The sequence below is a fragment of the Sphingobium sp. YBL2 genome (assembly GCF_000943805.1).
GTDB classification, from domain to species: Bacteria; Pseudomonadota; Alphaproteobacteria; order Sphingomonadales; family Sphingomonadaceae; genus Sphingobium; species Sphingobium fuliginis.
The window spans coordinates 1,851,288-2,081,973 of the sequence record NZ_CP010954.1 but is presented as its reverse complement, the minus strand read 5'-3'; the positions used below and the strand labels follow the sequence as shown (position 1 = coordinate 2,081,973).

Below are 230,686 nucleotides of genomic sequence, written 5' to 3'. Positions count from 1 at the left end.
GGCGCCGGAGTTCGGACGGCCCGTGCTGTGCGGCGGCGCTTTGCTCGACTTCCTCGCCGGACGGGTGCGGCGCGCCCCGGCCTGGGTGCAGCGGGCGCGGTTCGAATGGGCATGGCGGCTGTTTCAGGAGCCGACCCGGCTCGCGGACCGCTATCTGCGCGGCAATCTGAGCTTCATCGTCCATGCGCTGAAGGATGCCTGGCGCGGGCAGGATTGGGAGGATACGCCCCCGCCAGCCCCGACCACAGCCCTGCGGGGGGCCGATGCGGCCTGACCCCAGCATGGCCCGGCGCCGGACGACCATGCCGAAGCGCATTTCGGTCGTCATCCCGTTCTTCCAGCGCAAGCGCGGGCTGCTGCGCGAAGCTGTGCGGTCGGTCGCCTGCCAATATCTTCCCTGGCCCGCCGAAGTCGAACTGATCGTCGTCGACGACGGTTCGCCGGTCGCGGCCGACCTGGATGTCGATAATCTCGCCTTGCCCGACTGGATCAGGCTGCGCATCCTTCGCCAGGCCAATGCCGGCCCGGCGGCGGCGCGCAACCATGGCCTGGACGCCCTATCGCCGGATTCCGGCTATATCGCCTTTCTGGATTCCGACGATCAATGGTCGACGCACCATCTGGCCTGGGGGATCGACACTTTGGGCACGGCGCATGATTTCTACTTCTGCGACAGCGCCATGCCGCCGACGACCATGTTCGCGGCCATGGCGTTTTTCCAGGCGCTGCCCGCGCAGCAGGGGGTCGAACTGCTCGACGGGACGCGCGGCACCTATCGCTTCGTCGGGACGAGCGGCGGATCGTCGATGGTGCGCGACTATCTGTGCCAGACATCGTCCGTGATCCTGCGCAGGTCGGCGGTGGGATCGCTCCGGTTCGAGGAGAGCCTGCGCTATGCCGGGGAAGACTGGCTGATGTGGGCGCGGATTGCGCATCGGGCGCGGGGCATCTGCTTCTCGCTTTCCGCCAACAGCCTGCGCGGCGAAGGCATCAACCTGTATCGCGACGCGCATGAGCGGCTGGGCGGGCGCAACCTGCGGCGCATCCTTTCCATGATCCGGGCGAACGAGCTGATGGGGGCGATCGACGGCATCGATGCGCAAAGCCTGATGCTGACGCAGCAGCGGCGACGCAGCTTCCAGATGGAACTGGCGGCGATCCTGATGCATCCGCGGCTTTATCTGGGCCTGATGGACCGGCTCCAGCGGGCGATGATCGCAAGGGCCTACCGGCACCTCTGGCGTGACCTGCCCGGCTGTTGGACGGAAATCCTGCGCCGCAAGCTGCGCCCGGCGGCCCTGCGGGAGATGCCTGCGTGAAGCTTTATTATTACCGGGCGCCGCAGGGGAATTTCGGCGACGACCTGAACGGCTGGCTCTGGGAAGAACTCGCGCCGGGCCGCTGGTCGGACGAGGATGATGGCGAGCTGTTCTGCGGCATCGGCACGATCATCGGCAACGACATGCCGCAGGCGAAACGGATCAGGGTGTTTTCCAGCGGCATCGGCTATCGTCCCGTGCCCGCCGATTTCGACAGCGGGCGGTGGAAGGTGACGGCGCTGCGCGGGCCGCTGACGGCGCAGGTGGTCGGGCGGCCGGAACGGGCGGTCGCGGACGGTGCGCTGCTGCTGTCGACCCTGCCGCGGCTGAAGCCACTGGCCGAGGAAGAACGGCACGGGACGATCTTCATTCCCCATTATGAGGCGATGGACGAAGGCCCCTGGGAAAGGGCCTGCGGGCTGGCGGGCGTGGAACTGGTCGATCCCCGGCAATGCGCGCATCGGGTGATAGAGCGCATCCGATCGGCGCGGCTGGTGATCGCGGATTCCATGCATGCCGCGATCATCGCGGATACGATGCGGGTGCCCTGGGTGCCCGTTGCGTCGTCCCGGCGGATCAACAGCTTCAAATGGCTGGACTGGACCCTGTCGCTGGACCTGCCCTATGAGCCGGTGGCGCTGCCCTCGATCAGCCTGCGGGCCTATTATGAGGGGCAGGTGCAGCGCTGCATCGGACAGGATTTCCGCCTGCCGCGGCCGGACAGGGATAGCGCCATGGCGCATTATCGGCGGATGATGCGGCGGGAGGGCAATGCGCTATGGCAATCGGTGCGCCCCAAGGTGAAGCATCACCTGCGCGCGCTGCCGGGGCGCCTGCCGGCGCAGCGTGCCGCGCGGGGCGCGATGACGCGGTGGGACAGGCGGCGGACGGAGCGCATGGCGACGGTTTTGCATCGGCTGGTCGGCGCGCCCGCTTTCCTGAGCGGCGATGCGATTTTCGCGCAGAGGGTCGAACAGTTGAGCTATGCGCTGGATGGCATTGCGGGGGGCCGTGAAGGCTGAATATTGCCTGCGGGGGCCTTAACGCGCAAGCATCCGCGCCCTGTGCCGCCGGACCAGATGACGGGCCAGCATCGGCCAACTGCGCCGGTCGCGCAGCATTTCCATCAGCAGCGCCCCCGGCCGGCGGGCGCGCAGGTGCGGATAGGCGCGGTTCCAGATCGCCTGGTCGCGGATCGCGTCCGCCCGTTTCGACAACAGCCCCGCCAATGCCCTGTCCGCCCGGATGCGCGGGCGGGCGAGCAGGCCCAGCGTATGGTCCCGCATGGCCTGGAGGTTGAGGATGGTGCGCGACTGGCCCGAACTGTCCGAGGAGATCGAACCGATGCGCTGCGTGAAGAGGTAAAGCCCCTCCCCCATCAGCATGAAGCGCGCGCCGGCCAGCAGCCAGTCCAGAACGAAGGCGAAATCCTCGCCATGGCGGAGGTGAGGCGGATAGTGCAGTCCGCGCGCATGGAGGAAACGGCGGCGGAAGATCGGCTTTAGCTGGCCATAATCGAAGGGGGAACGGCCGGTCATGCACTGGCCGACGAAATCCGCCGCGCCGACCTGCTGCACATGATCGTCCGCCAGCCTGAGCGCCCGGCCCGCCACGGCCTGTGCCTGCCAGTCGAAGAACAGCAGATTGTCGGCCACCAGATCGGCCTCATGCCGCCTCGCCACCCCGGTCATGCGTTGCAGCCGCCCCGGCAGGAACGCATCGTCGGCGTCGAGTATCGCGATCCACTCGCCCTGCGCCGCGGCCAGCCCCCTGTTGCGCGCGACCGAAGGTCCGCCATTTTCCGCGCTGACGATCAGGCGGACATTGTCGTGCATGCGCGTCAGGCCCCGCGCCACCCGCAGCGTGTCGTCGCTCGACGCATCGTCGATGATCAGCACTTCGACCGGCACCTGCTGCGCCAGCGCCGAATTGACCGCGCGAACCAGCGTATCCTGCGCATTATAGGCGGCAATTATCACCGAGACACAAGGGGTTAGGTTCCGCTGCATAGGTGTTATGCCTTACTCGAAACAGGGGTGGGCTTTGGATATAACAGCCGCACAAGCAGCAGCGAATTGAGGGAATACCCCTAGGATATGTCCCAAGGGTCCGAACCCGATCTTCCCAGTGCGGACAGACAATATGCCGATGGTCGCCATTTACAGACGCGGTTTCCTGCCCTTGTCGGAGACCTTCATTGCGGACCATATCCGGTCGCTGCGCCGATACCGCCCCTTCGTCATGGCCGACGACATTGTCGGCGGCCATTATCGGGACGGACAGCAACTGCATCTGCTTCATGAACCCGGCGCCGGAAAGTGGAAAAGGATCAGCAGTCGGCTGACCGGACATTACGACCATCTGGACGGACAACTGTCCTCACGCTCCGCCGGCCTGATCCACGCGCATTTCCTTCAGGATGGCGCGGGCATTCTGCCGCTTGCCCTGCGGCGGCGCATGCCGCTGGTGGTGACGGCCCATGGCTATGACGCGACCGTCACCGCCCGCGAACATGCGCGGCGCACGGAGGGGCTCTGGTACCTGATGCTGAAGCCCGTCCTGATGCGCTATGTCGACGGCATCATCTGCGTGTCGAACTGGATCAGGCAGTGCCTGCTGGAGGCCGGCTATCCCGAAGGCAAGCTGCGGGTCATCCGCCTGGGCATCGACCCCGCCGCATTGCCGCAGGTGGATTCCCCCTCGCTGCGCCGGGGCGCGCTGTTCGTGGGCAGGCTGGTCGAGAAGAAGGGCGTCAACTTCCTGCTCGACGCCTGGGCGAAGCTGCCGCCCCGCCTGCGCGAGGAGCCGCTGACCATCATCGGGGACGGCCCGATGAAGCCGGCGCTGATGGATCAGGCACGAAAACTGGGCATCCAGCCGGTATTTGCCGGCCCGCAGCCGCGAGAGGCGGTGTTCGCCGCCATGGCCCGGCACAGGATCTTCGCCATGCCCAGCATCCGCGCCGCGAATGGCGACAGCGAAGGGCTGCCCATCGTGCTGATGGAGGCGCAGGCCCTGGGCATGGCGGTGGTCGCCTTCGACGACGGGCCGATGCGCGAAGCCATCCGGCCGGGGCAGAGCGGCCTGCTGGCGGAGCGGCGCGACACCGGCAGCTATGCCGCGCATCTGGAACGGCTGCTGCTGTCGGCGGACCTGTGCGAAAGCTTCGGCCGGGCGGGACGGGAATGGGTCAACAACAGTTTCCACATCCGGTCCAACATGGCGGAACTGGAAGATTATTACGACGAAATCATCGGCCGCAGGGAGAGACGCCATTGAACATCCCCATTTCGGCCGCCCTCGCACCCCATGGCGTCACCAACGCCCGCATCCTCATCCTGTCGCGCCACGATTATCGCACGGCGCGCCGCGCCAGCGTGCATTTCATCGCCCAGAAACTGGCCGAACGGGGTCATGACGTCGCCTTCCTGTCCATCGGCTACAGCTGGCTGTCGCGGCTGCGCGGCGACAGCCGGGCGGCGCTGGACCCGCGCGCCAACCGCTGGGAAACGGTGGACGGCCTGCGCGCCTATCTGTGGCGGACCCGCTGGCATCCGGTCAAGATGCCGGTGCCCGATGCGCTGACCGGCTGGCTGTTCCACCGCTGGGCGGGCATGGCCTGCCCCGCCCTGGACGAGGCGGCGGCGACGGCGGACCTCATCCTCATCGAATCCGGCATCGCCCCCGCGCTGATCCGGCGGGTGCGGGCCATCGCCCCGCATGCGCGGATCGTCTATCGCGCGACCGACCTGCTGGCGACCGCCGGCGTGCCGCCATGCATCGAAACGACGCTGCACAGGCAGGCGCGCGACATCGACATGGTCGTGGTCGTCGCCCGCAGCATGCTGCCGCATTTCGACAGCTTCGACTGTCCGCGCATCTTCATTCCCCATGGCGTCGACCTGCGAAACCTGCGCCGGCCGACCGTCAGCCCCTATGACCGGCCGCATAATGCGGTGGCGGTCGGATCGATGCTGTTCGACGAGGGCGCGATCCGCACGCTGGCGCAGGCGGTTCCCCATTTCACCTTCCACATGATCGGAACGCCCAGGCACGCCTTCCCGTCCAATGTGGTGCTGCACGATGAGATGCCCTTCGAACGGACGCTGCCCTATATCCAGCATGCCGATGTCGGGATCGCGGCCTATCTGCCGGCGGAAGCATCGGCCTATCTGGCGGATTCCAGCCTGAAGCTGATGCAATATGGCGCCATCGGCCTGCCCGCCGTCTGCCCGGATTTCGCGGTGGGCGAACATGGGCTGCGTTTCGGCTATCGGCCGGGCGACGCCGATGGGATGGTGCAGGCCTTCGCCAGGGCCGCCCAGACGCGCCGGCGGCCAGCGCCGACGCAGGATTGGGGCGATGTGGCCGACCGGCTGGTGGAGGTCGCCCTTGGCTGAGCTTGTCCTGCAAAGAGACGTCCGGATGCAAGGCGCCGGGGACATGCTGCGCGCGGTCGTGCCGGTGGCGGCCATGGCGCTGCTGGCGGCGACGGTCCTGTTCAACCCGTTCCTCGCCTGGGTGAACAGCCATGTCGCGCCGATGAACGGGTCGATCGTGTCCGTGATGCAGGGCGGCATCGTCATCTCTGCATTGCTGCTGGGCCTGTTCCAGCCGGTCGCGCTGGCGGCGCGATGGTGGACGCTGGCCGCGCTGCTGGTGATGGCCGTGCTGCTGACCAGCGCGATCCGGGCGCAGTTCAATCCCAAGATATTGGGCGACGTGCTGCTGATCCCGGCCTTCATCCTGCTGGGCACGGCGCTGCGCGCCGACCTGTTCCGCCGGTCGGTCCTCGTCATGCAGGCGTGCATCCTGCTGGTGGGCATGTGGGAACTGGCGCGGCCGGACCAATATGGCGCCTTCTTCAACGTGGTCGATTATTATGTGAACACGCGCGGATATGACGCCGACGCCTTCTGGGCGGGCGGATCGCTGTTCCTGAGTTCGGAACGGCCGGGCGGGCGGCTGTTGCTCAACGGCTTCGGTTTCCATCGCGGGTCGTCGCTGTTCCTGGAGCCGGTGTCGCTCGGCAACTGGGCGGTCGTCGTCACCATCTTCACGGCGGCCTGCTGGCGCGAACTGTCGCGCTGGGGCCGGGCCTTCATGGTGGCGTCCACCTTCGCGCTGCTGGTGATCTGCGACGGGCGGCTCGCGATGACGGTCATCCTGCTCTTCTGCCTCTATCTGCCGCTCTGCCGCTATCTGCCCGACCGCTGGAGCGCGATCTACCTGCCTGTCATGCTGGGCCTGCTTTGGCTGGGGGACGCGTTCGGCCTGCTGATGCCCAATGGCGACAATTTCGCCGGGCGGCTGGGCATCGGCCTGCATGCGCTGGGGACGATGGATGCCGCCGCATTGCTGGGGGTCAGCCCCGAATTCGCGCGGCTGGACGATGCGGGATGGGCCGATTTCATCCAGTCCCAATCCGTGCTCATCGCGCTCGGCCTCTGGCTGGCGCTGTCGCTCACCGGGTTCGGCAGGGCGCCGGGCGACCGCATGGCGAAACATGGCACCATGCTGTTCCTCATCCTGTGCCTGCCGATCAGCAATTCGCTGCTCTCGATCAAGACGGCGGCGTTGATGTGGGCGCTCTACGGCTTCTGCTTCGCACGCGGGCGGAGGGCAGCGGACAGCACGCCCCCGGCATGAGCGGGCGGCATATTCCAGCGCTGGACGGGTTGCGCGGCTTTGCGGCGCTGATCGTGATGCTGTCGCATTTTCCCGATGTCGGGCTGCCGCCCTGGGTCAATCACCGCCTGGGCGATTATGGCGTGATGCTGTTCTTCGTGCTGAGCGGTTTCCTGATGGGCCATCTCTATCTGGGGCAGAAGCCCGACGTCGCGGCGCTGCTGCGCTATGGCGCGGCGCGGGCGGGGCGAATCCTGCCGCTTTATCTGGCGGTGTCGCTGCTGTCCTTCTTCCTCTTCAGCTATGCCGATCCGGCCTTCATCTATCGCATAGACGGCCAGCAGCTCCTGCGGTTGCTCAGCTTCACCAGCGCGCAGCCGATCTTCTGGTCCATCGGCCCGGAATTCCAGTTCTATTTCCTCTTTCCGCTGATCTGGATGGCGTTCCACAGCAGCCGCCCGAACAGGCCGGTCGCCTTCCTGGCGCTGGCGACCGCGATCTGCCTGAGCTATGCGATCAGCAGTTGGACGCCGGGCTTCTCCGTCTTCGCAAAGCTGCACATCTTCATCGCCGGGATCGGCACGGCATTGCTGATGAAGGCGGCGCCGCCGCGCCCGCCGCTCGCCATGCTCGTGCTGGGAAGCGCCCTGGCCTTCCTGGCCGCCATCCTGCTGTCGCCGGCGTGGGCCGAACCCTTCCTCTTCCCGTCGACGCGCGGCGACCCCAAGCATATCGGCTATTATGGCGATCTGGCGAAGGTCCTGCTCTGCGCCTGCGTCATCCACAGCGCGACCATCGACCATCGGCTGAACGACTGGCTGTGGGGCAATGGCGCGATGCGGCGGCTGGGGGCGTGGAGCTTCTCGCTCTATCTGCTGCACATGCCCGCTTTCTATCTGGCGGGATATCTGCCGGTGCCGCCGGCGCCGCGCGCCGTGGCATCGCTGCTGCTGGCGGTCGGCATCGCGGCGCTGTCCCATCGCTTCGTCGAAGGGCCGGCCAACCATTGTTTGCGCCGCCTGCTTGCAAGGCTGTTCGACCGGCAGCCCAAGGTCATCCTATTGCCCGATCTCAGCCGGGCGGAGGTTCGAAGGTGAGACGATAAGGATAAAGCCAGATGCGCAAGGAAAACAGGGTCGCGCACGGGTCGGTGAAGGAGGATGAGGGACGCATAGACTGGCTGGACGTGGCCAAGGGCCTGTCGATCCTGCTGGTCGTCTTCCATCATGCCGCGCTGACGGGTGCTTCCATCGGCCATGGCTGGGCGGTCTTTTCCACGCTCGATGCGTTGGCGAAGCCGGTCCGCATGCCGCTGTTCTTCGCCATAGCGGGGCTGTTCGCCGCCGGGGCGCTCAGCCGGTCCTGGGGCCGGCTGCTGACCGGCCGGGTGGCCAATCTCGTCTGGCTCTACAGCCTGTGGACCGTGATCTACTGGCTGTTCTTCCGCTATTTCGACCCGACCGACGGGCTGAAGCCGCTGGGCCTTTCCAAATGGCAGCTCATCTATATGTGGATCATCCCGCCCAGCGGACAATGGTTCCTGTGGCTGATGGCGATCTATCTGGTCCTTGCCAAGGCGATTGCCCGCTTCCGAAGTCCCGTCCATCTGTCGGCGATCTTCCTGCTTTGCGTCCTGTCGGCCGGGCCGGTGGCGGAACTGCCCCAGTATCCGTGGCGCAACGGCCTGCTCTATGCGCCCTTCTTCATCGGCGGGGCATGGTATGGCCGGGCGCTGGCGGAGCGGGCGCCGCGCCATGCCGCGACGCTGATCGTGGGCGGAACGGCAGGCTTTGCGGCCCTTTCGATGCTGACGTGCCATCCCGGCGCGCAGATCGGCCTGTCCATGGCGGGCCTGATGGCGGCAGTCGGCGTCGCCCTGTTGCTCAGCCGGATTTCGTGGCTGAAGGGGCCGCTGATCTTCTTCGGGCGGCGAACGCTCAGCATCTACCTCGGCCATGGGCTGGTCATCGCCGCGCTGTCCATGCCGCTGTCCGTCCTGCCGCTGGGGGATCATGCCTTTCTATGGGTCACGCCCTTCCTGATGCTGTTCTCCCTGTTCGGATCGCTGGTCCTTCACGACCGGGCGGGAAGTCTGGGCCGGATGTGGCTCTATAGCGACGAAGGCATGCGGCAGTCCTTGCCGAAGCGGTTCAGCATCTGACTCAGATGCCGGATGCGCGGCCATGCTGCTTGTCCAGGGCAATCTGGTTGGAAAGCTTCGCCGCGGTCAGAAACTGCCGCTCATTATGGATGGAACCGACGGCGATGAAGAGGATCAGCGCGCCGACGACTGCCTTGCGATAGGGGGAGAACCATCCCAGCGCCGCGAAAGCCAGCGCGGCAACCGCGATGTCCGCCGCGTAAAGGAAGGTGATTTCTCCATAGACGCTGTGGAAGAGTATCTTCGAAGCCAGGAACAGGCCCAGCGCCAGGCCGATGGGCCGCCTCTGCCGGTCGGCCAGCGTTCCCGCGACGCCTCCGGCCAGCAGGACCAGCCAGGCGGCGGCGGCGATGCCGCCCGCGACGCCCCACTGGCCGAGCGGCGCGAACTGATTGGTCACGACCGTCGAGGAGCCGATCTCCGTCTGCATGTCGGCCCGCTGCGGCGATGGCACGACGCCCGGCATCAGCAGGGCGTTGCGCGCGCTGATGGACGGGTGCCATGCCATGCCGGCGGCGTGCATCTTCGGTCCGGCATAGGTCTTTTCCTTGACGATGATGCGCGGGTCGAGCCAGAAGGCGGCGCGGTGCAACAGCTTCATCTGGACCGCGGAGACCGCCGACACCAGCAGGAAGGCGCCCCCGCTGACCAGCAGGAACTGGCGGAACGGCAGGCGGAAGAAGGCGGCCGCCAGCCCCAGGCCCCAATTGGTGATCAGCATCGCGACGCTTGCCGCCGAAGCGACGATCCAGCCGGCGCGGGGCAGGCTCCGCATCGAACAGGTGAAGATCAGCATCAGCACGATGCCGGTCGCGCTGAATGCATAGGTTTCGATAAAGGCATACCAGTGGAGGAAACCGGCGCTGGCGAGCAATGCGAGGGTGAAGCCGGCGGCCGCCGCGGGGGCAAGGCCCATCAGCCGCATCGCCACATGGAAACCCCCCGCGCTGACCGCGGCGGCGAGCATCAGCAGCAGGCCGATCGCCTGCATCGGCGGCAGGCCCAGCAAGGCCAGCGCCTTGACCGATGACAATGCGGTTATGGAAAAGAGCGGATGGGCGACGGTGCGGTTCTGGTACGGGCTCCAGCGCTCCGTCATGTTGGAGATGACGCGGGGCGGATCGGCCTGGAAATAGATGTTGAACGTGTCATAGACCTGCGGCGACAGCGCCTTGCCGTTGAACAGGCAGATCGCCATGGCCGTCATGCTGAGCAGGATGACCAGCACCAGGTCGACGCGGCCGACGCCGATCGGCCAGATGCGGCGGGCGGGCGCGCCAAGCGCGGTCGCGGCCATCTCAGCTCAGCCCCGTCACGAGCACGCCCGCCACGATCAGCCCGATGCCCCCGAGACGCGCCGGCGAAATCGCCTCCCCCAGCAGCCAGAAGCCGCAAATGGCGGTGACCACGATGCCGAGCGCGACGCAGGGATAGGCCTGCGACAGGTTCATGCGGGACAGGACCATCAGCCACGCCCCGGCGCTGAGGCCGAACATCGCCATGCCGACGATCACCAGGGGGGTGGTCGCGATGGTGGTCGCGATCTCGATCGCCGATCCGCGCGCCAGCGCATTCTGCACCGGGACGCCGTTCATGCCGATCTTCATCAGCACCTGCGATCCGGAGGACAGCAGCACGCAGGTCAGGACCAGAAGCGGCCACAGCAGGCCGGCGGCCGCGCGATGTTCAGCCAGGGCTTGGGCAGGCAAGGTTTTCCTCCGGGGATGGGATCAGTGCGCCGCGAACATGATGAGCAGGACCAGGCAGACCATGCCCGAACTCATGCGGTCGCGCAGGGCGAAGACGACCGGATCGTCGTGGATCAGGCGGCGATGCGCCAGCATCAGCATCCGCCCCACCCAATAGAGCATGATCGGGCAGATGATCCACAACAGGTCGGGATGGCGATAGGAGCCGTTGACGGCCGGCGAGGTGAAATAAAGCGCCAGCACGGTGATGGAGACATAGGCGGAAGCCACCGCCATCGACATCACCATGGTCATGTCGCTGACCTTGTAATTGCGGTTGCTGGCGTCGCCCAGATCGGCGTCCTTGCGCTTGGCGAGTTCGGTGTAGCGCTTGATCAGCGCCAGGCTGGTGAAGAACATGACCGCGAAGGCGAGCAGCCAGTCGGACATGACGATCCCCGTCGCCGCGCTGCCGCCGATCACCCGCACGGCGTAGAGCAGGGATAGCGCCAGGACATCGATCAGGAATTTCCGCTTGAGCACGAAGCTGTAGGCGCTGGTAAGCGCGAAATAGCCGAACAGCACGCCCAGCAGCGGCAGCGACACCATCGCCCCCGTCAGCAGGCCGAGAGTCAGCAGCAGGCCCGACACGATCAGCGACGCCCCGATCGGCAACTGCCCGCTGGCGAGCGGACGGCCGCGCTTGCTGGGGTGCCGCCGGTCGGCATGCAGGTCGACGATGTCGTTGACGATATAGATGGACGACGCGATCAGGGAGAAGGCGACGAAGGCGCAGAGGCTTTGCAGCAGGGCCAGCCGGGTGATCTCATTGCCGATCAGCGGCGGCACGAAGACCAACGCATTCTTCACATATTGGTGGACGCGCAACTGACGCAGCCAGAGCCCGGGGCTGGCCCCTTCCTCCGCCAGGGCCTTGAGCGGGCGGCCCCTGCGCTGCATATGGCGGAAGGCGGCGGTGGGCGCGCGCACGGCATAGCCTTGCGCGGCATGCTCCCAGACCGGGACGTCGACCATGGCATTGCCGATATAGTCGAAGCCGCCCTCCCCGAATTCCGCGACCAGCCGGTCCCGCTTGGCCCTGCCCGACAGGTTGGTCGTCCCGTCGGACGCGAACCAACCGTCGAACAGGCAGAGATGATCCGCGATCTGCGACACCAGCCGGGCATCGGCCGCCGAGGCGAGGTAGGTCGGCCTTCCCTCCGCCCGCGCCGCGCGGATCAGGGAGAGCACCTGATCGTCATAGGGCAGGTAATGGGGATCGAAATCGGGGCTGTCCGCCAGTTCCGCCTTGATCGCCGCCTTGTTCCATCCCATGCGCAGAAAGGACGAGAGGATGGTGCGGGGTCTGTCGTTGAAGGCCGAGATCAGGCATTCGACCAGCAAGTCCCCCTTGATCAGCGTGCCGTCCAGATCGACGACAAGCGGACGGCATTGGGTATTCACCTGCGGCTTCGACTGGACAGCAACTTGCATGGCTTCCCCTTCACTTCATCCAAACTGATTAGATGTGAGGCGAGGAAGCGAATCAATTAAGGGGAAATTGCTAAGGGTTTTCGCGGTGCGCGGGAAGGAACAGCCTTTCCTGTCACTCCGCGCTTCGGCCGGGCCTGGCGATGCGTTTCACGTCCGCTTCCGTGACGGGTTGGGGATAGGCGTTGCCGAAATGGGTCCGCACATAGGTGATGACCGCCGCCACCTGCGCTGGCGAGAGCATGTCGCTCATCGGCGGCATCGCGCCCTTGCCCTTCGTCACGATGGTGACCGGATAGGCGGGATCGGCCAGCTTCCTGTTCTTCGCCAGAGCCGGAATGGCGCCGCCGCCGCTGCCCATGGCATTGGGCATGTGGCAGGCGGCGCAGATCTGCCTGTAGACCTTCTCCCCATCCACCGCCTTGTTCTTCGCCTGCACGCCGCCGGGCGTGTCGGCATGGCCCGGCGCGGCGAGAAGGGCCAATAGCGGCGGGACGAGGATCAGGGCGCGGCGCGGGCTCATGCCGCCTGCGTCCGCTGGTGGATGCGCGTGATCGCGTCGAGGCCGGAGAGCAGCGATCCTTCCATCCAGCCACCATAATAGCTGGCATGTTCGCCCGCCAGCACCACGCGCCCGTCAATGGCGACCAGATTCTGGTAATGCGCCTCCCGGTTCTCCTCGCTCCAGCGCGATGTGCATCCCAATATCCAGGGCACGCGGCTCCAGGGCACGGAAACGCCGTTCAGGAATTCCTTGCGATATTGCGGATGGAAGATTTCGCCCTGCGCCAGCGCCGCCTCTATCCGTTCCTGCGGCGTCATGCCGGTCAGTTCGAACGCACCCGCATCGCGGGCGAACGCGCCCAGCAGCACCGCCGGTCCCGGCGCGAAGAAGCGGTCGTTGGGATAGGATAGCTGCGCGATCGGCTGGTCGGTGAAGCTGTGGCCGCCATAGATATTGTCGTCCTCTTCCCAGAAGCGGCGCTTGAATTCCATTCCCATCTTGAGTTGGCCGGCATAGGGCACCGCCTTCATAGCCGCCGCCAGTTTCGGCCCCACTTGCATCTCGACCTGGCTGATGATCGACAGCGGGATGGTGCACACGCACCAGTCGGCGCTGACGCTGTTCATCCTGCCGCTCGGCACGTCCCTGTAGCTGACGGTCACGCCCTTGCCGTTCTGGGCGACCTTCGTGACCTTGGCATTATAGGTGATGAGCTTGCCGACCTGCTTGGCGAAGGCCTTGCCGATCATGTCCATGCCGCCCACCGGCTGGAACATGGTCGTCTGCATCACATAGTTGAAATAGAAGCTCATCGCCGTCCAGACCTGCGGGTCGAGCACGTCGCCCAGCTTCGCGATCTGGGAGGGCGTGGGAGCACCGCCGACGCCGCCGCCGGGCGGGCGGTCATAGCCCCGCTGGGCGGAGACGGCCACGCTGCTGGTATAGGCCATATTGTCGTCGAGCACGCCCCAATGGCGCAGCGCCTCCAGCAGCTTCTCCTTGTCCTCCGCGCTCACGCTGCCGTCCAGCGCCTTGGCGTTCGCGGCCTTGGCCAGCAGTTCCGATGTGTGGCCCCGGAAGTCGGTCGCCACCGCCTTGTAGCGCTGCGGCTTGCCGTCAAAGGCTTCGCTGGAATGGATGAAGCCATTATGGTTGAGCTGGATGAACGGCTCCAGCGCCACGCCGAACTGCCGGCAATAATGCAGCAGGCAGTTGTGATGATGCGGGATGCGCCAGGGGCCGGGATTGATGTAGTTGCCCGGCGCGAACTGCACCTTCTGCACAGTGCCGTCGCTTTCGGTGAAGGTGTCGCCGCCGCGCAGCGTATAGTTGCGGCCGCCCGGACGGTCCTGAAACTCCAGGACTTTGACCTGATAGCCGGCCTTTTCCAGTTCATAGGCGGCGACCATGCCGGCCAGGCCCGCGCCCAGCACGACGACCGACGCGCCCGGCTTCGCGCCGGAGAGGACGGGGGGACCGTCGAACTGGGTTTCGGCGGCATGGCCCAGCGCGGTCATCGCCTGGTACATGGCCGCCGCGCCACCCGCCTTGCCGATCAGGCCCAGAAGCTGGCGGCGGCTCGGCTGCATGCTATTCTCCATAATACCCCCTGTGCGCGGCGGCGGAAGTTCAGTTACCCCTGGCAGCGATCGCCTCGATCTCGATCAATTGCTGCGGCCGGGCGAGGCCCGCGATCTGGAAGGCCGAGCGCGTCGGCAGGTTGGGCTGCTCCGCCGTGCCGAAGAATTTCTTGTAGGCCCGCGTCATGCCGTCGCGGTCCATCTTACCGCCCAGCTTGGGGTCTCCCACCAGGAAGACGGTCAGCTTGACCACATCGCCCATGGTGAGACCCATTTCCGCAAGCTGCGCCTTCATCCTGGTGAAGATCGACATTGCCTGCGCCTCGGTATCGCCAAAGGCGCCGGGGCTTTCCGTATCCTTGGGGTCGATGGGCGCGCCGGTCGCGCCGGAGAGGAAATAGAGCGTGCTGCCGGGCGGGACCACGGCGGCGCTGGCGATCATCGCGCCGGGGGCCTGTTTATGCTCCACCGGCGCGGCATGGGCCGTCGATGACAAGGAAGCGGCGGCAATGATGCCGACAAGAGAAAGCCTGAACGCCGACGGATTTGCCATGAACGCCCCCATTCCCATATTGCTGATGCCTGTATCCCGATGAACGAGGCGGGAAGGAAAATCCTCCATGCCTATGTTGCGGTATCATTGCCCGCCGGAAACAAGTTCTGCGACGTCATAATATTTTCCGTTGGCGATCACCTTCCTCACATTGAAAGTGTTCGCGATATTCTCCCGCGGATCGCCCGCGAGGAGGGTAATGTCCGCCAGCTTGCCAGCCTCCAGCGTCCCCGCGTCCAGGTTGAGCGACTTGGCCGAATTGACCGTCGCCGTCTGCAAGGCCTGGAAGGGCGTCAGCCCCGCATCCACATAGGAGGAAAGCTCCGCATGCAGGTTGGTCGCGATCATCGTGTCGGTGCCCGCCGCGACCAGCGTGCCGGCATCGAACATCTTCTTCAGGCTGGTCAGGCTGCCCGCCATCATCGGCCGCAACAGCGCCGCCATCGGATCGCTTTCCGTCACCGTCTTGCGCGCCCAGAGCGGATAGAGGTTGATGCGCGGATCGTCGCGATAGGACGGGTTCTTCTCCAGATAATTGGTCAGGGCGCCGAAATTGGTGGGTGTCAGCGTCCGGCCGCTCCTGCCGAAAAGCTGGATCACATCTTCATAGGCCATGCCCATCGGCCCCTGCTTGGGCGAATAACCGCGGCGGCTGGTGGCGCCCAGATGCTCGGTCGCGTCGACGCCTGTATAGGCGGCGGGGAAGATTTCATGGCCGGTGACCGGCACGCCCATCTGGTGCGCCGCCTCCACGATGCGCCGCTGGTAGATGTCGGGCATGCGGACATAGCTTTTCAATATGTCATATTTCAGGATGCGGGCGCGCTCCAGCTCCCGCTCCAGATGGGCCGGGCCGGAAACGGCGACGCCCATCTTGTAATAGACGCGCTGCCATTCGAACAGCGGCCCGTTGACATAGAGGCGCGGGCTGATGCGCACGCCCGCTTCGGCTGCCTCCCGGTCCTCTATCGCGTCATAGACCTGATTGCCCGGATCGCGCACGGTGGTGATGCCGTAGGCGAGCCATGCGCGTTCCAGATTGGAGCCGAAATCCTTTTGCAGATGGGCGTGATGCTCGATCAGGCCGGGAATGGCGGTCAGGCCGGTGCCGTCGACAAAATGCTCCGCCTGATGCAGCGCCGGATCATGATCGCGGATCGCGGCGATGCGGTTGCCCTCGATCACGATGTCCTTGTCATGCTGGGTCTCGTCGCGGACGGAGTCGACCAGATTGCTGACGTGGATCACCATCCGCCCGGTCGGATTGGCGAGGCGGTAGCTGAGGTCGACCGGAATCTCCCGGATCACGCCGGTTTCGGTATCGATCGCCTTCAGCTTGTCCGACGACTGGTAGAGGATGGTGCGGCTGTCAGCGGTCCAGGTCGGGAAATAGGAGATTTCGGAGGTGTAGCTGCGCGGCGGACCCATCGGCTTGCCGTCGGCGGCGACGGGCCAGATCTTGAGCAGGCCTTCGTAGATCGCCGCCATCTTCGTGCCGTCAGGCGACCAGGCGGGACCGCCGCCGCCCCGCGTGTCGGTTCCGGCATTGTCCTGCGGCACCTGCCAGAAGGGCTCGCCCTTGCCATCGGCGGGGATGACGTAGATCTGGTTGGTGCCCTCACGGAAGCTGTTCGAATATTTGTAGGAGAGCGCGATGGCGACATATTTGCCGTCCGCCGACCAGGTGGGGCTGCCCGGCTGGCCGAGCGATGCCTGAAGCCGCGTCACCTTCCCGCTCGCCACGTCGACGACGCAGACGCCCGCGACGCCCCAGCGCCCGTCGACGTCGAGGAAGGCGATGCGCCCGCCGTCATGCGACCAGGCCGCGCCAAGCGGCTGGGTGTCCATGTCGGTGAGCTTGCGGTCCTTGCCGGTCCTGAGATCGCGTATCCACAGTTGCGGCAAGCCGCCGCCCTTGTCGGAGGTATAGACGATGCTCTGCCCGTCAGGCGACCATGCGGGATCGGCGTCCAGCGCGGCGTCCTTGGTGAGGTTCTCCGGCACGCCGCCCTTGGAGGACATAAGGTAGAGATCGCCCAGCGCCACGAAGGCGATGCGGCTGCCGTCGGGCGAAATGGTGGGATGGACGATGCCCAGCGCCTTGCGCGGCGCGGTGGAATCCCAGTCGCGCTTCGCCCGCGCATAGCTGGGCTTCACCACCTCCAGCGTGGCGGCGAAATCGACGGTGGAGAGGCGTCCGCCGCTCCGGTGCCTGATCTTGCCGTCCGAGACGTAATAATAGCCGCCCCTCCCCCAGCTTATGCGGAAGGGAAAGACATTCTCGGTCCCGCTGACGGCCTTGCCATCGACCTCCAGGTGGCTGCCCTTCGCGTCCTGCACTACATAGGCGAGTTCGCCGCCGGGGCCGAAGGAGGGCGCATCCACCCTGCCCTCGACCTGCTTGAGCAGGCTTTCCTTGCCGTCCGTCAAGGCGGTCGAATAGAGCGCCGTCCTGCTGCCCTCTATCCCCGCATAGGCGATCCTCGCGCCATCGGGCGACCAGCTCGGCATCCGGTCCTCGCGCGGACTGCTGCTGATCTGCTTCACCGCCCCGCTGGCGACGTCCAGCGTCCAGATGTCGTAATTGCCGCTGCGGTCGGAGGAGAAGGCGATGGTCTTCCCATCGGGCGACCAGGCCGGTTCGCGATCATCCCACGCGCCCAGCGTCAGCTTGCGCATGTCGCTGCCGTCGGGCTTGATCGTCCAGAGATCGTAGCCGCCGTCGCGATAGGCGAAATAGGCGAGGCGCGATCCGTCGGGCGACCAGACCGGCTGGCGCGCATCGTTGAAATAGTCGGTGATGCGCTTCGCCTTGCCACCCCTGGCGGGGATGATCCAGAGGCTTCCCTGAAGGTCCACCGCCAGCCATTTGCCGTCCGGCGATACGGAGACGGCCATGGAGGTGCCCTCATGCACGTCGAAGGCGATGGGCTTTTCCCCACCCGGCGGGGGCAGATTGGCGGGCTGGGCATAGGCCTGCACGGCGCAGGCCGAAAGCAGGGCGATGGAAAACAGCTTCAGCGGAGACTTCATGTACGCGCCCTCTTACCAACCAAAGACATAGCGTTCGCGGCGCACGTCCGCCCCGCCGCGCAAGGTGCCGCTGCCAGGCACGACGCCCGCCGCGACGATGCCGGTGGAGACGGCGAACGGCCCTAGCACGTCGAGCTTGTGCCCGCGCGCGGCCAGATCGTCGCGGACCGATTGCGGCACGCGATTCTCGATCTCCAGCACGCCCGGTTCATCCTTCTTGATCGCGAAGGAGGCGTGGAAATGGTTGCTGTTGATGCGCGGCGCCTCGATCGCGGCCTGGAGCGGCTGGTCGAAGGCCAGCACGCGCAGCAGCACGTTCATGATCTGCTGGTCCTGATTGTCGCCGCCCGGCGTGCCGATGGCCAGATAGGGCGCGCCGTTCTTCAGCACCATGGAGGGCGAGAGCGTCGTGCGCGGACGCTTGCCAGGGACGAGCACATTGGGGCTTTCGGGGTCGAGGTCGAAGACGGTCAAGCGGTTGCTCATCGGCACGCCAGTGTCACCCGCGATATAGGCGCCGCCCAGCAACCAGCCCGAACTGGGCGTGGCGCTGAACAGATTGCCGTCCTTGTCGACCACTTCGATGGCGGTGGTGTCGGCGGTCGGGCGCGGCGGGGCCTTCAGCATATGCGGCGTAAAGGCGGGCGTTGTCCGAGCCTTGCCCTCGAACGCCCAGGGGTCACCATAGCGATGCTCCAGCGAAGCCTTCGGCCCGATCTGCTTCGCGCGCTCTGCGGCATAGGCCTTGGACAAGAGGCCCTTCATCGGCACGGTCGCGAAATCCGGGTCTCCGAAAAAGGCGTTGCGGTCGTCGAAGGCGAGCTTGATCGATTCCGCGACGATGTGGAGATAGGGCGCGGACCCCGGCTCCATCGACGCGATGCCCGCCGCCTCCGCAATGTTGAGCGCCATCAGCATGGCCGGGCCCTGGCTCCAGAAACCGCCCTTATAGACTTCATAGCCGAAGACGCTGGTCATCGTCGGGGTTTCGACCTTGCCCTTATAGGCGGCGAGGTCTTCATAGCGCATCAGTCCGCCGTCGCGCTCCATCGCCGCGCCGATCCGCCGGGCGATGTCGCCCTTGTAGAAGGCGTCGCGCCCGGCCTGGATCGCGGCCTTGCGGTCCTTCGTCTTCTTATAGGCCGCCCGGTCCGCTTCCGCGATGATGCGAATGGTCTTCGCCAGATTGGGCTGGCGGAATATCTCGCCCACTTTCGGCAAGGCCCCACCCGGATAATAGGTGTCATAGGCGTCCTTCCACTTGGACGTCGCCTTCTTCTGGCTGGCGAAGACTTCGGCCAGGAAGTTATACATGACGAAACCGTCGGCCAGTTCGATGGCGGGTTGCAGAACCTGATCGAGCGTCATCGTGCCGTTGAGCTGCAAGGCCAGTGCCATGGCGTCGACCATGGCGGGCACCGTGCCGCCATTGGGGCCGTTGCCGGGGATGACGCCCGCCCTGGCGAACCTGTCCGGCGTGGCGAGCATGGGCGCGACGCCCTGCCCGTTCACCAGCGAAACCTTCTTCGCCTTCGCGTCGTAGATGATGGTCGGCGCTTCGCCGCCGAAGCCGAAATGCGAAATCTCCGTCACGGCGGCCGCGAACACCGCCGCGACGCCCGCGTCCGTCGCATTGCCGCCCGCCATCAATATGCGCGTCCCCGCCGCCACCGCATAATGACGCCCGGCGGCGACGATGCCGAAATTGCCGACGATCTCCGGCCGCAGCGTTTCGCCGGCGCTCACCAGCCGGGTCGGCTCCAGCGGCGCCCTGGCGGCGGGCGCCGCGTCCTGCGCGGAGGCTCCCGTCTGGGCCAGGGCGACGCCCCCCACAGCCAATGCCGCGAAGTCGCGACGGCTCAATCCCTGCCCTGCAGTATCGGTCATGAACGAAGATCCCCTGTAATCGGCATAGTCAGCGCTACCCGAGGGAAAGCAGGCATCTGCCTTGCCGGTCGTTTCCCTGTAACGAGAATGATCCCGCTTTCCACTATGCTTCAGGAAATTTCATGGAATTTTAAAAATATTCATCCGGCCATGGCGGAAATCATGTTCTGATCAGTTCTACTCTCCCGAACGGATGCGATAGTGGGCGTTTCGTCCGTCAATGCATGCTGCCGGCGTGGGGCCGGAAACAACATGGTCCACAGGGGATGATGCCGGAACTCCAGCTATCGGGGGATCCGCGAATGCACAGTCTGGGCCAATTCCCAATATATAAGAACAACCGCCTGTCGTGCACGGGATTCATCGGCGCGCACCTGCCCGATAGCTGAACCGCGCAAAGCCCGTCCGCCGAAGGGATCGGCGGACGGGCTTCATCACAGGGGAACAGCAAGATGAGGGTGAGTAGGAACAGCATTTCGACGCTGGCGGGAGCCAGCCTTTGGGCATTGACGGCAGGGGCGCTTCACGCGCAGACAGCAGCCGACACCGCTCCGCAGGACAGCGGAGCAGACGCCGAGATCGTCGTCATCGGCACCCAGATCAGGGGCGCGAACACGACCGGCGCGCTGCCCGTCAGCGTGGTGGGCGAACAGCAGATCGAAGCGGTGGCCGCAGTGTCCGGCGCCGATCTTTTCCGGTCCATCCCGCAATTGGGCGGCGTGACCTTCAACGAACAGGTGCTGGGCGGCGGCAATGCGAACGCGGCGCGCGGCGACGTTTCCACCGTATCGCTGCGCGGCCTGGGCCAGGGCAACACGCTGCTGCTGATCAACGGCCGCCGCACCGTGCTGCACCCCACGTCACAGGCCATCACCGGCGTCATCGATTCCGGCGTCCCGACTTTCGGCTATAACGCCAACACAATTCCCGTCGGCAACATAGCGCGCGTCGAAGTGCTGCGCGACGGCGCGGCGGCTCTCTACGGTTCGGATGCTGTTGCCGGCGTCGTCAACAATGTCCTCAATTCCGATTTCAACGGCGCCAAGTTCGACGCGCAATATGGCGGAGCGGAAGGTACCAATCTTCGCGAGTTCACCGTCAACGGCCTGATCGGCAAGGATTTCAGCGAAGGACGCGGCAACATCACCCTGTTCGCCGGCTATGCGCAGAAGTCCAAGCTTTATCTCAGCGATCAGGATTATACCGCCAATGTCGACCGGCGCGGCTATGTGGCGGGCACCAGCTTCGCCGGCGTCTCCGCGTTCAACGGCACCAGCACCAGCACGCCCTGGGGCACGTTCCGCGCGCTCAGCCCCGCCGCCAACGGCACCTTCCTCAACCGGACGATCACCAGCAACGGCGTCGCCTTCACCAACAGTTCCAGCCAGTTCCACATCCAACCGAGCACCAACAGCGGATGCCGCATCCCGTCGGGCACCACCGGCACATGCTATGATGACGGCAACGGCGCGACGGAAATGGCGAACGTCGATTCCAACCTGCGCTTCAATTCGCCGGCGACGTTCGACGACCTCACCACCCAGCCTTCGGTCAAGCGCATCAACCTGTTCGCCAACGGGCATTTCGACCTGACCGACAACCTGACCCTCTATGGCGAAGCGGGCTTCTATCGCGGCAAGACGGAAGCGATCATCGGCGCGCCGGGTTCGCTGGCGAACATCCCGATCACCGTCGCCGCCAACGCCTATTGGAATCCGCTTGGGCCCATCGGTTCCCCCAACCGCCTGCCCGGGCTCAGCACCGCCGTCGTTCCGGCGACGGGCCTGCCCGTCCAGATCACGTCCCTCAGCTATGTCGATGTCGGGTCGCGCAGCGTGGAGGTGACCAATTATCAATATCGCTTCCTGGGTGGCCTGAAGGGTAATATCGGCAATTGGGACTGGGATACGGCCGGCCTCTATACATGGGCCACCGCCGCGGATACGCAGGAGAACTTCTCCAACACTTTGCTGCAGGCCGCGATCAACCGCACGACGCCCGACGCCTACAACCCCTTCAACGGCGGTTGCGTCGACGCGCCGTCCATCGGCGACTGCACGCCCAACAGCGACGCGACCATCGACAGCTTCCGCATCAAGGCGGCGCGCAAGACACGCACGTCGCTGGCCCTGTGGGACTTCAAGATTTCCAACGCCCATCTGCTGGGCCTGTGGGCGGACAACAGCATCGGCATCGCGGCAGGCGTCGAATATCGCCGCGAAACCTATCATGACAATCGTTCCCCCTATCAGGGCGGCATTCGCGGGGTCGACACCACCTATACCGATGCCGTCACCGGCATCTTCTACGGTTCCGACCTGGGCGGCGCCAGTCCCAGCCCCGACGTGCGCGGCAAGCGCAACGTGAAGTCCGCCTATGCGGAACTCGCCATCCCGATCTTCAGTCCGGAAATGGAGGTTCCCTTCTTCCGCAGCCTCGATTTCCAGATCGCCGGACGTTATGAAGACTATAGCGACGTCGGATCGGTCGCGAAGCCGAAGATCGCGGGAAGCTGGGAACTGCTTCAGGGCATGCGGTTGCGCGGTTCCTGGTCGCAGGGCTTCCGCGCCCCGAACCTTGAGGTGATCAATACCTCCACGCTGGACCGCGTGAACACCGGCATCGACTATGTGCTCTGCGAAGCGGACCTGCGCGCCGGGCGGATTGCCAACTTCTCCCAGTGCAACCGCAGCATCTCCGTCCTGCGGCGCAGCGGCGGCAATCCCAATCTGAAGCCGGAGGAATCGGAAAGCTGGAGCTTTGGCGCGGTCATTTCCCCGCCGCTGGGCGACGGCTGGGGCAAGGTGACGTTCACCGTCGACCGCTGGCGCATCAAGCAGAAGAATGTGGTCGGCCTGCTCGACTATCAGAACGGCCTCAACCTCGATTATCTGCGGCGCGTGCAGGGCAGCAGCAATCCCAATGTCGTGCGCCGCGATCCCACGGCGGACGACGTGGCGCTGGTGGCGGGCACCGGACTCGCCCCGGTGGGCGAGCTGCTCTATGTGGTCGCCAATTTCGAGAACCTGCTGCCGGTGACGGTGCAGGGCATCGACTTCAACCTCGACTATCTGCTGCCGACCGCATCGATCGGCACCTTCTCCCTCAACGTCAACGCATCGCGCCTGATCAGCTATTATGTCGATGCTCCGGCAGGGGTGACGGCGGTGATCGACGGGCGCTCCGCGGGCCTGGTCAATGCGGGCGTGCCGATCCAGGGCGGCGGCGACGTGGTGGGCCGCGACGGCCAGCCGCGCTGGCGGATCGCGGCGACGCTCGACTGGACGCTGGGGCCGGTCAAGATCGGCGCCTATACGCAGTTCATCGACAGCGTATATGAGAATGCGGTACGCGATGGCTCGACCAATCCCTGGATCGTGAAGGGACAGACGACCGTCAATCTCTATGCCCAATATACGTTCAAAAATGGCGGGCCGCTCAACGACACGAGCATCCAGATCGGCGCGCGCAACATCTTCGACAAGGACCCGCCATTGGCGTCGGGCGGCTATCTGTCGAACCTCTACCAGCCGCAGGCGCGCTACTGGTACACCAGCATCAAGAAATCCTTCTGATGCGGCGGGATGCGGCGCCATGCTCCCGGCGCCGCATCCCCTTTTCCCTTGCCCCCAGGATCGAAGGTTGACCCATGTCCGCTCCCGATAAGCCCCGGCGCCCGGAAGCGCTCGACCGTCGAGAATTGCTGGCCGCCGGGCTTGCGGGACTGGCGCTCACGGGCCTTCCATCCGCCGCCCGCGCGCAATCGGGCGCCCGCGCCCCCGACGCGCCCCGCTCCGGCGGAACGAGCGTCGCGGCGCACCGTGTCGAAGTGCCGATGCCGCATGGCGGCGTCACCGCCGGTCATCCGCTGGCCGCCATGGCCGGAACCCGCATGCTGATGCAGGGCGGCAGCGCGGCCGACGCGGTGGTGGCCGCCATGGCGGTGATGAATGTCGTCGAACCCTGGGCATCGAGCGCGGGCGGCAACGGCTTCGCCACCTGCCTCGACCGCAAGGCGGGCAAGGTCCACTCGCTCGCCTTCACCGGCGGCGCGCCGCGCCTGCTCGACCCGCAGGTCGATCCCAAGGCGCTGGACCATGGCCCGAAGGCGTTGACGGTGCCCGGAGCCTTTGGCGGCTGGATCGCGCTTGCCCGGCGATTCGGCAGGTTGCCGCTCGCCACATTGCTGGAGCCGGCGATCGGCTATGCCCGCGACGGCCACCCGCTCGACCCGTCCATCGCCCTGTTCATCGGCCGGGCGCAAAAGACGCTGAGCCTCTATCCGACCAGCGCCGCCCTGTTCCTGCCGGATGGACAGCCGCCTGCGGCCCGCTCGATCTTCCGCAATCCCAATCTCGCCCGCACGCTGCAAGCGCTGGCCGATGCCGAGACGAAGGCGCTGAAGGGCGGCGCGGACCGGGATCGTGCCCTGCAAGCCGCCTATGACTATTTCTACTCAGGCCCCATCGCGCAGGAATTTGCGCGCTTTTCGACCGAAACCGGCGGCTGGCTGCGCCTCGACGATCTCAAGGCCTATCAGCCGCGCTGGAGCGATCCGGTCAGCACCCATTATCGCGGGCTGGACGTCTATAGCAGTCCGCTGACCTCCCGCACCGGGCTGGAACTGTGCGAGCAGCTCAATCTGGTCGAGGGTTTCGACCTGGCCGCCCTGCCCGCCGAGGGGCCGCAGCTCACTCATCTGCTGATCGAGGCGATCAAGGTCGCCAAGGCGGATGTCTATCGCTACGCCGCCGATCCCCGCTTCGCCCAGACGCCGGTCGAGGGCCTGCTCTCCAAGCGTTTCGCGGCGGAACGGCGCAGGCTGATCGATCCCGCCCGGGCGGGTCTCTATCCGGAGGGGGGCGATGCCGCCGCCTTCGACCGGGCGGCGCTGGAACAGGCGCGGCCGCGCTTCGCGGCGCGGGGCGACGACCGCACGCGAGGGGGCGACACGACCAGCCTGTCCGCCGTCGACGCGGACGGCAACGCCATCGCCGTCACGACCACCATTGGCGGCGGCTTCGGCACTTTTCTGGTGATGGGCGATACGGGCATCCTCTTCAACAACGGGTTGAGGCTGGGGTCCACCGCACCCTATGACGGGCACCCGAACAAGGTCGCGCCGGGCAGGATCGCGCTTTTGGGCAACGGCCCCACCATCGTTCTGGACAAGGGCCGGCTGCACCTGGTGTTCGGATCGCCCGGCGGCGAAACGATCGGCCAGACACAATTCCAGTTCCTGGTGAACATGGTCGATCGCGGCATGCCGATCCAGGCAGCCATAGAGGCGCCGCGCTTCGCGCTCGATGCCGATCCGAATTTCTACAGGCCCGGCGCTGCCATTACCGTGCAGGCGGAGGGCCGCTTTGCCGATCCGGTGCTGCAAGGGCTGACCGCCATGGGCCACCGGATCGAGAAGGTCGGCCCCTATGCGATCGGCAGCGTCCAGGGCATAGCGGTCGATCCATCGGGCGCGCGCATGGGCGGGGCGGACCCCCGCCGCATGGGCTATGCGGTCGGTTATTGAGGCGACCCGCGGGGCGCTTACCGCTTCCTGAGGGCATCGGGCTTGTGCGCAGCCCGCTTGCCCTCGTCCGTTTCCACGATGAATTCGGGATTGCCCGGCGTGGCGGCCACCTTGTGGCCCTTGATCCGCGTGGTTTCGGTGACCTTCTTCACCACCTTGCCATGGGCCTGTCCGCCATGGCTTTTCCACGTCACGGGATCGCCTTTCCTGAAGGTGCCCGCCATCATGCGCCTCCCGGATCGACGGAGAAGGCGATCTTGCGCCGATCCATTTCCTCGACCACGGCCTGAAGGAAGGGGGACAGATTCTCCGTCTCCTTGTCCGAGGCCGTTTCCCAGCTGTCGATCAGTTCCTCATCGGTCATGTTCCCGACCTCGGCCCTATGATCGCTTTGCGCATCCGCAGCCATGACGATCCTCCGCTCTACGGCCTGGGTCAGTTGCCGTCGTCCATGATCGCTTCGCCGCCTTCCTCCTCCTCCAGGAGAACCGCTGCGGAACCCGACGCCGAAAGCCTGACCTGGTTCCCTTCCACCGCGGCGACCAGCCCGCCGGCAATGAAATGATGATGGTCCCCATGCGATCCGCTGTCGGCCTTGACCATCTTGATCCGGTCGCCTTCCACCTTGTCGACCGTGCCGATGTGCACGCCGTCGGCGCCGATGATGTCCATATGTTCCTTGATTGCACTCAGCTCTGCCATGTCCGTCTCCTTCTTCCGCCCTGAACGCATGGAGCCGCGCGAGAGATGCGCCGGGCGCCGCCGACTGGCGCGCCGGAGCCACGACTTCACGCAAAAGCGCCCCTCTGCCCAGATGGGCCCGGCACCGGGCCGCATGCCTTCGGCGCGGCCGATCGACGACGAAAGTATCGTCCCGGTCCCGATGCGGACATTGCGACGAATCTCCTGAAAGCTTACGGTTTCAGGCAAGGCCGTCTGCCCGGCCGTCGGCGGTTCAAGGTCGACGCGGCCGGAAAGTCATACTCCGGAGGTATCATCATGTTGGACATGCGCCTTCTGCGCTACTTCGTGGCCGTGGCGGACGAGGGCAATTTCAACCGCGCGGCGGAACGGCTGCACATCGCGCAGCCGCCGCTGTCGCGCGCGATCCAGCAGCTGGAGGCGCATGTCGGCGCGCCCCTGCTGGACCGCGCCAGCCGTCCGCTGCGGCTGACCGGCGTGGGGCGCCTGCTGCATGCGCAGGCGGTGCAGGTGCTGAGCCGCATGGAAGATGTGGAGGCGATGGTGAAGGCGGCGGCGACCAGCCGGCGGCGGCGGCTGGTGATCGGCTTCGTCGCCTCGACCATCTATGCGCGGCTGCCCGAATTGATCCGCGCGTTCCGCAAGGTCGCCGACAATGTCGAACTGGTCATGGTGGAAAGCACCACGCTGGACCAGATCGCCGCGCTGAAGGAAGGGCGGATCGATGTCGGGTTCGGCCGCATCCGGTTCGAGGACCCGGGCGTGCGCCGCATCATCCTGCGCGATGAAAAGCTGGTCGCCGCCTTTCCGATCGACCATCCCCTGGCAAGCGGCGAAGGGCCGATTTCGCTGCGCGAACTGGCGGACGAACCGCAGATCGTCTATCCCCGCGCGCCCCGCCCCAGCTATGCCGATCAAGTGATTTCCCTGTTCCGCGACCAGGCGATTGAGCCGCGCATCGTCCATGAAGCGCGCGAGCTTCAGATCGCCATCGGCCTCGTCGCGGCGGAGGAAGGCATGGCGATCGTTCCCGAATCAGTCCGGCGGGCGCGCAGCCACGACGTCGCCTTTCGCGAACTGGCCGAACCCGCCACGTCCCCCATCATCTTGAGCCATCGTCCCGGCGACCGCTCCCCCGAACTCGCGCTGATGACATCGGTCGTCGCCCGCAAATATGCGGAGTGGGGCTATGACGTGCCCGCCGCGCTGAGCGAGGAATCCTGAGCGGGCTGCGCGAAACGGCGGTTCCGCCAGTCCACCCCTGCCATTTTTCACGGAGATATGGCGTGCGCCTTCCGCCTCGCTTATGCGGGTAGGAAATCGAAGCGAGGAAGAGAGTTACCCATGGCCCTGGTGAAAAAGGCTGCGCTCGGCAAGGCTGGCCGTGGCAGATCGGTCGCATCCTCTCCTGACGACAGGCCGGCAATGGACAAGTCCGTGGCCCCCATCGGGTCCAGCCCGCCCAAACGGCTCCCTGCACGGCCGGGACGCAGGCGCAAGCCCCTGACTGCGGTCGAGCGGCTCGACCAGGCGACGCAGGAACTGGCCAGCGGGTTGGGGGAATCGGCGTCCGCCGCGGCCGAACTCCAGCGCAATGTCGAGCAGATGGCGAGCGGCGCGGAGGAGGCGGCCAGCGCCGCGCAGGAGTCGCTCGGCCTCGTCGGCCATCTGCGCGCCAATTTTCGGGAAGCGAGCATCCGCGCCGCCGCATCGCGCAGCCAGACCGAAAGGCTGGAGGCGTCGTTCAAGGAAATCTCCGAACAGATCGATGCTTCCGTCGCGGCGATAGAGTTGAACGCCCGCCGCCAGCTTGGCTCGGTCACGGTGATAGAGCAGTTGGAACTGGCCGCCGGCCGCATCGGCGCGGTGGGCGACGCCATGGGCGACCTGGCCGAACAGACCGGCATGCTGGCGCTGAACGCGTCGATCGAGGCGACCCGCGCCGGGGACAGCGGCAGGGGCTTCGGCATCGTTGCCGACGAGGTTCGCGAACTGGCCGAAGCGTCGGAGGCCAGCGCGACCGACATCCGCGCGATTGCGACGGGCATCGTCGCGGAGGTCCGCGCGATTGCGGCGCGGGTCCGCGCGGCCAGCGAACGCGCCAGCGGGGAGGCGCGGAGCGGCAGCCATGTCAGCACAGCCCTGGAAGAAGCGCGGGACGCCCTCGCCACCGTTCTGGGCGGCGCGCAGGAGATCGCCGCCGCCGCCCTCCAGGCCGAGGTCGCCGCCACGGAATCGGAACGCGGGGCCGAGCAGGTCGCTAGCGCCGCGGAGGAACAGTCCGCCGCCGCGGCCGAGGCGCAGCAGGCGATAGAGCAGCAGGCCGCCTCGCTGGAGCAGAGCCAGCAGACGGCGGAAGCGCTGGCGGCGCTGAGCGGCGCGCTGGGGACGGAACGGGCCGGTTCGCAGGAGGTCGAGCAGATCGCCGTGGCCGCCGAACAATTATCCGCCACGGTGCAGGAGCTGTCGGGCGCATCCAGCCAGATCCAGATCGCCATCGAGCAGATTGCGCGCGGCGCACAGCTTCAAAGCGCCGCCACATTGCAGGCCAGCGCCGCCATGGGGCAGATCGAAACCAGCGCCACCATTGCAAAGGACAGGGCGGCCGGCGCGGTCGAAAGCCTGGACGGGCTGGTCGCGACGGTCGGGGAAGGAAGCGCGAAACTGACCGGCCTGATCGACGGCGTGGGCGCCGCCGTCGAAGACACGCGCGCCGTGCTGGACCTGCTCGGCAGGCTGAACGAAACGGCGCGGCGGGCGGAGAAGGTGGCCGACACGCTGGCGCTCGGCGCGCTGCAGACCAACATGCTGGGGGTGAGCGGCGCGGTGGAGGCGACCCGGTCCGGCGAAGCGGGCGAAGGCTTCACGACCGTCACGGCCGACATTCGGAAACTGGCGCGCAGCCTGGCCGCCAATGCCGAAGAAGGCAAGGATGTCGTGCGCGCCATCCAGGAAGGCATTCAGATCGCGCAGCGCACGCTCGACCAGATCGCCGCGGCGGGGGAGACGGAAACGACGCGCAACGAAGCGCTGCTTGCCCGCTTCGCCGGCATGGCTGCGGAGCTGAACGCGACCCGCGCCGACAATGGCGTGATCCTCGATGGCGCGGAGGCGATACAGCACGCCGCGCGAGAGGTGCGAAGCGGCTGCGAGCAGATCGCCAAGGCGGCCGAACTGGCGGCCGAAGCAGCGCGGGAGGCGGGCGCTGCCGCTCACCAGCAGGCGCAGAGCGCGGAAATGCTGGCTGCGGCCATTGAAGACATCGCCTCTCTCGCCGCCTCGCTCAACAGCGGAGAGTCCGGCGCATGACGGCGGGCGACCGGCTCGTCTTCCGTGCCGGTGACAGGCGCTATGCCGTGGCGGCGGGCCGCGTGCGCGAACTCGCCCGATTGCCGCGGCTGACGCCGGTTCCACTGGCGCCGCCGGGTCTGCTGGGGCTGGGCAATGTGCGGGGAGAGACGATCGCGGTGCTTTCCCCGGCCGCGATGACCGGCGGCGAAGCGCTGGGCGCGGCGCGCCATTTGCTGGTGCTGGGGGGCAGCGATCCCATCGCCCTGGCCATCGATGCGGTGGAAAGGTCCGACGGGGACGAGGCGGGCAGGATCGAGGATTTCCCCCTCGACCAATGGATCGCACAGGCCTTTCCCCTGCGCGCGAGTGCGCGACGCGCCAGCGCAGGCGGGGCCATGGCACGACCTGTCCGGCACGCCATGCGGGACGACCGGCTGGCGCTGCTGCGCGTGGCGATAGGCGATCAGAGCTTCGCCCTGCCCCTGGAGGAGGTTGCGCAAGTGCTGCGCATGCCCCGCGACGTGGCGCTGCTCCCCGGCGCGGATGCAGCCGTGGTGGGGACGATCCGGTGGCGCGACCGGTCGCTGGGCGTGCTGTCGCTCCCGGCGCTGCTGGGCCTTTCCGGCGATGATGGGGCGGAGACGGACCGTGCCCGCCGCCGCATCGTCGTGGTGGCGCTCGGCGGGCAGAATCTGGGACTGCTGGTCGATCATGTTGAAGGACTTTTGCGCGTGTCGCCCGGGCGGATCGACAGCCTGCCCACCGCCCTGTTGCGGACGGAAGGCGAGGCGCGGATCAGCGCCATTTGCCGTCCGGAGGGCGGCGGCCGGCTGGTGTCGATCCTGGCGGTCGACGAACTGCTGCGTGATCCCGCCGCGCGCCTGCCGGTGACGAAGGATCAGCGAAGCGGCAAAGCCGCGCCTGCATCCTCCCCCTCCAGCGAGCGGATGTCCCTGCTGCTCGTCCGCATCGGTCCCCATGACCTTGCCCTGCCGGTCGGGGCCATCGACAAGGTGATGGGGCCGCCGGAGCGGCTGACCACGCTGCCCGGTGCGCCGCCGTGGCTGGCGGGTCTGGCGGCGGCTGGCGGCGAACCGCTCGCGGTGGTCGATCAAGTCATGCGCCTGACGGGTTCCCCGGCCAGCGGAGCGCGGCGACGGCTGATCGTGCTGCGCACCGACGGCCGGCGCGTCGGCTTTCTGGTCGACGAAGCGCGCACCGTCCTTGCCGTCGAACGCAGCATGCTCGTTCCCGCACCCCTTCCCGATGCGCTGGCCGACGGGATTTTCGGAGAGGTGCTGCACGCTTCGGACGGTGGCGGCAGAACGCTGCTCGTCGTCCAGCCGGCAGCGTTGCTTTCTTCAGCCGAGCAAGCCCTTATGGCCGAAATCGCCCGCCGCCAGCCGACGCCAGCGCCATGATCCGACTGCTGATCGTCGACGACAGCCCATTGATGCGGCAGCTTCTGACCGAAATCTTCGCCGAAGCCGGGGATTTCGAGACAGGCACGGCCCGCAACGCCGACGAAGCCCTGGCACAGCTCAGCGCGTTCCAGCCCGATGTCGTGACGCTGGACATTCACATGCCCGGAATGGACGGACTCGCCTGCCTGGACCGCATCATGGTCGAGCGGCCCACACCGGTCGTCATGCTGTCCTCCCTCACCGAAGCCGGGGCGGACGAGACGCTGGAAGCGCTGGCGCTGGGCGCGGTCGATTTCATTCCCAAGCCGCGGGGACCGCTGTCGATCGAGATCGAAGGAATCGCGGCCACGCTTGTCGCCAAGGTCCGCGAGGCCGCCAGCGCCCGCATCCCGCGCAGCGCCCGGCTGACCGAGCGGGTCCGGCGGCGCGCCGCCGCCACGCGCCTTGCGGGCGGCTCCGCTGCTCCCATCCGCCCGTCCATGCCCAGACAGGCCGCGACAGCCATTCCACCCCGCAGGCGGCCCGCCCGCCTTCCTTCGCACGGGAAAGCCGAGGCGCTTTCAGGGATAGAGGCGGTGCTGGTGGGCGTCTCCACCGGTGGGCCGTCGGCGCTGGACGCGCTGCTCGGTCCGCTGCCTGCCGACTTCCCCTGGCCCATCGTCATCGCCCAGCACATGCCGTCCAGCTTCACCGGGCCGCTGGCCCGCCGCCTCGACCGGGGATGCGCCATCGCGGTGGAGGAGGTGCGGCAGCCCCGCCCCCTTCGCCCCGGCACCGCCTATATCGGGCGGGGAGACGCGGACCTGATCTTCTCCCGCCGGGATGGCGTGCCCCAGATACTGGCCGCCCCGATGCGGGCGGATCGGCTATGGCATCCCAGCGCGGACCGGCTGGTCGAAAGCGCGCGCGTGCTGTTCCCGCCAGGGGCGCTGGTCGCCGTGCTGATGACAGGCATGGGGCATGACGGGGCGGAGGCGATGGCCGCCCTCCACCGGGACGGCGGCCATGTGCTGGCGCAGGACGAGGCAAGCTCCGTCGTCTGGGGCATGCCCGGCGCGCTCGTCGCCGCGGGCGGCGCCGATCTGGTCCTGCCGCTGGAAGAACTGGCGGCGCAGCTCCTCGCCTGGGCGCAGGGATGACGCAGGCGCCCGAAACGCTGCTTGCGGGATCGTCGCTGACGCGGCTGACGGCGCTGCTCTACCGCCTGACCGGCATGAAGTTCGACGAGAAGAAGCGCTTCTACCTCGAACGCCGGGTCGCGCACCGCATGGACCGGACCGCGACAACCGACATCGCCCGCTACCTCCTGCTGCTGGAGCGCGATGCGCACGAGCGGCAGATGCTGATCAACGCCGTCACCATCAACGAGACCTATTTCTTCCGGGAGGAGCATCAGCTCACCGCGCTGGCGGACGAGATCCTGCCCAGGATCGCCGCGGAAAAGCGGCCCGGCGACCTGATCCGCATCTGGTCCCTTCCCTGCTCGACCGGGGAGGAAGCCTATTCGATCGCGCTCTGGCTGCTGGAGCGATGGCCGCTGGTCGACGCCTATCATGTCGAGATCGTCGGGTCGGACATCGACACCCACGCGCTCGATGCCGCGCGGGACGGCCAATATGGCGCGCGCGCCCTCGCCCGGCTGCCGGCGGACATGCTCGCGGCCTATTTCGAACGCGAGCATCAGCACCGCCGACGGATCGTCCAGGACCTGCGCGAATCCGTGCTCTTCACCCAGGCGAACCTGAACGACGCGGCTTCGGTGGCGAGCCAGGGCCGCTTCGACATCGTGCTTTGCCGCAACCTGCTCATTTATTTCGACGACGAATCGCGCATCGCCGCCGCCCGGCATCTGCACGAGGCGCTTCTTCCCGGCGGCTATCTCCTGCTCGGCCATAGCGAATCCATGGCCCGGATCGACGAGCGCTTCGATCTGGTTCGCTTGCGCCAAGCAATCGTCTATCGTCGGCGCTGATGGACGAGCTGCTTCAACAATTCCTGCTCGAAGGACGCGATCTGGTGGCGGATGCGCATGCCGCCCTGGTAGCGCTTGGCCGCGACGCACGGGATCGCCCGGCGCTCGACCGGCTGTTCCGCGCCACCCATACGCTCAAGGGGTCGGTCGCCCTGTTCGACATGGCACCGGCGGAACGGCTGCTCCACGTCGCAGAGGCCCGACTCGAAGGCGCGAGGAAAGGCGACGGGGCGCTGGACGAAGCCATGCTCGACCTGTTGATGCGGGCGATCGACCAGACCGACCGCTGGATCGACGCCATGGAGGGCGCCGCTTCGCTGGACGCCGACGCCACCGGCCTTTCGGACCGCCTGATCGCCCTGATCGCAGGGGACGGGGAAACCGGTGAAGCTGACCTTCCCCTGCCTGTCTCACCGCGGGTCGCGGCTGATCAGGACTGGATCGCCGCCCTGCGCAGCCGCGCCGAACTGGCCATGGTCGACCCCGGCCGGGCGAGAACGGCCTTCCGCTATACCCCCGATCCCGACTGCTTCTTCCGGGGCGAGGACCCGCTGTCCATGGTCGAGAATGTGCCTCAATTGCTGGGCATCGCCATATTGCCCGCCGGCGATGCCTGGCCGGACCTCGCCACCTGCGAGCCGTTCCGCTGCATGGCCGCCATAGAGGGGTTGAGCGCCGCCGACGAAGCGCAGGTGCGCGCCGCGTTCCGGCTGGCGCCCGATCAGATTGCGGTCGCGCCGTTCAATCCGTCGCCAGCGGCAAGCGATTCTGCCCCCTATGCCGCCGAACTTGCGGCCACGCTCAGGGTCGAGGCGGCCCGGCTCGACCGGCTGGCCGACCAGAGCGGCGAACTTGCCGTCGCGATCCGTGCGCTGCAACCGATAGCGGCCCGCCTGCGCGCCATCGATCCGCTGCTCGCCGCCGAACTCCGTGCCGCGGAGGACGAGATCGCCCGCGTCGCCGGACAGCTCCAGCGCTCGGTCGCGCAGGTGAGGCTGGTGTCGCTCGAACCCGTGCTGCGCCGCCTGCCGCGGCTGGCGCGGGAGGCCGCGGCCATGGTGGACAAGGCGATCCGCTTCACCATCGAGGGGGAGACGGCGCAGGTCGACAAGCAACTGGCCGACCAGTTGTTCGAACCCCTGCTCCATCTGGTGCGCAACGCCGTCGACCACGGGCTGGAGCCGGCCGGGCAGAGGGTGGCCAGCGGGAAACCCGCCGAAGGGCGGATCGGGCTTGCCGTCCGGCAGGATGGCGGCCATATCTCCATCGTTCTGACCGATGACGGGCGCGGGATCGATCCGCAGGCGATGCGGGCGGCAGCCGTCGCCAAGGGCCTGATGAGCGGCGAGGCGGCGGCCGCGCTCAGCGACGCGGAAGCCTTGCATATCGTCTTCCTCCCCGGTTTTTCCACCGCCGAAAGCGCGACCATGCTGTCGGGCCGGGGTGTCGGCATGGACGCCGTGCGGGCGGCGGTCGAACGGCTGGCGGGGACCATCGCGATCCAGAGCGATGTCGGCCGGGGCACGCGCATCACCCTGCGCCTGCCGGCCAATGCGATCACGACTCCGCTTCTGGTCGTCGCGGCGGGGGACCGTCAGCTCGGCGTCAGGCTGGATCAGATCGTTGAAACCGCGCGGATCGACGCCAGCGCGGTCCAGCCGGTCGGTCAGGCGCATGCCTGCATATTGCGGGACAGGACCGTGCCCGTTCTGGACCTGGCGGCGCTGCTGGGGCTGGAACCCACGAGCGGCGCGCTTGCCCGGCTGGTGGTGACCGATGCCGGACCCTGCCGCACCGCGCTGCGCGTGGCTGCCTTTGGGGAGCGGTTCGACGCCGTCGTGCGCGAAAGCACGGGATTGCTGGCCGCCATGCCCGCCGTGGCGGGTACGGCGATGATGTCCGACGGCAGCGTGCTGCTGGTGCTGGACCTGCCGGAGCTGGTGGCATGAGCGTGGTCGTGGAGGAGGACCGGATCATCCTCTCTGGCGCTGCGACGGTGGAGGACGCCGAACCGCTGCTGGCCGCGCTGCTGGAGCATCCCCATCACAGGATCGACATTGCCGGGCTGGCGCGGGCGCATCTTGCCGTGGTGCAGTTGGTCCTCGCCGCCGGCCGGCCCGTCATCGGCCCGCCCGAAAGCGCGTTCCTGCGGGAAATCGCCTTTGCATCGCCAATGCGGATCAAGGTGTAACAATTTCATATCTGCGGTTGCGGTTCCTTTCTATAGAAGAAGCTGAAGGCCCGACCGGGTCGAGATTGAGTGGAGTCATGAATGCCCGTTACCGTGTTGATCGTGGACGACAGCAAACTCGCGCGGATCGTCGCGGGAAAGGCATTGGCGGAACTTCAGCCCGACTGGCAGAAAATCGAGGCCGGCAGCGGGGCGCAGGCGCTGGAACTGCTGGGCAAGGAGCGGATCGAAGTCGCTCTCATCGATTTCAACATGACCGAACAGGATGGGCTGGAACTTGCAGGTGAGATACGCGCTTTGAGGCCGGACATGCCGATCGCGATCATCACCGCCAACATCCAGGACGAGATCATCGCGCAGGCGCGGGCGATCGGCGCCGCCTTCATCGCCAAGCCCGTCACCAGCGAGGGCCTTGCCGGCTTCCTGACCGGCGCTGCGCTCAAGCTGAGGTCCAGCCAGGAATGATAACGGGCCACGTCGCGCTGAGCGAACTCGAACAGGACGCCCTGACCGAGATCGTGAATATCGGCGTGAGCCGCGCCGCCTCTTCCTTGAGGAAGATGATCGGGGACCAGGTCGTCCTGTCCGTCCCTTCGGTGGAGGTCGTGAGCCAGCGCCGCGCCGCCCGCCTGATCAGCGAGCGCGAAGTGGTCGACCTGATCGCGGTGCGGCAGGATTTTTCGGGTCCCTTTTGCGGGCGGGCCCTGCTGATCTTCCCCGAAACGAACAGCCTGGAGCTGGTTCGGGCGGTGACGGGCGGCGCCCTTTCGGCCGAGGAAGCGGTCGAGATGGAGCAGGAGGCGCTGGCCGAGACGGGCAACATCATCCTCAACAGCTGCCTTGCGACCATGGCCAACATGCTCAAGCGGTCGCTGTCCATGACCATCCCCGAAGTGCTGCGGGGCAATGGCGCGACCCTGTTCGAAATCGACGAAACGACAGGGTCGGAAGGGCTGGTCCTCTTTCTCTACATCGACTTTGCGGTGCGCCAGCGCGACATTCGCGGCTATATCGCGATGCTGATGGACATTCCTTCGCTCGCGACGCTCAAGCAGTTGCTCGACGAGTTCATCTCGCGCATCGTGGGCGAGGATGGCTGACGAAGCGATCATCGGAAACGCGGATCAATTGCGCGCCGTGCTCGCGGCGGCGGGGGCCAGCGGCGCCTGGGACTGGGACATCGTCCGGGACCGGCTGACCGTCGATGCCCGTTTTGCCGAGCTGTACGGATTGGGCGCCGATGCCGCCGACCAGCCATTGCCGACCGCCGCCTTCTTCCGCGCCATCCATCCGGAGGATCGCGCCCGCATCCGCATCGCGGTCGCTGGCATGCTGGCGGGCTCCGAATTCTTCTCCAAGGAATTCCGCATCATCGCTCCGTACGGTGCGATATTATGGATGCACGGCCGGGGCCGGAGCCAGCTTGACGATCAGGACGAGCCGATACGTTTCACCGGGCTGCTGGTCGATGTGACCGACCGCAAGCGCACGGAGGAGCGGCTCCGCATCGCGCAGAGCGCCGGCGGGATCGGCACGTTCGAATATCGGGACGGCTTCGCGACAGTGTCGGTCTCCAGCGAATTCTGCCGGCTGCTCGGCCTCCACCCCGCCGACCGGCTGCCGGTCAGGACGATCAACGCGGTCGTGTGCGAGGACGAGGAGCCGTTGATACCCGAAGACGGTGCGGAACCTGCCAGCATCGACAGCGTGTTCCGCATCCGCCGCAGCGACGATGGCGCGGACCGCTGGATCGCCCGCCGTGGCGAGGCGATGCGCGACAGCGAGGGTAGCGGTTACCGGCTGCTGGGCGTCATCTATGACGTGACCGATGCGAAGCTTCAGGAAACGCGGCTGCGCGAATTGAACGACACGCTGGAGCAGCGCGTCGCGCAGGAGATAGACGAACGCCTGCGGGCGGAGGATGCGCTCCGCCAGGCGCAGAAGATGGAGGCCGTCGGCCAGCTTACCGGCGGCATCGCGCATGATTTCAACAATCTGCTGACCATCATCACCGGCAGCGTCGACATGGCGCTGCGGCGGCTCGACAATTCGGCCGATCCCAGGGTGGGCCGCGCGCTGGACAATGCCATGCGCGGTGCGGAACGGGCAGCGGCGCTGACCCAGCGCCTGCTTGCCTTCTCCCGCCGGCAGCCGCTCGACCCCCGTGCCGTGGAGGTGCCCCGCCTGCTGGCCGGCATGTCGGACCTGCTCACCCGCACCATCACCGAAGCGGTCGCCATCGCCATCGAGGCGCCGGACGACGTCTGGACCATAGAGGCCGATCCGCACCAGCTTGAAAATGCGATCCTCAACCTGGCCGTGAACGCCCGCGACGCCATGCCGCAGGGCGGATCGCTGACCATCGCCGCAGGCAACCGGCAGGTCGCCGCGCACCAGAGCGACGAAAGCCATGTCAGTCCCGGCGATTATGTGGCGATCACGGTAAGCGACAACGGCACCGGCATGGACGCGGACACCCTGACCAAGGTGTTCGATCCCTTCTTCACCACCAAGGAGGTCGGGAAGGGCACGGGCCTTGGCCTGTCCATGGTCTATGGCTTCGCCAAGCAATCCGGCGGCAGCGTGCTGATCGACTCGGCATTGGGGGAAGGCACGACAGTGACGCTGCTGCTGATGCGCAGCGTCCAGAGCGCGGAACCGCCCGCCGATGCGATGGACGAGCGCGAACCCTTCGGCAGCGCGTCGGAAACGATCCTGGTTGTCGAAGATGACGACGATGTTCGCGCCTATACGGTGGGAACGCTGCGCGAGCTGGGTTATCGGGTGGTGGAGGCGCATGACGGCGCTTCCGCCCTTGCCCTGCTGGACAAGCAGGACCAGCCGATCAAGCTGCTGATCACGGACGTCGTCATGCCCCGCATGTCGGGCAGCGAACTCGGCGCGGCGGCCCGCGCCCGGCAGCCCAGGCTGCGCATCCTCTACACATCGGGTTATCCCAGGGATGCGATCATGCGCGACGGACGGCTGGACAGCGGCGTCGAACTGCTGGCCAAGCCCTTCACCTTCCGCAGCCTGGCGGAACGGGTACGCGAGATCATCGACAAGGGCTAGGACGCGCTGCGTGAATTCCGGCGCAGGTCGTCGGTGGCGCCTCATTCCGCTGCGTTGAACGCCACCTGCTCGATCTCCCGCGCTGTGGCGTGCAGCAGTTCGATCACCTCGTCATGCCCGATCTTCCTCGCGCTCATCGACTGCGATATGGATATGGCGGCGGGCACCATGCCGTCCGGCCTCCGGATCGGAACGGCCGCGCAGGTCAGGTCTTCGGCAATTTCTCCATCGTCGATCGCATATCCCTGCCGCGCCACCAGATCGAGCTCGCATGCCAGGGCGCCGGCATCGACGATGGTGCGCGGAGTAAGGGCAACGAAGGGGCCGTTGGCGAGATAGGCATCCCGCTCGCCGGGGGGAAGATGGGCGAGCAGCACCTTGCCCATGCCGGAGCAATAGGCCTCCAACTGCATTCCCACCCGCGTGAACAGTCCTGCCGCCCCCTGGCCGATTTTCAGGCGATAGGTGACCATGTCATTTTCCAGCGTCCCCAGCTGCACGATCGTCCGCGCCTTCACGGCCAGCCGGTGCATGGCGGGCGCGGCGACGTTGACGATCAACTGCTTTTCGTCGAGCCGCTGCAAGAGCCGCAGCAGCCGCGCGCCCGCGACATGCCGTCCGCGCCCGACCGGCGTCAGATACCCTTCCTCGACCAGCGTCGTCACCTGCCGGTGGGCCGTCGCCACGGGCATGTCGATGGACCGCGCCAGCGCGGAAACGCTGTTCTGCCCGCCATCGGCCACAACCCCCTCCAGCATGGCCAGGGTCCGCTTGAGCGAACTGATTTGCGGCGTCCTGTTTCTCATGATGTGAGAAGATCACAGCTTGGCCCGGTGGCGTCAAGTACAAAGCTCCCTTATTCTGATGCCCTGTGAGGCGGCCCGTACCCGGCGCCGGCGACATGCGTTTCCTTTACGAAAAGGCTTGAAGGATATGGCCAAAACCAAGGTTGCGATCATCGGATCGGGAAATATCGGCACCGACCTGATGATAAAGATCATGCGTCTTTCAGAGACGCTGGAAATGGGTGCCTTCGTCGGCATCGATCCGGAATCGGACGGGCTGAAGCGCGCCGCCCGCATGGGCGTGCCCATCACGGCGGAGGGCATTGGCGGCCTGATCGCGCTGGAGGGTTTCAAGGACATCGCCATCGTGTTCGACGCGACGTCGGCAGGCGCGCACAAGCGGCACAATGAACTGCTCCAGGCGCATGGCAAGCGGGTGGTCGACCTGACGCCCGCGGCCATCGGCCCCTACACCATTCCGCCCGTCAACGGCGAAACCAACCTGGATGCGTCGAACGTCAACATGGTGACCTGCGGCGGCCAGGCGACCATCCCCATCGTCCATGCCGTCAACCGCGTCGCGAAGGTGCATTATGGCGAGATCGTCGCCTCCATCGCCTCCAAGAGCGCAGGTCCCGGCACGCGCGCCAATATCGACGAATTCACCGAGACCACCAGCCAGGCGATCGTCGACGTCGGCGGGGCGAGCCGCGGCAAGGCCATCATCATCCTCAACCCCGCCGAGCCACCGCTGATCATGCGCGACACCGTTTATTGCCTGTGCGACGACGCCAGCCAGGACGAGATCCGCGCCAGCATCGACCGCATGGTGGCCGAAGTGCAGACCTATGTGCCGGGATACCGGCTGAAGCAGGCGGTGCAGTTCGAACATATCGGATCGAACCGTCCCCTGCGCATTCCGGAGATGGACGGGGAATTCACGGGCCTCAAGGTCAGCGTCTTCCTGGAGGTCGAGGGAGCCGCCCATTACCTGCCCGCCTATGCCGGCAATCTCGACATCATGACCTCGGCCGCGTTGCGCACCGCCGAAAAGATCGCCGTCCGCATGCATGAAGGAGCCGTCGCATGACCTTCGATCCGACCCAGACCAAGCTCTACATCCAGGACGTCACGCTGCGCGACGGCATGCATGCCGTCCGTCACCAATATAGCATCGACCATGTGCAGAAGATCGCCCGGGCGCTGGACGACGCCAAGGTCGACGCCATCGAGGTCGCCCATGGCGACGGCCTTAGCGGGTCGTCCTTCAACTATGGTTTCGGCGCGCATACGGACCATGACTGGATCGCCGCCGTGGCGGACGTGCTGGAACATAGCGTCCTGACGACGCTGCTGCTGCCCGGCATCGGCACGGTGCACGATCTGAAGCATGCCTATGATCTGGGCGTGCGGTCGGTGCGCATCGCCACCCATTGCACGGAGGCGGATGTTTCGAAGCAGCATATCGAGGCGGCGCGCAACCTGGGCATGGACGTGTCCGGCTTCCTGATGATGAGCCACATGACCGATCCGGATGCGCTGGCGCAGCAGGCCAAGCTGATGGAAGATTATGGCGCGCACTGCGTCTATGTCACCGACAGCGGCGGCGCGCTCAACATGGAGCAATATGCGGCGCGGCTTCAGGCCTATGATCGCGTGCTGAAGCCCGAGACGCAGCGTGGCGTGCACGCCCACCACAATCTTTCGCTGGGCGTCGCCAATTCCATCGTCGCCGTGCAGAACGGCGCGGTCCGCGTCGACGCCAGCCTGGCCGGCATGGGAGCCGGCGCCGGCAATGCGCCGCTGGAGGTGTTCATTGCCGCAGCGGACCGCTATGGCTGGAACCATGGCTGCGATCTCTATGCGTTGATGGACGCCGCCGAAGAACTGGTCCGCCCCCTGCAGGACCGGCCGGTGCGCGTGGACCGCGAAACGCTGACCCTGGGTTATGCGGGCGTCTATTCCAGCTTCCTGCGCCATGCGGAAAAGGCGGCGCAGGACTATGGCCTCGACGCGCGCAGCATCCTTGCGGAAGTGGGCCGTCGCAAGATGGTCGGCGGTCAGGAGGATATGATCGTCGACGTCGCGCTGGATCTCAGCGCAAAATAAGCGGCGGGGCGGCTTCGCCCCTTCGCCCGTGAGCAAGCCCATGGCCTGACGGTTCGTCCGTCAGGCCATGGGCGAGCCAGGCCTCACACCCGTTCCCAGATGGCCGCGATGCCCTGGCCGCCGCCTATGCACATGGTCGTCAGGCCCAGGCGGCCGCCGGTGCGCTGCAGTTCATAGACCAGCTTGGTCGTGATGATCGCGCCCGTCGCCCCCACCGGATGGCCCAGCGAAATGCCGCTGCCATTGGGATTGACCCTTGCCGGATCGAAGCCCAGCTCCCGCGAGACGGCGCAGGCCTGCGCCGCAAAGGCTTCGTTGGATTCGATCACGTCCAGATCGCCCACGCCCATCCCCGCCCGCTCCAGCGCCTTGCGCGTGGCGGGCACCGGGCCGATGCCCATATAGGCCGGATCGACCCCCGCATGGCCATAGGCGACCAGTCGCGCGAGCGGCTTCAATCCCTGCGCCTTCACCGCCTCCCCGCTTGCCAGCACCACGGCGGCGGCGCCGTCGTTGATCCCCGACGCATTGCCGGCCGTCACGGTCCCATCCTTCTGGAAGACGGGCTTCAGCTTGCTGAAATCCTCCGGGGCCGCATCGGCGCGCACGAATTCGTCGGTGTCGAACGGCACCGGCTTGCGCCGCACCGTCACCTCCACCGGCACGATCTGCTCCCTGAAATAGCCCTGCGCGATGGCGTTCGCCGCCCGCTTCTGGCTTTCATGGGCGAGCGCGTCCTGGTCTTCCCGCGAAATGCCGTAGCGGGCAGCGACATTCTCCCCCGTGACGCCCATATGGATGCCGTGGAAGGGATCGGTCAGCGCGCCGGTCAACCCGTCCTGCACCACCGCATCGCCCATCTTCTGGCCCCAGCGGGCGGCGGGCAGGAAATAAGGCGCACGGCTCATGATCTCCACGCCCGCGCCCAGCGCGATGTCGCAGTCACCGAGCATGATCGACTGGGCTGCAGTAAGGATCGCCTGCAAACCCGATCCGCAGAGGCGGTTGACGCTGTGCGCCGGAGTTTCCTGCGGAATGCCCGCGCCGATCGCCGCTATGCGCGCGGCATAGGCGTCGCGCGGCTCGCAAGGGATGACATTGCCCAGCACGACATTGCCGATCAGGCTCGCCTCGAGCCCCGCGCGCTCGATCGCCGCCCGCGCCACATGCGCACCCAGTTCGCCCGGCTTCTGGTCCTTGAGCGAGCCGCCGAAGCTGCCGATGGCCGTCCGCGCCGCCGATACCAGAAAGACATCCGTCATATGCTGTTCCTGTCCTGAATGTTGAGATCCCCGAAGCGCCCACCCTCGGCAGCGAGCCGCTCGATCAGCGGGGCGGGCGTCCATGCCCATCCGTTACGGCCGGCGGCAAGGGCGCGAAGCCGGTCCAGAACGGTGGACAAGCCCATGATGTCGGCCTGGAACATCGGCCCGCCGCGTTCGCGGCCGAAGCCATAGCCATGGATGTAGATCATGTCGACGTCGACGGGACGATAGGCGATTCCCTCCTCCACGATCCGCGCGCCTTCATTGACCAGGGCCAGCAGGCAACGGCCGACGATTTCCTCATCGCTGAACGCGCGCCGCTCAAGGCCTGTCTCGGCGGAGTAATCCTCGATCAGCCTTGTGATTTCCGGATCGGTTTCCGCCGTCCGGCCATCCGGATAGGCGTAGATGCCCTTGCCCGTCTTCTGTCCGAACCGCCCCAGTTCACAGATGCGGTCTATCACGCCCGAATAGGGCCGGTCGGGCTGTTCCGCCATACGGCGCTTGCGGATCGCCCAGCCGATGTCCTGTCCGGCCAGATCCATCGTCCGGCACGGCCCCATCGCCATGCCCCACCGCTCCATGGCGGCGTCGATCTGCTGCGGCAGCGCGCCTTCCTCCAGCAGGAACCAGACCTGGCGCAGATATTCCTCGAACATGCGGTTGCCGATGAAGCCGTCGCACACGCCCGACACGACGCCGACCTTGCCGATCCGCTTGCCCAGCGCCATCGCGGTCGCCAGCACATCCGGCGCGGTTTCCCTGCCGCGAACCACTTCCAGCAACCGCATGATATTGGCGGGCGAGAAGAAATGCAGGCCGACGACCCGCGACGGATCGGCCACCAGCGCGGCGATGGCGTCGAGGTCGAGCGTCGATGTGTTGCTCGCCAATATCCCATCCGGCCGGGCGATCGCATCGAGCGCGGAAAAGACCTGCTTCTTGACGCCCATATCCTCGAACACCGCCTCGATCACCAGATCGGCATCCGCGAGCGCCTCCAGTTCGGTCGCCGCCGTGAAGGCGGCGATGCGCGCATCGGCCACGTCCTGACCGATCCTGCCCTTCTCCACATCGCGCTGGATCGTCTTGCAAATGGTGGCTTCGGCCTTGGCGAGCGCCTCGGGCCGCAGTTCGGCCATCGTTACGGGCAGGCCCGCATTCAACAGCGCAAGCGCGATGCCCGTGCCCATCAGGCCGCCGCCCACAACACCGACATGACCGACGTCACGGGGGCGCACGTCCGGCGCCAATCCGGGAATGCGCGCCACAGTCCGCTCCCCGAAAAATACGTGACGCAGGCCGCGAGAGGCTTCGGAGCGCAGCAATTCCCCGAACAGCGCCGCTTCCAGCGCCAAACCGGCGGCCAGATCGCCGGACAGCGCCGCGACGCAATCGACGATCCGGGCAGGCGCCTGGCTCAGCCCGGCCCGCAGCTTCGCCCGGCGCGACGCGACGGCCCCGGCGAGGTCGGCAGGCACCGGCAGCGTGCCCGAACGGCGCAGCGGAGGCACGTTGCGCGCCACCTCCAGCGCCGCCTCCACAACATCGCCGTCCACCAACTGATCGACCAGTCCCGCCGACAATGCGCGCTCCGCCGTCACGGGCTTGCCCGACAGCATCATGTCGAGCGCTGCGCCTGCCCCGATCAGGCGCGGCAGGCGCTGCGTACCGCCCGCGCCGGGCAGCAGGCCCAGCGTCACTTCGGGCAGGCCAAGGCGGCTTCCCGCCTGGGCAACGCGGTAGTGGCCCGCCATGGCCAGTTCCAGGCCACCGCCCAGCGCCATGCCGTGGATCGCCATGATCACCGGCTTGGCGCACGCCTCGACCGTCGCAATCAGATGCCGCAGCCGGTCGACCTGCTCGGGATCACCGTCGAAATCGCCGATGTCGGCGCCGCCACAGAACATCCGGCCGGCGCCGGCGATCACGATGGCGCGGCAGGCGGGATCGCTCGCCGCTTCCCCGACTTTCGCCCCCAGTTCCTCGACAAAGCCGTTGCCCACCGAAAGGGCATTTACCGGCCCGTTGGACAGGCGCAGGACGATGGTCGCACCCGCCCGGGTCATCTCGACGGCCATGATGATCCTTTCGTTCAGAAGGCGTCGGCGCCAAGCGCCATGATCGTGGCCTCACCCGCCGCGATGCCGGCTGCCAGCCCCTGGGCCTGCGGCAGCATCCGTTGCGCGAAATAGTCGGCCAGCGCGCGCTTCGCCGCATGCAGCGGCGCATCCCCCCGCGCGGCGGTGGCCATGCGCGTCCACATCCAGCCCATGGAGACCAGCGCGAAAAGGCGCAGATAGTCGACCGCCGCCGCTCCGGCTGCGTCGACCCCCGCGCCGCGCAGCGACGCGGTTACGCCGCGCAGAAGGGTGAGCGCGTCGCCCGTCTTCGCTGCAATGTCCAGCCCCGCCCCAGCTTCCAGATCCGCGTCCACCAGGGTGAAAAAGCCATCGACCACCGCGCCGCCCGCCATGGGAAGCTTGCGTCCGACCAGATCCATCGCCTGCACGCCATTGGTGCCCTCATAAATCTGGGCGATGCGGGCATCGCGGACATATTGCTCCATGCCCCATTCGCGGATGTAGCCATGCCCGCCGAACACCTGCTGCGCCTGCACCGCGCTTTCGAAGCCGAAGTCGGTGAAGGCCGCCTTCACCACCGGCGTCAGCAGCGCGACCAGGGCATCCGCCTTCGCCCGCTCAGCGGCATCGGGATGATGATGCGCCCGGTCGAGTTGCAAGGCCGTCCACCCGGCCAACGCCCGTCCGGCCTCCACGAAACCCCGGATATTGAGCAGCATGCGCCGCACATCGGCATGTTCGATGATCGCCACCGGACCCCGCGCGCCATCGGCGCTGCGTCCCTGGAGCCGCTCCTTCGCATAGCCGGCGGCCTGCTGATAGGCTGCGCCGGCAATGCCCAGCCCCTGAATGCCGACCATCAGGCGCTCGGCATTCATCATGGTGAACATGGCGGCCAGGCCCCTGTTCGGTTCCCCCACCAGCCAGCCGGTCGCGCCGTCATAGTTCATCACGCAGGTCGGCTGGGCGTGGATGCCCATCTTCTTTTCCAGCGCGCCCACCGACATGGCGTTGCGGATCGTGAAGCCGCCATCGGCGTCGGGCAGATATTTGGGCACCAGGAACAGGCTGATCCCCTTCACCCCCGCCGGGGCATCGGGCAGGCGCGCCAGCACCAGATGGACGATGTTGCCGCCGAAATCATGATCGCCCGAGGAAATGAAGATCTTCTGCCCGGTGACGGCGTAGCTGCCGTCGGCGCCGGGCGCCGCCTTGGTCTTCAGCAGCGCCAGGTCCGTGCCCGCGCCGCTTTCGGTGAGCGCCATGGCGCCGGTCCATTCGCCGCTCACCATGCGCGGCAGATAGGTGGCCTTCAGCGAATCGCTGGCATGGGCGATGATCGCCTCGCACGCGCCGCGTGTCAGGCCCGGGAACAGGCCGAAGGACAGGTTCGCCGCCGACAGCATCTCGTCCAGCCAGAGCTGGAGGATGAAGGGCAGCCCCTGCCCGCCATATTCCGGCTCCGCCGATAGCGATGCCCAGCCCGCAGCCGCGAAGTCCCGCCAGGCGTGGGCAAAACCCTCCGGCGTCTTCACCGATCCGTCGACGAGATGGCTTCCCTCCTCATCCCCATGGCGGTTGAGCGGGTGCAGCCGGTCGGCGCACATCCGGCCCGCTTCCTCCAGGACGGCCACCGCCAGGTCGGCATCGACCTCCTTTCCAATGTCCGCCATTGTCCGGTCGAAGCCGAGAACCTCCGTCAACAGAAAGCGATAATCGTCTATCGGGGGAACATAGCTGAACATCGGGACTCTCCTGGAAATCGCGGGCCTCTGCTATACCAAACATCTGTTACAGTCAATCGCGGCGCATCCCCTGCCATTCGGCAATCCCCAAGGTCCACGACCGACTTATTAACATTCCGGAAACCCGCCGGTGCGAATAGTCGGAAAATGCCCATACCAGCGATCGTCGACCAGCCACCCGAGTCCGAAAACAGGCGAGACGCCGCGCGTTGGCGCATTCGCCTGGAACTTCCCGGCACGTCCGACGGCGCGAGCACGAATGTGGTGATCCACGACATCTCGACCGCCGGCATGCTGATAGAAACCAGGTCGACGCTGGAGATCGGGCAGAGCATCATGCTGTCCCTGCCCGATGCCGACCGGGTCGTGGCCCGTGTCGTCTGGCAGAACGAGACCCTGTTCGGCTGTCGTTTCGAAACGTCGCTGCCCCAGGGCGCGGTAAGCGCGATCAGGCTGCGCAGTCCAGGGCGCGACGATGTGGAGCCTGCCGCCGATCCGCCGGAGGAAGCCGCCGCCGAAGGATTGGGCGAACGCCTGCTGCGGCTGCGGCATGAAAAGGGGCTGAGCCGCACGGCATTGTCCGAGCGGACGGGGTTCAGCAAGCCCACCATCTGGGGATGGGAGACAGGCAGGACGACCCCGAGAAGGGAAAATCTGCGCATTCTTGCGGCGGTCTTCGGCCTGTCCGAGCAACAGCTGCTGTACGGCAAGGGGCGTCCGCCGCTCCGGGAAACCGACGCATCGGGCGCGGAGGCCTATGCCCGGTCGCTGAAGGAGGTCATCGATCAGGCGAAGACGCGCATTGCCGAAGCGGCCGGGGTGAGCAAGCTCAAGGTGCAGATTTCCATCGAATTTTAGCACGCGGACGCCCTCCCCCGGCGGGGCAGAGATCATTCATGCCGAAAGACGGCGACGATCTGCGCCGCAATCTCCGCCGGAGCAAGCTTGCCGGGACGGTACCAGTCGGCGGTGGCGTTCAATTGCGCCAGAAGCAGGTTGCGATAGATCGACCGGTCGATAGGGGCCGGCAGCGGCAGTTCCTCGACCAGCGAACGAAACAGCCCTTCGAACCGGTCGCGCCGCGCGATCAGCTGTTCGCGGACATCATCCGGCACTTCCCGAAAGTCGTTCATCATCGGCGTGGTGAGGGAGCCGGGGGCAAGCTGGATGTCCAACAATGTCGCGCAGGCCGCGTACAGCCGGGCCCAAGGATCGGATTGCGCCCGCACGGCCGCGGCTATGCGTTCTTCCGCCCTGTCGAGCGCGGCATTGTGCAGTTCCACGAACAAGGCGTCCTTGGACCTGATATGATGGTAAAGCGAACCGCCCAGCACGCCCGCCTGCTCGCCGATGTCGCGCATGGAGGTGCCGCGATAACCCTTTTTCGCGAATAGCTGGGCGGCGATCTCCAATATCTGGCGGCGGCGCGACGATGGCTCGTCATTCGGTCCAGAAGGCGGCACAGGCTTTGTCATCGTGGCGGCGCTAGCACATCCTTAAATGCCCGCGAAGCCTCCGTTCCCGATGAAGGGACCGGCGCTTCATCTTTGCCCGAGCCGGCCTCCTCAGATGGCCGCGTCGAGTTGGCGCATGATCTCCCGTCGGCGCCGTTGCGCTTCGAAGCGGGCGCGCTCCGGATCGCCGTCGAGGATCGCGGCGATGATGGCGCGTCTTTCCCGCTTCCAGCGCTGCTTGCCCTCGCTTCCGCCATAGACCGGCCCGCGCGGATATTCGGCATAATGGTGCACGGCCACGCGGGAGAGCAGTTCCATCAGCGGGCGGTCGACCATCAGGTAGAGAATGTCCAGCATGCTCTGGTCGAATGCGCCGCGCTGCCGCGCCGTATTGCGCCCGTCGATGGATTTGACCAGCGCCGCAAGCTCCTGCCGAAGCGCCTCGTCCGTGGCGCGCGCCGCCGCCGCCATCAGTTCGCAGTCGAGCAGGGTGATGATGTCGATGGCCTCCGGATGCGCCGAATGATGCAGCGCCAGGAAGCCGGAAATCGCCTGGCTCAAACCCTCCGCATCGGGCCGGGTGCCGTAATAGCCGCCGCCGGGGCCGCGCCGAACCTTCAGGAAACCCTCATGCTCCAGCACGCGCGCCGCCTGCTGCACGGTGACGATGCCCACGCCCAGCGCCTTCGCCAGATCGGGCAGGGATCCGATCTGCGCTTCGGGCGGCTGGGCGACGATCATGTCACGCAGCTTCGCCACGGCCGCCGTCACCAGTCCTTCGCGGGAATTCTGCTTGCGGATGCTCATCTTACTCCTCGTCTGGGGTCCGACCGCCCATAGCGAATTTGCCGGCAAAAGGGCACTCCTCATACATCCTGTCCTATTATGTGCATATTATTTGTTTGATTCTTTCCGGTTTGGCGGTATTGCGATTCATAGGGGTCGATAATGGGCATATTAGTATGGGCTGAGGATAGGACGGCTTTTGGCCGCGCCAGAGCCCTGCCAACATGGGACGAGGGTGGATGCAGTGAAGATCGGCATAGTGAAAGAGATGGCGCCCGGTGAGCGCCGCGTTTCCGGCACGCCGGAAACGGTCAAGAAATTCAAGGCGCTGGGCGCGGAAGTCGCGGTGGAAGCAGGGGCGGGCCTGTCCGCCGCCATATCCGATGCGGACTATGCCGCCATGGGTGCGACGGTGGCGGATCGCGTCGCTACTGTGGCGGATGCCGACATCATCCTGGGCGTGCAGGGGCCGGACGTGGCCAGCATCGCGGGCGCCAAGCCCGGCGCGTGGATCGTCGCGGGCCTCAATCCCTTTGTCGAGCGGGCGCGGGTCGACGCCTATGCCGCCGCCGGTTTCGAGGCGCTGGCGATGGAGTTCATGCCGCGCATCACCCGCGCGCAGTCGATGGACATTCTCTCCTCCCAGTCCAACCTTGCCGGCTACAAGGCGGTGCTGGACGCGGCGGCCGAATATGGCCGGTCCTTCCCGATGATGATGACGGCGGCGGGCACGGTGTCGCCGGCAAAGGCGTTCATCATGGGCGTCGGCGTCGCGGGCCTGCAGGCGATCGCGACCGCGAAGCGGCTGGGCGCGCAGGTTTCCGCCACCGACGTGCGCTCCGCGACCAAGGAGCAGATCGAGAGCCTGGGCGCAAAGGCGATCTTCGTCGAGAGCGTCGCGGGCATCGAGGGCGAGGGCAAGGGCGGCTATGCCACCGAAATGTCCGAGGATTATCAAAAGGCGCAGGCCGAGCTGGTGTCCGGCCATATCGCCAAGCAGGACATCGTCATCACCACCGCGCTGATTCCGGGCAAGCCCGCGCCGCGCCTGATTTCAGACGCGCAGATCGCGTCGATGAAGCCGGGCAGCGTGATCGTCGACCTGGCCGTCGAGCAGGGCGGCAATGTCGAGGGCGCGGTGCTGGGCGAAGTGGTCGAACGGCACGGCGTCAAGATCGTCGGGCACAAGAATGTGCCCTCGCGCCTCGCCGCCGACGCATCGGCCCTGTTTGCGCGCAACCTCTATAACTTCCTCTCCGCCTTCTGGAACAAGGACCGGAACGCGCCGGTGCTGGACGAGGAAATCGGCAACGCCATCCGCGTGACGCAGGGTGGGAAAGTCGTCAGCGAAAGGCTGCTTCAATTGACGGGGGCACTGTCATGAGTTCGCTTAATCCCGATTATCTGTTCGTCTTCATCCTGGCGGCCTTCGTCGGTTTTCAGCTCATCAAGAAGGTGTCGCCGCTGCTGCATTCGCCCTTGATGTCGCTGACCAACGCCATCGCAGCGGTGGTGATCGTGGGCGCGATCAGCATCACGGGCGAGGAAGGCGCGACGCCGCTGGCAAAGACGCTGGGCTTCGTCGCGGTGTTCTGCGCCACGGTCAATCTGGTCAGCGGTTTCATGATCACCGACCGCATGCTCAAGATGTTCAAGCCGCGGGGGAAGTGAGATGAACGCATTCGTACCCTTTGCGGCGATCATCGCATCGTCGCTGTTCATCCTGGCGCTGATGTGGATGAGCCACCCGTCGACGGCCCGCCGGGGCGTGCGCGCGGGCGAGATCGGCATGCTGGTCGCCATCGTCGGCGCGCTGGTCCAGCATGAGGTGGTCGATTACAACCTGATCCTCATCGCCATGGTCGCGGGCGCGGCCGCCGGCATCCCGATGGCGCTGCTGATGCCGATGACGGCGATCCCGCAGCGGACCGCCATCTCCCACGCCTTCGGCGCGCTTGCCGTGGGCCTGATCGGCGCGGCGGAATATTACAAGCACGCCCATGGCGAATATGCCGGCAGCTTCATCATGTGGGCGCTGATGTTCGAGATGCTGCTGGGTTTCCTGACCTGCACGGCATCGGTCATCGCCTTCGCGAAGTTGCAGGAGATCATGGGCAGCCGTCCCGTCTCCTTCGTCGGGCAGCGGGTGGTGAACGGCGCCGTGGCGCTGGCGGCGCTGGTGATCGCCGCGATGCTCGCGCTCGATCCGACGCAGACCTGGCTGTTCCCCGCCTTCGTGGCGCTGGCGCTGCTGTTCGGCATATTGCTGGTGATCCCGATCGGCGGGGCGGACATGCCGACCGTGATCGCGCTGCTCAACAGCTATGCGGGGCTTGCGGCGAGCGCCATGGGCTTTGCCCTGGGGAACAAGCTGCTGATCGTGGCGGGCGCGCTGGACGGTGCGTCGGGCTTCATCCTGGCGGTCATCATGTGCAAGGCGATGAACCGCAGCTTCGCCAATGTCATGTTCGGCGGCTTCGGCAAGGTCGTGGCCGGCGCGGCGGGCGGCAAGGACGACCGCGTTGTCCGTTCGGCCTCGGCCGAGGAAGCGGCGTTGCAGCTTGAAAACGCCAGCAGCGTCGTCATCATTCCGGGCTATGGCATGGCGGTGGCGCAGGCGCAGCACAAGGTGAGCGAACTGTATCAGGCGCTGACCAAGAAGGGCGTCGATGTGAAGTTCGCGATCCATCCGGTCGCGGGCCGCATGCCGGGACATATGAACGTGCTGCTGGCCGAAGCCAACGTGCCCTATGAGCAGTTGATCGAGCTGGACGACATCAACCCCGAACTGCCGCAGGCGGACGTGGCGCTGATCATCGGCGCCAACGACACGATCAATCCGTCGGCGCGCGACGATCCGCAGAGCGCGATCGCGGGCATGCCGATCATCGAGGCGGATCGGGCCAAGTCGGTCTTCGTGATCAAGCGTTCGATGAATGCGGGCTTCGCCGGAATCGACAATCCGATCTACTATAACAGCAACACCCAGATGCTGTTCGGCGATGCCAAGGACATGGTCGGCACCATCGCCAAGGAACTGGCTGGCGGCGGTTCGGGCCTGCATTGAGCGACGGACTGGCGCCTCCCTCCGCAGCATCCGAACGGATGGAAGGGCGGCGGGCCGGGTGCGGGCTGGACGCCTTCGCGAGCGGGGCGGAAGAATGGCGCAGTCCTGTCCGCCCTGCACCACCGTCATCTTGAAAGGCGACAAAGGTCGTTCCGGGATTATGCCTCTGGAACGACCTTTGTTTTTGCGGCATGTCTTGCAGGATTGGCGGAGGGGGGCTTCATGCGTCTGATATGTCCTGCGATAATCTCGGTTGCGGTCCTGGCTCCCCAGGCGCTCTTTGCTCAGCCTTCCGCGCCGAATGCCCAGGGCGACCTGTCCGTCACCATCTATAATAACGATCTGGCGCTGGTGCAGGACCTCCGCCGCATCACCCTGCCCTCCGGACGCTCCCGGCAGGAATTTCCCGATGTCTCGGCGCGCATTCGCCCGGAAACGGTGACATTGTCGGGAGAAGGCATCGGCATTGTCGAGCAGAATTTCGACTATGACCTTTTGTCACCCGCATCGCTGATGGAAAAGGCGGTGGGCCAGACGATCACCCTGCTGCGCACCAACCCAGCCACCGGCGCGGAAACGCGGGAACAGGCAATGGTGCTGGCGGCCAATGGCGGGGTGGTGCTGAAGATCGGTGAGCGGATCGAGGTGCTGCGCGACGACGGTCTGCCTGTGCGGGTCATTTTCTCCTCCATTCCGCCCAATCTGCGCGCGCGCCCGACGCTGAGCGTCACCATGGATGCGCCGCAGGGCGGTGCAAGGCCGGTGACGCTGAGCTACCTGACGCCGGGCATGAGCTGGAAATCAGACTATGTCGCCCTGTTCGACGAGAAAGCGGGCAAGCTCGACATGCAGGGCTGGATCACGCTCAACAACAGCACCGGCACCGCTTTCGCCAACGCCCGCGCCCTGCTGGTCGCCGGGGAAGTCGGACAGGTGCAGCAATCTTATGGCGGCTATAATGGCGGCCGGCCCCAGCCTCGCGGAAACCGGCCCGGCACGGAGAGCGGCGGCGAGCAACTGGGCGACTTCCATGTCTATCCGATCGAGGGTCGCACGACGATCGCCAATGCCCAGACCAAGCAGGTGAGCTTCCTCGACGCATCGGGCGTGCCGGCGGAACGCGGTTACGAGTTCCGCAGCAACTGGATGGAAAGCAAGGACCAGGCGGAAAGCGCCGCATCGGTGCTCAAATTCTCCAATGCCAAGGCTTCCGGAATCGGCGCGGCCCTGCCCGCGGGCACGGTTCGCGTCTATATGCGGGATGCGCGCGGGCAGGCCCAGTTCATCGGGGAAAGCGGCATTCCGCACACGCCCGGCGGCTCCACCCTCGCCCTGCGAACGGGCGACGCCTTCGACGTGAAGGTGCAGCCGGTGGTCGAGCAGCGCGACACGATCACGACGGACGAATGGACGAAGACCGAGCGCTGGCGCGTCGCCTATCCCGACGGCACAAAGGCGGAAGGCTATGTCGAGCGGCCGCAGAAATATTTTCGCACGCGGATGCGCTACATCGTCACCAATGCCAAGCCGGTGCCGGTGAATGTCGACGTGGTCCAGTCCGGCCTGTCCCAATGGTGGTGGTGGCGCGACCTGCGCGTGCCGGAGGAGAGCATTCCCGGCGTGCAGGAAACGGCTGACCTGCGGCGCTGGGTGGTGCCGGTGCCCGCCAATGGCAAGGTCGAACTGACCGCCACTTTCCTCACCCCCTGGTAAGCGCGGCCATGCCCCGCCTGTGGCTGTGGCTGATGATCCTGCCGCTTTGGGCGCCCCTGGCCGCGAGGGCGCAGTTGCCGGTCGTGATCTCCAGCGGTCCGGACAAGGTGGCGGTCACGCTCTACCGCGACCCGGAGCGGGGAGAGGCTCCGCTCGACCGCGATGAGCCCGGCGCCTTCGCCCTGATCGCGGAGACGCGCACGGTTATGTTGCCGCCGGGCGAAGCCGTGATCCGGTTCGAGGGGGTGGCGAGCGGCATCGTGCCGCAATCGGCGATCCTCTTTGGCGCGCCCCCGCGGGAGCGCAATCGCGACGCGGCGCTGCTGTCGCAAAAGGGGCTGGTTGACGCCTTTACCGGGCAACGGGTGATCCTTCGCCGCACCGACCCGGCAAGCGGCAGGACGGTCGAGGAAAGCGCGACCGTGCGATCCGCCGCCGACCGTCTGGTGGTGACGACCATGCGAGGCGTGGAGGCGCTCTATTGCTCCGGACTGCACCAGACGCTCCTCTATCCGGGGGCGCCCGCGACCCTCTCCGCAAAGCCGGTGCTGACCATGACGACCAGGGACCAGCCCGGCGGACCTGCGACGATCACCCTGGCCTATATCGCCACCGGCTTCGACTGGGATGCGACCTATGTCGGCACATTGGCCCCGCACGGCCAATCGCTGGACCTGCTCGGCTGGCTGACGCTGGCGAGCGCGGACGACACCAGCTTTGCCGATGCAACCGCTTCCGCCATAGCCGGAAGGGTGAACCGTTCGGAGGACAGCCGCGACGACAGCGGCGAAAGGGCGCGTGAAGAAGCCCGCTATCTGAACAGGTTCAGCGCCTGCTGGCCCGCCGGGACGACGAGCGACCTGGGCAGCGGCACGCCGCCGCCGCCTGCACCGCCGCCCATGGCCATGATGATGGCGGGCGAAGACATTGTCGTGACGGCCCAGCGGCGGCAGGAAGGCATGCTGTCGGCCCCCGCTCCTGTCGCCGTGGTCGCCAGGGCGGAAAATCTGGGCGACCTCAAGCTGTACCGCATTCCCGTTCCCGTCACCGTCGCCGCCCGTGCACAGAAGCAGGTGGCGTTTCTGGTGAAGCAGAAGGTGAAGGGCAGCCTGGTCTATCGCACGGAGATGAGGTGGGAAGAGCCGGACGATCCCCGGATGCTGTTCCGCTTCCGCAACGGCAGGAAGGATGGCCTGGGCGATCCCCTTCCGGCGGGACGCGCGGTTCTCTATCAGGACAGCCCCTGGGGCCGCATGTATGTCGGGGAAAGCACCACAGGCGACAAGACCGTCGACGAGGAAGTCGAATGGTCCTTCGCGCAAGCCAGCAACCTGACACTGGAACCGGAACAGGAAGAGGCGGGCAAGGGCATCCTCCATCACAACCTTGTCGTGCGCAACGCCAATCCCTTCCCCATCCGTTTCGAGATCGACTTTCCAGCGAACGGCGGACGGCTATTCAGCGGCTTCAGCGGTCGCCTGACGAAAAAGCCGGGCAAGCAGGTCTGGGCCATGACGGTGCCGGCGAACGGAACGATCCGCCTGCGCTTCCGATCCGCCGGGCAGCCGAATTAGGGCCCGGCCCTGGAGCGCATCCGGATTCCCGCGAAACCAGTATCGCGGCAGAAGCCCTGCGCTTCTTCACTGATCGAGGTCCAGCCCCCCTTCCCCGAATAACAGGATGGAGTCAGCGCGCGCCAGCGCCACCAGAGCCAGCCCCGCCCCCGCCGCCCGTTCGGCTGCAAGGCGCGTCGGCGCGGAGATCGTCACCAGCAGGGGGCAGTCCGCCAGCACGGCCTTCTCCACCAATTCATAGGAGCAGCGCGAGGAAAGCAGCGCGAAGCCGCCATCCCATGTCCATCCACGCCGCCACATCGCGCCGATCAGCTTGTCGAACGCATTATGCCGCCCGACATCTTCCCTCGCCAGGCGGATCGTGCCGTCTGCCGCCACCAGCGCCGCCGCGTGGGCCGCGCCGGTTCTCGCATTGAGCGGTTGATGTCCTTTCAATTCCCCCAGCGCCCGAAAAACCGCCTGTTTGTCGGCCCGTGTCGAAACCGTGACGGATGGCAGGGGCCGGATCGCCTGTTCCAGATTCTCCACCCCGCAAATTCCGCAGGACGATTCCGAGGCGCGATGCCGCACCCGGCTCAGCAAGGCCTCCGTTCGCTCCTCCGGCAGGGTCGCCCGGGCAATGATCCCTTGTTCGGTCGCATGCACATCCACCTCGAACGGCGCATCTTCCCGGCCGATCAACCGCTCCGCCAGCGTGAAACCCAGCACCAGTTCCTCGACATCGGCGGGTGTAGCCATCAACACGGCATAGCCGATGCCGTTGAATTCGATGGCGATCGGCACTTCCTCTGCCAATTCCCGCGTCACCGGGGTGATGGGGCCTGCCGGCGTTATGTGCCTGAAGGTGAAGGGCCGATCTTCGGGCGCGGCGCTCAAAGCGCCACGACCCGGCCGACAGCGGCGGCGGCTATCGGAGACAGTGCGCCGGGACGCGCGGCCGCCAGCAAAGCAATGCGCTGCTTCATCGCCGGATCCCAGAAGGCACGGATATGGTCCGCCGTCATGGCGACAGCTTCCGCCTCGCCCAACGCCGCGACATTGCGCGCGATCTGGTTCGCCATGTAGATCAGGCGGTCCTCGGTCGACATGACTTCATTTTCATCGCTCATGCGCTCGATCCTATTCGGCCGCTTCCAAGGGCGCAATGCGCCTGCTGTGCCGTGCCTGCTCCGCATAGTCGCGCTGCCAGTCGCTCGGTCCGTTGGAACGCATGACCTGGACCGCCGTCACCTTATATTCCGGGCAATTGGTGGCCCAGTCGGAATAGTCGGTGGTGATGACATTGGCCTGCGTGTCGGGATGGTGGAAGGTGGTGTAGACCACGCCCGGCGCGACCCGCTCCGTGATCAGGGCGCGCAGGCTGGTTTCCCCGGCCCTGCTCTTGAGCGAGACCCAGTCGCCATCGCTGATCCCGCGATTTTCGGCGTCGTTGGGATGGATTTCCAGCCGATCCTCCGGATGCCAGGCCGCGTTCGCGGTCCGCCGCGTCTGCGCGCCGACATTATATTGGCTGAGGATGCGCCCGGTGGTCAGCAACAGCGGGAAGCGCGGCCCGGTCTTCTCATCGGTCGGCACATAGTCGGTGACGACGAACTTGCCCCTCCCCCGCACAAAGCCGCCGATATGCATGGTTGGCGTGCCGTCGGGCGCTGCATCATTGGCAGGCCATTGCAGCGATCCCTCTGCATCCAGCCGGTCATAATGCACGCCCGCGAAGGTGGGCGTCAGCGCGGCGATCTCGTCCATGATTTCGGAAGGGTGCGCATAGGACCAGCCCAGCCCCATGGCCTGCGCGACCAACTGGACGATCTGCCAATCGGCATGGCCGTTGAGCGGCGCCATCACCCTGCGCACGCGCTGGATGCGGCGTTCGGCGTTGGTGAAGGTTCCATCCTTCTCCAGGAAGGTCGATCCCGGCAGGAAGACATGGGCATAATTGGCCGTCTCATTGAGGAACAGGTCCTGCACGACGACGCATTCCATCGCGGCAAGCCCCGCCGCGACATGATGGGTGTTGGGATCGGACTGGAGAATATCCTCGCCCTGGATGAAGATGCCCTTGAACGTGCCGTCCGTCGCTGCATCGAGCATGTTGGGGATGCGCAGCCCCGGCTCCGCATCCAGCGTGACGCCCCAGGCCTGTTCGAACTGGCCGCGCACCGCATCGTCGGAGACATGGCGATAGCCCGAAAATTCGTGCGGGAAGCTGCCCATGTCGCAGGCACCCTGCACATTATTCTGCCCGCGCAGGGGATTCACGCCCACGCCTTCGCGCCCGATATTGCCGGTCGCCATGGCGAGATTGGCGATGGCCATGACGGTGGAGCTGCCCTGGCTGTGCTCGGTCACGCCCAGTCCGTAATAGATCGCGCCATTGCCGCCGGTCGCATAAAGCCGGGCGGCGGCGCGGACCTCCGTCGCCTTGACGCCGGTAAGGGGCTCGACCGCTTCGGGCGAGCGCTGCGGTTCGGAAACGAAATCGGCCCATTCGGCAAACTCATCCCAATCGCAACGATCGCGGATGAACGCCTCGTCATAGAGCTTTTCCGTCACGATCACATGCGCCAGCGCCGTCAGCATGGCGACATTGGTGCCGGGCCGGAGCGGCAGATGATGGGAAGCCTCGACATGGGGCGACTTCACCAGATCGATCCGCCGGGGATCGATGACGATCAGCTTGGCGCCCTGCCTGAGCCGTTTCTTCATGCGGCTGGCGAAGACCGGATGGCCGTCGGTCGGATTGGCGCCGATGACCAGGATCACGTCGGCCTGCATCACGCTGTCGAAATCCTGCGTGCCCGCCGAGGTTCCGAAGGTCGTCTTCAGCCCATAGCCGGTGGGAGAATGGCAGACCCGCGCGCAGGTATCGACATTATTGTTGCCGAAACCCTGGCGGATCAGCTTCTGGACGAGGAAGGTCTCCTCATTGGTGCAGCGGCTGGAGGTGATGCCGCCGATGCTGCGCGTGCCATATTTTGCCTGGATGCGCCGGAACTCGCTGGCGGTATGGGCGATGGCCTCCTCCCACGACACTTCGCGCCAGGGTTCGTCGACCGAAGCGCGGATCATGGGTTTGAGGATACGGTCGCGGTGCTGGGCATAGCCCCAGGCGAAGCGGCCCTTGACGCAGCTATGCCCGTGATTGGCCTTGCCGTCCTTCCACGGCACCATGCGGACCAGTTCCTCGCCCCGCATCTCCGCGCGGAAGGTGCAGCCGACGCCGCAATAGGCGCAGGTGGTGACGACTGCGCGATCCGGAGTGCCGATCTCCACCACCTTCTTCTCGGTCAGGGTCGCGGTCGGGCATGCCTGGACGCAGGCGCCGCAGGACACGCATTCGGACGAGAGGAAATCCCGCCCCTGCGATGGCGAAACCCTGGAGTCGAAGCCCCGCCCTTCGATGGTCAGGGCGAATGTGCCCTGCACCTCGTCGCAGGCGCGCACGCAGCGGGAGCAGACGATGCATTTGCTGGGATCGAAGTCGAAATAGGGGTTCGACCGGTCCTTCGCCTGCCCCATATTGGTCGCGCCGTCATAGCCGTAGCGCACGTCGCGCAGGCCCACGGCGCCCGCCTGCTCCTGCAATTCGCAATCGCCATTGGCCGGGCAGGTCAGGCAGTCGAGCGGATGGTCCGAGATGTACAGCTCCATCACCCCGCGCCGCAACTGCTTCAGCCGCTCGCTCTGCGTCCGCACCACCATGCCCTCGGCAATCGGCGTGGTGCAGGAGGCGGGATAGCCGTTGCGTCCTTCCACTTCGACCAGGCAGAGGCGGCAGGAACCGAAGCTTTCGACATTGTCGGTCGCGCACAGCTTGGGGATCGAACAGCCGGTCAGCGAGGCCGCCCGCATGATCGACGTGCCTTCCGGCATCGTCACGGTATCGCCGTCGATGGTGAGGGTCACGCTCCTGCCGGTCGATATGGCGGGCGGGGTTCCATGGTCGGTTTCGCGCGTGTAGCTCATTCCGCAGCTTCCTTCACCGGCGACTTGGCACCGAAATCCTCGGGGAAATGATCGAGCGCGCTCAGCACCGGATAGGGCGTGAAACCGCCCAGCGCGCAGAGCGAGCCATGTTTCATCGTGTCGCAAAGGTCGCGCAGCAACGCCGTCTGCGCCTCCAGCCCGGTATCGATCCGGTCGGGCGTGCGGGAATTGAGCGCTTTCTGGAGATACCCCTCCCAATTGCGTCCGGCCTGAACGACGGTCGCGCTGTCCCGCGCCGCGATGATCCGGTCCATCACCTCGACGCCCCGCGTCGACCCGATCCGGCAAGGGGTGCATTTGCCGCAGCTTTCGACCGCGCAGAATTCCATCGCGAAGCGGGCCATATGCGCCATGTCGACGCTGTCGTCGAACACGGTGATCCCGGCATGGCCGATCAGCCCGCCAGCCTGCGCGAAAGCCTCATAATCGAAGGGCAGGTCGAACATGCTGGGCGGGAAATAAGCGCCAAGGGGGCCGCCGACCTGCACCGCGCGGACGGGCCGCCCGCTGGCCGTGCCGCCGCCGATGTCGTTCACCAGTTCGCCCAGCGTGATGCCGAAGCCGATCTCATAGAGGCCGCCATGCTTCACATTGCCCGCAAGCTGCACCGGGATGGTGCCGCGCGACCGGCCGAAGCCGACGTCCGCATAGGCCTTCGCCCCTTCCGCCAGGATGAAGGGAACCGCCGCCAGGCTGAGCAGATTGTTGATCACCGTCGGTCGTCCGAACAGCCCCGCCAGCGCCGGAAGAGGCGGCTTTGCCCGCACCTGTCCCCGCTTGCCCTCGATGCTTTCAAGCAACGCAGTTTCCTCGCCGCAGACATAGGCGCCCGCCCCGACGCGCACTTCGAGCGTGAAAGGCGCGGTCCGCTCGGCGGAGAGTTGGATCGCTTCCCGCATGGCGGCGATGGCGAAGGGATATTCGCTGCGGATATAGATATAGCCGTGGCTTGCTCCCACGGCATGACCGGCTATCGCCATTCCTTCGATCAGGCAGAAGGGATCGCCTTCGACCAGCATCCGGTCGGCAAAGGTGCCGCTATCGCCTTCATCGGCATTGCAGACGATGAACTTGGCGTCCGAAACCGCATCCAGCACCGTCTGCCATTTGATGCCGGTGGGAAAGCCCGCCCCTCCCCGCCCGCGCAGGCCGGATGCCTTCACCGCATCCACCACCGCCTGGGGCGTCATGCCGCGCGCCGTTTCCAGCCCGCGCCAGCCGCCATGTTCGGCATAGTCCTTCAGGCTGAGCGGATCGATCACTCCGCAGCGCGCGAAGGTGAAGCGTTGCTGCCCGGCGAAGAAGGGCAAGGCCGCCACGTCGCCCAGCCGCGCTTCATGGCTGCCGTCCAGTACGGCCGCTATGTCGGCGGGGCCGACCGGCCCGAAGCCGATCCGCTTCCCCTCGCTTTCGACCTCGACCAAGGGCTCGATGGAAAAGAGCCCCCGGCTGCCGGTGCGGACCACCTCGCATCCTGCGGCTTCGAAGGCGTGGGCAACCTCGTCCGCGCCCAGGGCGACGGAGGCCATGTCCCGGCTGACATAGACCCGCTTCATGCCGCGATCTCCTGCGCGATCCGGTCCAGCGTGGCCGCATCGATCCGCGCGACCGGCCTTCCGTCGACAAGGGCGTTGGGACCGACGGCGCACAGGCCGAGGCAATAGACGGGTTCCAGCGTGACCTGTCCGTCCGGGCGCGTCTCGCCCATGGGGACGCCCAGCCGATCGGTTGCGGCCTTCTCGATTGCCGTGGCGCCGCGGGCCTGGCAGCTTTCGGCGCGGCAGAGTTTTACGACATGCCGGCCGGCGGGGGTTCGGCGGAAATCATGGTAGAAGGTCACAACTCCATGAACGTCTGCGCGACTGAGGTTGAGTGCGGTGGCGATGGCGGGGATGGCTGCATCATCGATAAAGCCTATCTCTTCCTGCAACATGTGCAGCAGCGGGAGCAGGCGGTCGCGGGTGCGGCCATGGGTCCGGGTCCAGTCCTCTATCAGCCTCGTCGCGTCTTCCTGCTGCATCTTTTCCGCCCTTTCCTGCGCGCCATGCTGCGCGCTGGCGGGAGTGGCGTCAAATCGAAGACGATCATGTTTGATAGAGATTATCTATCAAACCGCCGTCACGATCATTCCGTCTTCGACCGTCACCGGCCAGGGGATCAGCGCAGCGCCCGCGCAGGGGCCGCCCAGGCATGCGCCGTCGGATGGCGCGAAGAGGGCGCCGTGCCAGCTACAGGCGATCAGGGCGCCGTCCGGCGTCAGATAATCGTCCAGCTTCTGTGCCAGGGGCAGGCCCATATGGGGGCAGCGGTCGACATAGCCGCGGACTTCGTTCCCGATGCGCAGGACGAAGCCGTGAAAGCGGCCCTTGCGCATCTGGATCACGAAATTGCGCGCCTTGCCGTCCGCTATGCTGTCGAGCGGAGCCAGGGCCACGCCCGGCGGGGTCGCGGTCAGCCGTTCGTCCTCGCTCATGGATCGGCGTCGGGCTGGACGGACGGATGGGCCATTGCAAAGGCGTCCAGCGCCCGCGCCTTTTCCCCCGCCGCGACGAGGGCGGGAAAGGCGGACAGGTCGACATGGAAGCGCTCCGCCGAATAGAGTTGCGGCACCAGATAGCAGTCCGCCAGCCCCGGCCGATCGCCAAAGGCGAAGCCCCGGCCATGGCGCATCACCCATGCCTCCAGCGCGGCGAAGCCGTCCGTGATCCAGCGGGCGATCCATGTGTCGAGGGCGGGCTGGTCCGCGCCGAAATCCTGCTTCAGCGCCTGAAGGACGCGCAGATTGTTGAGCGGATGGATGTCGCAGCCGATCAGCGCCGCCATGGAGCGCACGATTGCCCGCCCCTCCGCATCGGGCGGCAGCAGGGGCGGTTGCGGCCAGCGTTCCTCGATCCACTCCAGAATGGCGGGGCTTTGCGTGAACGCAAAACCCTGCGCCTCCACGGCGGGGACCAGCCCTTGCGGGGACAGGGCACGATAGTCCGGTTCCCGCTGCGCGCCGGTGCGCAGGTCGTGCGTGACCTGATCATAGGCCACGCCCTTCAGGTTCAGCGCGATCCGTACGCGATAGGAGCTGGTCGAACGCCAATAGCCGTGGAGGGTGAGCGCGCTCATCGCGCCGGCTCGATCAGGGCGCGGCATTCCCCGAAGCCGATGGGGACATAGCCATCCGCCCGCGCCACCGCCTTAAGCGCCAGTTCGTCGCCATCCTGCAAAAAGGCGCGTTCCTCACCGGTCGGCAGGAGGATCTTCGTCTTGCCGCCCTCGGTCAGTTCCATGAGGCTGCCATAGCTGTCCGGCGTCGGGCCGGAGAGCGTGCCCGTCCCCAGCAGGTCGCCGGGATTGAGGTTGCAGCCGTTGGACGCATGATGGGCGACGATCTGCTGCGCGGTCCAGTACATGGAGGAAGCGGGGCCGCGCGAGAGGCGCATGGGCGCGAGGCCCTGCGCCCGCATGTTTGCGCTCGACAGATGGACCTCCAGATCGACGGACAGTGCGCCATGGGCCTGATCCTGTTCGTCCCACAAATAGGGCAAGGGTTGCGGGTCGCCCTGCGGCCTTGGAGGCTGGGCGATGCGGAAGGGGGCCATGGCCTCCGCCGTCACGACCCAGGGGGAGATGGTGGACTGGAAATTCTTGGCCAGGAACGGGCCCAGGGGCACATATTCCCATGCCTGGAAGTCGCGCGCCGACCAGTCGTTGAGCAGGCAGAAGCCCGCTATATGGTTCGCCGCCTCGGCAATCGGCACAGGCTCCCCCAGCGCATTGCCCGCGCCGATCCAGATGCCCAGTTCCAGCTCATAATCCAGTCGTTGGCTGGGCCCCACCACCGGAGCATCGGCATCGGGGGCCTTGCGCTGGCCCTGCGGGCGGATCACCGGCACGCCTGACGGCCGGATGGAGGATGCCCGTCCATGATAGCCGATGGGGACATATTTATAATTGGGCAGCAGCGGATTGTCGGGGCGGAACAGCTTGCCGATATTGGTGGCGTGGTGAATGCCGACATAGAAGTCGGTATAATCGCCTATCGCGGCGGGCAGGTGCAGCGCGCAATCCGCCGCCCGGTGCAGCAGGGGTTCGACGGCGTGGCGCTGTCCTTCATCGCTGAAGAGGGCGCTGAGCCAGCGGCGCAGCGCCAGCCGGTCCGCCGCCGGGAGCGCCATCAGGGCGTTTAGGGTGGTTCCGTGCAGGACGGCGGCGGCGGCGGCGGGAAGCAGGCCCGCTTCGGCGGCGGCGCGCAGGTCGAAAATCCGCTCCCCTATCGCGACGCCCGCCCGCGCCGCGCCGCCGGGGGGCGAGAAAATGCCGTAGGGCAGGTTCTGGACCGGGAAGTCGGGATGGCCATCGGCTCCCTCGACCCAGCTCGACCGGGCGGGATCATGGGTTTCGTCTATCTGCGGGAAGCTCATGCCCCCTCCTCTTCTCTTGAGCCGGCCCCTTGCGGCAGTTGCGCCTTGGTGAAGCCGGACCAGCAATCGTCATAGTCCAACTGGCCCAGCGGCGTTTCCATCGCGAAGCGGGTCGGGCGAAAGGCGAAGCGGCTTTCGAACATGAAGGCCATGGTGTCGCTGATCCGGTGCGGTTTCAACTCGGCGGCCAGCGCGCCTTCATAGCTGGCCTTGTCCGGGCCGTGGCCCGCCATGCAATTGTGCAGCGACGCGCCGCCCGGCGCGAAGCCGCCTGCCTTGGCATCATAGACGCCGTGGATCAGGCCCATGAATTCGCTCATCACATTGCGGTGAAACCATGGCGGGCGGAATGTGTCCTCCGCCACCATCCAGCGCGGCGGGAAGATCACGAAGTCGCAATTGGCGGTTCCCGCCCGGTCGCTGGGGGAGGTCAGCACGGTGAAGATCGACGGATCGGGATGGTCGTAGCTGACCGTGTTCATCGTGTTGAACCGGCGCAGATCGTAGCGGCAGGGCGCGAGATTGCCGTGCCAGGCCGCCACGTCGAAGGGGGAATGGTCCTGCGTCGTCGTCCACAGCTGGCCGGCGAATTTCTGGACGATTTCGTGGGGGCTGTCGTCATCCTCGAACCAGGCGGCGGGGGTTTCGAAATCGCGGGCGTTGGCGAGGCCGTTGGCGCCGATGGGGCCGAGGTCGGGGAGGCGGAACAAGGCCCCGTAATTTTCGCAGACATAGCCCCGCGCCGTTCCGTCGGGCAGGTCCACCCTGAAACGCACGCCGCGGGGGATCAGCGCGATCTGTTCCGGCGCGACATCCATCACGCCCATTTCGGTGGTGAGGCGCAGCCTGCCTTGCTGCGGCACGATCAGCATTTCGCCGTCGGCATTGGTGAAGGCGCGCTTTTCCATCGGGCGGTTGGCGGCGTAGAGATGGACGGCCAGGCCCTCGCCCGCCGCCGGATCGCCCGCGCCGCAATAGCTGATGAGGCCGTCGAGGAAATCCACCGATCGTTCGGGGAGCGGCAGGGGGTCCCAGCGCAGGCGGTTGGGCGTCGGGGGGGCTTCGTCGAAGGGGCCGCTGCGCAGGAGGGTTTCGGCCTCATAGGGGCGGTAGGGCGGGTGATTGGCCGCGGGGCGCAGGCGGTAGAGCCAGCTTCGCCGGTTTTCCGCACGGGGCGCGGTGAAGGCGGTGCCGGACAGTTGTTCGGCGTAAAGGCCATAGGGGGCGTGTTGCGGGGAGTTGCGGCCCACGGGCAGGGCGCCGGGCGCCGCCTCCGTCGCGAAATGATTGCCGAAGCCTGTCAGCATGGCGGCTGCGGATGGCCTGCTCTCTCCCATTTCGGCGCGACTCCTGTGGTATCAATTGTTACCATCATAGCGCTTTGCCGATGAAGTATCAAATGTTACCAGTTGTGGATGACCGCCAAGACGCTGCGCCTCGATCAGTTCATTCCCTATCGCCTGTCCTTCACGGCGGCGTTGCTGAGCGACACCATCGCGCAAAGTTATGAGAGGCTGTTCGGGATCAGCATTGCGGAATGGCGGGTCATTGCCTGGGTGGCGGAGCTTGGCAGCGTTACGCAGCAGCAGATCTGCGCCCGGAGCCGCATGGACAAGGTGACGGTCAGCCGGGCGGCGATTGCGTTGAGCGGGCAGGGGATTGTCCAGCGCCTGCCCAATGCGGAGGACCGGCGGTCGCATCTGCTGGCGCTGACGGAGGAAGGGCGGCGGTTGCATGGGGCCATCGCGCCCAGGGCGCTGGAGCTGGAGAGCGGGATATTCTCGCATTTCAGTGCGGAGGAGGTGGAGTCGTTCGTCGCCATGTTGCGGCGGATCGATGCGATTGTGTTGGGGGATGGGGAATAATTTTTGTCCGGCCGCTCTACGGGATCAGCCGATCCCGTTCGGGTCGGGCGCGCTGCGTTTCAACCCAGCCCCATCCTGTCCGAAATGTCCCGCGCCACGGTCAGGACCGCTTGCGCCAGCGGGCCCAGCGGGGCGCGGTCGGAGACGATCACGCCGATGCGGCTCCCCTCCTCCGCGTCCGGCAGCGCGAAGGTGCGCACCCAGTCCAGACCGTCGAGCAGCATCGCATGGCTGTCCGGCACGATGGAGCAGAGCCGCCCCTGCCGCACCAGCGCGAACAGGGCGACATAGCTGTCCGCCGTCACCACCGGGCGCAGCGCAAGGCCCCGTTCGCCCAGCCGGGCGTCCAATATGCGCCGGTTCTGCATGCCCTGATGGAGCAGGCACAGCGGCAGGGCGGCCACATCCTCCCAGTCCGGCGGGCGCTTTTCATCCAGCACGCCCCGCGCCGCCACCAGCATGTAGCGCTCGACATAAAGGGGCGCGGCCAGCATGTGGGAGGGCGGCTCGAAATCCAGATAGGTGAGGCCCGCGTCCAGTTCGAAGGCGGCGAGCTCCCGCTCGATCTTGCGCGAGGTCAGCGCCCGGACCGAGATGTTGAGGCCGGGATGCCGCTCCAGCAGCGCCTCCACCAGCGGGCCGACGGCGGGCATGGCGGCCGGGATCGCGCCCAGGCGCAATTCGCCCTGCAAGGGGCCCTTGGCGACCGCCGCCGCCTGCATCAGATTGTCCGCCGCCGCGACAAGCTGCTGCGCCCAAGGGAGGATCGCCCGGCCCTCCTCGGTCAGCCCGGCGTAGCGGCGGTTGCGCTGAATCAGGCGCTTGCCGAGTTGCGCCTCCAGCGCGGAAATGCCGGCCGAGAGCGTGGGCTGCGAGACATGGCAGGCAGCGGCGGCGCGGGCGAAATGCCCTTCCCTCTCCAGGGCCAGGAAATATTGAAGAAGGCGGGTCTGCATGCGCGCTTTACTCTCTTTTTTCCGGCTGATAGGGCAAAGTGGCGCTCCGTAGAAGCCGGGTCTGGACGATGGGCGCAACTCTCACTATATACCGCTCGGTATGGAAACACAGACTCAGATAGCGAGGGGACGCCCGAGGGAGTTCGATCCCGAAGAAGCGCTCAGTGCCGCGCTGACCGTCTTTTGGCGGCGTGGCTATGAAGGCGCGTCCATGGCGGAACTGACCGAGGCGATGGGCATCACCAAGCCCAGCCTCTACGCCTGTTTCGGCAACAAGGAATCGCTGTTCCGCAAGGCGCTCGACCTCTATGAGCGCGACAAGCTGTGCTACATCAAGTCCGCGCTGGACGAACCCACCGCAAAGGGCGTGGCCGAACGGCTGCTGCGCGGGTCGCTGGCGATCCAGACCGGGACGACCGATCCGCATGGCTGCCTGGGCGTGATCAGCGCGGTCGCCTGCGCCACGCAGGCCGAGTCGATCCGCGACGAGGTCATCGCCCGCCGCGCCTCCTCCGACGCGGCCCTGGTGGCGCGGTTGGAACGGGCGCGGGAGGAAGGCGACTTTCCCGACACGATCGAGCCGAAGGCGCTGGCCACCTATCTGACCGCCGTGGTGCAGGGCATGGCCGTGCATGCGAGCGCGGGGATGTCGCGTGAACTGCTGGAGCAACTGGTGGAGACGACGCTGGCCGTCTGGCCGGGGAAGTGACGGAAAACCGGGCTTTCCGGAATTCCATACCGAAAAATTACCAAACGGTATAAAAAGCCTGTTGACCCTGCTGCTGCACCGCATTATATACCAGTCAGTATTGAATAGACCTGCTCTCCAAAAGAGGTCACATGATGCGGACGTTTCTCAAATCCTGTCGTCGCTGACGACCTGACGCGACCAGCCCAACAGGGCGGCGCGACCTGACCATCATTCCATTGTTCGACGCGCGGCCCGCCGGTCGCGCGGCGGAGAGGTTTTTTTTCCACGTTCGGCCGGGATGGCTCGCAGCGGACGACGATGCGTCGGCCCGATTCCCGGTTGCGCGTCATGCACAGGGGAATTGCCATGGCATTTCTGCAACTTGCCACGCTGGCCGAAGATGGCGGAGCGATTGGCGTCAAAAGGGCGGCGAACGCCGGTTTCGCGCCCGTCGAATGGCAGATCATCCAGCTTGCGCGGGGGGACGGCCTGTCGTCGCTGCGCGCGCCGGACCGCTGGGACCGGGTGAAAAGCTGGATATTTGGGGAGCGGGCCAATCCGCGCCTTGCCAACAAGCGGCTGGAGAGCCTGCGCCGTCTGGCGGTCGACGCCTGGCATCGCGGCTATGCGGTCCGTCCTTCCTTCCTGAAGGCCTTTTTGAAGGCCGGATTCAACGAGGGCCAGCTCGAAACGCTGCTGGCCAGCATCAGCGCGCAACGGCGCTTCCAAGGTTCCCGGAGCTGACACCATGAACATGCACACCCCCATCGACGTCGACACCAGGTCGGCCACCCCCCTCGCCCGCTGGCGAAAGCGCCATGTTTCGCTGGGCGTGATCGCGCTCGCCATCCTGGGCGGCGTGACGTGGAAGCTGATCGACAGGCCCGAGGCGCAGGCGGCCGCCACCCCGCTGGTCACCGTGGGCGTCTCCGCCCCGCTGACCCGCGCGGTGACGCAGTGGGACGATTATGTCGGACGCTTCGCGCCCAGCCAGACGGTCGAGATTCGTCCCCGCGTGTCGGGGTCGGTGACGGCGATCCACTTCAGGGACGGCGATTATGTGAAGGCGGGGCAACTGCTCTTCACCATCGACCAGCGGCCCTTCCTGGCGGCTCTGGCGGAGGCGAAGGCCAGCACGGCGAGCGCCCGCAGCGCCTTGCTGCTGGCGCAGAATGATTATAGCCGCGTCCAGCGTCTGACGGGGGATGAGGCGGTTTCGGCGAGTGAAGTGGACTCGCTCCGGTCGCGGTTGCAGGCGGCGCAGGCCGCGCTGGCGGGGGCGCAGGCGCGGGAGCGGCAGCGGGCGCTCGACATGGAGTTCACGCAGGTCCGCGCGCCGATTTCGGGGCGGGTTTCGGACCGGCGGGTCGATATCGGCAATCTCGTCTCGGCGGGCGAAGGGGCGGGCGCGACATTGCTGACCACGGTCAACAAGCTCGATCCCATTTACTTCAACTTCGATGCGTCCGAGGCGCTGTATCTGAAGTCGCAGCGCGACAGGGGCGCTGGCGGGGCGGTCGAGGTGCGGTTGCAGGATGAAGCGGATTATCGGCACAAGGGGCGGCTGGACTTCACCGACAATGGGCTCGATCCGCGTTCGGGGACGATCCGGGTGCGGGCCGTGTTCGACAATCCGGACATGTTCCTGACGCCGGGGCTGTTCGGCAATATGCGGCTGGCCAATGGCGGCAAGGTCAATGCCTTGCTGGTGCCGGATGAGGCGATCCAGTCCGATCAGGCGCGCAAGACCGTGCTGGTGGTCGGGCGGGACGACAGCGTCGCGGCGAAGCCGGTGGAGCTGGGTCCGGTGGTGGACGGGCTGCGCATCATCCGCGCGGGGCTGACGCCCGGCGACCGGGTGATCGTGTCGAACATTCAGGCGGCCATGCCGGGTGCGAAGGTCGCGACGAAGCCGGCGGCGATCAAGGCGGCTCCGGCGCCGGTTGCGGCGGTGGATGCGGCGGCGCCGGTTGCGGCGCAGGCGACCTTTGCGCGCTAAGGCATCACGCCCTCCCCGTTCGGGCTGAACCTGTCGAAGCCCTGCACTTTTCCTTGAAGAGAAGTGAAGCCCCCTTCGACTGCCTGCAAGGCAGGCGCTCAGGACAGGCTTCGACAAGCTCAGGGCGAACGGAGGCAGAGGTAGGAAATCAAGCTGAAACGCGCGCTCCCCGGATCGCGAACCCCTTTTCACGCCATCGAGGAATTCGTCCGATGCGCCTCTCCCGTTTCTTCATCGACCGGCCGATCTTTGCCGCCGTGATCGCGGTGATCATCACCGTGGTCGGCGCGATCGCCTTTGTCGGTCTGCCCGTTTCGCAATATCCGGACATCGTGCCGCCCACGGTCACGGTGTCCGCCCAATATCCCGGCGCATCCGCCGAAACCGTCGCGTCCACCGTCGCCGCGCCGATCGAGCAGGAGATCAACGGCGTCGACGACATGCTCTACCAGAGCAGCCAGTCGACCGGCGACGGCAAGGTCACGATCACCGTCACCTTCAAGGTCGGCACCGATCTGGACGCCGCGCAGGTGCTGGTCCAGAACCGCGTCGCCGTCGCCATCCCGCGCCTGCCCGAAGAGGTGCAGCGGCTGGGCGTCGTCACGCGCAAGACGACCCCGGAATTCCTGATGGTCGTGAACCTCCAGTCGCCGGACGGGACGTTCGACCGCGATTATATCTCCAACTATGCGCTGACGCAGGTGCGCGACCGGCTGGCGCGGCTGGACGGCGTGGGCGACGTGCAGCTTTTCGGATCGCGCGACTATGCGATGCGCATCTGGATCGACCCCGACCGCGCCGCCGCGCTCAACCTGACCGCGGGCGAGATCGTGCAGGCCCTGCGCGCCCAGAATGTGCAGGTGTCCGCCGGTTCCATCGGCCAGCCCCCTTATGATCGCGGTGAAGCCTTCCAGCTTGGCGTCGAGATGCAGGGCCGCCTGACCGAGCCGCAGCAGTTTGCGGACATCGTCATCCGCACCGATGCGGACGGCCGTCAGGTCCGGGTGGGCGACGTCGCCCGCGTCGAACTGGGCGCGCAGGATTATGGCATCAACACCTATCTGTCGAACAAGCCCACCGTCGTCATCGCGACGATGCAGCGCCCCGGCTCCAACGCGCTGGACGCGGCGGAGAAGGTGAAGGCGGAGATGGAGCAGCTTTCCAAGCGCTTCCCCAAGGGGCTGGAATATAGCGTCATCTACAATCCGACCGAATTCATCGCCCAGTCCATCGACGCCGTCTATCACACGCTGTTCGAAGCGGTGATCCTGGTCGTGCTCGTCATTCTGGTCTTCCTCCAGAACTGGCGCGCGGCGGTCATCCCGATCATCGCCATTCCGGTCTCGCTGATCGGCACGGCGGCGATCCTGGCGGGGCTGGGCTATTCGCTGAACAATCTGTCGCTGTTCGGGCTGGTGCTGGCCATCGGCATCGTCGTCGACGACGCCATCGTCGTGGTCGAGAATGTCGAGCGCAATATCGAGCATGGCATGTCGCCGCTGGAGGCCGCCCGCGTGTCCATGGATGAGGTGTCCACGGCGCTGATCGCCATCGTCCTCGTCCTGTGTGCGGTGTTCGTGCCGACTTTGTTCATCACCGGCATTTCGGGCGCTTTCTACCAGCAGTTCGCCGTCACCATTTCGACCGCGACGATCATTTCGCTGATCCTCTCGCTCACTCTGTCTCCGGCGGCGGCGGCGCTGTTGCTGAAGTCGAAGCCCCATGCCCAAAATGGCGGGCATGATCTGGACAATGCGCCGCGCTGGCGCCGGTTGGCCGGGCAGGCGGCCGACCGCTTCAATCGCGGCTTCGACCGGCTGAGCGCTGGCTATGCCCGCCTCACCCGCTTCCTCGTCGCGCGGCCCAAGAAGATGCTGCTGACCTATTCGGGGCTGATCGCCGCCACCATCGCCCTGTTCTGGGTGACGCCCGGCGGCTTCATCCCCGCGCAGGATCAGGGCTATTTCCTGGCCGTGGTGCAGTTGCCCTCCGGCGCTTCGCTGGAACGCACCGACAAGGTGACGCGGGAGGTCGCGGCGAGAATCCTGCCGGTAAAGGGCCTACGCGGCGCGGTGATGTTCGCCGGTTTCCATGGCCCTTCGCAGACGCAGGCGCCCAACAGCGCCGCCATCTACTTCCCGTTCAAGACCTTCGCCGAGCGTCGGCAAGAAGGCGTCACCTATGCCGGGATCATGGAGCAGGCGAACAAGGCCGTCGCCGGTTATGACAAGGCCCGCATCCTGCTCGTGCCGCCGCCGCTCATCCAGGGCATCGGTTCGGCGGGCGGATACCGCCTGATGGTGCAGGATCGTGAGGATCATGGCTATGCCGGGCTGAACAAGGTCGCCCAGGACTTCATCGCCAAGGCGAACCAGACGCCCGGACTCAACATGGTCTATACGCTGTTCGATGTCGGCACGCCCCGCGTCTATGCCGATGTGGACCGGCGCAAGGCCGACCTGCTGGGCGTGCCGCCGGAGCGCGTGTTCGAAGCGATGCAGGTCTATCTGGGCTCCGCCTTCGTCAACGACTTCAACCTGCTGGGGCGCACCTATCGCGTGACCGCGCAGGCCGATGCCGACCATCGCGGCACGGTGGCGGACATTGCCAATCTGAAGACCCGGTCGAACAGCGGGCAGATGGTGCCCATCGGTTCCGTCTCGACCTTCAGGGACAAGACCGGCCCCTATCGCGTGGTGCGCTACAACCTGCTGCCGGCGGTGGAGATCGACGGCGATACCGCGCCCGGATACAGTTCGGGCCAGTCGCTGACGACGATGGAGAAGCTGGCCGATTCCACCCTGCCCGCCGGTTATGGCAAGGAATGGACGGGCGTCGCCTATCAGCAGGTGATCGCCGGCAATACGGCGGGCGTCGTCTTCGCCATGGCGGTGTTCTTCGTCTTCCTGGTGCTGGCGGCGCAATATGAAAGCCTGACGCTGCCGCTGTCGATCATCCTGATCGTGCCGATGTGCCTGTTCGCGGCCATGCTGGGCGTGAACCTGCGGGGCATGGACAATAATATCCTAACGCAGATCGGGCTGGTCGTGCTGATCGCCCTGGCGGCGAAGAACGCGATCCTGGTGGTCGAGTTCGCCAAGCAGGCCGAAGAGGAACAGGGACTTTCGCCGGTGGATGCCGCCGTTCAGGCAGCGCAGACCCGTCTGCGTCCGATCCTGATGACCAGCTTCGCCTTCATCCTGGGCGCGGTGCCGCTGGTGATCGCGAGCGGGGCGGGCGCGGAGCTGCGGCAGGCTTTGGGCACGGCCGTCTTCTTCGGGATGACCGGCGTGACGGCTTTCGGCCTGCTCTTCACCCCCACTTTCTATGTCGTGTGCCGCGCATTGGGCGACCGCTTTTCCCGCAAGGGCAAGGGTCAGGCCCCCGCCGCGCTGCAACCCGCCGAATAAGGAACGGCATGATGATCAAGACACTCCTCCCCCTTCTGCTCGGCGCGTCGGCCCTGACCGCTTGCGCCGCAGGGCCGGACTATAAGGCCCCGGCTACCCCGACCGCTGCTGCCGGGGCCTTTATCGGCGCGGCCAGTCCGGCGGCCAGCACAGCAGTCAGCACGGCGCAGGCCGACGAGCATTGGTGGCGGCTCTACAGCGATCCGATGCTGGACGGGCTGGTGCAGGACGCGCTGAAGGCCAATAGCGACATCCGCGTGGCCGTCGCCCGGCTGGAAAAGGCCCGCGCCCAGTTGCGCGGCGCCCGTTCCGACAGGCTGCCGCAGACGACCCTGAGCGGTTCGCCCAGCTATGGCCGGGCGTCGGCCGCGCAGACGCTGCCGGGGGCCGACCGCGAGAACTGGACCGTCGATGCGGGGTTGAACGTCGCCTATGAGGTCGACCTGTTCGGGCGGGTGAAGCGCAGCATCGAGGCGGCGAAGGGCGACGTCAACGCCGCCGCGGCCGACGCCGACGCGGTGCGCGTGGCGGTGGTCGCGGACACGGTGCGCGCCTATGTCGACGCGACCAGTTCGGCGGAGCGGATCGCCGTGGCGCGGCAGACGGTGGCGCTGCTCGACAACAGCATCCGCATCACCAATGCGCGGTTCGAGGTGGGCCGGTCGGACCGGCTGGACGTGATCCGCGTGACGGCGCTGCGCGACCAGCAGGCGGCGATCATCCCCAGCCTGATCGCGGACCGGGACAGCGCGCTGTTCCGGCTGGCGACGCTGACGGGGCGGACGCCGCAGGAGCTGCCCGCGCCGGTGCAGGACCAGAAGACGACGCCCGGCCTCAGCCAGCCCATACCGGTGGGGGACGGGCGCGCCCTGCTGGCCCGGCGTCCGGACGTGCGGGCCGCCGAGCAGCGGTTGGCCGCCGACACGGCGCGGATCGGGGTGGCGACGGCGGACCTTTATCCGCGCATCACGCTGGGCGGATCGATCGGCACGACGGCGGTGGGCGGCGGCGATATTTTCGGCGGCGGGCCGTTCCGCTGGCTGCTGGGGCCGCTGATCAACTGGGCCTTCCCCAATCAGGAGGCCAATCGCGCCCGGATCGCAGCCGCCAGGGCCGATGCCGACGGGTCGCTCGCGGCGTTCGACGGCACGGTGCTGCAGGCGCTGGAGGAAACCGAGACGGCGCTGTCCGTCTATGCCCATGCGCTGGAGCGCCGCGATACGCTGAAGGCCGCGCGGGAGGCCGCCGGGCGGGCGGCCCGCATCAGCCTTGCCCGGCAGCGGGAGGGGCAGATCGATTTCCTGACCGTGCTGGACGCGCAGCGGACGCTGGCGGCGGCGGAGAGCGATCTGGCGACGGCGAACCGGGTGGTGGCCTTCGCCCAGGTCGACCTGTTCAGGGCGCTGGGCGGCGGCTGGACCAGCAGTTGAGCCCGCAGCGCGGCGGCGGTCAGAAGCGCGCCGAAACGCGCCCATAATAAAAGCCGCCGCTCAGCCCGAACGGCGCGAAATTGCCGTAGGCGCCCGATCCGTCATAGGCGATCACGCCATGGCGGTCGGGATAGACGTCGAACAGATTGTTCGCGCCGACCGACAGCGTCAGCCGATCGCTGATGTCATAGCCGACATCGAGGTCCGCGATCCATTTCGCGCCGAAGCGCCGGTCGCCGGTCGCGACATTGCTCGATTCCACATAGCGGCCGAAGCGGGTCAGCCGCGCCAGCGCATGCAGGCGGCCCAGCGACCAGTCGTTCGTCAGCACCAGCTTCGTGCGCGGGGTCGCGGCGACGAGGTCGCGCTGCGCCTGGCGCCCGAACAGGGTGACGTTGAGCGAGGCGAGTTCCGGCGGCGTGTCGACGACATGGGTGATTTTCGTGCGGTTATAGCTATAGGCCGCGTTCAGGCGGAAACTGCCGAGCGCGCCGGTGCGCAGCGTATATTCCGTCACGACGTCGATGCCGCGCGTGCGGGTGTCGATGGCGTTGGCGAAGAATTGGGCGCTGTCGACATCGTCGATGCCGTTGGCGACCAGGATGGCGCGGATGGCCGCCCCTCCATTGGCCGCCGTGCCGAGGAATTCGGTCTTGACGATGCGGTCGTCCACCGCGATCTGATAGGCGTCGACGGTGAGGCGGAACGGGCCGCGCTCAAAGGACAGGCCGGCCGTATAGTTGAGCGACTTTTCCGGCTTGAGCGGGGTGGCGCCCAGCGCCTGCGCGGCGATGCTGCCGACCGGCAGGAATTTCGATGTGGTGCTGACCCGGTTATTGCCGATGATCGTCGCCGTGTTCTGCGTGGTCGAAAAGCCGCCCTGCGCCAGCGAGGGAGCGCGGAAGCCGGTGTTGACGCCGCCACGGACGGCAAGGCCGGGCGCGAATTCGTAACGGGTCGAGAATTTGCCCGACACCGTGTCGCCCGCGCTGTCGTCATAATGTTCGAAGCGCCCGGCGACGCCGACGAACCAGCCGGGCGTCAGGTCGGTCGACAGGTCGACATAGGCGGCGATGTTGTTGCGGCTGAGCGTCGCCTCGTCCGCCGGAGAGGTTCCGGTGAAGGAAACCAGTCCCGGCGATGGCGACCGCCCGCCATAGGCGTTGCCGAAGGGCGTTCCGTCGGCGGGGATCACATAGCCGCCGTCGCGATAGCTGTCCGGCTCCCCCGCGCGGTTGCGGAACTTCTCCCAGCGATGCTCGAACCCGATGGCCACGTCGAGCGGACGGGCCGTGCCGATGTCGTAGCCGCGGGTGAATTCCAGATTGTTGACCCAGAGGTCCTGTATCTGCTTGCCCATGAAGAAGCTTGTCGGGCTGGACGGGCCGAGCGAAGGGTTGAGGGTGCCTTCGGCGCCCAGCTTCACATGGTCGCGCCCATAGCTGGTGGAGAGGTCGAACGACCAGCCTGCCGTCAGATCGCCGCGCAGGCCGATGGCGGATTGCCAGTCCCATTCCTTGATGCGCCGGCGCGCCTGGAAGCCGGAGGGATAGAGGCCGGGAAGGGATGTCTTGCCCTGCACATTCGCCTGCCCGCCATAGCCGGTGGTCGCCGGGAAGATCGCGCCGCGCTTGTCATCGATGTCGCGATAGCTGAGGGTGGAAAAGCTGTAGGCGGTCAGCGCGCCGAGGGGCAGTTCGGCATTGACCGATCCGTTGACGATCTTGTCCCGGTTGGACCGGCCATAGCCGCCCGCGATCAGATGATCGGCATGGGTTTCGCGCGGGTCCGGGGCGCCGTTCACGAAAGGATAGACATAGGGCACGGGTTCGGCGGAGCTGTCGGCGCGGTCGTGATACTTCCCCTCCACGGCGATGCGGACGAAGCCGTCGCCGCTGATGCGGGTGCCGTAGCTTAGCCCCTGCTGCACCAGTGCGCCGCCCTTTTCGTAAAGCTGCCCGGCGGTGGCTGAGAAGGAGCCGCCCTCCGGCGCGTCGTCCAGCAGGATGTTGATGACGCCGGAAATCGCGTCCGACCCATATTGGGCGGCGGCGCCGTCGCGCAGCACCTCGATCCGGCCCACGGCGTTGGTGGGGATGAGGTCGATGTCGACCGGGGTGGAACCGCCCGATATGCGCGAAAGGTTATTGATGAGCGCGGTCGTGTGCCGCCGCTTTCCATTGACCAGCACCAGCAGATAATCGCCCGATAGGCCCCGGATGGAGATGGGGCGCACGCTGGCCGAGGTGCCGCCGCCGCCCAGCGCCGGCATGGTGAGGGAGGGGATGATGTTGCCCAGCACTTCCTTGAGGCCCGTGCGGCCGGTGGCCTGCAATTCCTGGGGACTGATGACATCGATGGGCACGGGGCTGTCCGCCACCGTCCGTCCCCCGCCCCGGCGCGTGCCGGTGACGACGATGGCCGATCCGGCGGCTTCCGCATCGTCGGCGGCGGCAAGCTCCTGCGCGGCGGCGAAGGATGGAAGGACGGCGCCGGAAAGTGCGGCGCCGGCGAGAAGCAGGCTTTTCATCGGAGATCCTTCGAAATGAAAAAAGAGGGCGTCAGTCCCGCCGGGCCAGGGTCGTGGCGTTGAAGGACGGGTCATAGGCGCCGCGAATGTCGGGCAGCGCGGGGATGATGCCGGCGCGGCGGTAACGGGCAAAGATTTCGGCCTGTTCGCGAACCAGAGCATCGTTTATCGGTTCCGCCGTGCCGATATAGGCGGTGATGGAGAAGCGGGCGACCTTGAAGGGCAGGCCGGTCTCCTGCGCCAGCGTCCGGGCGAAGGCGTCGGGATGCGCCGCCGCCCAGCGCCGCGCCCGGCTCAGCCGCGCCAGGAAATCGGCCAGTATCGGCCGCTTGCCGTGGATCGCGGACTCCGATGCCGCAAAGAAACCCGTCTGGGCGGGAAAGCCGCTGGCATCGGCCAGCACCCGGTCGCCATTTTCCATGACCGCGATGCCGACATAGCTGCCCCAGGTCGACCAGGCGTCGATCGCGCCGCTTTCCAGCGCCGCTTTGGCCGCGCCGTTGTCGAGATAGGTCCAGCGGACATCGGACGACGCAAGGCCCGCTTGTTCGATCAGGCGGAGCGCCAGATCCTGCCCGGCCGAACCGCGCACGGTGGCAAGCTTGCGCCCCTTGAGCTGCGCCACGGACCGGACCGGCGAGTCCTTCGGCACGACGATGGCGGAGGCGCGGCCAACGCCGGGGCCCTGCGGACGATAGGCGAAGACCGCCTTGATCTTCGCGCCGCCGGCATAGGCGAAGGCGAAGGGCGGAGCGCCGACGCCCCCCACATCGATCGCGCCCGCCGCCAGCGCCTCCAGCAAGGGAGAGGCTGCCGGAAACTGCGCCCATTCGATCCGGTAGGGCAGATCGTCCAGTTCGCCGGCGGCGCGCATCAACGCCTGCGCGCCGCCGCGCTGATCCCCGATCTTCAGGACGGGGCGGCCCGGATCGCCCCCGCCATGCGGGCGGAGCGAGGCGAAGCCGATGGCGGCGAGCGCGATCAGGGCGAAGAGGACGATCCAGGGAAGAAGAACCCTGCGCCGGGAGAGGATGGTGCGCGTCATGGCGTCTCCGGGACCGGCGGCGGCGGCAGCCGCAACCGGCCCGCCAAGGATCAGAGGTTCGCGTAGAGCGGTTCGTCCGCGATCAGGATGCGTTCCAGCACGCGCGGGAAATCGCCATAGTTGCGCACGGCATAGTGAACCGCCGCCCGATTGTCCCAGAAGGCGACCGAGTTGGGACGCCAGGAAAAGCGGACCTGATATTCGGGCCGCTTATATTGCCGGACGATCTCCTCCAGCAATTCGCGGCTCTCCGCCAGTTCCACGCCCAATATCTGCGGCCGCTGGGTATAGTTGACCCAGAGGATCTTCTGCCCGGTTTCGCGATGGGTGCGCACGACGGGATGCGCGACGATGGGATAGTCGTGCCCGGCGCCGACCAGAGCTTCCCGGAAGTCATGGGTGACGTGCAGCCCCTCCAGCCGCGCCTTGACGTCGTCCGACAGCCCTTCATAGGCGAGATGCGCGTCGACCCAGATGGTGTCCCCGCCGACATCGGGGAGGGTGACGGCGCGCAGCACGGCGCCCCAGGTCGGCACCAGCCGCCAGCTCGTGTCGCTGTGATAGGCGTCGCCCGGCCTTACGTCCCGATGGATGCGCTTTTCATATCGGGCCGCGTCGGCCGCCGCGATCTTGTGGATGGGCGCGATCCTGGAATCGGCGGTGGTGCTGGGATGGGTGTAGAGCGGGCCGAAGGCCGCGGCGAAGGCGGCATGCTGTTCATTGGTCAGCGGCTGGTCGCGGAAGAACACGACCTTGTAGCGCAACAGGGCGGCGCGGATCGCGTCGCGCTGTCCGGGGGAAAGCGGCCTGCTGAGATCGACGCCGTCGATTTCGGCGCCGATGGTCGGTTGCAGGGGGCGGATGCCGATGATCCCATCGGCGCGGTCCAGAATATCTGCTGCTGCGGAGGACATATCATCACCTTTCAAGGTCGCCGGACGATTTCCGTGCAGGACCATTGCTAAGGGATGGATGCGCCATCGGGTTATGATGATTGGTCGGCATGCTTTGAATATCCGAATATTATTGGCAATACTCATCCATGTGGAAATACGGGTCCTTCAATATCATTGCCTTGACGCAACAATTCATCGGCCCTCCTATTCCAATCATTCATGGTTCTTCGGGCAGAGAAAATAACTGTTCGCCGTCCGAAGCCTGTAGATCGGAACGGAAGGAGCGTCGCCACATCCGGTCGGGATCGTGGCAATTGCCGGAATAACGGAGATCGCGCCGATGGATTATGTGACGATCGATTTCGAAGCGAGCTGCCTTCCCCGTCATGGCCGGTCCTTTCCCATCGAGGTCGGAATAGCCGATGCGAAAGGCGCCCGGTCCTGGCTGATCCGTCCCCTGACCGACTGGCGCGCATGGGACTGGACGCGGGAAGCGCTGGACCTGCACGGCATAAGCCCGGAGCAGCTGGAGCAGGAGGGCATGCCGGCCGATCGGGTCTTCGCCGAACTCGACCGGGCGGTCGGCGGACGGCGCCTTGTCGCGGACAGCGGCATCGACGCCTATTGGTGGGATATGCTGGCGAAGGCCGCCGGCCGGGAAAGCGCCCGTCCGATCGAGCATGTCTCCGCCGTGCTCGACGCGCTGGCGGTGACGAGCGAGGACATATTCGCGGCGCAGCGGCATGCGGACCGGCTTTGCCCGGCCCGCCATCGCGCGGCGAACGATGCGCTGTGGCTGTGGACAGTGTTGGCGAAGCTGGAACCGCGCGCCGGGGAGTTGCCGCATCCGGCATATTTGCCGTCGCTGCCCAATTACGAGCCGCGCTCAATGGTTTTGCAGAATCGATAAATGGGCGACCATTATGCGTTGGTCGGCCGATGGGCGGAATAATAGACCGGTCCGCGCCAATCATTGAGCGAGAACCGATCATGTCCCAGCACCGTCATATCAAGCTCGGCTTCATCCTGCACGGCGTCGGCCGCACCTGGAACGACTGGCGGCACCCGGGCCGCGACGTCAATGCCAGCACCAGCCTGGCCTTTTACCAGAAGCAGGCGGCCACCGCCGAACGCGGCAAGTTCGATTTCCTCTTCGTCGCGGACAGCCTGTCGATCACGGAGAAGTCCAGTCCGCATTATCTCAACCGCTTCGAGCCGATCACCATCCTGTCCGCGCTGGCGGCGACCACATCCCGCATCGGGCTGGTGGGGACGCTGACGGTCAGCTATTCCGAGCCGTTCAACGTCGCGCGCCAGTTCGCCTCGCTCGACCATCTGAGCGGCGGCCGGGCGGGATGGAACATCGTGACGTCCTGGCTGGGCGATACCGCCGCCAATTTCAGCAAGACCGAGCATCCGCCCCATGCCGTGCGCTACCGCATCGCCGGGGAATATCTGGACGTGGTCCAGGGCCTGTGGGACAGCTGGGAGGAGGACGCCCATGTCGCGGACAAGGAAAGCGGCCAGTTCGTCGATCCGGAGCGGCTCCACCGGCTGGACCACAAGGGCGAGTTCTTCCAGGTGCGCGGGCCGCTCAACATCAAGCGGACGCCGCAGGGCCAGCCGGTCATCTTCCAGGCGGGCGCTTCGGACGACGGGCGCAATTTCGCGGCGAAGCGGGCGGAGGTCATCTTCACCCATGCCGAGGACGAGAAGGCGGGCCGGGCCTATTATGCCGATGTGAAGGCGCGGGCCAAGGGTTTCGGCCGCGATCCGCACCAACTGTTCATCCTGCCGGGAATCGCCCCGATCGTCGGAGAGACGGACGAGGATGCGGAGGCGCGTTATCGCGAACTGGCGTCGCTGGAATCGATCGATACCGGCCTTGGCTTCCTGTCGCGGACCTTCAACGACCATGATTTCCGCCAATATGATCTGGACGCGCCCTTCCCGGACGTCGAGCATATCGGCATCAATAGCCAGCAGAGCGCGACGTTGCGGATATTGGCATTGGTGCGCGCCGAAAAGCTGACCCTGCGGCAAGTGGCCGAAAGGCTGGCGACGCCGCGCGGCGCCTTCGTCGGGTCGCCCGAGACCGTTGCCGACCGGTTGCAGCAATGGTTCGAAAGCGGCGCCGCCGACGGCTTCGTCGTGTTCGAGCCGCTGCCCGGACAGCTCGACCTGTTCGTCGACAGGGTGATCCCGATCCTGCAGGCGCGCGGGCTGTTCCGCACCGAATATGAAGGCACCACCTTCCGCGAACATCTGGGCCTTGCCCAGCCGGACAATCGCTACAGCAGCAAAGCGGCCGAAAAGAGCGCCGCCTGATCGCCCGCGGGCCGACCGCAGGCCGGGCTTTGACGGAGGGGAGCGGCAAGGTCGCTCCCCCTTGCCGCCGGTCGGATCGCGAACCGGAACGGGATCGATCGTCCGGAAATCGCCCTATATTCCGCACCGTTCCATCTATGACGAAAACTCGATTGCCTCAATAATCTACCGATATAGTAGATAATTCAGCGCAGGGACGGGGCCGAAGCCATGTCCCGCCCGCGCGGATCATGCGACAAATCATAAGCAGGGGGACTTCATGCATTCGGTGAAAATCTGGGCCGGGGCCGGCGTGGCCCTGGCGGCGGTGGCGCTTGCCCAAGGCGCGCAGGCGCAGCCCGCCGACAATGCGGCGGCGGCGGCCGCGAGTGAACGCGACGCGATCATCGTCACGGGTACGCGCCGGACGGATCGCACGGTCAGCGAATCCGCCGTGCCGGTGGACGTCTTCAGCGCCGGCGACCTGGCATCGCAGGCGACCAGCGACATCAAGGCCGCGATCAAGAATCTGGTTCCCTCCTTCAACCTTCAGCGCAATGCGCTGTTCGACGGATCGGCCTTCGTCCGGCCGCCGACGTTGCGCGGCCTGCCGCCGGACGAGACGCTGGTGCTGATCAACGGCAAGCGCGTCCACCGTTCCGCGCTGGTGCAGGTGAGCGGCGGGTCGCTCGCCGCCGGGTCGCAGAGCGCCGACCTGTCGCAGATTCCCGGCGCGGCGGTCCAGAGGGTCGAGGTGTTGCGCGACGGCGCCGCCGCCCAATATGGATCGGACGCGATTGCCGGCGTCATCAACTTCGCGCTCAAGAGCAATGCGGAAGGGCTGAGCCTCAACGCACGCTATGGCGAATATTATGAGGGCGACGGGCGCGACATCCAGTTGTCGGGCAATTGGGGATTGAAGCTGGGCAATGAAGGCGGCTTCATCAACCTGACCGGCGAATATATCAACGCCCATGACACCAATCGCGCCGTACAGCGTCCGGACGCGGTGGTTCTGGAAACGCTGGGCTATGACGTCAAGCAGCCGGTGACGAGGTTCGGCAGTCCCGACACCGAAGCCTATCGCTTCTTCGTCAACGCAGAACTGCCGCTGGGCGACGACGCGCTCTATTTCTTCGGCAATTACGGCTATTCGGATCAGGTCATCGACTTCAACTATCGGCGTCCGATCGCCGTGACGACGACAGGGCCGGCCGGCAGCCCCTTCACCTTCGGCAAGTCGATTTCGCTCTATTATCTCGACCGCAATGCGGATGGGACATGGAATGCCGATGGGCGGACCTGGAATGACGCCAATATCTTTCCCAATGGCTTCACGCCGCGGTTCCGCAGCACCAATACGGACATTTCCGCTGTCGGCGGCTATAAGGGCGAAATCGGCGGACTGCATTATGACGCCAGCATCGGTTACGGCCAGAACCGGATCAAATATTATATCAGCGACACGTTCAACCCGTCGCTGGGGCCGGATTCACCGACCGACTTCTATGACGGGTCGCTGGAGCAGCGCGAGCTGAACGCCAATCTGGACCTTAGCTATCCGCTGGAGATCGGCCTTGCCAGCCCACTCAACATTGCGGGCGGCTTCGAATATCGGCGCGAGAGCTTCCTGATCGGCGCGGGCGACGCGGCGTCCTATACGCAGGGCATCTATGCGTCCCAGACGGTGCGGCGCGCCGACGGTTCGACCTTCCTCGTCACGCATCCGGTCGGCTCCAACGGCTTTCCCGGCTATGGCCCGACATCGATCGTCGACCGGTCGCGCGCCAGCCAGGCGGCCTATCTGGACCTGGAGGTGGACGTGACGCCGCGCTTCACCCTGGGCGGGGCGGTGCGTTACGAACATTATGACGACTTTGGCGGCACCACCAATGTGAAGGCGACGGCGCGTTATGCGTTCAGCGACGCCATCGCGTTGCGCGGGGCGGCCAGCACCGGCTTCCGCGCGCCCACGCCGGGGCAGCTTTACCTGCGCAACCTTCAGACCTCCTTCATCGGTACCAATCCGGTGCCGGTGCAGATCGCCACATTGTCGCCCGAAGACGCCGCCGCCAGATATTATGGCGCGACCGCATTGAAGCCCGAGGAGTCGGTCAATTTCAGCGGCGGTCTTGTCCTGACGCCCACACCGTCCTTCACCATCACGGCGGACTATTATAATATCAAGGTGACGAACCGCATCGGACTGACCAGTCGGGTTTCGGTGACGGATGCGGATCGGGTGCAACTGGCCGCGCTGGGCGTGGTCGATCCCAATTCGCTGGGCGCGGTCCAATATTTCACCAATGGTTTCGGCACCCGGACCCAGGGCGTGGACTTTGTAGCGAATTATCGGGCGAATACGGGCTGGGGCAAGTTGGGATCGTCGCTGGCGGTCAATTACAACCGTACGAAGCTCAGCTATCGCCGGACCATCACCTTGCCGGGCGGACGGTCCCTGCAACTGATCGACGACGAGCGCAAGCGCGACATCGAGACGCTGCTGCCCCGCTGGCGCGGCGTGTTCACCCAGACGGCGGAGGCAGGACCGGTCGATGTCGTCGCCCGCGCCAATTATTTCGGCAAGTTCACCAATAACCAGCTTGCCTCCAATGGCGGGAACAAGACTTTCGGCGCGGAAGTCTCCTTCGATCTGGAGGTCGGCGTGAAAGTCGCGGACAAGTTCCGGATCGCCGTGGGCGGGGAGAATATCTTCGACAATTATCCCGACCGCGAGACCCGGCTGCTCTATCCTTCCACCGGCGCTCCGGCGAGCGGGTTCGTCTATCCCGACGCCTCGCCGCTCGGCGTGCTGGGCGGCTTCTGGTATCTCCGTGTCTCGGCGGAGCTTTAAGGGCGTGGCGTCGCTCGACCGGCGCGCCCTGCTCCGGTCGCTGGGCGGCGCCACGCTCGCGGCGGCGCTTCCCGCTCCGGTCGTTGGTGCGACCCGGACGGACGGGGTGGGGAGCGTCGTTATCCTGGGCGCGGGCATCGCCGGGCTGGTCGCCGCAAGGGAACTGGAGCAACGCGGCGTCGACGTCACCGTGCTGGAGGCGCGCGAGCGCGTCGGCGGGCGGGTGTGGACGCTGCGCGGCGGCGACAGCTTTACCGACACAGACGGGACGACGCAGCGGGTCGGCTTTGGCGACGGGCTGTACCTGAATGCGGGCGCGGCGCGGATTCCCAGCCATCATGACGGCGTTCTGGGCCTCTGCAGGGACCTGCATGTGCCGCTGGAGGTGCTGGTGAACAGCAGCCGCAGCGCCTTCATCGCGGATGCGGACGGGCCGCTGCGGCTGCGGCAGGCGGCGAACGACCTGCGCGGGCATCTGTCCGCCCTGCTGGAAAAGGGACTGCGCGCCGGGTCGTTCGACCAGACGATCGATGCGCCGACGCGCAAGGCGCTGGAAAGCTTCCTCACCGGCTATGGCGACCTTGCGGCGGACGGCCATTATGGCGGCAGCGCGCGGTCGGGGCTGGCGCGCCCGCCGGGCGCGTTCGACGAGGTGCAGCAGGCGGTGGCGCCGCGAACGCTCGACCAGTTGCTCGCCAATCCCAATCTGGCGGGCCTGCTGTTCGAGGAAGAGATCTACATGCAGGCGACCATGCTGGCGCCCGTCGGCGGCATGGACCGGATTCCCCGCGCGCTGGCCGCATCGCTGCGCAGGCCCGTCGTCACCGGGGCGGACATAGTGGAGGTCAGGCGGGCCGGCGCGGGCGTCGGCATCGTCTGGCGCGATGCGAAGGGCGGCGCGCAGGTCGTGCGGGCCGACCGCGCCATCATCACCCTGCCCCTGCCGGTGCTGGCGGGCATCAAGGGCGATTTCAGCGCGCCAGTGAAGCGGGCGATAGCCGCCGCTCATTATCAGGATACGGTCAAGGTCGCCTTCCAGAGCCGTCCCTTCTGGGAAGAGCAGCAGGTTTATGGCGGCCTGTCCTTCGTCGGCGGCGAAACCTCCGTCATCTGGTATCCGTCCGACCGTTTCCAGCAGCCGCAGGCGGTCCTGCTCGCCGCCTATATGGCATTGGACGCGGCGAAGAGCTTTGCCGCGCGGCCGATCCCGGAGCAGATCGCGCTGGCCCGCGCCGCAGTCGATCGCATCCATCCCGGCCATGGCGCGGACCTGCAATCCCCGGTCGTCGTCAACTGGCGCAAGACGCCCCATAATCTGGGGCCCTGGCTGGACTGGCATGCGGACGGCAACAGCCTGGACGATTTTCGCCTGCTCAACCAGCCCGATGGCCCTTTCCTGTTCGCGGGCAGCCATTTGTCCCAATATTCGGGCCATTGGCAGGAAGGCGCGGTGCTTTCCGCCCGGCGCGCCGCCGATACTCTGGTACCGTTACCCGCAAACGTCACCCCCCGTCACGCCTGAAAGAAGGAGTTTCCATCATGTCCCATCCCCTCATCCGTCCCCTCGCCGCGCTGGGCCTGCTGGTCGGCGGCGCCGGCAGCGCCCACGCCGCGTCGGAGGTCGTCCGGCATGGCGCCGAGGGCCCATCGCCCATATTGACCGGCGTGACCGTGCCCGCCGGGGCGGAGACGCTCTATCTGAGCGGGCAGGTGCCGCCCGTGGCCGACAAGGCGGCCGACCCCACGACACCCGCCGCCTATGGCGACACGCGGACGCAGACGGTCGGCATCTTCCGCAAGATCGAGGCGCTGCTGGCGGCACAGGGTTATGGCCTGCAGGACGTGGTCAAGCTGACCGTCTTTCTGGTGGGCGATCCCAAGCTGGGCGGAAAGCAGGATTTCAAGGGATTTTCCGAAGGCTACGCCCAGTTCTTCGGCACGGCGGCGCAGCCCAACAAGGTCGCCCGGTCGACGGTGCAGGTCGCCGCTCTCGCCAATCCGGGCTTTCTGGTCGAGATCGAGGCGGTCGCCGTCAAGGCGAAATAAGCGGTTCCGTTCAGAAGCTTCAAACAGCCTATGAGAAGGCCTCGTTGGTCACTGTCCCACCGCCTGGTCTAGACTTTTCCCATATTCGGAGGATTTGGACATGGCGGACACGGCGCAGCGGCAATTGCATCTTGGCGCGATATTGGAAGGGGTCGGGGCGGATCATGTCAGTTGGCTCGACCCCGAGCTGCCGGGCGACGCCAGCATCGACATCGACTGGTATATCGACAATGCCCGGGCGGCGGAGGCGGCGAAGTTCGACCTGGTCTTCATCGTGGATTCGCCCTTCATCACGCCCGATACCGCGCCGCATTTCCTGAACCGGCTGGAGCCGCTGACCCTGCTGTCGGCGGTGGCGGCGTCGACGTCGCGCATCGGGCTGGTGGGCACGCTCACCACCTCTTACTGGGAGCCCTATAATGTCGCGCGGCAATTCGGGTCGCTCGACCAGATCAGCCGGGGCCGGGCCGGATGGAATGTCGTCACCACCGGGCTGGAGGGCGCCGCCCGCAATTATGGGCGGGAGGAGCATTTCGACCACAAGCTGCGCTATGCCCGCGCCCGCGAATTCGTCGATGTGGTGCAGGGCCTGTGGGACAGTTATGAGGACGACGCCTTCCCCCGCGACCGCGAGGCGGGCATTTTCCTGGACAAGGCCAAGCAGCACCGGCTGGACCACAAGGGCGCGCATTTTTCGGTCGCCGGGCCGCTGGCGCTCAGCCGGTCGCCGCAGGGACAGCCGGTGATCTTCCAGGCGGGGGACAGCAATGAGGGCCGCAACCTGGGCGCGGCCATTGCCGAGGGCACCTTCACCAGCGCGGAGGATTTCGAGACCGGGCGGGCCTATTATGCGGACATCAAGGCGCGGGCGGCGGCGCTGGGGCGCAATCCCGACCTGATCAAGGTGCTGCCCGGACTGGCGCCGATCATCGCAGAGACCGACGAAGAGGCGCAGGCCATCGCCGCGGCCGCGCAGGAAGCGCTCGACGTCGGCAAGCTGCTGGTGCAGATCGGGCGGGCGTTCAACTATCACGACTTTTCCCGCTACGATCTGGACGCGCCCTTCCCCGACCTGAGCGGCGTCACGCTGAACAGCTACAAGGGCCATGCCGAACGGATCATCCGCGTGGCGCGGGAGGAAGGACTGACGCTGCGCCAGGCGGCCTATCGCTTCGGCCAGTGGCGGACGGACTTCGTGGGATCGCCCGAGACCATAGCGGACGAAATCGAGCGCTGGTTCACCGGGCGCGCCGCCGACGGTTTCCTGCTGCGAGTGACGCGGCCCAAGGATTTCAGGCTGTTCCGGGAGCGGGTCGTGCCGATCCTGCAGGCGCGCGGATTGTTCCGCGACGATTATGCGCACCGCACCTTGCGCGGACATCTGGGCCTGCCGGTTCCGGAAAACCGGCATGCGCGGGAACAGCACGCGATCGCCGCGGAATGACGGAGGAAGGGATCGACCTTCAGGCCGACGTGCTGATCATTGGCGGCGGCATGGCTGCCTGCTGGGCGGCGATCGCCGCGGCGCAGGCGGGCGCCGACGTGCTGCTAGTCGACAAGGGATTCGTCGGCACCAGCGGCGTCACGGCGACGGGCGGCCCCAATCACTGGTGGGTCGCCCCCGAACCCGGCAAGCGCGAAGCCGCCGTCGAGGAACGCCATGCGCGCAGCTTCGGACTGGCCGAGCGGCACTGGATGGCGCGCATCATCGAGGAAAGCTGGATCGCCCTGCCCACGCTCGCCCGCTATTATCCCTTTGGCGGCGACGGCAGGGGCGGCACCTTCTATCCCGGCGTGCGCGGCCCGGAATATATGCGCGCCCTGCGGCGCTACGCGACCGATGCGGGGGTCCGTATCCTCGACCATCATCCGGCGCTGGAACTGCTGGTGCATGACGACGGATCGGTCGCGGGCGCGGCCGGGCATGGGCGCCTGACGGGGCAATCATGGCGGGCCCGGGCGGGCGCCGTGATCATGGCGACGGGCGGATGCGCCTTCCGTTCCGGGCTGATCGGCAGCCATGGCAATACCGGCGACGGGCTGCTGATGGCGGCGGAGGCGGGCGCCGCGCTGTCCGGCATGGAATTTTCCGTTTCCTATTCCCTCTCCCCCGCGTGGAACTCGACACGCACCCTGCCCTATTTCGCCGCGCGCTTCTTCGACCAAGACGGCCGGGAACTGGACATTCCGCCGCCCATAGGCGGGGAAGGCGCGCATCTGAGGGCACTGGCGAGCGCCATGCTGGCCGGGCCGGTCATCGCCGACCTCAGCGATGCGCCGGACGGGTTGAAGCCGATATTGCGGCGCATCCAGCCCGCCTCCCCCACGCCGTTCGAGCGGCGCGGGCTGGATATTTTCCGGGACCGGTTCGAGATCAAGCTGTTCGGGGAAGGCACGGTGCGGGGGACCGGCGGGTTGCAGGTCGTGGACGCGCATTGCCAGACGAGCCTGTCCGGACTCTATGCCGCCGGCGACAGCGCGACCCGGGAACTGGTCGCCGGGGCGACGAGCGGCGGCGGCGCGCAAAATGCCGCCTGGGCGCTGACCTCCGGCCGGATCGCCGGTGCGGCCGCGGCGGCACGGGCGAAGCGCGACGGGCGGCGTCTGGGCGCGGCGGCGCGGGCCGTCGGCCAGGCGGGGTTGCGCCCGGCCGCTTCCCCGCGCCCGGTCGATCTGAAGGCGGTCCTGCCGGTCGTTCAGCATGCCACCATCGGTTATGACGACGCCCTTTGGCGCAGCGCGCCCAAGCTGGCGCGGGCGCGTGACGCGCTGGACGGCGCGTGGCGCTTGCTGGCCGATCATGGCCAGGGCGTGGGGCTGGACAGGGTCGGGCTGCGCGAACATGCCGCGATGATCGCCGCTGCGCGCTGGGTGACCGCGGCCGCCCATAGACGCGACGAGAGCCGGGGCATGCATATGCGTGCGGACCGCCCCGCGACGGACGCCGCGCTTGCCAGCCGCCTGCTGACCGGCGGCACCGACAAGGTCTGGACCCGTTTCGAAACCCCCGCCTTGCAGGAAGCCGCCGCATGATCGCCCATATCTTCGAAGACCGGTGCACCGCCTGCCAGGCATGCGTTTCGGCCTGCCCCACCCATGTGCTGGATGCCGGGCCTGATGGCGCGCCCCGGATCGCGCGGCTGGACCAATGCCAGACCTGTTTCCTGTGCGAGCTTCATTGCGAAGCCGACGCGATCTATGTCGGTCCGGACCAGAGGCAGGCCGAAGCGATCTCGCCAGAGGCGATCCTGGCGTCCGGGCATCTGGGGCGGCTGCGCCACGACCATGGCTGGGACCGGGAGCCGGAGCCGGGCAGCACCGGCCATTTGCATGACTTCTGGCAGCTGGGCCCGCTGCTGCGCGAAGGCGCCGAGATCGCGGCGCGCCGCTATGCCGAACGCCATGCGTCCGACAGGGCGTGAATGACGGACAGGGCGGGGAGCGATGCCGGCGCATGAGCCGGTTCTGCCGCTGTGAAACGATCGATCCATGACGCCTGAGGAGGCGGGCCGTCCCCTCGCCTTCCCCGCATTGGCCATGGGAAAGGCGAGGCGTTCCGTCAGCCGATATGCTGGTCCACATGGTGGAGGACGGTTTCCGCTTCGGGGCGGTCGAGCCAGTCGGGGCTGACCTGCAACCAGCGCAGCACGCGCCCCGCGCCGACGAGCAGGAAAGCGGGCTGGGGCAGTTCCCAACTGCCCGTGCCCGTCACTTCACCGATCCAGCCGGCCGGCGGCGGCGAGGGACGGTGATCGGGCTGGAAACTGATGTTCAGCAGCCGCGCCAGCGCGTTATCCGCGTCGGTTGCGACGAGAAAGGGCAGATCGTGCCGCGTCTTGACCTCCCGCAGCAGCAACGGCGGTTGCGGGCTCAACGCCACGAGCGGAATGCCGCGCTGGCGAAGGCCGGGGAACAGCGCATCGGCATAATAGGGCAAGGCGATATTGCAGGCCGGACAACCGGCATAGCGGAAGAAGAGGAACAGCGCGGCGCCGCCTGAGGTCAGTTCGTCCAGGCCGAGGGTATCGCCCCCCACCTCCACGAAGGACAGAGGCGGCAGCGCGGTGCCCGGCTGGGCCACGGCGGCGGGATCGAAACGGTCCAGCAACTGCTTGCGTTGCCGGGCATTGCCCTCAAGCTGGGCCGGGGGCCAGCTCCTCTCCCGCTCCGCCTGCAAAGCGGCATAGCGAGCCTTGAGCGTTTCGTTGACTGTCGTGGCCATGATGATCTCCTTCGCCGTGCACCTCCCCCATTTTGGCGGCGACCGGCGACCGCCACCAATGAGACTTGCCCGGTCAATCACGAAGAATGATCATAGATCGGTTGTATTCGAGGGCCCCGAGCCGGCGAACGGGCCGGTTTTCGTGAGAATTTCCCGGTGGGGTGGGCCTGTGCCGGCATGGAGATCGAAGCTGGCCATCGCAGACGGGCCCAGGCTCAGGACCCATTACTGGCGGGTTCTGAGCCTAGGTGACGCCCCGCTGTTCGCCGCCCTCGCCGCTCGCCGGCGTGATCCCGGCGGCCAGGGCGAGCTGAAGCAGTTCGGTCAGGCTGTTCGCGTTCAGCCGATTCATCACCTGGGCGCGGTGCAGTTCGACCGTCCGGGGGCTGATGCCGAGCTTCTGGCCGATGATCTTGTTGGTCCCGCCGTCGACCAGGCCGACCAGCACCTCGCGTTCGCGGGGCGTCAGTCGCGCGATGCGGGCGCTGGCGTTTTCGTCCCGCGTTGGCGCCCGCGCCGAAGCCTGGCACTCCGCAATGGCGCCGGCAAGGCTGGCGCGCATCGACGCCTCGTCTCCGGCAAGGATGTAGTCGACGGCGCCCGCCTTCATCGCGGAAACCGCGCACGTCACATCCGCACCCGCCATATCCAGCGCGATGGTGGGTATCGTGATCGCCCGCGCCCTGAGCTCGCGTGGCACGGACAGCCCCTCGTCCCGCCCCTTGCGCAGGTCCAGGAGCACGCAGCCCGGCGAGAGGACGGGCGCCATGTCGAGAAAGGCGGAACCGCTGTCGAACGTCCGTCCGCGATAACCCAGCGCGCGAACCAGCGCGCTCAGCTTGCGGGCCTCGGCCGCCTTGCCGCTCACCACATAGACATGGCGGACATCGTCCTGGGTAAGGTCTTCGGTGATCCCGCCGATCCGGGTCACAGCGCCCGCCTCGTCGAAAATCGGAAAGCTGGTGTCCCGAAGCCAGCGCATGGCGCCATCGCGGGGCCGCACGATCCGGTATTCGAACTGCACGACGTCTCCGGCCTTCACGGCGGCGAGGGCGTGGCCGACCTGCGGGCGATCCTCCGGGTGCACGTCCTTCATCCATTCGGCGAAGTCGCTCGCCGCCTCCTGGCAGGGCACGCCCCAGATCCGCTCATAGGCGGCGCTCCGGTAGATGATCGCGCCGGCGACCGGATCGCCGATCCAGATCAGGTTGCTGCTATGCGCGGCGAAGCTGCGGAATTGCGCCTCGCTCGCGCGGATCGCGGCCTCCGCCCGCCGCTGCGCCGTCACGTCGATCGCGGCGCCGATGAACCCGACCGCGCGCCCGTCGGCGAAGCTGGTGCGGCCGGAGGTGGCGATGCGGCGCGTGATGCCGTCTTCTTTCCCGATCACGCGATATTCGACATTATAGCTGCCGTCGCCACGGGGATCGACGCAGCGCGCGATCGCATCGCGGACCGGCTGGCGATCGTCGGGATGAATGCCGGCTTCGAACAGCGTCATGTCGACCGGCGTATCGGCAGGCAGGCCCCACATCGCCCTTAGCCGCTCGTCCCACTCCAGCGATCCGGTGTCCGGGTTCCACGAGTAGATGCCGATGCCCACCAGTTCTGTCGCCGCCCTCAGACGGGCTTCGCTACTGCGAAGGGCGTCCGCGAACCGCCGCCATTCGCTGGTGTCGCGCGCCGGCCCGTCGTCGTCTGAACAGAGCGCTTCATTGCCTTCCCGGGCGGCCGTTGGTCGTAACTCTTGCACCACGGCGCCGGCTCTCCTCAAACGCTTGCCGCCCAGTCGGCAAAAGCCGCTGACCGGGGAAGGTTCCCTAGGGATCGCCCTTATGGGTTGCGGGCGGGGCGAGCCCCAGATGGGCGCCATCCAACCAAGGAGACCGGCATGAAAGCCCTAGTCTGGCACGGCAAGGAGGACATCCGATATGATACCGTATCCGATCCTTCGATCGAAAACCCCCGCGACGCCATAATCAAGGTTACAAGCTGCGCGATTTGCGGTTCCGACCTTCACCTTTTCCACAATCTGATCCCTGCCATGCTGCCCGGCGACATCATGGGCCATGAGACGATGGGCGAAGTCGTCGAAGTGGGCAGCGCGGCCAAGGATTCGCTCAAGAAAGGCGACCGCGTCGTCATACCCTTCACGATCCAGTGCGGTGAATGCGACCAGTGCCGGCGCGGCAACTTCTCGGTCTGTCAGCGGACGAACCGGAAGGGCGGACTGGGCGACAAGGCCTTCGGCCACAGGACGGCGGGGCTGTTCGGATACACCCACCTGACCGGGGGCTATCCGGGCGGTCAGGCCGAATATCTGCGCGTGCCGTTCGCGGACACCACGCACATCAAGGTGCCCGACGGGATCGAGGACGAGAAGCTCCTCTTCCTTTCCGACATCCTGCCGACGGGATGGCAGGCCGCCGTTCAGGCCGACATCCAGCCGGGCGATACGGTGGCGGTCTGGGGCTGCGGCCCGGTCGGCCAGATGACGATCCGATCGGCCATCCTGCTGGGCGCCGAGCAGGTGATCGGCATCGATCACCTTCCCGAACGCCTGTCCATGGCCGCGGCGGCGGGCGCCATCACCATCAACTTCGAGGAGGAAAGCGTCGTCGAGCGGCTGAACGAGCTTACCGGCGGAGAGGGGCCGCACAAGTGCATCGACGCCGTCGGCACCGAGAGCCATGTCAATCTGGGCCAGCCGGACACGCTGATCGACCGCGCCAAGCAGATGCTGATGGTGGAGAACGACCGGCCGCATGTGCTGCGCGAGATGATCTATGTCTGCCGGCCTGCCGGCGTCATCTCGATCATCGGGGTCTATCTTGGCCTGGTCGACAAGATTCCGATGGGGCAAGCCATGAACAAGGGCCTGACCTTCCGCATGGCGCAGGCGCACGTCCCGCGCTGGACGGGCGATCTCCTCCGCCGGATCGAGGACGGCCAGATCGACCCCTCGTTCGTCATCACCCACAAGGTCGACCTGTCCCAAGGTCCCGAGATGTACGCCACGTTCCGCGACAAGGCGGATGGCTGCATCAAGGTCATGCTCCAACCCTGAAGGAAGCACCCATGCCTCTCACCAATCTCACCGGTATCGCGCGCTCCGACGGGGACCCCCGCGTCGAGCAGAAGGGTCCAAGTTCGATGAGCAGTGCCGACCGGCTGGCGCGCGCGCTCGGCTGGTTCTCCATCGGCCTGGGCATCACCGAACTGGTGGCGCCCGGGCGCATCGCCCGCGCGCTGGGCCTTGACGACAAGGAAGGCCTGATCCGCGCCTATGGCGTGCGCGAACTGGCCAGCGCGATCCCGACGCTGTCGGTGGACAAGCCGCTGGGGCTTGCAGCCCGGATCGGCGGCGACGCGCTCGACCTGGCCACCCTGGCAACCGGCTTGCACCGCGACAATCCCAAGCGCGGCAATGCCGCGATCGCCATCGCCCTGGTGGCGGGAATCACCCTGCTCGACATCATCGCCTATACGGGCGTCAAGGCTGTGCACCGCCGCGACCCACATTCCGGGGAGCGGGACTATTCCGATCGGTCGGGCCTTCCGCGGGGACCGCAGGCCTCACGCGGGCTTGCCCGCGAGGACTTCGACATTCCGCCGGATTATCGGGCGGAGGGCCAGACGGCGGACGCTGTTCCTCACCTGGTCGCCTAGCGTCGCCAATCCCCGGCCCGGCGAAGGCGTTCGCCGGCGACAGCGCCGCCAGCTCCGCCGGACAGCGGAGCCCGGCCGCAATTTGAATGAATGAGGGATGATCATGGATCGAACCGGCAAAATCCTTATCGTCGTGACCAATGTCGACCAATATGATCGAGTGGGGTTCAGGACCGGCCTCTGGCTTGGGGAGCTAACCCATTTCTGGGATGCGGTCGAGGAGCACGGCTTCCAAAGCGAGATTGCGAGCCCGTCGGGCGGCTGGGTCCCGCTCGATCCCCAGGGGCTGATGATGCCCGAAATGGGGCACAACAGCCGCCTTGGCGGCGGCGTCACCCGCCATTATCGTGACAGGCAGTTCATGGACCGCCTCAACCACAGCCTGCCGCTTGGCGAGGTCAGCGTCGCGGACTATGACGCCATCTATCTGGCGGGCGGCCATGGCACGATGTGGGACTTCCGCTCGCCCGAGCTTGGCCGCCTCCTTGCCGAATTCCACGACAGCGGGAAGATCGTATCCGCCGTCTGCCATGGCCCGGTGGGGTTCATGGAGGCAAGGCTGGGCGACGGCCGTTGGCTTGTGCAGGACAGGGACCTGACCGCCTTCTCCTGGGCCGAGGAACAGGCCGACAATCGCGAAGACATCGTGCCGTTCAACCTGGAGGAAGAATTGAAGGCGCGCGGCGCGCGCTACACCAAGGCTGTCTTGCCGTTCGGCAAGCATGTCGTGGAGGACGGGCGGCTGATCACCGGCCAGAACCCGGCGAGCGCGCGCGGCGTCGGCGAAGCGGTCGCCCAGGCCCTGCGGAAGTCCGCGCCACCGGTTCACCGGGATGCCGCCGCCATATAAGGGTCGAGGAGCCGAGAGACCGCGCCGGTAGGAACCGGACTGCCGACCGGGCGCAGATCCCCGGCTGCCCGATTGCGCCTGTTGAGGGTAGGACATGATCATCGAACAGATATTCGGCGCGGCGTTGATCCTGCTGTTCCTCGCCGACATCTTCCTGACCGTGCTCTATGCGCGGGCGGGCACCGGGCTGCTCGCGCCCCACTGGAACCGTGGGATGTGGGCGCTGCTCCACGGTATCGCCGGGCTGTTGGGCAGGCGTCGCGGCACGATGCTCTCATTCGCCGGCCCGCTCATCGTCGTTTCGCTGATAGGCTTTTGGGCGGTCGGCCTTTCGCTGGGCGCTGCGCTCGTGATCCGGCCGGAACTCGGCACCGCGATCCGGCCGTCCAGCGGCGAGTCCCCGACCGACTTCGTGACAGCGCTTCTGGTCGCGGGGAACAGTCTGTCGATCGTCGGGGGCGGCGATTATTCGCCGCACACGACCGGCACGCGCCTGCTCTTCCTCATAAATTCGCTGATCGGCGCGTCGGTGCTGTCACTGGTGCTGAGCTATCTCGTCCAGGTCTATTCCGGCCTGCGCGAACGCAATGTCCTGGCGCTCGCGGTTGACCTGATGACCGACGGAACCGGCGATGCGGCGGTGATGCTGGCGCGGCTCATGCCGGAAGGCGAGGCGAGCAACGCGGCCAGCGAACTGGGCAATCTCGCCCGATCGCTCGCCGCGACCAAGGAGGCGCACCATTTCTATCCGCTGCTGTTCTACTTCCGCTTCGAGGAGCCGCTCTACGCCGTGTCGCGGTTGACCTTCGTCCTGCTCGACGCGGCTACCCTGATCGAAACCGCGCTGGATTCGCGGCGCCATGGCGCTGCGGCGGCCTTCGCCCCGGCCGCCTCGATGCGACGCGGCGCCCGGCTGCTGCTGGAGACGCTGGATTCGAACTTCCCGACCGCCGACGTCCGCAGCGATGCCGCCGCCGAGGTCCAGCGCCTCCGCCAAAGCTATCTGCATGCGACCCGGACGCTCAGAAACGCCGGGATCGCGGTGAAGGCGGACGGCATCGAGGCATATGTCGCGGCGCGGCAGGAATGGGAACCGCTGGTCCGGCGCGTTGCTCCGACCCTGGGCTATGCCATGCCCGAGATCGACCGGCGGCCCGCGCGAACTGAGACAGGCGCCGCATATTGACGCTTGCGATTTGGGCTGCCGACCGCAATTCTGCGGTGAAGATTGGAGGCAGTCGTTGTTAGGATCAGAGGCACCCATGGGAAACGCCAATGGTCGCCCAAAAGGACAGGTAGCGCAAAAGATATTGGTGCGTCCGATCTGCCGGCGTGAACGTTGTGTAGCTGAAGAACGCCATCCTGTCGCAAGTGACTGGGACCTTTCGATCGAAGAGCTGATGGATCGAAATCATCCACGGCGCGCTTCCCCGTTGCCGACGACTTCGCGAAAGAACAAAGCCAGGCGGTCGCGCGTGCCCTGATCGAGAGATTGGGAGAGGAACAGCCGCCTCTCCCAGGTGCCGACCTTGACGATCGGCACCAGGCGGTGTTGGCGATCCAGCCTCTGCACAGTGGAATGCAGCATGATGACGGCCCCCGCGCCCTGCGTGGCCAGTTCCACGGCAACCTCGTGATGCTGCACCTCGCTGTGCAAAACCGGTTGCATGACTCCGGCCGATGCGAGCATGCGCAGTTGGTCGCAGGTCCGCAGCGGCGGAATGTTCCAACTGATGAAGGGGAGCGACTGCAAGCCCCTTAGCTTCGCCTGGTCGCGCAGCTCCCGCGTGGCGAAGACGAAGGCCGGCTCTGCGAAGATCGGTTCGAACCCGCCTTGCGGATCGGATTGCTCGCGGGAGAATATCGCGCAGTCCAGAATGCCCCGCGCCACCTGGTCGTCGACATCCGCTCCAGACGCGTTGTGGACGAAATCCAGGGCAATGTCGGCATTCTCCATCAGGAAACGCGGCAGCGCGGGCCGCACATATTCGTTAAGCAGGAAGGTGCCGATGAAGATGCGCAGCTTCTGCGGCGTCGCCCCGCGGAACAGCCGTCCCAGCTCATGCCCCTTCTGGACGAAGGTCTTGACGCCTTCCTGGAAGCGTTCGCCTTCGGCTGTCAGGCGCATGCTGCGTCCCGCCCTGCGGTGGAACAGGGTGGCGCCTATCTGCTGTTCCAAGGCGCGCATCTGCTCGCTGACGGCAGCCTGGGATATGCGCAGATTTTCCGACGCCTGACGGAAAGACTGCGCCCGGCCGACCGCCAGGAAGATTTCCAACTGGCGCGGCGTGAAACGGAACATGGCCGATCTCTCCCCCCTGCTGCTGCCGCGCCTCTGCGGGCGCTGCACCAGGGTATAGGCTGCACCTTGTCACCGGGCAAGGTCGAGCCCCATTGTCCTGCCGCCTCCTTATGGCGACAGTACCCGGAACAAGCGGGGCCGACGGATGATCGGCCAGATCATGGAGGGGGAGATATGAACGGGAAACGACATCTGGCGCGCCGCATGCCGAGGCTGGCGCTGCTCGCCGGGCTCCGCCTGCCGGCGATGGCGGCCGCGCAGGACGATGCCGGATCGTCCGGCATCCAGGACATTGTCGTCACCGCGCAGAAGCGCGCGGAAAATGTCCAGGACATCCCGATCGCGATCAACGCGCTGGGCGGAGAGGCCCTGGCCGAACGGCGGATCGCCGATCCGACCGATCTGGTCCGGCAATTCCCGAACCTGAGCTTCAAGCAGAGCTCTGCCGTCAATGCGGGCATTTCCATCCGCGGCGTCGGCACCCAGAATTTCCACCTTACGGCGCAACAGGCGGTGGGCCAGTATCTGGACGAGGTGTCGCTGGTGACGCCTTTCTCCAGCACCTTCGGCCTGTTCGACCTGGAACGGGTGGAGATATTGCGCGGGCCGCAGAACACCCTGTTCGGCCGCAACACCACCGGCGGCGCGATCAACTATGTGTCGCGCCGGCCCGACGCGGGCCAGGGCTTCAACGGCTATGCCCGCATCAATGCCGGGCGCTTCAACCGGATCGATGTGGAAGGCGCGATCGGCGTGCCGCTGACCGATACGCTCGCCATCCGCGTGGCGGGGCAGGTGCAGACCCGCGACGGCGTGTTCCGGGATGTCGCGACCGGCGAGAAGATCGGGTCGACGAAGCGCTATTCCGGCCGCTTCGGCATCGGCTGGCAACCCGATGACGACACGGAATTGCTGCTGTCGGGCCATGTCGGCTATAATCGCGGATCGCGTCCGCCGCGCAAGGCGGTCGGCCGTTTCCTGCCCGACGGCGTCACCCCATGCCCCGCCAACGATCTGGGCGTCGAACAGTTCGAACGCGTCAATAATTGCGTGTCGACCGGCAAGGGCGGCCTGACCTTCAATCCCTCCCTGTCGCGCTGGCGCGACGCCTATGACGCGGGCAGCAATCTGGCCGATGTCGATTTCGAGGGCGGATCGCTGCGCCTGCGCCATGATTTCGGCGGCTTCTCCCTGACCGCAATCTCCGCCTTCGACCGCACCAAGGTTCTCTATGCGGAGGAAGGCGGCGGCCTGCCCTACGCCCAGGTCCAGGTGTTCCAGGACGCGCTCTACGACGTCTATTCGCAGGAGGTCCGGCTGACCTCCGGCGCGGACGGGCCGTTGAAATGGATCGCCGGGGCCTATTGGTCCTATGAAAAGGACAGCCTGGCCACCATCGTGCGCAACAATTTCGCCGGACCGCCGACGCTGGCGGTGGTGCCGATGGTCGCCATCGACCAGAAGGCGGAGATCGCCTCCTTCTACGGGCAACTCGACTATGCGCTGACCGACCGGCTGGACATCAGCGCGGGCCTGCGCTGGACCAATGACAGACGGCAGGGCCTGCGCGACGTGATCACCGCCCTCGACAGCGTGACCGGCCTGCCCGGCGCGGCCCGCCTGCCCGCCGACTTCTTCTTCTCGCGCGGCTTCCTGACCGGCCTCGCCGCCAATTTCACCCTGCCCTGCGCGGCCGGCGTGGTCGGCTGCCACGGCCCGCTCACGCCCTTGAAGCAGGATGTCAGCAAGCTGGCGGGCAAAATCTCCGCCAATTACGAACTGGCGACCGACGTCATGGCCTATCTCAGCTATTCGCGCGGCTTCAAGTCGGGTTCCTTCGACATCCGCGCCCAGGGCGTGTTCAACGGCACCGGCAACACCCCGGTCCGCCCGGAAACGCTCAACGCCTATGAACTCGGGCTCAAGTCGCGCCTGTTCGATCGCCGGGTGCAGATCAACGTCGCGGCGTTCCGCTACGACTGGAAGGACCTGCAGACCTTCGGCCAGGTGCCGGTGCTGGGCCCGGCCTTCATCAACCTGCCCAAGGCGCGGCTGACCGGCGTGGAGGCAGAGGCGAAGATCGCGCCCGGCGGCGGCTTCGAACTGGACCTGGCGGGCGCCTTCCTCGACACCGAGGTGATCGACGTCGGCGCGCTCACCCCGCAGACCGCGCTCAAGGGCGCGCCGCTCCAGCAATCGCCGCGCTGGTCGTTCAACGGGACCGCAAGCCAGACCGTCGAGCTGGGCGACAATCGCCTGACCGGGCGGCTCAGCGGCCGCTATGTCGGCGCGCAATATAATGAACTGACCAAGGCGCGCAGCGGCTATATCGATCCCAGCTTCTTCGTCGACGCCTCCATCGGCTTCGATTTCGGGCGGGACCGGCGGCACCAGATTTCCTTCTACGCGGACAATCTGACCTCGGAAAAGACCTGCCTGCGCAAGGAGCCGTTCGACGGCCTCAGCAACACCAACACCTGCGTGCCCAACGAAGGAACGGTCCTCTACGGCGTGACGCTGTCGACGCGCTGGTGACCGGACAGGAGGTTTGACGACATGAAGACATCGATGACCGGCGCGATGACGCGCCGGGCGGCGCTCGCCGCCCTGGGTTCGGCGGTGGCGGCCCCCGCCGTCGCCCGCGGCGGGCGATCCGGCCCGCGCCGGCCCAACATCCTCTATATCATGGCCGACGACATGGGCCATGCCGACCTGGGCTGCTATGGCAGCCGCAACATCCGGACCCCGGCGATCGACGCCATTGCCGCTCGGGGCGTGAAGTTCGGCAACGCCTATGCCAATAGCTGCGTCTGCTCACCCACCCGCGTCGCCCTGCTGACCGGCCGTTACCAGGGACGGTTCCGCATCGGGCTGGAGGAGCCGATCGCCTTCAACGGCGCCGAACTGTCCCTGCCCCGCGGCACCAGGACCCTGCCCGGCCTGCTGCGGGATCTGGGCTACACGACCTCGCTGGTCGGGAAATGGCATATGGGGGAACTGCCGGCCTCCAGCCCGCTCGATCACGGCTATGACTATTTCTTCGGCATAGCGTCGGGCGGCACCGACTATTTCGCCCATGCGACCAGCATCAACGGCCATGAGATGGGCAAGCTGTTCGAGAACCGGACGGAAATCGACCGCCCCGGCTATCTGACCGACCTGCTGGGCGCGAAGGCGATCGATCGGATGCAGCAGGCGGCGCGGCAGGACCGCCCCTTCTTCATCAGCCTGCACTTCACCGCCCCCCATTGGCCCTGGCAGGGCCCCGGCGACGCCGCCCAGGGCAGCGCCACCGCCGATCCGCGCCAGATGGACGGCGGCAATGTCCGCGCCTATGCCGCGATGATGGAGAGCATGGACGCCAATGTCGGCCGCGTGCTGGCCGAACTGGCGCGGCTGGGGCTGGAGGAGGACACGATCGTGATCTTCACCAGCGACAATGGCGGAGAGCGCTTTTCCGACAGTTGGCCGCTGACCGGGATGAAGGGCGAATTGCTGGAGGGCGGCATCCGCGTGCCCCTGATCGTCAGTTGGCCCGCCCATCTGCCCAAGGGGCGCGACAGCGCGCAGGTGACCATGTCGATGGACGCGCTACCCACGCTGCTGTCGGCGGCGGGCGGCGACCCCGGCCGGGTGGAGGGGCTGGACGGCATCGACCTGATGCCCTTCCTGCGCGACGTCGACAGCAGGACCGACCGCACGCTGTTCTGGCGCCACCGCGCCGGCGACCAGATCGCAGTGCGCAGCGGCCAGTGGAAATATCTGCGGTCCTACGGGCGGGACTATCTGTTCGACCTGTCGCAGGATGAGCGCGAACGCGCCGACCGCAAGGCGGCGATGCCCGGCAAGGTCGCCGAGCTCAAGGCCGCCCATGCCGGCTGGCTGGCACAGATGCTGCCCTATCCGGAGCATAGCTATAGCGAGGACATGCTGGGCAAGTTCGCAGACCGCCCCGGGGAATGAAGGGCGTTCGCGGCGTTCAGCCGCCCGCCTGCTTCAATCGATAGTCGAGCTGCCGCCGGGACATGCCGAGCATGCGCGCCGCATCCGCGACATTGCCCCCGGCGCGGCGCAGCGCCTCCTCCACCAGCGCGGCCTCATAATCCGCCAGCAGCAGCGGCGCCCTTTCGATGTCGGGTATCAGCGGCGCGCCGGTGACCGCCAGCCTGCCGTCCGGGCGCACATGCGCCTGTTCGCGGCTGTCGGGTTCCAGCACGATCGACAGGGTGTCGACGTCGATCCGCCCGCCCGGTTCGGCCAGCAGCACGCCGCGCTCCAGCACATTCTCCAGCTCGCGCACATTGCCCGGCCAGCGATAGGCGATCAGCGCGCGCATCGCCTGGTCGGACACGCCGCGCACCGGCTTGCCGTGCCGCCGGGTGAGCCGTTCCACCAGCGCCTCGACGAACAGCGGAATGTCGGCCGCCCGATCGCGCAGCGGCGGGATGGCGACGGGAAAGGGGTTGAGCCGGTAGAAGAGGTCGGCGCGGAACGTCCGGGCCGCCACCGCCGACGCCAGATCGACATTGGTCGCCGCGACGATGCGGACATCGACATGGCGCAGCCTGTCGCCGCCCAGCCGCTCCACCTCCCCCGTCTGGAGCACGCGCAGCAGCTTGACCTGCGCGGGCAGGGGCAGGTCGCCCACCTCGTCCAGGAACAGCGTGCCGCCGTCCGCCCGCTCGAACCGGCCGAGCCGCTGCCGCTGGGCCCCGGTATAGGCGCCGGGCTCGACGCCGAACAGCTCGCTTTCGATCAGGTCATGGGGGATGGCGCCGCAATTGATCGCGACGAAGGGCTTGTCGCGGCGCGGCCCGTTGTCGTGCAGCCAATGGGCGAACACTTCCTTGCCGACGCCCGTTTCCCCGGTCAGCAGGACGGTGATGCTGCTGTCGGCGGCGCGGCGCAGCAGGTTCATCGACTTCAGGAAAGCGGGCGACTGGCCGATCAGCGATCCGGCCTGCTTTTCCCGCCGCAGGGATGCGCGCAGTTCCCCGATCTCCTCCGCCATGGCGCGCAACTGGCCGGCTATGTCCTCCGGGTGCATGGCCTTCAGATAGGGGTCGTCCGCGGGCAGGTCGGACGCGATCTCGCCCACGATGGTGCAATGCGGGTCGCCCTTCGCCTTGCACATCGTCTCCCGGAAGATGACCGGGCGGCCCATGAAGGCGCTGACATAGCCGGAGGCATAGCCCAACTGGTTCCAGCAGGTGGCGTGTTCGCCGATGCCGAAATGGACTATCTGGCTTTCCGCCTCCCAGCTTTCGGTCCAACGGAACTCGCCGTGGAAACGCCCGGCGTCCAGGTCCAGCTCGCACCGGATGGTCTCCACCTGCACCAGCCCTTCCAGCTTGTGCAGCCGGGGGCCCAGCAGGAAGACCTCCTCATAATCGCGGTCGCCCACCATCTTGCGGGCGATCTCCGCATCCTGCATGCCGGATTGATAGCCCATGCGCATCAGCAGCGCGCCGGCCCGGCCTTCGCCCAGCGTGCGCACCATTTCCGCCCGCAGCGCGCCCAGCGACCCGGCGTGCAGCAGCAGCATCCGCTGTTCGTCCAGCCAGACGGTGCCGGTGCCGGGGTCGAACCGCAATTTCGACCACAGGTCGATCCGGCCCGATCGGTCGTCGAGCGCCTTGCTCGCCATCTTTGCCCTTCTCCCCTCGCCGGTCCGGCCGTTTCGCCGCTTTCAGCCCGATCCTAGCGCAATATCCGGTCAGATGCGCCTGAAAAGCGGACTTCGAACCTGCTGCGCGTCTGCGGCGGAGAAGAATTTTTCGGTGTAGATGTCCTTTTCGAACAGGCGCCCCTGCATCAGCGTGGCAAGGCAGGCCTCGATCATCACCGGCGGACCGCAAAGATAGGCCTTGTGTCCGCGGAAATCATTGTCGAAAGCCGCCCTGGCGGCTTCGTGGACATAGCCGCGAAAACCCGTCCAGCCGCTGTCCGCCGGTTCGTCCGAAAGCGCGGGGACGTAGCGGAAATTGGCATGGGTCCGGGCCAGCGCCTCGAACTCTTCATGATAATAAAGCTCCTCCCGGCTGCGCGCGCCATAGACCAGCGTGATCGGCAGCGTCTCGTTGCGGGCGATCAGGTCGAGGATCATCGAGCGGGGCGAGGACAGGCCCGAACCACCGGCCAGGAAGAGCATGGGCGCCTTCGCCGAATGGCGCACGAAGAAGCGGCCATAGGGGCCGGACAGCTTCACCCGGTCGCCCTCCTTCAGATGCTCATGTATCCATGTCGTCCCGACGCCGCCGGGCACGATGCGGATATTGAGTTCGACGGCGCCGGGCGCATGGGGATTGCTGGCGAGGGAGAAGGCGCGGGTCAGAACCCCCTCCTCCCCCACCGTCAGGTTCACATATTGCCCCGCCTGGAAGCGGATCGGGCGATCCAGCGCGACATGGATGCCCCTGATGGTCGGGGTCAGCGGATCAATGCGGGTGACGACGCCCTCGAAATCCTCGACCGGGATTCCCAATGCGTCGGGGTCTTCCTCTATATCCGCCTCTATGCTGACATCGCTTTCAAGGCGGGCGCAGCAGGCCAGCGCCTTGCCCTCGTCGCGCTCGAAATCCATGAGCGCGAAGCTGGACGCCTCCCCATGGTCGATTTCGCCGTCCGTCACCTGGATCTTGCAGGTGGCGCACAGGCCATGACAACAGGCATGCGGCAACCAGATGCCCGCGCGCAGGCAGGCGTCGAGGATGGTCTGCCCCTCCGCCACTTCCACCTCGTCGCCGGTGGTTTCGATGGTCAGCGTGTAGCTCATCAGATGCCGGCTCCGTTCAGGCCGTCGCGGCCAGGCGTGCGGAAGCGCAACGCATCCTTGTGGCTGAGGCCATTGGCCGCGATGCTGGCCTGCATGTCGGGGGCGAAGGCTTCGCCGTTACGGGTCCAGACGGCGCTGTTCCAGTCGATCCCCGCCCAGTCGGGATGCTGGCCGAAAATCTCCGCCATGGGTCCGGCGATGAAGTGCGCGAAGGGCAGGTCCGGCGGCAACGGCCAGGCATAGGGGCTGGAAAAGAGCAGATGCCCGTCCCAGCCGGCATAGATGACGCAGGCGCCGTGGAAATTTTCAGCCTTGTCGGCCGGTTCGAATTCATAGGTGTCGATGGCTTTGACGGCCATGATGTCTCTCCTGGAATATGATCCCTTCCGTGAGGGCGGTGTGGCCGGCTGTCAGTCGTTGGCCTTTGCAAGGCCGCGCCACATGGCGAAGTTCCTTTCATCCGTGGACCCGTTGTGCAGGCCGTTGTCGCGGCCATGTTCGATGCGGAAGAAAGCCAGCGCCTCGGCGGCGGGATTGAAGCCCTCGGCCGTCGGGTCCGTGCCGGGGCGGAAGGCGTTGCCCTTGAAGACCTCATGCCCGGCGATCTTCGACTGGATGAATTTTTCCGGTTCATCCTCGAAAATTTCGCGGCAATGGTCGGAACAGAAATGATATTGCTCGCCCTTGTAGTCGGCATGGCGCTGGCACAGTGTCAGCGGATCGCCCGGTTCGGTGAACATCATCGGAATCTGGCAGACCTGGCACTGCATCGGCACGGCCGTCGCCTCGAACGGCTTTCCTTCCGCTTCGCACTTCGCCCAATATTCATAGCGCGGACGGTAATAGCGGTCGAACGTGTCCGGATATTTGGCGGACAGCCAGTCCATGTCCTCCTTCGACGGCAGCCAGACATGGAAGTCGCTGGTGCCGCGCGCCTGATAGAAATGGCACCATGCGATATGGGACAGGTGGTCGCGCTCCAGCCTGATCTGCTCGACGCAGGGCGGCATGACGATGCCGTAGCGGGCGAGATCGCGGAACAGGGCGCCGCAATTCTCCTCGAAATAGATTTCCCACGCCTCCGCCCAGCTCATCACCCGCTTGGGCAGCATGTAATCCTGCATCATCGCGACCAGCGTCAGCAGCCGCACGCCGCGCCAGGTCCATTTGTTCAGCCATTTCTGGACGATGGGGACATTGACCGGGTCCTGCTCCAGCACGAACTTGATGACCTCCAGCCCCAGGGTCATGTGCCGCGCCTCGTCCGACTGGGCGGAAAAGCCGAAGGTCATCGCGCCCATGTCGCCATTATAGGCCGCGCCCGAAATGAAGGGCACGAAGACGAGGTTGGTCAGCACATATTCGAAGGCGAAGCCGATGGCGACGATGAATTCGAACGGGCCGCCAGTCGCCGCATCCTCGAAGAAGCTCTTGGGCACCTGAAGATAGGGCAGATAGTCGTGATGATGGCGGAACTCCGCCATGCCGCTATAATAGCGGTTATAATTGCTGATGGCGTGGATCTGCGTCTGCGAATGGCGCATTTCGTCCAGCGACTGCATCATGCAGGCGACGCGCGGGCCGACGCCCCGGAATTGCCGCCCGATATGGGCGAACCCCCGGTGCGACATATATTCCAGCGGGGCGAAGCCGTTGACGAACAGCTTCACCGTATTGATGTAGCGCGCGTCGGACAGGGTGAGATGGCCGTTGCTCTGAGCGAAGGCGTCGACGATGGCGTAGAGCTTCCGCTCCTTTTCCGCCTGATATTTCCAATAGGCGTCCATGGTCAGGCGGAACGGGTCTTCCCATGCGTCCCAGTCGTGGATTTTGATCCCCTCGAACCGGTCCATCGGGAAGATGTCGTCGATCGGCTGATAGCTCGGTTCCCAGCCCAGGCCCCGCGTCATCAGCGCATAGCGTTCCTTGAGGCCGAGTTTCTTCTTCTTCGTGACGGGCATGTCCATGGCTCAGCGGTCCCAGCTCAGAGTGAAGATGTCGTCGGTCTCGTCCACGCGGCCCGACAGGGAGATCATGTTGACGTGCAGTTCCTGAAGGTCGAAATCGCGGCCGATCAGCTCTTCGATCGTTTCGCGGCGCACGACCAGCGTGCCCGGCGCGGTGATGCGCACCATCGCCGGCTGCGGGTCCAGGCTGGCGGCGGGATTGTCCGCCATGATCGCGTCGATGACATGGCGGGTGTCGTCATTGGCCTGAAGCGCGAGGAAGACGGTGCTGCTCATGCGCGGACCCCCGCCCTGGCGGCGCGGGCGTCGAGCGCGGCGCACAGTTCGTCCATGACGGCGGCGGACCGGTCCCCCAGCCCCATTTCGGCCAGCGGACAGAGCGCCGCGGCGGCGCGCGGCGTCCATTTGGCGATCCACTGGCCGATCAGCGCGGCATTGCCCGCATCGTCGGCACAGGCCGCCTTGATCTGCGCGTCGACCCATTTGCGCGTTTCCGCCGCCCATTCATTCTGGAACTGCGTGACCATCGCCACCGCGGCGCCGCCGCGCTGCGCCAGGTCGCCGTCGACGATCGTCTGGAAGACCAGGGGATAGAGCAGGCCGTCGAGCACCAGATCCTGCGCTACGAACAGTTCGAACCAGTCCTGCTCCACGAACAAGTCCTCGACCAGGCGGCGCAGCGATTGCCAGCGCACGTCGTGCAGCCATGCCTCCTTGGCCGCGTCCAGCGCTTCGGGTTCGGCGAGCAGCAGGCCAAGGCGCGTGTCGAACTGCGCGATGCCCAGCTGGTCCATCGCATAATAAAGCGCCGGCTGGGTGATGCCCGTGCCATAGCCATAGGCGGCGATGAAGTCATTGTTCATCGACGCGCCCCAGGCGACATGGCGCAGCGGCAGGATCAGGTCGAGCGCGAGGGCGCGGATGTCGTCGGGCAATGCGTCGGCCAGGCCACGCGTCTCCACGAAGTCGAAGGCGGCCTCCGCCGCTTCCTGCTGCCTGGCGCGGGCCAGGACGTAGCTGCCGTAATAATATTGGCGCGGATCGCGGAAGGCGTACCAGTCCGCCATCTTCAGCTTCGTGCGGCTTTCGTCGAAATAATCGTGGGCCGGGTCCCAGAGCGGACGATAATGCTGGTTGCCCGTGGTCTGGAGGCCGATCGTGCCCTCCTGATAGCGGGACGCCGGCTTGTCGCCGCCGATATGGCGCGCGACATGGCCATAGGTCTGCCGCTGCGGCGCGATGGTGACGGTGCGCAGGTCCATCTGCATGGGGTCGGTCTCTCCTCTCTTGCTTATCGGGCTTCGCCGGCGAGCACCCGCGCCAGCCGGGCGTCGAAATCGTCCTGCTCCAGCGGCTGGCCGGTCACGTCGGTCACGCGGTTGACGGCGCAGAATTCCTCGAACGCCGCGGTCGGCATCAGCAGTTCCACGAAGATTTCCGGGGCGCCGATGGCGAAGTCGAATTCGATCAGGCCGTTTTCGCGGCGGTTGCGGACGCGCACGAACTTCGCGTCCAATATGTCGGATTGCGGTCGTTCCGCCATCTTCCTCTCCCGGCTGTTGCCTTGTCCTTTCTGTTTAGCAAGGCCCATGCCAGTTCGATTTTCCCGGAAATCCGGACTTTTCGCGCACGCCGCATCGACAATTTTGTCATGGGCGGGCCGCCGTCGACAATTTTGTCGAAATCGCGCCCGCCCCTTCCCGCCCAAAAAAGGACCGCCCGGACCGGGCTGCGGAGGCAGCCGATCCGGACGGTCATGGCAGGCCGCGCGCGGGAACCGTCCCTTGCGCCCTCTGTCCCGCGACGCCCGACCGGCCACGGGAACCCCCTTGTCCTCAGTTGCGCACGCGCAGGGTCAGGAACCATTCGCGCGGGCGGCTGAATACGCCCGAATAGATCGCCTCCGCATTGGTGTAGCCGGACACGACGGCGCGGCGGTCGGCGATGTTGGTGACCCCGGCCTGAATTTCGTAGCGTTCGCCGGGCGCGCGCCAGGTGACGGAACCGTTGAAGAAGCTGCCTGCCGGCGTGGCCAGCACCGGCGTATTCGCCTCGTCATTATAGGTCTTGCTGGCATAGGTCCAGTCGACCCGCGGCGTGAAGCTGCCGATGCCGCTGGTCTCGAAAGTGTAGGCGGTGCCTGCCTGCGCCTGCCATTTGGGCGTGTTCACGAACTTCTCCTTCCCCGTCAGCGGCACGCCGGGCAGGATGCTCTGATATTCCGCGTCCAGATACCCAAGGCTGGCGTCCAGCGTCCAGTTGCGCACCGGGGCCAGGTTCAGCTCGGCCTCCACGCCGCGGATGCGTCCGTCCCCGCCATTGGCGGTGACCGGGGACGACCCGTTCTGGAAGGTGAGTTGGATGCTGTTATATTCCGTGTTGAAGGCCGCGACGTTCAGCCGGACGCGGCGGTCGAACAGTTCGGACTTGATGCCGATTTCCGTCGTATAGGCCTTTTCCGGGCCGAAGGTCGGCGCGGGCAGCTTGACCGGCACGCCGTTGACGACGGTGAAATTGGGCAGCGTCAGGCGCGTGGTCCAGCCGCCGCCCTTGTAGCCCGTGGCGTAGGAGGCATAGGCCATCACCCGGCGGTTGATGTGATATTCCGCGCCGATCCGGTAGGAGACATTTTCGAACGACATGCTGTTTTCGCCCAGCGGATAGACGCGGTAGATGTCGTTGGGATCGGGCAGGACGAGCGCGGGCGGCGCCTGGGTCAAGCGCAGGCCGAAGGCGTTTTCGTCCCGCTGCGTGCCGGTGAAGCGCTTGTCGTCGCGGGTATAGCGGATGCCGAGGGTCAGCCCCAGCCTGTCGGGGATGACATCGATATTGTTGTGCATGAAGGCGGCATAGGATTTGGTGTCGTAACGGTCGTTCGACACGATCTGGATCATGCCGCCGATAAAGGGCACCCGGTCCGCGTGGCGGCCATATTCATGGAAATAATAGCCGCCCAGCACGAATTTCCAGCGGTTTTCCCATATATTGCCGACCAGTTGCACTTCCTGCGAAAGCTGGTTTTCCCAATCCGCGAAGGTGGGCGCGAGCGCGGAGAAGGGCGCGCCGCCGATGTCGGCGCCGAATTTGGACTTCAGCCGGCGATAGGCGGTGATCGACTTGATCGTCAGCGCATCGGTCAGGTCGTAATCGATCTGGCCATTGATGCCGTAATTGTCGATCTTGTTGTAATTGGCGCCGCTGGCGTAGCTGAGATCGGGATTGATGCTGCCGTCCGCGTTGCGGATCACATAGCGGTTGTCATAGGGCAGGTTCTGCCCCGCCTGGCTTTCCAGCGAAGGCTGGATGCCGGCCGGCGACCCGGCATTGCCGCGCACGCCCTGGCACAGGTCGGTCACGCCGGCGGCCGGCACGCCCGCCAGCGCGGCGACCGGCGCGTAGAAGGCCGGATTGCCCGAGATGCAGGTGTTGTAGAGCGCGACATAGGCATTCTGGTTGACCGCCAGCAGCGAGAAGGGCGTCGCCTGCTCATCCACGTTCAGATAGTCGCCGATCAGCCGCATGGTGAGCCTGTCATTGGGCGTGAACAGGAATTTCAGGCGCACGGCGGTCTGGTTCATGTTGCCCGACCGGTCGGGCCTGTCCTTCGCCGTCGTCGGGAAGAGGATCGCGCCGTCCGTATTGCCGTTGGCGGGGCCGCCCGACGCGCCGCCGGTCGCCAGCAGCCAGATCGGGTTGTTGCCGGTATCGCCTTCATAGGGAATGCGCTTCTGCCAGCCGTCGCGATGCTTGGTGGAGAAGGCGAGGCCCATGTGCAGCACGCCCGGCGCCAACGGCGCTTCCAGCGCGCCGCGCACGTCGATGCGATCGTAGCGGCCGGTCGTGACTTCGCCCTTCACCTTCCATTCGTCGCCCGGATCGGAGGTGACGATGTTGAGCGCGCCGCCGATGGTGTTGCGGCCGAACAGCGTGCCCTGCGGTCCTTTCAGCACTTCGACGCGCTGAAGGTCCAGCAGGTCGACATTCGCGCCGATGTTGCGGGCGAGGTAGACATTGTCGACATAGACGCCCACGCCCGGTTCCAGGTTGAAGCCGAAATCATTCTGGCCGATACCGCGGATATAGGTGAAGAGGGTCGAGCTGGACCCGCCGAACGCGCCGGAGCTTTTCAGGGTGACGTTGGGCGCCTGTCCGGAAATGCTGGCGATGTCGGTCAGCCCCTTGGACTGGAGCGCTTCCGACGTGACGGCGGAAATGGCGATCGGCACCTGCTGCGCGCTTTCGGACCGCTTCTGCGCGGTGACGACGATGTCCTGGAGGCCGACATTCTCCTGCGGCGCGGCGGCGTCCTGCGCCATCGCGGCCGATGTCGAAAGGACGAGCGCCACCGCCAGCGCGGACGCGCCGTTCGAAATTCCAGACTTCATGATAAAACTCCCCTTGTCCCTTATGTATCGGCCGCCTTGTCGCGGCCTGTCTTGTCGATGACCGTCAGGTCAGAACGTTCAGAAAGCTCTCGCGCGGCATATTGTCCTGCGAGAAAGTGGCCTTGCCCAACTGGCTGGTGTCCCAGGTCAGCGTCGGCGTATCGGGATAATGGACATAGCCGCCGGTGAAGACTTCATTGCGGTTGCCCGACGGATCGAAGAAATAGATGGTCGCGCCGCGCGTCACCCCATGGCGGTTCACCGACACGTCGACCGGGATTTCATATTTGCCGATCAGGTCGCCCGCGTGGAACAGGTCGTTCACCGAATCCAGCAGGAAGGAGACATGGTGGAAGCGGCTGCCATCCGGTTGCAGGATGAAGGCGATGTCATGCGGCTTGTTGGAGCAGGAAAGGAAGACCGCAAGCCGGGTCTCGTCCCCCTGCGTGACCAGTTCCTCGCTGACGGTGAAGCCGAATATCCCGGTGAAGATGTCCCTGTTCTCGACGATGTTGGGTCCGCCCAGCAGCACATGGTCCAGCCGCACGCAGCGGAAGCCGCGAATATAGCCTTCGTCGGGAATGGTGCCGGGGTTGCGGGTCGGCATGCCGTTGCCGATCTTCTCCTTGTCGGCATAGATGTGCATGACATGGCCCGACGGCAGGGTGAAGCGGATGCGCCGGCCGCTCTTGGGATACACGCCCGGCTCGACATGTTCGACGGCAAGGCCATATTCGGTCAGCGCCGCGGCGAAATGGTCGATCTCCGCATCCTCATAGGTGCGGAAGGCGAAATATTCGACGCCGGGCGCATCGGCCTTCTCCAGGACCAGCGAATACCAGTCATGCTCGTCCGCGACCTTGTAATAGAGCTTGTCGGGGTCGCCCTGATAGGTTTCGATAAGACCCATCCGCTCGCCATAGTGGCGGCGCGCGTCGTCGATGTCGAACACCCTGACGCACACTTCGCCGACCCGGAGCAATCCACGAATCGCCATTCATTCTCTCCCAGAAATATCGTCGCGCAGCATGGCCGCCAGGGCGGCTGCGGCGATGTCCTCGTCTTCCACTTCGCTGCCGCCCGACACGCCGACCGCCCCGATCAGGCGCCCCTGCACCTCGGCGGGACAGCCGCCCGGAACTTCCGTCAGGCGCGGCCGGCGCAGCAAACCGTCGCGCACCGGGCGGGGCGCCCGCTCCAGCAGCGCGCCGAAATCGCGCGTCGCCATTGCGAAGCTGGCAGCGGTATAGGCCTTGTCGATCGCCAGTTCGCCTGAACTAAGGAACGATCCCGGCATCCGCAGATAGCCCGCGAGATTGCCCGCCCCATCCACGACCGCGACATGCACGCGGGCGCCGATCGCCTCCGCGCGGGCGCGGCCGGCGGACAGCATCCGCTCCACCGCCTGCGCCGCGGGGGCGCCGATCTCCGCAATCGCGCTCATGCGGCGCGGCCGACCGGGGCGGCGCCGAAGGATGCGCGCGGCAACGGCACGGCGCGAATATCGCTCGACGGATAGGCGCGGCAGGCCAGGACGATGCCCGCCTGCTCATCGGCGGCGCTCACCACGGCGCGGTTCATATGCCCGGTGGAACAGCGGCCCGCCTGTATCCGGATGCGGCAGACGCCGCACCCGCCGCTGCGGCATCCCACGGCCAGCGCCTTGCGTCCGGACGCGATCATCGCCGCCAGCAGGCTCTGGTCGGCGCGGCAGGGAAAGCGCACGCCCCCTATCTCTATCTGAAACGGCGCCGCTTGGGTCAGGCCTTCAACATCGCGATCGTCCATCCGATCTCTCTCCTGCCAGTCATTCTGTTCTTTTCACCGATCATAATCATGGGGTGAATTACCGACAAATACCCTTTCCGCTCGCCTGTGATACTCCATGCGCATCACCCCTGCCCATCATCCTTGGCCCGTCATCCGGCGCGCAGCGACGCTTCGGACGCGCGCGCCTCGCTGGCGGGAACGCCGCCGATGCTCCACAGCGCGGGGGCGACCGGCATCACCGTGCCGCGTATCAGCGACCGGTCGCAGCCCAGATGGCGTTCGACAAGGTCGGTGAACCCCGCCGCCAGGGCCTGCAACTGTTCTGTCGGGCGGCCTTCGAGGGCGATGCAGGTGAACCAGGGCGCTGCCGCCCCGCCATCGCTGACCAGCCGGCCGCCCGTCGCCCAGCGATGCGCCGGCACGCTCGTGGCGAAAGCGCGCACCCGCTCCAGGGGCGGCGGCGAAACCGTGGGATAGAGCGCCTGCACATAGAAGAACGAGGCTGCCTCCAGCAGCGCGGCGACGGCTTCTTCCGGATATTGGTCCGCCACCAGATGGAATTGCACGATGGGCATGCCGCTTCTCCTTCCTCAAGGCAGGCCGCGCCGGCGGCCCGCGTCCAGCATTATCGCCGCGCCCGCCATGGCGTCCGCCTCCGCATCGAGCAGCATCGCCACGGCCCAGGCGACCTGGCTCGGGGTGGTGAGCGCGCCGATGGCGGATTCGCCGCGCATCGCGTCCAGCTCGTCCGCGACCGAGCCGCCGTTTTCCGAGGCCCGCGCCGCCGCGACCTTGTGCAGCCGATCGGTATCGGCGGGGCCGGGGGCGACAAGATGGGCGGTGATCCCCTCCCCGCCATAGGCCCAGCTCATCTGCCGCACCACATTGGCGAGCGCCGCATTGGCGACCCCGGCGGTGGCGGCATAGGCGGTCGGCTCGAACCCGTAATGGCCGCCGATCGCGACGAGGCGGCTGTGGCGGCGCAGTCGGTCCTCCACCGCGCGCACCAGCCGGACGAAGCCGCCGACCTTGATGTTGCAGGCCTCCACCAGCGCGTCGGTGGGCGCGGCGCGAATGCCGCCCGCCACCGGCACGCCGGGCGCATGGACGACCATGGCGACCGGCCGGTCCAGCCGCGCCCGAAGCGCATCGACCGCATCGTCGGACGCGAAGTCGGCCACGACCGGCATCACCACGCCCGCGCCATGGCGATCGACCAGCGCCTCCAGCGGCTCGCGCGACCGCGCCACCGCGACGACATGCATCTTGCGCGCCACCAGCCCGGCGACGATCGCCTTGCCCAATGCGCCGCTCGCGCCGACGACCACGCAATGGGCGCCGAAATTCCTGCCCGGAACGGACATGCTCTTCACTCCGATCTGAAAACCGGGCGTCAGGCCGAAATCAGCCCGCGCTCCTTCGCCATTGTGAGGGCGGTATCCTCTATCATGTCCTCCTGCCCGCCGATCATCTTCAGGCGGCCCAGTTCGACCAGCAGGTCGCGGGCGGGCAGGCCATATTTGCGCTCGCAATCCTTGGCCGCGTAGAGGAAGGTGGAATAGACCCCGGCATAGCCCAGCGTCAGGCTGTCCCGGTCGGCGCGCGGGGGCTTCGCCATCATCGGCAGCGCCCGCTCCTCCGCGACGTCCATCAGGCGGAAGGTGTCGACGCCCGTTTCCACCCCCATCCGCTCGCACACGGCGGCGAATACCTCCAGCGGGGTGTTGCCGGCGCCAGCGCCGAAACCGGCGGCGGACCCGTCGATCCGGCTGGCGCCCGCCGCCACGGCGGCCAGCGAATTGGCGATCCCAAGGCCAAGATTGTGATGGCCGTGGAACCCGATCTCCGTCTCCGCCTGCAACGCGCCCTTCAACGCGCCGATCCGCGCCGTCACATCTTCGGGCAGCATGTAACCGGCGCTGTCGACGCAATAGACGGTCGTCGCGCCATAGCCTTCCATCAGCAGCGCCTGTTCGACCAGCGTTTCGACCGAGGTCATGTGCGCCATCATCAGGAAGCCCACCGTGTCGAGCCCCAGCTTCCGGCCGAGGCCGATATGCTGTTCGGTCACGTCCGCCTCCGTGCAGTGGGACGCGACATGGACGCAGCCCGCGCCGCAATCCGCCGCCATGCGCAGTTCGTCCAGCGTGCCGATGCCCGGCACATGCAGGACCGACACGGTGGCGTTCTTCATGCGGGACGCGACGGCGGTGATATAGTCGCGGTCGCTATGCGCGCCGCGCCCATAGTTGAGCGACGAACCGCCCAGCCCATCGCCATGCGTCACCTGCAACAGGGGCACGCCCGCCTCGTCCAGCCCGGTCGAGATGGCGATCATCTGGTCCAGGCTGATCTGGTGCCGCATCGAATGCATGCCGTCGCGCAGGCACATGTCATGCAGCTTGACCTTCCGGCCCTTGATCTGCGCCGTCGTCGTCATTGCACGCTCTCCATCATCTCCTGCGCGAACATCTCGCCCGTGCGCGCGGCGGCGGCGGTCATGATGTCCAGATTGCCCGCATATCGGGGCAGGAAGTCGCCCAGCCCCTCGACCTCCAGGAAGATGGAGACCTTGCGCCCCTCGAAGGTCGGCCCGTTCTTCAGCCGATAGCCCGGCACATAGCGCTGCACCTGCGCGATCATCTCTTGCACGGATGCGGCGATCGCGTCCCGGTCCGGCTCGTCGGCGGTCTCGCAATAGACGGTGTCGCGCATCATCAGCGGCGGTTCGGCGGGATTGACGACGACGATCGCCTTGCCCTTCGCCGCGCCGCCCACCTTCTCGATCGCGGCGGAGGTGGTGCGGGTGAATTCGTCGATATTCTTGCGGGTGCCGGGGCCGATCGACCTGGACGCCACCGTCGCGATGATCTCCGCATAATCGACCGGCTGGACGCGGCTGACCGCGTTCACCATCGGGATCGTCGCCTGACCCGCGCAGGTCACCATGTTGACGTTGACCGCGCCGTCGCGCGCCTGCTGCGCCAGGTTGACCGCCGGCACGCAAAGCGGACCGATGGCCGCCGGCGTCAGGTCGATCATCAGCACGCCCAGCTCGTTCAGCTTGCGGCTGTTTTCGGCATGGACATAGGCCGACGTCGCGTCGAACGCGATCTTCACGCCGTCCCTGGCGACATGCGGCACCAGGCCGTCGACGCCCGCATCGGTGGTCTTCAGCCCCAGCTCCCGCGCCCGCGCCAGCCCTTCGGACGCCGGATCGACGCCGACCATCCAGACCGGCTCCAGCCTGTCGGAACGCAGCAGCTTGTAGAGCAGGTCGGTGCCGATATTGCCCGGCCCGATGATGGCGCATTTCCTTTTGGTCATCAACTTTGTCCCTGCTGCGCCTTTTCGCCGAACGTCACGCCGGCGACGGCATAATGGTCCAAGGGGGTTTCGTTCAGGATCACGCGCACCTGGTCGGGACGCACGTCCATGGTTTCGACCGTCGCCCTGGTGAGGGCGCGGATGAAGGCCCATTTCTTTTCCATCGAGCGGCCTTCGCCAATGACCACGGATATAATCGGCATCAGTCTATCCTCACATTGATGCTGCCCATGTCCTGAAAGCGGGCGCAAACGATGTCGCCTTTCGCGATCGGCATCGCTTCCGTCGCGGCGCCGGTCAGCACCACCGAGCCGGCGGGCAATATCCGCCCCCGCTCATGGAGCCAGGCGACCAGCATCTGCACGGCGCGGGCGGGATGGCCCAGCACCGCGCCCGAACAGGCCAGCGCCGCCGCCTCGCCGTTGATTTCCAGCACGATGCCGATGGTCGCGGGGTCGACATCATTGGGCCGCCGCATCCGCCCGCCCATGACGAAGCGCGCGCTGGAGCCATTGTCCGCGACGACGCTCGGCAGGTCGAACCTGAACTTCTCGAACCGGCTGTCGAGGATCTCGATGGCGGGCTGGATGAAGTCCGTCGCGGCATGGACCTGATTGATGGAAACGGCCGGGCCGGACAGGTCGCGGGCCATGACATAGGCGATTTCCCCCTCGACGCGCGGATGGATCAGCCCGGCGGTCGGCACCACGCCGCCTTCCGCATCGCATGTGTCGCGCATCAGCAGGCCGAAGCTCGGCACGTCGACGCCCATCTGGATCATCTTGGCCCGCGAGGTGAGACCGGCCTTGTAGCCGATCAGCGCCCGGCCCCGCGCCTGCCAGCGGCGCAGGCATTCGTCCTGCACGGCATAGCCGTCATCGACGGTCATGCCCGGATAATCGTCGGTCAGCTTCGCGATGGTGTGGCGGTTCGACTGGGCGCCGTCCACCCGGTTCGCCAGTTCGGCGATGGCTGCTGCATCAAGCATCGGCGGTCCTCCGGCCGAAGGTCAGGGAACAATCGCCGATCCCGCCGATGCGCATGGCGATATGGTCGCCCTCGCCCACCGGGAACATCGGCCCCAGCGCGCCGGACAGGATCACCTCCCCGGCCAGGAAGGGCATGTCGAGCCGGCCCAGCGTATTGGCGAGCCAGGCGACCGCATTGGCGGGCGATCCCTGCACGGCCGCGCCCACGCCCACGGCCACCTGCTCGCCATTGCGTTCCGCCCACATGCCGGCCAGCGCCAGATCCACGTCGCGCGGATCGATCTTCTCGCGGCCCAGCGCATAGACGCCGCAGGAGGCGTTGTCGGCCACCGTGTCCTGGATGCGGATGTCCCAGTTCGTGATGCGGCTGTCGACGATCTCGAAACAGGCGCGGACATGGTCCGTCGCCGCCAGCACGTCCGCCGCCGTGACGCCCGGGCCTTTCAGGTCGCGTTTCAGGACGAAGGCGATCTCCGCCTCCGCCTTGGGCTGGATCAGCGCTTCGATCGGGACGGTCGCGCCATCGTCATAGGCCATGGCGCTGGTCAATATGCCGAAGTCCGGTTCGAACACGCCGATGGCGTTCTGCACGGCCCGGGAGGTGACGCCGATCTTCTTGCCGACGACCGTCTCGCCCGCGGCGACGCGCCGCCCGATCATGCGGGCCTGGATGTGGTAGGCATCGACGATGGTGATGCCCGGCACCCGGTCCCGCAGATTGGGGACAGTCGCGCCGGCGACCAGCGCCTCGTACAGTTCGTCGCCGTGCCGGGCGATGGCGGCCGCGTCCAGCACGGTCACAGTTTCACGCAGATGTTGCGCAGCTCGGTATAGAATTCGAGGCTGTGGACCCCGCCTTCCCGGCCGATGCCGCTATGCCCGGTGCCGCCGAAGGGCGTGCGCAGGTCGCGCAGGAACCAGCTGTTGACCCAGGTGATGCCCACGTCGACCTCCGCCGCGACGCGGTGCGCGCGCGACAGGTCCCGCGTGAAGATGGCGGTGGAAAGGCCGTAATCGGTCGCATTGGCGACGGCGATGGCCTCCTCCTCGCTGTCGAAGGGGCGGATGTGGCAGCAGGGACCGAAAATCTCCTCGTTCCAGACCGACGCCTCGTCCGCCAGGCCGGTCCAGATCGTCGGCTGCACCCAATGGCCGCCCGAAAGTTCCTCGGGCATGGTCGGCACGCCGCCGCCGGTCACGACACTCGCGCCCTCCGCCACGGCCTTTTCATAATAGGACAGCACCTTTTCGCGGTGCTCGGCGGAGATGAGCGGGCCCAAGGTCGCGCCGGGCCTGAGCGCCTCCGCCTTTTCCTTGAGACCCGCGACCAGCGCCTCGAACAGCGGCCGCTCGACCAACACCCGCTCGGTGCCCAGGCACACCTGCCCGCAATTGAGGAAGACGGATCGGCCCAGCGCCTCCAGCGTCACGTCGAGATCGGCGTCGGCGAAGACGATCGCGCTGTTCTTGCCGCCCAATTCGAAGGACACGTCACGCAGGCCATGCGCCGCCGCCTGCATGATGGCGGTGCCGGTGCGCGTCTCCCCCGTGAAGGTGATCGCGTCGACGCCCGGATGCTGGGTCAGATATCCGCCCGCGCTGTCCGGGCCGAAGCCGTGGACGACATTATAGACGCCCGCGGGCACGCCCGCATCGTTCATCACCTCGCCCAGCAGGGTCGCGGTGCCCGGCGTCTCCTCCGACGGCTTCACGATCACGCTGTTGCCGCAGGCGAGCGCCGGCGCGACCTTCCACGTCATCAGCAGCAACGGCGCGTTCCATGGGCAGATGACGCCGATCACCCCCTTGGGCTTGCGGATCGCATAGTTGAGCGCGCCCCGCCCGTCCGGGGTCGGCGTCTGGAAACTCTCGGTCGCGACATTCTTCACGACGTCGGCGAAGATCCGGAAATTGGCCGCGCCGCGCGGGATGAAGGCATGTTCCATCATCGACCGGGGCTGGCCGGTATCGGCCATTTCCGCCGCCACGAAATCGTCGAAGCGCCGGACGATGCCGTCCGCGACGGCCCGCATCAGGTCGGACCGATCGTCCACCGTCAGCCTTGCCCAGGGGCCCTTCTGCGCCGCCCGCGCCGCCTGCACCGCCAGGTCGATTTCGGCGCGGCCGCCCTCATGCACATGGCCGATCAGCGCGCCATCGCTGGGCCGATATTTGGGGAAAGTCCTGCCGGACGTTCCCTGCGTGAAGGTTCCGTCGATGAAATGCTGGAAATGCGCCAACTGTCCTCTCCATGTCGTTGCCTGACCTTCTAACGAAGGATAGCCTTACCCAATAATACTGTTTTATACGCTTTGAGATACCTGTAAGGCATATCTCGAACGGCATCGAAAGGCGCAAGACATGTTCGCGAACCGCATCGACATCCGCCACCTGCGCTATTTCGTGGAGACCGTGCGCCATGGCAGCATCCGGGGCGCATCCCAGGAACTCCATCTGTCCCAGCCGCCGCTGACCCGCCAGATCCAGTATCTGGAGGAAGTGCTGGGCGTGTCCCTGCTGGTGCGCAAGCGTCATGGCGTCGAACCCACCGCCGCCGGGCAGGCCCTCTATACGGAGGCGGTCAACATCCTGAACCTGGTGGAGCAGGCCTGCGCCACGACGCAACTGATCGGTCAGGGCGCGCTCGGCCGGCTGGACGTGGGCGTGTTCGGGTCCGCCGTGCTAGACATCGTGCCGCGCATCGTGCTCGATTTCCGAAAGCGCTATCCCAATGTCGAGGTGATCCTGCACAATATGGACCGCGACACACAGGTGAAGGCGTTGCAGGAACGGCGGATCGCCATCGGCTTCAACCGGTTCTTCCTGGAATATCCCGGACTGCAATGGGAAACCGTGGTGCACGAGCCGATGATCATCGCCATGCCGCGCAACCACCGGCTGGCGGGCCGCGCATCCATCGCCCTGTCGGACCTGGCGGGGGAACCGATGATCTTCTATCCCCGCGCCAGCCAGTCGGGCGGGTTCAGCAATTTCCTGCTGCGCGCCTTTCACGACCTCAACATCGAACCCAATGTCGTGCAGACGGTCGACGACGTGGTGACGGCCGTCGCCTTCGTGTCGAGCGGCGTGGGACTGGCGGCGGCGGTGGAATCGGCGCGGACGCTGCAATTGCCGGACGTGGTCTATGTACCGCTGGCCGAAGATGACGGTCCGGCCGCGTTCGACCTGTGCATGATCTACCGTTCCGGCGACGAATCGCCGCTGATCGACGGTTTCCGGCAGGCGGTGAAGACGGTGACGGAACGGCCGTTCGGCCACGGCCGTTGATTTCCGGCGGGGCCCTTCATCCGCCCCGCCGCCCCTTCCAATATTGCACCTGCGCGCGCGTCATGCCCAGCGCGGCGGCGGCGGCGCTGACATTGCCGCCGCTGCGGCACAGGGCGGCCGCAATCAGTTGATCCGCGATCTGTTGCTGGCTGAGTCCGCTGTCGAGCAGCATCGCGGCGACATCCTGCTCAGCGCCCCTGCCATGCTGGCGAAAACGGCGCGCGACGAAATCGCGGAACGGGTCGGGCACGAAGCCCTCTGTCCGGTTGCCCACGCCCAGCGTCAGATGGTGCAGGCCGATCGCCTCCCCATCCGCCGCCAGGATGACGCCCCGCTCCACCAGATTCTCCATCTCGCGGATATTGCCCGGCCAGCCATAGTCGTGGAAGGCGCGGACGACCTCCGCCTCCAGGCGCAGCGGGCCGCGGCCGTGCCGCTGGCAGAGGCGGGCAAGGAAATGATTGGCCAGTACCGGGATGTCCGCCCGGCGCTCCCGCAGCGGCGGGATATAGACGGGAAAGGGACTCAGCCGGTGGAACAGGTCGGCGCGGAAACGGCCCGCCTCCATCTCGGCGCGCAGGTCGGCATTGGTGGCGGCGATCAGGCGGACGTCGGCGGTCAGCGTCTTCGTCCCGCCCACCCGCTCATAATCGCCGTCCTGCAAAACGCGCAGCAGCTTGCCCTGCGCGGCGAGGGACAGCGTGCCGATCTCATCGAGGAACAGGGTGCCGCCGGCGGCCCGCTCGAACCGGCCGGGGCGCGTCGCGACGGCGCCGGTGAAGGCGCCCTTCTCCACCCCGAACAATTCCGCCTCCAGCAATGTCTCCGGAATGGCGGCGCAATTGACCGCGACGATCGGCCTGTCGGCGCGCCGGCTGCGCTTGTGCAGTTCGCGCGCGAACACTTCCTTGCCGACGCCGCTTTCGCCCAGGAACAGCACGGGCGCCATGGTGGGCGCGACCTTGTCCACCAGATGCAGCACCGTGTTGAAGCCGGACGACGCGCCTACGATCGCGCGCGCGCCCATATGCAGGTCCACGTCCACCGGCCCTGCGCTGTCCGGCGGCACCGGCCGACGGCTGTACGTGTCGGCGCGGAACCAGCGCAGTTCGGCGTCGGCGTCCGGCCATTCGTCCGCCGGCCGCCCGACCAGATAACAGCGGTCATGCCCCATCGCGATGCATTCCAGTTCGCGGAACACCATCGGCCGACCGAAGAAGGTGGAGGCATAGCCCGATGCATAGCCCGCCTGCTGCCATCCCGCCGGATGCGCGCCGATGCCCATTTCCTGCACATGGGACGCGCATTCCGCCGAATTGTGCCAGACATATTCGCCGTAGAAGCGCCCGGCCTCGAAATCCGCCTCGAACGCCAGTTCCTCGACCTGCACGGCCCCCTTCAGCGCATGGAATTGCGGACCGGCGCGATAGATGTCCTCCAGGCTGCCGCGATGCCGCAATTCCTGCGCGAGCTGCGCATCCGCGACGCCGGTGCCATAGCCGATGCGCGACATCAGCATGCGCGCGCTTTCATAGCCTAGCGCGCGCACCAGTTCGCGCCGCAACTGGCCCAGGACGATGTCGTCGACCAGCAGCATCCGCCGCTTGCCCAGGCGGATCTCCGCGCTTGCCGGGTCGAAATGGAAGCTGTCGCGCAGGTCGGCAAGGTCGCGGTCGCCGGTGGGCGCGACTCCCCCATCGTGAAATGCGGTCCCCAGTCCCGACTTGCCCGATGCCGATCCGCCTGCCCGCGCCATGCCCCACTCCTGTCGATTATTCGACAACCATAGGGGAAGAAGCAGATGATTTTCAACAGTCCGATCCTGTTCCACCCCCATCCAGGGGGTCGTGCGCGGCATGTCCTTCCCACCCCTTGTCCGGGAAGAACGGGATTTCGGCCCGCTTATGCGGAACGGACGGAGCGGAGACGCACAATCTGGCACGCTGCTTGCTGAACGATCCGCATCAGCCGCCATCCGTGCGGCGACCATGGGAAAAGGATCATCATGTCTGCAAAGAGCCAGTATCTCAAGCGCGCCTGGTACGTCGCCGCCCTCTCCAGCGAAGTCGATGCAACGCAGCTTTTCCACCGCCGGATATTGGGCATGTCGATCCTGATCTACCGCGATGCGCGGGGAGAGGCGGTCGCACTTCAGGACCGCTGCCCGCACCGCTTCGCCCCGCTTTCCATGGGCAGCCGGGTGGGCGACGCCATCGCCTGCCCCTATCATGGACTGCGGTTCGACGCGGGCGGGCATTGCGTCCACAACCCGCACGGCCGCGGCCAATTGCCCAAGGGACAGGTCGTGCGCAGCTTTCCGCTGATCGAACGGCACGGCTTCCTGTGGATCTGGATGGCGGAGGAGGCCGCCGATCCCGCGCTGCTGCCCGACTTCGCGCCGCTGGACGAGGGCCATGCCAACGGCGTCGGCCACACCTATATGAAGTTGCCGGTCGATTACCGGCTGATCCTGGACAATGTCATGGACCTCAGCCATGTCGACTACGTCCATGGCGAGATCATCACGACGCGCGGACAATTGTCGCCGCTGATCCCGCAGGTGGAGGAAACGGATCACAGCGTTTCGGCCAGTTGGGACTACAGCCAGACCCCGCCCATCGGAATCTTCGCCCCCTTCCTGCCCCGCCCGGAGGAGACGGCGCGGCACAGCATCCGCGTCACATGGACGGCGCCCGCCAACATCCAGTTGTCGATCGCGGCCGCGCAGGACGATGTGCCCTTCGAACAGGGCGTCAGCCAATATGACCTGCACAGCTGCACGCCCGGCGACGAGAATGAGACCCATTATTTCTTCGCCACGCGCCGAAACCATGCGGAAGAGGATGGAGACTATAACAGGTTCAAGACGGCGGCCATGCACGCGGCGTTCGAGACGGAAGATGGCCCCATCATCGCCGCGAGCCAAAGGGAGATGGGGGGCGAGGAATTCTTCGACCTCAAACCCATGCTGCTGTCCAACGATCTGGCGGCCGTGAAGGTACGCCGACAGCTGCAACGGGCGATAGATAATGAAAATGCGACTTCAAGTGGATGGGGCCGCGCCGTTGCCCGGTCCTGAACCAAAATAGTCGGGCGGCGCCGGGATTTCGCGCTTCATCGGCAAGAAGCGCCGGGCGTCAGGCGCGAAAACAGGTCGGCATCAGGGATTTACTTCCGGGCGGGCGACAAGTTCGCCTTCCCCTGCCGGCAGGGGCGGCGGCATCAACTCCCGGATCACGCCCCAATAGCTCTGCGTGACGTGCGCTTTCGCCGCATAGACCGGATCGGTCATCAGATGCGCGTGCAGCCGGCGCAGATTGGGCCAGGGCACCGACGGGAACAGATGATGTTCCAGGTGATAGCTCACGTTGAAGGGCGCGATCAGGAACCTGTCGAGCAGGGTGGGGATGACCGTGCGCGTGCCCTTCAGCTCGCTTTCGTCGGAGACGCCGTTATGCTCCGCCATTGCCCGGATCCGATTGAAGACATTCGCCCAGATGAACTGCGGGATCAGCAGGAGCCCCAATATCTTCCAGCGATAGGGCGACAACAGGATCAGGCCGTAGAAGAGCAGCGCCCACAGCACATAGCGGATGCGCAGGCCCAGGGGAAAATCATAACCGAAGCGCCCGGGATTGTGGAAATTGGCGAAAGGCGCCCAGACACGGCTGTCCCGCGCCATGCGATAGAGGTTGAGCCCGGTCACGCTGCGGACCAGCAGCCAGGCCATGGCAGCGGCGCTTTTCGGGAAATGCTGGTCGGAATCCCGCCGCTGGACACGATAATCGCGGTCGCGCAGCGTGTTGGTGTAGCGGTGGTGATGCAGGTGATTGGCGCGGTACAGGTCGACGCTGAAGCCGAGCGGATAGGCGACGAATATGTCCCCTATCAGGTCGTTGAGGCGCCGATTGCTGAACAGCATGCCGTGACATGCATCGTGCATCATCACTGCCAGGCACTGAATGCGCGTTCCGATGACGATGCCGGCCAGCAGGTAAACCGGAATTCGGTCGACATGGATGGCGATCGCCCCGGCCCCGATCGCTATTGCCCATTGGAGGACGAGCAGCAGAGCGTTGCGGCGATCGTCGATGACGGAAAGATCGCGGATCAGCGCCAAAGTGCCCCGCCGCGAATATCGATAGCCGGGGGGACGCTCCTTGGCGCTTTCTTCCATGGGAGTAGGTCTCCGAATGCAACATCAAACCGTCGCGGACGCTATGATCGGTGCGATCCGGCGTCAAGCTCGCTCCTGATGCGGGCGCTCGCGCAGCGCATCGGATCGCCCGCCGCCGCGGGCCAGTTTTCCTGAAGGGCGGACAACCGGTCCATCGCGCCCGTTCCACAAAAGGTCGGGGCGGCGATTGCCGCCATGCCGGATGGTGATAAGGATGGCTTATGCCCGCCTCTGAACCACTTGACCGCCGTTCGCTCACCCTTGCGGCGCTGTCCACCGTGGTCGAATGGTATGATTTCACCCTGTTCCTCTACCTGGCCACGGTGCTGGCGCGCGTGTTCTTCGTGGGCGGGAATGCGATGCTCACGACGCTGGCGGGGTTTGCGGTCGCCTATCTGATGCGGCCGCTGGGCGCGATGGTGTTCGGGCATTTCGGGGACCGGCATGGGCGAAGGGCGACGCTGCTCCTGTCCATGGCCTTGATGACGGTGGCGATGCTGCTGAGCGCCCTGCTGCCGACCGTGGCGCAGATCGGCCCGCTCGCCGGGATATTGCTGCTGGCCCTGCGGTGCGTGATGGGATTTGCCGTGGGGGGCGAATATACCGGCGTCGTCGCCTATCTGCTGGAAGGCGCGGCGCCGCATCGTCGCGCGCTCGTCACGTCGATGGCGGCGGCGACCAGCGAGGTCGGCGGGTTGCTGGCCGCGGGCGCGGCGGCGCTGACCGTGAGCCTTCTTCCCGCTCCGGCGCTTGAAAGCTGGGGCTGGCGATTGCCGTTCCTGTTCGGCGCGGCGCTGGCGGGCACGATCCTGGTGGCCCGCGCGGCGATGCGGGAATCGCCCGAGTTCGCGCTTCATCGCGCGGCAGGGACGCTGGTGAGCAGGCCGCTCGGTCATGCGGTATCGCGCCATGGAGCAGGCGTGGCGAGGGGCTTCGCCATCTCGGCCCTGGGATCGATCACCTATTATGTCGGCATCACCTACCTGCCGATCCATCTGGTCTCGTCTGGCGGGCTCGGCGAGGCGGAGGCGCTCAAACTGGCGACCGTCGCGGCGGTCGCGGTGATTGTCGTGACGCCATTTGTGGGCCTGGCCGCCGACCGGTTCGGGCGTCGCCCGGTGCTCGTCGCCCTGGCCGTCCTGTCGGCCGCGCTGCCCTATCTGTCCTTCCGACTGCTCGCCGGAGCGGGAACGTCTTCGGCGCTGGCCGGCGCCGTGGTGCTCGCCGCATTGGCCGGCGGCGTCAGTGCCGTGGGCGCGGTGACGACGGCCGAACAGGTTCCGGCCGAAGGGCGGCTGAGCGGGCTAGCCCTTGGCGCCACGACCGCGACCGCATTGTTCGGTGGCCTAACGCCGTGGCTCGCGCAACTGCTGACGGAGCGAACAGGATCGACCGCGGCGCCGGGCATCATGATCGCGCTGGTGTCGCTGGCGGTGCTTCCCGTGCTGCTGACGCTTCCCGAGACGCGGCCGCCACGAGGCTGAACCTCAGAGACCGAAGCGCCCCTTGGCTTGGGGCCGTCCGGAAATTGCAGGCCGTGAAGCTGGGCTTTGGGTGCCCCTGCCCGCAAAAAACCTTCCCAACGCCTTTCGCGACAGCAGGGCTATTGCCTGATCGGGGGCAACTGTGCTCATCGGGGGCAGCGCGCCATGGGAGGATCGCATCCTCCCGCTTTCGTCGGCGCCCGGCAGAATGAGGACTGGCCATGCATGCGATCCCGAAGCTTTCCCCCGCAACCATCGCCATAGAAGGATCGCAGGAGCGCTTTCCCGTTCGCAGGATATTCTGCGTCGGTCAGAATTACGCGGACCATGCGCGGGAAATGGGGTCCGATCCGGACCGGGCGCCGCCCTTCTTCTTTTCAAAGCCCTCCGACGCCGTCGCGGCGAATGGATCGCGCCTTCCCTTTCCGCCCTTGACGAGCGATCTGCATCACGAGGTCGAGCTTGTGGTGGCGCTTGGTTCGGGCGGTGCGAAGATCGGCGCCGAACAGGCGAGCGCCGCCATCTGGGGTTGGACTGTCGGCCTCGATCTCACACGCCGCGATCTGCAGTCGGAGGCGAAGAAGGCGGGCCGCCCCTGGGACATGGCCAAGGGGTTCGACGATTCCGCACCCGTCGGAGACCTGCGCCCCGGCCTGCCGCCGTCGTCGGGGGCCATTTCGCTGGCTGTCAACGGAGAGCTTCGCCAGTCCGGCGACCTGTCCCAGATGATATGGTCGGTGCCCGAAATCATCGCCAATCTTTCGACCTATGTGACGCTCGCCCCCGGCGATCTCATCTTCACCGGTACGCCCGCTGGAGTGGGGCCGATAGGAAGAGGCGACAGGCTGGTCGCGTCCATCGCCGGATTGCCGCCGCTGGAAATCTCCTTCGAGGATTGAATGCAGGCCCGCGCCCGCTGCGCATCCGTTCGCCGGCCTAATCGACCGCATAGGGTTTCAACCGAGCGCAAGCCGATGCGCGCATCGCCCGGCACGCGCTCAACGGACAGTCACCGACAAGGAGAGGAGCGCGGCGGACACAGCCGCGCATCCTTCCTGCGCCATGCCCTCAGGCGTCGAAGCCGGGCGACTGGCGCTGCGCCTTGCGGAGCGCGGCCTCCCAGACGAGGTCGTAATGCGATCTGGCGCCTTCGACCGGCTTGCGCTCGCGGCTCATCTGGCGGCGGACTTCCTCCTGCGCGGCTTCCGGGGCGATCAGCACCCTGTCGCGGCCCACGGCAAGGCTGCGGACCTGCGCCTTGCAGGCTTCCTCCAGATGATAGATGCCGCTGAACGCCTCGCCCGGCGTCGAACCCAGCGCCAGCGTGCCGTGATTGCGCAGCAGCATGACATTGGTGTCGCCCAGGTCGGCCACCAGCCGTTCGCGTTCGTCCAGATTGAGCGCCACGCCTTCATAATCGTGGTAGGAAAGGCGCGGGATCAGGGCCAGGGCGCGCTGGTTGAGGGGCAGCAGCCCTTCGGCATGGGCCGACACCGCCATGCCGTCGGCGCTGTGGAAATGGGCGATATAATGGGCATCGTCCCGCGCGCCGTGGATCGCGCTGTGGATCACATATCCGGCATAGTTGATGCCATAGTCGCTTTCCCCGATGACATTGCCGTCGAGGTCGACCTTGACCAGGCTGGAGGCGGTGATCTCATCGAACATCAGGCCGAAGGGGTTGATCAGGAAATGATGCTCCGGCCCCGGCACGCGCGCCGAGATATGGGTGTAGATGAAATCGTCCCAGCCATAGAGGGCGGACAGGCGATAGAAAGCGGCAAGATCGACGCGGACCTTCCATTCCGCTTCGCTGATGCCCGACTGGCGGAAACGGTCGTCCTTCAAGACTGTGGCCATGGCGCTGCTCCTTTGCGCGGTATTTTAGGGAGGCGGCGGGACACCGCCCAATGAGAATGACTTATCGATCGATTGGCGACGCTCATGCGGGGAACAAGCCTGCGTCCACGATCGAGGCGACGTCGATATGGGCAGGCAGCTCGCCATCGGCATGGAAGCGGTCGACCACCCGTTGCAACGGCTTCACCACCGTCGCGTCAGGCGGGATCAGCAGCGGGTTCTGCCGTTCCACGATCAGGGCGGCGAGTTTGGGGTCGACCTTCGTCTGCCGGACGAAGATACGGGCGTAGTCGGCGGGATGCGCCTGCGACCACAGGCTCGCCTTGCGGAGGCGGGCGAGGACGTCGCGCAGGGCTTCGCGCTTCGCCGGGTTGTCGAGCGCCGCTTGCGACGCGGCGATCAGGGTCAGGCCGCTGTTGATCCCCTCCCCGTCGCGCAGCACGCGCGCGCCGCGTTGTTCGGCCGCGAGCTGGTAGGTGCCGAAGGTCGCCCATGCCTCTATCTGCCCGGCGGCGAAGGCGGCGGCGGCGTCATTGGGCAGCATGAAGCCGATGTCGACCTTTCGCCGGTCGAGCTTCGCTTCCTTGAGCGCTTCGAGCAGCAGATAATGGGATATGCTGCCCCTCGCGCTCGACACGATCACGCGCTTGCCCGCAAGGCCCGCGACGGACCGGATCCGAGAGTCGCCGGGCACGAGAATGCCGATGTCCCTGGTCGATGAAATCGAACCCGCGATGATCTTCAGCGGCACGCCGGCCGAGGCGGCCAGCACGACCGGCAGGTCGCCCGCCGGAGCGGTGTCGACCGCCCCGGCGTTAAGCGCCTCCAGCAGCGGCGCGGCGCCGACGAAATTCGCCCATTGCACATCATAGGGCAGGTCGTTCAGGGCGCCCGCCGCCTCCGCCTTCGACTCCAGCAGATGGACCTGGTCGCCCAGCACCAGTTTCGTGCGGCCGCTTTTCCCCGCGCAGGCGGCGAGGCCGAGGGCGGCCGCCCCCGCCAGGAAGGTCCGGCGATCAGAAAGCAAGCGCGATCCGTCCATAATAATAGCCGCCTGCGGGGTTGAAGGGCGACGGGCCGTAATAGCCCTGCCCGGTCTGGGGATTGCCCGGCCCGTTGGTTTCCGGGCGGACGTCGAACAGATTGGTGGCGCCCACCGAAAGCGTGGCGAATTCCGTCACCTTCGCGCTGACGCTGGCGTCGGTGATGACCTTCGCCCCGAAATGACGGTCGTCGCCCGCCGCCGTGCGCTGCGTATATTTGCCGTAGCGGGTGGCGGTGAGGCTGAAGCCGAAAATGCCCTTGCTCCAGTTGAGCGTGCTGACCAGTTTCGTGTGCGGCTGGAGCACTTCCAGCTCACCGATCTTGTCGCCGCCGAAGAAGACCGAACCCGCCCCCAGCAGCGAAGCGCCGGTGGGACCGAAGAGTTGCGACGGGGTGGCGACGACGTCCGTCACCTTGGTCTTCGAATAGTTGAAGGCGAAGGTCAGGCCCAGCTTGCCCAGATCGCCCAGGTTCCTCGAATAATCGGCCACCAGGTCGAAGCCCTTGGTCGTGGTGTCGGCGGCGTTGATGAAATATTCGGCCTGTTCGATGTCCGACAGGCCATTGGCGGCGAGGATGGCGGAAATTCCCGGCCCGAACAGGCGGCCGGTGCGTTCGATCCGGTTCTTGATGCGGATATAATAGCCGTCCAGCGTCACCGACAGGGACGGCGTGGGCGTAAAGACGAAGCCCAGCCCGGCATTCCAGGTCTTTTCCGCCTTGAGCGGCTTCGCGCCCAGCAGCTGGCCGACGGCGGAATCCGCCGTCACCAGCTTGGCGACGGTGGGGCGCAATTCGGTCTGGCCGGTCTGCGCGTTGAAGAAGGAGGAGGTGCGCCCATCGGTCTGCGCATAGCCGATCTGCGTCAGCGACGGCGCGCGGAAGCCCGTGCCCACCGTGCCGCGAACGGCGAAGGTGGGGCTGACCTCATAACGGCTGTTGAGTTTCAGGCCGACCGGACTGCCCGAACCGTCGCTATAATGTTCGGCGCGGATCGCGGCGCCGATATACCAGGCGTCGAGCGGATAGATGCCGAGATCGACATAGCCCGCATAGACCTTGCGGCTGATGTCGGCTTCATCGGCGGGGGAGAGGACGATGCCCCCCTGCACCACCGGCGAGGCGGTGACGCCGACATTCCAGTCATATTGCTGGTCGCCGGGACGGAAGCTGTATGTGGCCGGTTCATAGGCCAGCGGATCGCCCGCGAAGGTGCGGAAACGGTCGAGCCGATATTCGCCGCCAATGGAGATTTGCAGCGGTTGGGCCAGGCCGATCTCAACCTCCCGATGCAGATCGACATTATGGGTCCATTGCCGGAACTCGAAATTGGCGAGATTGGGCCAGCTCGTCGGGCTGGTCGGTCCCAGCGAAGGACGAACGGACAGTTTCGAATATTGATGGCTGTAGTTGCGGCCGAAGGAGGAGCTGACATCATAGTCCCAGCCCCAGAGCCTCCCCCGAAGACCGCCGACGAACTGGAAGTCGTTCTCGTCTATATTGTTGAGCGGATAATAGCCGTCCGGGAAAAGCGCGGTGAAATTGGCGGTGCTGTTGGGGCGGCGGAAATTATTGCCGATCTGGGCGTCGCGCTCGCCATAGGTGCCGAAGCTGTAGAGGGTGGCATTCTCCGTCACCGGCAGTTCGGCATTATAGGAGAGGTTGAACGCCTTGATCTGCGGGTCGCCATTATGCGCGCCGTCGCGGCTCCATTGGGCGTTGCGGGCATTGGCGGCGGCGACATTGGCCAGCACCTGATCGCGGGTGAGGCCGCTGGTCGCCGCCACCTGGTCCACCGTGCGGTTGGCGGGAAGGCCGTAGATGTTCGCGTCGGTCGCGGGCAGATTCCACCAGGCGCCGCCGCGCTTGCGGATGTCGCCGCTCAGGGTCAGGAAGCCATCCTCCCCGATCTTCGTGCCGTAGCGGATCGTACCCTTCCAGCTGTCCGGCCTGCCATTGGCGTCGTAGAGCGTGCCATAGGTGAAATCGCCGCTCAGCCCTTCCTTCTTCGCGAGTTGGATATTGATGACCCCGGCTATGGCGTCCGTGCCATATTGGGCGGCGGCGCTGTCCTTCAGCACCTCGATCCGGTCGATCGCGCTGGTGGGAATGAGGTCGATGTCGACCGGGTTCGCGCCCGAGGTGTCGGCGGTCGAATTGTTGAGGAAGGCGCCATTGTGCCGCCGTTTGCCGTTGACCAGCACCAATGTGTAGGCGGGCGCCAGGCCGCGATTGGTGACGGGGCGCCCGATGGAGAAGACGCCCGCATGGGTCGCGCCGAAATTGAGCGAGGGCAGCAATTTGGACAGCGCTTCGCCAAATTCGGCCGAGCCGGTGGCCTGCAACTTCTCCGCGCCGACCACATCGATGGGCGCGGGGCTTTCCGCCACGGTGCGGGGCGCGCCGCGTACGCCGGTCACGATGATGGCGCTCGAATCGGCCGCCTCGGCATCCGCGCTGTCAGGTGTTGCAACGGTCTGCGCGAGCGAGGGCGCCGACGTCAGAAGTACCGCGGCAAGCGCGGTCGAGCACAGATAAAGGCGGTCAAGGTTCATGAATATATCCCCCGGTTTCCGGGGACCATCTATTTACTATCGATATGCTTGAGAAATGACTTCGCTAGCCGATTCATGAGTAAATCTGAATTTTAGATATGCTTGGCGGCGACGAAGCTCAGCTTCATCCGCCCGTGCCGAAGCTGCGGTCGAAGGCGTCGGCCACCGGGCGCTTGCCCTCGGTCAGACCGGCTCTCTGGAAGCGCTGCGTGATGTCCTGCTCATGCGCGACGATCTTGCCGTCGATGGGCCGCGCCACGCGGTTGTTGCGGTCGAAACTGGCGCGGGCGATGTCGAGCGGCAGTCCGGTTTCCTTGGCCAGCACCTGCGCGAATTCGTCCGGATGCGCGCGGGCCCACTCGACGGCCTTCGCCTCCCGCCGGAGGAAATCGGCAAGCAGGGCGCGCTTGGGGCCGATGGAATCGCCATGGGCGATGTCGATATAGACCGGCAGGCCATAATCCTTCGCATCGACGACAGCCCGCGCGCCTTCCTTGATCGCCACATTGGTATAGGGCGTCCAAATGGACCAGGCGTCGATGGCACCGCTGTCGAAGGCGGCCTTGGCGTCGCCGGGCGGCAGGAAGGTGACGCGCACCCGATCCGCCGGAATATGCGCCCGCTCCAGCGCCTGGAGCAGCAGGTGATGGCCGATCGATCCGCGCGTCGTGGCCACCGATTTGCCGATCAGATCCTGTATCGAATGCGCGGGCGATCCGTTCTTCACCAATATGGCCAGCGCTTCGCCAGCCTGGGCGAAGGGCGTCTGGATGCCTATCGCCTTGACCGGGCTGCCGCTCTGATAGGCGAAGATGAAGGGCGCGTCGGCGGCAAGGCCGAGGTCCGCGGCGCCGCCGCCCACCGCTTCCAGCAAGGGCTGGGCGGCGGGAAATTCCGACCATTCGACCGTGTAGGGCGCATCCTTGAGAACGCCCGAGGCGATCATCATGGATTTGACCTGCCCCTTCTGGTTGGCGACGCGCAGCACCTTGTCGTCGCCGCCACCGAATTTCGCGGCGGCAAGGCCGAAGCCCGCCACCGCCACCAGCGCCACCGCGATGATCGCACCCCTGTTCTTCGCCATGTCAGCCCGCCAGCGCCAGTTCGGCCTTTTCGCGCTCGGCCACCTTGCGCCGCACGACGGGGAGCAGTTCCCGGCCATAGAGGATGGAATCCGCCAGCGGATCGAAGCCGCGGATCAGGAAATGGTCGATGCCGACGTCATAATAATCGAGCATGGCGTCTGCCACCTGCTCGGGCGTGCCGACCAGCCCCGTGCTGTTGCCCGATGCGCCGGTCAGCGCGGCGACGCCGGTCCATAGCCGCTTGTCGCGCCGGTTGGCGCTGGCGGTTTCAAGCAGGCGGAGCGACCCCGCATTGGGCGGGCGGTGGCCCGTCAGCGGCAGCCCGGCGGCGGTGCGGTTCTCACGCACCTGTTCCTCGATCTCCGCCGCGCGCTTCCACGCCGCTTCCTCCGTATCCGCAATCACCGGACGCAGCGACAGCGAGAAGCCGGGATCGCGGCCATAGCGCACCGCCGAGCGGCGCACCTGCCGAACGGTGTCCTGCACCGCCTCCAGCGTTTCGCCCCAAAGGGCATAGACATCGGCATGGCGCCCCGCGACCTCGATCGCCTCGGGCGACGAGCCGCCGAAGAAGACCGGCAGATTGTCGGGCTTGACGGCGCTGAACGCCTGCTTGACGTCGTAGAACCTGCCCTGATGGTCGAAGGGCTGGGCCGCTGTCCATTCCTGCCGCAGGATCGACAGATATTCGTCGGTGCGGGCGTAGCGTTCCGCCTTCACGCTTCTGGTGTCGCCGTCCCGCGCCATTTCCTCGTCGGCGCCGCCGGTGATGATGTGGACGGCGACGCGGCCGCCCGACAATTGATCCAGCGTCGCCAGTTGGCGCGCCGCGACCGTGGGCTGGGTGAAGCCGGGCCGGTGCGCGACCAGGAAGCCCAGGGTCGAAGTAATCGCCGCCGCATGGGCCGCGACGATCTGGCTTTCCGGACTGTTGGAGCTGAAGGGGATCAGCACGCGGTCGAAGCCGCCCTCCTCCTGCGCCTTCGCCGCCGCTTCGACATAATCCCTGTCGAGCGCGCGGCTGCGCACCGCCGACTGGATTTCGGAGCTGTTGTTGAAGCCGATATAGCCGATGAACTTGACGCTCATGATCGTTTCCTTCCCGATCAGATCACGAAGAAGCCGTGGGTGCCGTCGCGCTCCAATTGGGCGACGAGGCCATATTCCCAGTCCAGATAGGCCTGCATGGCGGCGGCCTTGTTGTCGGTGCCTTCATAAGGGCGCTTGTAGCGGCCCTCCGGCCCGCGCGGGCCGGGCGCGCCATCCGGCCCCTTCTCCAGCGTCACGGCGGACCAGTCGACGTCGAGCACGAAGACCTCCCACCCCAGTTGCGCGAGCCAGGAGGCGGTCATGTCGGCGCGGGGACCGAGGTCGTCGGTGACGACGATGCGCGCGCCGCGCACCGGGGCATTATGGTCGGTTTCCTGCACCAACTGGCCGCCCTGCGCGTTACGGAAGCCGGGGAGATGGCCGCCCTCATATTCGCGCGGCTGGCGCACGTCATAGAGATAGAGGGTGCGGGCCTTGTCCGCCTTCAGCTCCTCCAGTTCGCCCCAGCCGATGCGCTTCACCCCGGCGCGATAAGCGACATCGCGGGCATGGGCGCGGGCCTCCTCCGCCGAGCGATTGTCCACCTCCGGCGCGACGCGGGTCTGGCCGGTCTCCAGCTCCTGCCCGGCCAGCGTCCAGCCGATCGTGCCGTTGCGCAGCGCGAAGATGCGGTTGGGCAGGCCCGCATTGACCAGCGACTGCGTGCCGATGATCGACCGCGTCCGGCCGGCGCAGTTGACGATGATCGTCGTATCGGGATCGGGCGCGATGGTCCGGGCGCGCAGCACCAGTTCGGCGCCGGGCACGCTGGTGCCGGTCGGAATGCTCATCGTGTTATATTCGTCGTAGCGGCGGGCGTCGAGGATCGCGATGTCGGCCTTTTCCCGGATCAGCGCCTGCACCTCCTCCGCTGCCAGCGAGGGCGTATGGCGACGATGTTCGACCAGTTCGCCAAAGGCCTTGGAATAGCTGTTCACATCCTCGAACAGCTCATAGCCCGCCTCGCGCCAGCCGGTGAGGCCGCCTTCCAGTTCGCGGACGTCGGTATAGCCCAGCCCCTCGAACCGCACGGCCGCCTTGCGCGCCAGACCTTCGCCATTGTCATAGACGACGATCGGCGTGTCGAGCCGGGGGATGCGCCAGCGCGCTTCCTCGTCGATACGGCGCAGCGGTATCTGGGCCGCGAAGAGGGGGTGGCCCTGCGCGAATTCATGCTCCTCGCGCACGTCGATCAGCGCGATCTCGCTGCCCACCAGCAGGGCGCGGCGAATATCCTGCGGCGTGGCAGTCTGAATACGGTCCAGCGTATCGGTGGTCATGCGTTTCTCGATCTGTCCCAGAGGTTGGGGATCACGCCGTTGGCGTAACCCGATATGAAGGTCTTGGGCGTGCCGTCGGCGGCATAGGTCGCCCGCTCGACCGCGCCGATATTGGCGCCGTAGACATGGATGCTGATCGACGGCCGGTCGGGCAGGCCGTTGGTCACGCGATGAATATCGCCGATGCGGGGGGAGACGGCGTCGACTTCGCCCTCGCGCAGAAATTGTTCGCCATGGGGGATCAGCCGGCCGTCGGGCGACTGGCGGAAGCGCTCGACCTTTTCGACGCCGCGCAGCACGCCGACCAGGCCCCAGACGGTGTGATCATGGATCGGGGTCGACTGGCCCGGCCCCCAGACGAAGCTGACGACGCTGAACCGTTCCCGACTGTCGCAATGGAGCAGATATTGCTGATAGCGGTCGGGATGCGGGCGGGTGAATTGCTCCGGCAGCCAGTCGTCCCTGGCGATCAGGCGGCTCAGCAGGGCGCGTCCGCTTTCCAATATCGCCCCTTCATCGCGGGTCGCCGCCAGCAGGTCGGCAAAGGCGGTGACGAAGCCGCGCAGGCGACCGATGTCCGCGGCGCCCTCGACGGGTCGTTGCAGGGTCGAGACAGCGTTCATTCGGCTGCCTCGGCAATAGGCGCGAAAGGAACGACGCCCTCGCCATGATCCTCGCCACCGAGATAGGAGAGCAGTTTTTCGCGCAGCCGCCCGGAAATAGCGGAGCGTTCGCCGCGCGGAACCGCGATCCGCTCCTGCGCGACGATGCGCCCCTTGTCGAGCACCAGCACCCGGTCGGCCAGCGCGATCGCCTCCTCCACATCATGGGTCACGATCAGCACGGCGGGCCGGTGCGCGCGCCAGAGCGACAGGACGAGGTCGTGCATGCGATAACGGGTCAGCGCGTCGAGGGCGGCGAAGGGCTCGTCGAGCAGCAGCAGCTTGGGTTCGCGCACCAGAGCGCGGGCGAGCGCGACGCGCTGCGCCTCCCCGCCGGAGAGCGTCAGCGGCCAGGCGTCGAGCCGATGACCAAGGCCGACCTCCTTGAGCGCGGCTTCGCTGCGGTCGCGCACCCGGTCGCCCTTGAGGCCCAGGGCGACATTCTTCCATACCGGCTTCCAGGGCAGCAGCCGCGCATCCTGGAACACCACGGCGCGGGAATCGGGGACTTCCACATCCTGACCCCGCACCTCGTCCAGCCCGGCGAGGGTCCGCAGCAGGGTGGTCTTGCCCGAACCCGAACGACCCAGCAGCGCGATGAACTCGCCGGGCGCGATGTCGAGGTCCAGGCCGTCGATGATCGTGTTGGGACCGAAGCGTCGGGTGAAATCGCGCAGCCTCACCACCGGTTCGGGATGCGGAATATCGCTGTGGCCGGCGGCGCTTTGCAGGGCGGTGAATCCGAGACGGGCGTCCATGCTTATTGCTCCACTATGCTGGGGCGCCAGATCAGGGCGCGGGCTTCGACGGTGCGGACCAGCCAGTCGGCGCCAAGGCCGAGAATGGCATAGACCATGAGGCAGACGACGATGATGTCGGTCCGCATGAAATCGCGGGCATTGTTGATGAGATAGCCGAGCCCCGCCGAAGCGTTGATCTGCTCCGCCACGACCAGGACCAATATGGCGACCGACAGGGCATAGCGCAGCCCGACCAGCAGCGAAGGCAAGGCGGAGGGCAGGACGACGTGCCAGATCTGCTCCCAACGGCTGAGACCGAAGCTTTTCGCCGCATCCAGCAGGCGCAGGTCGACGCCGCGGATGCCGCTGTAGAGATTGAGATAGACCGGAAAGACCGCCGCGAAGGCGATGAGCGCGATCTTGGGCGTTTCCCCGATCCCGAACCAGACGATGAAAAGCGGCGTGAGCGCCAGCACGGGAATGGTCCGCTTGATCTGCATCAGCGGGTCGACCGCCAGTTCTCCGGTGCGGGACAGTCCGGCGACCAGACCGAGGGCGAGGCCAAGCCCCACCCCGATCAGCAGGCCGACGGCGACTCGGGCGAAGGACACCAGCAGGTTCGCGGGCAATTCGCCCGACAGCAGCATCTCCACCAGCGTCCCGATAACGGCCGAGGGCGCGGCCAGCGTGCGTTCGGGAATCAGGCCGCTGCGCGACCCCAATTCCCACAGCAGCAGCAGGAGGACAGGCGAAAGCCAGCGTCCGCCGAAGCGCGCCAGGGAAAATTTCTGCACCCCGCCATGCGCATGGCCGCGCCTGTCCGCCGTCAAAACCGTCATCAACTCGCCCTCTCGATAGGTGAGGGAAAGCCCAACATGAATTCTCTACTGTTTCAATTAAGTTTTAATTGGCCGACCTATGAGCAGCGCTCATTTGAACCGGTTGAGCCTGAATCGGACGCGTCCGACCGCAGAAAATGGCGGGTTTGCGCGTCCGGATCGTTGTGGCCAAGATTTTTATGCCCTCTTTAAATCTCTACTATTTTGATTGATATATAAGTCTTCGCGATAAGGCTGCGACTCCGTTCCCGGCTTCGGATCGGCTGTGCTTCCCTTGCTATGAGGTTTTCATGCCGGTCAATCTGCCTACCAATCTGCTCCGCAGCTTCGTCGCCATCGTGGACACGGGGTCTATGCTGAACGCGTCGGAGCAGGTGTTCGTGACCCAGTCCGCGCTCAGCCTCCAGATCAAGCGGCTGGAGGAACTGGTGCAGCAGACCCTGTTCCTGCGGGAAGGCCGGCGGCTGAACCTGACCTCTGCCGGGGAAGTGCTGCTCGATTATGCGCGGCGGGTGCTGATGCTGCATGACGAGGCGGTCGCGGCGGTCAGCGCAGGCCGTTTCGCCGGCCCGGCGCGCATCGGCATGGTGCAGGATTTCGCGGACAGCCTGCTCAGCGGACTGCTGTCGCGCTTTTCCGAACTGCATCCCGATGCGCAGATCTATGCGCGGGTCGCCGGCACGGCGGAGTTGCAGACATTGCTCGACCGGCGCGAGCTGGACATCCTGCTGGGTTTCGCCGCGCCCAACGATCCGCATGCGGTGACGGTCGCGCCGATGAGCTGGTATGGCGAGGCCGCGCTGGCGGAGCGGGAGGTGATCCCGCTCGCCGTGCTGGAGGAACCTTGCCGTTTCCGGGAGGCGGCGATCCGGGCGCTGGAGGATAGCGGGCTGCAATGGCGGATCGCGGTGGAGACGCCCAATCTGGCGACGCTGAAGGCGGCGGTGGGGGCTGGCCTGGGCATTACCTGCCGCACGCATCTGTTCCTGGAGAACGACCAGGTGCTGGAGCATGACGGCCTGCCGCAACTCCCGCGCGTCGCCGCGATCCTGCGGGCTGGGGAAAAACTGGACAAGGCGGCGCATCGGCTGGCCGAATTGGCGCGGGAAACGGTGCAGACGCTGTAGCGCGGTTTCGGATCCGATTGACCGGATCGCAGCTTTTAGCCTGTAGTTGTCGTTATGGATTGGCCAGTCATTGCCTGGAAATCGCTTTGGCGCGCCGGACGGCAAATTGTCGCCGCCGAACCGCCATGCCGAAACCGGTTCAGCATGACGATGATGATATGTTCGACGGCATCGCTCCGGATCGGTCCTGATGCGGCTCCTTCCTAATAACCACGCGCCGGGTCGACGATGTCGCTGGGCTTTTCGCCGCGGATGAAGCGGGACAGATCGTCGTTCACCTTCTCCAGCAAGCGGTGGCGGATCAGGCTGTAGTTGCTGGAGATATGCGGCGTCAGCCGCACGCGCGGATGGGTGTAGAGTGCATGCCCCTCGGGCAGCGGCTCCGGATCGGTGACGTCCAGCGTTGCGAAACCCAGCCGCTCGCTGTCCAGCGCATCGATCAGCGCCTCCTGATCGATCACCGAGCCCCGCGCTATGTTGATGAGATGCGCGCCGGGCTTGATCCGGGCGAACAGGGCTTCGTTGAAGAGGTGGCGGGTCTCCGGCGTTCCGGGCACGGCGATGACGATATGATCCGCCTCCGCCGCCAGCGTTTCCAGGTCGCGGACATGCTGCACGCCGCTGATGCCTGATTGCGCGCCGCTTCGCCGCAGGCCGATGACCTGCGCGCCCAGCGCCAGGCCGCGCCGCGCCACCGCTGCGCCGATCGCGCCCAGCCCGACGATGCCGATGGTCGTCCCGGATACGCGGCCCAGCGGGCGAGGAACCCACTGATCGCGCGAACGGGCAGTCGCCGCCTCCAGATTCTTGGCATGGGCATAGATGGCGGCGATCACATAGTCCGCGATCTCCTCCGACGCGACGCCGCGACCGCAGGTGACGAGCGGGGCGTCCAGCAGCCAGCCGGGGTAGAAATCCACCCCGGCCGAGGCGCTATAGACCCATTTGAGCCGCCCCGGCCATATTTTCGGCCGGGCCTCCTGTGTGGATCGCCGCCAGGCAAGGGAAGGCCGCACCAGCAATATGTCCGCCTCGTTCGCGGCGGTCCACGGTTCATCCTCCGCCACGTCGATCAGGGTCGGGGCGGACGGGTGCAGGCCAAGGCTGCGGTTGAAATCAGGTTCCAACTGGCTGGCGATGATCAAGGACATGTCAGTTCCCCGGCACGGCGACTCTTGCCGAAGGGTCCGTGTTCCAGCACTGCCTGCCGCGCAAGTTGCTCATGAATGCCGTGCGGCCGGCCCGGTGCTCGGGCGGGCGATACAGGATAAGGATGGGTTGTCATTTTGAAATCGCGATAGAAGTTGCGATGAACATGCTCGCTTGCTCCAGCCAAGATGTTCCTGCCTCCAAAGCCGATGTCGGCATGGCAGGCTCAAGGATCGGCATAGGGAATATACCTGGCTGCCCGCGCTCACATCTGAATTTTTCTCAAGCATGAACTCGAGAATTTAATGGCTCACCGGGGGCGACCGAATTCAGGGCGACACTTCATGGGGATTCCGATTATGGCTGGAGGAGAAGCCGGTGGGGAACATCAGGCGCCTGCCCCAATGAGAAAATGCGATATTGGGATTTATGATATAAAATTGACGCGCCCTTTTGTTGCGTCCATTGGCTTTCATGGTGGCTCGACAGGGTTGATCGCTCGCCTGATCGGAGATGTTGTCGAGTTCCGGCAGCGGGCGGAAGCGGCGAGGAAAGACGTCGATCAGCCATCGGCAATCGGTCCTTTTTTGATATAGCGCTGGGGAAATAATGGCGACAGCATCCGACTTGCGGCCCACTCCTGTCCCGGACGAAGTTTTGGCCATTTTGCGCGAGCGTTTCGCTGCAACCGCCGCCGATCATGATCGCGACGCTTCCTTTCCCTTTGCAAATTTCGCCGCCTTGCATGAGCATGGATTATTGGCGCTGACGATTGCGCCCGAAAGAGGTGGCCGGGGCGCGGACCTTGCGGAGACCAGCCGAGTCGTGCGGGAGATTGCGAAGGGGGACCCTTCAACGGCGCTGGTCCTCATCATGCAGTATCTGACCCACGCCGGCGTGCGCGGCAAGGACCGCTGGCCCGCACATCTGCGCCGCCGTGTCGAGGCCGAAGCAGTATCGCGGGGGGCGCTTTCCAATGCATTGCGTGTTGAGCCGGAACTGGGCACGCCCACGCGCGGCGGCCTGCCGGCCACCACGGGGAAGCGCGACGGGGAAGGCTGGCGGATTTCCGGTCACAAGCTCTTTTCCACCGGAAGCCCGATCCTGAGCTACATGATCGTCTGGGGCCGTACCGAGGGCGACGATCCGCTTGTCGGCTACTTCCTCGTGCCGGCAGGCAGCCCGGGCATACGCATAGAGGAAACCTGGAATCATGCGGGGATGCGCGCAAGCGGCAGCCACGACGTCATCCTGACCGATGTGGCGATTCCGTTCGACCACGCCGTCGACTTGCGGCGGCCGGAGGAATGGAACGAGGATAATTCGCTCCAGCTCGCATGGATGGTCGGCCTGCTGGGCAGCCTCTACGACGCGGTGGCGCAACAAGGGCGCAACTGGTTTGCGGAATTTGCGAGCAGCCGCATACCGACAAATCTGGGGGCGCCCCTATCCTCCCTTTATCGTTATCAGGAACTGCTGGGCCGCATGGACGCGCTTCTGCTGAACAACAGGATATTGCTGCAGGACCTGATCCGCCGTACCGATGAAGGGTCGCCGCCTTCCGCGTCGGACGCGCAACTCCTCAAATATCTCATCACCGGCAACGCCATCGATGCCGTCGCGCTGGCGGTGGAGGCCACCGGCAATCCCGGGCTTACCCGCAACAATCCGCTTGAGCGCCATTATCGCGACGTGCTGTGCAGCCGCGCCCATGCCCCGCAGAACGATTCGATCCTGACTTCTGCCGGACGCGCCGGTTTCAGCCGACAGGCGTCGCCGCGGAAGGGCGATAGGTGACGCCCCATCGCCCTTCCGGAACGGTCATGCGCTACCGTTCCCTGATCACGAGAGATTTGCCCAGATAGCGCGCCGGATTTACGTTACGCAGCGTCTGGACCTTGCGCCCCTCGCGAGCCATCCAGGTGACTTCCACCTTCACCGCTTCCATCGACTTCAGGCCGAAATGCAGGGGCGCCGCATTTTCCGAATTATAGCCGTCGCCGGTCGAAAGCTGGCGCGTGGCGAGGATCTTGCCCGCCTTGTCATACAGGCGCACTTCCGCCCCCATGCGGGTAAAGCACCCCTTCGCATCGAGTAGCGTGACGGACAGGCTGCGCTTGGCCGCCGCGCGATCCAGATCATTGTGGAACAGGAAATGTCCGCCCTGGCTGGTATAGCCGCGCATGACAGAGAGATCGAGCGCTCCATCCCGGTCATAATCGACCCACTGCACCCCATGGTCCCCGACGTTCAGCCTGGACTTTTCTGTCAGGACCTGGCGGAAGCCCCTGCCGCCTTCATTGTGGAACAGGCTGTCCCTGGGCTGCTGCTGATCGCGCGGGCCGTGGTAGGACGTGACATAAAGGTCGATGAAGCCGTCATTGTCATAGTCGCCCCAGGCGGCGCCGACGGCGTGATTGTCGATGGCGACACCCAATTCCTTCGCGACATTGGTGAAGCTGCCATCGCCATTATTATGATAGAGCGTATTGATGCCGTAATTGGGCACGAACAGGTCGAGAAAGCCGTCATTGTCATAGTCGCCGACGGCGCAGCCGACCCCGCCTTCCTCCTTCGACCGGCCCGGATTGTCCATGCCCAGTTGCGGGGCGACGTCGGTGAAGCTGCCGTCGCCATTGTTGCGCCAGAGCGCGTCCGCCGCGCCCGACTGGTTGGCGAGGAAGACGTCGAGAAAACCGTCGCGATCATAGTCGAACCAGCAGGCGCCCACCGTCGGCCGCGGGTCGGATATGCCCGCACCCTGCGAAACCTGCACGAACCTGCCGCCATCGTTGCGGAACAGGCTGTTGGGACCGATGCGGTTGGCCGCATAGACGTCGAGGTCGCCGTCATTGTCATAATCGACCCAGCTCGTCTGACGCGCTGAACGGTTGGGGATGGTAAGGCCCAGTTCCGGGGCGACATTGGTGAATTTCCGCCCGCCCTCATTGTGGAAGACAAGGCTCAGATCGCCCGGCATGGTGGCCCCGCCCAGCAGGTCGATCCACCCGTCGCCATCATAATCGCCCCATGCGACGCCCCGCATTTCCGGGCCGGAGGTCGGCAGGCCCAATTCCGGTCCGACATTCACGAAGCGGCCTTTGTCGTTGCGGTATAGACGGATGTCGCCGCCCTTCAACGATACGGCCAGGTCGAGATCGCCGTCATTGTCGAAATCCGCCCAACTGTTGGACAGCGAACCGGCAATGGCGAAATCGGCGGTCTGGACGGAGGTGAACGGCGGTTCCGCCGGCGCCGCGTCTTGGGCGACGGCGGGCTGGCAGAGCAGCATCGCCGGCAGGATATGGCACAGGGACGGGATCTTGGTCTTCATGGGGCTCCCCCTTCTTTCCACAGCTAGATGCGGCTGGTGTTGCGGGTATCGGGCATGCGCAGATAGACGATCAGCGAGACCCCGATCATGGCGGTGACATACCAGTAGAAGCCGCCCTCCATTCCGGCATGTTTCAGCCAGAGCGCGGCATATTCGGCCGTGCCGCCGAACAATGTGTTCGCCAGCGCATAGGGCAGCGCGACGCCCAGTGCGCGGATATTGGCCGGGAACAGTTCCGCCTTCACGATCGCGTTGATCGAGGTATAGCCGGTGACGATGACCAGTCCCGCCAGCACCAGCAGGAAGGCGCTGAAAGAGGAGGTCACCGTTTCCAGCGTCGTGAAGATCATCGTGGTGAACAGCACGCCGCCCGCCCCGAAGCCGATCAGCAAAGGCTTTCGCCCGATCCGGTCGGAAAGCCATCCGGCCATGGGTTGCAGCAGCATGTAGATGAACAGGGCCGAGGCCATGATGGCGGTCGCCGTCTGCCGGCCGAAGCCGGCGCTGTTCACCAGGAACTTCTGCATATAGGTGCTGTAGGCGTAGAAGGCGAGCGTACCGCCCGCCGTCAGCGCCATCACCAGCAGCACTTCGCGGGGATGGCGGCGAATGAGGTTCCATCCGCTCGATCGCGGCTGCTCCTCCACCGCCGCGCTCTGCTCGAACGCCTCGGTTTCCCTGAGGCCCCGGCGCAGGCGATAGACGCCCACCGCCATCAGCCCGCCAATGACGAAGGGCACGCGCCAGCCCCAGCTTTCGAGCTGATGTTCCGTCAGGGCAAGCTGGAGCAGCAACAGCACGCACAGGGCCAGCAACTGCCCCGCGATCAGCGTCACATATTGGAAGCTGGAGAAGAAGCCGCGCTGCCGCTGCTGCGCCATTTCGGAAAGATAGGTCGCGCTGGCGCCATATTCTCCGCCGATCGACAGCCCCTGCATCAGGCGCGCGAACAGCAGCAGCAGCGGCGCCATCACGCCGATCGACGCATAGCCGGGGATCGCCGCGATCATCAGCGAACCGCCCGCCATCAGCATGACCGACAGGGTCAGACCTGCCTTCCGGCCCCTTCGGTCGGCATAGATGCCCATGATCCAGGCGCCGATGGGGCGCATCAGAAAGCCCACGGCAAAGATCGCCGCCGCGTTCAGCAGTTGCGCGGTGCTGTCGTCCGAAGGAAAGAAGACGGGGGCGAAATAGAGGGTGAAGGCAGAATAGACGTACCAGTCATACCATTCGATCAGATTGCCGATCGACCCGCCCAGGATGGAGCGCAGGCGGTCCTGCCTGGACAGGCTGGCCGGCTGGAGAGACGAAACATGTTCCATCCCTGCTGATACGGACGGCCCGCCGCCTTCTGCTAATGCTATTCGGCGGACACCAATATAATCGAACTGTCGCTGCCGGGGACGGCGCGCACGCCGAAGCCGCTCTCCAGCGCCTGGACGAAATCCTGCGACCGGTCCAGCCGGAAGGCGCCGCCGATCCGCAGGCTGGCAATGGCGGGATCGCCAATCACCATGGGGTTGGAGCGGTAGCGGTTGAACTCCTCCACCGCCTGCGCCAGCGTATCGCCATCGAATTCGACCATGCCTTCCTGCCAGGCGATCCGCTGCTTCATCTTGGCCGGCTCGAGATGGGTGACGGCAATGCTGCCGCTGCGCACGGCGGCGCTGCGTCCGCTGCCGATCCTGCGGACGGCGGAGCCTCCGTTGCGCACCGCCACCATGCCCTCGATCACCGTCAATTCGGTGACGTCGGGACGCAGGCGCACGTTGAACATGGTTCCCACCGCACGGACCAGCGTGCCGTCGGCATTGACGATGAAAGGCCGCCTGGCGTCGTGGGCGACATCGAAGCGCGCCTCCCCCTTCAGCAATTTGATCGACCGGATGTCGTCCCGCAGGGCGACCTCGACCGAGCTGTTGGTATTGAGGTGAACCAGCGATCCGTCCGCCAGCTTGACCGTGCGGGTCTCGCCCAGCGCCGTGCGATAGCGGTCGACCGCACCCAGCAACCTGAGCGTCACTGTCGCCGCCACCCCTATCGATGCGGCGGCAGCGGCAAGGCCGACGAGCAGGCCCCGCCGCCCGATCAGCGGGACGGCGGCGTCCTCGGCGCCAGAAACCGATGGGACGGGGGCCGGTTGATCGTCCCCGCCGACAGGCAGCTCCTGCAACCGGCCGGTCAGTTCCCAGCCCGCCTCCGCCTTGGCGAAGGCGAAGCCGTGAGCGGGATCCTGCGCCACCCACGCATAGGCCTGGTCCCAGTCTTCCGCGGCGTCGCTTGCCCGCGCCTTAAGGTACAGACGAGCCGCTTCGGCCTCGATCGCCTGCATGTCCTCCGCGCTTCTGTAGCGACCAGCCAAATCCAGAACCCTCAAACTGCCCGATAGCCTGCATTATCTTCACGGCCGCCCGCGTCAAATGCTTGTCTACGGTAAAGACGGATAGCTCCATTTCCTCTGCTATGTCCTTGACCGATTTCCCGTGCACGCGGCGCAGGATGAAGGCCCGGCGGCATTGCGGCGGCAGCGTGTCCAGAATGGCCTGCAGATGACGCAGTTCGTCACGCGCCTGCAGCGCTTCCTCCGTCGAATTGTCGGCCTGCAGCACGTCGAGTTCGGCCACCAGTTCGAGCGAGACGATCTTTTCCCGCCTGGCCTCGTCGATCAGAAGGTTGCGCGCGATCTGGAACAGAAAGGCCTTTCCGCTATGCGCGCGGTGGATGTCGCCGCTCGCATAGGCGCGGGTCATGCATTCCGCGACAAGATCGTCGACATCGTGGCTGCGCGATACGACCCTGCGCAGCCGCGAACGCAAGGCGCCCTCATGCGGCAGGATGGCCTGCTTGAACCAATCCAGCCTCGCCCTGATCGATTCCACGTCCACGCTTGTCCCCTGTTCCTGTCGATACCTCCCTACGCTTTCGTCTCTTTGGCGGCGCAGCGGTCTTCATTCGATAGAATGAGCCTCGACGTCACGAAAATGAGATATTTTCAAGCGTCGTTAGCAGAAACGCGATCGGCCTCCGTATCCACCACTGACAATGCAAATTTTCACAGGGGGTACGATGACGCAGAATTTTCGGAACCTGTCGTTGTGCGCAACGGCGGCGCTCATTGCATGGAGCGCGCAGTCGGCGGCCGCCGCCGAACCGACGCAGTTCAAGATCCCGGCCCAATCGATGCAGACCGCGCTGACGCTCTTTGCCAAGCAGTCGGGCATCCAGCTTCTCTTTCCCTATGATCAGGTTGCCGGGCTGCACGCCCAGTCGGTGAATGGCAAGATGGCGCCCGACGTCGCGCTCCAGCGGCTGATCGCGGGGTCGGGTCTGAAGATCACATTGTCGAACAACAATGTCATGGCGCTGGCGCTGAGCGCCCGGGCGCAGAAGACACGCGCGGTAGAGGTCGCCAGCCTGGGCGTCACCGCCCTGCCCTTCGCCGTTCAGTCGGCCGGCGCAGGCCCTGCCCCTCAAGCCGGCGCCACGAGCACCGAAGAACCCGACGGTCCCGCCATCGTCGTCACCGGATCGCGCGGGCAGGCGCGCACCGTCACCGACAGCCCGACGCCGATCGACGTCATTTCCGGCGCGGACCTGACGCGGACGGGCAAGGCCGGCGTCTTCCAGGCGCTGAACACGCTGGTGCCATCCTTCAACCTGCCGGTGCGGGCCGGCGGCGCGACGTCCACGGTCATCGCGACCGGCGGTCTGCGCGGTCTCAATCCCGATCAGGCGCTGATCCTCGTCAACGGCAAGCGCCGCCACAAGACCTCGCTCATCAACGCGGTATCCACCCTCTACAACGGATCGGTCCCTTCCGACCTCGACATGATCCCGACATCCGCCGTCGATCATATCGAGGTGCTGCGCGACGGCGCGGCGGCGCAATATGGCTCCGACGCCATTGCGGGCGTCATCAACATCATCCTGAAGGACGACGCCAAGGGCGGTTCCGCGAACGTCACCGCCGGCCAGAATTTCGACCGTTCCGACGGCGAACTGTACCAGGCGGACCTGAACTTCGGCATGAAGCTGGGCGACAGCGGCTTCGCCAACCTCTCCCTCAACCTCAAGAAGCAGGAGATGTCGAACCGGGCGCTGCCGCTGGCCGACTGTTCGGTGACGGCGACGACCACCTGCCTCTATCCGCTGATCGGCGGCCAGCTCGACCCGCGCGATGCCGCAGCCGTGGACAAGGAGCGGATCGTGACCACCAGCTTCGGCGTCATGCCCTCCCGCAGCATCAATACCGCGCTCAACGCCGGCTACAACCTTGGCGGCGTCCAGCTCTATGCCTTCGGCACCTACAGCCAGCGGCGGTCGGATCTGTGGTATTCCTACCGCTATCCCAAGGACGTCAACAATGTGATGGCGATCTACCCCAATGGCTATCGCCCGCACGTCATGATCGACGAGGAGGATTTCGAATTCACCGTCGGCGCCAAGGGTGAACTGTCCGGATGGGACTGGGACTTTTCCACCGGCTACGGCCGCAACCGCGCCCGCCAGTCTTCCGAAGGCACGGTCAATCCCACGCTGGGCGCGCTCAGCCCCACCGAATTCTACATCGGCACGCTGAAGTCGTCGGAGTTCGTCACCTCGCTCGACCTGACGCGCGGCTTCGACGTCGGCGGCGGCAACCTCCAGGTGTCGGCCGGCGCGCAGCAGCGGCACGAGCGCTACCAGACCTTCGCGGGCGATCCGGCAAGCTATGCGGTCGGCACCTTCATCTCGTCGGGCATGACGCCCGGCGCGCAGAGTTCCGCCGGCTTCCAGCCCAGCGACGCCGCCTATATGTCGCGCGACAACTATGCCGTCTATGGCGATGTCGCCTGGGACCCCAGCAAGGACATCACCATCGGCGCGGCTGCCCGGTTCGAGCATTATGACGACGGCAGCGGCAATACGCTGATCTGGAAGGTGAACGGCCGTTATGCCATCGCACCGTGGATCGCCCTGCGCGCAGCGGCGAATACCGGCTTCCGCGCGCCGGCGGTGGCGCAGCAGATCTATACCCAGACGACCAACCAGTTCCGCACCGTCAACGGCGTGAACAACGTCCTGCTTCAGATCAAGACGCTGGCGGTGGACGATCCGGCGGCGGTCGCGCTGGGCGCCAAGCCGCTGAAGCCCGAAAAATCGTTCAACATATCGGGCGGCGTTGTGCTGACCCCCTTGCCGAACTTCAACCTGACGATCGACGCCTATCAGATCGACGTCGACGACCGCATCACCATCACCAGCACGCTGACCGGCACGGCGGTTTCCAACATCCTGATCGCCAGCGGTATTCCCGCATCGCAGGCCAATACCCTGTCGGCCCAATATTATACCAATGCCATCGATACCCGGACTCGCGGCATCGACATCGTCGCCTCATACAAACACAACCTGTTCGATGCGCTCGCCATGCAGTGGAACCTTGGCTACAACTACAACAAGACCAGGATCACCGACATCATCGACAACCCGTCGGAACTCAGCACGATCAGCTTCGAACTGTTCGACCGCGCCCGGCGCAGCAATATGACGACCAACCTGCCGCGCACGAAGCTGTCGATCAGCAATCTCGCGACGCTGGGCGATTTCACGCTCTCCTCCCGCCTGACGCGCTTCGGGAAGTTCCAGGTGTTGCAGAACGGCGTGACCAGCGGCGGCGTCACGACCTATCCGAACGACCGCAGCTATGGCGCGAAGTGGATCACGGACATGGAACTGGGCTGGCAGGTCACGCCGCTGGTCAACCTGGCCGTCGGCGCGAACAACCTGTTCAACGTCTATCCCGACGAAACCGGGCAGATCAGCGCCACGCTGGGCCAGGGCGCCTATCCCGGCACTTCGCCCATCGGCTTCACCGGCGGGTTCTATTATGCCCGTGTCGGACTGAACTTCTAACCCACCAGGACACTGATGCGCCGCCTTCCCACAGAGGCGGCGCATTTTCCGCGATGACAGGAGATGATGGCGATGCGCCACATGACGATCTGGCTGGCGGCGCTGGCCGCTTCCTCCGCAATGACTGCCTCCGTCGCCGCCCCTTCGGCCAAATGGGGCGGGGGCGAGATTTTGTGGGACAGCTTCGGCGTGCCGCACATCTATGCCAGGACGGAAGAAGGCGGCTTCTACGGTTTCGGCTATGCCCAGGCGCAAAGCCACGGCAATCTGCTGCTGCGCATGTATGGCGAAAGCCGCGCCCGGGCCGCGGAATATTGGGGGGCGAAATATGAGAGCCAGGATAAATGGCTGATCGCCAACGACGTTCCCGAACGGTCGAAATCATGGTTCAGGCAGCAGACCCCGCAGATGCGGAAGAACCTCGACGCTTTCGCCGCCGGGGTGAATGCCTATGCCGCCGCGCATCCCGACAGGATCGCGCCGGAGGTCAAGGTCGTGCTCCCCTTGACCGGGGTGGACATCATCGGTCATGCGCAAAGGCTGATGAACTTCGGCTATATCGCATCCGACCGGAAGGTGTTGAGCGATCCATCGATCAACGAAGCGGGCGGATCGAACGCCTGGGCTGTTGCGCCGTCCCGCTCGGCGAGCGGCAAGGCGATGCTGCTCGCCAATCCGCATCTGCCCTGGGCGCCAAGCCAGCTCACTTATTATGAGGCGCAGATCAATGCGCCGGGCCTTACCATTTATGGCGCCACGCAAGTGGGGCTGCCCGTGCTGCGCTTCGGCTTCAACAATGACCTGGGCTTCACCAACACCGTCAATACGATGCAGGGCTTCACCAGCTACAGGCTGACGCTGGAAGGCAGCGGCTATCGCTTCGACGGGAAGGTTCTGCCGTTCAGGTCGGTCACGAAAAGCTACAAGGTGAAACAGGCGGACGGATCGCTGAAAACCGTCAGCTTCGAACAGAAGAGCGCCGTGCAGGGCCCGGTCTTCACCCTGCCCGACGGCAAAACGACCATCGCGCTCAAGGTGGCCGGGCTGGACCGCCCCGGCGTGCTCCAGCAATATCTCGAAATGGGGAAGGCGCGAAACTGGGCCGGCTTCGAAAAGGCGCTGCGCAAGATGCAGGTGGTGATGTTCAACATCATCTATGCCGACCGTGCGGGCCATATCCTCTATCTCGACAACGGCCTGTTGCCCAGACATGCGAACGGCGACCTCAGCTATTGGTCCGCGCCCGTTCCCGGCGACACCTCCGCAACGCTGTGGAAGGATGTCCACAGCTATGACGACATGCCCAAGGTGCTCGATCCCGCCAGCGGCTTCGTGCAGAACGCCAATGATCCGCCATGGCTGGCCACCTGGCCCCGTGCGCTCGATCCCAGGGATTTCCCCGCCTATGTCGCGCCGGTGGGACCGATGAGCCAGCGTGCGCAGATGTCGGTCAAGCTGATGAGCAGTACGGACAAGATCGGCTTCGAGGATTTCGTGGCGCGCAAGGTGACGACGACATCGCTGATGGCGGAACGCTTGCTGCCCGATCTGCTGGCCGCCGCGTCGGCCTCCGCCGATCCCGATGTGCAGACGGCCGTGACGCTGCTCAAGGGTTGGGACCGTCGCTTCGAACCCGACAGCCGTGCTGCCCTGCTGTTCGAGACCTGGGCCGCTATCTTCGCGCCGAAGAATTTCACGGATCAATCCAACTATGCCGTCAAATGGACGCTGGACGATCCGCTGGAGACGCCACGCGGCCTGAAGGCCCCGGCGGCGGCGGTCGCCATGCTGAAGCAGGCGGTGGCGAAGACCAGGGAAGTCTATGGCGCGGTCGACCGCCCATATGGCGAAGTCTCGCGCTTCCATATCGGCGACGTGAACCTTCCGGCCAATGGAGGCTTCGGCAACACCGGCGTGTTTCGCACGATCACCTGGGGGCCGATGAAGAATGGCGAGCGCACGCCCGTCCACGGCGAAACCTGGGTGTCGATGGTCGAATTCGGCACGCCGATGAAGGCGGTGGGCCTGATGAGCTACGGCAATTCCAGCCAGCCGGGCTCCAAGCATAACAGCGACCAGCTCCGACTGCTGGCCGACAAGAAATTCCGCACATTGTGGATCGATCGCGCGGATGTCGAGCAGCATCTGGAGGAGAAGACCGCCTTTTGACGGTGGCCGGATCGCCGGGACATATATGTTGCGTCAGACCGCGACCAGGCCATCCGGCATGTCTTCGCACAGACGCAAGGCGCGGCGGGCCCGTTACTGCGCCGCGCCGCCTCCGGCGGTGTCGCTGTCGAAATCCTCGGGATTCCCGCCGCCGCCCGCGCCTGCACCGCTGCCTTCGACTTCGCCAACGCCCTCCTTCGGCCGCTTGCCCCGATTGTCAGTGCCCGCTGCGGGTGGGGTGCTGATGTCAGGCTTGCGGTCCGGGGTGAGATGTGAGCCGCTGCCGACAGCCCCATGCGGGTCTCGACCACCCGCTGCGGGCAGGTCGTCCACGGACGCGCCAGTCCCGTCAACCTGATCCTTGCCGTCGGGAATATGTTGGGGAATCATGGATCTCTCCTGTCAGCCGTAAAAGGAGCCAACTGGCGGAGAGCCTGCATGTTCCAGTGCCCGGCAGCAGCGGTGGCGGGCTTTGGCGGGAGCATAATGGCCGAGATGCCGACGCGAAGCCTTACGACCGTGTCGCGGCCTTACTGCTTTTCATGCATGACCACCGGCTTCCCTGGCGTCCTGCCGGAATGGCGAGCGCGATCGGCCTTTCCCACCCGGCGGCCTGAGGCGGCGGGTGGGTGGCGGACCATGATTTTCAGCCTCTTTTCGGTATGGAATCGTTAAATCTCGCGTCCCAGAGCGGTCGGACATCGACCGGCTTGGGCAGCAGCTTCTGCGCGAGGAAAAGGTCCGCCACCTGCTGCTGCGAGGCGATGGCCGCATCGGTGACGGGGCGCAGTTCGTAACTGTCGCTCTTGCGGCGGAACTGGTCCACCACATAATCGCGCGGAACGCCGATGTCCCTGGCGACGATGCCCGCCCATTCGGCTTCATTGGCCACGGCCCAGCCATAGGCCTGCTGCACCAGCGCCAGATATTGGCGGATGATCTGGGACATTTCCGCGTCGGCCAGCGCATCGGCATGGGCGCATACGAGATAGTTGCCCGACAGGATGCCGTAAGCGGTGCGCAATATCCGCGCACCCTCGGTCGCGATGGCCCGCTGGATCGGAAAGCCATAGATCGCCCAGGCGTCCAGCGCGCCTTGGGAAAAGGCCGCCGCGCCGTCGGCAACGCCCATGGCCACGGGCGTGATGTCGCCCCAGCCAAGACCCGCTTCCTCCAGCATCCGGATCAGGAAATATTGCGAGGTGGTTGCCCGCACATAACCGACGCGCTTGCCCCTCAGGTCGGCTATGGAACGCGCCTTTGATCCCTTGGGCACCAGAACCGCCTGATTATTGACGTCGCCGTGAAGGACGGCGATCTGACGGAAGCTCTGGATCGTAGAGGCGGCCGCGAAGATCGGCGGAATCTCGCTCATTCCTCCATAATCCAGCGACCCGCCGTTCAACGCCTCCACCACCAGATGTCCCGACTGGAACTCGCTATAGTGGATGTCGAAATCCTGCCGGGGGATGCCAGCGGCCTTGAACAGCAACCGCATGTCGGTCTCGCCCTTGCCGACGATCGCGGCGCGCAGCCGGGGCCTGTCGCGCCCGGCGCCACAGCCGGCCAGCAAAAGGCCGGACGCCGCGCCCGCCGCCAGAAAACCACGCCGCGACCAGCCCTCAGCGACCACCGGCGCTTTCCTGCTGCGGTGCGCGCTCGAAGAGGATCACATTCGGATCACGCAGAAATTCGCGGCGGGCGGCATCGCGCAAGCGAAGCCAGGAATCTATCAGGGCACGTAACGGCTTCATACTCATCCTTCCGGCATGGAATGGCCATTATCTATTTTAATGGTAGAGATTAGTCTCACAAGCAATGCTGGGGGACCTATTAGATTTCTTTAGCGCAGGACCGTGCCCTTTGAAGGAGCGGGCGACCCAAAGACGGCGATGAGGGAAGCCGGGCGCGCACCATGGGTCATGGAAGCGCCCGCCCCTTTCCCATGCCCCCATGACCACCGACAGGGGGCCGGCACTCCCAAAAAACTGGCCCGGCAGCCGAAGCCGCCGAGCCAAGGAGAAAGGCATGAAAGCCCTTCGGGTCGCAGGGCTGCTCTTGCGCAATCCACCCGATTCGGATTGTAAAAATCCGACATGAGGGCCGAGGACGCCGGACCGCCTAATCCATGTTGTTTGCGCATGATGCAGGGAAAGTTAGTGCGCCAGCGGTCACGAAGGAATCGGGTCGCACCGGTCCCCGCCCCGCTCGCCGGGGCGGGGATTTTCTGCGGCGGGATCGCCGGGGCGGAAACAGCCGGAACGCCAGGGCGATCACGGTTGCGCGGCCAGCATCCCCCGCGGGAAACCGGCGGCGAGATGGTCGATCCAGGCCCTGACCGCCGGGGGCAGGCCGCGCCGGGTCGTGAAGACCAGATGCACGATCCCTTGCACGCCGCGCCATGCGGGAAGGATATGCACAAGCTGCCCCTCCGCCAGCGCGGCATTGCAGATATGGTCGGGAAGCAGGGCGATCCCCAGGCCCTCCACCGCGGCCTTCCGCACCGCCAGCATGTCTTCGCAACCCAGCCGGGGCGCAAAGCGGATGGAATGCGAACGCCCGTCGTCGGTTTCCAGATGCCATTCGCTTTCATCGCCGGCATCGCTCGTACCCAGGCAGGGCAGATCGGCCAGTCCGGCAATATCGGCAAGGCGGCTCGCCCATTGCGGGCTGCCCACCAGAATGCGCGTCGATTTCCCCAATGAACGCATGGTGAGGGCCGCATCGCCCGTCAGCGTCGTGCGCACCCGCAGGGCGACGTCGATGCGTTCCTCGATCAGGTCCACGGCCCGGTCGGTCGCGACGATTTGAAGGCGGACCCCGGGATAGCGCCGGAGAAAAGCGGGAACCAGGTCCGAGACGATTTCGACGAGGCCGTTAGGGCAACTGAAGCGAACCCGGCCATGGGGTTCGGCCTGCGCCTGCATGACCAGTGCTTCGGCCTGTTCCACTTCGGCCAGGATGGTGCGGCATCGCTCATAAAAGGACTGGCCTGTGTCAGTGACGCGGAAGCGGCGGCTGGACCGCTCGATCAGCCGAAGCCCCAGACGCTCCTCCAGACCGGCGATGCGGCGGGACAGTTTCGACTTGGGTTCGCGCAGGGCGCGGCCGGCCGCCGCGAAACCGCCATGGGCCACAACCTGCGCGAAATAGGCATAGTCATTGAGATCAATCTTCATCATCGTTCCTCTTAAGGAACGCTAAGTGCCATTTCTGCCGACTACAAGCCTTATCGTCCCGAATCTATCTCCATCGGGCAAAGGCGATCCTGCCGAAATGCTCAAGGAGACAGACGATGACGGACAAGTTCGACAACAAGGTGGTGGTGATCACGGGCGGCACGAGCGGCATCGGGCTGGCCACGGCGAAGGCCTTTGCCGGGGAAGGCGCATCGGTGTTCATCACCGGCCGCCGTCAGGATGCGCTCGATGCGGCGGTCCGGTCCATCGGCGGCAGGGTGACGGGGGTTCGCGGCGACATGGCGGACCTGGCCGACATCGACCGGCTCTACGACGCGGTACAGCAGGACCATGCACAGATCGACGTCCTCTTCGCCAATGCGGGCGGCGGCGAGTTCGCCCCGCTGGGCGCGATCAGCGAGGACCATTATCAGCGGACCTTCGACACCAATGTGAAGGGCGCGCTGTTCACCGTGCAGAAGGCCTTGCCCTTGCTGAAGGACGGCGCATCCATCGTCCTGACGGCCTCCACCACCAGCGTGGCGGGCACGCCGGCGCTGAGCGTCTATTCAGCCACCAAGGCCGCCGTGCGCAATTTCGCCCGCAACTGGATATTGGACCTGAAGGACCGCCGCATCCGCGTGAACGCGGTCAGCCCCGGCGTGACCGAGACCGCCGGCCTCAATGAACTGTTCGGCGGCGGCGAACAGGCGGAAGGAACCAAGGAATATCTCGCGGGACTGATCCCGGCCGGCCGCGTCGGACAGCCGGAGGAAATCGCCAGGGCGGTGTTGTTCCTCGCCTCCGACGAGGCGAGCTTCATCAACGGGATCGAACTTTTCGTGGACGGCGGGCAAGTGCAGATCTGAAAGGCCCGCTTGCCGGACGGCGCCGGCCCCCCGGGGGGGGGGGGGTCGGCGCCTGTTCCTGTCAAGACCCCGATGACGCCCGGCGCCCGCTCATATCTGCGCCAGGCCGCCGTCGACGAACAGCTCGCCGCCGGTCATGAAGCTGCTGTCTCCCGACGCGAGGAACGCCGCGGCGGCCGCAATCTCCGACGGATCGCCCAGGCGCCCGAGGGGCGTTGCTTCACCCAATGCCTCGAAAGCCTCCCTGCCGACGACGTCGAGCGCCAGATCGGTGAGCGTCGGCCCGGGCGAGAGCACGTTCACGCGAATGCCGGTGCCCTTGAGGTCCAGCGCCCAGCTCCTTACCAGATTGCGGACGGCGGCCTTGGAAGCGCTGTAGACACTGAAGCTGGGCGTTCCCATTTCTCCGGTGGTCGAGCCGGTCAATATGATCGCGCCGCCATCCCGCATCAGTGGCAAGGCCTTCTGCACCGTGAAGATCGCGCCCTTCACATTGACGTCGAACGTGCGGTCATAATGTTCCGGGGTGATTTCGCCCAAAGGCACCAACTCGCCGGTGCCTGCATTGGCCACCACGATGTCGAGCTGGCCCCGCCGCGCTTCCACCGCGGCGAACAGCCGGTCGAGATCCTCAGGGCTCGTCACCGATCCCTGCACGGCGACCGCGTTCCCGCCAAGCCGGGCGACGGCCGCATCAAGCGCTTCCTGCCGACGTCCGAAGAGGAAAACGAAAGCGCCCTCCTCCACGAAACGCTGCGCCGTGGCGAAACCGATGCCGCTTGCGCCGCCCGTCACCACCGCCGTCTTGCCATTCAATCTCTTCATCTTCGCGTCTCCTTGTTCAGGTGATGCGTAGCTGGCGAGGCACATTCCTATGGACAAGTATGCACCTTTTGGTAAGTATCAAAAATATGTCCGAGCAACCATCCTGCATGCCGGGCTTCTCCTGCGGCCTGGACGCCACCCTCAAGGTGATCGCCGGCAAGTGGAAGCCGTTGATCATCTACTTCCTGCTGGAAGCGCCCAATCGCTATGGCGAACTGAAGCGGGCCGTGCGCGGCGTGAGCGACAAGGTGCTCATCCAGCAGCTCAAGGAACTGGAGAGCGACGGCATCGTCGTCCGGACGGACTATAGGGAAGTGCCGCCCCGGGTCGATTACTCGCTGACCGCACTGGGCCGCAGCCTGGCCGATGCCCTGGCGCCCCTGTCCAATTGGGGCGCGGAACATATGGAGGAAGTCGCCCGCGTCTTTGCCGAGCGTGACAAATGGCGGCGGGGCTAGGCGATTCCCGAGGGGCGAACCGCCCCGGACTGCCACATGGGTCGTGCTTCCACAGGCGGAAGCCGGTGCCGCCGCTCCATCCGCCTAGGCCAGGAAGCGATCGCTTTCGGCAACGAAGTCCTCGATTTCCTGGAACAGGAAGCCATGCCCGGTCTCGGGACAACGGACCAGCTTGGCGTTCGGCGCCTGTTGCGAGAGGACATAGGATGGTTCAGGAGGAGCCATGCCTCTATCGGGAGAAGATCTTCTCCACGCTCACAAGGCGGGTCGACGGTTCAAAGTCGTCGTTTAATCCTCCAAACTTGCCTCGCTTCGTGCGGCGGTGGCCTGCGGCATCGAGATAACGGCGCATTCGCGCTTCTTCGCGGACAATTCGACACCCGGCTTCACCGGCTTGCTGCCGGCCCTGCCAGCCATCTCCTACGAGGTTGCCCTTTCCTCCAAGCCCTCACAACGCGCCCGACAACTGGCGGACCGCATCAGGGACATGCTCCGGCTCAGCCCGCTGCAGGAGGATGCCATGACCGCAGGCCGGCATGTCCGGAAGCCGGACCATCGCTCCCCTTCCCTGTCAGTCCTGTCGAACCTTCTGGACGATAGCAGGCGTATAGGCAGGCCAGCGGCAGATCGCCTGCAAACGCGTGCGCTGGAGGAACAACATGCCTGACGGAGACCCCTGATCATAAGCCTCAGGCCGACAAGCCTCACCCCCGCACCGGTTGACGGTGCTTCGCGTCCCGCGCTCCGCTTCAACGAGGCAGTAGCCGTCAAAACATAGCCGCTTCCTCCAGGAAATGAGGCGCCCGCATGGCGGAATCGTCGCTCGAATATCCATCGCCATGCCGAAAAACGCGCTGCGGGGTAGCGTTCTCCCCTTGCAACCAGCCCGAAAATGCTCGTTAAAGGCAGGCGCATGAACCGGCTGCTCGCCCTATTCGCCTGTCTCGCGCTGGCGCTGTCCTTTACGACGGCATCGGTCGCGCATGCGATGGAGCCGATCGATTGCATCGACGCAGAAGGACCAGCGGCTGCCGAAACGCATGACGGCGGCGATGCGGGACAGACGTCCGGCGATACCGACCGCGCCTATCCTCACCAACATGGGGGATGCCATGGGCATCATGTCGCGGCCGCTGTCGCCATGTCGGAAATCACGTCCGGTCCGGTCCATCGGATGGTGAAGCTGCGTTGGACGCCCACCATCCATGGCGCCGCACCTCCGCGGAGCGAGTTGAGACCGCCGATCGCCTGACCACTGCCGCCCGGCCTGCGCATCGCGCAGGCGGTCATCCGTTGTCAGGAGTTTCCGAACATGAACCGTTTGCTGGCGGCGTTGCTTGCCGCCACCTCACCCCTATCCGCCGCGCAGGCGAAGTCCGCGCCGACGGCCGAAGCACCGCCCGGCCTGACGCTTGAGCAGGCGCTCGATCTCGCCAGCGCCACTGCCCCTTCGCTGGACGCGGCCGGGGCCGGCGTCGATGCAGCCAGGGCCGCGCAGGCAGCGGCCGGTCTGCGGCCGAACCCCATCCTCACCGTCGAAGCCGAGAATGTGGCCGGCACCGGCCTCTATTCGGACACGAAAAGCCTGGAGGCCACGACTTCGCTGGCCCTCCCGCTGGAACTGGGCGGAAAGCGATCGGCCCGGCTTGCCATCGCGGCCGCCCAGCGCGATCGCGCCTTCATCGAACAGGCGGTTGCGCGGGTCGACCTGCGGTTCGCGGTGACGCGGGCCTATGCGGAGGCCGCGGCGTCGGAGCGGCGGCTGGCGAATGCGCGCGACCAGCTTCGGATTGCCGGGGAAGGCTTGCATGCCGCTCATGTCCGCCTGCGTGCCGGCCGCGCCTCGCCCATGGAGGTGCAGCGCGCCGAGCTGGCCAGGATCAATGCGCAGGCCGCTCTCGTGCGGATGGAACGGTCGGCGGAAACGGCCCGCTTCATCCTGGCCCAGCGAATCGGGCAGGCGATCCCCGGCGCTCTCGACGCAGGCTGGTTCGACCGCATCGGCACAGCCCCCGGCCCGTTGCAGCCCCTGGAGCTGACAGAGACGCTGGCGCTTGCCGCCGCCAACGCCGATCTGGCGGCGAGCAGCGCGCAGGTGCGGCTTGCCCGAACCCAGCGCATTCCCGATCTGACGGTGGGCGCGGGCGTCCGCCGACTGGAAGCGACCAACGACAGCGCAGCGCTTTTCAGCCTGTCGCTGCCCCTCCCCTTCCTCAACGGCGGCAAGGCGGCGGTCGGGCAGGCCCTGGCGGAGCAGCGTCGCGCCGAAGCCCAGCGGCGAGCCACCGCGCAGGAGGTCGCCCAGGCGATAGCCCAGGCGCAGGCCGAGGCCGCGAACGCCGCCATCGGCGCGGAGACGGCGACCGGACCCGCCCTTGCGGCCGCTGAGGAAGCCGCCCGCATCGCCCGCATCGGCTATCGCGAGGGCAAGTTCAGTCAGCTCGACCTGCTCGATGCCGAACGCACGCTCACCGAAACGAAGGCAGCCGCCATAGAGGCGCTGCTCGCCTATCACAATGCACGAGCGCAGCTGGAGCGATTGACCGCTCGCGCGCCGGATCAGGGAGACGATCGATGAACCTCCTCCAGCGGACCGTCATGGCCGCAATCCTGACATTCACGGTCGCCGCCTGCGGAAACCAGCCTGCCGAAGAAAGCCATGCCGAAGGGGAGGCGCATGCCGGCGGGGAAGGGCTGATCCGCCTCACCGCGCAGCAGATCGCCGCCGCGGGCATCGAACTCGCCCGGCCCACCCCGGGTGGGGCGGGCGCCATCACCCTGCCCGCCACCATAGAGGGCGATCCGCAGGGGACGCAGGTGGTTTCCGCCGCGATCGGCGGGCGCATCGTGGCCCTCAGCCGCAATCTGGGCGAATGGGTGCGCAAGGGCGACATGCTGGCGGTGATCGAAAGCCGCGAGATCGCCTCGCTCAAGGCGGAGGCCGAAGCGGCGCAGGCGCGGCTGGCGCTCGCCCAATCCAATTTGCGGCGGGAACAGCGCCTGTTTGCCGAACGGGTTTCGCCCGAACAGGATCTGGTCGCGGCACGCACCGCCGCGACGGAGGCCGGGATCGCGCTGCGCCTCGCCCGGCAGCGGATTGCGGCGTCAGGGGGCGGGGGCGGTGGGCTCAACCGGCTGGGCATCGCCGCACCGATCGGTGGCCAGGTCATCACCCGCACCGTGACGCTGGGGCAGATGGTCGCCGAGGATGCCGAACTCTATCGCGTCGCCAATCTCTCTAAACTGGCGGTCCGCCTGTCGCTTTCCCCTGGCGATGCGAGCCGCGTCCGGCCGGGCGCGCGGGTGGACATCACCGCGCCGGGCCGCAGGACCAGCGCACGCATCGGCTTCGTCTCTCCGGTGCTCGATGAGAGCACGCGCCTCGTCCCCGTGCTGGCCATTATCGACAATCGCGGCGGCCAGTGGCGTATCGGCGAACCCGTCACCGCCGCCATCGCGGTGACGGGCGAATCGGGCGGCATGACGGTGCCGTCCGGCGCGGTCCAGACGGTCGAAGGGCGGCCCTCGGTCTTCGTCCGCACAGCCCAGGGGTTCAGGGCCGTGCCGGTCACTACAGGCCGGCCAGGCGGCGACGCGGTCACGATCCTGTCGGGCCTGACCGGGCGCGAGCAGATCGCCGTCGCCAACAGCTTCACTCTCAAGGCCGAGCTCGGGAAGAGCGAAGCCACGCATGAGGATTGAACCATGATCGGGCGTATCGTGACCTTTTCGGTCGAGCGGCGCTGGTTCGTGCTGCTCGTCACCCTCATCGCGGCCGCGATCGGCGGCTGGGCGCTCAGCCGCCTGCCCATCGACGCGGTTCCCGACATCACCAACAACCAGGTGCAGGTGAATATCCGCGCGCCCGCGCTGTCGCCCGAACTGGTCGAAAAGCAGGTCGCCTTCCCGATAGAGACCGCGCTGGCGGGGGTGCCGGGGCTGGAATATACAAGATCGCTGAGCCGCAATGGCTTCGCCCAGGTGACGGCGGTCTTCACCGATTCCACCGACATCTATTTCGGCCGCGCCCAGGTTGCCGAACGGCTGCGCAGCGCGGAGGATAGCCTGCCGGACGGCGTCACGGCTGAAATGGGCCCGATCGCCACCGGCCTTGGCGAAGTCTATATGTGGACGGTCCATCTGGCCCATCGCAAGGATGATCGACACTCGCCCGGCGAACCCGGCATCCAGCCCGACGGCAGCTATATCACGCCGGAGGGCGAGCGGCTGGTCGGCCAGTCCGATCAGGCGACCTATCTGCGCACGGTGCAGGACTGGATCGTCGCCCCGCTGCTCAAGAACACGCCAGGCATCGCCGGCATCGATTCCATCGGCGGCCATGTGAAGCAATATCAGGTCGCGCCCGATGTCCAGCGGCTCGCGGCGCTGAACCTGAGCCTCAACGATCTGGCGACCGCATTGGAGGAGAATAACAGCGCCGTCGGCGCGGGCGTCATCGACCGCAACGGCGAAGGGCTGACGGTGCGGTCGGATGCCCGCATCCGCAACGCCGACGATCTCAGCCGAACGGTCATCGCGACGCGGGAAGGCGTTCCCATCCTGCTCCATCAGGTCGCGACGGTGCGGACCGGCCAGGCGCTGCGGATGGGGTCCGCATCCGAGAACGGACGGGAGGTCGTCGTCGGCACCGCGGTCATGCGGATCGGGGAAAACAGCCGGGCCGTTGCCTCCGCCGTCGCCGGGCGACTGGACGAGATCAATGCCTCATTGCCAACCGACGTCATCGTAGAGCCCGTGCTGGATCGCACCGCGCTGGTCAACGCGACGATCGGCACGGTGGCGAAGAACCTGTCCGAAGGCGCGCTGCTCGTCATCGTCGTGCTGTTCGCCCTGCTCGGCAATTTCAGAGCCGCGCTGATCGCCGCGCTGGTCATCCCCATCACCATGCTGCTCACCAGTTTCGGCATGCTGCGCGGCGGTGTCTCGGCCAATCTCATGAGCCTGGGCGCGCTCGACTTCGGGCTCATTGTCGACGGGGCCGTCATCATCGTGGAAAATGCCCTGCGCCGGATCGCCGAGCACCAGCATGACAGTGGCCGGACGCTGAACCCTGAAGAAAGGCTGTCGGCCGTAGCCTTGGCCGCGCGCGAGATGATAGGCCCGTCCGTCTACGGCCAGGCGATCATCATCCTCGTCTATGTCCCGCTCCTCACGCTGAACGGGGTGGAGGGCAAGACCTTCACGCCGATGGCGATGACGGTCATCCTCGCGCTCGGCTTCGCCTTCATCCTCTCGCTGACCTTCGTTCCGGCCATGTTGGCCCTGCTGCTGTCGAAGCCGGTCGAGGAGAAGGAGGGGCGGATCATGTCCTGGCTGAACGCACGCTATCGGCCGGGGCTGGAAGCGGCGATGCGCCGGCCCAGCCGGACGATCGGAATCGGGGTCGCGGCATTTCTGGCGGCCATCGCCGGCTTTTCGATGCTGGGGCAGGAATTCCTGCCCCAGCTCGACGAGGGCGACATACTCGTCCAGGCGGTCCGCGTTCCGGGCACTTCGGTCGACCAGAGCCAGGCCATGCAGTTCGCGGTCGAACGCGCCGTCGCGGGCGAGCCCGAAGTCCGCTTCGTCTTTTCCAAGACGGGAACGGCCGAGCTTGCTTCGGACCCAATGCCGCCCAATGCGACCGACACCTTCGTCATCCTGAAGCCCCGCGCGCAATGGCCCGACCCCCGCCTCGCCAAGGCGGATCTGGTCGAACGGCTGGAGCAGCGGCTCGCGATGCTGCCGGGCAACGCCTATGAGATCACCCAACCGATCCAGATGCGCTTCAACGAGCTGATCGCGGGGGTGCGCGGCGACATCGCCATCAAGGTCTTCGGTGACGATGTCGACCAGATGAGCGGCACGGCGGATCGCATCGCCGCCGTGCTGCGGCGGACCCCGGGCGCCACCGACGTGCGGGTGGAACAGACCGAAGGCCTCCCCATTCTCGACGTGCAACCCAATCGCGATGCGATGGCGCGGCTGGGCATCAGCGCGCGGGTGTTGCAGGACATATTGGCCGCCGCGGTGGGCGGGCGCGACGCGGGCATGATCTTCGAGGGCGACAGGCGCTTTGCCGTCACGATCCGGCTGGGCGAGGAGGCGCGAACCGATCTGGAGACGCTGGGCCAGGTGCCGGTGCCCACTCCGGCGGGTGCCTTCGTGCCGCTGGCAAGCGTCGCCCGAATCGCGCTGGTCGACGGCCCGAACCAGATCAGCCGCGAAAACGGCAAGCGCCGGATCGTCGTGCAGGCCAATGTGCGCGGGCGCGCCGTGTCCGGGGTCGTCGCGGATGTACGGGCGGGGATCGCGCGGGACGTGCGGCTGCCCGCCGGCACCTATCTCCAATGGGGCGGCCAGTTCGAAAATCTGGCATCGGCGCGGGAACGGCTGCTGCTGGTCGTGCCGGCCTGCTTCGCGCTCATTCTCCTGCTGCTCTACGGGGCGCTCGGCAGCGTGCGGGACGCCGTGATCGTCTTCACCGGCATCCCTCTCGCGCTGGTCGGCGGCGTTCTGGCGCTGGCGCTGCGCGGCATGCCTTTCTCGATCTCGGCCGCGGTGGGCTTCATCGCCCTGTCCGGCATCGCCGTGCTCAACGGGCTGGTCATGGTGACGTCGATCCAGGACCTGATGGCGCGCGGCATGGATCGCGGCAAGGCAGCCTGTGAAGGCGCCAAGGTGCGGCTGAGGCCGGTGGTCATGACGGCGCTGGTCGCCTCGCTCGGCTTCGTGCCCATGGCGCTGGCGACCGGCCCCGGCGCGGAGGTGCAAAAGCCGCTCGCCACCGTGGTCATCGGCGGCCTTGTTTCCGCAACCTTGCTGACCCTGTTCCTGTTGCCGACGCTCTATGCCCGCTTCGGCCGGCGGGTCGGGTCGGCTGCGCCGGGACAGGAGGAAATGGCGGCCATCTCCTGAAAGGGGAATGCCCGCTCCCCCGGCTTGCTGCCGGGGGAGCGGGAGAGATTTCATGTCGCAGGTGGAATCCTTGGCACTTGCGGGCTCCGCCGCAGTTCCCAGCGATAAGGAGGATGCCGTGCCGGACCAGATCGTTTCCATTGGCCTGCTGACAGCGAAAGACCTTGAGCTTCTCGGTCAAGGATTCCGGCGGCACTTTCCCATACAGGATGACGACCTCTTCAAGGACCTGCTCGCGAAGCTGGATGAACTGCCGGCGCGGCCCGAGCCCCGCGCCAAAGACAGGCGATGAGCGGGCGACGCAGAAGGCTTGGCATGGGCCTGCTGCTGACGGCGATCCTGTTGAGCATTGTCGTCATCGTCGGCCTGATGATCCATTCAAGCATCGACGCGCCCGATCCGGCGTCGCGACCCCCCACGGGCGCCATGCCGCCGGAGGGCGAACCGATGCGCCCGGCGGATTAGATCACGCATTCATCCCGCCTTGCGCGGCGCCCATCAGGCGGTGCATGGAGCGGCAGCCATGTCCCAGACCAAAACGCCCAACATCCTTATCGATGCCGACGCCTGCCCGGTGAAGGAGGAGACCTACAAGGTCGCCTGGCGCCATGGCGTGCCGGTCATCGTCGTCAGCAACAGTCCCATCAGGGTGCCGGCGCATCCGCTCGTCTCCCGCATCGTTGTGGGCGAGGGCTTCGATGCGGCGGATGATTGGATCGCCGGGCATGTGGACGCCGGCTCGATCATCATCACCGCGGACATCCTGCTGGCCGACCGATGCCTGAAGGCTGGATGCGGTGCAGTGATCGCGCCCACGGGCAAGCCCTTCACCCTTGCCTCCATCGGCAATGCCGTGGCGGTACGGGCGATCAAGGCGGACTTGCGCGCCGGCATCCTGGCGGACGGCGTCGGCGGACCAGCGCCGTTCGCGAAGGCCGACCGGTCCCGCTTCCTGTCCGCCCTGGACGAAGCGGTCGTCCAATTGCGGCGGCGGTAAGACCAAGACCTGGAGCAGGGCCCGAAACCCGACCGCGCCCTAACCTGCGTCATCGATGGGACAGGATCGCCCGGCGCCCGGTCGCGTTTGATGAGGCGCAGGTCGGTGATCGGCTCGCGGGACGCTGGTGCGCATGCCAAGAGAGGAGGAAAGGATGGTCCGTATGCTTTTGATCGCAGGCAGCCTGCTTGCCGGGGCCTGTTCGGGCGAGACCCCGTCCGACCGGAATGCAGTCAACGGATCGGCCATCAACCGCGCGGACGATGCGCCGGGCAATGGCGCCGCAGGACCGCTGCCGACCAGCGGATCTGGCGAGGTGCCGCCCAACGCGCCGGGCGCGGATAATCAGGCGACGGGCTCCAATATCAGCGACCGATAAGGCGGAATTGCCGGAACCGGGCGCTCCGCGCACCGGCGGAAATACGACCTCTTCGGCGCATTGTTCCGGCGTCGTCGAGCCAGTAGAGATGGGCCATGAGTCTGCTTTCGGCGGCCCTTCTCGCGCTCGCGATCGTCCTGCTGCTGTTCGGGATCGCCACCATCGTCGAAAGGCGCGGCGGCCTTGCGCTCGGCCGTTATGACGTGCGCCACGGCGCCTATGCGCTGGCGCTGGGCGTCTATTGCTCAAGCTGGACCTTCTACGGCGCGGTCGGGAGCGCCGTACGCGACGGCTGGCATTACCTCCCCATCTATCTCGCGCCGATCTGCCTGCTGATCGTCGCGCCCCGTTTCCTGCGCAGGCTGGCCGAGGCGGTGGCGGAGGAACAGGCAACCACCGTGTCCGACTTCATCGCCGCGCGTTTCGGTCACGATGTGGTCGTGGCCCGTCTGGTTACGGTCATCGCCTTGCTGGGAACAGTGCCCTATGTCGCGCTGCAATTCCGCTCCATCGGCAGCGCGATCTCCATCGTGACGGGCCGCCCCGTCGCGACGCTGACCATGCTGACCGCCGCCTGGCTGCTGGCGCTTTTCGCCATGCTGTTCGGCGCCCGCCGGTTCGAACTGGCGGGGCGCAGCGAAGGCCTGGTCTATGCGATCGGCATCGAATCCCTCCTCAAGATCGTCGCGCTGACCACGGTGGCCGTCCTCGCCTTCGTCCTGCTGGGACAGGCGGACCCGACGGACCTCAGCCGCGGCGTCGCCATATTGTCCGCCAATTTCCGGCCGGAACGGTTGTCGATCGAGGTCGGCATCATCTTCCTCATCTCCGCCATGACCGTCATCGTCCTGCCCCGGCAATTCTACATGGGCCTGGTTGAGGCGCGGGAAACGGGCGATCTTGTCGGCGCGCGCTGGGGACTGGCCGCCTATCTCGGCGCGATGGCGCTGATGGTGTTGCCCATCGCGCTGGCCGGCGCAAGCCTGCTGCGCGGCGCCCAACCCGATCTCTACATGCTGGCCCTGCCCGGAATGACCGGACAGGGCATCGTGCTTGCCCTGGCCCTGCTGGGCGGGATCGCGGCGGCGGCGTCGATGGTCGTGGTCGATTCGACCGCGCTCGCGACCATGGTCTCGAACGACCTCCTCTTCCCCACCCTGCTCGCGCGCGAGAATGGCGGGGAAGCGGGCGCCGGGGCGCTCGGCCGGCGCATGCTGCTCGTGCGGCGCCTCTCCATCCTCGCCATCATCGCGGCGGCGCTCGCCTGGGCGCTGCTGGTTTCGGCCGAACAGTCGCTCGCCTCGATCGGCCTTGTCGCCTTCGCCGCCATGGCGCAGTTCACGCCGCACCTGATCCTGGCCACCTATGCGCCGGGTCGCGATGCGCTGGCGGCGCGGGCAAGCCTTGCCGTCGGCCTTGTCATCTGGTTCTACACCCTCGCCCTGCCGCCCATATTGCCGCCCGCCTGGCTGGATGCGCTGGAGGGAAGCGCCGCCGATCCCCTGCGCCTCTTCGGCATCGGCGCCGCCTCGCCGCTGGTGCATGGCGTGGCGTGGAGCCTGGGCGCGAACCTTCTGGTCTTCGGCCTGGTCGCCGCGCGCAAGGTGAAGGCGCCCGTCCTGCCCCGCTTGGGCAGCCAGCGCCCGATCACCGACCTGGCCGAACTGGCGCAGCTCACCGCCAGCTTCATTGGTGAAGAGGAGGCTGCCCGCGAATTTCCGGCGGCCATGCGGGGCACGCCCATCGACAGGCGGTCGGCGCAGCGCGCCCGCACGCTCATCGCGCGCGTCGTCGGCGCTTCCTCCGCCCGCGCGCTGGTCGCCTCGGCACTGGCCGGGGGGCAGATGAGCCTTTCCGACGTTACCCGGCTGCTGGGCGAGCGCGGCCAGTCGCTGCGCTTCTCCCGCGAACTGCTCGCCGCGACCTTCGAGCATATCGATGCCGGCATCAGCGTGGTCGACGCCGACATGAACCTGATCGCATGGAACAGCCAATATCTCGACCTGTTCGACTTTCCTCCCGGCTTCCTGCGGGTGGGCGTGCCGATCGCAGAACTGATCCGCCATAATGGGCGGCTGGGCGATTTCGGCGACGAGGACATAGAGTTCCACGTCAGGAAACGCCTGCGGCACATGCGCCGCGGCCTGCCCCACAGTTTCGAGCGGCGGCGAAAAGACGGCCGCGTCATCAAGACCATCGGCGGGCCGATGCCCGGCGGCGGCTATGTCACCAGCTTCATCGACATCACCGAGGATGCACGCATCCGCGACGAGCTGGGCCGCACATTGGGGGAACTGGAAACCCGCGTCGCCGACCGCACACGCGAACTCAACGAGACCAATTTGCGCCTGGCCGAGGCGACGAAGGACAAGACCCGATTCCTCGCCGCCGCCAGCCACGACCTGCTTCAGCCGCTCCACGCCGCGCGGCTGTTCACCGCCGCCCTGCAACGCGAGGTGGAAGGAACGCCGCACATCCTTGCCGAACGCATCGACAGCGCGATCATGGCGGCGGAAGGGCTGCTTCGCGCTCTCCTCGACATCAGCAAGCTCGATGCCGGCGGTGTCGAGCCCAGCCCGGAGCCGATCGACCTTACGCCGTTTCTCACCAGCCTTGCTGAAGGATTCGCGCCGATGGCGAAGGAGAAGGGGCTGCGCCTGCTGACCGGTCCCCTTTCCGGCCATCTCGATACCGACCCGGGACTGCTCCGCTCGGTCCTCCAGAATTTCGTCTCCAACGCCCTGCGCTACACGCAGCAGGGCGGGATATTACTGGGCGTCCGGCGCAGGGGTTCGATGATCCGGATCGACGTCGTCGATAGCGGCGTCGGCATCGCCGCCGACCAGATCGGGACGATCTTCGGAGAATTCACCCGGCTCGGCGCGCTGGACGTCGAGGGACTCGGCCTTGGCCTCGCCCTTGCACGCCGCATCGTCCGGCTGCTCGGCGGGCGGATCGAGGTGCGGTCCGTGCCCGGAAAGGGCAGCCGGTTCAGCCTGCTGATGCCTGCCGCAACCGGGCCAGCCGCGCCGGCACCGGCACCGGGGGCGCAGGCCCCCCTTCCGGCGGCGAGGGGTCTGGCCGTGCTGGTGGTCGATGACGATCCGATGATCGTAGCCGCGACCGAGGCGCTGCTGGCCAGCCTCGGCCATCGGCCGCTGGCCGCCGCCGAAGGCAGGACCGCCCGAAAGCTCGCGTCCGCAGCCGACGCCGCGCTGGTCGACTTCCAGCTTGGGACGCAAGAGGACGGCCTTGCCCTGATCGCGGCGCTGCGGCGGGAGCATCCGGGATTGCCCGCCGCGCTGGTCACGGCGGAGGACGATGCGAGCCTCGCCACCCGCGCCGCCATGCTCGACATCGCCTTCATCGCCAAGCCTGCGGCGCCGGAGGCGATCTCGGCCTTCCTGGCCCGCGTCAGTGGTTGAGATCGAGCCCCAGCGAGCGCGCGACCAGTGCCGCCTGCGTGCGGTTCTGCACATCCAGCTTGCGCATGATCGCGGTCATATGCGCCTTCACCGTCGCTTCGGTCACCATGAGGTCGTGCGCGATCTGCTTGTTCAGCTTGCCGTTCAGCACCTCCAGCAGGACCTTCAACTGGGTCGGCGTCAGGGATGCGATCTCCTTCTGGACCGCATCCTCGGGTCGCGGCGGAGCGGGCGGGAGCCGGTGGCCGCCCAACGCCCGCGCGATCGCCGCCTCGATCGCGGGCAGGTCGCTATCCTTGGAGAGGAAGCCGACGGCGCCCAGCGCCTGGGCTTCCTCCGCCGCCTTGGCCCCGTCCGCGCTTGAAACCACCAGGATCGGCACGTCCGGCTGTTCCGCATGCAACAGCGCTATGCCCGAATAGCCGACCGCGCCCGGCATCTTCAGGTCGAGCAGGATGAGGCGCAGGCCCGTGGCCCCGCTCGCCGCCTGAACGGCGCCGGCGAGCGTCCCCGCTTCGATGATGCTGGCCCGCGGAGCGACCTTCATCACCGCCACCGCCAGCGCCTGACGGAAAAGCGGGTGGTCGTCCGCGATGAGAATCGTTTCTATTGCGCCTCTTCCAACCGTGGTCTGTTCGCCAGCAGATTATCGACCACGGTGGGATCGGCAAGCGTCGACGTGTCGCCCAGGTTGGAAACGTCGTTTTCCGCGATCTTCCGCAATATGCGCCGCATGATCTTGCCCGAACGGGTCTTGGGCAGGCCGGGGGCGAACTGCACCACGTCCGGCGATGCGATGGGGCCTATTTCGCTGCGTACCCAGCGTATCAGCTCGCCGCGCAGGGCGTCGTCCGGCTCGACATCGGCATTGGTGGTGACATAGGCGTAGATGCCCTGCCCCTTGAGGTCGTGCGGCATGCCGACGACGGCGGCCTCGGCAACCTTGGGATGGGCGACGAGCGCGCTCTCGATCTCCGCCGTGCCCATGCGGTGGCCGGAAACGTTGATGACATCGTCGATGCGGCCGGTGATCCAATAATAGCCGTCCTCGTCGCGCCGGCATCCGTCGCCGGTGAAATAGCGCCCCGGAAAGGTCGTGAAATAGGTCTGGAAAAAGCGGTCATGATCGCCCCAGACGGTGCGCATCTGCCCCGGCCAGCTATCCGCGAGGACGAGGCAGCCTTCGCCCGCCCCCTCGATCAGCCGCCCTTCGCCATCGACCAGTTCGGGCTTGACCCCGAACATCGGCAGCGTCGCGGAGCCCGGCTTGAGCGCGACTGCGCCGGGCAGCGGGCTGATCATCGCGCCGCCGGTCTCCGTCTGCCACCAGGTGTCGACGATGGGACAACGCCCTTCGCCCACGACATGATGATACCATTCCCACGCCTCGGGATTGATCGGTTCACCGACGCTGCCCAGCAGCCGCAGGGACTTGCGGCTGGTCTTGCGCACCCATTCGTCGCCCTCGCGCATCAGCGCGCGCAGGGCGGTGGGGGCGCCGTAGAAAATCTCCACGCCGAACTTGTCCACCACCTGCCAGAAGCGGGATGCATCCGGGAAATTGGGCACGCCCTCGAACATCACGGTCGTCGCGCCGTTCATCAGCGGCCCATAGACGACATAGCTGTGGCCCGTGACCCAGCCGATGTCGGCGGCGCACCAGTAGATCTGGCCGGGGCGATAATCGAACACATATTGGTGCGTCATCGCCGCCCAGACGGCATAGCCGCCGGTCGTGTGCAGCACGCCCTTCGGCTTGCCCGTCGAACCGGAGGTATAGAGGATGAAGAGCGGGTCTTCCGCGCCCATCTCCTCCGGCTCGCACTCCGCGGGCTGGGCTTCCACCGCCGTGGCCCAGTCGATGTCGCGCCCCCCGACCATCGCCACATCGGCGCCGGTGCGGCGCAGCACGATGACGGTATCGACATCCGCGCAATGGGCGAGGGCGGCGTCGACATTCGCCTTCAGCGGAACCTTCCTGCCGCCGCGCAGGCCCTCGTCGGCGGTGACGACGATGCGGCTCGCGCAATCCTCGATGCGGCCGGCAAGCGCTTCGGGCGAGAAGCCGGCGAAGACGATCGAGTGGATCGCGCCGATCCGCGCGCAGGCCAGCATCGCGACCGCCGCCTCCGGCACCATGGGAAGATAGAGGGTGACGCGGTCGCCCCGCCTGACGCCCCGCGCCTTCAGCAGATTGGCGAAGCGGCATACCGCCTCATGCAGCGCGCGATAGCTGATGCGCCGTTCGGGCTCTGCCGGATCGTCGGGCTCCCAGAGGATCGCGATGGCGTCGCCACGCTCCGCCAGATGGCGGTCGAGGCAATTGGCGGACAGGTTGAGCGTGCCGTCAGCGAACCAGCTTATGCCGAAATCCTCCGCCGAAAAACTGGTCGCCTTCACCTGGCTGAAAGGACGCATCCAGTCCAGGCGCTGCGCCTCCTCCGCCCAGAAGCCATCCGGATCGGTGATCGAGCGCGCATACATCTGCCGGTATCGCGCGGCGTCGACCAGCGCTTCGTTCGCCCAGTGGTTGGGAACGGGGTAAATGCCCTGGTCCATAGTCTCGCACTCCTCTCCTTGATCGCTACCGATCCGTGGGCGGCATCCTAATTGCCGCAGGCGCACATCGGACCCCCGACGAAGGTCGAACATGTCCGACCATGGTTCGGCTGTCGCGCCACGGCGGCATGCGCGATCCTGACCATAGCCGGAACACAAGCCGGATCCTGGAGAGGTCGATGCCAAAGCCGAACAGGCCATTATTGCGCGTGCTGCTGGGGGCGAGCGCGCTCGCCGCGCCCCAGTTGGCCGGCGCGCAGACCATGAAGGAGGCGGATCTCGCCGCGCGTCTGGAACGGATGGAGAGCGAGATCACCCAGCTCCGGACGGAACTCGCCGCCGCGCGCAGCCAGCAGGACGAAACCCGCGCCGCCGCCGCCGACGCCACCCGCAAGAGCCAGGAGGCTTCGGCGCAGATGAGCCGACTGGCGGACGGCACGCCCAGGCTTGGCTTCCGCTCTGGCAATAGCAATGTCGTCCTGTCCGGCTATGTGAAGCTGCTCGCGAGCAGCGCCCGCTACAGCGGCGGCGACGATCCGAGCAACACGCTGGGGCGCGACCTCTATCTGCCGCAGTCCATTCCCGTCTTCAATCCCGCCTCCCCGACTTCCCCCACCCATGTCACCGATTTCTCGGCCAAGCAGACGCGCTTCTGGGTGGATGCCACGACCAAGCTCGGCAAGCATGCGCTGAAGGCCTATATCGAATTCGACTTCCAGGCCGCGCCCGGCACGCCCCAGGCGCTGGGCCAGGGCACGCAGCGCACGACCAACGCCTATGACCTCGCCATGCGGCGCGCCTTCATCCAGCTCGATCGCTGGACCTTCGGGCAGGATTTCACCAATTTCTCCAACCCCGCGATCTTCCCGGAGAGCACCGACTATGTCGGGGGCGTGGACGGCCTGATCTTCGTGCGCCAGCCGATGGTGCGCTACAGCCTTCCGCTGGGCCACGGCCTCGCCTTCCATCTGGCGGCGGAAAATCCGGAAACGGCTTCCGCCACCGCCGGCGCACCCGCCCTCGTCGAAAATGGCGAGGACCATGCGCCCGACATAACCGGGCGGCTGGAATATGCGGGCGGGTTCGGTTTCCTCGACCTTGCGGTGCTGGGCCGCCAGTTGCGCGTCGACAATGCGAAAACGGGCGCAGCCCATATCGTCGATTCCCGCCTGGGATGGGGCATCAGCGCCGCCGGCAAGATCTTCCTGGACGACAGGCATGGCAGCGACATCCGGTTCCAGGCAAGCTATGGCGAAGGGATCGGCCGCTATCTCGGCCTGAACTTCGGCCCGGACGCGGTCCTCCAGGCCAATGGGGAACTTGCCCGCGTCCGCAACCTCGCATTGTTCGGCGCGGGCCGCTATGCGCTGGACGACCAATGGCGCGTCAACCTGATCGCCAGCTATCAGCGCATCTTCTACGCCGACGATCTCGATCCGGCGACGACTTCGGGCATAGCGATGTTCAATCGCCAGGCGTGGAGCGTCGCCGGCAACCTCTTCTATTCCCCGGTGAAGAACGTCGATCTCGGCATCGAGTACCGGCATGGCGAGCGCCGGCTCGTCAACGATCTCAACGGCCATGTCGACCGGTTCGACGTCGCGGCGAAATATAATTTCTGACAGGAGGGACGGTTATGGCTTCGACATATGACGGACTGCCAAAACATCATGAGGCGACGCGAAGCGAAAAGCTGATCATCACCGCCAGCTCGCTCGGCACCGTGTTCGAATGGTATGATTTCTACCTCTACGGGCTGCTGACCGCGATCATCGCGGCGCAGTTCCTGACGGGCCTCAACCCGACCACCTCCTTCATCATGGCGCTGCTGATCTTCGCGTCGGGGTTCATCGTCCGTCCCTTCGGCGCCCTCGTCTTCGGCCGCATCGGCGACCTGTTCGGGCGGCGCTACACCTTCATCATCACGCTGCTGGTCATGGGCCTGTCCACCTTCCTGGTCGGGTGCCTTCCCACCTACAAGTCGGTCGGCGTCGCCGCGCCGATCATGCTGGTGGTGCTGCGCATGTTCCAAGGGCTGGCGCTGGGCGGCGAATATGGCGGCGCGGCGACCTATGTCGCGGAGCATGCGCCCGACAACCGGCGGGGCTTCTACACGAGCTGGATTCAGATCACCGCGACCGCAGGGCTCGCCATGGCGCTGCTGATCGTGATCACCGTCCGATCGCCCATCACGGGCGTGGGCGAGGAAGCGTTCAAGGAATGGGGCTGGCGCATTCCCTATCTGGTCTCCGGCCTGTTCCTCGTCCTTGGCCTTTGGCTGCGCCTGAAGCTGCATGAATCGCCCGTCTTCCAGAAAATGAAGGCGGAGGGCACAGGCTCCAAATCCCCGATCAAGGAAGCCTTCGGTGAGTGGAAGAACCTCAGGATCGTCTTCATCGCCTTTTTCGGCGCGATCGCGGGCCAGGCGGTGGTCTGGTATTGCGGCCAGCTCTACGCGCTGTTCTTCCTGGAGAAGATGCTGAAGATCGACGGCCTGACCGCCAACACGCTCATCATCATCGCGCTCCTCATGGCAGCGCCCTTCTTCCTGTTCTTCGGCTGGCTGTCCGACCGCATCGGCCGCAAGCCCATCATCCTTTCGGGCTGCGCCCTGGCCGCGCTGACGCTGTTCCCGGTCTTCCACCTGCTCACCGACGCCGCCAATCCGGCGCTGGCCCGGGCACAGGCAGCCGCCCCGGTCACGGTCACGGCCGACCCGGCGGAATGTTCTTCGCAGTTCGATCCGGTCGGCGCGAACAAGTTCGACACGACAAGCTGCGACATCGTCAAGAACGCACTGGCCAAGGCGGGCGTCAACTACACCAACGTCGTCGCCGCGCCCGGCACAGTCGCAACGGTCGCGGTCGGCGGCAGGCGCTTCACGGCGCCCGACCCGTCCCGGCTTTCGGGCGACACGAAGAAGGCGGCCATCGTGGCCTTCACCGCCCAACTGATCGGCGCGCCCGCCAGCCCGGCCAGGGCGGCGGAGGGCGACAAGCCTGCCGTCGCGGCGCGCCCTGCCGTCGAGGGTGAACTCGCCAGGGTCGGCTATCCCGGCAAGGCGAACCGGGCCGAGATCAACAAGCCGCTCGTCGTCGCCCTGCTCTTCTACCTCGTGCTGCTGGTGACGATGGTCTATGGTCCGATCGCCGCCATGCTGGTCGAACTGTTCCCCAGCCGCATCCGCTACTCCTCCATGTCGCTGCCCTATCACATCGGCAATGGCTGGCTGGGCGGGCTGCTTCCGGCAATCGGCTTCGCGATGGTCGCGGCGACCGGGGACATCTATTACGGTCTCTGGTACCCGGTCGTGGTGGCGGCGGCGACCGTCGTCCTGGGAATGATCTTCCTGCCCGAAACCTTCCGGAGCAATATCGACGCCTAAGGCGTTTTCCCAGCAGACGGGATCATCTGCTGGCTTGGAAAACGCGCTAAAGCAAAGGCCTGGAGGTTCCCTGCCGGCGCACCCTGATCCTTCCAGATTGTCGAGGATCAAGGTGCGCCGTCGGTCCGACAGCTACTCTGGCGCCGTTGACAAGGGAGACAGTTTCATGACCGACGCCAAGACCATCCTCAGCCTGCCGACCCGGTCGGGCCTCCAGCTCCATGTCCGGCCTGCGGAGGAAAGCGACGAGACGCTGCTCGCGGCCTTTTTCGACAAGGTCAGCGACGAGGACCGACGCTTCCGCTTCTTTTCCGCCGTGCCCCATGTCGGTCATGAGCAACTCGACCCGCTGATCCATGCCGACCATTTCCGCAGCGAAAGCATCCTGGCGTTCGATGGCGCCACGGGCGAACTCGTCGCCTCCGGCATCCTGGCCTGCGACAATGCGATGGACACGGCCGAAGTCGCCGTATCGGTGCGCGGGGATTATAAGGGCCGGGGCGTCGGCTGGGCGGTGCTCGACCATCTGGCCGGCGAGGCGCAGAAGCGCGGCGTGCGGCGGGTGATCTCGATCGAGAGCCGCGACAATCACGGCACCATAGAATTGGAGCGGGAAAAGGGCTTTGCGGTCGAACCGGTGGAAGGCGATCCGACGCTGGTCATCCTCGCCAGATCATTTCGCTGAACGGGCAAACCAGATGCCGCGGGAGCGGCGTCCCGATGGGGCGCCGCTCCCGCGTCCAAGTCAGAAGCGATAGCCGACGACCAGCGCAGCCTGGTGGCGCTCGGGCTTCACGTCGAAGACGCGCTCATAGCTCGAATAGCGATATTCGAGGCGGGCAAGGAAACCCATCACATTGGTTTCGACGCCAGCGCCCAGACGATAGCCCTGAAGGTTGCCCGAGGCGGTCTGGATCGTGGCGCCGTTCTGATAGGAACCCTTGGCACGGGCGTTGGTGTAGCCGCCCTTGGCATAGAGCATCACATTTTCGGCAACCTGGCCGCCGATGCGAATGCCGGCATAGAGATCGCGGCCGGTGCGCGCGCTGACGCGATCGCCGGCGACGAAGACGTCGGTGCTCGAATCCTTGGTGTCGGAATCGGCATATTCGCCTTCAATGCCGAACACCGCGCCCCGCAGGTTGATGTCATAGCCGATGACGCCGCCATAGAGCAGCCCGGTGTCATGCGCGTCCGCGCCGAGATCGGCATGGTCGGCACCCACGACGGCGCCGACATAGGGGCCGGAGAAGTTGGAGCGCACCGCGTCCTGCGCGAAGGCGGGAGAGGCGAAAGAAGCCGCGACGGCGGCGATGGCGATGATCTTCTTCAAGTCAATATCCTTCGAGAAGCTTCGAAATCCAGAGGGTGCCGCACTTAGAATTCGAATAGTCCCGCGTAAACCGCCGGTCGGTCTTCATTGGTCGCAACAGCTTGTCCTTGTTGCACAATTGCACCAGCGACGTCGCCGATAAGCCCGTATGACGGACGATCCTTCTCATCGGATCGTGAGGCCGGGATTTTTTTATGAGAGGACGGAACCATTATTGCTATTGTTCGTGCAGGCGCATTCCCATGCCGCGCTGACCCTGTTCATGGGTCACCCCGGACGTTTGCGCTATCGGGACGCTCTTTTCGTGGCGAACCAGATGACGTGCCGTGGCCCCTTGCCGTTGCTGCGGGCGCGCACGGCAACCTCTTCGACCGTCAGGCCAGCGCGGGAAAGGCGGCGGGTGAAGCTCGCATCGGGAGCGGCGGACCAGATCGCCAATATGCCGCCGGGCCTGAGCGCGGCGATCGCAGCCGCGATCCCCTGCGCCGAATAGAGACGGTCGTTCGCCTGGCGCACTAAGCCGTCCGGCCCATTGTCGACGTCGAGCAGGATGGCGTCGTACAGCCCCCGCGCCGTGCCGATCAGATCGGCCACATCAGCCTGGACCAGCCGCACGCGCGGATCGTCCAGGCAACCCGCGGCCAGTTCCGCCATCGGCCCGCGCGCCCACTGGATGATCTCCGGCACCAGTTCCGCCACGGTGACGGTTGCCGTGCCGTCGAGCGCCGCCAGCGCCGCGCGCAACGTGAAGCCCATGCCATAGCCGCCGATCAGCAGATGCGGGCGCGCCCGGCCGCGCAGCCGTTCGCAGCTCAGATTGGCGAGCGCCTCTTCCGACCCGCTCATCCGGCTGCTCATCAGTTCGTTGCGGTCGAGCACGATCATGAAATCCCCGCCTCGGCGATAGAGGGTCAGTTCCTCCCCGCCGGGAACCTGCGCCGTTCCGATGAATTCGCGTGCCTGCATACCAACTACTCCCGGCGGGTCCGCCGCCAGCGGGGGCTTTACGGCAATGCGGCGCGGCGTCAAAGGAGCGAGATGCGATATTTCCTCGATACAGAATTCAACGGCTTCGGCGGCGACCTCATCAGCCTGGCGCTCGTCCCCGAAATTGGAGACCAGGATTTCTACGTCTCGCTTCCCCTGCCGGCCGAAATCCATCCCTGGGTGGAGAAGAATGTGATTCCCTATCTGCGCTTCGTGCCGCCGGGCGTCGACCATCAGTTGAACCGGGTGGAGGCCGCCCAGCATCTGGAAGCCTATCTGGCGCATGACCGCGATCCGCTTATCATCGCCGACTGGCCCGATGACCTCGCCCATTTCTGCGCCCTGCTCGTGACCGGCCCGGCCGAGATGATCAGGCTGGACGGGCTGCGCCTTGAACTCATCAACGGCGCGGGGTTCAGCGCCGCGTCCAACAGCCGGATGCCGCACAACGCCCTCCATGATGCGCACGCGCTCAAGGACTTCTACCTGAACTGGGCCGTCTGAACGGCGCGCTGGCGCGGTTCCTTTCTTTGACAGCGGGTGCAGGACGGCGCATGGGCGGGGCATGCACCTCGCCCGTTTCGACATTGACCTGTTCCTGCGCCACCATTGGCAGAAGCGCCCGCTGCTGATCCGCAACCCGTGGAGCGCGTGGCGCAACCCGCTGGAGCCGGACGAGCTGGCCGGCCTCGCCTGCGAGGAGGGCGTCGAATCGCGCCTCATCACCCGGCAGGCGGATAGGCTCGCCATGGAAAGCGGCCCGCTGCCGGAGGATCGTTTCACCGAACTCGGCGACGCCTGGACACTTCTGGTGCAGGCGGTCGACCATCATGTGCCCGATGTCGCGGCGTTGATCCAACCCTTCCGCTTCATACCCGACTGGCGCATCGACGATGTGATGGTCAGCTATGCTACCGACGGGGGCGGCGTCGGGCCGCATTTCGACCAATATGACGTGTTCCTGGTGCAGGGCCTGGGCAAGAGGCGCTGGCGCGTCGGCCCGCGATGCGATTCCGCAACGCCGCTGCTGCCGCATGACGACCTGCGCCTGATCCCCGATTTCGAGGCGACGGGGGACTATGTCCTCGAACCCGGAGACATTCTCTATGTCCCGCCCTGCTTCACGCATGACGGCGTGGCGGTGGGCGGGGACTGCATGACCTATTCCATCGGCTTCCGCGCGCCGTCCCGCGCCGAACTAATCGAAAACTGGTGCCGGCATCAGGCCGACGACATGGTGGACGAGGATCGCTATGCCGATCCCGACCTCATCATCCAGCCCAATGCCGGTGAGATCGCGGCGTCGGCCCTCGACCGGATGCATGCCATGGTGCTGGAGGCGCTGTCCGACCGCCGCGCCTTCGCCCGCTGGTTCGGCCTTTACAACAGCCTGCCCAAGTCGGCGGACATGGATTGGCGGCCGGATGAGCCGGCGGACGAAGCGACGGTGCGCGCCCTTCTGGCTCAGGGCGTGCCGCTCAGCCGCAATCCCGCCAGCCGCTTTTCCTTCATCCGCCAGGGAGAGCCGGAACTGCTGCTGTTCGTGGACGGCCATGGCTTCGATTGCGACGGCGACACGGCGCGACTGGCCGAGGGGCTGTGCATGGAACCGGCCATGGTCGTGGATGCGGAACTCGCGGCCTCCGCCGCCGTGGTCACGCTGGTTGCGGCGTTGATCGACCAGGGCAGCCTGGCGTTCGATGCGGACTGATCCGTCATGGCGCTGATCCTGTTCAACAAGCCTTATGGCGTGCTCTGCCAGTTCAGCGATGAACGGACGGGCCCGCCCCGTCCGACGCTGGCCGCCTATATCGACCGCCCCGGCTTCTATCCGGCGGGCCGGCTCGACCTCGACAGCGAGGGATTGTTGCTGCTGACCGACGACGGCCGCCTGCAGGCGCGGATAGCCGACCCGCGTTTCAAGATGCCCAAGACCTATCTCGTGCAGGTGGAGGGGGACCCGGACGGGGCGACGCTGGCGGCGCTGCGGCGTGGCGTGCGCCTGAAGGACGGCCTGACCCTGCCCGCGCAGGTCGAACGCATCGACGCGCCCCCCCTCTGGCCCCGCGATCCCCCGGTCCGGTTTCGCAAGAGCGTGCCGGATTGCTGGCTGAGCCTGACGATCCGCGAAGGACGCAACCGACAGGTCAGGCGCATGACGGCTGCCCTGGGGCACCCGACTTTGCGGCTGGTGCGGTGGCGGATCGGGGACTGGACGCTCAACGGCATCGCGCAGGGACAATGGCGCGAAGCGGCGGCAGAACAGGGCAGGGTCCGACCAGGCGCGCAGTAGAGTGTCCCGCCCATCCGATATAACCGGATCGCCGCGCCAGAGCATATTCCAAGCAGGAGCAATCCTCTGCCGACCCGGAAAAGGCGGTGAAAACACAGATCCAGAGCGGCCGAACCGACGGGTCGAAATCTGGTCTAGTTCAAGCTAAAGGGTATGCGCAACGTCGTGCGAATATCGCTGGCATCGTCGGTTGCGCCCACTTCGACCGTCCAGTTGATCATAGCTGGTCTCCAGACCCGTTGGTCCATTATTCGCTCAACGGCCCCTCCTGGAGCCTGTCCGACGAGCTGTTCTTCTATGCGCTTTTCCCATGGCTTTTGAAATGGCGCGAGCCGGTGCTGCGCGCGGTCTTCATCGCCGGCATGGTCCTGATCGTGGCGGGAAGCTGTTTTACAGCCCTTACGGTCGCGGGTTATTCGCCATGGGTGGACTGGATCTTCTATGTGTTCCCGCTTACCCGGCTGTTCGAATTCATCGCGGGCATCCTGCTGTGCCGGGCCTAGCGATCGGGCATCGGACGACGATGGGCGACGAGCGCAACGGAAGCGCTTGCGGCCATTTCGCTGCCGGCGACCATGGTCGCCGTGGAATGGTTCGCAGTTCCCCTCGCTTTTCGCTACCAGCTCATCTTCCTGCCGCCGATGGCTGTCCTGATATTGATATTCGCCCATGGTCAGGGCGCATTATCGCATCTGCTCCGCCAGCCTGGGCTGCAATCGCTGGGAGCGGCCTCCTTCGCTCTCTATCTCGTTCACCGGCCGATGATCACATTCATGGAAAGGTGGTCAGGCGCCGGGGCCGCAAGCGATATTGCCTTGGCGATCACCATGCTGCCGATGGCCATGCTTGCGTCCATCCCTGGCTTCGCCCTGCTGGACCGGCCGGTGCAGCATTGGCTCCGCCGTCGCGAGACATTCACGGTAAAGCGCAAGGCATTCGCCATTCGGCAATGAACAGGCTGCTGCGAGCATCGATGCCCCGCGGCTTGGCCAAGCGGTAAATCGTTCCTCATGGAATCGGGCCTCATCGATCTTTTTCCCATCGACTTAGGGAGACGTCGGACGAATAGTCGCAGGAACTGCAACGCAACCTCGATAGCGAGAGGAACAAGCTTGTCGTCGAGCCCTTCTACAGGCACGAGAAGATCGATGCTCCATCAAGAGCCCCTTCGACCTCCGCGCCGTGGGCGGCCCAGACCCGTTCATCCGGTGATTTAATTCGGATTGACGACTGAAGACTTCCCCCGCGTTTTGGCAGCGGGGCCGACACGCCTCGCTGCCACGCCATAAATGGTCGGACCATGCCCGAATAATATTTCTCATATAATATCATTGCTGAAAACAGGATGGAGGTGCAACAGCATCTTCGTCGACCTGTTCGGACATGGTTCATAGCCTGACATGCTTCGTGGCAAACCCATCGAAAATTCGCGACACGCCGCAACAACTCAGCGCCCGCAGGTTCAACATCGGTCAAGGCGCGGAGCCGTTCCGCCATGGCCGCGGCGGCCATTGTCCGCGACGCCCAAGGCGCAGCTTGATCTGGGTGATTCCTTTTGCGGTTGCCGGAAGCAAACAGGGCCCGCATAGCGGTTGCATGGACGAGAAGACGACGAATCTGATCATGGCTATTCTCAGTCGGGCGCCGCAATGGATCAGGCACGACCTGCTGTCCAAGGATGCGGGCGTCAAGCAGCGGGCGGAGGAGACGCTGGCCGCCATGATCGCCAACGCCCTCGCCACAGGAACCGACGACTCGACGGCGAGTTAGGGAGGAAGTCCGTTCCAACAAGGCTCCAGCAATGACATGCCGCTCTTTCCCCGGCGCCCTCATGCCGATGGCCGCCATAGTGGCGGCCGCCGCGACCCTCGCGCCGGCAGGCGCACAACGCCCGGACGCCGACATGGAGGTCCAGTGCGCCGCCGGACGGCGCTTTTCCGTCCGCGCCGATGCCGACCGCGCCACGGTCGTCTGGAAGGACGGGCAGCTCACGCTCAAACGCGGGGCAATATCGCTGGGCCGATATTATCGAAGTCCCCGGGCGGCCCTCATCATCGACGGCGACTATGTGTCGTTCGTGCCCAGGGGCGACCGGAACTGGCGCGACTGCCGCCTCATGCCCAGGACCGATGTCATTGAGAAGGATTGATGCCCGATCACGCACGCCGATTTGACGATCATGGAACGGGATCGACTTTCCGACATTGGATCGATTGCCGGCAAATACAGGCATAGAAGACCATTTACTGGAAATCCGACATTTACAATCTGCGTCGATTTGCGCAAATAGCGCTAACATCCTCCTGAAACGGGTTCGCTCACATGGCCGACGAAGACAAGAACGACATCACTGCCCTTACCGTCCAGTTGCTCAGCGCTTATGTCTCGCGAAACAGCGTTCCGAGCGAAAGCTTGGCCGATCTGATCAAGACCACCCGCACGGCGCTGACGGAAAATGCCACGGCGACCATTGCCGAGCCCGCTGCCGAAACCTTCACGCCTGCGGTTTCGGTGCGCAAGAGCCTCGCCTCGCCCGATCATATCCTCAGCCTGATCGACGGCAGGCCGTACAAGACCTTGAAGCGCCATCTGGCCGCCCATGGCCTGACGCCGGAACAATATCGGGAACGCTACAAGCTGCCCAGCACCTATCCGCTGGTGGCGCAAAGCTATTCGCAGGCGCGTCGCGCCGTCGCGGAAAAGGCCGGCCTGGGCCGTAAGCCGGTCGTCGCTACGAAGGCCGCAGCCCCTGCGAAGGCAGCGGCCACTCCGGCAAGCCCGGCCGCCGCGCCCAAATCATCGGAAAAGGCTGCTCCCGCCGCCGGGTCCGATGCGCCGGCGAAGGCCGCGGCGCCTGCTAAGGCCGCAGCGCCAAAGACGAACAAGGCGAAGGATGGGCCCGCCCCCGTCATATCGAACCGCGGCAATCGCGCCGCGGCGCCGGCCTCCGCCAGTAAGGACAGGAAGGAGCCGCGCCAGCGCCTTTCGATCGCCGCCGCCAAGGGCGACAAGGCGGACGGCAAGGCTGCCGCCGCTTCCAAGGCGCCTGCGCAGGAAAAGGCCCCGGTAAAGAAGGCCGCTCCTGCGAAGGCCAATGGAACCGCCAAGCCCAAGTCGCTGAAGGCGGCATTGGAAGCAGCCAGTTCGCATCTGGGCGGCGAGGAAAAAACGCCCGAAGCCGCAACCGCCAAATCCTGATCATGGACGGGAAGCGAGCGATCACGATCTCGCTTCCCATCCGGCCATCCGGGCGGTCGTAGCAACGGAACGGCGGTAAGCCCGCTCAGGTCCGAGTGAAGCGCCAGCGATCGGGCTCGCTCTCCCCGGCATCGAAGCGATAGCCGTCGCTGTCGAAGCCGCGCATCGCATCGACGTCGGTTATGCGATGCTCGCACATCCATCGGGCCATCATGCCCCGGGCGCGCTTGGCATTGAAACTGACGAAGCGCGGTCCGTCGGGACCGGGCTCGCGAAAATCGACGTCGATGATGCGGATGCCCGCCAGCTTGCCTTCCACCGCCGCGAAATATTCCTGGCTGGCGAGGTTGAGGACCACGCCCGACCCCTCCTCCGCGATCTGCCCGCGGAGCAGTTCAGCGATGCGATCGCCCCACCAGTCGGTCAGCTTCTTGTGGCGCGGCGCCCAGCGCGTCCCCATCTCCAGCCGGTAGGGCCGGATCGCGTCCAGCGGCCGCAACAGGCCATAAAGGCCCGACAGCATCCGGACATGGTCCTGCGCGAAGGCGACCGCCGCTTCGTCCAGCGTACTGGCTTCGAAACCTGTATAGACATCGCCGGCAAAGGCGAACAGAGCCTGCCGTTCGGGCAAGTCGGCAAAATCGCGGAAGCGGTCCGCGTTGAGCTTCGCCAGGCGCGGCGAGATATGCATCAACTCCGACAACCGCTTCTGCGAAAGGTTGGCGGCCGATCTGGCCAGGCCGCGCGCCTCTTCGGCGAAATGCGGGGTGGTGACGGGCAGGGGCGGCAGCGCGCGTTCGAAATCAAGCGTCTTGGCGGGGGATAGCAGTGCGATCATGCCAGCCTCCGTAGCGAGCGGCCGCCCATGCGTCAAAATGCCGTTGCACAGCATATTGCCGACGGCGTTCCATGACGCCGGATCGGCATTGCCGCGACCCTTGTCCACAATGGGGCTTGCCCCTATTGCCTGTCCGCTCCTAGGCTTGGGAAATGCGTTCGGGCGGAAGGGGTTGGGACAGTTGCGATCCTGCTTCTTCCATGGTCCGCCGCGCCATCCGGGCCAACCGCTGTTATGGAAAAATGCCTGATCCATGCTGAAGGTCGATCACGCCGCCATTATCGGAGGAGGGTTCAGCGGCACGCTGCTCGCCATCAACCTGCTTCGTCATGGTGCGTTGCGCGTGACGATGGTGGAGCGCCATGAAGAACGGATGGGCCGGGGCCTCGCCTATGGAGCGGCGCATGCCGGCCATGTTCTCAACGTGCGCGCCGCCAATATGAGCGCCCTGCCCGACAGCCCCGATCATTTCACCGACTGGCTGAAGCAGCAGGGACTGGGCCAGGAAGGCAGCTTCGCCACCCGGCGCGACTATGGCGCCTATCTCAGCGCCATGCTGGACGAGATGCGGGGGCAGGCCGCGGACAGGCTGACCATATTGAACGGCGATGCCGTCGACCTGCAGCTGCGCGACGACGGCATATGCGTCGTCCTGCGTTCCGGGGGCGGGATCGAAGCCGACATCGTGGCGCTGGCGCCCGGCAATCTGCCGCCGCACGACCTGCCCGCCTTTGCCGGATTGCGCGACAGGGACGGCCCCGAGAACGCCGTCTATGTGAACGATCCCTGGGCGGCGACCATCGCGGCGGGCTTGCAGGACAGCGATCGGGTGCTGCTGCTCGGCAGCGGGCTGACGGCGGTGGATTGCGCGCTCAGCCTGGACCGCGCCGGATTCCGGGGGCGGATCGTCGCCCTATCCCGCCGTGGGCTGGCGCCGCAAAGCCATGCGCCGGCGCCCCCTTATGCGCCGCGCAGCGACCGGCCGAAGGGCGCCGCTTCCGCGCTGGTCCGGACGCTGCGCAGACGCAGCGCGGAAATCGGCTGGCGCAATGCCGTGGATGAGCTTCGCCGCTTCACCCAGGATATGTGGCGGGCCGCCAGCGCGGAGGAGCGCAGCCGCTTCCTGCGCCACCTGCGCCCCTATTGGGACGTGCACCGCCACCGCATCGCACCGCAGGTGGCGGAGCGGCTGGCGGCGATGCAGGCGGAAGGACGGCTGGAAATCCGCGCCGCGAAAGTCGTGCAGGCCGTTCCGGAGGGCGGCACGATCCATGTGCATCTGCGTCGTCGTGGCCGGGAAGAGGGCGAGACCGTCGCCTTCGCCAGGGTCGTCAATTGCACTGGCCCGCTGGGCGACCTGCGGCGCACCGACGATCCGTTGCTGCGTCGCCTGGCATCGCGCGGCGACATCCGTCCCGATCCGTTGGCGATCGGCATCGATGTCGACCGCCAATGCCATGCCATAGCCCGCGACGGATCGGCCCAGCCCCGCCTTTTCGTCGTCGGCCCGATGACCCGCGGCGCCCATTGGGAAATCGTCGCCGTTCCCGACATCCGCCGCCAGGTTTGGGAACTGGCCCGGGAGATCACGGGCGCCCATTGGGTCGAGGCCGAGGGTTTGTAGTAAAGCCCGATCCCCGTCTTGCGGGATCGGCCACCACTTCATGATATGGTCCTGATGAAGTCGCCTATCCGGCGATGATGCGCCAGTGATTCCAGCTTGTTTAACACTTGTCCGGGTCGCAAGGGAAATGACCGGCCTTTATCCGTCAGCCGCCCGATCATGATATTCCCTTTATAATCCAATCCGGTTCAGGTGGAAAAAATGCCATGAATCGAGCCGCACCTGTATCTCATTGGCACAAAACCGATCCTTGCTGCCCGTGATCGTTACGGATGAGACATGACGGAAAAGCCCGCTGGAATGTATTTGCCGACATATACCGTTCAGAAACAGTCTATTAGCGAAACGATCGGCATATCTTTCTTGATCCATATCAGCTTTCAGTTTTTTGTCGCATCCCACTGTCATTCTATTAAGAAAGATATAGTAAATTAGCTATAAGCAACAAACTACTTACCGTTCACGCATATGGGGGGCCAATGCGCCGCGATGCTCGCAAACTGCTGGAGAAGCTGAACCGCAAGGACTTCGCCTATCGCGAATTTGAGGACCGGTTCTCGGAAACGGAATTATGGCCCATTTTCGCGGCCGTGCTGGGCGACCAGAAGGTGGTGGGCGATGACGCCGCACGGCTGCCCGTCCGGCAGGTCCAGCAGGACGAACGGCCCGCCCCCGCCACCAGGACATCGCAGCCCCCGGCCGCGCCGAATCAGATCTTCGCCCAATATGGCGCGCCCCAGCGGCGGGCGGCGCCGACGAACAATGTCGACCTCAAGGAATTCTTCAACCGCTTCTCGGAGCTGGATTGATGGCCGTCATCCTGCTTCAATCGCCCAAGGGGGGCACCGGCACGACTTTCCTGGCGGCCCAGCTCGCCCTGCACCTTGCCGGCAAGGGCTATGAGGTCAACGCGCTCGACTGCACCTTCCAGGATTCGCTGAAGATGCATTTCGGCTTCATGCCGGCGCAGGCCGTGCCGGAATGGGGCGCGGGCGGCGGCGAACCGCTGGTGGCCTTCGGGGTCAGCGTCATGCAGGGCCATGGCCAGAGCCGCTCCGCCGCCTTCGCGGCCCGGGTGGACCGGGAGTTCGAGCGGATGTTCGATCCCGGCCATATCTGGATCGTCGATGTCGCATCGGAGGACCGGCACCTGCTGGAACTGCTGATGCCCCGCTGCGTGCTGCATATCTGTCCCCTACTGCCCACTGCCGCCTCTCTCGCCACGCTCAACCGCCTGAGCGAGACGGCCCCGGCGATGAAGCTGGACCGCACCGTCTTCGTCCTCAACCAGCTGGACGACCGGCAGAAGCTGTCGCGCCACAGCCACAGCTTCGTCCGCGACCTGTTCGGGGACCAGTTGCTGGCCACCATCCGCCGCGACGAGGCCGTCAACGAAGCGCTCGCGCGGTTCGAACTCATCAGCAAATATGCGCCGCCGAGCGCCGCGTTGCAGGACCTGCGCCTGTTCGCCGACGCCGTGGAAGAGCGCATCGGACTGAAACCCGCCCCGGGAGAGGCGAACATCGAGGTTACAGGAGACGCCTGATGTCCCTCCCTTCCCAACTCGCCCCGCAGGCCCTTCTCAGGCTTGCGGCGGGGCTCTTCGTGGCTGCCGTCGTCATCGTCGTGGTGACGGTGCCGCTCGACCTGGAATCGCAGTGGATATTCGCGCTGACCACCATGGCGGGCGTGATCCTGTTCAACCGTTCGCCCGGCAAACGGTCGACCATCGCCATCGGCATATTGTCGCTGCTGGTGTCCACCCGCTATCTGTTCTGGCGCACGACGCACACGCTGGACTTCGACAGCCTGCCCGCGGCCCTGCTGGGCACCGGCCTTTATCTGGCGGAACTCTACGCCTGGGTCATCCTGGTCCTGGGCCTGTTGCAGACGAGCTGGCCGCTGGACCGCCCGGTCGTGGAGATCGAGGGCGAGCCCGATCAATGGCCGGTCATCGACGTCTATATCCCCACCTATAATGAGAGCCTGGCGATCGTCCAGAACACGGTTTTCGCGGCGATGGACATGGATTATCCGCGCGACCGCTTCCACGTCTATATCCTGGACGACGGCCGCCGCCCCGAATTCCGGGCCTTCGCGCGGCAGGCCGGCTGCGGCTACCTGACGCGGGCCGACAATCTGCACGCCAAGGCGGGCAATCTGAACGCCGCGATGAAGAAGACCGACGGGGAACTGATCGCGATCTTCGACTGCGACCACGTCCCCACCCGCGCCTTCCTGCAGATGACGGTCGGCTGGTTCCAGAAGGACGCGCGGCTGGCGCTGATGCAGACGCCGCACCATTTCTATTCGCCTGATCCGGTGCAGCGGAACCTGGGCAATGTGAAGGAACTGCCGGGCGAAGGCGACCTGTTCTACGGCGCGGTGCAGAAGGGCAACGACCTGTGGAACGCGACCTTCTTCTGCGGGTCGTGCGCGGTCATCCGCCGATCCGCGCTGGAGCAGACCAACGGCTTTGCCGGCGAGACGGTGACGGAGGACGCGCATACCGCGCTGAAACTGCAGCGCATGGGCTGGAACACCGCCTATATCGGCATCCGCCTGTCGGCGGGCCTCGCGACCGAGCGGCTGGTGCTGCATGTCGGCCAGCGCATCCGCTGGGCGCGCGGCATGACGCAGATCATGCGGATCGACAATCCGCTGTTCGGGCCGGGCCTGAACTGGCACCAGCGGCTTTGCTACCTGAACGCGATGCTGCATTTCCAGTTTCCGCTGCCGCGCATCGTGTTCCTGACGTCGCCGCTCGCCTATCTGATCGGCGGACAGAACATCATCCATGCGTCGGCCGCGCTGATCTTCGCCTATGCGCTGCCGCACCTGTTCATCTCCACCATGTCGAGCGAGCGCATCCAGGGCGGCGACCGGCGGCCCTTCTGGGGCGAGATCTACGAAACGCTGCTCGCCTTCCATCTGGTGAAGCCGACGCTGTTCACGCTGCTGAACCCGCGCAAGGGCAAGTTCAACGTGACCGACAAGGGCGGCCTGCTGGACCAGACCTATTTCGACGGCACCACGGTGCGGCCGCATGTCATCACCGCGCTGCTGCTGGTGTTCGGCGTGATCTTCGGCTTCGTGAAGCTGAACTTCCCCCTCCTGTTCGACGCCCAGTGGGACACGGTGCTGCTGAACACCGCATGGGCGAGCTTCAGCCTGCTGATCCTGATCGCGGCGATTTCGGTCGCACGGGAACAGCGGCAGGTGCGCGAGAATATCCGCATCACCGCGCAAATGCCCGTGACGCTCTATTTCGACGACGGCTATGTCGTCGACGGGACGACCGTGGACATTTCATTGGGCGGGCTGGCGGCGGAGCTGCCGGACGGTTTCGCGCTCCAGGGGCGCAAGGTCACGGACATCTCGCTGCCGATGGGCGACGAGACGCTGACCATTCCGGTCGACACGGTTCGCCTGGATAACGGCCGGGCCAAGCTGCGCTTCCAGCCGCTCGACATGGTGCATGCCCGTCATCTGGTGCGCGCCGTCATGGGCCGCGCCGATGCGTGGCAATCGGACAAGCCGCTGGCGCCGGTCGCCGGCCTCAAATCCATCAGGGATATTTTCAGCGTGGGCATCGACACGATCATCGACATATGGCGCCTGCCGCGCCGCCGGAAGAAGGCGATGCGCGCCATGGCCGCCGCCGCGGCCGCCGGGGCGCTCGCCACCACTTCCGCCAATGCGGTTCCCGCCGTGCCGGCAAGCACCCCCGCCGCGGCCACGCCGGTCCCGGCGGCGGGCGGCAAGCCGCAGCGGCTGCTGCTCAAGGACCTGCAGGTCAAGAACCCCATCCGCCTCGCCGGAACGCGCGGCGAATATGGCATTCCCTTCGGCCTGCGCAGCAACCAGGTCGTGACCGGCGCCTCTCTGACCCTGGCCTTCAACTTCTCGCCCTCGCTGCTGGGCGACCTCAGCCAGATCGTCGTCCTGCTGAACGGAGAAGTGGTCAACGCCCTGCCGCTTCGGCCTTCGGATGGCACGACGCAGACGGTGACCGTGCCGATCAACCCGGCGCTGTTCCTGCCGGGCGACAATTCGCTCAACCTGCGCTTCATCGGCCATTACACCCGCGACTGCGAAGACCCCTTCCACAGCTCGCTCTGGGCCAATGTCAGCAATACGCGGTCGGTGCTGAACATCACCACCCAGTCGCTGCCGTTGAAGCCCGACCTCGCGCGCCTGCCCGCGCCCTTTTTCGACCGCAACGACAATGTGGCGCTGAAACTGCCCTTCGTCTTCGCGGGCAAGCCCACCAATGGCGAGCTGGAGGCGGCGGCCAGCACCGCATCCTGGTTCGGCGGCATGGCCAGCTATCGCGGCTATTCCTTCAAGCCCAGCTTTGGCCAGATCCCCGCCGGCAACGCCGTGCTGTTCGTGACGCCGGGCCGCCGCATTCCCGGCATCAACCTTCCCGGAGGGCCCGCCGCCACCATCATCACCAATCCGGTGGACAGCGAGGGCCAGTTGCTGGTCGTCAGCGGCAGCGACGAGAAGCAGTTGAAGCAGGCGGCCGCGGCGCTCGCCATCGGACGGGGCATGCTGGGCGGGGCGAGCGCGTCGCTGGACGGCGTGCGCCTGCCCTCCTTCCCCCGCTATTCCGCGCCGCGCTGGCTGCGGACCGACCGGCCGGTGCGCCTGGGCGAGATCGTGCCGCGCTATGCCCTGCAGGGCATCGGCCTGCCGCCCGGCCCGCTCAGCGCCGGTTTCCATGTCGCGCCCGACCTGTTCTTCTGGCCGCGGCAGGGGGCCAAGCTCGACCTGCGCTACCGCTATCCGTCCGCCCCCTGGCTGGACAAGTCCCGCTCGCGCCTCGACCTGTCGATGAACGGCCAATATCTGACCACCCTGCCGCTGACCGGCGAACATTGGTGGGACAAATGGTTCGGCGGCGGACGGCCCACGGCCTATACGTCGCGCGCCGACGTCGTGCTGCCGCGCTACGACCTGTTCGGCCAGAACTCGCTGGTGTTCGACTATAATCTGCTGGTCCAGTCCAAGCAGCGCTGCGAGGGGATGTTGCCCGACAATGTGCGCGTCAGCATCTTGCCGGAAAGCTCGATCGACCTCAGCCACGCCTATCATGCCCTGCACATGCCCAATCTGGCGAGCTTCGCGGGCGGGGGCTATCCCTTCACCGTGCGGCCCGACATGGCGGAGACGGTCGTCCTGCTGCCCGGCGATCCGACGGCCGCCGTGGTCGAGGCCTTCCTGAACGTCATGGGCCGTTTCGGGGACGCGACCGGCGCACCCGCGATCCGGGCCAGCGTCACCCGGTCGGTCGATGCCGCGCGCATGACGGGCAAGGACATATTGGTCATCGGCCCGGTCCAGATCGCCCAGTCGGAATCGCTCTTTTCCGGCGCGCCCGTCTTTTACCAGGACGGCCGGCTGCGCGTCACCGAACGCACGCCGGTGGAGCGGGCCTTCGACCTCTTCTCCCCCTATGAGCGCAGCGACAGCGGCACGGTCGACGGCTTCTTCTCCGGGTCCGACAGCTTCAGCGGCATCGTCGGCTTCCAGTCGCCCTTCGACACCGACCGCAGCGTCGTCGCGCTGCTGGCCAGCGATCCCGAAGCGCTGCCGGCGCTGGTCAACGGCCTCAACGACACCAGGATCAACGCGCAGGTGCAGGGCGATCTTTCGGTGGTGGACGGCGAAGGCATGGCGAGCTTTGCGGTGGGCGACGGCTATTGGGTCGGATCGCTGCCGGTCTGGATGAAGATCGCCTATTGGATGAGCCAGCGGCCGTTCCTGATCGCCCTGGGTGGCCTGCTGGTCGCCTTCCTCATCTCCGCACCGGTCTATCTGCTGTTCAAGCGGCAGGAAACCAAGCGCCTCGAAGCGGTGAAATGATCATGAAGAAGACGATCTCCATCCTCGGCCTGCCGCTGCTGGCCATCGCGACGATGCCCCTGGCGCAGGCGGAGGTGCAGGGTGTCGCCCCGCTGCTCAAGCAGGCGCGCTACTGGCAGTCCAAGGGACGCGGCGACCTGGCGCGACAGGCCTATAACCGGGTGCTGGCCATCGATCCCGCCAATGCCGAAGCGCGGCGCGGCCTTGCCGGCAATGCGCCCCAGCCCAAGGCCGCGGCGAGGCCGCAGCCTGCGCAAGCCCCGCGCTCTGCCCCTCCCGCCCAGACCGCGGCGCCCGCCCCGGCGCGCACCGCGCCCGCGCGCCCCACCCGTACCGACCGGGGCGGCGACGCCCGTGCCGCCGGCTTCCGCGCGCTGGAGGCCGGACAGCTCGACACCGCGGCCGCCCGCTTCCGCACGGCGCTATCCGCCAATCCCAACGACGCCGACGCGCTGGGCGGCATGGGGATCGTGCGGCTGCGCAAGTCCGAATTCGCGCAGGCCCGCGACCTGCTGACCCGCGCCTCGCGCATGGGGGGCGCGGGCAAATGGGCCGAGGCATTGCAGTCGGCGCGCTTCTATGCCGATTTGGACTCCGCCCGGACGGCGCTCGACAAGGGCGACCTCGCGCAGGCGGAGCGGCTCGCCACCGCGCTCAGCCAGTCGGACTTTCGCGACAAGGGGCCTGCGGTATCGGTGCTGGCCAGCGTCTATGAACGGCAGGGCCGCTATAATGAGGCGGCCGAACTCTACCGCCAGTTGGGCAAGGCCGGCGCTGGAGCCGCCACGGCCCAGGCCAGCGCCACCCGCAACGAGGCGCGCGCCGCCCTGGACGCAGGGGACAGCGCCCGCGCCGAACAGTTGCTGCGCGCCGCCATGGGCAATGCGCCCGACGATCCCTGGGTCGCCTACGACCTTGCCGGGTTGCTTCAGCAGCAGGGCCGCGTGGCGGAGCAGGACGCGCTGGTCCGCCAGCTTTCCTATTCCGACAAGCCCGAACCGCTTTACGCCGCCGCGCTGATCCTGGACCGCGCGGGACGCACCGGCGATGCGCAGGCCGTCGCCGCGCGCATTCCGGAAGGGCAGCGCACGGCGGAGATGCGCAACTTCATCGCCGGCCTCGGCATATCCGCCACCATTGCCCAGGCGAAGGCCGCTGGGGCGCGGGGCGCGCAGGGCCAGGGGCTCGCCATGTTGCGCCAGGCGTCGGAGATGCGCGGCCTGTCCGCCGACCGCATGGGCGCGCTGGCGCAGGGCATGCTGGAACTGGGCGATGCGCGCGGCGCGGGCCAGCTGGCGGCGCAGGCGCTGGACGCCCCCGCCAATGACGCCGGCGCCTATGACGCGGCGGTGCGGGTGCTGGCGCAGACCGGACAGGACGGCATCGCCATGAGCGCCGTGCAGAAGGCGTCGGCGCTGGCCGGCCCCTCGCTTCAGGGCCAGCGCAGCCTTGGCAATCTGAAGGCGACGCTGGCGGCCGCGCAGGCGGACCGGATGCGGCAGGCGGGGCAGTTCGCCCCGGCCTTCGACATGTTGCAGGCGGCATGGAACGATGCGCCGGGCAATGAGGAAATCCTTTCCGCCCTGGCGCGGCTGTACCAATCGGGCGGCCTCAACGCGCAGGCGGCGCAGACCTTCCGCATGCTGCTGGCGCAGAAGCCGGCGGATCGCGACGCGATGGTGGGCCTGATCGACACGGCCAGCGCATCGGGCGACATGGAAACGGCGCGCGCCGTCACCCAGCAGGCGATCCAGATGCATCCGGCCGATTACCGGGTCTATATGGCGGCCGCCCGCATGGCCCGCACGCGCGGCAATGACGGGGACGCGGCGCGTTACCTCAAGACCGCCCGGGCGCTCTACATGCGCGAAACCGGCATGGCGCCCGGCGCCGTCATGGCGAACGGCAATCCTTTCGCGGCGGCGCCCCAATCTGCCAACCCCTTCCGCGCCATGGCCGCGCCGCAGCCGGTCAATCCGTTCGCGCTCGGCAGCAATCCCGCGGCCCTGTCGGCACCCTATGCGCCGCCCATGGGCTTTGCCCCTCAGCCGCCCGTGGGGTCAGGCTTTGGCGCGCCCGCCCCGGCTGCCATGCCCGCCTACCCGCCCGCGCCGGGCTATGCTGCCCCCGCCGGCTTTCCCGGAATGGCGGCCCCGGCGCCTTCCTACGGCAACCCGGTCTATGCCGATCAGGCCTATGCCGATCGGAACAGCGGCGTAACGAACGTCCCCGCCGATCCGGTGCTGGCGGAGATCGATCAGCAATTGCAGCAATCGGCCGACGAAAGCGGCCCGCGCGTCGACGTCGACACAGGCTATCGGTCGCGCTCGGGCGAAACGGGCCTCAGCAAATTGCGCGAAATGACTGGCAGCGCTTCCCTCTCCGCCCCCGTCGCGGGGGGCCGGGCCGGCGTCAAGGCAACGGCGGTCGTGCTGGATTCGGGCCGCCCGACCGGGTCGGGCCTCGCCCGCTTCGGCACCAACGCCACGCCCGAGGCGCAGGGTATCGTGGACGAGCAGCCGTCGCAGCTCACCAGCGCCGAAACGCAGCATCAGTCAGGCGTCGCCGTCACCGCCAGCTATGTCAGCAAGCTGCTGACGCTGGAAGCGGGCGTCACGCCGCTGGGTTTCCCCAAGGAGCATGTCACCGGCAGGATCGAGGTGACGCCCCGCCTGTCGACCAATGCCACCGCCCGCATCTGGGCCGACCGCAAGCCCGTGACCGACAGCATCATCGCCTATGCGGGCACGGACGACCCACGCACCGGCGCCTTCTGGGGCGCTGTGATGAAGAGCGGCGGCGGCCTGTCCCTGTCCTATGACCGCAACGGCAATGGCGTCTATGCCGACGGCTCCTTCTATCATTATGACGGCACGGCGGTGCGCGACAATGACAGCGTGGAGATCAATGCCGGCGGCTATTTGCGGGCGTGGCAGAATGCGCGCTCGGGCGTTTCCGTGGGCTTCAACGTCAATTACCAGAATTACGACAACAACCAGAATTACTTCACCTACGGCCATGGCGGCTATTTCAGCCCGCAGAGCTTCCTCAGCGTCAATTTCCCGATCCGCTACTGGACGAATGACGGCCCCATGAGCATCCAGGCAAGCGTCGCGCCCGGCTATCAGAGCTACGATCAGCAGGGAGAGCCCGTCTATCCGACGGAGCCGGGCGCGCAGGGCGTGCTGGATTTCCTCAAGAGCCAGAACAGCGACGTCCGTTCCCGTTATGACAGCATCAGCAAGACCGGCTTCGGCCTGTCGGCGGCCGGCGCGATTTCCTATCGGGTCAGCCCGAACACGCGGCTGGGCGGGGAACTGAATATCAACACTTTCGGTGAATATAAGGAGTTCAAGACACTGATCGGGCTCAAGCAGAATATCGGAGGCAATTGATGTTGTTCGTGAAGGATTTCCCGATGGCGGGCAATCAGGACATCGCCATGCTCGCATCCGGCGGGGAGGCCGCCCAGCGCTTCGTCAGCCTGATCCTCGGCGAAATCGCCTCCGCCGCCACGGCGGAACAGATGCAGGGCTTTTTCCGCGCGGTCGGCGCGCGGCTTGCCAAAAGCCATCCGATCGTCAATGCCAAGGATATGGACAGGCTGACCCAGCACGGCAACATGGTCTGGGACAGGCTGCATTGGGGCAGCGTCCGATTCGAACTGGACGATGAAGGAATCGACATCTTCCATGACGGCCTGCCCGAAAGGCTGGAGGGCGATGCCGACGGCATATGGGCCGGAGTCGCCCCCTTCATCCTGGAGGGAGCCTATGACGCATGGTTCCGGCAGATGGGCAGCGGCGAACGGCTCAGCACCCGGATTTCACGCAGCCAGGGCGGGCATATCGAACTGCGTCATGGGATTTGAACGGCGGACGGTCTTGACCGCCCTCGCCTTTGCCCTGACGACCGGCTGCGCCCGCGCCAAGTCCTCCGCCAAATCCATGGACGGCCTGATGCTCGATCCCGCGCTCTGGCAAGGCTACAAGGCCCGCTTCCTGGCGCCAGAAGGCCGGATCGTCGACAATGGCAATGGCGGCGTCAGCCATAGCGAGGGTCAGGGCTATGGCATGGCGCTGGCGCAGGCGGCGGGCGACAGTGCGGCCTTCGACGTCATGGCGCGCTGGACCGCCCAGACGCTGTTGCGCAAGGACATGGCGCTGCATAGCTGGCGCTACACGCCCGGCCGCGCCGATCCGGTGGCCGATCCCAACAACGCGACCGACGGCGACCTGCTGATCGCCTGGGCGCTGCTGATGGCGGGTCGCCGCTGGGGCAAGGCGGATTATCTGCAGCAGTCGGCAGCGGTCCGGGGCGCGGTCGCGCAGAAGCTGATCGTGCAGCGCCACGGCTTCACCCTGCTGCTGCCCGGCCTTGTCGGCTTCGCCAAGGCAGATCGGGTGATCGTCAACCCCTCTTATTATGTCTGGCCGGCGATCGACGCCTTCGCCCGGCTGGAACCGCGCATCTGGGGTCCGTTGGCGGCCGATGGGCTGAAGATCCTGAAGGCCGCGCGCTTCGGCCCCTCCGGCCTTCCCGCCGACTGGGTCGACATCAAGGGCAAGGGCGTGGTCGAACCGGCGGAGGGACGCGATCCGGTCTTCGGCTTCGAAGGCATCCGCGTGCCGCTCTACTGCCTGATGAGCGGGCGACGCACCGCCTGCGACTCGATCGCGCGCTACTGGCTCGCCCTCGTGCGCGCGGGCAGGCCGCTGCCCGCCTGGGTGAATGTGGTCACGGGCGAAACCGCGCCCTATGCGCTCTCCGCCGGCGCCACCGCCATCGCCGGACGCCTGCTGAACCGCAATCTGCCGGCCGCCGCCGCCGATCAGGACTATTATGCCGCGACGCTGGGACTGATGAACCAGATGCGGATTTGAGCGGTTTTCCGGGGTGGAATCAGGACATTCCCCCTCCCGCAGGCGGGAGGGGGCTAGGGGGTGGGCTGGCGCGACATCAGCGTGAGTTTTCAACGGCTAAGCTGGAAGCTCGCGTAACCGGGGCAGATTTCCGGGCACGGGGTGTACAAATCGTTTTCGATCTGATTCACACTTTGGATGACTTCTGGTGGATCTGGCCCTGACGACGATAGCGGCTTTGCCGATTTACGGCGTGTGGTCGGTGCACTGGCGGCGCAGGTCGGCACGCTTCAGGAGACGGTTGAGCGTCTGACGATAGAGAATGCCGAACTGAAGGCCGAGAATCTCGCGCTGAAGGACGAGATCGCGCGGCTGAAAGGGCTGCCGCCGCGACCGAAGTTCAAGACGAAGCCATCAGGGATGGAGCAGGCAACATCGAAGCCGAAGAGCAAGAAAGGCCGTAAACGCGGCCGGGGATCGGTGCGTGACAAGCTGGCTGTAACGTCAGAAGTGAAGCTGAAGGCGGATGCGCCTGCCGGATCGAGGTTTCGCGGCTACGAAGACGTGCTGGTGCAGGATCTGAAGATCAGCGTCGAGGTGGTGCGCTATCGCCGCGAACGCTGGGAGACGGCGACGGGCGAGCGGATATTGGCGCCTTTGCCGCCGGGCATTCTGGGTGGCTTTGGCCCCGAGCTTCGTCGCTTCATTGCCGCAGGTCACTTCCAGGGGCAGATGACGAGTGAACGGCTGACAGCCATCTTGAACGGAATGGGCCTGCACATCTCCAAGCGGCAAGTTGTTCGCCTTCTGAGCAGGGGGCTTGAAGCCCTGGTGGCTGAAGATCAGGCCGTTTTGCGCACAGGACTGGAGACCGCCCGGTGGATCAGCGTCGATGACACCAGCGCTCCCCATGCCCGGCGCAATGGCTATGTCACGCAACTGGGTGACCAGCGCTTTGCCGTGTTCCGGAGCGGCGTGTCCAAGTCCCGTGCCGCCTTTCTGGGTCTGCTCAAGGCCGGGCGCAGCGAGCATGTCGTCAATGACGTGGCAATGGCCCGGATGCGCGAGATGAACATGGCTGCGGCCCAGATCGATGCCCTTGCAAGCCATGGTGACAAGCGCTTCGCTTGTGCCCAGGCCTGGGCTGCCCACCTTGCGGCGCTGGGCTTCGACAAGCTCAACGTCCAGCCCGATCCGGTCAAGGTCGCTACCGAAAGTGCCCTGTGGGGTGCCATCAGCGAGCAAGGCTTGCTGGGCGACACGGCGATCGTCTCCGATGGGGCCGGCCAGTTCCGGGTCGGAGACAATCAGGGACTGTCAGGAATTTCGTGTGCGGCGAGGCGGTTGACCATCAGGCCGTCATGGCCCTGATGAAGCGTTCGCCGAAGAGAACGGCAAATTGAGCCTTCGCCATGTTCCACTCGCGCGGCGGCATTTTCCACTCTTTTTCCGATCGGTTCAAGATCAGATAGAGCAGCTTGGTGGCGGCCTCATCGTTGGGGAAATGACCTCGCGCACGAACGGCGCGGCGGAGCTTTGAATTGAGGGCCTCTATCGAGTTTGTCGTGTAGACGATCCGCCTGACTTCTTCAGGAAACGCGAAAAATGGGATGACTTCGGGCCACGCCCTGCGCCAGCTCTGGCCGATAGCCGGATAGCGTTGCCCCCAGAAGCCCGCTTCGAAGGCCGTCAGCGCTTCCTCGGCGGCTACGGCATCGACGGCGCGGTAGATGGCCTTCAGAGCTGCCCCAAGCGCCTTACGGTCTTTCCATGCCACGAAATCCATCGAGTTCCGCAGCAGATGGACGATGCATGTTTGAACCATCGCTTCGGGGAAGACGGCGGTGATGGCGTCGGGAAAACCCTTCAGGCCATCGACGACGGCCAGCATGATATCCTCGACACCGCGGTTGCGCAGTTCGTTCATGACGCGCAGCCAGAACTTGGCGCCTTCATTCTGCTCCAGCCATAACCCCAGGACCACCTTGGTGCCGTCGGCCATGACGCCCAGGGCAATATGGATCGCCTTGTTGCGGACCATGCCTTCGTCGCGGATCTTGACCCGGATCGCATCGAAGAAAACCAGCGGATAGGCTGGGTCCAGCGGGCGTTGCTGCCAGGCTGTGACCTCCTCCAACACCGCGTCCGTGATCGTGCTGATCAGGTCGGGCGAGGCCTCGATGCCATACAGTTCGCGCAGATGCCCGGTGATCTCCCGGGTGCTCATGCCGCGCGCGTACATCGAAATGATTTTGTCGTCGAAGCCGGGGAAGCGTCGCTGGTATTTGGCAATCAACTGCGGATCGAAGCTGCCAGCCCGATCGCGTGGCACCTCGATCTCGATCCGTCCTCCGTCGGTCGTCACTGTCTTGCGGCCATAGCCGTTCCGGCTGTTGTTCCCTTGCTCCTCCTGGCCAAGATGGTGATCCATCTCCGCATTGAGCGCACGTTCGGCAAAAGCCTTCTTCAGGGAATCAAGCAGGCCGCCCTGGCTGAGCGCTGCCGCCGCGTCAGTGCCGGCAAGCAGCTGATCGAGAATGTCGTTCGGTATCGAGGGTTCTTTGCGTCGTGACATATTGGGTCTCCTTGTTACCCATTATGCCTCGCCACACACGAAATTCCTGACAGTCCCAGACAATCATGCTCTGTGCTGGGTCCATTGCGAGCGGCTGGTGCACAAGCTCCAGCCCAGCTCGAAGAAAGATCGTGACGCCGTCGAGCTCAAACGGACGCTGATCTGGTGGCTTTATGCCGACCTCAAGGCATGGCAGCGCTATCCCGATCCCAAACGCGCCAGAGCCCTGCGGGTCCGCTTCGACCGTATCTTCACCAGGCGCACCGGTTACGTGATGCTCGACCGGCTGCTCACGCGCCTCCATCGCCAAAAGGCGCAGTTGCTACGCGTCCTCGAACGCCCGGAAATCCCCCTGCATACCAATGGTTCGGAAAACGATATCCGCGCCTTCGTCACCAAGCGCAAAATCTCCGGCGGCACCGTCAGCCAGGCCGGAAGGATCGCTCGCGACACCATGATTGGCCTGCTCAAGACATGCGCCAAGCTGCGCATCTCTTTCTACCATTTCCTCGGCGACCGCTTCGCTGTCCCCGGCGCACCACACGTCCAATGGCTACCAGACCTCGTCCAGAACGCCCCAGCCTGAACGCACGGGAATCTGCCCCGGTTACGAAGCTCGCTACGCTCGCGCCCACCCCTAACCCCTCCCGCCTGCGGGAGGGGAATGTCTTGAAATGGCAATTTCCGGTCAAGAATCCTAAAGCCGCCCGATGACGACATCCCCCGACCTTGCCATCCGCATGCGCCGCGCCGATTTCAACCGCGCCCTGGCGGAGGCGGACCTGAACGCCATCGGTCCCCTGCTCGCGCCCCAGGCCATGCTCGTCACCGGATCGGACAGCGCGGTGATCTCCGGCCGCAAGGCGCAGCTTCAGGCGTGGAAGCGGGAATTCGCCGCAGCGGAGCGCACCATCTACACCCGCACGCCGGAGCATATCGTCGCCTCGCCGGTCGAACCCGTCGCGATGGAGCATGGCCGATGGCAGGGCGTGACCGCCGGTTCGGACCGTCCCCTCGCATCCGGCACCTACAGCGCCAAATGGCGGCAGGTCGGCGCGGACTGGGTCATCGAAGCGGAAATCTATCTGACGCTCGCCTGACCGGAAACGCTTGAACAGCCGCTCACCCACGCCCAATTAGAGGCTGTTCCTCCTGCCACGGAGGCCCGCAAGCCACGAGTAGCCATGACCACCGCCAATCCCCTCCTTGCCGACAGCGACCTGCCCGATTTCGCCGCCATCCGGCCTGCCCATGTCGTCCCCGCCATGGAGGAAGCGATCGCGGCCCACCGCGCGGCCATCGAAGGGATCACCGCCAGCGGGAAGGATGATTTCGGCGCGGTCATCCTGACCGCCGAGCGCGCCGATTTCCTGCTGTCGCGGGTCTGGTCGCCGGTGGGGCATCTCGCCTCCGTCGCCGACACGCCCGAATTGCGGGAAGCGCACGCCGCAGCGCAGGCGCTGATGACCGCTTATCTGATAGAAGCGGGACAGAACCGGGCCCATCACGATGCCGTCGCCCGGCTCGCCGCCCGGTCGGATTTCGCCAGCCTGCCGCCCGCCGCGCAGCGGGCCGTCGATCTCGCCCTGCGTGGCTTCCGCCTGGCGGGCGTCGCGCTGGAGGGGGAGGCGCGGCAGCGTTTCCTGGACATCGGTGTGGAGTTGAGCGACCTCAGCACCAAATTCGGCAATGCGGTGCTCGACGCGACCGAAGCCTGGAGCGAGCATGTCACCGACGAGGCGGCGCTGGCGGGCGTTCCGGACAGCGACAGGGCGATTCTGGCCGCCTATGCGCAGGAAAAGGGGCTGACCGGCTGGCTGATCACGCTGCGCCAGCCGAGCGTGCTGGCGATCCTCTATCATGCGCAGGACCGGGCGCTGCGGGAGCGGGTCTATCGCGCCTACAACAGCCGCGCCTCCGATCAGGCGGAGGACAGGAGCCACGACAATAGCGAACGGATCGACGCGATCATGGCGCTGCGCCATGAAGCCGCGCAGATATTGGGCTTTGCCGATTCCGCCGCCCATTCGCTGGAGACCAAGATGGCGGCCGACGCGGACGAAGCGCTGGCGTTCCTGACCGACCTCGCCAAGCGGGCGCGGCCGGTCGGGGAACGGGAACTGGCGGAGGCGCGCGCCTTCGCGGCCGAGCATCTGGGGCTGGACGATGTGCAGCCATGGGACCTTTCCTATGTGGCCGAAGCGATGCGCCGCACGCTGCATGGCGTGGATCAGGAGGCGCTGAAGGCCTATTTTCCCCTGCCCCGCGTACTTGCAGGCACGCAGGCGTTGATCGAGCGGCTGTTCGGCGTCCGCCTCGTCGCCCGGCAGGGCGTGCCGACCTGGCATCCGGACGTGCTGTTCTACGACGTGCTGGACGCGGACGACAGCGTGGTGGCGGGCGTCTATCTCGACCTGTTCGCGCGGGCGGGCAAAAGGGGCGGGGCGTGGATGGACGTGTGCCGTTCGCGCTTCCGCGACGCCGACCGGCTGCATCTGCCCATCGCCTACCTCACCACCAATTTCGCGCCGCCCGCGGGCGACCGGCCTTCGCTGGCGACGCATAATGACGTGGTGACGCTGTTCCACGAATTCGGCCATGTGCTGCATCACCTGCTGACCGAGGTGGACCTGCCGTCGATCGGCGGCATCAGCGGCGTGGAATGGGACGCGGTGGAACTGCCCAGCCAGTTCATGGAGAATTTCGCCTGGGACGGGGATACGCTGATCGGCCTGTCCGGCCATGTCGACAGCGGCGAGCCGCTGCCGCAGGCGATGTTCGACCGGCTGCTGGCGGCGCGCCAGTTCCAGGCGGGCCTTGCCATATTGCGGCAGATCGAATTCGCGACCTTCGACCTGCTGCTCCACCGCGACTATGACCCGGCCAAGGGCGCGCGAGTCAACGCCGTGCTGGATCAGGTGCGCAAGGCGGTCGCCGTGGTGCATCCGCCGGAATGGAACCGCTTTGCCCATGCGTTCAGCCATATCTTCGCGGGCGGCTATGCGGCGGGCTATTATTCCTATCTCTGGGCGGAACTGCTGTCGGCGGACGCGTTCGAGATTTTCGCCCATGCCGATATTCCGGGCGGCGGGGCGACCGCTTTCCGGCGCGAAATCCTGGCCGCCGGGGCGAGCCGCCCCGCCGCCGAGAATTTCCGGGCCTTTGCCGGGCGCGCGCCGGAGGTCGACGCGCTGCTGCGGATGCGGGGGTTGGCTGCCTGAATCGCTTCAGAAATGGGCGGTGTAGCCGCCGTCCACCGCCAGCACCTGTCCGGTGACGTAGGATGCCGCGTCCGACGCCAGGAACAGGACCGGGCCGACAATCTCCTCCGGCCGGCCCCAGCGTCCGAGCGACGTGCGGCGGGCGAGATGATCCGCGACGGCCGGGTCGGCGGTCATCTCCCCATTGGCCTCGGTCGCGAAATAGCCGGGGGCGACGGCGTTCACGGTGATGCCGCGACTGCCCAGTTCCGCCGCCAGCGCCCGCGTCAGCGCGTCCAGCCCGCCCTTCGCCATGGTGTAGGCAGCGTCGCCGGACCGGGCGATCTGGCCCGCGATGGACGTGACGTTGACGATCCGCCCGCCCTCCTTCATCCCGGCCGCGATGGTGCGGGCGAGGTCGAAGGGCGCGACCAGATTGATCTCCAGCATCCGCCGCACCGCGGGCCGGTCCAGTTCTCCAATCGGTCTGCGGTCGCGATGGCCTGCATTGTTGACCAATATGTCGATCGGGCCGCAGGGGCCGAGCGCCGCCCGCAGCGCTTCGCCATCCTCCAGGTCGAAGATCAGCGGCGCGCTCGTCCCGCCCGAGGCGGCGATGGCGGCGGCGGTCGCCTCAAGCTGCTCGATATTTCGGCCATGGAGCAGGACATGCGCGCCGGCCCCGGCCAGGCCCAGCGCGATCTCGCGCCCCAGGCCGCGTCCGGCTCCGGTGACGAGGGCGATTTTTCCTTGCAGCATCCAAGCCTCTCCATACAGCCGGTCAGGCGAGGACGAAGGTCTTGCTCCGCGCGCGGTTGATCAGCAGCACCAGCCCCGCCCCGATCAGGCACAATATCCCCGCCGCGACGAAGGCGGGCATATAGCTTTGCCAGACGGTGCGGGAAAGGCCGCCCGCCAGCGCCGCGCTCGCCGCGCCGAGCTGATGCCCGGCGAAGATCCAGCCGAACACGACATTGGCCCGCTCCGGTCCGAAACGCTGCGCCGTCAGCTTGACCGTCGGCGGCACGGTCGCGACCCAGTCCAGGCCGTAGAACATCGCGAAGACCGACAGGCTGTAGAGCGAGAAGTCGCTGAACGGCAGATAGAGCAGCGAAAGGCCGCGCAGCCCATAATACCAGAACAGCAGCCAGCGATTGTCGAACCGGTCCGACAGCCAGCCCGACGCCAGCGTGCCCGCGAAATCGAACAGCCCCATCATCGCCAGCATCGACGCCGCGCCCACCGCCGCCAGCCCATAGTCGCCGCAAAGCGCGATGAAATGCGTCTGGACCAGCCCGTTGGTGCTGGCGCCGCAGATGTAGAAGGAAAAGAACAATATCCAGAAGCTGGGCACCCGCGCGGCATCGGCCAAGATGCGGAGCGGGCTCATCAACAGGGCGCCGAAGCTGGCGGGCTGCGGCGGGGCGGGATGCACCTCGCTCTCGCCATAGGGCGGCAGGCCGAGGTCGGCGGGACGGTCGCGCATCAGCAGCAGCACGACCATCGCCGCCAGCAGGATCGCGCCGCACACCAGCAGGATTGACGCGCGCCAGCCGAACCGCTCCGTCAGCGCGGCGAGCAGCGGCAGGAAGGCCAGCTGACCGGTGGCGGTGCTGGCCGACAGCAGCCCCATGACCAGCCCCCGCCTGTGGGCGAACCAGCGCGTGGCGACGGTGGCGCCCAGCACCATGGCGGTGAGCCCGGTTCCGACGCCGATGACGACGCCCCACAGCAGGACGAGATGCCACAATCGGGTCATGCCCATCGACAGCAGCAGCCCGCCGACGATGATGGACAGCGAGATCAGCATCATCCGCCGCACGCCGAAGCGGTTCATGAAGGCGGCGGCGAACGGGCCCATCCCGCCGAACAGCAGGAAACGGATCGCCAGCGCTCCGGAAATATCCGCCGAACTCCAGCCATATTCCTTTTGCAGGGGGATGATGAACACGCCGGGCGCGCCCACGGCCCCGGCGACGACCAGCATGGTGAAGAAGGTCGCGGCCAGCACCGCCCATCCATAATGGATTTGCCGCGTGCCCATTTGGCGGGCGAGAGTCGCTGACAGCATGAAGGCCTTCCTCCCGGATCGATCGACCGGCGTTAGATGACGATCGTCATCAGATGGTCAAGGGGCCAATTGACGGAATATGGACGTGGAAGGCTGCGAACAGGCGGGGCGGGCCGGCCGTCAGGCGGAAGCGCGCGGCTGGACCAGGGCGTCCTCCCGCTTTTCCGGACGAATATAGATGGAGGTGAGTTCGGGAATCGCCCGCTTCATCTCGCTTTCCATCTCCTCGATCAGGCTTTCGGCCCGGCCCATGCGCAGATCGTCGGCGAAATCGGCGCTGATCGCCACGAACACCGCGTCGGGCGCGGTGTGGATGGTGCGGATGTGATTGACGGCGGTGATCTCCGGCCGCCGGTCGAGCAGCGCCCAGACCGCGTCGATGATGGCCCGGTCGGCGCTCTCCCCGATCAGCAGGCCCTTGGCCTCCCGCGCCAGCAGCACCGCGACCGCGCCCAGCCCCAGCCCGATGACGATGGAGGCGACGCCGTCCAGCCGCGCATTGCCGAAATAATGGCTGGCCCAGACGCCGATGGCCGCCACGATCAGCCCGATCAGCGCGGCGCTGTCCTCGAACAGGACGATGAAGCCGGCCGGGTCCTTCGACCGGCGGATCGATTGCCACCAACTGCTGGGGCCGCGTTTGCGTCCGAATTCCCGCACGGCGATGGTCCAGGATGCGCCCTCCATCAGGAAGGCGATGGCCAGGACGATGTAGTTGACGGCGGGGTCGCGCAGCGGCTCCGGCTGCCGGATATGGAGCCAGCCTTCATAGATGGATACGCCCGCGCCGACCGCGAAGATCAGGATGGCGACGACGAAGGCCCAGAAATACAGCTCCCGCCCATAGCCGAAGGGATGGGCGGCGTCGGCGGGCTTCTTCGCCCTGGCCTGACCATAGAGCAGCAGCAACTGGTTGCCGCTGTCGACCATCGAATGCACCCCCTCCGTCAGCATGGAGGAGGAGCCGGTCAGGGCCGAGGCGACGAATTTGGCGACCGCAATGCCGATATTGGCCAGCAGCGCGCCGTAAAGGACAATATTTTTCCGGATATGCGCGACGCGGCCGGTTTTCGCCACCTGGGTTCAGCCCGGATAGGGGGAGGACCGGAGCAGGCCGGCCAGATGCGCCGCATTGCCCGCCACCATCTTCGCGGTCTTCTCCACCTTCTCCGGCACCTGCCCCAGATCCTTGAAATCGATCGAGCCCATGGCTTCCCCCACCCAATAGCAGGCGGCCGTGGCCGGAACCGTCCAGCCGACATCGTTCAGCGCCTGAAACCATTGCGCGGTCGAAAAATGCGCCCCGTCTTCATTGCCGACAATCGCCGCGACCGCAACCTTGCCATAGCTCGGCATGCGGCCCCGGTCATCGGTTTCGCCCAGAAAGGCGTCCATGCGTTCCAGCACCCGCTTGGCGACGCTGCTGATCTGCCCCAGCCAGATCGGGCCGCCGAAGATCACTATGTCATGGTCCAATATCCTGCGGCGCAACGCCGGCCAGGCGTCGCCCTCTCCTTCATCGGACGTCACGCCGGGCCTGATGTCGAGCGCCGCGACCCGCACCGTGCCGGTGAGTTCGACATCATGGGCGGCAAGGGCCTTCGCCAGCACCGCGATCATCGCGTCGGTCGAGCTGGATTCGCCTTCCCCCGCCTTGAGGGTGCAGTTGAGGGCCAGGGCTTTCAGAACCATCGCATGTCTCCATCCGCCCCATCCACGCGCCGAACCGGGCTCCAGCCAATGAACTCCCCAGCAGGCAATGTGTTCTTCGGGGAAAGGAGATTTGCGATGCCCGATACCGAAGAGATGATCCATGAGGATGGCCTGCCCGGCCATGAAAGCCGGCTGGAGCCCAAGCCGGAATGGGAACCGCGCTATCCCGGCTCCGGCCGGCTGGCGGGCAAGGTGGCGATCGTCACTGGCGCCGACAGCGGAATCGGGCGGGCGGTCGCGGCGCTCTATGCCCGCGAAGGGGCCGATGTCGCGATCTTCTACCTCTGCGAACATGACGACGCGGAAAAGACCGCCGGGATCGTCCGGGCGGAAGGGCGGCGGGCGCTCACCATCGCGGGCGACCTGGGCGACCGGGACTTCTGCCAGCGGGCCGTGGCGCAGGTGGTGGAGCAGTTCGGGCGGATCGACATCCTCGTCAACAATGCGGGCGAGCAGCATCCCGACAGCGACATCACCGACATCAGCGAGGAACAGCTGCGCCGCACCTTCCAGACCAACATCTTCGCCATGTTCTTCCTGACGCAGGCGGTGCGGCCGCATCTGAAGCGCGGGGCGGCGATCGTCAACTGCACCTCCGTCACCATGTATCAGGGGTCGAAGGAACTGCTCGACTATTCCAGCACCAAGGGGGCGATCACCGCCTTCACCCGGTCGCTGTCCGAAAATCTGGTGGGGGACGGCATCAGGGTGAACGCCGTCGCGCCGGGGCCGATCTGGACCCCGCTCAATCCCAGCGGCGGGGCAAGTCCGGAAAAGCTGGAGCATTTCGGGGAAAGCACGCCCATGGGCAGGCCGGGCCAGCCCAATGAAGTCGCCCCGTCCTTCCTCTTCCTCGCCTGCGATGACGCCAGCTACATGTCGGGGCAGGTGCTGCATCCCAATGGGGGCACCATCGTCAACGGCTAGAGCCAATCGTGCGGAAAAGCTGCCCTGAGCCCGCCGACGGGTTGGAACCGGTTTTCCGCCTGAAAGAATGGGACAACAGAAAGCTGGAGCACGCGACCCGCGTCCGATCTGGCGCAGCGTGCTCCAGGCGCGAGCGGATTGAAGCCGCACCACGTCGCTGCGCCTCACCTGACCGGGATCTGGTCTTCCCTCAGGCGGTCAGCGAGTCCGCGCGGCCTTCCCCGCGCATCCCGCGCGGAGGCCAGGGCGCGGCCCGCCGGTTCAGGGTGATGATGGCGCTATTCTCGCTCCAGGACTGGATCAGCGCGGGAATATTCTCCGACGGCGCGGGACGGCCGAAATAGAAACCCTGGGCATAGTCGCAGCCCAGTTCGCGCAGCTTGACCGACTGGTCCGCTTCCTCGACGCCTTCCGCCACCACCTTCATGTTGAGCGCGCGGCCCAGCGTGATCAGCGCGGAAACGATGGCGGCGTCGCTTTCGCGCGCCGTCACGCCGCTGACGAAGGAACGGTCGATCTTCAGCGTGCTGACGGGCAGCGACCGCAAATGGGAAAGCGAGGCGAAGCCGGTCCCGAAATCGTCCAGCGCCAGCGGGATGTTGCACATGTGCAGTTCGTCGATGGAACGGCGCACCGTATCCGACCCCGCGCCCAGGAACACCCCTTCGGTGATCTCGATCTCTATGGAATCGGGCGCGATGGAGAAGCGGTCCATGGTCTCGATCAAGCGTCCGGCAAAGCGTTCCCGCCGCAATTCGGCCGAGGACACGTTGATGGCGACATGCCCCAGCGTCAGCCCGCGCGCACGCCATGCGGCCATGTCGGCGAACACCTGGCTGGTCATCGTCTGGCCGATCATGTCGGCGACGTCATGATCGTCGAACGCCGCGTAGATTTCGGCGGGCGAGCGGATGGTGCCGCAACTGTCGCGCCACCGCAGCAGCGCCTCGAACCCGACCAGTTCGCCCGTCTGCAACGACACCTTGGGCTGATAATAGCTGATGATCGTGCCGTCGCGCACGGCGGTCCGCGCCCGGTTGATCATGGCCACGCGCTCCTGCATGTCCTCCAGCAGCGACTGTTCGAACATCTGCATGCGCCCCCGGCCCAGCGACTTGGCGCGATAAAGCGCCAGGTCGGCATGGCGCAGCAGTTCCGTCGCGACCCGGCCGTCCTCGGGGAATGCGGCCACGCCGATGCTGCCGCGGCATTCGAGCGAGCGCCCGGCGGCGAACAGCGTCTCCCGAATGGTGAGGACGCGATTGGCGAGATCGGCAAGCTGCTGCCGGCTTTCGACATTCTCGATCAATATGGCGAACTCGTCGCCGCCCAGCCGCGCCACCACCCCGTCGCCGGCGAAGATTTCCTTCAGGCGAGAGGCAAAGCTTTTCAACAGCTCGTCACCGGCATGATGGCCCATCAGGTCGTTGACGTCCTTGAAATTGTCGATGTCGAGCAGGAAGACGCCGACCTTCTTGAAGTCGGTCATGGCGCTCGCCAGCGCCTTGTCCAGGCAGGCGTTGAACATCGCCCGGTTGGGCAGCTGCGTCAGCGAATCATGCTCGGCGTTCCAGCGTATCTGCTCCTCGATCAGCACGCTTTCATGGATGTCCTCGGTATAGCCGTACCAGCGGATGATCCGGCCTTCCTCGTCGCGCCGGGGATAGGCCTGCGCCCGCATCCAGCGATACTGGTCGTTGACCATCAGCCGGACGCGCACGTCGAAGGGCTCGCCGGTGGTCAGCGAATGGGTGATCCGGTGGGTCAGCGGGCCGATGTCATCCGGATGCGTCGCCGCCAGCCAGCCATTGCCCTCCGCCTCCTCCCGGTCCAGGCCGGAACTTTCCAGCCAGCGATCGGTGAAGTCGATGATCCGGCCGTCGGGATCGGCCAGCCAGGGAAGCTGAGGATTATATTCGACGATCAGGCGCAGATTTTCCGTGCTGCGGCGCAGCCGTCCGATTTCGGCATGTTCGGTCGTGACGTCGATCATCACCAGGTCGGCCGCGGGCCGGCCCGCCCCGTCACGACGGATGCGCGCGACGACACGCATATTCCTCATGATGCCTTCACGATCCTCCAGCGTCAGCGTCGCTTCGGCCCTGCCCATGCGCAGAACGGCACGGGCAAGCTGGAGGACGGGCTTGCGAAAGATCCGGTGCACGCCGCGGAACCAGCGAAGCAGCGGCTGGCCGTCCCGCACGCCGAAACGGCTCGCGGTGGCGGCATCGGGATGGCATAGCCCATCCCCGTCAACCGACCACCGCAAGACCCCTGCCGACGCCAGTATCTGCTGGTCGCCATCCATCGGGTCCTGCCTGCCTTGAAATTCATCAGGTGACCGCGATGAAATCTGGTCCGCCATTCTACTCCTGCTGTCCCGGCGCCGCGGCCCTTAAGAAGGTTTCACCATTTGCTGGCTAAGATTTCCTTAATGGCCGCCATCTGGGCCATAGCCAGCACGCCCAAGCGCGACGTCCTAAAATGCCGCCAAAAGGCTGACGCCATAGGTGCGCGGCGGCCCGTATGCCGCCGTTCGGTACACGCCCAGACCGGACCGGTCGTCGGCATAGGTCTTGTAGATCCTGTCGGTCAGGTTCTGGACCCAGGCGGCGATGTCCCACTGCCCGCGACGCAGGCCGAAACGCAGGTTGACCAGCGTGCGCGGCCCGGCCTTGAAGGCGTCCGAATTGGTCGGCTCGAAATAGACGGTCGACCGGTGATCCACGTCCGCGCGGGCGAAGATCGTGCCGATCCGCACCGGAACCTCATAGCTGACGGCGCTATAGCCGGTGAAATGGGGCGCCAGGACCAGGTCGTTGCCGGTGCAGTCGGTGCTGGGGCTGCCGACAGAGGGAATGACCGATGCGGGAACGCCGCAATTGTCGAACCTCTTATAATGTGCGTCCAGAATGGCGGCATTCCCCTCCAGCCGCAGCCGGGACGTCAGCTGCAGCGACAGCTCGCCTTCCACGCCCTCCACCTGCGCGCGGCCGGCATTGGTGAGCGCCAGCCCGCTGCCCAGCACCTGCGACACCTGCAACCGGTCGTAATCGGTGTGGAACGCGGCAAGGTTCAGCCGCATCCGCCGGTCCAGCGTCAGCATCTTGAAGCCGACCTCATAGCTGGTCGCCTTTTCCGGGCTGGCGGTCAGCCCGCCCAGCGAAGAGGCGAGGTCGACATTGTAAGCCGCGCTCTTGAAGCCGCGGGAGAAGCGCGCATAGACATTGGCGTCCGGCACGACCTCATAGGAAATGGTCGCGCTGGGCGACAGGTCGTCATCGGTCGACCGGCCGTCGAAGGTGAGGTTCGGGAAGCCCAGATAGGTGAAGATACCCGTCCCGCTGGCGTCATCCTGGACGAAATGGGCGCGCTTCTTCTCCCTGGTGTAGCGCAGGCCGGCGGAAAGCGACAGGCGATCGGTCAGTTCATAGTCGAGCCGCCCGAACAGCGCCCCGCTCTCCGTCTTGACGCTGCCCTTGGTGGTCAGCATCGGTTCGCCCGGCACGCCGGTATCGGCGCCCAGACCCAGGCCCCGGTCGGTGCGCACCATCTGGTCGAAATAATAGGCGCCCAGCAGATAGCGCAGCTTGCCGGTGCCGCCCGCCAGCCGCAGTTCTTGGCTGAAGAAATGGGAATCGTCGCTGAAATTGTCCGCGGAGACGAAGTCGACCTGCTCCTGATCGTCGTCCAGCGAGGCATGATAGGAGGAATCGCGATAGGCGGTGATGGCCGTCAGCGTGATCGCGTCCGATGCCCATTCCGTCCTCAGCGAAATGCCCTGGCTGTCGCGGTGCAGCCGGTTGGGCCGGTTGTTGTTGATGTGCAGCGGCTCCCGCGAAGGGAAATCCGCCGGATAGCCGGCCAGCGCGTCCGCCTGGAAGAAGGCGGGCGTGCCGCGGTCGCGCAGCCCCTCCCACCGGGCGATGAAGGACAGTTGGTCGGTCGGCGCATATTTGGCCGACAGCCGCCAGGTCAGCAGGTCGGTCGATCCCGCATCCCTGCCGCCGGACAGATGCTTGTAGAAGCCGTCCTGCCGGGCATAGGCGACCGCGCCGCGCACCGAAAGCCGTTCGTTGAGGCGCGTGCCCAGCACTGCCTCGCCCCGCCTGTAATCGTAATTGCCCGCGTCCAGCCGGATGGAGGCGCCGGGATCGGCGTCGGGCTGCTTCGTCTGGACGTTGACGACGCCGGCGATGGTGTTCTTGCCATATTCCGTCCCTTGCGGGCCGCGCACGATTTCCACCCGGTCGACATCCAGAAGATGCTGGACGAAATTTTCCGGCCGGCCGACATAGACATCGTCCACATAGATGCCGACGCCGGTTTCCAGCCCGATATTGCGGACCAGGGTGGAGATGCCGCGGATCGAGATCTGCCCCTGCAACTGGCCTGCAATGCCCCCGCCGATGTCGACATTGGGGGCCATGCGGGTCAGGTCGGTGATGGTCTGCAACCCCGCCGCCACGATTGAATCGCCTGAAATGCTGGTGACCGCCAGCGGCGCCTTCAGCAGCGGTTCCGGCACCTTGCGCGCCGTCACCGTGATGTCGGCGCGCATGTCCGCATCGGCCGGGGCCTGCGCCCGGGCCGTGCCGGAAGCTGCCAGTTCGATCGTCGCGGAAACCAGAAGTGCCCACTTCCATCGCCGCCTGTATCCAAAATTCGTCATCGCCCACGAAACCCGCTATATTTTTTCAATCCGCCGATCATAGGCGGACTTGGTAAACCGCTGGTTAAACTCTTCCTGCGTCCGGCTCCGGATCGGACGAGCTTGCGGTCTGCGGCCGGCGGCCCCGCACCCCGGCGAACGCTCGTTCCGCCGCAAACAGGAAGCAGGCGGCAGGAAGGCACGCTTAACCCGCTTTTAAGACCTGACGCGGCATGACGGCAGGCATATGCCGCGTGAGGAACCATGAGCGAATATATCCCCAGCACCCAGCTTCGCGCCGGAAGTTCGACCACCGCCGCTGATTTCATCGCGGGGGTCGACAGCACGCTCAGCATCGAGAGCCTCGTCACCCGCTTCAGCCAGGCCCTGGGCCTTCAGGCGGCGAGCCATGCCTGCTACGATGTCGGCGATGGGGAGCGGCGCTTCCTGTTCGGTGAGACCGGCTGGTGCGGGCCGATCGCACAGCCGGAGGTCCTGCCGCAGCTCTGCTTTCCGATCACCGGCTGGGACGAACGGCAATATGAGGTGGAGATCCGCCTGCTGAGCATGCTGGAAAGCCCGGAGGAACGCGCGAACCTGCACGCCATGGCGACGCTCTACCTGTGCCGGGGCATCGCCCTGCTCGACGCGCGCGACGATCTGGCCGCTTCCGCCCTGACCGAGACCGAGCTGTTCTGCCTCGACCAGCGGCAGGCCGGGTGGTGCGACCTCGACATTGCCGAGGCGCTCGACCGCTCCGTCCAGGCGGTGAAGGTGCATGTCCAGCGCGCCCGGCAGAAGCAGGCCGCCTGAACCCCCTTTATCGACCGGGTTTTTTGCGGGGAACATGGATTGCACCCTGCAACTTTCCGATGACCTCCCCTGTATAATATGTTACAGGCGCTGCCGCTGCATGCGGGGGACGAACGGATTTGATTCATCTGATTTCGAAGAACAATTCCGCACTGTACCAGGACGAGATCAGAGATTTGCACCAGGCCCGCGCGGAGGTGTTCGTCAACCAGCTCGGCTGGGATCTCAGGGTCGAGGACGGATTGGAATATGACGAATATGATGATGCGCGCGCGAGCAACATCATAGGCTTTTCGACCGAGAACCGGGTCGTCATGGGGCTGCGTTTCCGCCCCACCGACGACTGTTCCATGCTGCTCGATCATTTTTCGCATGTCCTGCCCGCCGGCATCCGCCCCATCGACGACGGGCGCACCTGGGAACTGAGCCGCGGATTCTGCATTGAGCGGGGCATGCGCCGCCACAATCTGCGACGGAAGGCCGCGTGCATGATCGCGCCGCTGGAACTGGCCTATGAGGCCGGGATCGACCGTTGCGTGGGCTTCACCGATGTCCGCATGCTCAGCTTCTGCTACGGCGTCGGCTGGAAGCTGACCCTGCTCGGTTCCGCCATGGACTATGGCCAGGGGGAGGCCGTCGCCTATGAGGTGGAGGTGTCGCAGGCCGCGCTCGACGAGATGCGCCAGATGTGGGGCCTGCCCCGGCCTTCGCACATCACCATCGACCAGCTTCTTCCGGAGGAGGAGAATGTGCACGTCGCGGCGGCCCGGCTGGCGCGCGAGCATCCAGAACTGCAGAAGATCGCCGCCCAGCCGGAGATCGGTTCCGTCACACACCCGCCCGCCACGACCGGGGCGGACGTCTATTATGGCAGATTCGGGGCGACCCGTTCGGCTTCAGGGGGACATTGATGAATTCCGACCTTATTCGACAGGCATCGGCAGAGGAAATCGAAAGCTGGATCATTGCCCGCATCGCTGAAATCGTGAATGTGGCGCCCGCCGCCGTCTCTCCCGATGCGCCGTTCGACAGTTTCGGGATCGATTCCGCCAAGGCGATCTCGTTGATGGTGGAGCTGGAGAACTGGCTGAACCTGCCCGACGAACTGCCGCTGGAACTGTTGTTCGAGGCGGAGGCGATCCGCGACGCGGCGACGGGCATCGCCGGGGCGGTCAGCGACATGGCGGCCCAGCAGGGCGGCGTCCAGCCATGATCCAGGACGAACAGATCGAATTTGGCGGATCGGCCGCCGCCATCCGCCACCATTATGATGTCGGCAACGACTTCTATTCGGCGTGGCTCGACCCCAGCATGACCTATTCCAGCGCGATGTGGGACGGCCTGCCCAAGGACGCCCCGCTGGAGGAGGCGCAGCAGCGCAAGCTCGACTATCATGCGGAATCGGTCGGCGCCGGCGAGGGCATGCGCATATTGGACGTCGGTTGCGGCTGGGGCGGCATGATGCGCAACCTGCGGCGCAGGCATGGCGCCGCCGAATGCGTCGGCCTGACGCTGAGCGAGGAACAGCTCGCCTATATCGAGCAATCGGGCGATCCCGGCATCGGCGCGGTCCTTTCCAACTGGCACGACTATCGTCCCGACAGGCCGTTCGACGCGATCATCTCCGTCGGCGCGTTCGAGCATTTCGCCCATCCGCAGCAGAGCGTGGACGAGCGCCGCGGCGTGTACCGCGAATTCTTCCAGGCCTGCCGCGACTGGATGCAAGGGAAGGGCCGTCTGTCGCTCCAGACCATCGCCTATGGCAGGATGTCGCCGGAGGACGCCAATCCCTTCATTGCGAACGAGATCTTCCCGGCGGCGGAACTGCCGACGCTGGAGGACATCGTGGTCGCCTGCAAGGGTCTGTTCCGCGTCGAGCGGCTGCGCGACGACGGGCTAGACTATGCGCGCACCTGCGAGATGTGGAGCAACCGGCTGCGCGGCGCGGTCCGCAGCGGGGTGGTCGATCCGGCCATCCATCCGGTCGAGAAATATTCCCGTTATCTGCGCATGTCGGCCGCCGGTTTCCGCATGCGGAAGATCGGCCTGCTCCGGATAGCCTTCGCGACGGAATGACCAGAACATCCCCAAGCCGGGCGGAATCGCCTGGCGACCGGGATCATGCGGCATCAAAGGACTGGGCGTTTTCGCTCCATGTGAAAAGGCTCCAAAGCATCGGGTTCGCAAAAAAGATGCAGATAGACTTCAGCCGGTCGATCGTCGACATCGTACTGGACCATGGGAACAGCGTCCCGGACCGGCCGGCGCTGATATTCGACCAGGGCGACGGTCCGCAGAGCAGCCTGACCTATGCGCAGGTGGCGGCGCAGGTCGGGCAGCTTGCCGGCGCCATGGCGGCACGGGGGTTGGCGGCGGGGGGGCCGGCCGGTCCCCGGATCGCCCTCCTCTTCTCGGCGGGAACCGACTTCGCGCTCGCGCTGCTTGCCTGCCTCGCGGTCGGCGGCGTCGCCATTCCGCTCGCCCCGGTCGGCCGGCGCAAGGCGCGGCTTCGGAATATCCTGAACATGCTGGACGACATCCGGCCCGACTGCATCCTGCTGGACGACAGCATGGCCGGCCTGTTCGGGGAGGAACTGTCCGCCGCCCTGTCCGCCGGCCCGGTGCGCTATCTGGAATTTGCCGCGCTCGCGGCGGTATCGCACGCCTTCTCGCCGCTGGCGCTCGCGCCGGACCGGCTCGCCGTGCTCCAGTTCACCTCCGGCACCACGTCGAACCCGAAGGGGGTGATGATCAGCCATGGCAACATCATCGCCAATGAGACGATGATCCGCGCTGCCTTCGGCCACGACCGGGATTCCCATTTCGTCGGCTGGGTGCCGCATTATCACGATCAGGGGCTGTTCGGGAATATCCTGCAACCGCTGTTCCTGGGCTCGACCTGCGTGATCACCTCGCCCGCCGCGTTCATCAACAGGCCGATGTCCTGGCTGCAACTCATTTCCCGCTATCGCGCGCATACCAGCGGCGGGCCCAATTTCGGCTACGACCTTTGCGTCGACCATGCCACGCGGCGGGGCATGCCGGACGGTCTCGACCTGTCGGGCTGGCGCGTCGCGTTCAACGGGGCGGAGCGGGTGCGGCCTGCCACGCTCGACCGCTTTGCCGAATGCTTTGCCGGTGCCGGTTTCGACAGGCGCGCCTTCCTGCCTTGCTATGGACTGGCTGAATCCACCCTCGTGACCATCGCGGTTCCGCCCCGGAGCGACCCCATCGTCAAGAGCTACGACAGCCGCGCTCTCGCGGCAGGTCGGGCGGAGGAGAGCGCCGGCGGGGACGCCGTGCTGGACCTCGCCTGCTGCGGCCCCGCCATGGCCGGGGCGGAGGCGCGGATCGTCGATCCCGAAAGCGGCGAGGCGCTGCCCGATGGCGCGGTGGGCGAAATCTGGCTGCGCGGCCCGCACATCACCGCCGGCTATATCGACAATCCCGCCGCGACGGAGGCGAGCTTCGGCCGGCTGGACGAAGGCGGGCCGTTCCTGCGCACCGGCGATCTCGGCTTTTCCACGGCCGATGGATTTTTCATCGTCAGCCGCCTCAAGGACCTGATCATCGTCCGGGGCCGCAACCATGCGCCCAGCGATGTCGAACAGATCTGGTCGGAACTTTCCGGCACGGTGGGACAGGCAAGCGCCGCCGCCGTGGAGATCGAGATGGGCGATGCGCAGCATATCGTCCTGATCGCGGAGATGAAGCGCGACGACGGCCGGTCCCTGTCGGACGAGAAACTCCAGGACCTTGCCGCCCGGCTGCGCGCCACGGCCATGGAGCGGCTGGAACTGGCCATCACCGATCTGGTGATGGTGCCCGCCAGCGCGATCCCCCGCACGACCAGCGGCAAGGTGCAGCGCAAGCAGGCCGGCAGGATGCTGATGGACGGGGAATTGACGGTGCTGGGCATGGCGGGACCGCTGGCGCAGGCGTTCGCGCCCCCCGGGCAAAGGGCATCGGCCTGAGTTCGTCCTGACAGGGCTGAACGCGGTTCGGCCCGAAGGCGAAGCTCTGAGGGCCGGGATCGGCCGGCGTCCGCCCGGCCGTCTCCCGCATCGGCATCCGCGCGAAGGCGCGACCTGCGCCCGATTGAATGCGGCGCTCTGGCTGACGGTCGGCACAGCGGAAGGTCGTCGCGGCAATGGCTGCGCCGTTCGCCCGCGCCAGGCCCGACTCGTTCCTTGATGCCCTGGCCCCGGAAGCGTAAATTGCACGGCGGTCGGGGGCGTGGCCGCCGAAGCGGAGAGGATGGACCGATGATTCGCCTGTCATTGCCGATGCGCTCTGCCATCCCCCTGCTGCTGGCGGCGAGCGCCGGTCCCGCCCTTGCCCAATCGACGATCCTTCCCGAAGGCATGGCCATCCAACTGGAAACCCGGCAGGAGATTTCCTCCAAATCCGCCCGCGTCGGCGACAGGATCGAATTGGCCGTGGCCAAGCCCGTGACGATCGGCGGCGTGACGCTCATCCCCGCCGGCAGCCCGGCGGTGGGGGAAGTGAGCCGCGTCAGGGACAATGGCCTGCTCGGCCGCTCGGGCAAGCTCGACATCAAGGTCAGCACGGTCAGGGCGGGCGGGATGGACGTGCCGGTGCGCGGCCAGCGCAATTCCCAGGGCAAGTCCGGCACCCTGGGCGCGGTGGGCGCGGGCATCGTCTTCCTGCCGCTGGCGGTGATCGTCCGCGGAAAGGACGTCAAGCTGCCCGCCGGCACGCTGTTCGAGGTCTATGTCGACAAGGAGGTTTCCCTGGGATCGGGCGTGGCGCCGGGCGGCCCGGCCGCCGCCACTCCGGCCGAAAGCCGCGATATGCCCGGCAGCATAAGGACAGTCGATCCCAATCAGGCGCTGGGTTCCTGAAGCCCGTCTCGACAGCGGTCAGCCCTCGCCCTCCGGCCCCAGCCGCAGTGCGCTCGCCTGCTCGAAAATGGCGGCGATCACCGGATCATTGTCCGAAATACGCCTGGCCACATGGAACTCGATGGGCGACAGGGCCGGCATGCCCTCCAGTTTCACGAGGGCTCCGCTCATCAGGTCGGCGCGGGCCATGGGTTCCGGGAAGATGCCGATCCCGCCACCCGCCTTGGCGATGTCGATCATCATCCGCGCATTGTTGCACAGGTTGAGCGATTTACGGGCGATCTGCGAAGCGGCGATCGCGTCGCGCATCCGCCCATAGATCGGGGAATGGCTGGCCAGCGACCAGATCGGAATGGTGCGGTCCGCCGCATCGCCGTGGAATGACGCGGCAATGGCGGGACTGGCGAGCCAGACCAGGCTCACCCCGCCGATGGGACGCGACTGGAGCGCCGGATGCGCGATGGGCCCGGCCGCGAAGGAAATATCGGCGCGCCCGACCAGCAATTGCTGGATCAGGTTGGCGGTCAGGTCGATTTCCAGTTCCAGGCTGACATGCGGCATTGCCCCCTTCAATTGCGACACGAAGTCCGGAAGGCAGCTTGCCGCGGCGATTTCGCCTGCGCCGATGCGGACCACGCCGCTCGCTTCCGCCAATCCGCCGCAGCGCAGCAGCATGCTCTGCAGATCGCTCCAGAGAGGCCCGCAATCGCGCACCAGTTGCCGCCCGGCGGGGGTGAAGGACATGGTCCGGCCTTCGCGGCGGAACAGGCGGGCGCCCAGATGGCTCTCCAGTTCCCTTACCCGCGCCGAAATTGCCGGCTGGGTGGTGTTCAACCGCTCCGCCGCCGCAGCGAACGTGCCGAGCCGGTCGATCCAGAGCAGGGTTTCCAGATGGAAGAGGCCGATGCGATTGATAGACATGGCTTTTGGCTAAAGCAAAAAACAAATCATTAGAAATGATAATTGGCCTCCGCCAGAATGGCGATCCGAAGGAGAGGCATGCTTATGGTCAAAAAGCTTTATTCGGATGCGGCGAGTGCGTTGGAAGGTTTGCTGTTCGACGGCATGCATCTGTGCGCTGGCGGGTTCGGTCTGTGCGGGATACCCGAGCGGCTGATCGATGCGATCCGGGATTCGGGCGTCAGGGATCTGACCATCGCCTCCAACAATGCGGGGGTAGATGGCGAGGGGCTGGGCAAGCTGCTGCGCACGCGGCAGGTCAGGAAGATGATCTCCAGCTATGTGGGCGAGAACAAGGAGTTCGAGCGGCAATATCTGGCCGGGGAGCTGGAGGTGGAGTTCTGCCCGCAGGGCACGCTGGCCGAACGCTGCCGGGCGGGCGGCGCGGGCATTCCGGGCTTCTACACCAGGACGGGCGTCGGCACGGCGGTGGCCGAGGGCAAGGAAGTGAAGAGCTTCGACGGGCAGGATTATATATTGGAGCGCGGCATCTTCGCCGATGTGGCGGTCATCAAGGGCTGGAAGGCCGATGAGAGCGGCAACCTCATCTTCCGCAAGACGGCGCGCAACTTCAACCAGCCCATGGCGACGGCGGCGAAGATCTGCGTCGCGGAAGTGGAGGAGGTGGTGCCCACCGGCAGCCTCGACCCCGATGCGATCCATCTGCCCGGCATCTACGTCAAGCGCATGATCGTCGGAGCGCCTTACGACAAGAAAATCGAATTCCGCACCGTCCGCCAGAGGGAGGCCGCATAATGGCATGGACTCGTGACGAAATGGCCGCGCGGGCGGCGAAGGAATTGCAGGACGGTTTCTACGTGAATCTGGGCATCGGCATCCCGACGCTGGTGGCGAACCACATTCCCGACGGCGTGGAAGTGACGCTGCAGTCGGAGAATGGCATGCTGGGCATCGGCCCTTTCCCCTATGAGGGGGAGGAGGATGCCGACCTGATCAATGCGGGCAAGCAGACGATCAGCGAATTGCCGCAGAGCTGCTATTTTTCCAGCGCCGACAGCTTCGCGATGATCCGGGGCGGGCATATCGACCTGACCGTGCTGGGCGCGATGGAGGTTTCGGAACATGGCGACATCGCCAACTGGATGATCCCGGGCAAGATGATCAAGGGCATGGGCGGCGCGATGGATCTGGTCGCGGGCGTCAAGAAGATCATCGTCGTCATGGAACACACGTCCAAGGACGGCAGTCCCAAGTTCATCCCGGCCTGCACCCTGCCGCTGACGGGCAGGAATGTGGTCGACATGATCGTCACCGACCTCTGCGTGTTCCAGCGGCCCGACCATGACAGCCCGTTCCGCCTCATCGAATGCGCGCCGGGCGTGACGGCGGAGGAAGTCGCCGCCAAGACCAGTGCGCATTACACGGTGGACGTCGCTCAACCGGCCTGAGGAAAGAGGGCGAGGCCCCTCCCGTCAATGGGCCTCGCCGCCTCAGGCATGAAAGCGAATGCGCCCTGGGTCGCGTCGTCCGATCCACGGCAAAGTCATCCTGTTCAGGGATAGCCTGAATAGAGTGAAGCGAAGCGCCACAGGACATATCCGGGCCAGGCCGGCGCCAAGCTTTTCTCCGCAGAGGGGCCGTGACCCCGAAACAGGATGCGGATCAGGCTGCCTGCGCCCGCGCCGCGGCTATGCAGGCCTGCAAGTGATTATGCCGGAAGGGCTTGGACAGGCGCGTGATGTCGGGCGCGATCAGGTCAACCCCCTCATAGCCCGATATGATCAGCAACGCGATGTGCGGATGATCGGCCCGCAGGCGCAGCGCCAGTTCCACCCCCGTCATGCCCGGCATGATATGGTCGGTGATCAGGATGTCCGGCCGGTCGCCGGATTCGATCATGCTGAGCGCGCGTTCGGCCCGGTCGGTGTCGACCACCTCATAGCCCATGTCGATCAGCATCTCCCGCGTGCTATTCCGGACGAGATCGTTGTCGTCCACCAGCAGCACCTTGCCCGAACGCTCTTTCGGTCCCTCCTCGACTGCTGGGGAAGCCGCCTTCACGGCAGGCGCCCGCTCGACGGGCAGCCATAGCCGGACGCTGGTGCCCTGCCCCACGGCGCTGTCGATCTCCACCGTGCCGCCAAGCTGGGCGGCAAGGCCATGGACCATGGAAAGGCCAAGCCCCGTGCCATGGCCGGACGGCTTGGTCGTGAAGAAGGGCTCCATGGCCGCCGCCTTGACCGCCGGGGTCATGCCGGTGCCGGTGTCGCTGACGGTCAGGCAGACATAGGGACCGGGCGTCAGCGCGGCGGGCAGGCGGCTTTGGCGCGCCTGCGCCTTTATGCTGAGCGCGCCGCCGTCGGGCATGGCGTCGCGGCCGTTGACGGCCAGGTTGAGCAGCGCGACCTCAAGCTGATGGGCGTCCGCGCGCACCGGCGGCACCATCGGCTGGAGATCGACGGACAGCGCGATCCGCGGTCCCAGCGTGCTGGTCAGCAAGGCCTGCATCCCGCCAAGCAGGTCCGACAGGTCGACCGCCTTTGCGGTCAGGGGCTGGCGGCGGGCAAAGGTCAAGAGCCGCTGCACCAGCGTCTGCGCGCTCTCCGCCGCCTGCATCGCGATGGTCGCATGCCGCTCGATCGATTCGGGCGTCCGCTTGCCCGACAGGATCAGGTCCAGCCCGCCGACGATCGGCATCAGCAGATTGTTGAAGTCATGGGCGACATGGCCCGTCAACTGGCCGAGCATGTCCAGCTTCTGGACCTGGCGCAGGCTGTCCTGCGACCGCTCCAGTTCCGTGGTGCGTTCCCGGACGCGGCGTTCGAGCTGGTCGTTCAGCGCTTCCAGCGACGCAAACAGCCGCCCGTTCTCCAGCGCGGTGGACGCGGCGCGGGCCAGCGCCTCCAGCAGAGCGATCTCATTGTCGGTGGGCTGCGCGAATTCGGACCAGTAGGCGCCCAGAGCGGCCATGGGTTCGATGCGGCCGATCGGCACCATCACCATCGACCGCACGAATGTGGTGCGATAGGCCTCCACCGGCACGCGGGGATCGTCGAAGACGTCCGGGATCACCGCCGTCCGATGATGCTCCATCGCCCATCCGGACACGCAACTCGATGCCGGGAAGCGCTGTCCCGCCCAGAGCGGTTCCATCGAATCTTCAGCGATATAATGACACTGGTCCTCGTCGCGCAGGACGACCGCGATGCCGTCCGCCCCCACCGCGCGGCGCGCGAAGGCCCGCAGGACATTTATGATCGCTTCCATCGACCGCGCGCCGGCCAGCGCCTCCATGGCTTCGGCGGCTATGGTCCATCGTGCCGCCAGCGCCTTTTGTTCGGCACCCCGTTCGCTTGCCAATTTCCTGTCCATCGACAACCTTCTGCATCGGAACCGCGCGTCTTTCTAACATCGGACGGCGTCGATCACAAAGCGATTATGATCAATGGCTTAGAGGCGGCCTGGGTTTGCGGCCCGTCAACTCATCCTTAACCCTGTTCATCCGCCGGTCCGCCGGCGCGGGCGCCGGGCGCGCAAGCCCGCGACGCCCGCTCCGCAGGAACCGTCACAATGCCTCGACGATGGTCACATTGGCGATGCCGCCGCCTTCGCACATGGCTTGCAGCCCATAGCGCTTGCCCCGCGCCCTCAATCCATGGACAAGGGTCGCCATCAGCTTCGTCCCGCTCGCGCCGAGAGGGTGGCCCAGCGCGATCGCACCGCCATGGACGTTCAGCTTGCCCGGATCAGCGCCCAGCACCTTCAGCCAGGCCATGGGAATGGAAGCGAAAGCTTCGTTCACTTCGAACAGGTCGATCTCGTCCAGGCCCAGCCCCGCCCGGCGCAGCGCCCTTTCCGTGGCCGCAATCGGTTCCTCCAGCATGATGACGGGGTCGCCCGCCGTCACCGTCAGATTATGGATGCGCGCCAGCGGCCTCAGGTCGAACCGCTTCAGCGCCTCCTCATTCGCGACCAGCACGGCGGAGGCGCCATCGGTCATCTGGCTCGCATTGCCGGCGGTGATCGTGCCGCCTTCGGTCAGCGTCTTGAGCCCGGCCAGCGCCTCCATCGATCCATTGGCGCGCACGCCCTCATCCTGCGCGAAGCGGCCGTCCGGCGTGTCGACCGGCACGATCTCGCGCTCGAAAGCGCCCGCGGCGATGGCGGCCGCGGCCTTGCGATGGCTCTCCAGCGCGTAGGCGTCCATGTCTTCGCGGCTGAAGCCATATTTGTCGGCAATCGCCTGCCCGCCATGGTACTGGCTGAACTCGTTGACGCCGTAGCGCTCGCGGATGCTGGCGGGCCATGGCCCTTCCCCAATTCCCGCCTGCGCATGCAGATTGAAGTTGGAGCCCATCGGCACGCGCGTCATGCTTTCCACGCCGGCCGCGATCACCAGATCCTGCGTGCCGGACATCACCGCCTGCGCCGCGAAATGCAGCGCCTGCTGCGACGATCCGCACTGCCGGTCGATGGTGACGGCGGGAACGCTGTCGGGCAGCTTCGACGCCAGCACGACATTGCGGCCGAAGGCGAAGGATTGTTCGCCGCCCTGCGTGACGCAGCCCAATATGACATCCTCGACCGCGGCGGGATCGATGCCGCTGCGGTCGACCAATGCGTTCAGCACCACGGCGCCCAGATCCGCCGGATGAACGCCCGACAGCGCGCCCTTGCGCTTGCCGCCGGCAGTACGCAGCGCCTCGACAATATAGGCTTCGGCCATTTTCAGCTTCCTTCGACATGAGGAGGAGCGGCGGACCAAACCGGTTCCCCGCTCCAGAAGGCGGCAGGGGCGCGCGTGGAACCAGCGCTTCGCCTGCCGGGGCCGCTCAACGCGGCGCCATTCGGATCGCGCCGTCCAGTCGGATGACCTCGCCGTTCAGCATGGGATTGGCGATGATGCTGTCCACGAGCTGCGCATATTCGTCGGGCTTCCCAAGGCGGCTGGGATGCGGCACCTGCGCGCCCAGCGCATCCTGCACATGCTGGGGGAACGCCTCCAGCATGGGCGTCAGGAAGATACCCGGCGCGATGGTCATCACACGGATCTTGTGCTGCGCCAGGTCGCGGGCGATGGGCAGGGTCATGCCGACGACGCCGCCCTTGGAGGCGCTATAGGCGGCCTGGCCGATCTGGCCGTCGAACGCCGCAACCGACGCCGTGTTGACGATGACGCCCCGCTCACCCTCGATCTCGTCCGCCTTCGCCAGGGAAGCCGCGAAGCGGGCGATCATGCAGAATGTCCCGATCAGGTTCACTTCGACGGTCCGCCTGAACACGTCCAGCGGATGGGGCGCATGCTCCTTGCCGACGGTCTTGATCGCCGGCGCGATCCCCGCGCAGTTGACCAGGATGCGCGCGACGCCGTGCAGCGCCTCGGCCTGTTCGAACGCTGCCGCGACGGCGCCCTCGTCCGTCACGTCGACCTTCATGAACTGGCCACCAATGGCGTCGGCATGGGCCGCCCCCAATTCGGCGTTCAGGTCGAACAGCGTCACCCTGGCGCCGCCCCGCGCCAGACGCGCGGCGGTGGCTCCGCCCAATCCCGACGCGCCGCCGGTGACGATGGCAGCCATTCCCTTCAGATCCATTTCAGCCTCCGGAAACTCATGAGTGACTCATGCACTTTTGGGTGTATTGCGTCGCGCCGGGTTTCCTGTCAACGCTCCGATGGAGAAAAGAGGACATTGATGCACGCCGCTTCACCATTCCGCACCCCCGCCCAGAAAGAAGCCGAGCGCCTTGCCAAGCGCGAGGCCGTGCTGCGCGCGGCGGTGCGGATGTTCAACGAACGCGGGTTTCACGCGACGTCGCTGGACGACGTCGCCGCCAGCCTGGGCATATCCAAGCGCACCATCTACCACTATCTGGCCAACAAGGATCAGGTGCTGCTGGAATGCGTCACCATCGGCCTGCAGCAATTGCTGGAAGCGGCCGATCAGGCCCGGCGGGAGCCCGGCGACGGCCGCCATCGGCTGACGCGCTTCCTGCGCCGCTATGCCGAGGTCAACATGGACGATTTCGGGCGATGCGTGATCCGGACCGGGGACGAAGTGCTCTCGCCGGAAAGCAGGCCGCGCTATCGCGCGCTGAAGCGGGAGATCGACAATGCCTTGCGCAGGTTGATCGAAGACGCCGTTGCCGATGGTTCGATCGCACGGATCGACGTGAAGATGGCTGCTTTCGCGCTGGCGGGGGCGCTCAACTGGCCGGGGCGCTGGTACGATCCGGAAGGGGCGATGCCGGCCGGGACCGTGGCGGAAAAGCTGGTCGACATTCTGGTTTCGGGACTCGATCCGCGCGATTGACTTGGGTAGAGCGTGCGCGAAGGCGGCTTGCCCTCCTTCCAACGTCGATCCCGATCACGGCGGCAGGGCGGGATGCCGGGGGACACGGGCACGCTTCCGCTTCACGGCTGCAATTTGGAGGCTCAATGGCAGAGACAAACCGCAAAAAGGCCCCGGACGAAAGCGCCGCCGCGAAACAGCCCGGCCAGCGGCGGAAGACCAACCGGCGCGAACAGCAGCGGTCCGTCGAAACGCGCCAGGCGATATTGGAGGCGGCGCTCAACGAATTTGCCGAGCGCGGGTTCGACGGCAGCAGCGTGCGCCGCATCGGGGAACGCGCGGGCCTGGAATATACGCTGATCACCTATCATTACCGCACCAAGGAGGCGCTGTGGAAGGCGGTGGCCGAATATGCCTTCGAGCAGATCGAGACCATGTGGGACGAGGCCATTCCCCCCGATTCCCGAATGTCCGCGTCAGAGCGCGTGCGGGCCGAGTTCCGGACCTTCCTGCGCTTCACGGTCGAACATACCGCGTTCCACCATTTCATGCTGCGCGAGAATCAGGGATCGAGTCCGAGAATCGGTTGGCTGGTCGAGAAGGTTCTCAGCAAGACCCGCGACCGCATCCTGCCCCAGATCCGGGCGGCGCAGGCGGAGGGCCAGCTCCTGCAGGGCGATCCCGATCATGTCTATTACATGCTCATCGGCATGACCTCCACCCTGTCGTCGCTCAACCGCGAAATGGCGGAAACCATTGGCTTTTCCATCAGGAATGAGGAGGCCGTCGAACGCTATTGGAACCTCGTCGAACGCGCTGTCTTCAAATAAACTCCACGACTGTAGAGTTTTTATGGACTCCTGCGGCAGGGCATGTTAGCCCTGCTCTCCAGACGGCAATGACCGTGATGGAGAAGATGCCCCGTGGATGTTCCAGTCATCGTAGCGGGTGGGGGGCCGGTCGGCCTTACCACCGCATTTGAGCTTCAAAGCCGCGGCGTTCGCACGCTGCTGCTCGAACGCAATCCCTCGACCACGCGCCATCCGAAGATGGACGTGACCAATGGCCGCAGCATGGAGCTGTTCCGCCGCATGGGCATTGCGGAGAAGATACGCGACGTCGCCGTGCCGCGCGGCAATCCGATGGACGTTTCCTGGGTGACGCGGCTGAACGAGTGGGAACTGGCCCGCTTCCGCTATCCCGACGTCGAAAGCTGGCGGGAAGAAATCCGCGCCAACAATGACGGGTCGCAGCCGCTGGAACCCTATATGCGGTTGAGCCAGGTCGTCCTGGAACCGCTGCTGCGCGGGTTGCTGGAAGAATCTCCGCTGGTCGAAATGCGGTTCGGCTGGGCGGTCGAGGGCTTCGACGACGATGGCGAAGGGGTGACGGTCCATCTGCGCGAAGTCGCGACGGGGCGCACCGAACGGCAGCGCTGCGCCCTGCTCGCGGGCTGCGACGGCGGCGGCAGCATCATCCGCGAGAAGCTGGGCTATGCCTGGGACGGGCAATATAATGTCGCCCGCTTCTTCATGGTGCATTTCCGGTCGGAGGCGCGCGACCTGCTCCAGCGCTTCGGCATCGCCTGGCATTATCAGTCGCCCGCCGGCAGCACGCTGATCGCGCAGGACGATGCGGAGATCTGGACGCTCCACTGCATGCTGCCCGAAGGGGCGGACGCGGCGGCCATCGATCCCCGGCAACTCGCCTTCGATGCGTTGGGCCGGGAATTCCCGATCGAGGTGATCCAGGCGAACCCCTGGTCGCCGCATCTGGTGCTGGCGAACGGATATGGGCGCGGGCGGGTGTGGATGGCGGGCGATGCCGTGCATCAGGTGATCCCGACCGGCGGTTACGGCATGAACACCGGGATAGGCGACGCCGTCGACCTCGCCTGGAAATACGCCGCCATCCTGCAGGGCTGGGGCGGCCCCGCCCTGCTCGACAGCATAGAGGCGGAGCGCCGGCCGGTGGGCCGCGCCATTGTCGACGCGTCGCGCCTGCATATGGGCGTGCGCCTGAAGATCGCGCAAGCCTATGCCCCGATCATCCATGACGACACGCCGGAGGGGGCCGCCGCGCGCGACGCCTATGGCGCGCTGATCGCGGAACTCGGCAATGCGGAGAATGAATCGCGGGGCATCGAACTCGACCATCGCTACCGCCAGTCGCCGATCGTCTGCCATGAATGCGACGAACCGGAATGGCGGCTGCGCGATTATGTGCCCAGCACCTGGCCGGGCATGCGGGCGCCGCATCTGTTCCTGGAGGATGGCAGCGCCATCTTCGACCGGCTGGGGCCCTGGTTCACTTTGGTCCGCTTCACCGACGCCTCGGCCCAGCCGCTGCTCGACGCCGCGCGCGAGCGGGGCGTGCCGGTCGACCTGCTCGACATTCGCGACGCGCATGCCCGGCGGATCTACGAGCGCGATTTCGTGCTGATCCGCCCCGACCAGCATGTCGCCTGGCGCGGCGACGCCATGCCGGAAGACCCGATGGCGGTGATCGACCGGATCAGGGGAGCAAGGTCATGATCGGTCAAGTCGACCCCATCGTCCGGGCGGACGCCGTCGTCCATGTGAGCTTCGAGCGGCGCGACATCGACGCCATGGCCCGCTTCCTGGAGGATTTCGGCTTCGTGCCGGTCGCGGGCGGCAGCGGCGGGCAGCGCCATTTCCGGGGCTATGGACCGCAACCCTATTGCGTCGAGCTGATCGCATCGGAGCGGGATGCCTTCGTCGGCTTCGGCCTTGCCGCCAGGGACCGCGCCGATCTCGATCGGCTGTCCACCGCCACCCAGTCGCCGGTCGAAGCGACGGATGCGCCGGGCGGCGGCGAGCGGGTGCGCCTCTTCGATCCGGAGGGCGTGCGCGTCGACCTGCTCTGGGGCGCGGCGCCGCTGGAGCCGCTGCCGGTGCGGGAGCCCTTGACCGAGGTCAACTCGCCCGTGGCCAGCCGCCGCATCGACAGGCCGGTCCGGACGCCGACCGCGCCCGCGCCGGTGTTCCGCATCGGCCATGTCGTCCTCCAGACGCCGGACTTCGAACGGACCGCCGGCTGGTACCGGCGTCATTTCGGCTATCTTCCGACCGACGTCGCGACCGTGGGCGAGGATGCGCCGGTGCTGGGCTTCTTCCGCTTCGACCGGGGCGCGGAGCCCGCCGACCATCACAGCCTCGCGCTGCTCGCCGGGCCGGAATCGCGCCTGCTGCACATCTCGACCGAGACGATCGACGTCGATGCGGTGGGGCAGGGCCAGCAATATCTGCGCGGCAGGGGCTGGAACCATTATTGGGGCATCGGCCGCCATGTGCTCGGCAGTCAGGTCTTCGATTATTGGAAGGACTCCGCCGGGGACGAGTGGGAACATTATGCGGACGGCGACCTGATGACCGCCGATTATCCGACCGGTTTCCATCCGCTGTCCCGCGGCGACCTCTGGTCCTGGGGCGACGACCTGCCCGATTCCATGCGGCCGCCCGCCCCCGCCCCGGCCGACGCGCCGCCGCTCGTCCGCAATATCGTCGACGCCCTGCTGGTGCCCCCGCGCCCCTGGCTTCGCTGACATCCCCATTGGAATGCAGGAGTAGAATGATGGCATTGATGATCGTCCGCTATGATGAAGGCGCGGGCCCGCGCTGGGCCGTGCTGACCGGCGATGCGCCCGAGGGGCCGGCCGACCGGGTCGAGGGGCGGGGCATTGCGAGCGGCGCGAAGACCCTGGGCGAACTGATCGGCGCGATCGAAGCCGCGCCGGACCTGACCGCCACGGGCGAGGCGGTGCGCTTTGCCGCGAGCGCCCTTCTGAGCCCCGTCACCCCCGATGCGACGCTGATCTGCCAAGGGCTCAACTATGATGAGCATGCGGCGGAAGCCGGTCATCATGTGCGCAAGGAGAACCTCCTTTTCGCCAAGGCCAGTTCGTCGCTCTGCGGCGCCTATGCCGACATCGTCCGTCCCAAGGGGGTCGAGCTTCTGGATTATGAGGTGGAGGTCGGCATCGTCCTGCGCCGTCCGCTGGAAGCGGGAACGACCGTGACCGCCGGCAATCTCGGCTCCTATCTTGCCGGCGTGGTCCTGTGCAACGACGTGTCGGCGCGCGACACCATGTTCGGCGCGTCCTTCATGCAGTGGTTCCAGGGCAAGAGCTATCGCACCTTCTGCCCGGCCGGGCCGGTCTTCTATCTGCTCGAACCCGAAGAGGTCGCGGCGACGGTCGACAATCTGGAACTTTCGCTGACCTATGACGGAAAGGTCCGCCAGTCCGCCAACACTGGACAGCTGATCTACAAGCCCGCCGAAACGCTGACCCAGATCGCGGCGATCATGGACCTGAAGCCCGGCGACATGGTGCTGACCGGAACGCCGGGCGGCGTCATCGCGCAAGGCACGCCGGGCCTGATCGAACTGCTCAAGACCAACCTGCTGAACGACGCCGCGCGCCGCGATGGCATGCGCGTCGAAATGAAGACGCTGGGCCGGTTCCTGCAACCGGGCGACGAGCTCAATCTGACGCTGCGCGACGGGGTCAGCGGCATGTCGCTGGGCGGGCAAAGAAGCCGGATAACAGGCGCGTAAATGGGAGGCTGAGAAATACTCCACATATGTAGAGTTTTATGTTGACACAGCCCGCCGGCATGGCATTCTACGGTCACAGGAACCCGAAAAGAAAAGCCGAGCCGACAGGGCGAGCCGGCGGCGCCGAGATTGTCCACGACATCAACGCGCCGCATCGAAAGACCGCCAACCGCCCCTGACCCCCACGATCGATGCGGGGCGGGGCGGCAGGGCAACAGGGCTTTCCGGAGAGGAAATGCGATGTTCATCGAGAGCATTTGGTATGTCGCCGCCCGCTCGCGGACAATCGGCGCGCCGCGATCATGCGCCCCACTTCCGTCCGACCGTTCCGGCCCCGCCGGTCTGGCGCCTTGCCCGGCGGCTGTGGAAGCGCGCCCGCCGCTGACCTGAACGAAGGGCATGCGGCCCGGGAAGATGCCGCGCCAAGGAATGAACAAACAACCCGGCTGCCCCACCAGATCAGGCAGTCAGGGCTTGAACGAGGGAGAGGAAAAATGAGGAAGCCCATATGCGTCCTGCTCGCGACCAGCGCGCTCGTCGCGCCGCTGTGCAGCCATGCGCAATCCCCGGCCAGACAGGCCGAAGCCGCGCCGCAACGCGACCTTGCCGTGGGCGAGATCATCGTCACCGCGCAGAAGCGTGAGGAACGGCTGAACGACGTGCCGGTCTCCATCACGGCGGCGTCCGCCAGCCAGCTTGAAAATGCGGGCGTGACCCAGCCGTCGGACCTGGTGAAGATCGTTCCCGGCTTCACCTATCAGCCGAGCGCCTATGGCACGCCGGTCTTCACGATGCGCGGCATCGGCTTCTATGACGTCGCCGTCGCCGTGGCCCCGGCGGTCAGCGTCTATGTCGACCAGGTGCCCCTGCCCTATCTCGCCATGACGCAGGGGGCGTCTCTCGACGTCGAGCGCGTCGAGGCGCTGAAAGGGCCGCAGGGCACGTTGTTCGGCCAGAATTCGACCGGAGGCGCGATCAACTATATCGCGGCCAAGCCGACCGACCACCTCGCCGCCAGCATCGACCTCAGCTATGGCCGGTTCGACCAGGTGGATGCGCAGGGCTTCGTCAGCGGCCCGATCGCAAACAATCTGAAGGCGCGGCTGGCGGTGCGCCACGAATATCGCGACGGCTGGCAGATCAGCCAGACCCGCCCGTCCGACCGCCTCGGCCGCCGGGACTATTCCACCGCCCGCCTGCTGCTCGATTGGGAGCCCACCGACACGCTGCGCTTCGAATTCAACGCCAATGGCTGGATCGACCGGAGCGAGACGCAGGCGGCGCAGTTCGTGAAATATGCCCCGACCGTGGCTCCGTCGGCGGGCGGCTATACCGACATCACGGCAGAACTGGAAGCCGCCGTCCCGGCCCCCAACCGCAGCCGCATCGCGGACTGGGACCCCGGCGCCGACCTTCGCCGCGACGACAGCTTCTACCAATTCTCGCTGCGCGGCGACCTGGACGTCAGCGATGCCGTGACCCTGACCTCGATCAGCGCCTATTCGCGGTTCAAGCAGCGCTCGCCCAGCGACACCGACGGCGTGCCGCAGAATAATTTCCTGCTGACGATCAACGCCGACATAGAGACGGTGTCGCAGGAATTGCGGCTCGCGGGCACGGCGGGCCCGATCCGCTGGATGCTGGGCGGCAATTACAGCCACGACACCACCGGGGACGACCAGCGCGGCGACTATATCGCCAGCAACAGCGGGGTGGGGCCGTTCCGCTACACCTCCTTCATCAACAGCAACCATCAGAAGATCACGACCAAGGCGGTGTTCGGCAGCCTCGACTATGAGCTGACGGACAGGGTGACGGCACAGGTTTCGGCGCGCTACAGCGACCAGCGCAACCGGTTCAGCGGCTGCCTGCTGGACGTGGGGGATGGTTTGATCTCCAACGCGTTCAGCTTCCTGTCGAACCTGTCGCGCAATTTCGATCCGCCGACGGTGGCGCTCGCGCCGGGCGCCTGCGCGACCCTGGGCGAAGTCGGCTATGGCACGCCCTTCATCCCGGTGCCCAGCGTCGAAAAGTCGCTGAAGGAGGATAATATTTCCTGGCGCGCCAGCCTCAACTGGAAGCCGAATCCCGACAGCCTGCTCTACGCCAACGTCACGCGCGGCTATAAGGCGGGCAGCTTCCCGACGGTGCCCGGCCTTTTCCCCAGCCAGTTCGACCCGGTGACGCAGGAATCGGTGCTCGCCTATGAGGCCGGCTTCAAGCTTTCGCTGCTCGACCGGCGGCTGCAACTGACGGGCGCGGGCTTCTACTACAAATATGACGACAAGCAGATCATCGGCTACATCACCACCGCCTTCGGCAATCTGCCCGGGCTGGTGCAGGTTCCGAGGTCGAGCGTCCGCGGCGCGGAGCTGAGCGTCAACTGGCGGCCGGTCGACGGGCTGACCTTCAATGGCGGCGCCACCTATGTCGACTCGCGCGTCGACAGGAGCTTCCTCGCCAACGATCCCTATGCCGCCGTCGTCGACATCAAGGGCGAACCCTTTCCCAGCACGCCCAAATGGCAGCTCAACGGCGATCTCGACTATCGTTTCGCGCTGACCGGCAATCTCGACCTCTCGCTGGGCGGCAATGTCCGCTACCGCTCGCGCAGCGTGGCGGCGTTCGGGGGAGCGCCCGAATTCGCCCTGCCCGGCTATGCCGTGCTCGACCTGCGGATCAGCCTGGAAAGCCCGGACAGCGGATGGAAGTTCCAGCTCTGGGGGCGCAACGTCACCAACAAATTCTATGTCACCACCGTCACCCATGTGGTCGATACGGTGGCGCGCACCACCGGCATGCCCGCCACTTACGGCGCGACGCTCAGCTACAGCTATTGATGCGATGAACCGGGCCGTCATCCTTGCGCGCCGTCCGCAGGCCATTCCCCAGAGCGAGCATTTCGCGCTGGAGGAACGCCCCATGCCCGTTCCCGCCGATGGACAGATATGGGTGCGCAACCATTATCTGTCCGTCGAGCCCGCCATGCGGGGCTGGCTGAGCGACGCGAGCAACTATTCCGACCCCATCCTTGTCGGGGACGCCATGCGCGCCTTCGCCGTCGGAGAGGTGGTGGAATCGCGGCACGGCGATTTCGCGCCGGGCGACAGGGTGATGGGCCTGTTCGGCTGGCAGGAGCATGCGGCGGTCGACCGGTCCGCCATATTGCTGCGCGTCCCGGACACCGATCTGCCGCTGTCGCTCTATCTGGGGATATTGGGGCTGAACGGCGTCACCGCCTATTTCGGGCTGCTCGACATCTGCGCCCCTCGTCCCGGCGAGACGGTGCTCGTCTCGACGGCGGCGGGTTCGGTGGGGTCGTGCGTGGGCCAGATCGCCGCCATATCGGGCTGCCGCACGGTCGGCCTGGCGGGCGGGCCGGAAAAGCGGCGCCAGTGCCTGGACGAGTTCGGCTATGACGCCGCGATCGACTATCGCGGCGAGCCCGATCTGGATGCCGCCATTGCCCGCGCCTGTCCCGACGGGGTCGACATTTATTTCGACAATATAGCCGGGCCGATCAGCGACGCGGTGCTGCGCCATTTGCGCCTGCATGCGCGGATCGCCGTCTGCGGCACCGCCTCCATCGCAAGCTGGGACCCCTGGCCGCAAGGGGCGCGGCCCGAGCGTCACCTGCTGGTGAAGCGGGCGACGATGCGCGGATTCCTGACGTTCGACTATGCCGATCGCTTCGATGAGGCCGTCGCCCAATTGTCGGCCTGGCTGCGCGAGGGACGGCTGCATTACCGCGAGCACATATTGGAGGGGCTTGGCGAGGCCCCCGGCGCGATAGCGCGCCTCTATTCCGGGCAGAATCAGGGGAAGCTGCTGATCCGGCTTCCCGCAGCGAAGGATTGAACAGCGTGTCGAAGGTCATCATCAGTTGCGCCCTGACCGGCGCCGTCCACACCCCCACCATGTCCCCCCATCTGCCGGTGACGCCCGACGAGATCGCGCAACAGGCGATCGAGGCGGCCGAGGCGGGCGCTTCCGTCCTCCATCTTCATGCGCGGGACCCGGAAACGGGCAGGCCGACGCCCGATCCCGATATGTTCATGCAGTTCCTGCCGCGCATCAAGCAGGCGACCGACGCCGTGGTCAACATCACGACGGGCGGCGGCCAGGGCATGTCGCTCGACGAGCGGCTCGCCGCGCCGCTGCGCGCATCGCCGGAGCTTTGCTCGCTCAACATGGGGTCGATGAATTTCGGCATGTATCCCATGCTGGACCGTTACAAGAGCTTCCAACATGACTGGGAAGCGGCGCATCTGGAGGCTTCGCGCGACTGGATCTTCAAGAACACCTTCAGGGATATAGAGCTGATCCTGGAGCGGCTGGGCAAGGGTCATGGCACCAAGTTCGAGTTCGAATGCTACGACACCGCCCATCTCTACACGCTAGCCCATTTTCTGGACCGCAAGCTGGTGACGCCGCCGCTGTTCGTGCAATCCATCTTCGGCCTGCTGGGCGGCACCGGCGCGGACACGGAAAATCTGCTCCACGCCAGGCGCATTGCGGACAAGCTGTTCGGGGACGATTATCGCTGGTCGGTCATGGCGGCGGGCAAGCACCAGATCCCCTTCGTGACCATGGGCGCGATCAACGGCGCGAACGTCCGCGTCGGGCTGGAGGATTCGCTCTATGCGGGCAAGGGACGGCTCGCCCGGTCCAATGCCGAACAGGTGCGGCTGATCCGATCGATCCTGGAGCCCTTGTCACTGGAGGTGGCGACACCGGCGGAGACGCGTGAGATACTGGCGCTGAAGGGCGGCGACAATGTCACCTTCTAGAGCAATCGACAGGGAGGGAGAGCCCATGGCCGAGCAGCAGGACCATTCGCCCCGCATCATGGCGGTGATCGACTATTTCCGGCGGGGCGACGCGGGCCGGCCCGACATGCTCGACGGGTTCACGGACGATTTCGAATTTTTCTTTCCCAAATTCGGCATCGGCCGGGGCCGCGATGACTTCATGGCCTTCGCCGCCGGCCTTGTGGGTTCGTTCAAGGCGTT

At 66.1% G+C, this 230,686-nt stretch carries 199 protein-coding genes (2 of these 199 only partly in view); 107 read left to right on the top strand and 92 right to left on the bottom strand.

Translation table 11 applies throughout. The features are described 5' to 3' along the window. The 3 genes in view from TZ53_RS09510 to TZ53_RS09500 are tightly spaced (at most 28 nt apart) and all read left to right on the top strand, a layout consistent with a single transcriptional unit that may run on beyond the window. A protein-coding gene (locus TZ53_RS09510) for a WecB/TagA/CpsF family glycosyltransferase (protein ID WP_229742657.1) crosses the window boundary here: on the top strand, positions 1–274 show its 3' end. 1,631 nt of this gene lie to the left of the window's left edge; only the last 274 of its 1,905 coding nucleotides appear in the window; the start codon falls outside the window, past its left edge; the stop codon is at positions 272–274. A gap of 28 nt (positions 275–302) precedes the next feature. After that, on the top strand, positions 303–1,319 hold the full coding sequence (locus TZ53_RS09505) for a glycosyltransferase family A protein (protein ID WP_238320158.1): 1,017 nt from the start codon (positions 303–305) through the stop codon (positions 1,317–1,319). Continuing rightward, positions 1,316–2,341 carry a polysaccharide pyruvyl transferase family protein gene (locus TZ53_RS09500; protein WP_044661109.1) on the top strand — a complete coding sequence of 342 codons (1,026 nt, stop codon included), beginning with the start codon at positions 1,316–1,318 and terminating at the stop codon, positions 2,339–2,341. Before TZ53_RS09505 ends, TZ53_RS09500 begins: the two co-directional genes overlap by 4 nt. 18 nt (positions 2,342–2,359) lie before the next feature. Here the strand turns inward: TZ53_RS09500 and TZ53_RS09495 are convergent, their stop codons facing one another. Further along, positions 2,360–3,298, bottom strand: a complete 939-nt coding sequence (locus TZ53_RS09495) for a glycosyltransferase family 2 protein (protein ID WP_025547682.1) — start codon at positions 3,296–3,298, stop codon at positions 2,360–2,362. Positions 3,299–3,461: 163 nt separating this feature from the next. Here TZ53_RS09495 and TZ53_RS09490 point away from each other — a divergent pair, with 163 nt between their 5' ends. The 5 genes from TZ53_RS09490 to TZ53_RS09470 are packed head-to-tail and all read left to right on the top strand — an operon-like array spanning position 3,462 to position 9,108. After that, positions 3,462–4,598 carry a glycosyltransferase gene (locus tag TZ53_RS09490; protein WP_025547684.1) on the top strand — a complete coding sequence of 379 codons (1,137 nt, stop codon included), beginning with the start codon at positions 3,462–3,464 and terminating at the stop codon, positions 4,596–4,598. Continuing rightward, positions 4,595–5,719 (top strand): GumK N-terminal domain-containing glycosyltransferase, encoded by a 1,125-nt coding sequence (locus TZ53_RS09485; RefSeq protein WP_044661107.1) that lies wholly within the window; start codon positions 4,595–4,597, stop codon positions 5,717–5,719. Before TZ53_RS09490 ends, TZ53_RS09485 begins: the two co-directional genes overlap by 4 nt. Further along, the gene (locus TZ53_RS09480; protein ID WP_238320157.1) at positions 5,712–6,968 is read left to right on the top strand and encodes a polysaccharide biosynthesis protein GumE; all 1,257 of its coding nucleotides are present in this window, start codon (positions 5,712–5,714) and stop codon (positions 6,966–6,968) included. The genes TZ53_RS09485 and TZ53_RS09480 overlap by 8 nt, the downstream gene beginning before the upstream one ends. Beyond that, a complete protein-coding gene (locus tag TZ53_RS09475; RefSeq protein ID WP_025547688.1) occupies positions 6,965–8,044 on the top strand; it encodes an acyltransferase family protein in 1,080 nt (359 codons plus the stop codon). Before TZ53_RS09480 ends, TZ53_RS09475 begins: the two co-directional genes overlap by 4 nt. A 20-nt stretch (positions 8,045–8,064) precedes the next feature. Further along, complete coding sequence (locus TZ53_RS09470) at positions 8,065–9,108, top strand: acyltransferase family protein (RefSeq protein ID WP_044661105.1); 1,044 nt, start codon at positions 8,065–8,067, stop codon at positions 9,106–9,108. A 1-nt stretch (position 9,109) separates the two neighbouring features. On the opposite strand, the gene TZ53_RS09465 is transcribed toward TZ53_RS09470, so the two are convergent. The 8 genes from TZ53_RS09465 to TZ53_RS09430 form a co-directional block, all read right to left on the bottom strand. Beyond that, entirely contained in the window at positions 9,110–10,405 is a 1,296-nt protein-coding gene (locus tag TZ53_RS09465) for a hypothetical protein (RefSeq protein WP_025547691.1), read from the bottom strand. Between the two features lies 1 nt (position 10,406). Beyond that, positions 10,407–10,817, bottom strand: coding sequence for a DMT family transporter (locus tag TZ53_RS09460; RefSeq protein WP_025547692.1), 411 nt, complete (start codon positions 10,815–10,817; stop codon positions 10,407–10,409). A 21-nt stretch (positions 10,818–10,838) separates the two neighbouring features. After that, complete coding sequence (locus TZ53_RS09455) at positions 10,839–12,290, bottom strand: UbiA family prenyltransferase (protein WP_025547694.1); 1,452 nt, start codon at positions 12,288–12,290, stop codon at positions 10,839–10,841. Positions 12,291–12,402: 112 nt separating this feature from the next. Continuing rightward, complete coding sequence (locus TZ53_RS09450; protein WP_025547696.1) at positions 12,403–12,810, bottom strand: c-type cytochrome; 408 nt, start codon at positions 12,808–12,810, stop codon at positions 12,403–12,405. Next, the gene (locus TZ53_RS09445) at positions 12,807–14,393 is read right to left on the bottom strand and encodes a flavin monoamine oxidase family protein (protein WP_025547698.1); all 1,587 of its coding nucleotides are present in this window, start codon (positions 14,391–14,393) and stop codon (positions 12,807–12,809) included. The genes TZ53_RS09450 and TZ53_RS09445 overlap by 4 nt, the downstream gene beginning before the upstream one ends. Positions 14,394–14,421: 28 nt before the next feature. Then, the gene (locus TZ53_RS09440; RefSeq protein ID WP_025547700.1) at positions 14,422–14,925 is read right to left on the bottom strand and encodes a RidA family protein; all 504 of its coding nucleotides are present in this window, start codon (positions 14,923–14,925) and stop codon (positions 14,422–14,424) included. 84 nt (positions 14,926–15,009) lie between these two features. Beyond that, on the bottom strand, positions 15,010–17,958 hold the full coding sequence (locus TZ53_RS09435; protein WP_025547701.1) for an amidohydrolase family protein: 2,949 nt from the start codon (positions 17,956–17,958) through the stop codon (positions 15,010–15,012). Positions 17,959–17,970: 12 nt separating this feature from the next. After that, positions 17,971–19,845, bottom strand: a complete 1,875-nt coding sequence (locus tag TZ53_RS09430; protein WP_044661104.1) for a gamma-glutamyltransferase family protein — start codon at positions 19,843–19,845, stop codon at positions 17,971–17,973. 452 nt (positions 19,846–20,297) lie between these two features. Between TZ53_RS09430 and TZ53_RS09425 the strand changes: the two genes are divergently transcribed. Together TZ53_RS09425 and TZ53_RS09420 are read left to right on the top strand one after the other, a co-directional pair. After that, entirely contained in the window at positions 20,298–23,420 is a 3,123-nt protein-coding gene (locus tag TZ53_RS09425; protein ID WP_172668311.1) for a TonB-dependent receptor domain-containing protein, read from the top strand. Between the two features lie 74 nt (positions 23,421–23,494). Further along, positions 23,495–25,372, top strand: a complete 1,878-nt coding sequence (locus tag TZ53_RS09420; protein WP_025547705.1) for a gamma-glutamyltransferase family protein — start codon at positions 23,495–23,497, stop codon at positions 25,370–25,372. A gap of 17 nt (positions 25,373–25,389) precedes the next feature. Here TZ53_RS09420 and TZ53_RS09415 read toward each other — a convergent pair whose 3' ends face one another. From TZ53_RS09415 to TZ53_RS09405, 3 genes are all read right to left on the bottom strand, one after another. After that, complete coding sequence (locus tag TZ53_RS09415; protein ID WP_443216144.1) at positions 25,390–25,599, bottom strand: DUF2945 domain-containing protein; 210 nt, start codon at positions 25,597–25,599, stop codon at positions 25,390–25,392. Beyond that, positions 25,596–25,736: a hypothetical protein gene (locus TZ53_RS09410; RefSeq protein WP_238320155.1), complete on the bottom strand. Its 141-nt coding sequence runs from the start codon at positions 25,734–25,736 to the stop codon at positions 25,596–25,598. The genes TZ53_RS09415 and TZ53_RS09410 overlap by 4 nt, the downstream gene beginning before the upstream one ends. 71 nt (positions 25,737–25,807) lie before the next feature. After that, complete coding sequence (locus tag TZ53_RS09405; protein ID WP_044661102.1) at positions 25,808–26,074, bottom strand: DUF2171 domain-containing protein; 267 nt, start codon at positions 26,072–26,074, stop codon at positions 25,808–25,810. A 300-nt stretch (positions 26,075–26,374) separates the two neighbouring features. Here TZ53_RS09405 and TZ53_RS09400 point away from each other — a divergent pair, with 300 nt between their 5' ends. The 10 genes from TZ53_RS09400 to TZ53_RS09355 all read left to right on the top strand — a co-directional run bounded on the left by TZ53_RS09400 (position 26,375) and on the right by TZ53_RS09355 (position 38,024). Next, positions 26,375–27,298 (top strand): LysR family transcriptional regulator, encoded by a 924-nt coding sequence (locus tag TZ53_RS09400; RefSeq protein WP_025547710.1) that lies wholly within the window; start codon positions 26,375–26,377, stop codon positions 27,296–27,298. Between the two features lie 120 nt (positions 27,299–27,418). After that, complete coding sequence (locus TZ53_RS09395) at positions 27,419–29,383, top strand: methyl-accepting chemotaxis protein (protein WP_044661101.1); 1,965 nt, start codon at positions 27,419–27,421, stop codon at positions 29,381–29,383. Next, positions 29,380–30,786: a chemotaxis protein CheW gene (locus TZ53_RS09390; protein WP_044661100.1), complete on the top strand. Its 1,407-nt coding sequence runs from the start codon at positions 29,380–29,382 to the stop codon at positions 30,784–30,786. Before TZ53_RS09395 ends, TZ53_RS09390 begins: the two co-directional genes overlap by 4 nt. Beyond that, the gene (gene cheB / locus TZ53_RS09385) at positions 30,783–31,928 is read left to right on the top strand and encodes a chemotaxis-specific protein-glutamate methyltransferase CheB (protein WP_044661099.1); all 1,146 of its coding nucleotides are present in this window, start codon (positions 30,783–30,785) and stop codon (positions 31,926–31,928) included. The genes TZ53_RS09390 and cheB overlap by 4 nt, the downstream gene beginning before the upstream one ends. Continuing rightward, positions 31,925–32,761, top strand: coding sequence for a CheR family methyltransferase (locus TZ53_RS09380; RefSeq protein WP_044661098.1), 837 nt, complete (start codon positions 31,925–31,927; stop codon positions 32,759–32,761). The genes cheB and TZ53_RS09380 overlap by 4 nt, the downstream gene beginning before the upstream one ends. Continuing rightward, on the top strand, positions 32,761–34,710 hold the full coding sequence (locus tag TZ53_RS09375) for a chemotaxis protein CheA (RefSeq protein WP_044661097.1): 1,950 nt from the start codon (positions 32,761–32,763) through the stop codon (positions 34,708–34,710). The genes TZ53_RS09380 and TZ53_RS09375 overlap by 1 nt, the downstream gene beginning before the upstream one ends. Next, on the top strand, positions 34,707–34,952 hold the full coding sequence (locus TZ53_RS09370) for a hypothetical protein (protein WP_044661096.1): 246 nt from the start codon (positions 34,707–34,709) through the stop codon (positions 34,950–34,952). Before TZ53_RS09375 ends, TZ53_RS09370 begins: the two co-directional genes overlap by 4 nt. Positions 34,953–35,033: 81 nt before the next feature. Then, a complete protein-coding gene (locus TZ53_RS09365) occupies positions 35,034–35,417 on the top strand; it encodes a response regulator (protein WP_025549511.1) in 384 nt (127 codons plus the stop codon). Beyond that, positions 35,414–36,052 carry a chemotaxis protein CheX gene (locus TZ53_RS09360; RefSeq protein WP_025549510.1) on the top strand — a complete coding sequence of 213 codons (639 nt, stop codon included), beginning with the start codon at positions 35,414–35,416 and terminating at the stop codon, positions 36,050–36,052. Before TZ53_RS09365 ends, TZ53_RS09360 begins: the two co-directional genes overlap by 4 nt. Continuing rightward, complete coding sequence (locus tag TZ53_RS09355; RefSeq protein ID WP_044661095.1) at positions 36,045–38,024, top strand: hybrid sensor histidine kinase/response regulator; 1,980 nt, start codon at positions 36,045–36,047, stop codon at positions 38,022–38,024. Before TZ53_RS09360 ends, TZ53_RS09355 begins: the two co-directional genes overlap by 8 nt. 41 nt (positions 38,025–38,065) lie before the next feature. Here the strand turns inward: TZ53_RS09355 and TZ53_RS09350 are convergent, their stop codons facing one another. Continuing rightward, positions 38,066–38,830 carry an IclR family transcriptional regulator gene (locus TZ53_RS09350; protein WP_025549508.1) on the bottom strand — a complete coding sequence of 255 codons (765 nt, stop codon included), beginning with the start codon at positions 38,828–38,830 and terminating at the stop codon, positions 38,066–38,068. A gap of 127 nt (positions 38,831–38,957) precedes the next feature. Here TZ53_RS09350 and TZ53_RS09345 point away from each other — a divergent pair, with 127 nt between their 5' ends. Further along, positions 38,958–39,899 carry an acetaldehyde dehydrogenase (acetylating) gene (locus TZ53_RS09345; protein ID WP_025549507.1) on the top strand — a complete coding sequence of 314 codons (942 nt, stop codon included), beginning with the start codon at positions 38,958–38,960 and terminating at the stop codon, positions 39,897–39,899. Then, a complete protein-coding gene (dmpG, locus tag TZ53_RS09340) occupies positions 39,896–40,918 on the top strand; it encodes a 4-hydroxy-2-oxovalerate aldolase (protein WP_025549506.1) in 1,023 nt (340 codons plus the stop codon). The genes TZ53_RS09345 and dmpG (TZ53_RS09340) overlap by 4 nt, the downstream gene beginning before the upstream one ends. An 83-nt stretch (positions 40,919–41,001) precedes the next feature. On the opposite strand, the gene TZ53_RS09335 is transcribed toward dmpG (TZ53_RS09340), so the two are convergent. From TZ53_RS09335 to TZ53_RS09325, 3 genes are read right to left on the bottom strand one after another with little or no spacing between them, the layout of a single operon-like run. Beyond that, entirely contained in the window at positions 41,002–42,180 is a 1,179-nt protein-coding gene (locus tag TZ53_RS09335) for an acetyl-CoA C-acyltransferase family protein (protein ID WP_025549505.1), read from the bottom strand. Next, positions 42,177–44,264 (bottom strand): 3-hydroxyacyl-CoA dehydrogenase NAD-binding domain-containing protein, encoded by a 2,088-nt coding sequence (locus TZ53_RS09330; protein ID WP_044661094.1) that lies wholly within the window; start codon positions 44,262–44,264, stop codon positions 42,177–42,179. Before TZ53_RS09330 ends, TZ53_RS09335 begins: the two co-directional genes overlap by 4 nt. A 14-nt stretch (positions 44,265–44,278) precedes the next feature. Beyond that, positions 44,279–46,012, bottom strand: a complete 1,734-nt coding sequence (locus TZ53_RS09325) for an acyl-CoA dehydrogenase family protein (RefSeq protein WP_044661093.1) — start codon at positions 46,010–46,012, stop codon at positions 44,279–44,281. A gap of 147 nt (positions 46,013–46,159) precedes the next feature. Here TZ53_RS09325 and TZ53_RS09320 point away from each other — a divergent pair, with 147 nt between their 5' ends. Then, positions 46,160–46,870 carry a helix-turn-helix domain-containing protein gene (locus TZ53_RS09320; RefSeq protein ID WP_025549504.1) on the top strand — a complete coding sequence of 237 codons (711 nt, stop codon included), beginning with the start codon at positions 46,160–46,162 and terminating at the stop codon, positions 46,868–46,870. Between the two features lie 32 nt (positions 46,871–46,902). Here TZ53_RS09320 and TZ53_RS09315 read toward each other — a convergent pair whose 3' ends face one another. After that, positions 46,903–47,487 carry a TetR/AcrR family transcriptional regulator gene (locus TZ53_RS09315; protein ID WP_025549503.1) on the bottom strand — a complete coding sequence of 195 codons (585 nt, stop codon included), beginning with the start codon at positions 47,485–47,487 and terminating at the stop codon, positions 46,903–46,905. A gap of 90 nt (positions 47,488–47,577) precedes the next feature. After that, on the bottom strand, positions 47,578–48,273 hold the full coding sequence (locus tag TZ53_RS09310) for an FCD domain-containing protein (protein ID WP_025549502.1): 696 nt from the start codon (positions 48,271–48,273) through the stop codon (positions 47,578–47,580). Between the two features lie 223 nt (positions 48,274–48,496). Here TZ53_RS09310 and TZ53_RS09305 point away from each other — a divergent pair, with 223 nt between their 5' ends. The 5 genes from TZ53_RS09305 (at position 48,497) to TZ53_RS09285 (ending at position 54,606) form a co-directional block, all read left to right on the top strand. Next, a complete protein-coding gene (locus TZ53_RS09305; protein WP_025549501.1) occupies positions 48,497–49,636 on the top strand; it encodes an NAD(P) transhydrogenase subunit alpha in 1,140 nt (379 codons plus the stop codon). Further along, positions 49,633–49,923 (top strand): NAD(P) transhydrogenase subunit alpha, encoded by a 291-nt coding sequence (locus TZ53_RS09300; protein ID WP_025549500.1) that lies wholly within the window; start codon positions 49,633–49,635, stop codon positions 49,921–49,923. The genes TZ53_RS09305 and TZ53_RS09300 overlap by 4 nt, the downstream gene beginning before the upstream one ends. Position 49,924: 1 nt before the next feature. Next, positions 49,925–51,319, top strand: coding sequence for an NAD(P)(+) transhydrogenase (Re/Si-specific) subunit beta (locus TZ53_RS09295; RefSeq protein WP_044661092.1), 1,395 nt, complete (start codon positions 49,925–49,927; stop codon positions 51,317–51,319). 222 nt (positions 51,320–51,541) lie between these two features. Then, a complete protein-coding gene (locus tag TZ53_RS09290) occupies positions 51,542–53,032 on the top strand; it encodes a DUF4139 domain-containing protein (protein ID WP_025549499.1) in 1,491 nt (496 codons plus the stop codon). 8 nt (positions 53,033–53,040) lie between these two features. Then, positions 53,041–54,606 carry a DUF4139 domain-containing protein gene (locus TZ53_RS09285; RefSeq protein ID WP_052628177.1) on the top strand — a complete coding sequence of 522 codons (1,566 nt, stop codon included), beginning with the start codon at positions 53,041–53,043 and terminating at the stop codon, positions 54,604–54,606. A gap of 66 nt (positions 54,607–54,672) precedes the next feature. Here TZ53_RS09285 and fdhD read toward each other — a convergent pair whose 3' ends face one another. From fdhD to hmgA, 9 genes are all read right to left on the bottom strand, one after another. Further along, the gene (gene fdhD, locus TZ53_RS09280) at positions 54,673–55,482 is read right to left on the bottom strand and encodes a formate dehydrogenase accessory sulfurtransferase FdhD (protein WP_025549497.1); all 810 of its coding nucleotides are present in this window, start codon (positions 55,480–55,482) and stop codon (positions 54,673–54,675) included. Then, the gene (locus TZ53_RS09275; RefSeq protein WP_025549496.1) at positions 55,479–55,715 is read right to left on the bottom strand and encodes a formate dehydrogenase subunit delta; all 237 of its coding nucleotides are present in this window, start codon (positions 55,713–55,715) and stop codon (positions 55,479–55,481) included. Before TZ53_RS09275 ends, fdhD begins: the two co-directional genes overlap by 4 nt. Before the next feature lie 10 nt (positions 55,716–55,725). After that, the gene (gene fdhF, locus TZ53_RS09270; protein ID WP_025549495.1) at positions 55,726–58,572 is read right to left on the bottom strand and encodes a formate dehydrogenase subunit alpha; all 2,847 of its coding nucleotides are present in this window, start codon (positions 58,570–58,572) and stop codon (positions 55,726–55,728) included. Next, the gene (locus TZ53_RS09265; RefSeq protein WP_044661091.1) at positions 58,569–60,149 is read right to left on the bottom strand and encodes an NADH-ubiquinone oxidoreductase-F iron-sulfur binding region domain-containing protein; all 1,581 of its coding nucleotides are present in this window, start codon (positions 60,147–60,149) and stop codon (positions 58,569–58,571) included. The genes fdhF and TZ53_RS09265 overlap by 4 nt, the downstream gene beginning before the upstream one ends. Continuing rightward, entirely contained in the window at positions 60,146–60,613 is a 468-nt protein-coding gene (locus TZ53_RS09260; protein ID WP_025549494.1) for a formate dehydrogenase subunit gamma, read from the bottom strand. Before TZ53_RS09260 ends, TZ53_RS09265 begins: the two co-directional genes overlap by 4 nt. An 87-nt stretch (positions 60,614–60,700) precedes the next feature. Next, the gene (locus tag TZ53_RS09255; RefSeq protein ID WP_025549493.1) at positions 60,701–61,066 is read right to left on the bottom strand and encodes a Rieske (2Fe-2S) protein; all 366 of its coding nucleotides are present in this window, start codon (positions 61,064–61,066) and stop codon (positions 60,701–60,703) included. Next, positions 61,063–61,707 (bottom strand): maleylacetoacetate isomerase, encoded by a 645-nt coding sequence (maiA, locus tag TZ53_RS09250; RefSeq protein ID WP_044661090.1) that lies wholly within the window; start codon positions 61,705–61,707, stop codon positions 61,063–61,065. The genes TZ53_RS09255 and maiA overlap by 4 nt, the downstream gene beginning before the upstream one ends. Beyond that, entirely contained in the window at positions 61,704–63,005 is a 1,302-nt protein-coding gene (gene fahA / locus TZ53_RS09245) for a fumarylacetoacetase (protein WP_044661089.1), read from the bottom strand. Before fahA ends, maiA begins: the two co-directional genes overlap by 4 nt. After that, positions 63,002–64,342 carry a homogentisate 1,2-dioxygenase gene (hmgA, locus tag TZ53_RS09240; RefSeq protein ID WP_025549488.1) on the bottom strand — a complete coding sequence of 447 codons (1,341 nt, stop codon included), beginning with the start codon at positions 64,340–64,342 and terminating at the stop codon, positions 63,002–63,004. The genes fahA and hmgA overlap by 4 nt, the downstream gene beginning before the upstream one ends. Positions 64,343–64,420: 78 nt before the next feature. On the opposite strand from hmgA, the gene TZ53_RS09235 reads away from it, so the two are divergent. After that, on the top strand, positions 64,421–64,870 hold the full coding sequence (locus TZ53_RS09235; RefSeq protein ID WP_025549487.1) for a MarR family winged helix-turn-helix transcriptional regulator: 450 nt from the start codon (positions 64,421–64,423) through the stop codon (positions 64,868–64,870). 59 nt (positions 64,871–64,929) lie between these two features. Here TZ53_RS09235 and TZ53_RS09230 read toward each other — a convergent pair whose 3' ends face one another. After that, on the bottom strand, positions 64,930–65,826 hold the full coding sequence (locus TZ53_RS09230; protein WP_044661088.1) for a LysR family transcriptional regulator: 897 nt from the start codon (positions 65,824–65,826) through the stop codon (positions 64,930–64,932). Between the two features lie 100 nt (positions 65,827–65,926). On the opposite strand from TZ53_RS09230, the gene TZ53_RS09225 reads away from it, so the two are divergent. The 5 genes from TZ53_RS09225 (at position 65,927) to TZ53_RS09205 (ending at position 73,356) form a co-directional block, all read left to right on the top strand. After that, positions 65,927–66,535 carry a TetR/AcrR family transcriptional regulator gene (locus TZ53_RS09225; RefSeq protein ID WP_044661087.1) on the top strand — a complete coding sequence of 203 codons (609 nt, stop codon included), beginning with the start codon at positions 65,927–65,929 and terminating at the stop codon, positions 66,533–66,535. A 348-nt stretch (positions 66,536–66,883) separates the two neighbouring features. Beyond that, the gene (locus TZ53_RS09220) at positions 66,884–67,261 is read left to right on the top strand and encodes a hypothetical protein (RefSeq protein WP_025549484.1); all 378 of its coding nucleotides are present in this window, start codon (positions 66,884–66,886) and stop codon (positions 67,259–67,261) included. Between the two features lie 4 nt (positions 67,262–67,265). Beyond that, complete coding sequence (locus tag TZ53_RS09215) at positions 67,266–68,516, top strand: efflux RND transporter periplasmic adaptor subunit (RefSeq protein ID WP_025549483.1); 1,251 nt, start codon at positions 67,266–67,268, stop codon at positions 68,514–68,516. A 212-nt stretch (positions 68,517–68,728) separates the two neighbouring features. Further along, positions 68,729–71,926 (top strand): efflux RND transporter permease subunit, encoded by a 3,198-nt coding sequence (locus tag TZ53_RS09210; RefSeq protein ID WP_044661086.1) that lies wholly within the window; start codon positions 68,729–68,731, stop codon positions 71,924–71,926. Between the two features lie 8 nt (positions 71,927–71,934). Beyond that, complete coding sequence (locus TZ53_RS09205) at positions 71,935–73,356, top strand: efflux transporter outer membrane subunit (RefSeq protein WP_373278218.1); 1,422 nt, start codon at positions 71,935–71,937, stop codon at positions 73,354–73,356. A 19-nt stretch (positions 73,357–73,375) separates the two neighbouring features. Here the strand turns inward: TZ53_RS09205 and TZ53_RS09200 are convergent, their stop codons facing one another. The 3 genes from TZ53_RS09200 to TZ53_RS09190 are packed head-to-tail and all read right to left on the bottom strand — an operon-like array spanning position 73,376 to position 77,845. After that, the gene (locus tag TZ53_RS09200; protein WP_044661085.1) at positions 73,376–75,886 is read right to left on the bottom strand and encodes a TonB-dependent receptor plug domain-containing protein; all 2,511 of its coding nucleotides are present in this window, start codon (positions 75,884–75,886) and stop codon (positions 73,376–73,378) included. 31 nt (positions 75,887–75,917) lie between these two features. After that, a complete protein-coding gene (locus TZ53_RS09195) occupies positions 75,918–76,931 on the bottom strand; it encodes an ABC transporter substrate-binding protein (protein ID WP_044661084.1) in 1,014 nt (337 codons plus the stop codon). 50 nt (positions 76,932–76,981) lie between these two features. After that, positions 76,982–77,845: a TauD/TfdA dioxygenase family protein gene (locus tag TZ53_RS09190; RefSeq protein ID WP_044661083.1), complete on the bottom strand. Its 864-nt coding sequence runs from the start codon at positions 77,843–77,845 to the stop codon at positions 76,982–76,984. A gap of 322 nt (positions 77,846–78,167) precedes the next feature. Between TZ53_RS09190 and TZ53_RS09185 the strand changes: the two genes are divergently transcribed. The 8 genes from TZ53_RS09185 (at position 78,168) to TZ53_RS09150 (ending at position 88,456) form a co-directional block, all read left to right on the top strand. After that, complete coding sequence (locus tag TZ53_RS09185) at positions 78,168–78,737, top strand: 3'-5' exonuclease (protein ID WP_025547992.1); 570 nt, start codon at positions 78,168–78,170, stop codon at positions 78,735–78,737. Positions 78,738–78,817: 80 nt separating this feature from the next. Then, entirely contained in the window at positions 78,818–80,155 is a 1,338-nt protein-coding gene (locus TZ53_RS09180; protein ID WP_044661082.1) for an LLM class flavin-dependent oxidoreductase, read from the top strand. Between the two features lie 259 nt (positions 80,156–80,414). Next, on the top strand, positions 80,415–82,988 hold the full coding sequence (locus TZ53_RS09175; protein ID WP_025547994.1) for a TonB-dependent receptor plug domain-containing protein: 2,574 nt from the start codon (positions 80,415–80,417) through the stop codon (positions 82,986–82,988). A 4-nt stretch (positions 82,989–82,992) separates the two neighbouring features. Further along, positions 82,993–84,510, top strand: a complete 1,518-nt coding sequence (locus tag TZ53_RS09170; RefSeq protein WP_052628176.1) for a flavin monoamine oxidase family protein — start codon at positions 82,993–82,995, stop codon at positions 84,508–84,510. Positions 84,511–84,527: 17 nt separating this feature from the next. After that, positions 84,528–85,034: a RidA family protein gene (locus TZ53_RS09165; protein WP_025547998.1), complete on the top strand. Its 507-nt coding sequence runs from the start codon at positions 84,528–84,530 to the stop codon at positions 85,032–85,034. A gap of 100 nt (positions 85,035–85,134) precedes the next feature. Continuing rightward, positions 85,135–86,478 (top strand): LLM class flavin-dependent oxidoreductase, encoded by a 1,344-nt coding sequence (locus TZ53_RS09160; protein ID WP_025548000.1) that lies wholly within the window; start codon positions 85,135–85,137, stop codon positions 86,476–86,478. Further along, positions 86,475–88,067 (top strand): FAD-dependent oxidoreductase, encoded by a 1,593-nt coding sequence (locus TZ53_RS09155; RefSeq protein ID WP_025548001.1) that lies wholly within the window; start codon positions 86,475–86,477, stop codon positions 88,065–88,067. Before TZ53_RS09160 ends, TZ53_RS09155 begins: the two co-directional genes overlap by 4 nt. Beyond that, positions 88,064–88,456, top strand: a complete 393-nt coding sequence (locus TZ53_RS09150) for a 4Fe-4S dicluster domain-containing protein (RefSeq protein WP_044661080.1) — start codon at positions 88,064–88,066, stop codon at positions 88,454–88,456. Before TZ53_RS09155 ends, TZ53_RS09150 begins: the two co-directional genes overlap by 4 nt. A 137-nt stretch (positions 88,457–88,593) precedes the next feature. On the opposite strand, the gene TZ53_RS09145 is transcribed toward TZ53_RS09150, so the two are convergent. Next, on the bottom strand, positions 88,594–89,256 hold the full coding sequence (locus tag TZ53_RS09145; RefSeq protein ID WP_025548003.1) for a peroxiredoxin-like family protein: 663 nt from the start codon (positions 89,254–89,256) through the stop codon (positions 88,594–88,596). A gap of 244 nt (positions 89,257–89,500) precedes the next feature. Beyond that, positions 89,501–91,012 carry a PAS domain-containing protein gene (locus TZ53_RS25655; protein WP_172668310.1) on the bottom strand — a complete coding sequence of 504 codons (1,512 nt, stop codon included), beginning with the start codon at positions 91,010–91,012 and terminating at the stop codon, positions 89,501–89,503. 135 nt (positions 91,013–91,147) lie between these two features. Here TZ53_RS25655 and TZ53_RS09135 point away from each other — a divergent pair, with 135 nt between their 5' ends. From TZ53_RS09135 to TZ53_RS09120, 4 genes are all read left to right on the top strand, one after another. Beyond that, complete coding sequence (locus TZ53_RS09135; protein ID WP_025548007.1) at positions 91,148–92,323, top strand: zinc-dependent alcohol dehydrogenase; 1,176 nt, start codon at positions 91,148–91,150, stop codon at positions 92,321–92,323. A gap of 11 nt (positions 92,324–92,334) precedes the next feature. Continuing rightward, positions 92,335–92,925, top strand: coding sequence for a hypothetical protein (locus tag TZ53_RS09130; RefSeq protein WP_025548008.1), 591 nt, complete (start codon positions 92,335–92,337; stop codon positions 92,923–92,925). 103 nt (positions 92,926–93,028) lie between these two features. Next, positions 93,029–93,775 carry a type 1 glutamine amidotransferase domain-containing protein gene (locus TZ53_RS09125; RefSeq protein WP_025548010.1) on the top strand — a complete coding sequence of 249 codons (747 nt, stop codon included), beginning with the start codon at positions 93,029–93,031 and terminating at the stop codon, positions 93,773–93,775. 94 nt (positions 93,776–93,869) lie between these two features. Further along, positions 93,870–94,961 carry a potassium channel family protein gene (locus tag TZ53_RS09120; protein ID WP_044661079.1) on the top strand — a complete coding sequence of 364 codons (1,092 nt, stop codon included), beginning with the start codon at positions 93,870–93,872 and terminating at the stop codon, positions 94,959–94,961. A 225-nt stretch (positions 94,962–95,186) separates the two neighbouring features. On the opposite strand, the gene TZ53_RS09115 is transcribed toward TZ53_RS09120, so the two are convergent. Then, positions 95,187–96,077 (bottom strand): LysR family transcriptional regulator, encoded by an 891-nt coding sequence (locus TZ53_RS09115; protein WP_037481824.1) that lies wholly within the window; start codon positions 96,075–96,077, stop codon positions 95,187–95,189. A 174-nt stretch (positions 96,078–96,251) separates the two neighbouring features. Here TZ53_RS09115 and TZ53_RS09110 point away from each other — a divergent pair, with 174 nt between their 5' ends. Together TZ53_RS09110 and TZ53_RS09105 are read left to right on the top strand one after the other, a co-directional pair. Next, positions 96,252–98,612 (top strand): TonB-dependent receptor, encoded by a 2,361-nt coding sequence (locus tag TZ53_RS09110; protein ID WP_044661078.1) that lies wholly within the window; start codon positions 96,252–96,254, stop codon positions 98,610–98,612. A gap of 21 nt (positions 98,613–98,633) precedes the next feature. After that, complete coding sequence (locus TZ53_RS09105) at positions 98,634–100,040, top strand: sulfatase family protein (protein WP_025548017.1); 1,407 nt, start codon at positions 98,634–98,636, stop codon at positions 100,038–100,040. Positions 100,041–100,056: 16 nt separating this feature from the next. Here the strand turns inward: TZ53_RS09105 and TZ53_RS09100 are convergent, their stop codons facing one another. From TZ53_RS09100 to TZ53_RS09010, 19 genes are all read right to left on the bottom strand, one after another. Further along, complete coding sequence (locus TZ53_RS09100) at positions 100,057–101,724, bottom strand: sigma-54-dependent Fis family transcriptional regulator (RefSeq protein ID WP_025548019.1); 1,668 nt, start codon at positions 101,722–101,724, stop codon at positions 100,057–100,059. A 69-nt stretch (positions 101,725–101,793) separates the two neighbouring features. After that, positions 101,794–102,852, bottom strand: coding sequence for an NADH:ubiquinone reductase (Na(+)-transporting) subunit F (locus TZ53_RS09095; protein ID WP_025548020.1), 1,059 nt, complete (start codon positions 102,850–102,852; stop codon positions 101,794–101,796). Next, positions 102,852–103,211, bottom strand: coding sequence for a phenol hydroxylase subunit P4 (locus tag TZ53_RS09090; RefSeq protein WP_025548022.1), 360 nt, complete (start codon positions 103,209–103,211; stop codon positions 102,852–102,854). Before TZ53_RS09090 ends, TZ53_RS09095 begins: the two co-directional genes overlap by 1 nt. Before the next feature lie 51 nt (positions 103,212–103,262). Next, positions 103,263–104,819: a YHS domain-containing protein gene (locus TZ53_RS09085; RefSeq protein WP_025548024.1), complete on the bottom strand. Its 1,557-nt coding sequence runs from the start codon at positions 104,817–104,819 to the stop codon at positions 103,263–103,265. A 3-nt stretch (positions 104,820–104,822) separates the two neighbouring features. Continuing rightward, the gene (locus TZ53_RS09080) at positions 104,823–105,095 is read right to left on the bottom strand and encodes an MmoB/DmpM family protein (protein ID WP_007684796.1); all 273 of its coding nucleotides are present in this window, start codon (positions 105,093–105,095) and stop codon (positions 104,823–104,825) included. Further along, the gene (locus TZ53_RS09075; protein WP_044661077.1) at positions 105,092–106,087 is read right to left on the bottom strand and encodes a phenol hydroxylase; all 996 of its coding nucleotides are present in this window, start codon (positions 106,085–106,087) and stop codon (positions 105,092–105,094) included. Before TZ53_RS09075 ends, TZ53_RS09080 begins: the two co-directional genes overlap by 4 nt. A 23-nt stretch (positions 106,088–106,110) precedes the next feature. After that, on the bottom strand, positions 106,111–106,362 hold the full coding sequence (locus tag TZ53_RS09070) for a phenol hydroxylase subunit (RefSeq protein WP_025548028.1): 252 nt from the start codon (positions 106,360–106,362) through the stop codon (positions 106,111–106,113). 292 nt (positions 106,363–106,654) lie between these two features. After that, positions 106,655–109,204 (bottom strand): TonB-dependent receptor, encoded by a 2,550-nt coding sequence (locus TZ53_RS09065; protein ID WP_025548030.1) that lies wholly within the window; start codon positions 109,202–109,204, stop codon positions 106,655–106,657. 64 nt (positions 109,205–109,268) lie between these two features. Further along, entirely contained in the window at positions 109,269–110,201 is a 933-nt protein-coding gene (locus tag TZ53_RS09060; protein ID WP_025548032.1) for a catechol 2,3-dioxygenase, read from the bottom strand. Further along, a complete protein-coding gene (locus TZ53_RS09055) occupies positions 110,202–110,648 on the bottom strand; it encodes a GlcG/HbpS family heme-binding protein (protein WP_025548034.1) in 447 nt (148 codons plus the stop codon). Then, positions 110,645–110,992: a 2Fe-2S iron-sulfur cluster-binding protein gene (locus TZ53_RS09050; RefSeq protein WP_025548035.1), complete on the bottom strand. Its 348-nt coding sequence runs from the start codon at positions 110,990–110,992 to the stop codon at positions 110,645–110,647. The genes TZ53_RS09055 and TZ53_RS09050 overlap by 4 nt, the downstream gene beginning before the upstream one ends. 131 nt (positions 110,993–111,123) lie before the next feature. After that, positions 111,124–111,549: a tautomerase family protein gene (locus TZ53_RS09045; RefSeq protein WP_044661076.1), complete on the bottom strand. Its 426-nt coding sequence runs from the start codon at positions 111,547–111,549 to the stop codon at positions 111,124–111,126. A 15-nt stretch (positions 111,550–111,564) separates the two neighbouring features. After that, a complete protein-coding gene (locus TZ53_RS09040; RefSeq protein ID WP_044661075.1) occupies positions 111,565–112,338 on the bottom strand; it encodes an SDR family oxidoreductase in 774 nt (257 codons plus the stop codon). 29 nt (positions 112,339–112,367) lie between these two features. Further along, the gene (gene dmpG, locus TZ53_RS09035; RefSeq protein WP_025548040.1) at positions 112,368–113,414 is read right to left on the bottom strand and encodes a 4-hydroxy-2-oxovalerate aldolase; all 1,047 of its coding nucleotides are present in this window, start codon (positions 113,412–113,414) and stop codon (positions 112,368–112,370) included. Beyond that, complete coding sequence (locus TZ53_RS09030) at positions 113,411–114,301, bottom strand: acetaldehyde dehydrogenase (acetylating) (protein ID WP_044661074.1); 891 nt, start codon at positions 114,299–114,301, stop codon at positions 113,411–113,413. The genes dmpG (TZ53_RS09035) and TZ53_RS09030 overlap by 4 nt, the downstream gene beginning before the upstream one ends. Continuing rightward, positions 114,301–114,504: a tautomerase family protein gene (locus tag TZ53_RS09025; protein ID WP_025548043.1), complete on the bottom strand. Its 204-nt coding sequence runs from the start codon at positions 114,502–114,504 to the stop codon at positions 114,301–114,303. Before TZ53_RS09025 ends, TZ53_RS09030 begins: the two co-directional genes overlap by 1 nt. After that, a complete protein-coding gene (locus TZ53_RS09020) occupies positions 114,504–115,289 on the bottom strand; it encodes a fumarylacetoacetate hydrolase family protein (protein WP_025548044.1) in 786 nt (261 codons plus the stop codon). The genes TZ53_RS09025 and TZ53_RS09020 overlap by 1 nt, the downstream gene beginning before the upstream one ends. Next, positions 115,282–116,091, bottom strand: coding sequence for a fumarylacetoacetate hydrolase family protein (locus TZ53_RS09015; protein ID WP_083199059.1), 810 nt, complete (start codon positions 116,089–116,091; stop codon positions 115,282–115,284). The genes TZ53_RS09020 and TZ53_RS09015 overlap by 8 nt, the downstream gene beginning before the upstream one ends. Continuing rightward, complete coding sequence (locus TZ53_RS09010) at positions 116,088–117,530, bottom strand: 2-hydroxymuconic semialdehyde dehydrogenase (protein WP_025548047.1); 1,443 nt, start codon at positions 117,528–117,530, stop codon at positions 116,088–116,090. The genes TZ53_RS09015 and TZ53_RS09010 overlap by 4 nt, the downstream gene beginning before the upstream one ends. A 121-nt stretch (positions 117,531–117,651) precedes the next feature. On the opposite strand from TZ53_RS09010, the gene TZ53_RS09005 reads away from it, so the two are divergent. Next, entirely contained in the window at positions 117,652–118,578 is a 927-nt protein-coding gene (locus TZ53_RS09005) for a LysR substrate-binding domain-containing protein (protein WP_037481829.1), read from the top strand. A gap of 16 nt (positions 118,579–118,594) precedes the next feature. Here TZ53_RS09005 and TZ53_RS09000 read toward each other — a convergent pair whose 3' ends face one another. Continuing rightward, positions 118,595–120,334: a sigma-54-dependent Fis family transcriptional regulator gene (locus tag TZ53_RS09000; protein ID WP_044661073.1), complete on the bottom strand. Its 1,740-nt coding sequence runs from the start codon at positions 120,332–120,334 to the stop codon at positions 118,595–118,597. A gap of 249 nt (positions 120,335–120,583) precedes the next feature. On the opposite strand from TZ53_RS09000, the gene TZ53_RS08995 reads away from it, so the two are divergent. Further along, entirely contained in the window at positions 120,584–121,657 is a 1,074-nt protein-coding gene (locus TZ53_RS08995; protein ID WP_025548049.1) for an aromatic ring-hydroxylating dioxygenase subunit alpha, read from the top strand. An 81-nt stretch (positions 121,658–121,738) separates the two neighbouring features. Here TZ53_RS08995 and TZ53_RS08990 read toward each other — a convergent pair whose 3' ends face one another. Then, entirely contained in the window at positions 121,739–122,755 is a 1,017-nt protein-coding gene (locus TZ53_RS08990) for a fatty acid desaturase family protein (RefSeq protein WP_025548051.1), read from the bottom strand. A 221-nt stretch (positions 122,756–122,976) separates the two neighbouring features. On the opposite strand from TZ53_RS08990, the gene TZ53_RS08985 reads away from it, so the two are divergent. Together TZ53_RS08985 and TZ53_RS08980 are read left to right on the top strand one after the other, a co-directional pair. After that, positions 122,977–124,239, top strand: a complete 1,263-nt coding sequence (locus tag TZ53_RS08985; RefSeq protein WP_044661072.1) for an MFS transporter — start codon at positions 122,977–122,979, stop codon at positions 124,237–124,239. Between the two features lie 221 nt (positions 124,240–124,460). Beyond that, positions 124,461–125,138 carry a fumarylacetoacetate hydrolase family protein gene (locus tag TZ53_RS08980; RefSeq protein ID WP_037481832.1) on the top strand — a complete coding sequence of 226 codons (678 nt, stop codon included), beginning with the start codon at positions 124,461–124,463 and terminating at the stop codon, positions 125,136–125,138. 169 nt (positions 125,139–125,307) lie between these two features. Here TZ53_RS08980 and TZ53_RS08975 read toward each other — a convergent pair whose 3' ends face one another. From TZ53_RS08975 to TZ53_RS08935, 9 genes are all read right to left on the bottom strand, one after another. Continuing rightward, complete coding sequence (locus TZ53_RS08975) at positions 125,308–126,099, bottom strand: class II aldolase/adducin family protein (RefSeq protein WP_044661071.1); 792 nt, start codon at positions 126,097–126,099, stop codon at positions 125,308–125,310. Between the two features lie 82 nt (positions 126,100–126,181). Continuing rightward, the gene (locus TZ53_RS08970) at positions 126,182–127,126 is read right to left on the bottom strand and encodes an ABC transporter substrate-binding protein (protein ID WP_157846844.1); all 945 of its coding nucleotides are present in this window, start codon (positions 127,124–127,126) and stop codon (positions 126,182–126,184) included. Next, positions 127,116–129,698, bottom strand: coding sequence for a TonB-dependent receptor plug domain-containing protein (locus tag TZ53_RS08965; protein WP_052628174.1), 2,583 nt, complete (start codon positions 129,696–129,698; stop codon positions 127,116–127,118). Before TZ53_RS08965 ends, TZ53_RS08970 begins: the two co-directional genes overlap by 11 nt. A gap of 124 nt (positions 129,699–129,822) precedes the next feature. Beyond that, positions 129,823–130,782 carry an ABC transporter substrate-binding protein gene (locus TZ53_RS08960; RefSeq protein ID WP_044661070.1) on the bottom strand — a complete coding sequence of 320 codons (960 nt, stop codon included), beginning with the start codon at positions 130,780–130,782 and terminating at the stop codon, positions 129,823–129,825. Between the two features lies 1 nt (position 130,783). Further along, positions 130,784–131,872: an LLM class flavin-dependent oxidoreductase gene (locus TZ53_RS08955; protein ID WP_044661069.1), complete on the bottom strand. Its 1,089-nt coding sequence runs from the start codon at positions 131,870–131,872 to the stop codon at positions 130,784–130,786. 17 nt (positions 131,873–131,889) lie between these two features. After that, on the bottom strand, positions 131,890–133,152 hold the full coding sequence (locus TZ53_RS08950; RefSeq protein WP_044661068.1) for a rhodanese-like domain-containing protein: 1,263 nt from the start codon (positions 133,150–133,152) through the stop codon (positions 131,890–131,892). Then, on the bottom strand, positions 133,149–133,775 hold the full coding sequence (locus TZ53_RS08945) for a cysteine dioxygenase (protein WP_025549481.1): 627 nt from the start codon (positions 133,773–133,775) through the stop codon (positions 133,149–133,151). The genes TZ53_RS08950 and TZ53_RS08945 overlap by 4 nt, the downstream gene beginning before the upstream one ends. Then, positions 133,772–134,572: an ABC transporter ATP-binding protein gene (locus TZ53_RS08940; protein WP_044661067.1), complete on the bottom strand. Its 801-nt coding sequence runs from the start codon at positions 134,570–134,572 to the stop codon at positions 133,772–133,774. Before TZ53_RS08940 ends, TZ53_RS08945 begins: the two co-directional genes overlap by 4 nt. Before the next feature lie 2 nt (positions 134,573–134,574). Beyond that, positions 134,575–135,393, bottom strand: coding sequence for an ABC transporter permease (locus TZ53_RS08935; protein WP_025549480.1), 819 nt, complete (start codon positions 135,391–135,393; stop codon positions 134,575–134,577). A 290-nt stretch (positions 135,394–135,683) separates the two neighbouring features. Between TZ53_RS08935 and TZ53_RS08930 the strand changes: the two genes are divergently transcribed. Beyond that, complete coding sequence (locus TZ53_RS08930) at positions 135,684–136,520, top strand: LysR substrate-binding domain-containing protein (RefSeq protein WP_025549479.1); 837 nt, start codon at positions 135,684–135,686, stop codon at positions 136,518–136,520. Between the two features lie 203 nt (positions 136,521–136,723). On the opposite strand, the gene TZ53_RS08925 is transcribed toward TZ53_RS08930, so the two are convergent. Both TZ53_RS08925 and TZ53_RS27130 read right to left on the bottom strand, forming a co-directional pair. Continuing rightward, a complete protein-coding gene (locus TZ53_RS08925; RefSeq protein WP_025549478.1) occupies positions 136,724–137,671 on the bottom strand; it encodes a D-isomer specific 2-hydroxyacid dehydrogenase family protein in 948 nt (315 codons plus the stop codon). Between the two features lie 327 nt (positions 137,672–137,998). After that, complete coding sequence (locus TZ53_RS27130) at positions 137,999–138,334, bottom strand: hypothetical protein (RefSeq protein ID WP_162195979.1); 336 nt, start codon at positions 138,332–138,334, stop codon at positions 137,999–138,001. On the opposite strand from TZ53_RS27130, the gene TZ53_RS08920 reads away from it, so the two are divergent. Beyond that, entirely contained in the window at positions 138,327–139,466 is a 1,140-nt protein-coding gene (locus TZ53_RS08920) for an acyl-CoA dehydrogenase family protein (protein ID WP_238320154.1), read from the top strand. The two genes, TZ53_RS27130 and TZ53_RS08920, sit on opposite strands and share 8 nt — an antisense overlap. Positions 139,467–139,497: 31 nt before the next feature. Here TZ53_RS08920 and TZ53_RS08915 read toward each other — a convergent pair whose 3' ends face one another. The 4 genes from TZ53_RS08915 to TZ53_RS08900 are packed head-to-tail and all read right to left on the bottom strand — an operon-like array spanning position 139,498 to position 143,891. Further along, positions 139,498–141,003: a CRTAC1 family protein gene (locus tag TZ53_RS08915; protein ID WP_025549476.1), complete on the bottom strand. Its 1,506-nt coding sequence runs from the start codon at positions 141,001–141,003 to the stop codon at positions 139,498–139,500. Between the two features lie 23 nt (positions 141,004–141,026). Further along, on the bottom strand, positions 141,027–142,328 hold the full coding sequence (locus TZ53_RS08910; RefSeq protein WP_025549475.1) for an MFS transporter: 1,302 nt from the start codon (positions 142,326–142,328) through the stop codon (positions 141,027–141,029). A gap of 38 nt (positions 142,329–142,366) precedes the next feature. Continuing rightward, positions 142,367–143,338, bottom strand: a complete 972-nt coding sequence (locus TZ53_RS08905) for a FecR family protein (protein ID WP_025549474.1) — start codon at positions 143,336–143,338, stop codon at positions 142,367–142,369. Next, on the bottom strand, positions 143,298–143,891 hold the full coding sequence (locus tag TZ53_RS08900) for an RNA polymerase sigma factor (protein WP_082166057.1): 594 nt from the start codon (positions 143,889–143,891) through the stop codon (positions 143,298–143,300). Before TZ53_RS08900 ends, TZ53_RS08905 begins: the two co-directional genes overlap by 41 nt. A 181-nt stretch (positions 143,892–144,072) precedes the next feature. Here TZ53_RS08900 and TZ53_RS08895 point away from each other — a divergent pair, with 181 nt between their 5' ends. Then, positions 144,073–146,901 (top strand): TonB-dependent receptor, encoded by a 2,829-nt coding sequence (locus TZ53_RS08895; protein ID WP_025549472.1) that lies wholly within the window; start codon positions 144,073–144,075, stop codon positions 146,899–146,901. A 72-nt stretch (positions 146,902–146,973) separates the two neighbouring features. After that, complete coding sequence (locus TZ53_RS08890; protein ID WP_025549471.1) at positions 146,974–149,070, top strand: penicillin acylase family protein; 2,097 nt, start codon at positions 146,974–146,976, stop codon at positions 149,068–149,070. A gap of 93 nt (positions 149,071–149,163) precedes the next feature. Here TZ53_RS08890 and TZ53_RS08885 read toward each other — a convergent pair whose 3' ends face one another. The 4 genes from TZ53_RS08885 to TZ53_RS08875 all read right to left on the bottom strand — a co-directional run bounded on the left by TZ53_RS08885 (position 149,164) and on the right by TZ53_RS08875 (position 152,252). Continuing rightward, positions 149,164–149,460: a hypothetical protein gene (locus tag TZ53_RS08885; RefSeq protein ID WP_025549470.1), complete on the bottom strand. Its 297-nt coding sequence runs from the start codon at positions 149,458–149,460 to the stop codon at positions 149,164–149,166. Positions 149,461–149,716: 256 nt separating this feature from the next. Next, positions 149,717–150,703, bottom strand: a complete 987-nt coding sequence (locus tag TZ53_RS08880; protein ID WP_025549469.1) for an ABC transporter substrate-binding protein — start codon at positions 150,701–150,703, stop codon at positions 149,717–149,719. Beyond that, on the bottom strand, positions 150,693–150,830 hold the full coding sequence (locus TZ53_RS26725; RefSeq protein WP_157009796.1) for a hypothetical protein: 138 nt from the start codon (positions 150,828–150,830) through the stop codon (positions 150,693–150,695). The genes TZ53_RS08880 and TZ53_RS26725 overlap by 11 nt, the downstream gene beginning before the upstream one ends. Positions 150,831–151,343: 513 nt before the next feature. Then, positions 151,344–152,252: a LysR family transcriptional regulator gene (locus TZ53_RS08875; protein ID WP_238320153.1), complete on the bottom strand. Its 909-nt coding sequence runs from the start codon at positions 152,250–152,252 to the stop codon at positions 151,344–151,346. 113 nt (positions 152,253–152,365) lie between these two features. Here TZ53_RS08875 and TZ53_RS08870 point away from each other — a divergent pair, with 113 nt between their 5' ends. Next, positions 152,366–153,118: an SDR family NAD(P)-dependent oxidoreductase gene (locus TZ53_RS08870; RefSeq protein WP_025549467.1), complete on the top strand. Its 753-nt coding sequence runs from the start codon at positions 152,366–152,368 to the stop codon at positions 153,116–153,118. 90 nt (positions 153,119–153,208) lie between these two features. On the opposite strand, the gene TZ53_RS08865 is transcribed toward TZ53_RS08870, so the two are convergent. Beyond that, positions 153,209–153,943: an SDR family NAD(P)-dependent oxidoreductase gene (locus TZ53_RS08865; RefSeq protein ID WP_025549466.1), complete on the bottom strand. Its 735-nt coding sequence runs from the start codon at positions 153,941–153,943 to the stop codon at positions 153,209–153,211. An 86-nt stretch (positions 153,944–154,029) separates the two neighbouring features. Between TZ53_RS08865 and TZ53_RS08860 the strand changes: the two genes are divergently transcribed. After that, the gene (locus tag TZ53_RS08860) at positions 154,030–154,401 is read left to right on the top strand and encodes a winged helix-turn-helix transcriptional regulator (protein ID WP_025549465.1); all 372 of its coding nucleotides are present in this window, start codon (positions 154,030–154,032) and stop codon (positions 154,399–154,401) included. Positions 154,402–154,485: 84 nt separating this feature from the next. On the opposite strand, the gene TZ53_RS26720 is transcribed toward TZ53_RS08860, so the two are convergent. Then, the gene (locus TZ53_RS26720) at positions 154,486–154,626 is read right to left on the bottom strand and encodes a hypothetical protein (protein WP_197565247.1); all 141 of its coding nucleotides are present in this window, start codon (positions 154,624–154,626) and stop codon (positions 154,486–154,488) included. A gap of 688 nt (positions 154,627–155,314) precedes the next feature. Here TZ53_RS26720 and TZ53_RS08850 point away from each other — a divergent pair. From TZ53_RS08850 to TZ53_RS08815, 9 genes are all read left to right on the top strand, one after another. Next, entirely contained in the window at positions 155,315–155,653 is a 339-nt protein-coding gene (locus TZ53_RS08850; RefSeq protein ID WP_025549463.1) for a hypothetical protein, read from the top strand. Positions 155,654–155,713: 60 nt separating this feature from the next. Next, on the top strand, positions 155,714–156,979 hold the full coding sequence (locus tag TZ53_RS08845) for a TolC family protein (RefSeq protein ID WP_025549462.1): 1,266 nt from the start codon (positions 155,714–155,716) through the stop codon (positions 156,977–156,979). Beyond that, complete coding sequence (locus tag TZ53_RS08840) at positions 156,976–158,103, top strand: efflux RND transporter periplasmic adaptor subunit (protein WP_025549461.1); 1,128 nt, start codon at positions 156,976–156,978, stop codon at positions 158,101–158,103. Before TZ53_RS08845 ends, TZ53_RS08840 begins: the two co-directional genes overlap by 4 nt. A gap of 3 nt (positions 158,104–158,106) precedes the next feature. Further along, complete coding sequence (locus tag TZ53_RS08835) at positions 158,107–161,319, top strand: efflux RND transporter permease subunit (RefSeq protein ID WP_044661065.1); 3,213 nt, start codon at positions 158,107–158,109, stop codon at positions 161,317–161,319. Between the two features lie 52 nt (positions 161,320–161,371). Beyond that, positions 161,372–161,611 carry a hypothetical protein gene (locus TZ53_RS08830; protein ID WP_025549459.1) on the top strand — a complete coding sequence of 80 codons (240 nt, stop codon included), beginning with the start codon at positions 161,372–161,374 and terminating at the stop codon, positions 161,609–161,611. A gap of 23 nt (positions 161,612–161,634) precedes the next feature. After that, complete coding sequence (locus TZ53_RS27125) at positions 161,635–161,784, top strand: hypothetical protein (protein WP_165363373.1); 150 nt, start codon at positions 161,635–161,637, stop codon at positions 161,782–161,784. A 58-nt stretch (positions 161,785–161,842) separates the two neighbouring features. Continuing rightward, positions 161,843–162,316 (top strand): YaiI/YqxD family protein, encoded by a 474-nt coding sequence (locus TZ53_RS08825; protein WP_025549458.1) that lies wholly within the window; start codon positions 161,843–161,845, stop codon positions 162,314–162,316. A gap of 154 nt (positions 162,317–162,470) precedes the next feature. Then, positions 162,471–162,695, top strand: coding sequence for a hypothetical protein (locus tag TZ53_RS08820; protein WP_229742647.1), 225 nt, complete (start codon positions 162,471–162,473; stop codon positions 162,693–162,695). 95 nt (positions 162,696–162,790) lie between these two features. Further along, complete coding sequence (locus TZ53_RS08815) at positions 162,791–166,120, top strand: PAS-domain containing protein (protein ID WP_044661064.1); 3,330 nt, start codon at positions 162,791–162,793, stop codon at positions 166,118–166,120. Here TZ53_RS08815 and TZ53_RS08810 read toward each other — a convergent pair. Together TZ53_RS08810 and acs are read right to left on the bottom strand one after the other, a co-directional pair. Continuing rightward, a complete protein-coding gene (locus TZ53_RS08810; RefSeq protein ID WP_229742670.1) occupies positions 166,110–166,667 on the bottom strand; it encodes a LuxR C-terminal-related transcriptional regulator in 558 nt (185 codons plus the stop codon). The genes TZ53_RS08815 and TZ53_RS08810 overlap by 11 nt on opposite strands. Positions 166,668–166,726: 59 nt before the next feature. Beyond that, complete coding sequence (gene acs / locus TZ53_RS08805; RefSeq protein ID WP_044661063.1) at positions 166,727–168,679, bottom strand: acetate--CoA ligase; 1,953 nt, start codon at positions 168,677–168,679, stop codon at positions 166,727–166,729. 179 nt (positions 168,680–168,858) lie between these two features. Between acs and TZ53_RS08800 the strand changes: the two genes are divergently transcribed. The 3 genes from TZ53_RS08800 (at position 168,859) to TZ53_RS08790 (ending at position 172,749) form a co-directional block, all read left to right on the top strand. Continuing rightward, on the top strand, positions 168,859–170,301 hold the full coding sequence (locus TZ53_RS08800) for a DcaP family trimeric outer membrane transporter (RefSeq protein WP_025550014.1): 1,443 nt from the start codon (positions 168,859–168,861) through the stop codon (positions 170,299–170,301). Between the two features lie 14 nt (positions 170,302–170,315). Then, the gene (locus TZ53_RS08795; RefSeq protein ID WP_044661062.1) at positions 170,316–172,064 is read left to right on the top strand and encodes an MFS transporter; all 1,749 of its coding nucleotides are present in this window, start codon (positions 170,316–170,318) and stop codon (positions 172,062–172,064) included. A gap of 166 nt (positions 172,065–172,230) precedes the next feature. Then, a complete protein-coding gene (locus tag TZ53_RS08790) occupies positions 172,231–172,749 on the top strand; it encodes a GNAT family N-acetyltransferase (protein ID WP_044661061.1) in 519 nt (172 codons plus the stop codon). A 60-nt stretch (positions 172,750–172,809) separates the two neighbouring features. On the opposite strand, the gene TZ53_RS08785 is transcribed toward TZ53_RS08790, so the two are convergent. Next, a complete protein-coding gene (locus TZ53_RS08785; protein WP_025550011.1) occupies positions 172,810–173,397 on the bottom strand; it encodes an outer membrane protein in 588 nt (195 codons plus the stop codon). 285 nt (positions 173,398–173,682) lie between these two features. Beyond that, positions 173,683–174,363: a spermidine synthase gene (locus TZ53_RS08780; RefSeq protein ID WP_025550010.1), complete on the bottom strand. Its 681-nt coding sequence runs from the start codon at positions 174,361–174,363 to the stop codon at positions 173,683–173,685. A gap of 72 nt (positions 174,364–174,435) precedes the next feature. On the opposite strand from TZ53_RS08780, the gene TZ53_RS08775 reads away from it, so the two are divergent. The 8 genes from TZ53_RS08775 to TZ53_RS08745 all read left to right on the top strand — a co-directional run bounded on the left by TZ53_RS08775 (position 174,436) and on the right by TZ53_RS08745 (position 179,875). Next, entirely contained in the window at positions 174,436–174,888 is a 453-nt protein-coding gene (locus tag TZ53_RS08775; protein ID WP_007686433.1) for a hypothetical protein, read from the top strand. Positions 174,889–174,949: 61 nt separating this feature from the next. Then, positions 174,950–176,095, top strand: a complete 1,146-nt coding sequence (locus TZ53_RS08770; RefSeq protein WP_025550009.1) for a cupin domain-containing protein — start codon at positions 174,950–174,952, stop codon at positions 176,093–176,095. Positions 176,096–176,101: 6 nt separating this feature from the next. Continuing rightward, positions 176,102–176,677, top strand: coding sequence for a pseudouridine synthase (locus TZ53_RS08765; protein ID WP_025550008.1), 576 nt, complete (start codon positions 176,102–176,104; stop codon positions 176,675–176,677). An 86-nt stretch (positions 176,678–176,763) separates the two neighbouring features. After that, positions 176,764–177,180 (top strand): acyltransferase family protein, encoded by a 417-nt coding sequence (locus TZ53_RS26050; protein ID WP_084694358.1) that lies wholly within the window; start codon positions 176,764–176,766, stop codon positions 177,178–177,180. A gap of 72 nt (positions 177,181–177,252) precedes the next feature. After that, on the top strand, positions 177,253–177,630 hold the full coding sequence (locus TZ53_RS08755) for a hypothetical protein (RefSeq protein ID WP_044661060.1): 378 nt from the start codon (positions 177,253–177,255) through the stop codon (positions 177,628–177,630). Positions 177,631–178,060: 430 nt separating this feature from the next. Next, the gene (locus TZ53_RS25650) at positions 178,061–178,447 is read left to right on the top strand and encodes a hypothetical protein (protein WP_172668290.1); all 387 of its coding nucleotides are present in this window, start codon (positions 178,061–178,063) and stop codon (positions 178,445–178,447) included. A 67-nt stretch (positions 178,448–178,514) separates the two neighbouring features. Then, positions 178,515–178,826 (top strand): hypothetical protein, encoded by a 312-nt coding sequence (locus tag TZ53_RS08750; protein WP_238320152.1) that lies wholly within the window; start codon positions 178,515–178,517, stop codon positions 178,824–178,826. Positions 178,827–178,999: 173 nt separating this feature from the next. Then, complete coding sequence (locus TZ53_RS08745) at positions 179,000–179,875, top strand: MucR family transcriptional regulator (protein WP_044661059.1); 876 nt, start codon at positions 179,000–179,002, stop codon at positions 179,873–179,875. Between the two features lie 85 nt (positions 179,876–179,960). On the opposite strand, the gene yaaA is transcribed toward TZ53_RS08745, so the two are convergent. Beyond that, complete coding sequence (yaaA, locus tag TZ53_RS08740; RefSeq protein WP_025550004.1) at positions 179,961–180,713, bottom strand: peroxide stress protein YaaA; 753 nt, start codon at positions 180,711–180,713, stop codon at positions 179,961–179,963. 253 nt (positions 180,714–180,966) lie between these two features. Here yaaA and TZ53_RS08735 point away from each other — a divergent pair, with 253 nt between their 5' ends. The 8 genes from TZ53_RS08735 to TZ53_RS08700 all read left to right on the top strand — a co-directional run bounded on the left by TZ53_RS08735 (position 180,967) and on the right by TZ53_RS08700 (position 194,441). Then, entirely contained in the window at positions 180,967–182,337 is a 1,371-nt protein-coding gene (locus TZ53_RS08735; protein ID WP_025550003.1) for an FAD/NAD(P)-binding protein, read from the top strand. A gap of 479 nt (positions 182,338–182,816) precedes the next feature. Further along, positions 182,817–183,146, top strand: coding sequence for a hypothetical protein (locus TZ53_RS08730; protein ID WP_025550002.1), 330 nt, complete (start codon positions 182,817–182,819; stop codon positions 183,144–183,146). Then, positions 183,146–183,883 carry a cellulose synthase operon protein YhjQ/BcsQ gene (locus TZ53_RS08725; RefSeq protein ID WP_025550001.1) on the top strand — a complete coding sequence of 246 codons (738 nt, stop codon included), beginning with the start codon at positions 183,146–183,148 and terminating at the stop codon, positions 183,881–183,883. Before TZ53_RS08730 ends, TZ53_RS08725 begins: the two co-directional genes overlap by 1 nt. Further along, complete coding sequence (gene bcsA, locus TZ53_RS08720) at positions 183,883–188,208, top strand: UDP-forming cellulose synthase catalytic subunit (RefSeq protein ID WP_044661058.1); 4,326 nt, start codon at positions 183,883–183,885, stop codon at positions 188,206–188,208. Before TZ53_RS08725 ends, bcsA begins: the two co-directional genes overlap by 1 nt. 2 nt (positions 188,209–188,210) lie before the next feature. Further along, entirely contained in the window at positions 188,211–191,603 is a 3,393-nt protein-coding gene (locus TZ53_RS08715) for a cellulose biosynthesis protein BcsC (RefSeq protein ID WP_052628173.1), read from the top strand. Then, positions 191,603–192,079, top strand: coding sequence for a cellulose biosynthesis protein BcsD (bcsD, locus tag TZ53_RS08710; RefSeq protein ID WP_025549999.1), 477 nt, complete (start codon positions 191,603–191,605; stop codon positions 192,077–192,079). Before TZ53_RS08715 ends, bcsD begins: the two co-directional genes overlap by 1 nt. Next, the gene (locus TZ53_RS08705) at positions 192,069–193,091 is read left to right on the top strand and encodes a glycosyl hydrolase family 8 (protein ID WP_044661056.1); all 1,023 of its coding nucleotides are present in this window, start codon (positions 192,069–192,071) and stop codon (positions 193,089–193,091) included. Before bcsD ends, TZ53_RS08705 begins: the two co-directional genes overlap by 11 nt. A 177-nt stretch (positions 193,092–193,268) precedes the next feature. Further along, on the top strand, positions 193,269–194,441 hold the full coding sequence (locus TZ53_RS08700; RefSeq protein ID WP_197565246.1) for an IS66 family transposase: 1,173 nt from the start codon (positions 193,269–193,271) through the stop codon (positions 194,439–194,441). Here the strand turns inward: TZ53_RS08700 and TZ53_RS08695 are convergent. Continuing rightward, positions 194,422–195,645 carry an IS256 family transposase gene (locus TZ53_RS08695; protein WP_044660505.1) on the bottom strand — a complete coding sequence of 408 codons (1,224 nt, stop codon included), beginning with the start codon at positions 195,643–195,645 and terminating at the stop codon, positions 194,422–194,424. The genes TZ53_RS08700 and TZ53_RS08695 overlap by 20 nt on opposite strands. A 97-nt stretch (positions 195,646–195,742) precedes the next feature. Here TZ53_RS08695 and TZ53_RS08690 point away from each other — a divergent pair, with 97 nt between their 5' ends. The 3 genes from TZ53_RS08690 to TZ53_RS08680 all read left to right on the top strand — a co-directional run bounded on the left by TZ53_RS08690 (position 195,743) and on the right by TZ53_RS08680 (position 198,866). Then, positions 195,743–196,231: an IS66 family transposase gene (locus TZ53_RS08690; protein ID WP_238320151.1), complete on the top strand. Its 489-nt coding sequence runs from the start codon at positions 195,743–195,745 to the stop codon at positions 196,229–196,231. 124 nt (positions 196,232–196,355) lie between these two features. Beyond that, on the top strand, positions 196,356–196,745 hold the full coding sequence (locus TZ53_RS08685; protein WP_044661055.1) for a nuclear transport factor 2 family protein: 390 nt from the start codon (positions 196,356–196,358) through the stop codon (positions 196,743–196,745). 84 nt (positions 196,746–196,829) lie between these two features. After that, positions 196,830–198,866 (top strand): M3 family metallopeptidase, encoded by a 2,037-nt coding sequence (locus TZ53_RS08680; protein ID WP_044661054.1) that lies wholly within the window; start codon positions 196,830–196,832, stop codon positions 198,864–198,866. 6 nt (positions 198,867–198,872) lie between these two features. Here the strand turns inward: TZ53_RS08680 and TZ53_RS08675 are convergent, their stop codons facing one another. The 4 genes from TZ53_RS08675 to TZ53_RS08660 all read right to left on the bottom strand — a co-directional run bounded on the left by TZ53_RS08675 (position 198,873) and on the right by TZ53_RS08660 (position 202,608). Further along, positions 198,873–199,604, bottom strand: a complete 732-nt coding sequence (locus TZ53_RS08675; RefSeq protein ID WP_044661053.1) for an SDR family oxidoreductase — start codon at positions 199,602–199,604, stop codon at positions 198,873–198,875. A 22-nt stretch (positions 199,605–199,626) separates the two neighbouring features. Further along, complete coding sequence (locus TZ53_RS08670; RefSeq protein ID WP_044661052.1) at positions 199,627–200,916, bottom strand: MFS transporter; 1,290 nt, start codon at positions 200,914–200,916, stop codon at positions 199,627–199,629. 120 nt (positions 200,917–201,036) lie between these two features. Then, positions 201,037–201,993, bottom strand: a complete 957-nt coding sequence (locus TZ53_RS08665; protein WP_044661051.1) for a cation diffusion facilitator family transporter — start codon at positions 201,991–201,993, stop codon at positions 201,037–201,039. A 6-nt stretch (positions 201,994–201,999) separates the two neighbouring features. Next, complete coding sequence (locus tag TZ53_RS08660; protein WP_044661050.1) at positions 202,000–202,608, bottom strand: flavodoxin family protein; 609 nt, start codon at positions 202,606–202,608, stop codon at positions 202,000–202,002. 96 nt (positions 202,609–202,704) lie between these two features. Between TZ53_RS08660 and TZ53_RS08655 the strand changes: the two genes are divergently transcribed. Next, a complete protein-coding gene (locus tag TZ53_RS08655; protein ID WP_044661049.1) occupies positions 202,705–203,556 on the top strand; it encodes a glucose 1-dehydrogenase in 852 nt (283 codons plus the stop codon). Positions 203,557–203,746: 190 nt separating this feature from the next. Here TZ53_RS08655 and TZ53_RS08650 read toward each other — a convergent pair whose 3' ends face one another. Together TZ53_RS08650 and TZ53_RS08645 are read right to left on the bottom strand one after the other, a co-directional pair. After that, positions 203,747–205,864, bottom strand: coding sequence for a putative bifunctional diguanylate cyclase/phosphodiesterase (locus TZ53_RS08650; RefSeq protein ID WP_044661048.1), 2,118 nt, complete (start codon positions 205,862–205,864; stop codon positions 203,747–203,749). Positions 205,865–206,035: 171 nt separating this feature from the next. Then, positions 206,036–208,228: a TonB-dependent receptor gene (locus tag TZ53_RS08645; protein WP_044661047.1), complete on the bottom strand. Its 2,193-nt coding sequence runs from the start codon at positions 208,226–208,228 to the stop codon at positions 206,036–206,038. A 243-nt stretch (positions 208,229–208,471) separates the two neighbouring features. Between TZ53_RS08645 and TZ53_RS08640 the strand changes: the two genes are divergently transcribed. The 6 genes from TZ53_RS08640 (at position 208,472) to TZ53_RS08615 (ending at position 213,885) form a co-directional block, all read left to right on the top strand. Next, on the top strand, positions 208,472–209,020 hold the full coding sequence (locus TZ53_RS08640) for a hypothetical protein (RefSeq protein ID WP_044661046.1): 549 nt from the start codon (positions 208,472–208,474) through the stop codon (positions 209,018–209,020). A gap of 119 nt (positions 209,021–209,139) precedes the next feature. Then, positions 209,140–209,931, top strand: coding sequence for an acyl-homoserine-lactone synthase (locus TZ53_RS08635; protein WP_044661045.1), 792 nt, complete (start codon positions 209,140–209,142; stop codon positions 209,929–209,931). Continuing rightward, the gene (locus tag TZ53_RS08630; protein WP_044661044.1) at positions 209,931–210,233 is read left to right on the top strand and encodes an acyl carrier protein; all 303 of its coding nucleotides are present in this window, start codon (positions 209,931–209,933) and stop codon (positions 210,231–210,233) included. Before TZ53_RS08635 ends, TZ53_RS08630 begins: the two co-directional genes overlap by 1 nt. Continuing rightward, positions 210,230–211,096, top strand: a complete 867-nt coding sequence (locus TZ53_RS08625) for an SAM-dependent methyltransferase (RefSeq protein ID WP_044661043.1) — start codon at positions 210,230–210,232, stop codon at positions 211,094–211,096. Before TZ53_RS08630 ends, TZ53_RS08625 begins: the two co-directional genes overlap by 4 nt. Positions 211,097–211,212: 116 nt before the next feature. Beyond that, a complete protein-coding gene (locus TZ53_RS08620; protein ID WP_044662951.1) occupies positions 211,213–212,994 on the top strand; it encodes a fatty acyl-AMP ligase in 1,782 nt (593 codons plus the stop codon). 291 nt (positions 212,995–213,285) lie between these two features. After that, complete coding sequence (locus tag TZ53_RS08615; RefSeq protein WP_025549430.1) at positions 213,286–213,885, top strand: hypothetical protein; 600 nt, start codon at positions 213,286–213,288, stop codon at positions 213,883–213,885. A gap of 18 nt (positions 213,886–213,903) precedes the next feature. Here the strand turns inward: TZ53_RS08615 and TZ53_RS08610 are convergent, their stop codons facing one another. Beyond that, entirely contained in the window at positions 213,904–214,806 is a 903-nt protein-coding gene (locus TZ53_RS08610) for a LysR family transcriptional regulator (protein ID WP_044661042.1), read from the bottom strand. Between the two features lie 84 nt (positions 214,807–214,890). Between TZ53_RS08610 and TZ53_RS08605 the strand changes: the two genes are divergently transcribed. Continuing rightward, positions 214,891–215,601: a CoA transferase subunit A gene (locus TZ53_RS08605; protein WP_025549432.1), complete on the top strand. Its 711-nt coding sequence runs from the start codon at positions 214,891–214,893 to the stop codon at positions 215,599–215,601. Beyond that, positions 215,601–216,254 (top strand): CoA transferase subunit B, encoded by a 654-nt coding sequence (locus TZ53_RS08600; RefSeq protein ID WP_044661041.1) that lies wholly within the window; start codon positions 215,601–215,603, stop codon positions 216,252–216,254. The genes TZ53_RS08605 and TZ53_RS08600 overlap by 1 nt, the downstream gene beginning before the upstream one ends. A gap of 214 nt (positions 216,255–216,468) precedes the next feature. Here the strand turns inward: TZ53_RS08600 and TZ53_RS08595 are convergent, their stop codons facing one another. The 3 genes from TZ53_RS08595 to TZ53_RS08585 all read right to left on the bottom strand — a co-directional run bounded on the left by TZ53_RS08595 (position 216,469) and on the right by TZ53_RS08585 (position 220,400). Further along, the gene (locus tag TZ53_RS08595) at positions 216,469–218,178 is read right to left on the bottom strand and encodes an ATP-binding protein (RefSeq protein ID WP_025549434.1); all 1,710 of its coding nucleotides are present in this window, start codon (positions 218,176–218,178) and stop codon (positions 216,469–216,471) included. A gap of 193 nt (positions 218,179–218,371) precedes the next feature. Beyond that, positions 218,372–219,532 (bottom strand): acetyl-CoA C-acetyltransferase, encoded by a 1,161-nt coding sequence (locus TZ53_RS08590; RefSeq protein ID WP_044661040.1) that lies wholly within the window; start codon positions 219,530–219,532, stop codon positions 218,372–218,374. Between the two features lie 106 nt (positions 219,533–219,638). Then, positions 219,639–220,400, bottom strand: coding sequence for an SDR family NAD(P)-dependent oxidoreductase (locus tag TZ53_RS08585; RefSeq protein WP_025549435.1), 762 nt, complete (start codon positions 220,398–220,400; stop codon positions 219,639–219,641). 99 nt (positions 220,401–220,499) lie between these two features. On the opposite strand from TZ53_RS08585, the gene TZ53_RS08580 reads away from it, so the two are divergent. The 9 genes from TZ53_RS08580 to TZ53_RS08540 all read left to right on the top strand — a co-directional run. Continuing rightward, positions 220,500–221,117 carry a TetR/AcrR family transcriptional regulator gene (locus TZ53_RS08580; protein ID WP_025549436.1) on the top strand — a complete coding sequence of 206 codons (618 nt, stop codon included), beginning with the start codon at positions 220,500–220,502 and terminating at the stop codon, positions 221,115–221,117. Between the two features lie 125 nt (positions 221,118–221,242). Continuing rightward, positions 221,243–221,926 carry a TetR/AcrR family transcriptional regulator gene (locus tag TZ53_RS25645; RefSeq protein ID WP_025549437.1) on the top strand — a complete coding sequence of 228 codons (684 nt, stop codon included), beginning with the start codon at positions 221,243–221,245 and terminating at the stop codon, positions 221,924–221,926. A 93-nt stretch (positions 221,927–222,019) separates the two neighbouring features. Further along, complete coding sequence (locus tag TZ53_RS08570; protein ID WP_044661039.1) at positions 222,020–223,630, top strand: FAD-dependent monooxygenase; 1,611 nt, start codon at positions 222,020–222,022, stop codon at positions 223,628–223,630. Then, on the top strand, positions 223,627–224,661 hold the full coding sequence (locus TZ53_RS08565; RefSeq protein ID WP_044661038.1) for a VOC family protein: 1,035 nt from the start codon (positions 223,627–223,629) through the stop codon (positions 224,659–224,661). Before TZ53_RS08570 ends, TZ53_RS08565 begins: the two co-directional genes overlap by 4 nt. A gap of 26 nt (positions 224,662–224,687) precedes the next feature. Next, complete coding sequence (locus TZ53_RS08560; protein ID WP_052628171.1) at positions 224,688–225,674, top strand: fumarylacetoacetate hydrolase family protein; 987 nt, start codon at positions 224,688–224,690, stop codon at positions 225,672–225,674. A gap of 494 nt (positions 225,675–226,168) precedes the next feature. After that, on the top strand, positions 226,169–228,514 hold the full coding sequence (locus TZ53_RS08555) for a TonB-dependent receptor (RefSeq protein ID WP_044661037.1): 2,346 nt from the start codon (positions 226,169–226,171) through the stop codon (positions 228,512–228,514). Positions 228,515–228,518: 4 nt separating this feature from the next. Continuing rightward, positions 228,519–229,532 (top strand): NADP-dependent oxidoreductase, encoded by a 1,014-nt coding sequence (locus TZ53_RS08550; protein WP_044661036.1) that lies wholly within the window; start codon positions 228,519–228,521, stop codon positions 229,530–229,532. 5 nt (positions 229,533–229,537) lie between these two features. After that, a complete protein-coding gene (locus TZ53_RS08545; RefSeq protein ID WP_084694404.1) occupies positions 229,538–230,464 on the top strand; it encodes a 3-keto-5-aminohexanoate cleavage protein in 927 nt (308 codons plus the stop codon). 25 nt (positions 230,465–230,489) lie between these two features. Then, positions 230,490–230,686, top strand: partial view of a nuclear transport factor 2 family protein gene (locus tag TZ53_RS08540; protein ID WP_044661035.1) — the beginning only. 244 nt of this gene lie beyond the right edge of the window; only the first 197 of its 441 coding nucleotides appear in the window; the start codon lies at positions 230,490–230,492; its stop codon lies beyond the right edge, outside the window.

Coding starts and splice junctions, on each gene's coding strand:
- TZ53_RS09380 (WP_044661098.1), top strand. CDS start 31,925: ATGACGCAGGCGCCCGAAACGCTGCTTGCGGGATCGTCGCTGACGCGG.
- TZ53_RS09030 (WP_044661074.1), bottom strand. CDS start 114,301: ATGACCAAAAGGAAATGCGCCATCATCGGGCCGGGCAATATCGGCACC.
- TZ53_RS09435 (WP_025547701.1), bottom strand. CDS start 17,958: ATGAAGTCTCCGCTGAAGCTGTTTTCCATCGCCCTGCTTTCGGCCTGC.
- TZ53_RS26720 (WP_197565247.1), bottom strand. CDS start 154,626: ATGGCTCCTCCTGAACCATCCTATGTCCTCTCGCAACAGGCGCCGAAC.
- TZ53_RS08580 (WP_025549436.1), top strand. CDS start 220,500: ATGCACGCCGCTTCACCATTCCGCACCCCCGCCCAGAAAGAAGCCGAG.
- TZ53_RS09210 (WP_044661086.1), top strand. CDS start 68,729: ATGCGCCTCTCCCGTTTCTTCATCGACCGGCCGATCTTTGCCGCCGTG.
- yaaA (WP_025550004.1), bottom strand. CDS start 180,713: ATGATCGCACTGCTATCCCCCGCCAAGACGCTTGATTTCGAACGCGCG.
- TZ53_RS09355 (WP_044661095.1), top strand. CDS start 36,045: ATGGCTGACGAAGCGATCATCGGAAACGCGGATCAATTGCGCGCCGTG.
- TZ53_RS09295 (WP_044661092.1), top strand. CDS start 49,925: ATGAACGCATTCGTACCCTTTGCGGCGATCATCGCATCGTCGCTGTTC.
- TZ53_RS09410 (WP_238320155.1), bottom strand. CDS start 25,736: ATGACCGATGAGGAACTGATCGACAGCTGGGAAACGGCCTCGGACAAG.
- dmpG (WP_025548040.1), bottom strand. CDS start 113,414: ATGACGACGACGGCGCAGATCAAGGGCCGGAAGGTCAAGCTGCATGAC.
- TZ53_RS09230 (WP_044661088.1), bottom strand. CDS start 65,826: ATGCAGACCCGCCTTCTTCAATATTTCCTGGCCCTGGAGAGGGAAGGG.
- TZ53_RS08930 (WP_025549479.1), top strand. CDS start 135,684: ATGCCGGTCAATCTGCCTACCAATCTGCTCCGCAGCTTCGTCGCCATC.
- TZ53_RS09070 (WP_025548028.1), bottom strand. CDS start 106,362: ATGGCGGAACGACCGCAATCCGACATATTGGACGCGAAGTTCGTGCGC.
- TZ53_RS25645 (WP_025549437.1), top strand. CDS start 221,243: ATGGCAGAGACAAACCGCAAAAAGGCCCCGGACGAAAGCGCCGCCGCG.
- TZ53_RS09020 (WP_025548044.1), bottom strand. CDS start 115,289: ATGCTTGATGCAGCAGCCATCGCCGAACTGGCGAACCGGGTGGACGGC.
- TZ53_RS09150 (WP_044661080.1), top strand. CDS start 88,064: ATGATCGCCCATATCTTCGAAGACCGGTGCACCGCCTGCCAGGCATGC.
- TZ53_RS09175 (WP_025547994.1), top strand. CDS start 80,415: ATGCATTCGGTGAAAATCTGGGCCGGGGCCGGCGTGGCCCTGGCGGCG.
- TZ53_RS08745 (WP_044661059.1), top strand. CDS start 179,000: ATGGCCGACGAAGACAAGAACGACATCACTGCCCTTACCGTCCAGTTG.
- TZ53_RS09065 (WP_025548030.1), bottom strand. CDS start 109,204: ATGAAGTCTGGAATTTCGAACGGCGCGTCCGCGCTGGCGGTGGCGCTC.
- TZ53_RS08765 (WP_025550008.1), top strand. CDS start 176,102: ATGGCGCTGATCCTGTTCAACAAGCCTTATGGCGTGCTCTGCCAGTTC.
- TZ53_RS09345 (WP_025549507.1), top strand. CDS start 38,958: ATGGCCAAAACCAAGGTTGCGATCATCGGATCGGGAAATATCGGCACC.
- TZ53_RS09205 (WP_373278218.1), top strand. CDS start 71,935: ATGATGATCAAGACACTCCTCCCCCTTCTGCTCGGCGCGTCGGCCCTG.
- TZ53_RS08895 (WP_025549472.1), top strand. CDS start 144,073: ATGACGCAGAATTTTCGGAACCTGTCGTTGTGCGCAACGGCGGCGCTC.
- TZ53_RS09200 (WP_044661085.1), bottom strand. CDS start 75,886: ATGAAAAGCCTGCTTCTCGCCGGCGCCGCACTTTCCGGCGCCGTCCTT.
- TZ53_RS08590 (WP_044661040.1), bottom strand. CDS start 219,532: ATGGCCGAAGCCTATATTGTCGAGGCGCTGCGTACTGCCGGCGGCAAG.
- TZ53_RS08990 (WP_025548051.1), bottom strand. CDS start 122,755: ATGGAAGAAAGCGCCAAGGAGCGTCCCCCCGGCTATCGATATTCGCGG.
- TZ53_RS09315 (WP_025549503.1), bottom strand. CDS start 47,487: ATGACAAAGCCTGTGCCGCCTTCTGGACCGAATGACGAGCCATCGTCG.
- TZ53_RS09005 (WP_037481829.1), top strand. CDS start 117,652: ATGTTCGCGAACCGCATCGACATCCGCCACCTGCGCTATTTCGTGGAG.
- TZ53_RS09320 (WP_025549504.1), top strand. CDS start 46,160: ATGCCCATACCAGCGATCGTCGACCAGCCACCCGAGTCCGAAAACAGG.
- TZ53_RS09470 (WP_044661105.1), top strand. CDS start 8,065: ATGCGCAAGGAAAACAGGGTCGCGCACGGGTCGGTGAAGGAGGATGAG.
- TZ53_RS08890 (WP_025549471.1), top strand. CDS start 146,974: ATGCGCCACATGACGATCTGGCTGGCGGCGCTGGCCGCTTCCTCCGCA.
- TZ53_RS08755 (WP_044661060.1), top strand. CDS start 177,253: ATGGTCGCCGTGGAATGGTTCGCAGTTCCCCTCGCTTTTCGCTACCAG.
- TZ53_RS09000 (WP_044661073.1), bottom strand. CDS start 120,334: ATGGCGCGGGCAGGCGGATCGGCATCGGGCAAGTCGGGACTGGGGACC.
- TZ53_RS09050 (WP_025548035.1), bottom strand. CDS start 110,992: ATGGACGATCGCGATGTTGAAGGCCTGACCCAAGCGGCGCCGTTTCAG.
- TZ53_RS08780 (WP_025550010.1), bottom strand. CDS start 174,363: ATGCAGGCACGCGAATTCATCGGAACGGCGCAGGTTCCCGGCGGGGAG.
- TZ53_RS08595 (WP_025549434.1), bottom strand. CDS start 218,178: ATGGACAGGAAATTGGCAAGCGAACGGGGTGCCGAACAAAAGGCGCTG.
- TZ53_RS09430 (WP_044661104.1), bottom strand. CDS start 19,845: ATGACCGATACTGCAGGGCAGGGATTGAGCCGTCGCGACTTCGCGGCA.
- TZ53_RS09095 (WP_025548020.1), bottom strand. CDS start 102,852: ATGAGCTACACGCTGACCATCGAAACCACCGGCGACGAGGTGGAAGTG.
- TZ53_RS09390 (WP_044661100.1), top strand. CDS start 29,380: ATGACGGCGGGCGACCGGCTCGTCTTCCGTGCCGGTGACAGGCGCTAT.
- TZ53_RS27125 (WP_165363373.1), top strand. CDS start 161,635: ATGGGCCTGCTGCTGACGGCGATCCTGTTGAGCATTGTCGTCATCGTC.
- TZ53_RS08800 (WP_025550014.1), top strand. CDS start 168,859: ATGCCAAAGCCGAACAGGCCATTATTGCGCGTGCTGCTGGGGGCGAGC.
- TZ53_RS09405 (WP_044661102.1), bottom strand. CDS start 26,074: ATGGCAGAGCTGAGTGCAATCAAGGAACATATGGACATCATCGGCGCC.
- TZ53_RS09025 (WP_025548043.1), bottom strand. CDS start 114,504: ATGCCGATTATATCCGTGGTCATTGGCGAAGGCCGCTCGATGGAAAAG.
- TZ53_RS08560 (WP_052628171.1), top strand. CDS start 224,688: ATGATGGCATTGATGATCGTCCGCTATGATGAAGGCGCGGGCCCGCGC.
- TZ53_RS09350 (WP_025549508.1), bottom strand. CDS start 38,830: ATGAGAAACAGGACGCCGCAAATCAGTTCGCTCAAGCGGACCCTGGCC.
- TZ53_RS08555 (WP_044661037.1), top strand. CDS start 226,169: ATGAGGAAGCCCATATGCGTCCTGCTCGCGACCAGCGCGCTCGTCGCG.
- bcsA (WP_044661058.1), top strand. CDS start 183,883: ATGTCCCTCCCTTCCCAACTCGCCCCGCAGGCCCTTCTCAGGCTTGCG.
- TZ53_RS08585 (WP_025549435.1), bottom strand. CDS start 220,400: ATGGATCTGAAGGGAATGGCTGCCATCGTCACCGGCGGCGCGTCGGGA.
- TZ53_RS08980 (WP_037481832.1), top strand. CDS start 124,461: ATGCATGCGATCCCGAAGCTTTCCCCCGCAACCATCGCCATAGAAGGA.
- TZ53_RS09265 (WP_044661091.1), bottom strand. CDS start 60,149: ATGAAGCGGGTCTATGTCAGCCGGGACATGGCCTCCGTCGCCCTGGGC.
- TZ53_RS08565 (WP_044661038.1), top strand. CDS start 223,627: ATGATCGGTCAAGTCGACCCCATCGTCCGGGCGGACGCCGTCGTCCAT.
- TZ53_RS09370 (WP_044661096.1), top strand. CDS start 34,707: ATGAGCGTGGTCGTGGAGGAGGACCGGATCATCCTCTCTGGCGCTGCG.
- TZ53_RS09420 (WP_025547705.1), top strand. CDS start 23,495: ATGTCCGCTCCCGATAAGCCCCGGCGCCCGGAAGCGCTCGACCGTCGA.
- TZ53_RS09055 (WP_025548034.1), bottom strand. CDS start 110,648: ATGAGCGCGATTGCGGAGATCGGCGCCCCCGCGGCGCAGGCGGTGGAG.
- TZ53_RS09450 (WP_025547696.1), bottom strand. CDS start 12,810: ATGAGCCCGCGCCGCGCCCTGATCCTCGTCCCGCCGCTATTGGCCCTT.
- TZ53_RS08610 (WP_044661042.1), bottom strand. CDS start 214,806: ATGTCTATCAATCGCATCGGCCTCTTCCATCTGGAAACCCTGCTCTGG.
- TZ53_RS08750 (WP_238320152.1), top strand. CDS start 178,515: ATGGCCGCCATAGTGGCGGCCGCCGCGACCCTCGCGCCGGCAGGCGCA.
- TZ53_RS08650 (WP_044661048.1), bottom strand. CDS start 205,864: ATGGATGGCGACCAGCAGATACTGGCGTCGGCAGGGGTCTTGCGGTGG.
- TZ53_RS09490 (WP_025547684.1), top strand. CDS start 3,462: ATGCCGATGGTCGCCATTTACAGACGCGGTTTCCTGCCCTTGTCGGAG.
- TZ53_RS08985 (WP_044661072.1), top strand. CDS start 122,977: ATGCCCGCCTCTGAACCACTTGACCGCCGTTCGCTCACCCTTGCGGCG.
- TZ53_RS08830 (WP_025549459.1), top strand. CDS start 161,372: ATGTCGCAGGTGGAATCCTTGGCACTTGCGGGCTCCGCCGCAGTTCCC.
- TZ53_RS09145 (WP_025548003.1), bottom strand. CDS start 89,256: ATGGCCACGACAGTCAACGAAACGCTCAAGGCTCGCTATGCCGCTTTG.
- TZ53_RS08905 (WP_025549474.1), bottom strand. CDS start 143,338: ATGCAGGCGATCGAGGCCGAAGCGGCTCGTCTGTACCTTAAGGCGCGG.
- TZ53_RS08795 (WP_044661062.1), top strand. CDS start 170,316: ATGGCTTCGACATATGACGGACTGCCAAAACATCATGAGGCGACGCGA.
- TZ53_RS27130 (WP_162195979.1), bottom strand. CDS start 138,334: ATGGCCAAAACTTCGTCCGGGACAGGAGTGGGCCGCAAGTCGGATGCT.
- TZ53_RS08960 (WP_044661070.1), bottom strand. CDS start 130,782: ATGGCGAAGAACAGGGGTGCGATCATCGCGGTGGCGCTGGTGGCGGTG.
- TZ53_RS09375 (WP_044661097.1), top strand. CDS start 32,761: ATGGACGAGCTGCTTCAACAATTCCTGCTCGAAGGACGCGATCTGGTG.
- TZ53_RS08670 (WP_044661052.1), bottom strand. CDS start 200,916: ATGCTGTCAGCGACTCTCGCCCGCCAAATGGGCACGCGGCAAATCCAT.
- TZ53_RS09040 (WP_044661075.1), bottom strand. CDS start 112,338: ATGTCCGTTCCGGGCAGGAATTTCGGCGCCCATTGCGTGGTCGTCGGC.
- TZ53_RS08875 (WP_238320153.1), bottom strand. CDS start 152,252: ATGATGAAGATTGATCTCAATGACTATGCCTATTTCGCGCAGGTTGTG.
- fdhF (WP_025549495.1), bottom strand. CDS start 58,572: ATGAGCTACACGCGCGAAACCGACCATGGAACCCCGCCCGCCATATCG.
- TZ53_RS09195 (WP_044661084.1), bottom strand. CDS start 76,931: ATGACGCGCACCATCCTCTCCCGGCGCAGGGTTCTTCTTCCCTGGATC.
- TZ53_RS09465 (WP_025547691.1), bottom strand. CDS start 10,405: ATGGCCGCGACCGCGCTTGGCGCGCCCGCCCGCCGCATCTGGCCGATC.
- TZ53_RS09475 (WP_025547688.1), top strand. CDS start 6,965: ATGAGCGGGCGGCATATTCCAGCGCTGGACGGGTTGCGCGGCTTTGCG.
- TZ53_RS08955 (WP_044661069.1), bottom strand. CDS start 131,872: ATGAGCGTCAAGTTCATCGGCTATATCGGCTTCAACAACAGCTCCGAA.
- TZ53_RS09115 (WP_037481824.1), bottom strand. CDS start 96,077: ATGTTCCGTTTCACGCCGCGCCAGTTGGAAATCTTCCTGGCGGTCGGC.
- TZ53_RS09445 (WP_025547698.1), bottom strand. CDS start 14,393: ATGGAGAATAGCATGCAGCCGAGCCGCCGCCAGCTTCTGGGCCTGATC.
- TZ53_RS08775 (WP_007686433.1), top strand. CDS start 174,436: ATGCGATATTTCCTCGATACAGAATTCAACGGCTTCGGCGGCGACCTC.
- TZ53_RS09190 (WP_044661083.1), bottom strand. CDS start 77,845: ATGTCCTCCGCAGCAGCAGATATTCTGGACCGCGCCGATGGGATCATC.
- TZ53_RS08860 (WP_025549465.1), top strand. CDS start 154,030: ATGTCCGAGCAACCATCCTGCATGCCGGGCTTCTCCTGCGGCCTGGAC.
- TZ53_RS08965 (WP_052628174.1), bottom strand. CDS start 129,698: ATGAACCTTGACCGCCTTTATCTGTGCTCGACCGCGCTTGCCGCGGTA.
- TZ53_RS08925 (WP_025549478.1), bottom strand. CDS start 137,671: ATGTCCTTGATCATCGCCAGCCAGTTGGAACCTGATTTCAACCGCAGC.
- TZ53_RS08810 (WP_229742670.1), bottom strand. CDS start 166,667: ATGAAGGTCGCTCCGCGGGCCAGCATCATCGAAGCGGGGACGCTCGCC.
- TZ53_RS09220 (WP_025549484.1), top strand. CDS start 66,884: ATGGCATTTCTGCAACTTGCCACGCTGGCCGAAGATGGCGGAGCGATT.
- TZ53_RS09075 (WP_044661077.1), bottom strand. CDS start 106,087: ATGCAGATGGACCTGCGCACCGTCACCATCGCGCCGCAGCGGCAGACC.
- TZ53_RS08725 (WP_025550001.1), top strand. CDS start 183,146: ATGGCCGTCATCCTGCTTCAATCGCCCAAGGGGGGCACCGGCACGACT.
- TZ53_RS08735 (WP_025550003.1), top strand. CDS start 180,967: ATGCTGAAGGTCGATCACGCCGCCATTATCGGAGGAGGGTTCAGCGGC.
- TZ53_RS09085 (WP_025548024.1), bottom strand. CDS start 104,819: ATGGACATGCCCGTCACGAAGAAGAAGAAACTCGGCCTCAAGGAACGC.
- TZ53_RS09155 (WP_025548001.1), top strand. CDS start 86,475: ATGACGGAGGAAGGGATCGACCTTCAGGCCGACGTGCTGATCATTGGC.
- TZ53_RS09180 (WP_044661082.1), top strand. CDS start 78,818: ATGTCCCAGCACCGTCATATCAAGCTCGGCTTCATCCTGCACGGCGTC.
- TZ53_RS08845 (WP_025549462.1), top strand. CDS start 155,714: ATGAACCGTTTGCTGGCGGCGTTGCTTGCCGCCACCTCACCCCTATCC.
- TZ53_RS08915 (WP_025549476.1), bottom strand. CDS start 141,003: ATGAAGACCAAGATCCCGTCCCTGTGCCATATCCTGCCGGCGATGCTG.
- TZ53_RS09505 (WP_238320158.1), top strand. CDS start 303: ATGCCGAAGCGCATTTCGGTCGTCATCCCGTTCTTCCAGCGCAAGCGC.
- TZ53_RS08645 (WP_044661047.1), bottom strand. CDS start 208,228: ATGACGAATTTTGGATACAGGCGGCGATGGAAGTGGGCACTTCTGGTT.
- TZ53_RS09290 (WP_025549499.1), top strand. CDS start 51,542: ATGCGTCTGATATGTCCTGCGATAATCTCGGTTGCGGTCCTGGCTCCC.
- TZ53_RS08550 (WP_044661036.1), top strand. CDS start 228,519: ATGAACCGGGCCGTCATCCTTGCGCGCCGTCCGCAGGCCATTCCCCAG.
- TZ53_RS08685 (WP_044661055.1), top strand. CDS start 196,356: ATGACGACATCCCCCGACCTTGCCATCCGCATGCGCCGCGCCGATTTC.
- TZ53_RS08680 (WP_044661054.1), top strand. CDS start 196,830: ATGACCACCGCCAATCCCCTCCTTGCCGACAGCGACCTGCCCGATTTC.
- TZ53_RS08695 (WP_044660505.1), bottom strand. CDS start 195,645: ATGTCACGACGCAAAGAACCCTCGATACCGAACGACATTCTCGATCAG.
- maiA (WP_044661090.1), bottom strand. CDS start 61,707: ATGAGCGCGCTCACCCTCCACGGCTATTGGCGTTCGACCAGCTCCTAT.
- TZ53_RS09425 (WP_172668311.1), top strand. CDS start 20,298: ATGAGGGTGAGTAGGAACAGCATTTCGACGCTGGCGGGAGCCAGCCTT.
- TZ53_RS08840 (WP_025549461.1), top strand. CDS start 156,976: ATGAACCTCCTCCAGCGGACCGTCATGGCCGCAATCCTGACATTCACG.
- fahA (WP_044661089.1), bottom strand. CDS start 63,005: ATGAGCTTCCCGCAGATAGACGAAACCCATGATCCCGCCCGGTCGAGC.
- TZ53_RS09365 (WP_025549511.1), top strand. CDS start 35,034: ATGCCCGTTACCGTGTTGATCGTGGACGACAGCAAACTCGCGCGGATC.
- TZ53_RS08820 (WP_229742647.1), top strand. CDS start 162,471: ATGGTCCGTATGCTTTTGATCGCAGGCAGCCTGCTTGCCGGGGCCTGT.
- TZ53_RS08655 (WP_044661049.1), top strand. CDS start 202,705: ATGCCCGATACCGAAGAGATGATCCATGAGGATGGCCTGCCCGGCCAT.
- TZ53_RS09360 (WP_025549510.1), top strand. CDS start 35,414: ATGATAACGGGCCACGTCGCGCTGAGCGAACTCGAACAGGACGCCCTG.
- TZ53_RS09285 (WP_052628177.1), top strand. CDS start 53,041: ATGCCCCGCCTGTGGCTGTGGCTGATGATCCTGCCGCTTTGGGCGCCC.
- TZ53_RS08995 (WP_025548049.1), top strand. CDS start 120,584: ATGTCTGCAAAGAGCCAGTATCTCAAGCGCGCCTGGTACGTCGCCGCC.
- acs (WP_044661063.1), bottom strand. CDS start 168,679: ATGGACCAGGGCATTTACCCCGTTCCCAACCACTGGGCGAACGAAGCG.
- TZ53_RS09060 (WP_025548032.1), bottom strand. CDS start 110,201: ATGGCGATTCGTGGATTGCTCCGGGTCGGCGAAGTGTGCGTCAGGGTG.
- TZ53_RS08625 (WP_044661043.1), top strand. CDS start 210,230: ATGATCCAGGACGAACAGATCGAATTTGGCGGATCGGCCGCCGCCATC.
- TZ53_RS09125 (WP_025548010.1), top strand. CDS start 93,029: ATGGATCGAACCGGCAAAATCCTTATCGTCGTGACCAATGTCGACCAA.
- TZ53_RS09260 (WP_025549494.1), bottom strand. CDS start 60,613: ATGCAGCAGGAAGACGCGACGAGGCTGATAGAGGACTGGACCCGGACC.
- hmgA (WP_025549488.1), bottom strand. CDS start 64,342: ATGGGAGAGAGCAGGCCATCCGCAGCCGCCATGCTGACAGGCTTCGGC.
- TZ53_RS08660 (WP_044661050.1), bottom strand. CDS start 202,608: ATGGTTCTGAAAGCCCTGGCCCTCAACTGCACCCTCAAGGCGGGGGAA.
- TZ53_RS09165 (WP_025547998.1), top strand. CDS start 84,528: ATGTCCCATCCCCTCATCCGTCCCCTCGCCGCGCTGGGCCTGCTGGTC.
- TZ53_RS09440 (WP_025547700.1), bottom strand. CDS start 14,925: ATGGCAAATCCGTCGGCGTTCAGGCTTTCTCTTGTCGGCATCATTGCC.
- TZ53_RS08630 (WP_044661044.1), top strand. CDS start 209,931: ATGAATTCCGACCTTATTCGACAGGCATCGGCAGAGGAAATCGAAAGC.
- TZ53_RS08865 (WP_025549466.1), bottom strand. CDS start 153,943: ATGAAGAGATTGAATGGCAAGACGGCGGTGGTGACGGGCGGCGCAAGC.
- TZ53_RS09045 (WP_044661076.1), bottom strand. CDS start 111,549: ATGCCCATCGTGCAATTCCATCTGGTGGCGGACCAATATCCGGAAGAA.
- TZ53_RS08605 (WP_025549432.1), top strand. CDS start 214,891: ATGGTCAAAAAGCTTTATTCGGATGCGGCGAGTGCGTTGGAAGGTTTG.
- TZ53_RS08825 (WP_025549458.1), top strand. CDS start 161,843: ATGTCCCAGACCAAAACGCCCAACATCCTTATCGATGCCGACGCCTGC.
- TZ53_RS09455 (WP_025547694.1), bottom strand. CDS start 12,290: ATGCAAGTTGCTGTCCAGTCGAAGCCGCAGGTGAATACCCAATGCCGT.
- TZ53_RS09330 (WP_044661094.1), bottom strand. CDS start 44,264: ATGGCCGTCGAGATGACCCGGGCGGGTGCGACCATCGTCCTGCGCCTG.
- TZ53_RS08620 (WP_044662951.1), top strand. CDS start 211,213: ATGCAGATAGACTTCAGCCGGTCGATCGTCGACATCGTACTGGACCAT.
- TZ53_RS09120 (WP_044661079.1), top strand. CDS start 93,870: ATGATCATCGAACAGATATTCGGCGCGGCGTTGATCCTGCTGTTCCTC.
- TZ53_RS08640 (WP_044661046.1), top strand. CDS start 208,472: ATGAGCGAATATATCCCCAGCACCCAGCTTCGCGCCGGAAGTTCGACC.
- TZ53_RS08730 (WP_025550002.1), top strand. CDS start 182,817: ATGCGCCGCGATGCTCGCAAACTGCTGGAGAAGCTGAACCGCAAGGAC.
- TZ53_RS08935 (WP_025549480.1), bottom strand. CDS start 135,393: ATGACGGTTTTGACGGCGGACAGGCGCGGCCATGCGCATGGCGGGGTG.
- TZ53_RS25650 (WP_172668290.1), top strand. CDS start 178,061: ATGGTTCATAGCCTGACATGCTTCGTGGCAAACCCATCGAAAATTCGC.
- dmpG (WP_025549506.1), top strand. CDS start 39,896: ATGACCTTCGATCCGACCCAGACCAAGCTCTACATCCAGGACGTCACG.
- TZ53_RS09215 (WP_025549483.1), top strand. CDS start 67,266: ATGAACATGCACACCCCCATCGACGTCGACACCAGGTCGGCCACCCCC.
- TZ53_RS08790 (WP_044661061.1), top strand. CDS start 172,231: ATGACCGACGCCAAGACCATCCTCAGCCTGCCGACCCGGTCGGGCCTC.
- TZ53_RS09225 (WP_044661087.1), top strand. CDS start 65,927: ATGGAAACACAGACTCAGATAGCGAGGGGACGCCCGAGGGAGTTCGAT.
- TZ53_RS26725 (WP_157009796.1), bottom strand. CDS start 150,830: ATGAGTATGAAGCCGTTACGTGCCCTGATAGATTCCTGGCTTCGCTTG.
- TZ53_RS09275 (WP_025549496.1), bottom strand. CDS start 55,715: ATGAGCGATGAAAATGAAGTCATGTCGACCGAGGACCGCCTGATCTAC.
- TZ53_RS08700 (WP_197565246.1), top strand. CDS start 193,269: ATGACTTCTGGTGGATCTGGCCCTGACGACGATAGCGGCTTTGCCGAT.
- cheB (WP_044661099.1), top strand. CDS start 30,783: ATGATCCGACTGCTGATCGTCGACGACAGCCCATTGATGCGGCAGCTT.
- TZ53_RS08910 (WP_025549475.1), bottom strand. CDS start 142,328: ATGGAACATGTTTCGTCTCTCCAGCCGGCCAGCCTGTCCAGGCAGGAC.
- TZ53_RS08715 (WP_052628173.1), top strand. CDS start 188,211: ATGAAGAAGACGATCTCCATCCTCGGCCTGCCGCTGCTGGCCATCGCG.
- TZ53_RS09335 (WP_025549505.1), bottom strand. CDS start 42,180: ATGACGGATGTCTTTCTGGTATCGGCGGCGCGGACGGCCATCGGCAGC.
- TZ53_RS08615 (WP_025549430.1), top strand. CDS start 213,286: ATGATTCGCCTGTCATTGCCGATGCGCTCTGCCATCCCCCTGCTGCTG.
- TZ53_RS08940 (WP_044661067.1), bottom strand. CDS start 134,572: ATGGACGCCCGTCTCGGATTCACCGCCCTGCAAAGCGCCGCCGGCCAC.
- TZ53_RS09160 (WP_025548000.1), top strand. CDS start 85,135: ATGGCGGACACGGCGCAGCGGCAATTGCATCTTGGCGCGATATTGGAA.
- TZ53_RS08770 (WP_025550009.1), top strand. CDS start 174,950: ATGCACCTCGCCCGTTTCGACATTGACCTGTTCCTGCGCCACCATTGG.
- TZ53_RS08945 (WP_025549481.1), bottom strand. CDS start 133,775: ATGAACGCTGTCTCGACCCTGCAACGACCCGTCGAGGGCGCCGCGGAC.
- TZ53_RS08850 (WP_025549463.1), top strand. CDS start 155,315: ATGAACCGGCTGCTCGCCCTATTCGCCTGTCTCGCGCTGGCGCTGTCC.
- TZ53_RS08600 (WP_044661041.1), top strand. CDS start 215,601: ATGGCATGGACTCGTGACGAAATGGCCGCGCGGGCGGCGAAGGAATTG.
- TZ53_RS09135 (WP_025548007.1), top strand. CDS start 91,148: ATGAAAGCCCTAGTCTGGCACGGCAAGGAGGACATCCGATATGATACC.
- TZ53_RS09325 (WP_044661093.1), bottom strand. CDS start 46,012: ATGTTCAGCTATGTTCCCCCGATAGACGATTATCGCTTTCTGTTGACG.
- TZ53_RS09415 (WP_443216144.1), bottom strand. CDS start 25,599: ATGATGGCGGGCACCTTCAGGAAAGGCGATCCCGTGACGTGGAAAAGC.
- TZ53_RS09090 (WP_025548022.1), bottom strand. CDS start 103,211: ATGGCCGTCAAAGCCATCGACACCTATGAATTCGAACCGGCCGACAAG.
- TZ53_RS08975 (WP_044661071.1), bottom strand. CDS start 126,099: ATGGCCACAGTCTTGAAGGACGACCGTTTCCGCCAGTCGGGCATCAGC.
- TZ53_RS09235 (WP_025549487.1), top strand. CDS start 64,421: ATGACCGCCAAGACGCTGCGCCTCGATCAGTTCATTCCCTATCGCCTG.
- TZ53_RS09395 (WP_044661101.1), top strand. CDS start 27,419: ATGGCCCTGGTGAAAAAGGCTGCGCTCGGCAAGGCTGGCCGTGGCAGA.
- TZ53_RS09310 (WP_025549502.1), bottom strand. CDS start 48,273: ATGAGCATCCGCAAGCAGAATTCCCGCGAAGGACTGGTGACGGCGGCC.
- TZ53_RS08815 (WP_044661064.1), top strand. CDS start 162,791: ATGAGTCTGCTTTCGGCGGCCCTTCTCGCGCTCGCGATCGTCCTGCTG.
- TZ53_RS08950 (WP_044661068.1), bottom strand. CDS start 133,152: ATGACCACCGATACGCTGGACCGTATTCAGACTGCCACGCCGCAGGAT.
- TZ53_RS09080 (WP_007684796.1), bottom strand. CDS start 105,095: ATGAGCAGCACCGTCTTCCTCGCGCTTCAGGCCAATGACGACACCCGC.
- TZ53_RS09300 (WP_025549500.1), top strand. CDS start 49,633: ATGAGTTCGCTTAATCCCGATTATCTGTTCGTCTTCATCCTGGCGGCC.
- bcsD (WP_025549999.1), top strand. CDS start 191,603: ATGTTGTTCGTGAAGGATTTCCCGATGGCGGGCAATCAGGACATCGCC.
- TZ53_RS08885 (WP_025549470.1), bottom strand. CDS start 149,460: ATGATTCCCCAACATATTCCCGACGGCAAGGATCAGGTTGACGGGACT.
- TZ53_RS08705 (WP_044661056.1), top strand. CDS start 192,069: ATGGGATTTGAACGGCGGACGGTCTTGACCGCCCTCGCCTTTGCCCTG.
- TZ53_RS08675 (WP_044661053.1), bottom strand. CDS start 199,604: ATGCTGCAAGGAAAAATCGCCCTCGTCACCGGAGCCGGACGCGGCCTG.
- TZ53_RS09100 (WP_025548019.1), bottom strand. CDS start 101,724: ATGGCGAGCAAGGCGCTCGACGACCGATCGGGCCGGATCGACCTGTGG.
- TZ53_RS09185 (WP_025547992.1), top strand. CDS start 78,168: ATGGATTATGTGACGATCGATTTCGAAGCGAGCTGCCTTCCCCGTCAT.
- TZ53_RS09110 (WP_044661078.1), top strand. CDS start 96,252: ATGAACGGGAAACGACATCTGGCGCGCCGCATGCCGAGGCTGGCGCTG.
- TZ53_RS08870 (WP_025549467.1), top strand. CDS start 152,366: ATGACGGACAAGTTCGACAACAAGGTGGTGGTGATCACGGGCGGCACG.
- TZ53_RS09255 (WP_025549493.1), bottom strand. CDS start 61,066: ATGAGCGAGGACGAACGGCTGACCGCGACCCCGCCGGGCGTGGCCCTG.
- TZ53_RS09130 (WP_025548008.1), top strand. CDS start 92,335: ATGCCTCTCACCAATCTCACCGGTATCGCGCGCTCCGACGGGGACCCC.
- TZ53_RS08835 (WP_044661065.1), top strand. CDS start 158,107: ATGATCGGGCGTATCGTGACCTTTTCGGTCGAGCGGCGCTGGTTCGTG.
- TZ53_RS09105 (WP_025548017.1), top strand. CDS start 98,634: ATGAAGACATCGATGACCGGCGCGATGACGCGCCGGGCGGCGCTCGCC.